The 228,126-nt window shown below is 60.2% G+C and carries 218 protein-coding genes, 2 tRNA genes, 2 other RNA genes, 1 pseudogene and 1 riboswitch (1 of these 224 only partly in view); of the genes and pseudogenes, 95 read left to right on the top strand and 128 right to left on the bottom strand.

Annotation, left to right across the window (positions count from 1 at the left end; translation table 11 throughout):
- The 5 genes in view from WG78_RS14100 to mraZ are tightly spaced (at most 2 nt apart) and all read right to left on the bottom strand, a layout consistent with a single transcriptional unit that may run on beyond the window.
- Positions 1–991: the 5' portion of a UDP-N-acetylmuramoyl-L-alanyl-D-glutamate--2,6-diaminopimelate ligase gene (locus WG78_RS14100; RefSeq protein WP_053938467.1), read on the bottom strand. 491 nt of this gene lie to the left of the window's left edge; only the first 991 of its 1,482 coding nucleotides appear in the window; it begins with the start codon at positions 989–991; its stop codon lies off the left edge, out of view.
- Positions 992–993: 2 nt separating this feature from the next.
- Positions 994–2,835 carry a peptidoglycan D,D-transpeptidase FtsI family protein gene (locus WG78_RS14095; protein WP_053938466.1) on the bottom strand — a complete coding sequence of 614 codons (1,842 nt, stop codon included), beginning with the start codon at positions 2,833–2,835 and terminating at the stop codon, positions 994–996.
- Positions 2,832–3,137, bottom strand: coding sequence for a cell division protein FtsL (gene ftsL, locus WG78_RS14090; RefSeq protein ID WP_053938465.1), 306 nt, complete (start codon positions 3,135–3,137; stop codon positions 2,832–2,834). The genes WG78_RS14095 and ftsL overlap by 4 nt, the downstream gene beginning before the upstream one ends.
- Entirely contained in the window at positions 3,134–4,063 is a 930-nt protein-coding gene (gene rsmH / locus WG78_RS14085; RefSeq protein ID WP_053938464.1) for a 16S rRNA (cytosine(1402)-N(4))-methyltransferase RsmH, read from the bottom strand. Before rsmH ends, ftsL begins: the two co-directional genes overlap by 4 nt.
- A complete protein-coding gene (mraZ, locus tag WG78_RS14080) occupies positions 4,060–4,497 on the bottom strand; it encodes a division/cell wall cluster transcriptional repressor MraZ (RefSeq protein ID WP_053938463.1) in 438 nt (145 codons plus the stop codon). The genes rsmH and mraZ overlap by 4 nt, the downstream gene beginning before the upstream one ends.
- 366 nt (positions 4,498–4,863) lie before the next feature.
- Between mraZ and WG78_RS22725 the strand changes: the two genes are divergently transcribed.
- The 8 genes from WG78_RS22725 (at position 4,864) to udp (ending at position 12,374) form a co-directional block, all read left to right on the top strand.
- Positions 4,864–5,034 carry a protein MIGRI gene (locus tag WG78_RS22725; RefSeq protein ID WP_161805123.1) on the top strand — a complete coding sequence of 57 codons (171 nt, stop codon included), beginning with the start codon at positions 4,864–4,866 and terminating at the stop codon, positions 5,032–5,034.
- Between the two features lie 30 nt (positions 5,035–5,064).
- Positions 5,065–6,015, top strand: coding sequence for a protein-methionine-sulfoxide reductase catalytic subunit MsrP (msrP, locus tag WG78_RS14075; RefSeq protein ID WP_053938462.1), 951 nt, complete (start codon positions 5,065–5,067; stop codon positions 6,013–6,015).
- Positions 6,016–6,459: 444 nt separating this feature from the next.
- A complete protein-coding gene (locus tag WG78_RS14070) occupies positions 6,460–7,734 on the top strand; it encodes a NupC/NupG family nucleoside CNT transporter (RefSeq protein WP_053938461.1) in 1,275 nt (424 codons plus the stop codon).
- A gap of 78 nt (positions 7,735–7,812) precedes the next feature.
- Positions 7,813–8,586 (top strand): deoxyribose-phosphate aldolase, encoded by a 774-nt coding sequence (deoC, locus tag WG78_RS14065; RefSeq protein WP_053938584.1) that lies wholly within the window; start codon positions 7,813–7,815, stop codon positions 8,584–8,586.
- A gap of 2 nt (positions 8,587–8,588) precedes the next feature.
- The gene (deoA, locus tag WG78_RS14060) at positions 8,589–9,911 is read left to right on the top strand and encodes a thymidine phosphorylase (RefSeq protein WP_053938460.1); all 1,323 of its coding nucleotides are present in this window, start codon (positions 8,589–8,591) and stop codon (positions 9,909–9,911) included.
- Positions 9,912–9,924: 13 nt separating this feature from the next.
- Positions 9,925–11,151: a phosphopentomutase gene (locus WG78_RS14055; protein WP_053938459.1), complete on the top strand. Its 1,227-nt coding sequence runs from the start codon at positions 9,925–9,927 to the stop codon at positions 11,149–11,151.
- Positions 11,152–11,169: 18 nt separating this feature from the next.
- Positions 11,170–11,577, top strand: a complete 408-nt coding sequence (locus tag WG78_RS14050; RefSeq protein ID WP_053938458.1) for a cytidine deaminase — start codon at positions 11,170–11,172, stop codon at positions 11,575–11,577.
- Between the two features lie 23 nt (positions 11,578–11,600).
- The gene (gene udp / locus WG78_RS14045) at positions 11,601–12,374 is read left to right on the top strand and encodes a uridine phosphorylase (protein WP_053938583.1); all 774 of its coding nucleotides are present in this window, start codon (positions 11,601–11,603) and stop codon (positions 12,372–12,374) included.
- A gap of 59 nt (positions 12,375–12,433) precedes the next feature.
- Here the strand turns inward: udp and WG78_RS14040 are convergent, their stop codons facing one another.
- The 25 genes from WG78_RS14040 to pyrE form a co-directional block, all read right to left on the bottom strand.
- On the bottom strand, positions 12,434–13,318 hold the full coding sequence (locus tag WG78_RS14040) for a glycosyltransferase (protein WP_053938457.1): 885 nt from the start codon (positions 13,316–13,318) through the stop codon (positions 12,434–12,436).
- A complete protein-coding gene (locus WG78_RS14035; protein WP_053938456.1) occupies positions 13,299–14,420 on the bottom strand; it encodes a glycosyltransferase family protein in 1,122 nt (373 codons plus the stop codon). Before WG78_RS14035 ends, WG78_RS14040 begins: the two co-directional genes overlap by 20 nt.
- The gene (locus WG78_RS14030) at positions 14,417–15,547 is read right to left on the bottom strand and encodes a hypothetical protein (protein ID WP_053938455.1); all 1,131 of its coding nucleotides are present in this window, start codon (positions 15,545–15,547) and stop codon (positions 14,417–14,419) included. Before WG78_RS14030 ends, WG78_RS14035 begins: the two co-directional genes overlap by 4 nt.
- Positions 15,544–16,755, bottom strand: coding sequence for a CDP-glycerol glycerophosphotransferase family protein (locus tag WG78_RS14025; protein WP_053938454.1), 1,212 nt, complete (start codon positions 16,753–16,755; stop codon positions 15,544–15,546). The genes WG78_RS14030 and WG78_RS14025 overlap by 4 nt, the downstream gene beginning before the upstream one ends.
- A complete protein-coding gene (locus WG78_RS14020; RefSeq protein ID WP_053938453.1) occupies positions 16,752–18,149 on the bottom strand; it encodes a bifunctional cytidylyltransferase/SDR family oxidoreductase in 1,398 nt (465 codons plus the stop codon). The genes WG78_RS14025 and WG78_RS14020 overlap by 4 nt, the downstream gene beginning before the upstream one ends.
- Entirely contained in the window at positions 18,146–19,402 is a 1,257-nt protein-coding gene (locus tag WG78_RS14015) for an oligosaccharide flippase family protein (RefSeq protein WP_053938452.1), read from the bottom strand. Before WG78_RS14015 ends, WG78_RS14020 begins: the two co-directional genes overlap by 4 nt.
- A 214-nt stretch (positions 19,403–19,616) precedes the next feature.
- The gene (gene gloA2, locus WG78_RS14010; protein ID WP_152969206.1) at positions 19,617–20,000 is read right to left on the bottom strand and encodes an SMU1112c/YaeR family gloxylase I-like metalloprotein; all 384 of its coding nucleotides are present in this window, start codon (positions 19,998–20,000) and stop codon (positions 19,617–19,619) included.
- Between the two features lie 118 nt (positions 20,001–20,118).
- Positions 20,119–21,210, bottom strand: coding sequence for a redox-regulated ATPase YchF (gene ychF, locus WG78_RS14005; RefSeq protein WP_053938451.1), 1,092 nt, complete (start codon positions 21,208–21,210; stop codon positions 20,119–20,121).
- Between the two features lie 150 nt (positions 21,211–21,360).
- Complete coding sequence (gene glmU / locus WG78_RS14000) at positions 21,361–22,734, bottom strand: bifunctional UDP-N-acetylglucosamine diphosphorylase/glucosamine-1-phosphate N-acetyltransferase GlmU (protein ID WP_053938450.1); 1,374 nt, start codon at positions 22,732–22,734, stop codon at positions 21,361–21,363.
- Positions 22,735–22,853: 119 nt separating this feature from the next.
- A complete protein-coding gene (locus WG78_RS13995) occupies positions 22,854–23,282 on the bottom strand; it encodes a F0F1 ATP synthase subunit epsilon (protein WP_053938449.1) in 429 nt (142 codons plus the stop codon).
- Positions 23,283–23,294: 12 nt separating this feature from the next.
- On the bottom strand, positions 23,295–24,674 hold the full coding sequence (atpD, locus tag WG78_RS13990) for a F0F1 ATP synthase subunit beta (RefSeq protein ID WP_053938448.1): 1,380 nt from the start codon (positions 24,672–24,674) through the stop codon (positions 23,295–23,297).
- A gap of 40 nt (positions 24,675–24,714) precedes the next feature.
- A complete protein-coding gene (atpG, locus tag WG78_RS13985; protein ID WP_053938447.1) occupies positions 24,715–25,584 on the bottom strand; it encodes a F0F1 ATP synthase subunit gamma in 870 nt (289 codons plus the stop codon).
- Positions 25,585–25,611: 27 nt separating this feature from the next.
- The gene (gene atpA / locus WG78_RS13980; protein ID WP_053938446.1) at positions 25,612–27,153 is read right to left on the bottom strand and encodes a F0F1 ATP synthase subunit alpha; all 1,542 of its coding nucleotides are present in this window, start codon (positions 27,151–27,153) and stop codon (positions 25,612–25,614) included.
- An 11-nt stretch (positions 27,154–27,164) separates the two neighbouring features.
- The gene (locus WG78_RS13975) at positions 27,165–27,698 is read right to left on the bottom strand and encodes a F0F1 ATP synthase subunit delta (protein ID WP_053938445.1); all 534 of its coding nucleotides are present in this window, start codon (positions 27,696–27,698) and stop codon (positions 27,165–27,167) included.
- A gap of 7 nt (positions 27,699–27,705) precedes the next feature.
- Positions 27,706–28,176, bottom strand: a complete 471-nt coding sequence (locus WG78_RS13970; protein WP_053938444.1) for a F0F1 ATP synthase subunit B — start codon at positions 28,174–28,176, stop codon at positions 27,706–27,708.
- A 39-nt stretch (positions 28,177–28,215) separates the two neighbouring features.
- The gene (atpE, locus tag WG78_RS13965; RefSeq protein ID WP_053938443.1) at positions 28,216–28,491 is read right to left on the bottom strand and encodes a F0F1 ATP synthase subunit C; all 276 of its coding nucleotides are present in this window, start codon (positions 28,489–28,491) and stop codon (positions 28,216–28,218) included.
- Between the two features lie 104 nt (positions 28,492–28,595).
- Positions 28,596–29,414, bottom strand: a complete 819-nt coding sequence (gene atpB / locus WG78_RS13960) for a F0F1 ATP synthase subunit A (RefSeq protein WP_053938442.1) — start codon at positions 29,412–29,414, stop codon at positions 28,596–28,598.
- A 2-nt stretch (positions 29,415–29,416) separates the two neighbouring features.
- Complete coding sequence (locus WG78_RS13955; protein WP_053938441.1) at positions 29,417–29,788, bottom strand: ATP synthase subunit I; 372 nt, start codon at positions 29,786–29,788, stop codon at positions 29,417–29,419.
- A gap of 196 nt (positions 29,789–29,984) precedes the next feature.
- Positions 29,985–30,830 (bottom strand): ParB/RepB/Spo0J family partition protein, encoded by an 846-nt coding sequence (locus WG78_RS13950; RefSeq protein WP_053938440.1) that lies wholly within the window; start codon positions 30,828–30,830, stop codon positions 29,985–29,987.
- Between the two features lie 26 nt (positions 30,831–30,856).
- A complete protein-coding gene (locus WG78_RS13945; protein WP_053938439.1) occupies positions 30,857–31,645 on the bottom strand; it encodes a ParA family protein in 789 nt (262 codons plus the stop codon).
- Entirely contained in the window at positions 31,642–32,277 is a 636-nt protein-coding gene (rsmG, locus tag WG78_RS13940) for a 16S rRNA (guanine(527)-N(7))-methyltransferase RsmG (protein WP_053938438.1), read from the bottom strand. Before rsmG ends, WG78_RS13945 begins: the two co-directional genes overlap by 4 nt.
- Positions 32,278–32,364: 87 nt before the next feature.
- Positions 32,365–34,278 carry a tRNA uridine-5-carboxymethylaminomethyl(34) synthesis enzyme MnmG gene (gene mnmG / locus WG78_RS13935; protein ID WP_053938437.1) on the bottom strand — a complete coding sequence of 638 codons (1,914 nt, stop codon included), beginning with the start codon at positions 34,276–34,278 and terminating at the stop codon, positions 32,365–32,367.
- Between the two features lie 158 nt (positions 34,279–34,436).
- Complete coding sequence (gene ppgK, locus WG78_RS13930) at positions 34,437–35,225, bottom strand: polyphosphate--glucose phosphotransferase (protein ID WP_053938436.1); 789 nt, start codon at positions 35,223–35,225, stop codon at positions 34,437–34,439.
- 145 nt (positions 35,226–35,370) lie between these two features.
- Positions 35,371–35,964, bottom strand: a complete 594-nt coding sequence (locus tag WG78_RS13925) for a DUF4124 domain-containing protein (protein WP_053938435.1) — start codon at positions 35,962–35,964, stop codon at positions 35,371–35,373.
- A gap of 51 nt (positions 35,965–36,015) precedes the next feature.
- Positions 36,016–36,663 carry an orotate phosphoribosyltransferase gene (pyrE, locus tag WG78_RS13920; protein ID WP_053938434.1) on the bottom strand — a complete coding sequence of 216 codons (648 nt, stop codon included), beginning with the start codon at positions 36,661–36,663 and terminating at the stop codon, positions 36,016–36,018.
- 211 nt (positions 36,664–36,874) lie between these two features.
- On the opposite strand from pyrE, the gene WG78_RS13915 reads away from it, so the two are divergent.
- Complete coding sequence (locus WG78_RS13915; protein ID WP_053938581.1) at positions 36,875–37,648, top strand: exodeoxyribonuclease III; 774 nt, start codon at positions 36,875–36,877, stop codon at positions 37,646–37,648.
- A gap of 70 nt (positions 37,649–37,718) precedes the next feature.
- Here WG78_RS13915 and WG78_RS13910 read toward each other — a convergent pair whose 3' ends face one another.
- The 5 genes from WG78_RS13910 to xylA all read right to left on the bottom strand — a co-directional run bounded on the left by WG78_RS13910 (position 37,719) and on the right by xylA (position 44,682).
- Entirely contained in the window at positions 37,719–38,918 is a 1,200-nt protein-coding gene (locus WG78_RS13910; RefSeq protein WP_083459113.1) for a sugar ABC transporter permease, read from the bottom strand.
- On the bottom strand, positions 38,915–40,471 hold the full coding sequence (gene xylG / locus WG78_RS13905) for a D-xylose ABC transporter ATP-binding protein (protein WP_053938433.1): 1,557 nt from the start codon (positions 40,469–40,471) through the stop codon (positions 38,915–38,917). Before xylG ends, WG78_RS13910 begins: the two co-directional genes overlap by 4 nt.
- 76 nt (positions 40,472–40,547) lie before the next feature.
- Complete coding sequence (gene xylF / locus WG78_RS13900; RefSeq protein WP_053938432.1) at positions 40,548–41,558, bottom strand: D-xylose ABC transporter substrate-binding protein; 1,011 nt, start codon at positions 41,556–41,558, stop codon at positions 40,548–40,550.
- Positions 41,559–41,643: 85 nt separating this feature from the next.
- Complete coding sequence (gene xylB, locus WG78_RS13895; protein ID WP_053938431.1) at positions 41,644–43,137, bottom strand: xylulokinase; 1,494 nt, start codon at positions 43,135–43,137, stop codon at positions 41,644–41,646.
- Positions 43,138–43,362: 225 nt separating this feature from the next.
- Positions 43,363–44,682 (bottom strand): xylose isomerase, encoded by a 1,320-nt coding sequence (xylA, locus tag WG78_RS13890; RefSeq protein WP_053938430.1) that lies wholly within the window; start codon positions 44,680–44,682, stop codon positions 43,363–43,365.
- A gap of 209 nt (positions 44,683–44,891) precedes the next feature.
- Here xylA and WG78_RS13885 point away from each other — a divergent pair, with 209 nt between their 5' ends.
- Positions 44,892–46,076 (top strand): XylR family transcriptional regulator, encoded by a 1,185-nt coding sequence (locus tag WG78_RS13885; RefSeq protein WP_053938429.1) that lies wholly within the window; start codon positions 44,892–44,894, stop codon positions 46,074–46,076.
- Positions 46,077–46,207: 131 nt separating this feature from the next.
- Positions 46,208–47,236, top strand: a complete 1,029-nt coding sequence (locus WG78_RS13880; protein ID WP_053938428.1) for an aldose epimerase family protein — start codon at positions 46,208–46,210, stop codon at positions 47,234–47,236.
- A gap of 24 nt (positions 47,237–47,260) precedes the next feature.
- Here WG78_RS13880 and WG78_RS13875 read toward each other — a convergent pair whose 3' ends face one another.
- From WG78_RS13875 to ylqF, 10 genes are all read right to left on the bottom strand, one after another.
- The gene (locus WG78_RS13875) at positions 47,261–48,523 is read right to left on the bottom strand and encodes an AmpG family muropeptide MFS transporter (protein ID WP_053938427.1); all 1,263 of its coding nucleotides are present in this window, start codon (positions 48,521–48,523) and stop codon (positions 47,261–47,263) included.
- 73 nt (positions 48,524–48,596) lie between these two features.
- Entirely contained in the window at positions 48,597–48,824 is a 228-nt protein-coding gene (locus tag WG78_RS13870) for a PspC domain-containing protein (protein WP_053938426.1), read from the bottom strand.
- A gap of 134 nt (positions 48,825–48,958) precedes the next feature.
- A complete protein-coding gene (locus WG78_RS13865) occupies positions 48,959–50,530 on the bottom strand; it encodes a PTS transporter subunit EIIC (protein ID WP_053938425.1) in 1,572 nt (523 codons plus the stop codon).
- A 233-nt stretch (positions 50,531–50,763) separates the two neighbouring features.
- Complete coding sequence (gene ptsP, locus WG78_RS13860; protein ID WP_053938424.1) at positions 50,764–53,301, bottom strand: phosphoenolpyruvate--protein phosphotransferase; 2,538 nt, start codon at positions 53,299–53,301, stop codon at positions 50,764–50,766.
- A gap of 164 nt (positions 53,302–53,465) precedes the next feature.
- Positions 53,466–54,125 (bottom strand): 5-formyltetrahydrofolate cyclo-ligase, encoded by a 660-nt coding sequence (locus WG78_RS13855; RefSeq protein WP_053938423.1) that lies wholly within the window; start codon positions 54,123–54,125, stop codon positions 53,466–53,468.
- 22 nt (positions 54,126–54,147) lie between these two features.
- Positions 54,148–54,328: non-coding RNA, 6S RNA (gene ssrS / locus WG78_RS23460), on the bottom strand.
- A 23-nt stretch (positions 54,329–54,351) separates the two neighbouring features.
- A complete protein-coding gene (locus WG78_RS13850) occupies positions 54,352–54,657 on the bottom strand; it encodes a cell division protein ZapA (protein ID WP_053938422.1) in 306 nt (101 codons plus the stop codon).
- Positions 54,654–54,854, bottom strand: a complete 201-nt coding sequence (locus tag WG78_RS13845; protein ID WP_053938421.1) for a hypothetical protein — start codon at positions 54,852–54,854, stop codon at positions 54,654–54,656. Before WG78_RS13845 ends, WG78_RS13850 begins: the two co-directional genes overlap by 4 nt.
- Positions 54,855–54,991: 137 nt before the next feature.
- Positions 54,992–55,846 (bottom strand): helical backbone metal receptor, encoded by an 855-nt coding sequence (locus WG78_RS13840; protein ID WP_053938420.1) that lies wholly within the window; start codon positions 55,844–55,846, stop codon positions 54,992–54,994.
- Entirely contained in the window at positions 55,843–56,769 is a 927-nt protein-coding gene (gene ylqF / locus WG78_RS13835; RefSeq protein ID WP_053938419.1) for a ribosome biogenesis GTPase YlqF, read from the bottom strand. The genes WG78_RS13840 and ylqF overlap by 4 nt, the downstream gene beginning before the upstream one ends.
- A gap of 333 nt (positions 56,770–57,102) precedes the next feature.
- On the opposite strand from ylqF, the gene WG78_RS13830 reads away from it, so the two are divergent.
- Both WG78_RS13830 and WG78_RS13825 read left to right on the top strand, forming a co-directional pair.
- The gene (locus tag WG78_RS13830; protein WP_053938418.1) at positions 57,103–57,594 is read left to right on the top strand and encodes a peroxiredoxin family protein; all 492 of its coding nucleotides are present in this window, start codon (positions 57,103–57,105) and stop codon (positions 57,592–57,594) included.
- A 39-nt stretch (positions 57,595–57,633) separates the two neighbouring features.
- The gene (locus tag WG78_RS13825; protein ID WP_152969205.1) at positions 57,634–58,365 is read left to right on the top strand and encodes a hypothetical protein; all 732 of its coding nucleotides are present in this window, start codon (positions 57,634–57,636) and stop codon (positions 58,363–58,365) included.
- 9 nt (positions 58,366–58,374) lie between these two features.
- Here the strand turns inward: WG78_RS13825 and hemL are convergent, their stop codons facing one another.
- From hemL to WG78_RS13805, 4 genes are all read right to left on the bottom strand, one after another.
- Entirely contained in the window at positions 58,375–59,658 is a 1,284-nt protein-coding gene (gene hemL / locus WG78_RS13820; RefSeq protein ID WP_053938416.1) for a glutamate-1-semialdehyde 2,1-aminomutase, read from the bottom strand.
- 3 nt (positions 59,659–59,661) lie between these two features.
- Positions 59,662–60,132, bottom strand: a complete 471-nt coding sequence (locus tag WG78_RS13815; protein ID WP_053938415.1) for a CYTH domain-containing protein — start codon at positions 60,130–60,132, stop codon at positions 59,662–59,664.
- Between the two features lie 11 nt (positions 60,133–60,143).
- On the bottom strand, positions 60,144–60,566 hold the full coding sequence (locus WG78_RS13810; protein ID WP_053938414.1) for a CopD family protein: 423 nt from the start codon (positions 60,564–60,566) through the stop codon (positions 60,144–60,146).
- Between the two features lie 61 nt (positions 60,567–60,627).
- Positions 60,628–60,792, bottom strand: a complete 165-nt coding sequence (locus tag WG78_RS13805) for a rubredoxin (RefSeq protein WP_053938413.1) — start codon at positions 60,790–60,792, stop codon at positions 60,628–60,630.
- 63 nt (positions 60,793–60,855) lie between these two features.
- On the opposite strand from WG78_RS13805, the gene thiD reads away from it, so the two are divergent.
- The 3 genes and pseudogenes from thiD (at position 60,856) to WG78_RS23140 (ending at position 63,306) form a co-directional block, all read left to right on the top strand.
- Complete coding sequence (gene thiD / locus WG78_RS13800) at positions 60,856–61,707, top strand: bifunctional hydroxymethylpyrimidine kinase/phosphomethylpyrimidine kinase (protein ID WP_053938412.1); 852 nt, start codon at positions 60,856–60,858, stop codon at positions 61,705–61,707.
- A gap of 128 nt (positions 61,708–61,835) precedes the next feature.
- Positions 61,836–62,717 carry an AraC family transcriptional regulator gene (locus tag WG78_RS13795; RefSeq protein ID WP_083459110.1) on the top strand — a complete coding sequence of 294 codons (882 nt, stop codon included), beginning with the start codon at positions 61,836–61,838 and terminating at the stop codon, positions 62,715–62,717.
- Positions 62,718–62,727: 10 nt separating this feature from the next.
- Positions 62,728–63,306 (top strand): annotated as a pseudogene (locus WG78_RS23140) (chloramphenicol phosphotransferase CPT family protein).
- A gap of 84 nt (positions 63,307–63,390) precedes the next feature.
- On the opposite strand, the gene parC reads toward WG78_RS23140, so the two are convergent.
- Both parC and WG78_RS13780 read right to left on the bottom strand, forming a co-directional pair.
- Positions 63,391–65,757 (bottom strand): DNA topoisomerase IV subunit A, encoded by a 2,367-nt coding sequence (parC, locus tag WG78_RS13785; RefSeq protein ID WP_083459107.1) that lies wholly within the window; start codon positions 65,755–65,757, stop codon positions 63,391–63,393.
- Positions 65,758–65,871: 114 nt separating this feature from the next.
- Positions 65,872–66,402, bottom strand: coding sequence for a nucleoside 2-deoxyribosyltransferase (locus WG78_RS13780; protein ID WP_053938410.1), 531 nt, complete (start codon positions 66,400–66,402; stop codon positions 65,872–65,874).
- Between the two features lie 118 nt (positions 66,403–66,520).
- On the opposite strand from WG78_RS13780, the gene WG78_RS23320 reads away from it, so the two are divergent.
- The gene (locus tag WG78_RS23320) at positions 66,521–67,276 is read left to right on the top strand and encodes a methyl-accepting chemotaxis protein (RefSeq protein ID WP_053938409.1); all 756 of its coding nucleotides are present in this window, start codon (positions 66,521–66,523) and stop codon (positions 67,274–67,276) included.
- Positions 67,277–67,364: 88 nt separating this feature from the next.
- On the opposite strand, the gene parE is transcribed toward WG78_RS23320, so the two are convergent.
- Positions 67,365–69,338, bottom strand: coding sequence for a DNA topoisomerase IV subunit B (gene parE, locus WG78_RS13770; protein WP_053938408.1), 1,974 nt, complete (start codon positions 69,336–69,338; stop codon positions 67,365–67,367).
- Positions 69,339–69,513: 175 nt separating this feature from the next.
- Between parE and WG78_RS13765 the strand changes: the two genes are divergently transcribed.
- Positions 69,514–69,921, top strand: coding sequence for a truncated hemoglobin (locus WG78_RS13765; RefSeq protein WP_053938407.1), 408 nt, complete (start codon positions 69,514–69,516; stop codon positions 69,919–69,921).
- A 100-nt stretch (positions 69,922–70,021) separates the two neighbouring features.
- Here the strand turns inward: WG78_RS13765 and WG78_RS13760 are convergent, their stop codons facing one another.
- The 7 genes from WG78_RS13760 to WG78_RS13730 all read right to left on the bottom strand — a co-directional run bounded on the left by WG78_RS13760 (position 70,022) and on the right by WG78_RS13730 (position 77,963).
- On the bottom strand, positions 70,022–70,465 hold the full coding sequence (locus WG78_RS13760) for a type IV pilin protein (protein ID WP_053938406.1): 444 nt from the start codon (positions 70,463–70,465) through the stop codon (positions 70,022–70,024).
- Complete coding sequence (locus WG78_RS13755; protein WP_083459104.1) at positions 70,462–73,776, bottom strand: pilus assembly protein; 3,315 nt, start codon at positions 73,774–73,776, stop codon at positions 70,462–70,464. The genes WG78_RS13760 and WG78_RS13755 overlap by 4 nt, the downstream gene beginning before the upstream one ends.
- A 15-nt stretch (positions 73,777–73,791) precedes the next feature.
- A complete protein-coding gene (locus WG78_RS13750) occupies positions 73,792–74,271 on the bottom strand; it encodes a pilus assembly PilX family protein (protein WP_236692046.1) in 480 nt (159 codons plus the stop codon).
- A 56-nt stretch (positions 74,272–74,327) separates the two neighbouring features.
- Entirely contained in the window at positions 74,328–75,023 is a 696-nt protein-coding gene (locus tag WG78_RS13745) for a PilW family protein (protein ID WP_152969220.1), read from the bottom strand.
- Position 75,024: 1 nt separating this feature from the next.
- Positions 75,025–75,612 carry a type IV pilus modification protein PilV gene (gene pilV, locus WG78_RS13740; RefSeq protein WP_161805120.1) on the bottom strand — a complete coding sequence of 196 codons (588 nt, stop codon included), beginning with the start codon at positions 75,610–75,612 and terminating at the stop codon, positions 75,025–75,027.
- Positions 75,606–76,118, bottom strand: a complete 513-nt coding sequence (locus WG78_RS13735) for a GspH/FimT family pseudopilin (RefSeq protein WP_083459154.1) — start codon at positions 76,116–76,118, stop codon at positions 75,606–75,608. The genes pilV and WG78_RS13735 overlap by 7 nt, the downstream gene beginning before the upstream one ends.
- Positions 76,119–76,469: 351 nt before the next feature.
- Positions 76,470–77,963 (bottom strand): YifB family Mg chelatase-like AAA ATPase, encoded by a 1,494-nt coding sequence (locus tag WG78_RS13730; RefSeq protein ID WP_053938400.1) that lies wholly within the window; start codon positions 77,961–77,963, stop codon positions 76,470–76,472.
- Between the two features lie 74 nt (positions 77,964–78,037).
- On the opposite strand from WG78_RS13730, the gene WG78_RS13725 reads away from it, so the two are divergent.
- Positions 78,038–79,078: a sensor histidine kinase gene (locus WG78_RS13725; protein ID WP_201782439.1), complete on the top strand. Its 1,041-nt coding sequence runs from the start codon at positions 78,038–78,040 to the stop codon at positions 79,076–79,078.
- Positions 79,044–79,799, top strand: coding sequence for a LytR/AlgR family response regulator transcription factor (locus WG78_RS13720; RefSeq protein WP_053938399.1), 756 nt, complete (start codon positions 79,044–79,046; stop codon positions 79,797–79,799). Before WG78_RS13725 ends, WG78_RS13720 begins: the two co-directional genes overlap by 35 nt.
- A gap of 101 nt (positions 79,800–79,900) precedes the next feature.
- Here WG78_RS13720 and WG78_RS13715 read toward each other — a convergent pair whose 3' ends face one another.
- From WG78_RS13715 to WG78_RS13700, 4 genes are all read right to left on the bottom strand, one after another.
- A complete protein-coding gene (locus WG78_RS13715) occupies positions 79,901–80,287 on the bottom strand; it encodes a diacylglycerol kinase (protein WP_053938398.1) in 387 nt (128 codons plus the stop codon).
- The gene (locus WG78_RS13710; RefSeq protein WP_053938397.1) at positions 80,284–81,102 is read right to left on the bottom strand and encodes a BPSS1780 family membrane protein; all 819 of its coding nucleotides are present in this window, start codon (positions 81,100–81,102) and stop codon (positions 80,284–80,286) included. Before WG78_RS13710 ends, WG78_RS13715 begins: the two co-directional genes overlap by 4 nt.
- A gap of 92 nt (positions 81,103–81,194) precedes the next feature.
- On the bottom strand, positions 81,195–81,896 hold the full coding sequence (locus tag WG78_RS13705; RefSeq protein ID WP_053938396.1) for a hypothetical protein: 702 nt from the start codon (positions 81,894–81,896) through the stop codon (positions 81,195–81,197).
- A 179-nt stretch (positions 81,897–82,075) separates the two neighbouring features.
- Positions 82,076–83,269 carry an acetate/propionate family kinase gene (locus tag WG78_RS13700; RefSeq protein ID WP_053938395.1) on the bottom strand — a complete coding sequence of 398 codons (1,194 nt, stop codon included), beginning with the start codon at positions 83,267–83,269 and terminating at the stop codon, positions 82,076–82,078.
- 311 nt (positions 83,270–83,580) lie between these two features.
- On the opposite strand from WG78_RS13700, the gene WG78_RS13695 reads away from it, so the two are divergent.
- Positions 83,581–84,069, top strand: coding sequence for an E3 binding domain-containing protein (locus WG78_RS13695; protein WP_053938394.1), 489 nt, complete (start codon positions 83,581–83,583; stop codon positions 84,067–84,069).
- Between the two features lie 11 nt (positions 84,070–84,080).
- Here WG78_RS13695 and WG78_RS13690 read toward each other — a convergent pair whose 3' ends face one another.
- The 4 genes from WG78_RS13690 to WG78_RS13675 form a co-directional block, all read right to left on the bottom strand.
- Positions 84,081–85,172 (bottom strand): FUSC family protein, encoded by a 1,092-nt coding sequence (locus WG78_RS13690; protein WP_083459098.1) that lies wholly within the window; start codon positions 85,170–85,172, stop codon positions 84,081–84,083.
- A 178-nt stretch (positions 85,173–85,350) separates the two neighbouring features.
- The gene (gene aroG, locus WG78_RS13685) at positions 85,351–86,421 is read right to left on the bottom strand and encodes a 3-deoxy-7-phosphoheptulonate synthase AroG (RefSeq protein WP_053938392.1); all 1,071 of its coding nucleotides are present in this window, start codon (positions 86,419–86,421) and stop codon (positions 85,351–85,353) included.
- 285 nt (positions 86,422–86,706) lie between these two features.
- The gene (gene dksA, locus WG78_RS13680) at positions 86,707–87,123 is read right to left on the bottom strand and encodes an RNA polymerase-binding protein DksA (protein WP_053938391.1); all 417 of its coding nucleotides are present in this window, start codon (positions 87,121–87,123) and stop codon (positions 86,707–86,709) included.
- 197 nt (positions 87,124–87,320) lie between these two features.
- The gene (locus WG78_RS13675) at positions 87,321–87,635 is read right to left on the bottom strand and encodes a c-type cytochrome (RefSeq protein ID WP_053938390.1); all 315 of its coding nucleotides are present in this window, start codon (positions 87,633–87,635) and stop codon (positions 87,321–87,323) included.
- Positions 87,636–87,801: 166 nt separating this feature from the next.
- Between WG78_RS13675 and WG78_RS13670 the strand changes: the two genes are divergently transcribed.
- The 3 genes from WG78_RS13670 to ruvA all read left to right on the top strand — a co-directional run bounded on the left by WG78_RS13670 (position 87,802) and on the right by ruvA (position 89,866).
- On the top strand, positions 87,802–88,665 hold the full coding sequence (locus tag WG78_RS13670) for an energy transducer TonB family protein (protein ID WP_161805119.1): 864 nt from the start codon (positions 87,802–87,804) through the stop codon (positions 88,663–88,665).
- Positions 88,665–89,186 carry a crossover junction endodeoxyribonuclease RuvC gene (gene ruvC / locus WG78_RS13665; protein WP_053938388.1) on the top strand — a complete coding sequence of 174 codons (522 nt, stop codon included), beginning with the start codon at positions 88,665–88,667 and terminating at the stop codon, positions 89,184–89,186. Before WG78_RS13670 ends, ruvC begins: the two co-directional genes overlap by 1 nt.
- Before the next feature lie 86 nt (positions 89,187–89,272).
- On the top strand, positions 89,273–89,866 hold the full coding sequence (ruvA, locus tag WG78_RS13660; RefSeq protein WP_053938387.1) for a Holliday junction branch migration protein RuvA: 594 nt from the start codon (positions 89,273–89,275) through the stop codon (positions 89,864–89,866).
- Between the two features lie 316 nt (positions 89,867–90,182).
- Here the strand turns inward: ruvA and ribB are convergent, their stop codons facing one another.
- Positions 90,183–90,836: a 3,4-dihydroxy-2-butanone-4-phosphate synthase gene (ribB, locus tag WG78_RS13655; RefSeq protein ID WP_053938386.1), complete on the bottom strand. Its 654-nt coding sequence runs from the start codon at positions 90,834–90,836 to the stop codon at positions 90,183–90,185.
- Positions 90,837–90,962: 126 nt separating this feature from the next.
- Positions 90,963–91,154, bottom strand: a riboswitch (FMN riboswitch).
- A gap of 64 nt (positions 91,155–91,218) precedes the next feature.
- Here ribB and ruvB point away from each other — a divergent pair.
- The 10 genes from ruvB to queC all read left to right on the top strand — a co-directional run bounded on the left by ruvB (position 91,219) and on the right by queC (position 100,134).
- Entirely contained in the window at positions 91,219–92,265 is a 1,047-nt protein-coding gene (ruvB, locus tag WG78_RS13650) for a Holliday junction branch migration DNA helicase RuvB (RefSeq protein WP_053938385.1), read from the top strand.
- A gap of 101 nt (positions 92,266–92,366) precedes the next feature.
- Complete coding sequence (gene tolQ, locus WG78_RS13645) at positions 92,367–93,044, top strand: protein TolQ (protein ID WP_053938384.1); 678 nt, start codon at positions 92,367–92,369, stop codon at positions 93,042–93,044.
- 12 nt (positions 93,045–93,056) lie between these two features.
- A complete protein-coding gene (tolR, locus tag WG78_RS13640; protein WP_053938383.1) occupies positions 93,057–93,470 on the top strand; it encodes a protein TolR in 414 nt (137 codons plus the stop codon).
- Positions 93,470–94,324, top strand: coding sequence for a cell envelope integrity protein TolA (gene tolA / locus WG78_RS13635; protein WP_053938382.1), 855 nt, complete (start codon positions 93,470–93,472; stop codon positions 94,322–94,324). Before tolR ends, tolA begins: the two co-directional genes overlap by 1 nt.
- A 95-nt stretch (positions 94,325–94,419) precedes the next feature.
- Positions 94,420–95,691, top strand: a complete 1,272-nt coding sequence (gene tolB / locus WG78_RS13630) for a Tol-Pal system beta propeller repeat protein TolB (RefSeq protein ID WP_053938381.1) — start codon at positions 94,420–94,422, stop codon at positions 95,689–95,691.
- 126 nt (positions 95,692–95,817) lie between these two features.
- Positions 95,818–96,336, top strand: a complete 519-nt coding sequence (gene pal, locus WG78_RS13625; protein ID WP_236692041.1) for a peptidoglycan-associated lipoprotein Pal — start codon at positions 95,818–95,820, stop codon at positions 96,334–96,336.
- Between the two features lie 156 nt (positions 96,337–96,492).
- Positions 96,493–97,215: a YbgF trimerization domain-containing protein gene (locus tag WG78_RS13620; protein WP_053938380.1), complete on the top strand. Its 723-nt coding sequence runs from the start codon at positions 96,493–96,495 to the stop codon at positions 97,213–97,215.
- A gap of 149 nt (positions 97,216–97,364) precedes the next feature.
- Positions 97,365–98,036 (top strand): 7-carboxy-7-deazaguanine synthase QueE, encoded by a 672-nt coding sequence (gene queE / locus WG78_RS13615; RefSeq protein WP_152969199.1) that lies wholly within the window; start codon positions 97,365–97,367, stop codon positions 98,034–98,036.
- Between the two features lie 45 nt (positions 98,037–98,081).
- Positions 98,082–99,449, top strand: a complete 1,368-nt coding sequence (locus WG78_RS13610) for a chloride channel protein (RefSeq protein ID WP_053938379.1) — start codon at positions 98,082–98,084, stop codon at positions 99,447–99,449.
- On the top strand, positions 99,433–100,134 hold the full coding sequence (gene queC / locus WG78_RS13605) for a 7-cyano-7-deazaguanine synthase QueC (protein WP_053938378.1): 702 nt from the start codon (positions 99,433–99,435) through the stop codon (positions 100,132–100,134). The genes WG78_RS13610 and queC overlap by 17 nt, the downstream gene beginning before the upstream one ends.
- Positions 100,135–100,314: 180 nt before the next feature.
- On the opposite strand, the gene WG78_RS13600 is transcribed toward queC, so the two are convergent.
- Genes WG78_RS13600 through msrQ form a run of 3 tightly spaced genes read right to left on the bottom strand, consistent with a single transcriptional unit; the run spans position 100,315 to position 102,148 of the window.
- Positions 100,315–100,770, bottom strand: coding sequence for a threonine/serine exporter family protein (locus WG78_RS13600; RefSeq protein WP_053938377.1), 456 nt, complete (start codon positions 100,768–100,770; stop codon positions 100,315–100,317).
- On the bottom strand, positions 100,770–101,531 hold the full coding sequence (locus tag WG78_RS13595) for a threonine/serine exporter family protein (protein ID WP_053938376.1): 762 nt from the start codon (positions 101,529–101,531) through the stop codon (positions 100,770–100,772). The genes WG78_RS13600 and WG78_RS13595 overlap by 1 nt, the downstream gene beginning before the upstream one ends.
- Positions 101,528–102,148, bottom strand: coding sequence for a protein-methionine-sulfoxide reductase heme-binding subunit MsrQ (msrQ, locus tag WG78_RS13590; protein WP_053938575.1), 621 nt, complete (start codon positions 102,146–102,148; stop codon positions 101,528–101,530). The genes WG78_RS13595 and msrQ overlap by 4 nt, the downstream gene beginning before the upstream one ends.
- Positions 102,149–102,293: 145 nt before the next feature.
- On the opposite strand from msrQ, the gene proB reads away from it, so the two are divergent.
- A complete protein-coding gene (proB, locus tag WG78_RS13585) occupies positions 102,294–103,418 on the top strand; it encodes a glutamate 5-kinase (RefSeq protein WP_053938375.1) in 1,125 nt (374 codons plus the stop codon).
- Between the two features lie 526 nt (positions 103,419–103,944).
- Here proB and WG78_RS13580 read toward each other — a convergent pair.
- The 7 genes from WG78_RS13580 to WG78_RS13550 form a co-directional block, all read right to left on the bottom strand.
- The gene (locus WG78_RS13580) at positions 103,945–104,961 is read right to left on the bottom strand and encodes a substrate-binding domain-containing protein (RefSeq protein WP_053938374.1); all 1,017 of its coding nucleotides are present in this window, start codon (positions 104,959–104,961) and stop codon (positions 103,945–103,947) included.
- Between the two features lie 162 nt (positions 104,962–105,123).
- Complete coding sequence (locus WG78_RS13575) at positions 105,124–105,822, bottom strand: RES family NAD+ phosphorylase (protein ID WP_161805118.1); 699 nt, start codon at positions 105,820–105,822, stop codon at positions 105,124–105,126.
- The gene (locus tag WG78_RS22165; protein ID WP_062225004.1) at positions 105,797–106,174 is read right to left on the bottom strand and encodes an antitoxin Xre/MbcA/ParS toxin-binding domain-containing protein; all 378 of its coding nucleotides are present in this window, start codon (positions 106,172–106,174) and stop codon (positions 105,797–105,799) included. Before WG78_RS22165 ends, WG78_RS13575 begins: the two co-directional genes overlap by 26 nt.
- A gap of 167 nt (positions 106,175–106,341) precedes the next feature.
- Positions 106,342–107,898 (bottom strand): DHA2 family efflux MFS transporter permease subunit, encoded by a 1,557-nt coding sequence (locus WG78_RS13565; RefSeq protein ID WP_053938372.1) that lies wholly within the window; start codon positions 107,896–107,898, stop codon positions 106,342–106,344.
- A gap of 51 nt (positions 107,899–107,949) precedes the next feature.
- Positions 107,950–109,119, bottom strand: coding sequence for an HlyD family secretion protein (locus tag WG78_RS13560; RefSeq protein WP_053938371.1), 1,170 nt, complete (start codon positions 109,117–109,119; stop codon positions 107,950–107,952).
- A gap of 79 nt (positions 109,120–109,198) precedes the next feature.
- Positions 109,199–110,629 carry an efflux transporter outer membrane subunit gene (locus WG78_RS13555; RefSeq protein ID WP_053938370.1) on the bottom strand — a complete coding sequence of 477 codons (1,431 nt, stop codon included), beginning with the start codon at positions 110,627–110,629 and terminating at the stop codon, positions 109,199–109,201.
- Between the two features lie 35 nt (positions 110,630–110,664).
- Positions 110,665–111,186 carry a MarR family winged helix-turn-helix transcriptional regulator gene (locus tag WG78_RS13550; protein WP_053938369.1) on the bottom strand — a complete coding sequence of 174 codons (522 nt, stop codon included), beginning with the start codon at positions 111,184–111,186 and terminating at the stop codon, positions 110,665–110,667.
- Between the two features lie 167 nt (positions 111,187–111,353).
- Between WG78_RS13550 and WG78_RS13545 the strand changes: the two genes are divergently transcribed.
- Positions 111,354–112,082: a pseudouridine synthase gene (locus WG78_RS13545; protein ID WP_053938368.1), complete on the top strand. Its 729-nt coding sequence runs from the start codon at positions 111,354–111,356 to the stop codon at positions 112,080–112,082.
- Positions 112,082–113,140, top strand: a complete 1,059-nt coding sequence (locus tag WG78_RS13540) for a patatin-like phospholipase family protein (RefSeq protein ID WP_053938367.1) — start codon at positions 112,082–112,084, stop codon at positions 113,138–113,140. The genes WG78_RS13545 and WG78_RS13540 overlap by 1 nt, the downstream gene beginning before the upstream one ends.
- A gap of 212 nt (positions 113,141–113,352) precedes the next feature.
- Here the strand turns inward: WG78_RS13540 and WG78_RS13535 are convergent, their stop codons facing one another.
- Together WG78_RS13535 and WG78_RS13530 are read right to left on the bottom strand one after the other, a co-directional pair.
- Complete coding sequence (locus WG78_RS13535) at positions 113,353–113,817, bottom strand: CreA family protein (RefSeq protein ID WP_053938366.1); 465 nt, start codon at positions 113,815–113,817, stop codon at positions 113,353–113,355.
- Positions 113,818–113,827: 10 nt separating this feature from the next.
- The gene (locus WG78_RS13530; RefSeq protein WP_053938573.1) at positions 113,828–114,562 is read right to left on the bottom strand and encodes a pyridoxine 5'-phosphate synthase; all 735 of its coding nucleotides are present in this window, start codon (positions 114,560–114,562) and stop codon (positions 113,828–113,830) included.
- A gap of 159 nt (positions 114,563–114,721) precedes the next feature.
- Here WG78_RS13530 and WG78_RS13525 point away from each other — a divergent pair, with 159 nt between their 5' ends.
- Entirely contained in the window at positions 114,722–114,928 is a 207-nt protein-coding gene (locus WG78_RS13525) for a hypothetical protein (protein ID WP_053938365.1), read from the top strand.
- Between the two features lie 447 nt (positions 114,929–115,375).
- Here WG78_RS13525 and WG78_RS13520 read toward each other — a convergent pair whose 3' ends face one another.
- Both WG78_RS13520 and argH read right to left on the bottom strand, forming a co-directional pair.
- Positions 115,376–115,834: a GNAT family N-acetyltransferase gene (locus tag WG78_RS13520; protein WP_053938364.1), complete on the bottom strand. Its 459-nt coding sequence runs from the start codon at positions 115,832–115,834 to the stop codon at positions 115,376–115,378.
- Between the two features lie 91 nt (positions 115,835–115,925).
- On the bottom strand, positions 115,926–117,311 hold the full coding sequence (argH, locus tag WG78_RS13515) for an argininosuccinate lyase (RefSeq protein ID WP_053938572.1): 1,386 nt from the start codon (positions 117,309–117,311) through the stop codon (positions 115,926–115,928).
- A 235-nt stretch (positions 117,312–117,546) separates the two neighbouring features.
- Between argH and WG78_RS13510 the strand changes: the two genes are divergently transcribed.
- Together WG78_RS13510 and WG78_RS13505 are read left to right on the top strand one after the other, a co-directional pair.
- Entirely contained in the window at positions 117,547–118,254 is a 708-nt protein-coding gene (locus tag WG78_RS13510; protein WP_152969197.1) for an SPOR domain-containing protein, read from the top strand.
- Positions 118,255–118,337: 83 nt separating this feature from the next.
- Positions 118,338–118,973: a thiol:disulfide interchange protein DsbA/DsbL gene (locus tag WG78_RS13505; RefSeq protein WP_053938362.1), complete on the top strand. Its 636-nt coding sequence runs from the start codon at positions 118,338–118,340 to the stop codon at positions 118,971–118,973.
- 246 nt (positions 118,974–119,219) lie between these two features.
- On the opposite strand, the gene ubiT is transcribed toward WG78_RS13505, so the two are convergent.
- From ubiT to WG78_RS13485, 4 genes are all read right to left on the bottom strand, one after another.
- Positions 119,220–119,657 (bottom strand): ubiquinone anaerobic biosynthesis accessory factor UbiT, encoded by a 438-nt coding sequence (ubiT, locus tag WG78_RS13500; protein WP_053938361.1) that lies wholly within the window; start codon positions 119,655–119,657, stop codon positions 119,220–119,222.
- Positions 119,654–120,550, bottom strand: a complete 897-nt coding sequence (locus WG78_RS13495) for a U32 family peptidase (RefSeq protein WP_236692040.1) — start codon at positions 120,548–120,550, stop codon at positions 119,654–119,656. Before WG78_RS13495 ends, ubiT begins: the two co-directional genes overlap by 4 nt.
- 9 nt (positions 120,551–120,559) lie before the next feature.
- On the bottom strand, positions 120,560–121,558 hold the full coding sequence (gene ubiU / locus WG78_RS13490) for a ubiquinone anaerobic biosynthesis protein UbiU (protein WP_053938359.1): 999 nt from the start codon (positions 121,556–121,558) through the stop codon (positions 120,560–120,562).
- Positions 121,559–121,710: 152 nt separating this feature from the next.
- The gene (locus WG78_RS13485) at positions 121,711–122,652 is read right to left on the bottom strand and encodes a carbohydrate kinase family protein (protein WP_053938358.1); all 942 of its coding nucleotides are present in this window, start codon (positions 122,650–122,652) and stop codon (positions 121,711–121,713) included.
- Positions 122,653–122,758: 106 nt separating this feature from the next.
- Here WG78_RS13485 and WG78_RS13480 point away from each other — a divergent pair, with 106 nt between their 5' ends.
- A complete protein-coding gene (locus tag WG78_RS13480) occupies positions 122,759–122,962 on the top strand; it encodes a SlyX family protein (RefSeq protein ID WP_053938357.1) in 204 nt (67 codons plus the stop codon).
- Here the strand turns inward: WG78_RS13480 and aceK are convergent, their stop codons facing one another.
- Together aceK and WG78_RS13470 are read right to left on the bottom strand one after the other, a co-directional pair.
- Positions 122,963–124,741: a bifunctional isocitrate dehydrogenase kinase/phosphatase gene (gene aceK, locus WG78_RS13475; protein WP_053938571.1), complete on the bottom strand. Its 1,779-nt coding sequence runs from the start codon at positions 124,739–124,741 to the stop codon at positions 122,963–122,965.
- Positions 124,742–124,867: 126 nt separating this feature from the next.
- Complete coding sequence (locus WG78_RS13470; protein ID WP_053938356.1) at positions 124,868–125,407, bottom strand: YaeQ family protein; 540 nt, start codon at positions 125,405–125,407, stop codon at positions 124,868–124,870.
- A gap of 104 nt (positions 125,408–125,511) precedes the next feature.
- Between WG78_RS13470 and WG78_RS13465 the strand changes: the two genes are divergently transcribed.
- Positions 125,512–126,768 carry a TIGR03862 family flavoprotein gene (locus WG78_RS13465; protein WP_083459083.1) on the top strand — a complete coding sequence of 419 codons (1,257 nt, stop codon included), beginning with the start codon at positions 125,512–125,514 and terminating at the stop codon, positions 126,766–126,768.
- Between the two features lie 247 nt (positions 126,769–127,015).
- On the opposite strand, the gene WG78_RS13460 is transcribed toward WG78_RS13465, so the two are convergent.
- Positions 127,016–127,834 (bottom strand): class I SAM-dependent methyltransferase, encoded by an 819-nt coding sequence (locus WG78_RS13460; protein ID WP_053938354.1) that lies wholly within the window; start codon positions 127,832–127,834, stop codon positions 127,016–127,018.
- A gap of 93 nt (positions 127,835–127,927) precedes the next feature.
- Positions 127,928–128,173 carry a GIY-YIG nuclease family protein gene (locus WG78_RS13455; protein WP_053938353.1) on the bottom strand — a complete coding sequence of 82 codons (246 nt, stop codon included), beginning with the start codon at positions 128,171–128,173 and terminating at the stop codon, positions 127,928–127,930.
- A 139-nt stretch (positions 128,174–128,312) separates the two neighbouring features.
- Between WG78_RS13455 and WG78_RS13450 the strand changes: the two genes are divergently transcribed.
- Positions 128,313–129,695, top strand: a complete 1,383-nt coding sequence (locus WG78_RS13450; protein ID WP_201782438.1) for an MATE family efflux transporter — start codon at positions 128,313–128,315, stop codon at positions 129,693–129,695.
- 19 nt (positions 129,696–129,714) lie between these two features.
- Here the strand turns inward: WG78_RS13450 and WG78_RS13445 are convergent, their stop codons facing one another.
- Entirely contained in the window at positions 129,715–130,749 is a 1,035-nt protein-coding gene (locus tag WG78_RS13445) for a glycoside hydrolase family protein (protein WP_083459081.1), read from the bottom strand.
- Positions 130,750–130,904: 155 nt separating this feature from the next.
- On the bottom strand, positions 130,905–131,135 hold the full coding sequence (locus WG78_RS13440) for an RNA-binding S4 domain-containing protein (protein WP_053938352.1): 231 nt from the start codon (positions 131,133–131,135) through the stop codon (positions 130,905–130,907).
- Positions 131,136–131,373: 238 nt separating this feature from the next.
- On the opposite strand from WG78_RS13440, the gene WG78_RS22160 reads away from it, so the two are divergent.
- Complete coding sequence (locus tag WG78_RS22160; RefSeq protein ID WP_083459078.1) at positions 131,374–131,700, top strand: BON domain-containing protein; 327 nt, start codon at positions 131,374–131,376, stop codon at positions 131,698–131,700.
- Between the two features lie 135 nt (positions 131,701–131,835).
- A complete protein-coding gene (locus WG78_RS13430; RefSeq protein ID WP_053938351.1) occupies positions 131,836–132,252 on the top strand; it encodes a YccF domain-containing protein in 417 nt (138 codons plus the stop codon).
- Positions 132,253–132,399: 147 nt separating this feature from the next.
- Here the strand turns inward: WG78_RS13430 and metH are convergent, their stop codons facing one another.
- Positions 132,400–136,113: a methionine synthase gene (gene metH / locus WG78_RS13425; RefSeq protein WP_053938350.1), complete on the bottom strand. Its 3,714-nt coding sequence runs from the start codon at positions 136,111–136,113 to the stop codon at positions 132,400–132,402.
- Positions 136,114–136,256: 143 nt separating this feature from the next.
- Here metH and WG78_RS13420 point away from each other — a divergent pair, with 143 nt between their 5' ends.
- Entirely contained in the window at positions 136,257–137,543 is a 1,287-nt protein-coding gene (locus tag WG78_RS13420) for a DUF445 domain-containing protein (protein ID WP_053938349.1), read from the top strand.
- A 30-nt stretch (positions 137,544–137,573) separates the two neighbouring features.
- Here WG78_RS13420 and WG78_RS13415 read toward each other — a convergent pair whose 3' ends face one another.
- Both WG78_RS13415 and WG78_RS13410 read right to left on the bottom strand, forming a co-directional pair.
- Complete coding sequence (locus WG78_RS13415) at positions 137,574–138,788, bottom strand: MFS transporter (RefSeq protein WP_053938348.1); 1,215 nt, start codon at positions 138,786–138,788, stop codon at positions 137,574–137,576.
- Between the two features lie 54 nt (positions 138,789–138,842).
- Positions 138,843–139,889: an NADP(H)-dependent aldo-keto reductase gene (locus WG78_RS13410; protein ID WP_053938347.1), complete on the bottom strand. Its 1,047-nt coding sequence runs from the start codon at positions 139,887–139,889 to the stop codon at positions 138,843–138,845.
- Positions 139,890–140,400: 511 nt separating this feature from the next.
- On the opposite strand from WG78_RS13410, the gene WG78_RS13405 reads away from it, so the two are divergent.
- From WG78_RS13405 to WG78_RS22930, 4 genes are all read left to right on the top strand, one after another.
- Complete coding sequence (locus tag WG78_RS13405) at positions 140,401–141,375, top strand: quinone oxidoreductase family protein (protein WP_053938346.1); 975 nt, start codon at positions 140,401–140,403, stop codon at positions 141,373–141,375.
- Between the two features lie 14 nt (positions 141,376–141,389).
- Positions 141,390–141,965, top strand: coding sequence for a YqiA/YcfP family alpha/beta fold hydrolase (locus WG78_RS13400; RefSeq protein WP_053938345.1), 576 nt, complete (start codon positions 141,390–141,392; stop codon positions 141,963–141,965).
- Positions 141,966–141,971: 6 nt separating this feature from the next.
- Positions 141,972–142,901, top strand: a complete 930-nt coding sequence (locus tag WG78_RS13395) for a Dyp-type peroxidase (RefSeq protein ID WP_053938344.1) — start codon at positions 141,972–141,974, stop codon at positions 142,899–142,901.
- Between the two features lie 192 nt (positions 142,902–143,093).
- Entirely contained in the window at positions 143,094–143,963 is an 870-nt protein-coding gene (locus WG78_RS22930; RefSeq protein WP_201782437.1) for a hypothetical protein, read from the top strand.
- Between the two features lie 72 nt (positions 143,964–144,035).
- Here the strand turns inward: WG78_RS22930 and gpmA are convergent, their stop codons facing one another.
- Together gpmA and WG78_RS13380 are read right to left on the bottom strand one after the other, a co-directional pair.
- Complete coding sequence (gpmA, locus tag WG78_RS13385) at positions 144,036–144,728, bottom strand: 2,3-diphosphoglycerate-dependent phosphoglycerate mutase (RefSeq protein ID WP_053938342.1); 693 nt, start codon at positions 144,726–144,728, stop codon at positions 144,036–144,038.
- Positions 144,729–144,821: 93 nt separating this feature from the next.
- Positions 144,822–146,171 (bottom strand): MFS transporter, encoded by a 1,350-nt coding sequence (locus tag WG78_RS13380; protein WP_053938341.1) that lies wholly within the window; start codon positions 146,169–146,171, stop codon positions 144,822–144,824.
- Positions 146,172–146,564: 393 nt separating this feature from the next.
- Between WG78_RS13380 and WG78_RS13375 the strand changes: the two genes are divergently transcribed.
- A complete protein-coding gene (locus WG78_RS13375) occupies positions 146,565–148,289 on the top strand; it encodes an LTA synthase family protein (RefSeq protein ID WP_053938340.1) in 1,725 nt (574 codons plus the stop codon).
- A 617-nt stretch (positions 148,290–148,906) separates the two neighbouring features.
- On the opposite strand, the gene WG78_RS13370 is transcribed toward WG78_RS13375, so the two are convergent.
- From WG78_RS13370 to WG78_RS13355, 4 genes are all read right to left on the bottom strand, one after another.
- Complete coding sequence (locus WG78_RS13370) at positions 148,907–149,854, bottom strand: DegV family protein (RefSeq protein ID WP_053938339.1); 948 nt, start codon at positions 149,852–149,854, stop codon at positions 148,907–148,909.
- A gap of 287 nt (positions 149,855–150,141) precedes the next feature.
- Entirely contained in the window at positions 150,142–150,639 is a 498-nt protein-coding gene (locus WG78_RS13365; RefSeq protein ID WP_053938338.1) for a gluconokinase, read from the bottom strand.
- 14 nt (positions 150,640–150,653) lie between these two features.
- Positions 150,654–151,994 carry a GntT/GntP/DsdX family permease gene (locus WG78_RS13360; RefSeq protein ID WP_053938337.1) on the bottom strand — a complete coding sequence of 447 codons (1,341 nt, stop codon included), beginning with the start codon at positions 151,992–151,994 and terminating at the stop codon, positions 150,654–150,656.
- A gap of 453 nt (positions 151,995–152,447) precedes the next feature.
- A complete protein-coding gene (locus WG78_RS13355; RefSeq protein ID WP_053938336.1) occupies positions 152,448–153,716 on the bottom strand; it encodes an amino acid deaminase in 1,269 nt (422 codons plus the stop codon).
- Positions 153,717–153,829: 113 nt separating this feature from the next.
- Here WG78_RS13355 and WG78_RS13350 point away from each other — a divergent pair, with 113 nt between their 5' ends.
- From WG78_RS13350 to WG78_RS13315, 9 genes are all read left to right on the top strand, one after another.
- On the top strand, positions 153,830–154,714 hold the full coding sequence (locus WG78_RS13350) for a MurR/RpiR family transcriptional regulator (RefSeq protein WP_053938335.1): 885 nt from the start codon (positions 153,830–153,832) through the stop codon (positions 154,712–154,714).
- Between the two features lie 12 nt (positions 154,715–154,726).
- Entirely contained in the window at positions 154,727–156,184 is a 1,458-nt protein-coding gene (locus WG78_RS13345; RefSeq protein WP_053938334.1) for an N-acyl-D-amino-acid deacylase family protein, read from the top strand.
- 31 nt (positions 156,185–156,215) lie between these two features.
- Positions 156,216–156,602: a RidA family protein gene (locus WG78_RS13340; protein ID WP_053938569.1), complete on the top strand. Its 387-nt coding sequence runs from the start codon at positions 156,216–156,218 to the stop codon at positions 156,600–156,602.
- A 219-nt stretch (positions 156,603–156,821) separates the two neighbouring features.
- Positions 156,822–157,154, top strand: a complete 333-nt coding sequence (locus WG78_RS13335) for a 2Fe-2S iron-sulfur cluster-binding protein (protein ID WP_053938333.1) — start codon at positions 156,822–156,824, stop codon at positions 157,152–157,154.
- A gap of 96 nt (positions 157,155–157,250) precedes the next feature.
- Positions 157,251–158,252, top strand: coding sequence for a sulfate ABC transporter substrate-binding protein (locus WG78_RS13330; protein ID WP_053938332.1), 1,002 nt, complete (start codon positions 157,251–157,253; stop codon positions 158,250–158,252).
- 59 nt (positions 158,253–158,311) lie between these two features.
- A non-coding RNA gene (locus WG78_RS22150) (sX9 sRNA) lies at positions 158,312–158,386 on the top strand.
- Between the two features lie 70 nt (positions 158,387–158,456).
- A complete protein-coding gene (locus WG78_RS13325; protein WP_053938331.1) occupies positions 158,457–159,095 on the top strand; it encodes a peroxiredoxin in 639 nt (212 codons plus the stop codon).
- A gap of 105 nt (positions 159,096–159,200) precedes the next feature.
- The gene (locus WG78_RS13320) at positions 159,201–160,028 is read left to right on the top strand and encodes an EAL domain-containing protein (RefSeq protein ID WP_053938330.1); all 828 of its coding nucleotides are present in this window, start codon (positions 159,201–159,203) and stop codon (positions 160,026–160,028) included.
- A 7-nt stretch (positions 160,029–160,035) separates the two neighbouring features.
- Positions 160,036–160,620, top strand: coding sequence for an RBBP9/YdeN family alpha/beta hydrolase (locus WG78_RS13315; RefSeq protein WP_152969195.1), 585 nt, complete (start codon positions 160,036–160,038; stop codon positions 160,618–160,620).
- 103 nt (positions 160,621–160,723) lie between these two features.
- On the opposite strand, the gene WG78_RS13310 is transcribed toward WG78_RS13315, so the two are convergent.
- From WG78_RS13310 to ilvA, 6 genes are all read right to left on the bottom strand, one after another.
- On the bottom strand, positions 160,724–161,323 hold the full coding sequence (locus WG78_RS13310; protein ID WP_053938329.1) for a glutathione S-transferase family protein: 600 nt from the start codon (positions 161,321–161,323) through the stop codon (positions 160,724–160,726).
- Between the two features lie 57 nt (positions 161,324–161,380).
- Complete coding sequence (locus WG78_RS13305) at positions 161,381–162,700, bottom strand: Hsp70 family protein (protein WP_236692039.1); 1,320 nt, start codon at positions 162,698–162,700, stop codon at positions 161,381–161,383.
- A gap of 379 nt (positions 162,701–163,079) precedes the next feature.
- Entirely contained in the window at positions 163,080–164,636 is a 1,557-nt protein-coding gene (locus WG78_RS13300; protein WP_053938566.1) for an FAD-dependent monooxygenase, read from the bottom strand.
- Between the two features lie 237 nt (positions 164,637–164,873).
- Positions 164,874–166,208 carry a tRNA uridine-5-carboxymethylaminomethyl(34) synthesis GTPase MnmE gene (mnmE, locus tag WG78_RS13295; RefSeq protein WP_053938328.1) on the bottom strand — a complete coding sequence of 445 codons (1,335 nt, stop codon included), beginning with the start codon at positions 166,206–166,208 and terminating at the stop codon, positions 164,874–164,876.
- 374 nt (positions 166,209–166,582) lie between these two features.
- Entirely contained in the window at positions 166,583–167,803 is a 1,221-nt protein-coding gene (locus WG78_RS13290) for a multifunctional CCA addition/repair protein (RefSeq protein ID WP_053938327.1), read from the bottom strand.
- Positions 167,804–167,853: 50 nt separating this feature from the next.
- Positions 167,854–169,374, bottom strand: coding sequence for a threonine ammonia-lyase, biosynthetic (gene ilvA, locus WG78_RS13285; protein WP_053938326.1), 1,521 nt, complete (start codon positions 169,372–169,374; stop codon positions 167,854–167,856).
- A 174-nt stretch (positions 169,375–169,548) separates the two neighbouring features.
- On the opposite strand from ilvA, the gene WG78_RS13280 reads away from it, so the two are divergent.
- Positions 169,549–170,271 carry a 16S rRNA (uracil(1498)-N(3))-methyltransferase gene (locus WG78_RS13280; RefSeq protein ID WP_053938325.1) on the top strand — a complete coding sequence of 241 codons (723 nt, stop codon included), beginning with the start codon at positions 169,549–169,551 and terminating at the stop codon, positions 170,269–170,271.
- A 57-nt stretch (positions 170,272–170,328) separates the two neighbouring features.
- Entirely contained in the window at positions 170,329–172,086 is a 1,758-nt protein-coding gene (msbA, locus tag WG78_RS13275) for a lipid A export permease/ATP-binding protein MsbA (RefSeq protein ID WP_083459072.1), read from the top strand.
- On the opposite strand, the gene WG78_RS13270 is transcribed toward msbA, so the two are convergent.
- Positions 172,083–173,033 (bottom strand): LysR family transcriptional regulator, encoded by a 951-nt coding sequence (locus tag WG78_RS13270; protein WP_053938323.1) that lies wholly within the window; start codon positions 173,031–173,033, stop codon positions 172,083–172,085. The two genes, msbA and WG78_RS13270, sit on opposite strands and share 4 nt — an antisense overlap.
- Positions 173,034–173,124: 91 nt before the next feature.
- Between WG78_RS13270 and WG78_RS13265 the strand changes: the two genes are divergently transcribed.
- Positions 173,125–174,318: an MFS transporter gene (locus tag WG78_RS13265; protein WP_053938322.1), complete on the top strand. Its 1,194-nt coding sequence runs from the start codon at positions 173,125–173,127 to the stop codon at positions 174,316–174,318.
- A gap of 114 nt (positions 174,319–174,432) precedes the next feature.
- On the opposite strand, the gene WG78_RS13260 is transcribed toward WG78_RS13265, so the two are convergent.
- Together WG78_RS13260 and rsmD are read right to left on the bottom strand one after the other, a co-directional pair.
- Positions 174,433–174,681, bottom strand: coding sequence for a YfhL family 4Fe-4S dicluster ferredoxin (locus WG78_RS13260; protein WP_053938321.1), 249 nt, complete (start codon positions 174,679–174,681; stop codon positions 174,433–174,435).
- 99 nt (positions 174,682–174,780) lie between these two features.
- Positions 174,781–175,350: a 16S rRNA (guanine(966)-N(2))-methyltransferase RsmD gene (gene rsmD, locus WG78_RS13255; RefSeq protein ID WP_053938320.1), complete on the bottom strand. Its 570-nt coding sequence runs from the start codon at positions 175,348–175,350 to the stop codon at positions 174,781–174,783.
- Positions 175,351–175,417: 67 nt separating this feature from the next.
- On the opposite strand from rsmD, the gene ftsY reads away from it, so the two are divergent.
- The 5 genes from ftsY (at position 175,418) to WG78_RS13230 (ending at position 179,748) form a co-directional block, all read left to right on the top strand.
- A complete protein-coding gene (ftsY, locus tag WG78_RS13250) occupies positions 175,418–176,587 on the top strand; it encodes a signal recognition particle-docking protein FtsY (RefSeq protein WP_053938319.1) in 1,170 nt (389 codons plus the stop codon).
- A 54-nt stretch (positions 176,588–176,641) separates the two neighbouring features.
- Complete coding sequence (ftsE, locus tag WG78_RS13245) at positions 176,642–177,295, top strand: cell division ATP-binding protein FtsE (protein WP_053938318.1); 654 nt, start codon at positions 176,642–176,644, stop codon at positions 177,293–177,295.
- Between the two features lie 7 nt (positions 177,296–177,302).
- A complete protein-coding gene (ftsX, locus tag WG78_RS13240) occupies positions 177,303–178,208 on the top strand; it encodes a permease-like cell division protein FtsX (protein WP_083459069.1) in 906 nt (301 codons plus the stop codon).
- 214 nt (positions 178,209–178,422) lie between these two features.
- Complete coding sequence (gene rpoH / locus WG78_RS13235; RefSeq protein WP_053938316.1) at positions 178,423–179,277, top strand: RNA polymerase sigma factor RpoH; 855 nt, start codon at positions 178,423–178,425, stop codon at positions 179,275–179,277.
- A gap of 162 nt (positions 179,278–179,439) precedes the next feature.
- Positions 179,440–179,748, top strand: coding sequence for a hypothetical protein (locus WG78_RS13230; RefSeq protein WP_053938315.1), 309 nt, complete (start codon positions 179,440–179,442; stop codon positions 179,746–179,748).
- Positions 179,749–179,806: 58 nt separating this feature from the next.
- On the opposite strand, the gene WG78_RS13225 is transcribed toward WG78_RS13230, so the two are convergent.
- From WG78_RS13225 to WG78_RS13200, 6 genes are all read right to left on the bottom strand, one after another.
- Positions 179,807–180,694, bottom strand: a complete 888-nt coding sequence (locus WG78_RS13225) for a phosphotransferase (protein WP_053938314.1) — start codon at positions 180,692–180,694, stop codon at positions 179,807–179,809.
- 143 nt (positions 180,695–180,837) lie between these two features.
- Positions 180,838–181,968: a M14 family metallopeptidase gene (locus tag WG78_RS13220; RefSeq protein WP_053938313.1), complete on the bottom strand. Its 1,131-nt coding sequence runs from the start codon at positions 181,966–181,968 to the stop codon at positions 180,838–180,840.
- An 83-nt stretch (positions 181,969–182,051) separates the two neighbouring features.
- Entirely contained in the window at positions 182,052–183,443 is a 1,392-nt protein-coding gene (locus tag WG78_RS13215; protein ID WP_053938312.1) for an FAD-binding oxidoreductase, read from the bottom strand.
- Positions 183,444–183,542: 99 nt separating this feature from the next.
- Positions 183,543–184,496 (bottom strand): homoserine kinase, encoded by a 954-nt coding sequence (locus WG78_RS13210; protein ID WP_053938311.1) that lies wholly within the window; start codon positions 184,494–184,496, stop codon positions 183,543–183,545.
- 174 nt (positions 184,497–184,670) lie between these two features.
- Positions 184,671–185,024: a DUF2782 domain-containing protein gene (locus WG78_RS13205; RefSeq protein WP_083459066.1), complete on the bottom strand. Its 354-nt coding sequence runs from the start codon at positions 185,022–185,024 to the stop codon at positions 184,671–184,673.
- A gap of 103 nt (positions 185,025–185,127) precedes the next feature.
- Positions 185,128–185,865, bottom strand: a complete 738-nt coding sequence (locus WG78_RS13200; protein ID WP_053938310.1) for an LOG family protein — start codon at positions 185,863–185,865, stop codon at positions 185,128–185,130.
- A gap of 80 nt (positions 185,866–185,945) precedes the next feature.
- Between WG78_RS13200 and polA the strand changes: the two genes are divergently transcribed.
- The 9 genes from polA to WG78_RS13155 all read left to right on the top strand — a co-directional run bounded on the left by polA (position 185,946) and on the right by WG78_RS13155 (position 196,925).
- Positions 185,946–188,672: a DNA polymerase I gene (gene polA / locus WG78_RS13195; protein ID WP_053938309.1), complete on the top strand. Its 2,727-nt coding sequence runs from the start codon at positions 185,946–185,948 to the stop codon at positions 188,670–188,672.
- Positions 188,673–188,872: 200 nt separating this feature from the next.
- Positions 188,873–189,808, top strand: coding sequence for a hydroxymethylbilane synthase (hemC, locus tag WG78_RS13190; protein WP_053938308.1), 936 nt, complete (start codon positions 188,873–188,875; stop codon positions 189,806–189,808).
- 3 nt (positions 189,809–189,811) lie between these two features.
- Complete coding sequence (locus WG78_RS13185; RefSeq protein ID WP_053938307.1) at positions 189,812–190,591, top strand: uroporphyrinogen-III synthase; 780 nt, start codon at positions 189,812–189,814, stop codon at positions 190,589–190,591.
- Positions 190,588–191,628 (top strand): uroporphyrinogen-III C-methyltransferase, encoded by a 1,041-nt coding sequence (locus tag WG78_RS13180; RefSeq protein WP_053938306.1) that lies wholly within the window; start codon positions 190,588–190,590, stop codon positions 191,626–191,628. The genes WG78_RS13185 and WG78_RS13180 overlap by 4 nt, the downstream gene beginning before the upstream one ends.
- Positions 191,625–192,821 carry a heme biosynthesis HemY N-terminal domain-containing protein gene (locus WG78_RS13175; protein ID WP_053938305.1) on the top strand — a complete coding sequence of 399 codons (1,197 nt, stop codon included), beginning with the start codon at positions 191,625–191,627 and terminating at the stop codon, positions 192,819–192,821. The genes WG78_RS13180 and WG78_RS13175 overlap by 4 nt, the downstream gene beginning before the upstream one ends.
- 405 nt (positions 192,822–193,226) lie before the next feature.
- Complete coding sequence (locus WG78_RS13170; protein WP_053938304.1) at positions 193,227–194,540, top strand: hemolysin family protein; 1,314 nt, start codon at positions 193,227–193,229, stop codon at positions 194,538–194,540.
- Positions 194,541–194,664: 124 nt separating this feature from the next.
- Positions 194,665–195,138 carry a DUF4442 domain-containing protein gene (locus WG78_RS13165; RefSeq protein ID WP_053938303.1) on the top strand — a complete coding sequence of 158 codons (474 nt, stop codon included), beginning with the start codon at positions 194,665–194,667 and terminating at the stop codon, positions 195,136–195,138.
- A gap of 66 nt (positions 195,139–195,204) precedes the next feature.
- A complete protein-coding gene (dcm, locus tag WG78_RS13160) occupies positions 195,205–196,440 on the top strand; it encodes a DNA (cytosine-5-)-methyltransferase (RefSeq protein ID WP_053938302.1) in 1,236 nt (411 codons plus the stop codon).
- The gene (locus tag WG78_RS13155; RefSeq protein ID WP_053938301.1) at positions 196,440–196,925 is read left to right on the top strand and encodes a very short patch repair endonuclease; all 486 of its coding nucleotides are present in this window, start codon (positions 196,440–196,442) and stop codon (positions 196,923–196,925) included. Before dcm ends, WG78_RS13155 begins: the two co-directional genes overlap by 1 nt.
- A 203-nt stretch (positions 196,926–197,128) precedes the next feature.
- Here WG78_RS13155 and WG78_RS22460 read toward each other — a convergent pair whose 3' ends face one another.
- The 3 genes from WG78_RS22460 to WG78_RS13140 form a co-directional block, all read right to left on the bottom strand.
- Positions 197,129–198,061 carry a hypothetical protein gene (locus WG78_RS22460; RefSeq protein ID WP_152969194.1) on the bottom strand — a complete coding sequence of 311 codons (933 nt, stop codon included), beginning with the start codon at positions 198,059–198,061 and terminating at the stop codon, positions 197,129–197,131.
- 99 nt (positions 198,062–198,160) lie between these two features.
- The gene (locus WG78_RS13145) at positions 198,161–198,724 is read right to left on the bottom strand and encodes a flavin reductase family protein (protein ID WP_053938299.1); all 564 of its coding nucleotides are present in this window, start codon (positions 198,722–198,724) and stop codon (positions 198,161–198,163) included.
- A gap of 25 nt (positions 198,725–198,749) precedes the next feature.
- On the bottom strand, positions 198,750–199,628 hold the full coding sequence (locus tag WG78_RS13140; protein ID WP_053938298.1) for a LysR family transcriptional regulator: 879 nt from the start codon (positions 199,626–199,628) through the stop codon (positions 198,750–198,752).
- Positions 199,629–199,733: 105 nt separating this feature from the next.
- On the opposite strand from WG78_RS13140, the gene WG78_RS13135 reads away from it, so the two are divergent.
- Positions 199,734–200,660 carry an AEC family transporter gene (locus tag WG78_RS13135; RefSeq protein ID WP_053938565.1) on the top strand — a complete coding sequence of 309 codons (927 nt, stop codon included), beginning with the start codon at positions 199,734–199,736 and terminating at the stop codon, positions 200,658–200,660.
- A 37-nt stretch (positions 200,661–200,697) separates the two neighbouring features.
- Here WG78_RS13135 and WG78_RS13130 read toward each other — a convergent pair whose 3' ends face one another.
- A complete protein-coding gene (locus WG78_RS13130; RefSeq protein ID WP_053938297.1) occupies positions 200,698–201,540 on the bottom strand; it encodes a glycosyltransferase family 2 protein in 843 nt (280 codons plus the stop codon).
- Positions 201,537–202,292, bottom strand: a complete 756-nt coding sequence (locus WG78_RS13125; RefSeq protein WP_053938296.1) for a glycosyltransferase family 2 protein — start codon at positions 202,290–202,292, stop codon at positions 201,537–201,539. The genes WG78_RS13130 and WG78_RS13125 overlap by 4 nt, the downstream gene beginning before the upstream one ends.
- A 238-nt stretch (positions 202,293–202,530) precedes the next feature.
- Here WG78_RS13125 and metX point away from each other — a divergent pair, with 238 nt between their 5' ends.
- The 3 genes from metX (at position 202,531) to WG78_RS13110 (ending at position 205,359) form a co-directional block, all read left to right on the top strand.
- Positions 202,531–203,670 carry a homoserine O-succinyltransferase MetX gene (metX, locus tag WG78_RS13120; RefSeq protein ID WP_053938295.1) on the top strand — a complete coding sequence of 380 codons (1,140 nt, stop codon included), beginning with the start codon at positions 202,531–202,533 and terminating at the stop codon, positions 203,668–203,670.
- Positions 203,667–204,290: a methionine biosynthesis protein MetW gene (metW, locus tag WG78_RS13115; protein WP_053938294.1), complete on the top strand. Its 624-nt coding sequence runs from the start codon at positions 203,667–203,669 to the stop codon at positions 204,288–204,290. Before metX ends, metW begins: the two co-directional genes overlap by 4 nt.
- 85 nt (positions 204,291–204,375) lie before the next feature.
- Entirely contained in the window at positions 204,376–205,359 is a 984-nt protein-coding gene (locus WG78_RS13110) for a Gfo/Idh/MocA family protein (RefSeq protein WP_053938293.1), read from the top strand.
- Between the two features lie 495 nt (positions 205,360–205,854).
- Here WG78_RS13110 and WG78_RS13105 read toward each other — a convergent pair whose 3' ends face one another.
- The 4 genes from WG78_RS13105 to WG78_RS13090 all read right to left on the bottom strand — a co-directional run bounded on the left by WG78_RS13105 (position 205,855) and on the right by WG78_RS13090 (position 211,583).
- Entirely contained in the window at positions 205,855–206,643 is a 789-nt protein-coding gene (locus WG78_RS13105; protein ID WP_053938564.1) for an inositol monophosphatase family protein, read from the bottom strand.
- Between the two features lie 216 nt (positions 206,644–206,859).
- A complete protein-coding gene (locus WG78_RS13100; RefSeq protein ID WP_236692038.1) occupies positions 206,860–209,247 on the bottom strand; it encodes a phosphoketolase family protein in 2,388 nt (795 codons plus the stop codon).
- A 368-nt stretch (positions 209,248–209,615) separates the two neighbouring features.
- Entirely contained in the window at positions 209,616–211,037 is a 1,422-nt protein-coding gene (locus tag WG78_RS13095) for a sodium:proton antiporter (RefSeq protein ID WP_053938291.1), read from the bottom strand.
- Positions 211,038–211,163: 126 nt separating this feature from the next.
- Positions 211,164–211,583: a VOC family protein gene (locus tag WG78_RS13090; RefSeq protein WP_053938290.1), complete on the bottom strand. Its 420-nt coding sequence runs from the start codon at positions 211,581–211,583 to the stop codon at positions 211,164–211,166.
- Positions 211,584–211,804: 221 nt separating this feature from the next.
- Here WG78_RS13090 and WG78_RS13085 point away from each other — a divergent pair, with 221 nt between their 5' ends.
- The 7 genes from WG78_RS13085 (at position 211,805) to WG78_RS13055 (ending at position 216,331) form a co-directional block, all read left to right on the top strand.
- Positions 211,805–212,743 carry a sugar kinase gene (locus WG78_RS13085; protein WP_053938289.1) on the top strand — a complete coding sequence of 313 codons (939 nt, stop codon included), beginning with the start codon at positions 211,805–211,807 and terminating at the stop codon, positions 212,741–212,743.
- A gap of 82 nt (positions 212,744–212,825) precedes the next feature.
- Positions 212,826–212,901 (top strand) — tRNA-Lys (locus tag WG78_RS13080).
- Between the two features lie 281 nt (positions 212,902–213,182).
- Positions 213,183–213,515, top strand: coding sequence for a hypothetical protein (locus WG78_RS13075; RefSeq protein WP_053938288.1), 333 nt, complete (start codon positions 213,183–213,185; stop codon positions 213,513–213,515).
- 126 nt (positions 213,516–213,641) lie between these two features.
- Positions 213,642–214,085, top strand: a complete 444-nt coding sequence (locus WG78_RS13070) for a ProQ/FINO family protein (protein ID WP_053938287.1) — start codon at positions 213,642–213,644, stop codon at positions 214,083–214,085.
- Between the two features lie 100 nt (positions 214,086–214,185).
- Positions 214,186–214,261 (top strand) — tRNA-Lys (locus tag WG78_RS13065).
- Positions 214,262–214,682: 421 nt separating this feature from the next.
- Entirely contained in the window at positions 214,683–215,804 is a 1,122-nt protein-coding gene (locus WG78_RS13060; RefSeq protein ID WP_053938286.1) for an ImmA/IrrE family metallo-endopeptidase, read from the top strand.
- A complete protein-coding gene (locus tag WG78_RS13055) occupies positions 215,804–216,331 on the top strand; it encodes a DUF4411 family protein (RefSeq protein ID WP_053938285.1) in 528 nt (175 codons plus the stop codon). The genes WG78_RS13060 and WG78_RS13055 overlap by 1 nt, the downstream gene beginning before the upstream one ends.
- A 374-nt stretch (positions 216,332–216,705) precedes the next feature.
- Here the strand turns inward: WG78_RS13055 and WG78_RS13050 are convergent, their stop codons facing one another.
- Entirely contained in the window at positions 216,706–217,353 is a 648-nt protein-coding gene (locus tag WG78_RS13050) for a hypothetical protein (protein WP_053938284.1), read from the bottom strand.
- 993 nt (positions 217,354–218,346) lie between these two features.
- Here WG78_RS13050 and WG78_RS13045 point away from each other — a divergent pair.
- Together WG78_RS13045 and WG78_RS13040 are read left to right on the top strand one after the other, a co-directional pair.
- Positions 218,347–219,144: a T6SS immunity protein Tli3 family protein gene (locus tag WG78_RS13045; protein WP_152969192.1), complete on the top strand. Its 798-nt coding sequence runs from the start codon at positions 218,347–218,349 to the stop codon at positions 219,142–219,144.
- Between the two features lie 6 nt (positions 219,145–219,150).
- A complete protein-coding gene (locus WG78_RS13040; protein ID WP_083459060.1) occupies positions 219,151–221,148 on the top strand; it encodes a T6SS effector phospholipase Tle3 domain-containing protein in 1,998 nt (665 codons plus the stop codon).
- Positions 221,149–221,195: 47 nt separating this feature from the next.
- Here the strand turns inward: WG78_RS13040 and WG78_RS23260 are convergent, their stop codons facing one another.
- Positions 221,196–222,077, bottom strand: coding sequence for a LysR substrate-binding domain-containing protein (locus WG78_RS23260; RefSeq protein ID WP_053938563.1), 882 nt, complete (start codon positions 222,075–222,077; stop codon positions 221,196–221,198).
- A 110-nt stretch (positions 222,078–222,187) separates the two neighbouring features.
- On the opposite strand from WG78_RS23260, the gene WG78_RS13030 reads away from it, so the two are divergent.
- Both WG78_RS13030 and WG78_RS13025 read left to right on the top strand, forming a co-directional pair.
- Positions 222,188–222,769, top strand: a complete 582-nt coding sequence (locus WG78_RS13030) for a nuclear transport factor 2 family protein (RefSeq protein WP_053938281.1) — start codon at positions 222,188–222,190, stop codon at positions 222,767–222,769.
- Positions 222,770–222,900: 131 nt separating this feature from the next.
- Positions 222,901–223,668, top strand: a complete 768-nt coding sequence (locus WG78_RS13025) for an alpha/beta hydrolase (RefSeq protein ID WP_053938280.1) — start codon at positions 222,901–222,903, stop codon at positions 223,666–223,668.
- Positions 223,669–223,856: 188 nt separating this feature from the next.
- On the opposite strand, the gene WG78_RS13020 is transcribed toward WG78_RS13025, so the two are convergent.
- Entirely contained in the window at positions 223,857–224,723 is an 867-nt protein-coding gene (locus tag WG78_RS13020) for a hypothetical protein (protein ID WP_053938279.1), read from the bottom strand.
- Positions 224,724–225,290: 567 nt separating this feature from the next.
- Between WG78_RS13020 and WG78_RS13015 the strand changes: the two genes are divergently transcribed.
- Genes WG78_RS13015 through tssA form a run of 3 tightly spaced genes read left to right on the top strand, consistent with a single transcriptional unit; the run spans position 225,291 to position 228,101 of the window.
- Positions 225,291–226,715: a hypothetical protein gene (locus tag WG78_RS13015; protein ID WP_152969190.1), complete on the top strand. Its 1,425-nt coding sequence runs from the start codon at positions 225,291–225,293 to the stop codon at positions 226,713–226,715.
- Complete coding sequence (locus tag WG78_RS13010; RefSeq protein ID WP_053938277.1) at positions 226,712–226,975, top strand: PAAR domain-containing protein; 264 nt, start codon at positions 226,712–226,714, stop codon at positions 226,973–226,975. The genes WG78_RS13015 and WG78_RS13010 overlap by 4 nt, the downstream gene beginning before the upstream one ends.
- A gap of 16 nt (positions 226,976–226,991) precedes the next feature.
- Positions 226,992–228,101: a type VI secretion system protein TssA gene (gene tssA / locus WG78_RS13005; RefSeq protein ID WP_236692037.1), complete on the top strand. Its 1,110-nt coding sequence runs from the start codon at positions 226,992–226,994 to the stop codon at positions 228,099–228,101.
- Positions 228,102–228,126 lie beyond the last annotated feature (25 nt).

Raw genomic sequence — 228,126 nt, 5'->3', positions numbered from 1 at the left:
CTGCGGCGGGTTCGATTTTCTGCAGTACTTCGGCTGCGTCGCTCAGCGGTACGCCCGACGCCAGCAAAGCGCCTAACGCCGCCAGCAAATTGGACGCGTTAAAGCCGCCGATCATGCTGCTATGCACGCGGCAACGGCCAAACGGGGTGTCGATTTCCAGCTCAATGCCGTCCAGCGAGGTCTTGACCCACAACGCGCGGATATCGCCGGTGTTCAGACCATAAGTCAGCACTTGCGGCGCGGCGCACTGGTCGGCCAGTTGGCGGCCGAATTCGTCATCGACATTGATGACCGCGCTTTTCAGGCCTTCCCACTGGAACAGCTTGGCCTTCTCGGCGCCGTAGCTGGCCATGTCATGGTGGTAATCCAGATGATCACGCGTCAGATTGGTAAACACCGCCACATCAAACGCCACACCATGGGCGCGCGCTTGCGCCAGGCCATGCGATGAGACTTCCATCGCCACGGTGCTGACATCAGCGGCTTTGAACTGCGCCAGCCACTGTTGCAGGCTGAGCGGGTCGAGCGTGGTGTGGCTGGAATCGGTGATCTCGCCCCACACGCCGTTGCCCATCGTGCCCAGCACCGCGGATTGCTGGCCCAACAGCGTAAACGCCTGGGTCAGCCAATGTGCGATCGAGGTTTTGCCGTTGGTGCCGGTGATGCCAATCACGCGCATGAATTGCGACGGATTGCCGTGCAGATGCGCCGCCACAATGCCGGCCTGCGCGCGCAATTGCGGCACGGCCAGATTGGGCACGCTCCATTCGGGCCGCCAGGCAAAGTCTTCGGCATCCCAGATCACCGCAGATGCGCCCGCGGCGATGGCTTGCGCAATGTAATCGCGGCCATCGACATATTCGCCCTTGAAGGCGATGAACACGTCGCCCGCGTTCAGCTTGCGGCTATCGCTGCTGAAAGCGCGCCCGGCCACCAGGGTTTCGATGGCGGCGAGGTCGAGCGCGGGCAGGGTCCAGGTGTGCGGCTTCATGTTTATTCCCTCGAATCCGATTCGTCAGGGGCAGGGATCAGGATGTTGTCGGTCGGTGCATCGGGCGGCACGCCCAGCAGGCGCAAGCTGCCCGCCATCACGTTGCTGAATACAGGGCCCGCCACCGAGCCGCCAAAATGCTTGCCGCCGGTGGGGTCATCGATCATCACAGCAATAATCAGACGCGGGTCGGACGCCGGCGCCATACCGATAAACGACGCCACGTAGCGGTTTACATAAACGCCGCCTTCCAGCTTGTGCGACGTACCTGTTTTGCCCGCCACGCGATAACCCACTACACGCGCCGGCATACCGGTGCCGCCCGGCTGCACCACGCTTTCCATCATGTTGCGCATGGCCAGCGCGGTTTCGGGCTTGATGACTTGCTTGCCAGGCACGGGCGCGACCAGCTTGGTAAACGTAATCGGATGAATCTGGCCGCCATCGGCAAACATCTGATAGGCGCGCGCCATCTGCATCAGGCTGACCGAAATACCGTTACCGAACGCCATGGTGGCTTGTTCGATCGGGCGCCAGTTTTTCCAGTTGCGCAAAATGCCGCCCGCTTCACCGGGGAAGCCACTGTGCGGCACTTCGCCAAAACCGGCGTTGTGATAGGCGTTCCACATATATTCACGCGGCATCATCAAAGAGATACGCGCCGCGCCCACGTTGGACGATTGCTGAATGACCTGGGCAATGCTCAGCACGCCGCCGTGGTGGGTGTCGTGGATGGTGTTGGGGCCGATGGCCATGGTGCCGTTGAAGGTATCGACGCGCGACTCGGGCGTCAGCTTGCCCGCATCCATCACCGCCGAAATGGTCACCGGCTTCATCACCGAACCGGGCTCATAGATATCGGTCAGCGCACGGTTGCGACGCGCGGCCGGGTCGATGCGCTCACGGCTGTTGGGGTTGTATGAAGGCGCGTTGGCCAGCGCCAGCACTTCGCCGCTCTTGGCATCGAGCACGACGATGCCGCCACCGGCGGCATGGTTGCTTTCGACTGCGGCTTTCAGCTCTCGATACGCCAGATATTGAATGCGGCGGTCCACCGACAGCGTCAGGGTTTCGCCATCGCGCGGCGGCACGATGGTGGAGATGTCTTCCACGATATAACCGCGGCGGTCGCGGATCACGGTGCGGCTGCCGGGCTTGCCCGCCAGCATGCTGTCGCGCGTCAGCTCAAAGCCTTCCTGACCTTTGCCGTCGATATTTACAAAACCAATAATGTGCGCCATCACCTCGCCCGCCGGGTAATAGCGCCGGTATTCGGTCTGCGCGTAGATGCCGGGCACGTTGAGCGCCAGCACGCTCTTGGCGTCGGTGGGCGACAAGCCACGTTTTACCCAGACGAAATCAGGGCGCACCAGTTCGCCCTTGTCATTCTTGCGGCCATCGCTGACTTTCTTGATCAGATCGGCGGCGGGCATGCCCAGCGCATTGGCCAGTTTTTTCAGTTCATCCTGGCTGACCGGCACCGGGTCTTTGTCGTTGGCCGGCTCCCAGTCTTCATCGCGCTTCTGGCCGGGCGGCAACAAGGCCATGCCGCGCGGGCTGGCCCAGATCGATTGTACGGGGGTGGAAATCGCCAGCGGATCGCCATTGCGATCGGTGATCATGCCGCGATTGGCTTCGGTCTTGAGCGTACGCGTATAGCGCGCATCGCCCTGGCCTTGCAGAAAGGCTTCGTTAAATGCTTGCAGCCACAGGCCACGCGCCAGCAACACTACAAACAGCAGCATCAGCGCGGTCAGCATGGTCCAGACGCGCCAACGCTCCAGCTTCAGCACATGGGCATATCGCTGGGCGCGAATGGAGGCGGTGGCCGTCGCGCGGTTCACAAGGGGTCGTCCTTGACCGTGGTGCGGCCAACGGCTTTACCGTCCGGCAAAATCACCTGGGTGCGCGGCGTGCCGGGCATCTGCATACCCAAGCGCGTGGTGGCCTCGGCTTCGATACGCGAATGCATGGCCCACGTGCTTTCTTCCAGCTGCAACTGGCCCCATTCCACGTCCAGTTGGCGCGCAACCTCTTGTTCTTTCTGCAGTTCGCCATACGCTTTGCGCGCGCGATGCTGGCTAGTGACCACCGCGGCGGAGCAGATCATGGCAAGGGCCAGTAAAAACAGATTGAGGCGGGTCATAGCGCCGCCTCGGTTCTCTGCGCGACCCGCAGTATTGCACTGCGGGCACGCGGGTTATCGCGGACTTCCTCCGCGCTGGCGCGAATGGGCTTGCCGACAATTTCGAGCGGCGGCACCGGCATCTCGGACGCGCGCAACGGCAGCCGGTTGGGCATATGCGCCTTCGAGCTGTCTTGCATAAAGCGTTTGACGATGCGGTCTTCGAGCGAATGAAACGCGATGATGCTCAGGCGGCCGCCCGGCTTCAGCCGCGCCAGCGCCTGCGGCAGAATCAACGCGAGCTCTTCAAGCTCCCGATTAATGAAAATCCGTATAGCCTGGAAGGTACGCGTCGCCGGGTCCTGGCCCGGCTCGCGGGTACGGACGGCTTTTGCCACGAGCGTGGCAAGTTGTCTTGTCGTTGCAATGGGTTGGTCGGCCCGACCCGCAACAATCGTTGCTGCAACCTGCTTAGCAAACCGCTCTTCGCCATAGTCACGTATCACCTCGGCAATGTCTTTCTCTTCGGCGCTATTGATCCAGTCCGCGGCGGTCATGCCGCGAGTGGTATCCATGCGCATATCGAGCGGGGCATCAAATCGAAAACTGAAGCCCCGGCTCCCGTCGTCCAGCTGCGGCGAGGAAACCCCCAAGTCCAGCAGCAGGCCGTCAATCTGGCCCACGTCCAGCGCGTCGAGCGCGCGGGCGAGGCCGGCAAAACCTTCGTGCACGATCTGGAAGCGCGGATCATTGATCGTCGCGGCTTCGGCGATGGCGTGCGGGTCTTTGTCAAAAGCGATCAGGCGGCCGTGCTCGCCCAGCTTGCTGAGCAGCAGGCGGCTGTGGCCACCGCGACCAAAGGTGCCGTCGACGTAAATACCATCGGGCTGGATGCCCAGGCCGTCGATGGCCTCGGTCAGAAGAACTGTCTTGTGGATAAAGCTCACAGCACGATGCCTTGCATTTGCTGCGCCAGCTCAGCGGGGTCAATAGCCAGCACATTGGCGGTCTGTGCGGCCCAGCGGGCGTCATCCCACAGTTCGAATTTGTTGCCCATGCCAACCAGCGCAACTTCTTTGTCGAGGCCGGCAATCTGGCGCAGACGCGGCGGAATCAGCACACGACCGGCATTGTCCATGTCGGTTTCTTCGGCGTGGCCGACAATGACGCGCCGGATTTGCGTTTGCGCGCCAGAAAGCTGGTTGAGTTTGTCGCGGACAGGAATCCAGTCGGGTTCTGGATAGATCAGCAGGCATCCGGCGGGCTCGACCGTGATGACCAGCTTGCCGGCGCAATGGGCGGACAGCACTTCGCGGTGCCTGGCCGGAATCGCCAAACGCCCTTTGCTGTCGAGATTGAGAGTTGATACGCCGCCGAACATTGCCCCGGTTCCAGGTGGTTACAGAGGCATCGGGATTACACGTTGGCCAACGCTGGATGCCTCAAGCAGGGCAGATAAAATGCACTTTTACCCACTTTTTCCCACTGCGCCCCACTATAGAGTAAAAAAATGGGTGCCACAAGAGGTGGCACCGGGGTTTTCCTGTTTCTATACAATCACTTATAATCGTTTTTCGAAGTGGGGCGCAAATCTATAAAACGCTTGCGAATGAAGCATATAGCGTTCAGTACTTAAAGTGACACTTTAACAAGCGCGTACGGGACACCCCTGACTTGTACCGACAGCCGTACACTGTGGCCGCGGTCACCTTGCTTACCGCCCCGAATCTCCTGCCTGGAGCATCCATTGCTGCAGTTTTTGCGTATAGCGTTGTATGTGGTGGTGGCGTTTGCCATCCTCAGCGCCATTTTCCCTGCGGCACGACAACGGGCGGATCGCATCATGCGATCAGTGGCACTGGTTTTGTTGATCAGCACCGCGATCTTTATCGCACTTCATCTGATGCACGTGCTCTAAGCCCGCAGACCCGTCCTCAAGGAGGCCAGCATGGCCCGTAATCTGTTCAAGTCCGACATCGCCCCCAGCGACATCACGCCCGAAGCTGTTTATGCCGATCGCCGCCGCATCATGCAGGCAGGCGCCGCGTTGGCGGTGGGCAGCATTTTACCCGCTGGCCTGGCGTTGGCGGCCGCCGCGCCCGGGCCCTCGTTTGCGGGCAAGCCCAGCGCATTCAGCACCACCGAGACGCGCAATTCGTTTGATCAGATCACGCATTACAACAACTTTTATGAATTTGGCACCGATAAAGAAGACCCGGCTGCCAATTCAACGCACTTTCAGACGCGGCCGTGGAGTGTACGGGTGGAAGGCGAATGCATGAAGCCGCAGACATTTGATCTGGACGCGCTGCTGAAGCTGGCGCCGCTGGAAGAACGCGTGTACCGGCTGCGCTGTGTGGAAGCGTGGTCGATGGTCATCCCTTGGGAAGGCTTTCCGCTGGCGGATCTATTAAAGGTGGTGCAGCCGACGTCAAAGGCGAAGTTTGTTGAATTCACTTCGCTGGCCGACCCCAAACAAATGCCCGGCGTTAACGAACGCAGCATTGACTGGCCGTATACCGAAGGCTTGCGTATCGATGAAGCCATGCATCCGCTGACGCTGATTGCGGTGGGTTTGTATGGCAAGCCGCTGCCTAATCCCAACGGCGCGCCGATCCGCGTGGTGGTGCCGTGGAAATATGGCTTTAAAAGCGCCAAGTCCATCATCAAGATCCGCCTGCTGGATCATCAACCGGCGACGGCGTGGAACAAACTCGTGCCCAGCGAGTACGGCTTTTATTCCAACGTAAACCCGGAAGTGGACCACCCGCGCTGGAGCCAGGCCAGCGAACGCCGCATCGGCGAGATTCTGCGCCGCAAGACGCTGATGTTTAACGGCTACGGCGACCAGCAGGTGGCGGGCATGTACAAGGGCATGGATCTGAAAAAGTTTTATTGACGCCGCGCACGCCTTGCATAGGGTGGGTCATGACCCACCATTCAAAGCCATCAGCAATTGCTGCGACGCTTGCACACCAGCCTCGCTATCTGCAAGTTGCTGCGATCCGGGCACTGCACTTTGAATGGTGGGTCATGACGGAGACGCCGAGCCCACCCTATACGCGGCGCAGCACCTCCCTTGATTTTCCTCATGGCGATTCCGCCATTCCCCCTCTACTATTTCGCAGATGGCTATCAGGGAAAAACCTCCCCTGTTTGCGCTTGCAATTACGCGCAGAATAAAGCGCATCACTAACTGACCATTTGGTCAGTTTTTGTAACAAAACCGCTCTGCACATCACGTTTGATACAAACCCGCGACGCAAGCACCGCAGAGTGCACGGCGTGGATACACACCAACCTGTAGAGCCGTAAAAAACTATCCTGAGGGGGATAAAGCAAGATGGATATTGCTCGTAGCCTGCTCGGCATGCTGGTACTGCTATTGATTGCATTTGCAGTGTCCAACAATCGCCGCCTGATTAAACCGCGTGTCGTGATCGCGGCGCTGTTGTGTCAGATCTTGATCGGCGCATTCATTCTGTTTGTGCCCATTGGTAAAGACCTGCTCGGCGGCGCGGCCAACGTGGTCAACCATGTGCTCGACTTTGGCCAACATGGCATCTCGTTCCTGTTTGGCGGCCTGGTCGACAAGAAGATGTTCGAAGTGTTTGGCGACGGTGGCTTTGTGTTTGCCTTCCGCGTATTGCCCGCCATCATCTTTGTTACCGCATTGATTTCGGTGCTGTATTACATCGGCGTAATGCGCTGGATTGTGCTGATTCTGGGCACGGTGTTCCAGAAGATCATCGGCGTGTCCAAGCTCGAATCATTCTCGGCCGTCACCACCATTTTCCTTGGCCAGAGCGAAATGCCCGCCGTGGTCAAACCTTTTGTCAAAGACATGAACGGCCCCGAGCTGTTTGCCGTGATGGCCAGTGGGATGGCCGCCGTGGCCGGGTCGGTGCTGGCGGGTTATGCCGGTCTGGGCGTCAAGATGGAATACCTGCTGGCCGCGTCGTTTATGGCCGTGCCCGGTGGTTTGCTGTTTGCCAAGATCATCTGCCCCAGTACGGGCGAAAGCACCGTCAAGATCGATAACGTCAACTTTGACGAGCACAAGCCCGCCAACGTCATCGAAGCCGCGGCTTCGGGCTGCGGCGTGGGCTTGAAGATTGCGCTGAACGTGGGCGCGATGCTGATCGGCTTTATCGGTTTGATTGCCTTGCTCAACGGCATTATCGGCGGCATTTTTGGCTGGTTTGGCCACCCCGACTGGACGCTCGAAGTCATTCTGGGCTGGGCGTTCTCGCCGCTGGCCTGGCTGATTGGCGTGCCGTGGGATAACGCGCAAGTGGCCGGCAACTTTATCGGCCAGAAAATGATCCTGAACGAGTTTGTAGCCTATGTCGGGCTGGCGCCTTATCTGAAAGATGCTGCCACCGTGGCCGCAGCGGGCCTGCAAGTGCTCGACCCCAAAACGCTGGCCATTGTTTCGTTTGCACTGTGCGGCTTTGCCAACTTCTCTTCGATTGCGATTCTGGCCGGTGGCTTTAGCGCCGTCGCCCCGGAAAAACGCAGCGAAGTGGCGCGCTATGGTTTGCGCGTAGTGGTGGCCGGCACGTTGTCCAACCTGATGAGCGCCACCATCGCCGGGATCTTTATCTCGCTGCACTGATCCCCGTTTTAACTGCAACACCCGGCCAGCCGTGCGGTGATCCCGCCCGCGCTGGCCGTCTTACCCGGAGAGCCTGCCATGCATCCCAACCAACTCGCCCAGGCCGCTTTGCGCGCACTGCATCTGATGGACCTGACCGCGCTGAATGACACCGACACACACGCGTCGATCCGCGCCCTGGCCGCCGCCGCCAACACGCCTGTAGGCACGCCCGCCGCCTTGTGTGTGTACGCGCAATTTGTGCAAACCGCGCAAGCCGCGCTGACCGAGGAAGGGCTGGATTTGCCGGTGGCCACGGTTACCAATTTTCCGTATGGCAACGCCGACCCCGAAGCCGCTGCCGCCGAAACCGCCGCCGCCATCCATCTGGGTGCGGATGAAGTGGACGTGGTGTTTCCGTACCGCGCGCTGTTGGCGGGCGATGCCGAGGTGGGCCGCAAGCTGGTTGAGCTTAGCCGCGCCGCAGTTGGCGACAAGATTCTTAAAGTGATCATCGAATCCGGCGAGTTGAAAGACCCCGCGCTGATACGCCAGGCCAGCGAGATTTCGATTGCCGCGGGCGCGCATTTTATCAAGACCTCCACCGGCAAAGTGCCGGTCAACGCCACGCTGGAAGCCGCTGAAATCATGATTCAGGCGATCCACGATGCAGGCAAACCCGTCGGCTTTAAAGCTGCGGGGGGCGTGCGCAGCGCGGCCGATGCCGCCGCCTATCTGGCCATCGCCGACCGCATCATGGGCCCCACCTGGGCCAGCGCTGCCACCTTCCGCTTTGGCGCATCCAGCCTGCTGGGCAATCTGCTAACCACGGTGGGCCACGACGCGGGCGCGACTAAAACGTCGGCGTACTGATCATGGCGTTTCTGCCGCAAGAAATCATTCGCAAAAAGCGCGACCGCATTGCGCTCAGCCGCGAAGAAATCACCGAATTTGTGCGTGGCATCGTCGATGGCCGCGTCTCCGAAGGCCAGATCGCCGCATTTGCCATGGCGGTTTACTTTAACGACATGCCGACCGACGAACGCGTGGCGCTGACGCTGGCAATGCGCGATTCGGGCGATGTGCTCGACTGGTCATCACTCGATCTGCCTGGCCCCGTGGTGGATAAACATTCCACGGGCGGCGTGGGCGATCTGACGTCATTGTTGCTGGGCCCGATGGTGGCCGCGTGTGGCGGCTTTGTGCCGATGATTTCAGGCCGCGGACTGGGCCATACCGGCGGCACGCTGGACAAACTCGAAGCCATCCCCGGTTACACCATCACGCCTACCACCGCGCAATTCCAGCAACTGGTGCGCGATTGCGGCATCGCCATCATCGGCCAGACCGCCAGCCTGGCCCCGGCCGACAAGCGCATCTACGCGGTACGCGATGTGACGGCCACGGTGGAATCGGTGGGCATGATTACCGCATCCATCCTCTCCAAAAAGCTGTCAGCCGGATTGCAGGCGCTGGTGATGGATATCAAGGTGGGCTCGGGCGCATTTATGCCGACGCTGGAATTGTCGGTGGAACTGGCGCGCAGCATTGTCGATGTGGGCAATGGCGCGGGTTTGCGCACTGCGGCGCTGCTCACCGACATGAACCAGGCGCTGGCCCCGTGCGCGGGCAACGCCATTGAAATCCGCTGTGCCATCGATTATTTGACCGGGCAACAAAAGCCCGCGCGCCTGCATGAAGTGACCATGGCGCTGGCAGGTCAGATGCTGTTGCAAGCGGGCCTGGCCAGCACGCCGGCAGATGCGCGCCAGCAGCTGGAAACCGTACTCGCCAACGGCCAGGCCGCAGAACGCTTTGCGCGCATGGTATGCGGCCTGGGCGGCCCGGCGGATCTGCTCGAATTTCCTGACCGGCACTTGCCGCGCGCCGCAGTGTGTGCGCCGGTGCTGGCCACGCAATCGGGAATACTTGCCACGGTCAATTGCCGTGCATTAGGTATGACCGTTGTCAATCTGGGTGGCGGTAGAACCCGGCAGGATGACCAGATCGATTACGCCGTCGGTTTGACTGGCCTGGCCCCATTGGGCACAGCCGTCAGCCCCGGCGACGCGATCGGCTACGTCCACGCCCGTGATGAGGCCAGCGCACAACGCGCCGCCCACACGGTTGCCGCGGCCTACCGCTATAGCGTCGATGCGGTGTCTGTACCGCACGCCGTTTACCAACTGATTGAATGACAGGAAAGATCGTATGCGTGCCATTGTTTTGATCATGGATTCTTTTGGCATCGGCGCTACGCCCGATGCCCCGCAGTTTGGCGACGCGGGCGCCAGCACCATCGGCCATATCGCGCAGTATTGTGCGCAAGGCAAAGCCGATATCGGCCGCGCTGGTCCGTTGCGTTTGCCCAATCTGGAACAACTGGGCCTGGGCCTGGCCGCGCAACTGGCCAGCGGCGAACTGCCCGCCGGCTTTAACTCGCATCCCAAGCTGATCGGCGCTTATGCCGCCGCGCGCGAATTGTCGTCCGGCAAAGACACGCCATCAGGCCACTGGGAACTGGCGGGCGTGCCGGTGTGTTTTGACTGGGGCTATTTCGACAAGAAAACCGACAGCTTTCCGCCTGAACTGCTCGACCAACTGGTCACGCGCGCGCATCTGCCCGGCTATCTGGGCAATTGCCACGCCAGCGGCACCACCATCATTGCCGAGCTGGGTGAAGAACATATGCGCACCGGCAAGCCGATTCTGTATACCTCGGCCGATTCGGTGCTGCAGATTGCCTGCCACGAAGAAACCTATGGCCTCGACAAACTCAACGAGCTGTGTGAAATCGCTTATGAGGCCGTCAAGCCGTACAACATCTGCCGTATTATCGCGCGCCCGTTTGTGGGCACCTGCGCCGCCGACTTCAAACGCACCGGCAACCGCCACGATCTGGCCGTCGCTCCGCCCGCCGACACCGTGCTTAAAAAACTGACCGATGCGGGTGGCGAGGTGGTGTCGATTGGCAAGATTGCCGACATCTACGCCCACGTCGGCATCACCCACAAGATCAAGGCCACCGGCCCGGAAGCCTTATGGCAAGCCACGCTGGACGCCACGCGCAGCGCGCCGGAACGCAGCATTGTGATGACCAACTTCGTCAACTTTGACCAGGACTTTGGCCATCGTCGCGACGTGGCCGGTTATGCCGCCGCACTCGAATATTTTGACCAGCGTCTGCCCGAAATCTATGACCTGCTGCGCGATGACGACGTGCTGATCCTTAGCGCCGACCACGGTTGTGACCCCACCTGGCCGGGCAGCGACCACACGCGGGAGCACGTGCCGGTGCTGGTCTACGGCAAACGTATTCCGCCCGCCAACCTGGGCGTGCGCGCCACCTTTGCCGATGTGGGCCAGAGCCTGGCGCACTGGTTTGATCTATCACCGTTTCCGGATGGCCTGGCGTTCTTGCAACGCACGCCGTCCTGAACCTCACAAGGAGCCGATATGGACCATCAGACATTGAAACAAGAAGCCGCCAAAGCGCGTGAAAAAGCCTACGCGCCGTACTCGAAGTTCAAGGTAGGCGCCGCGCTGCTGACGCGCGACGGCAAGCTGTTTCATGGCTGCAACGTCGAAAACGCCTCGTACGGCCTGTGCAACTGCGCCGAACGTACCGCGCTGTTTGCCGCAGTCGCCGCAGGCTATCGCCCCGGCGACTTTGCCACGCTGGCCGTCATTGGCGATACCGATGGCCCCATCGCCCCGTGCGGCGCGTGCCGCCAGGTGATGATCGAAATCGGCTCCCCCACGCTTGAAGTGGTGTTGACCAATCTGCAAGGCGACACCGAAGTCACCAGCGCCGGCGCTTTGCTGCCCGGCGCGTTTTATCTCGACCCCAACGCCAACGCGTGATCTTGAAATCAGGACCCCACATCATGTCGCAAGCTTCCAGCCAGTCCGAAGTGTTTCACCTGGGCCTGAACAAGGCCATGCTCAAAGGCGCCACGCTGGCCATCGTGCCGGGCGACCCCGCGCGCAGCCAACGCATCGCCGAACTCATGCAAAACCCGCAACCGCTGGCCAGCCATCGTGAGTTTGTCAGCTGGATTGGCGAACTCGACGGTAAACCGGTGGTGGTGTGTTCCACCGGCATCGGCGGCCCGTCCACGTCCATTGCCGTGGAAGAATTGGCGCAACTGGGCATCCGCACCTTTCTGCGCGTTGGCACTACCGGCGCGATCCAGCCGCACATCAACACGGGCGACGTGCTGATCACCACGGGTTCGGTGCGCCTGGACGGTGCGAGCTACCACTTTGCTCCGGCCGCCTACCCGGCCGTCGCCGACTTTGCCTGCACCACGGCACTGGTGGCCGCCGCCAAAAAGCTGGGCGCAACTGCGCATATCGGCATCACCGCATCTTCCGACACCTTCTACCCGGGCCAGGAACGCTACGACACCTACTCGGGCCGCGTTAACAAGGAATGGGAAGGTTCGATGAAGCAGTGGCAAGCGCTGCATGTGATGAACTACGAAATGGAATCGGCCACGCTGTTGACCATGTGCGCCTCGATGGGCCTGCGCGCTGGCATGATCGCAGGCGTGATCGTTAACCGTACGCAGCAAGAAATTCCGAATGCGGAATCGATGAAGAAAACCGAAGTGGATGCCGTGGGCATCGTGATCGAGGCAGCGCGCGCGCTGGCTTGAGGCTTTGGGTAGGGTGGTAAGAAAACGGCAAGTGCGGGTTGGTCTGCACCTGCCGTTTTTTATTGCGCCAGTTGCTTGCCTGCGGTTGCGCGGGCTCTAAGCGGTACGCAATAAATCCACCCACGCAGACCAGCGGGCAGCAAACGCACCGGCAAGCGCATCAGCGCGCTGCCCAGCATTTGATAGCGATTGATAAAGCCGCTGGCGCAAAACTGGCGCAGCAGCCGCCATTCGCTGACCGCATAACGCCAGCCGCCGCGCCGCCGATACATGCTGGTGCCGGTACGCGCGTGGGTCAGCACGGCGGGCAAATTGTCGGTGGCGTACCCCGCCTGCAGCAAGCGCACCCACAGCGCGTAATCTTCGAACAGATATTCGCCGCCATATCCACCCACTGCCAGCACCGCCTGTTTGCGAAACATCACGGTCATGTGATTAAACGGATTACGTTTGCGCGCAAATTGCAGAATTGAGTCATGCGAAACAGGCGTGTGGCGCTCGGCGTGCGGATGCGCCGGGTCATCCACAAATTCATCAATCCAGCCCCCCAGCAAGGCCAGATCGGGCTGGCAGGCAAACCGCTGCAGTTGCAGCGCAAAGCGCGCCGGTAAATCAATATCGTCAGTGTCAAAGCGCGCCACCAGATCATGGCTGCAACGGGCCAGGCCCGCATTCAGCGCCGCGCCTAAACCCACGTTTTCGGGCAGGGGCACGTCCACCAGCACCATGCGGCTACGGAATTGATCGATCACCGCTAATAGCTCAGGCGTTAAGGGGCCATCTTGCACCAGCACCACTTCGGCGTTGTCACCCAAGGTGGCCAACGCAATGCTTTCCAGGCATTGGGCCAGTGCGGCGGGGGATTCGCGGTGATATACGGAGCCCAGCAGGCTGAAGCCTTCCCCGTTAAAAACCTGCGTTTCGTTAGCGATGTTTGGAAGCATGCTTGCCCTCGCTGATCGCCGCCGAATTAACGATCAAGTTGGAAATCAGCTGAAGCAAATGGGACGCACGTGACGGCAACGCACGCTCGGGTTGCATCACCGCAGAAGCGATTGCTTCCTGGAACTTCTCGCGGGAATCTATGACCCGGCTATTCACGAACCCGGATCGCTGGCAGAACAAGCGATTCGAGCAGATCACTGGTTTTCCTGAAGCAATCACCTGATTGAGCTTGCCCGGGCTAATCGAAGCGTTGAAGTTGTTATCTCTGTAAGGCATGAAGATTGCGGCCGAGCGTGACAATTGCTGTGCCAGCTTCGACGAATCGACTTCAAGCGGCAGATATTTGATATTGCGGTGGGAAAGCGCCAGACGGTCCGCAGTCACCAGTGCGATTCGCAAACCCAGGTTGGCGAGGCGCAGGAATTCGGTTTCGTCGAGGTCTTTATGAACACTTCCGAAGTACATCAAATCAAAGTCAGAATTGAGCGGCGCCTTCACTTCAAAAAACGGATCCGGTGTGGGCGGAGGCACGAGAAAAAATCGAGCTTTGGACAACAACGCAACCGCGGTTTGAGTGTCCGAGTGAGAAATATCGGCCAGGTTGATATAGGGTTCTTTGGCGCAGAGGCGTTTCAAAACCAGGAGATTGTCGCAAAAAATCAATGCGCTCTTTTGCACCAAGCGCTTTTCATAGCGCTTGTTTCGAACGGGATAAGTTTGATTATCCGAATCATGCACGCAGTAATAAACCAGCCGATGGTATTGATCGAATAGCGGTGCAAGCGCTAGCGACGGAACAAAAGTAATAGCGATATCGCGGCTCTTTTCAATCTGGCTGGCAACCCAGTTACTATTCAGACGATCAAACCAGTCGCATATCGAAGGCGAGTTTCGTACCTCGATCACACGTGGAACGTCTGATTGGGCGACGGCCCGCTTATTACCCTTTATCAAACCGCGAAGTCGGCAAATTGAAGGAAAATTAAGCTTGAATCTTTGCAGATAAAATGCGGGATATCCGGCTCCATTCAAATGGCGGAACAACATCTGGTTCACGTGCTGATAAGAGCCATAGGTCGTGTCGTTAAAGATATGGATCATAGGTCGGCGTGTTCCGGATTAGATGTTGCAATCACCAGTGCAAAAGGAAATATAAACATGAAAAATGCGTCAAATAACAAACTGGAAATAATCAGGATAATGAACACTGGCTTCTGGCGATCAAACCTGAATGAGCCTAGGCCGACAACAAGTAGCACTCCAAGAAAAACCACAATTCCGCTGTCAAAGAAGAGCTGCACATATGTGTTATGAAGCACCCGACCGAATAACTCCACCGAATGGCCCGAGCCGTAGCCAAACCAGAATACAGACGGCCTGTTCTGGATGATATCCATTGCGCTGAATTGGGCGAAAAATCGAAAAAAAACAGAATTGAATTTCATTGCGACAAAGCTGGTTTGATAGTCGGACTCCAGCACAATCGCATCCGTCTGCTGCACTCGATAGATGATATAGACGTAGCCCAAGCCGATAATGACCGGAAAAATAGCCAGCATTTTTTTGCTGACTTCCCGGCGTCGCAATATCAAAAAATACACCAAAGTGATTGCGAGCATGGTCATTGCTTGTGAGCAAATCAACTGCGCGAGCAATAGCCACGACCATGATTTATTCTGCATATATTGCGATGCATAAATCAGGCAGATAAGAGAGATCAGCGCAAAGTAATTTGCGTCCTCAAAAAAACCGGAAATGCGCGGTGTTCCCATAAAACCGGGGTCTGCCCCAAAAAATAAAAGGCAGGGAATGGAAAACACCAAAGTACATATAACAAACGCTTTTACCATTGCGCCAATCTCGACGGCCTCTGCGCGCACAGGAAAGAATAAAGGCAAGAAAACCAGTGCCATTTTGCCGAACCGCCCCAGCGCGGCCCCCAAACCAGGCGAATTAACGGTGCTGGCAGCAGCGCCACCCAGGATGCAAAATGCAAACAGGCTGAATGCAACAACACGTCCCAGATTGAAGCGGGTGCGACCACACGCAAACAGCAGCATGGTCGCAAGAAGAATCAGCGCGGTGCTAATGTTGATATCGCCCAGCGCAGTCCAGTGCGAGAAGATCGCCGAAAAATAAAAGCTCGTTACCGCACTCTTGCTCATTCGCCACGACAGGCAGAAGAAGCAAAAAATAATGAAGGCCGAAATGCCCAACGACGTCATCATTTCGATGCCTCTGCGGCAGCGATGGTTGCGACGAGGCGCTCCATCGGATCGGCAACGGGAGCCCCAAAAAAGCGTTCAGCAATGACTTGCCGTTGCGCCAAAGAGTCTGCAGTGGCGACGCCGGCAGGACGTGCCAGAACATCACATAACGCAGCGAAATTGCTAACCCACAATCCCCAAACGTTCTCCGTGTAATTGAACGCAAGATCACGACATTGAGAGATATAGCGGTTGTAGTCGAAGTTATATAAAACGACCGGGCCCGCGGCGGCATAAAGATAGTCATAGAGCACCGACGAGTAATCGGTGATCAGCAAATCAAAATCGGCCAGTAGCGGATACATATCGAGCGCTCGCGGCCATATACGAATATTGGCAAGTTCGCAGGAGACGCCTGAGGCTTCGACCGGGTGGGGTTTGATATATAGCAGCGTATTGCTCTGGCGTAGGGCAGCGCTCAATACAGCCAGATCGGGCAGTCCGGAGCTGATCGCGGAAGATCCATCATCGCGCCAGGTTGGAACATAAATCGCGACCCGGTCAAAACTGCCCCAGTCCTCGCGTAAACCGGCATAGTCGCCCAATGCAGCGACGGCGACTGCCAATTGTGGATAACGCGGCGTGTTAAGCCGCGGATACGGTAACTGGATGCATGCCGCGGGCGAGATACGAAAGCATTCCGCAAAGTGCTTCGCCATCATTACAGAGGGAGCCAGAAACAGATCTGGCTTGGCAAAACGCTCGGGCAGCAATAGCCGCCAGAGTGGTGAAACGCGGCCGTGATACAGCTTGGCCAATTTACCGGCAGAGACTTTGTACTCAATGCTTTTCAGGCCAACGCCGTGCCAAAGATTGACCCGCAGCGCGCCGCCAGAAGTGAAGTAATTAATGTCCGATAGATAGGACGAGAAGATATAGACCCGCGCGCGCAGGCTCAGCCAGAGCCCTTGCGCGCTCCAACGGGTGCAAGCACGGTAGCCGTTGTTCAACAACAGACCAGCGACCGCCCGATCGCCTGTAATCCAGACCGCATCAATATCTTTTCGATATTCGCTGATCCACAAAAACAAGTATTTGGAGTTATCCAGAAACTTGTTGTTGTAGCAGCCGAAGACCCATAAGTCGGACCGGCGTGGCACCAGCCACGACAACGGATACAACGTGATCAAGAGCCAGAATTGAAGCAAGCGCAGCAATTTTTGCTTCATGCTGGCCGTCGCAAGTCAAAAATCTGCCCCGTCACCTTCCCCAGCAGCACATTCAAACTCTGCAGCGCCACATCGTGCGATGACATCAGCGTGCCGGCGGGTTCAACGCCAAAGGCGCGTTTGCGCATCGGGGTATCGGTGCGTTCGGGGTTGATGCAGTTAACGCGCACGCCTTCGCTGTGCCATTCCTCGGCCAGCGCCTGGGTCAGGTTAACCACGGCGGCTTTGGCCGAGCTGTACAGGCTGTAGAACGCCCGGCCGTAGGTGTACGAGCTGGAGGTAAAGTTGAGCAGTTGGCCTTGCGACTGGCGCAAATAATCAAACGCCGCCAGCGCCACATTCACCGCGCCCATGTAGTTGATCTGCACCGATCGCACCACGTCGGCGTAATCCATATTGGCCAGCGGCTCGCACGTCAGCACGGCGGCGGTGTTGACCACGTAATCGATGCGCCCGAATTCGGCCACGGTATTGGCCAGACACAATTTGACCGCCGTCAGATCGGTCACGTCCACGCCGGTGCCGCGGGTGGCCACCACCACGTGCGCCTGATGTGCTTGCGCCAGATTCACCATATCCAGCCCGATGCCGCTGCCGCCGCCAAACACCACCAGCACCTTGTGTTTCAGCTCGGCAAACACTTGCGGATTGATCGGCTGATGGGTGGCCTGGCGTGATTTCATCTGCAGCAGTTTGTCCAGTATCTGCAGTTCTTCGCGGTAGGTGAGCTTGAGGTTGTCGTGCTCGCCCGTCACCAGATAGATTTTTTCGTCCGGCACGTATTTGAGCACCACGCCGCAATCGTCTGTGGTTTTGAAATCCGGATCGCGTAGCGCGCGTTCGTAGGCCAGCTTGACTGTTTCCAGCGCAAAGCCTTGTGGCGTCTGGCCGTTGCGCAGGCGGCTGCGGTCGGGGATGAAATCGATGGTGTTGGTCAGCGGGTCGACCGACACGATGGTGTCGGTGGTGGGCACCACCACGTCGCAGGCGTTGTAATGCCGCAGCGCTTGCGCCACATCGGCGATGATGCGTTCGTTAACCAGCGGGCGCACGGCATCGTGGAAGATCAGTTTGACGGCGTAGTCGCGGGCGAGATGCTCGGTGGCGGCAATTGCAGCCAGCGATGATTGATAGCGTTCGCTACCGCCCAGAATCACGGCTTTAACCTTGCTGAAGCGGCGGTTGGCGGTCAGCTGCTGGATCTGCTCCTGGCAGTCTTTGTTGGTGACAACGATGATCTGGTCGATGTCAGCGCTGTCCTGAAACACCGCCAGCGTGTGCTCCACCAATGGGCGTCCGGCCAGCTTCATCATCTGTTTGGGACGATCAAAGCCGCTACGTTCGCCGCGGCCCGCGGCCAGAATCACGCCGATGTGACGGGGAGGCTTGTTCATATCAATCCAGATTTGCGCGAATGAAAGTAGCGGCTGGCGCAAATGCCGAATTCGACCATTACCATCGCGGTAATCACGCGCGCCAAGGGGTCCTCCCACAGCCAGCCACCAGCGCTCCAGGCGACGATATAGGCAGCCAGCCCGACCACGATGCTGAGGCTGAGCGCCCAGCGTTTGCCGTGCACCAGCAACACGCAGGTGCCCATAAAGCTGTGTGCAGCGATGGGGATCAGCGCCAGGCTGTACAACATCAGATAGTTGCCGGCGTGCGCCCAGTCGGCGGGCAACAAATATGGTCCGGCAAAGTGCAGCGCTGCGGTCAACAGCAGCACAACAGCCAGCGCGGCCCCCAGCTGCAGTTGCAGCAAGCGTTGAGCGAAGGTCTTGCGGTATTCGCGCGCCAACCTTGGATAGGCCGCGTTGGCCAGCATGTCGAACGGCACGCGGCACAGGCCGATGGCCTTTTCGCACAAGCTGTAAATGGCGACGCCTTCCGCACCCGCTGCGGCGCGCACCAGCAGCGGCGAGCACGCCACATAAATCATGATGATCAGGCGCGACCCGAACACCTGACCCGCGTGCTGCGCGACGGTAACCATCTGCCGCCAGGGCAGCAGCGTCGGCCAGCCCACGCTGCGCAAAAGCTGGCGCGCGGCGCTGAAGTCCAACAGCACACTGGACGCCAGATACGCCACGGGCACCGCCCACATATCACCAGGCTGGCGCACCAACACAAACACCAGCGCCACGGTGCCGAGGCGCGCCAGGGCGGTTGGCACAATCAAGGCGTGGATGCGTTCCAGCCCCTGGAACAACCAGCCCGGATAAAACGAATTGAGCGCGCCAAGGGCCGCAAATGCGGCCAGCAGCGGCAGGTTGAGGCCCGCTGCGGCAACCCACTGCGGATTCAATGCCAGCACACCCAAGGCCAGCACCACCACGGCACAAAGCGCCAGTTTGATCAGATAAATGCTGCCAACCAGCGCTGCCAATGCGCGACGATCTTGCGCGCGGCCCGCCACCTCGTTCACCGCCCAGGTGTTAAAGCCGAAATCCACCCACATCAACACAAACTGGCCGAGGTACTGATGCAGCGCGATCACGCCGTACTGACGCACACCGAGCGTGTGCAGCAGCCACGGGATAACGATGACCGGGGCCAGCAGGTTCAGCAGATTAATCGAAGACAGGGAGACAAAATTGAGCAGCAATTGACGTTGTCCGACGAGGCGCTGGCGGAGCGGGGACAACATCAAAAGGGCCGCGACCGCAGCGCGGCGGACGGGTTAACAACGGGGTTCATGAGGGCGGGCACCAGGACGAAAGCGACGGACGCGTGAGCGAAAGGCGCATTTTTCCTGGAACACAATTAGCCAGCTATCGGAGACTTCGGAGCCTGCCTTCAGCAGGGGATAGCTGGCGTAAACCGCGCGGTGCGGACTGCTGTGGCGGCGTTCTTACGTGTGCTTAGCGCTGATACAACTCCAGCGGCAGGCCGTCCGGATCACTGAAAAAGGTAAAGCGCTTGCCGGTCAGCTCATCGGTGCGCACGGGCTCGGTTTGCACGCCGTGCGCATGCAGATCGGCAATCGCGGCATCGATGTTATCCACAGCAAACGCCAGATGGCGCAAGCCTTGGGCTTCCGGGTAAGACGGCCGCGCCGGCGCACCGGGAAACGAAAACAACTCAATCTGCGCATCGCCTATGGCCAGGTCGAGCTTCCACGAATCACGTGCCTCGCGGTAGGTTTCGGCGATCACCGGCAAGCCCAACACCTGGGTGTAGAAATGTTTGGCGCGCGGGTAGTCGGAACAGATGACGGCAACGTGGTGGATGTGCTGCATGGGCATGGGTGGGCTCCGTGCGGGCGGATGCGAAAGAAGGCAGAGGGATCGCCGATTGAGAAGCGGCGATGGGCAAAACAGCGCTGGACGCGGTCTACAACCGCATCCAGCCTCTGGCGGGCGCTTAAACGTTGAACAGGAAGTTCAGCACATCCCCATCCTTAACCACATATTCCTTACCTTCAGCGCGCATCTTGCCGGCTTCTTTGGCGCCTTGTTCACCCTTGTAGGTGATGTAATCGTCAAAGCCGATGGTTTGCGCGCGGATAAAGCCGCGTTCGAAGTCGGTGTGGATTACGCCGGCGGCTTGCGGGGCGGTGTCGCCTTTGTGGATAGTCCAGGCGCGCACTTCTTTTACGCCAGCGGTGAAGTAGGTTTGCAGGCCCAGCAGATCAAAGCCAGCGCGAATCAGGCGGTTCAGGCCCGGTTCTTCCAGGCCCAGTTCGTTCAGGAACTCGGCTTTGTCTTCATCCGGCAGCTCAGCGATTTCGGATTCGATGGCGGCACACACGGCCACCACCGGGGCGCCTTCCAGCTTGGCGTATTCGCTAACCTTGTCCAGCAGCGGGTTGTTCTGGAAACCGTCTTCCGCCACGTTGGCCACATACATGGCGGGCTTGGCAGTCAGCAGGCACAGCGGCTTGATGATGGCTTTTTCTTCGTCAGTCAGCTTTACCGAACGGGCCGGGCGGCCTTCGTTGAGCACCGGCAGGATTTTTTCCAGCACGGCCACCAGCTTTTGCGCTTCCTTGTCACCGCTCTTGGCTTTCTTGCCGTCGCGCTGGATCGATTTCTCGACCGTGGCCATATCAGCCAGTGCCAGTTCGGTGCCGATCACGGCGATATCGTCGATCGGGTCGACGCGGCCGGCCACGTGCACGATATTGTCGTTTTCAAAGCAACGCACTACGTTGACGATGGCGTCGGTCTCGCGGATGTTGGCCAGGAACTGGTTGCCCAGGCCTTCGCCCTTGCTGGCGCCCGCGACCAGGCCGGCGATATCCACAAACTCGACGATGGCCGGCACGATTTTTTGCGGCTTGATGATTTCGGCCAGCTGGCCCAGACGCGCGTCCGGCACTTCAACGATGCCGACGTTGGGTTCAATGGTGCAGAACGGATAGTTGGCTGCTTCGATGCCGGCTTTGGTCAGGGCATTGAACAGCGTGGATTTGCCAACGTTGGGCAAACCCACGATGCCGCATTTGAGACTCATGAGGTGCGTCCTTCAGGTTGCTGGGCGGCGCTGACCACAATCAGCGCGCCTGTAAAGGGTGACGCGCCACATCGGGTTATCCACACTGTGTTGCTTGTGGATAAAACCGAGGCGGCGCAATTGGGCGTGATTGTAACACGCGCCATGTGCTTATTTTTTGGCGGGTTTTTCCGGGCGCTGCCAGCCGGGGACGGTCACCTGGCGCGCGCGCGCGATAGTCAGTTCACCGGCTGGCGCGTTTTTGCTGATCACCGAGCCCGCACCGGTGGTGGCGCGATCGCCGATGGTCACCGGCGCTACCAAGCTGGCGTTGGAGCCGATGCGCACTTCATTGCCGATGATGGTTTTGTGCTTGTTCACACCGTCGTAATTACACGTGATGGTGCCCGCGCCAATATTGGTTTGCGTGCCGATTTCCGCATCACCGATATACGACAGATGATTAACTTTGCTGCCCACGCCGATCTGCGCGTTTTTAACTTCAACAAAGTTGCCGATATGCACATCAGACGCCAGTTGCGCGCCGGGGCGCAGGCGCGCGTACGGGCCAATCTGCGCGTTGGTGCCCACTTCGGCGTCTTGCAAATGGCTGTAGGGCTGGATGGTGACGCCCGCAGCGATCTTCACGTTGCGCAGAAAGCAGTGCGCGCCAATGGTGACGTTGTCGCCCAGGCTGACGTCGCCTTCAAAAATACAGTTGATATCCACGCTCACGTCTTTGCCATGCTGCAGCGTGCCGCGAATATCGATGCGCGCCGGGTCTGCCAGCGTCACGCCAGCCACCAGCAGATCGTGCGCCTGATTCAGTTGGTGGATGCGTTCCAGCTGCGCCAGTTGCACCTTGTTATTGATGCCTTCGGCTTCCCACGCGTACGCCGGTTGAGTGGTGACGACGGGCACGCTGTCACGCACGGCCAAGGCGATCAGGTCGGTGGCGTAGTACTCGCCCTGGGCGTTGTCGTTTTTAAGTTCGGATAGCCATTTGGCCAGGCGCGCGGTGGGCAGCGCCAGGATGCCGGTGTTGATTTCCTGAATGGCGGCCTGGGCGGGTGTGGCGTCTTTTTGCTCGACGATGCTTTGCACCTGGTTTTCGGCGTTGCGCACGATGCGGCCATAGCCGGTGGGGTTGGCCAGCGTAACCGTCAGGATGCCCAGCTTGCCGCCGTCGGCTGCGGACAGTAGTTGTTTCAAGGTATCGATACGCGTCAGCGGCACGTCGCCGTACAACATCAGCGTGATGTCGCCTTGCAGTTGCGGCAGCGCCTGCGCTAGCGCATGGCCAGTGCCCAGCTGTTGCGCCTGATGCGCCCAGCCCAGATCGGCGTGGCCGGCCAACGCGCTCTGCACCTGCTCGCCGCCATGGCCGTATACGACGATGGTGCGTTCCGGTTGCAGCGCGCGCGAGGTATCCAGCACGTGTTGCAGCAACGGTTTGCCCGCCAGCGGATGCAAGACCTTGGGCAGGCTGGAATACATACGTTTGCCTTGCCCGGCGGCAAGGATGACGACATCGAGACGAGACATGGGCGATCCGGTTAACTGAGCGTAGCCGGGCATTTTACCCGTGTGGCGCTATGGCGGCGACGGGCAATAAAAAAGGCAGCGTTTGCACGCTGCCTTTTGGGGTCTCCGATTGCGCAGGCTTAGTGGCCGCGCTTTCTGAGTTTTTCGATTACTGCGAGCTTGGCCACCGCTTCGACCAGTTCGGCTTGCGCCATGGCGTAATCCATCTGGGTCTTGCGGTTCTTCAAGGCTTCTTCTGCCTTGGCTTTGGCTTCGCGGGCCTTGGCTTCGTCGATGTCCGCACCACGAATGGCCGTGTCAGCCAGAACGGTAATCCCGTCCGGTTGTACTTCAAGCAGGCCGCCCGACACGTACAGGATGACATCCGGTTCGTTCGAGTTGGCCAGCTTGATGCGCACGGCGCCAGGGCGGATGCGGGTCAGCAACGGCGCGTGACGCGGATAAATACCGACTTCGCCACCTTCTGCCGGTGCCGTAAAGAATTCGGCGTTACCGGAGAAGATCAGCGCTTCAGCGCTTACCACGTCGACATGCATAGTCATCGCCATTGCCTCAGCTCCTTATTGCAGGGTCTTGGCTTTTTCGAGCGCTTCCTCGATGCCGCCAACCATGTAGAAGGCTTGCTCGGGGAGGTGGTCGTAATCACCGTTCAGAATGCCCTTGAAGCCCTTGAGGGTTTCCTTCAGCGGCACATACTTGCCCGGCGAGCCGGTAAACACTTCTGCAACGTGGAACGGCTGCGACAAGAAGCGCTGGATCTTCCGTGCACGCGACACGGCCAGTTTGTCTTCCGGCGACAGTTCGTCCATACCCAGAATTGCGATGATGTCTTGCAGTTCTTTGTATTTTTGCAGGGTTTGCTGCACGCCACGAGCAACCGTGTAGTGCTCATCGCCCACCACTTGCGGGTCGAGCTGACGGCTGGTGGAGCCCAGCGGATCAACTGCCGGATAGATACCCAGCGAAGCGATGTCACGGCTCAGAACGACGGTAGCGTCCAAGTGGGCAAACGTGGTTGCCGGCGACGGATCGGTCAAGTCATCCGCAGGCACGTAAACGGCCTGGATCGACGTGATCGAACCGGTCTTGGTCGAGGTAATCCGTTCTTGCAGAACACCCATTTCTTCAGCCAGCGTCGGCTGATAGCCCACGGCCGAAGGCATACGACCCAGCAGCGCCGAAACTTCGGTACCGGCCAGGGTGTAGCGGTAGATGTTATCCACAAAGAACAGGATGTCACGGCCTTCGTCACGGAACGCTTCCGCAATGGTCAGGCCGGTCAGTGCCACGCGCAGACGGTTACCCGGCGGCTCGTTCATCTGACCGTACACCATCGCCACTTTATCCAGGACGTTGGAGTCCTTCATTTCGTGGTAGAAGTCGTTGCCTTCACGGGTACGCTCACCAACACCAGCAAACACGGACAAGCCCGAGTGTGCCTTGGCGATGTTGTTGATCAGTTCCATCATGTTTACGGTCTTGCCCACACCGGCACCACCGAACAGACCTACTTTGCCGCCCTTGGCAAACGGGCAAATCAAGTCAATAACCTTGATACCGGTTTCCAGCAGATCGATAGACTGATTCAGTTCGTCGAACTTGGGGGCGGTCTGGTGAATGGCGCGACGGTCTTCGGTGTTAACCGGACCGGCTTCGTCAATCGGATTGCCCAGCACGTCCATGATACGGCCCAGCGTGGCAGCGCCCACCGGGACCGAAATCGGCTTGTGGGTGTTGTTCACGGACAGACCGCGCTTCAGACCATCGGTCGTACCCATGGCGATTGCACGAACAACGCCGTCGCCCAGCTGCTGCTGGACTTCCAGCGTCAGTTCCTGGTCGGCCAGCTTGAGCGCGTCATACACCTTGGGCAGGTTGTCACGCGGAAATTCCACGTCCACAACCGGACCAATGATTTGCACAATTTTGCCTTGGCTCATCGTAGGTTCCTAATCTTCTCTATACAGTTGGGCCGCCTGCTTAAACTGCTGCCGCGCCGGATACGATTTCCGAAAGTTCTTTCGTAATCGCAGCTTGACGGGTTTTGTTGTACAGCAGTTGCAGGTTGCCGATCACCTTGTCGGCGTTGTCGGTTGCAGCCTTCATGGCCACCATGCGTGCAGCCTGTTCGGATGCCATGTTTTCCGCCACGGCCTGGTAAATCAGCGCTTCAATGTAGCGGCTCATCAGGTCGTCAATGACGGTCTTGGCATCCGGCTCGAACAGGTATTCCCAGTTGTAGTCGTGGTCCGGACCTTTAAAGTCTTCACCGGACAACGGCAGCAACTGCTCTACCGTGGGCTCTTGCTTCATGGTGTTTATGAACTTCGTATAGACCAGCTGGACTTCATCCACTTCGCCGGCGATGTACGCGTCCACCATCACTTTGATCGGACCGACCAAAGCTTCAAGGTGGGGCGTATCACCCAGACCGACTGCAGACGAAATCACCTGGGCGCCATTGCGGCCCATGAAGCTGAAACCCTTGTTACCAATGGTGGTAACCGCGATTTCAGCGCCATTCTGGCTATATTCCTTCATCTTGTTGACGGCAAGGCGCAGTGCGTTGGTGTTAAGACCCCCGCACAGACCCTTGTCCGACGTAACCACGATCAGGCCAACCCGTTTAACGCTATCGCGCTTCTGGAGGTACGGATGCGGATAGTCCACGAATGCTTGCGAAAGGTGGCTGGCAACAGCACGGATCTTTTCGCCATAAGGACGGGCAGCGCGCATGCGCTCCTGAGCCTTACGCATCTTGGACGTCGCAACCATTTCCATGGCGCGGGTGATCTTCTGCGTGTTTTTTACGCTTTTGATCTTGGTACGGATCTCTTTACCGCCTGCCATGATTCAGTTCCTTATCCAGTGACCGAATCAATAAGCGCCGGAGGCTTTGAACGAAGCAACAGCCTTCAGCAGCGTGGCTTCATCATCGCCAGACAGCTCGCCCTTGGCATCGATACGACCGAGTACGTCGGCGTGGTTAGCCTTGACGTAAGCACGGAAGCCGTTTTCGAACGACAGAGCGCGTTCTACCGCGACATCATCGAACGAACCCTTGGCGATCAGCAGCAGCGTGATACCCAGTTCACCTACCGACAGCGGGCTGTATTGAGCCTGCTTCATCAGTTCGGTAACCATCTTGCCGCGCTCGAGCTGTTTGCGAGTGGCTTCGTCCAGATCGGAAGCAAACTGCGCGAACGCAGCCAGTTCACGATACTGAGCCAGCGCCAGACGCACACCGCCGCCGAGCTTCTTCACGACCTTGGTCTGCGCAGCACCACCAACGCGCGATACCGAAATACCAGCGTTCATGGCGGGGCGGATACCGGCGTTGAACAAGTCGGTTTCCAGGAAGATCTGGCCGTCGGTGATCGAGATCACGTTGGTCGGAACGAAGGCGGAAACGTCGCCTGCTTGCGTTTCGATGATCGGCAGGGCGGTCAGCGAACCGGTCTTGCCTTTCACTTCGCCGTTGGTGAGTTTTTCAACTTCTTCGGCGTTGATACGCGCAGCACGCTCAAGCAGACGCGAGTGCAGATAGAACACGTCACCCGGGTAAGCTTCACGGCCCGGCGGACGACGCAGCAGCAGCGAGATCTGGCGATAAGCCACAGCTTGCTTGGACAGATCGTCATAAACGATCAGTGCGTCTTCACCGCGGTCGCGGAAGTATTCGCCCATGGCGCAACCGGCGTACGCAGCAATGTATTGCAGCGCGGCCGATTCAGAAGCAGCGGCAGCAACCACAATGGTGTGGCCCATTGCGCCGTGTTCTTCGAGCTTGCGCACCACGTTGGCAATCGACGAGGCTTTCTGGCCGATAGCAACATAGATACACGTAACGCCCGTGCCTTTCTGGTTGATGATGGCGTCCAGGGCAACGGCAGTCTTGCCGGTCTGGCGGTCACCAATGATCAGCTCGCGCTGACCACGGCCGATCGGCACCATGGTGTCGATGGCTTTCAGGCCGGTTTGCAACGGCTGGTCAACCGACTTACGCGCAATCACGCCCGGCGCGATCTTTTCGATCGGGCTGGACAGCTTGGCGTTGATCGGGCCCTTGCCGTCAATCGGTTGGCCCAGCGAGTTGACCACGCGGCCAACCAGTTCCGGACCGACCGGTACTTCAAGAATACGACCGGTACATTTGACTTCGTCGCCTTCGGCGATGTGGGTGTATTCACCCATCACCACGGCACCGACGGAGTCACGCTCCAGATTCAGTGCCAGGCCAAACGTGTTACCCGGGAATTCCAGCATTTCGCCCTGCATTACTTCGGACAAGCCGTGAATGCGGACGATACCGTCGGTGACCGACACAACCGTGCCGACGTTGGCGCTTTGGGCGCCCGCGGACAGGTTCTGGATCCGGGCCTTGATCAGTTCACTGATTTCAGACGGATTGAGTTGCATTAAAAAATCTCCTAACTCTTCAGGCTCGTCGCCAGTTCAGAGAGCTTGCCGGCAATGGATGCGTCGATCACGAGATCTCCTACCGTCACCTTCACGCCGCCGATCAGATCGGGGTTAACCACCACTTTGGCGGTCACGTTCTGGTGAAAGTGCCGTGCCACAGCCTGCAGCAGCTCATTGGCTTGCGGATCGGTCAGTGCAAACGCGGATTCCAGCGTTACACCCACACGACCTTCTTCAGCAGCCTTCAGCGATTCAAACTGCTCGCGGATGGCGGGCACTACGGCAAAGCGGCGGTTTTCCAGCACCAGGGTGATGAAATTGGCCGTAGCCTCGTCGTTCGCGTCAACCAGTTGCAGCAGGATCTGCTTGACCTGAGCAGCGGATAGTTGGGGGTCAGCCACGATGTCCTGGACCTTCTGGTCCTGAGCCACCTGATCAAGTCGCGCCAGCGATTCAGACCACTGCGCCAGCGAGCCTTGTTCTTTGGCAAGACGGAAAATGGCCTCGGCGTACGGCCTTGCGACGGTATTGAGTTCTGCCATGACTGTCTTACAGTTCCGCTTTGATCGATTCCAGCAGCTCGGCGTGCTTGCCTGCATCGATTTCGCGCTGCAGGATTTTGGTCGCACCAGCAAGCGCCAGACTGGCAACCTGTTGACGCAACACGCCACGGGCTTGCTCGAGTTGCTGCGTGATTTCGGCCTGAGCGCCCGCAGTGATGCGTTCGCCTTCGACCTTGGCCTTTTCTTTCGCCTCGTCGATGATCTGGTTAGCGCGTTTTTCTGCCTGAGCAACCAGCTCGGCAGCGCTAGCCTTGGCTTCGCGCAGCTTATCGGCAGAGGCTTTCTCGGCGTTGGCCAGATCTTGTCTGGCACGGTCCGCCGCTGAAAGACCTTCAGCGATGCGCTGTGCGCGCTTTTCCATCATCCCGGTCAGCGGAGGCCACACGACTTTCATCGTGAACCACACCAGCAAGGCAAAAGTAATTACCTGGCCGATGAGGGAAGTATTGAATTCCACGTTGTAGCCCTCCAGTTGTTCGCGGTGACTTGACTCTGATTAGCCTGCGAGCGCGGAGAGGAACGGGTTCGAGAAGGTGTACAGCAGAGCAACACCAACGCCGATCATGGAGATGGCATCCAGCAGACCGGCAATAATGAACAGCTTGGTTTGCAGAACCGGGATCATTTCCGGTTGGCGAGCGGAAGACTCGAGGAACTTGCCGCCGAGAATCGCAAAGCCGATAGCGGTACCGAGTGCAGCCAGACCGATCATCAGAGCGGCGGCGATTGCAGTTGCGCTTTGTACGCTAGCAATAACTTCGGGTGCAGCCATTTTGTAATATCTCCAAAAAGGATAGTTGACAGAAAAAAGGGGTAAACACCGGCAGGACGGCTTGCGCCCTCCTGCGCGATTCTTTGACAAGCCCGAGTGTGGGCTTAGTGGTCTTCCACCGCCATCGACAGATACACGATGGTCAGTACCATGAATACATAGGCCTGCAGCGTAACAACCAGCACGTGGAAGATGGCCCACGGCGTGCCCAGCACCCAGTTGATCCACCACGGCAGCAGTGCGATCAGGATAAACAGCAGCTCGCCCGCATACATGTTGCCGAACAACCGCAGCGCCAGCGAAATCGGCTTGGCGATCAATTCAATCAGCTGGAACAAGAAGTTAGGGATCAGCAGCGCAACCTTGCCCACGGTGCCTTCGGCATGGAACGGCGCGGTAAACAGCTCTTTGATCCAGCCGCCCAGGCCCTTGGCCTTGATCGAGAAGCCGATGATATACACCAACACCGACAGCGACATGGCAAACGTCTGGTTCACGTCGGCGGTCGGCACTACACGCAGATAAACGTGATGCGGATCAGCGCCGAAGAAGGTGACACCCACCCACTGCGCAATCATCGGGAAAAGGTCAACCGGGAAGAAGTCCATGGCGTTCATCAGGAACACCCAGCAGAAAATGGTCAGCGCCAGCGGGCCGATCACTTTGCTCTTGCCGTGGAAAGTATCTTTGATGTGCGTATCGACCATCTCGACGATCAGCTCGACAAAGTTCTGCAACTTGCCGGGCACGCCATCGGTGGCTTTGCGCGCCACCAGACCGAAGATGCCGACGAAGATGAAACCAAGGATCAAGCCCACCCAGAAGGTATCCAGGTGGAAGTTGGCCATGGCGCCTTCGCTGTGCAAGCGGTTGTGCGTCAGGTGGTGGAGGATATATTCGGTTGAGGTCTGTTGTTCAGCCATGGTTATTTCTTGTCTTTAAATTTGATCAGAAGCCCGAACCAGAAGGCCGAGGCCGCCGCGAGATATCCTGCAAAAACCGCGGGCCAGACAACCTGCCGGTAAAATCTGAATACAACGCCAAAACACACCAGCGTAAACACCAGCTTGAGCGCCTCGCCCATGTAATGCAGCTTCATCAGCAATGCAGGGGGGCCGTAAGGCAGCTGGTAAGCAGCTTTGGTGTATATGAGAGAGCCGGCTAACGAAATCGCAGCGCCTATGACACTTGCAATTGCAGCCCATTGGCCCCATAACAAAAAAATCAGCACCGAAGCAACGAGGCCCAGTGCGGCTTGCAGCCGGACGATGCCCCGGATCTGTGCTTTACTCACCATTTTGCTACGCCAGGCAAATATCCGGAGATTATACGGATTGACGCTGCTGCGCGTCAATTTTACGCATTGAAGTTACAGGGTTTTCTGCGCGATCTGTGGTGGATCTGTAACTGACGGCGTCCTGGCTACAAATCCCGCCTGACAATGCACCGATGCGGTGCAATCTTTAGCGTAACGCGGCGACAGTTTGCCGCAATCAACGAAGCAGCGCTAGTAATCGATCAAGATCTTCCAGACTCGCGTAATCAATGGTCACTTTGCCATTGCCTCGCTTACCGTGACGGATGGCCACCGGCGCGCCGATACGGCTGGATACTTCTTCTTGCAGACGCGAAATATCCGCATCCATTTTCTTTTCGGTTTTTTCGGGAGCGTCTTGCAGCAGACGATTGACTAGCGCTTCGGTTTCGCGCACGGACAGTCCCTTGATCACGACGATGCGAGCGGCATCCAGTTGCTTGAGCGTGGGCAAACCCAACAATGCGCGCGCATGGCCCATATCGATCTGGCCTGTGGATAACAGATCTCGCACCGGCTCGGCCAGGTTGAGCAAGCGCAGCAGATTGCTGACGCTGGCGCGCGATTTACCCACCGCAGCCGCAACTGCTTCGTGCGTCATGCCAAATTCTTCGATCAGCCGGCTCATGCCCACGGCTTCTTCCAGCGCGTTCAGGTCTTCGCGCTGGATGTTTTCGATCAGCGCCATGGCGGCGACGGCTTCGTCTTCCACTTCGCGCACCAGCGCCGGAATCTCGGTCAGCCCGGCCAGTTGGCTGGCGCGCCAGCGCCGTTCACCCGCGATGATCTCGTAACGGTCTTCCAGCGACCCCGGCAGCAGACGCACCAGCACCGGCTGCATCAAACCCTGCGCGCGGATCGACTCGGCCAGTTCTTGTAATGCGGCTTCATCGATATGACTACGCGGCTGATACTTGCCGGGTTGTAATGCCGTAACCGGCAATTGCTGCAGCGATTCGGTGGTGGACGCATCGCCCATCAGCGCATCCAGACCACGGCCGAGGCCTTTGAATTTCTTGTTCATTCCGGGTTCCGTTTACGTCGCGACGCTTAGACCGTATGCGCCACTTCGTGCGTGTTGTGCCGTGCCAGCAGTTCTTCGGCCAGTTGCAGATAGGCCTGTGCGCCTTTCGAGGTTTTGTCGTACGCCAGAATCGGCCGCCCATAGCTGGGCGCTTCGGCCAGACGCACATTACGCGGGATGACGGTGTGGTACAGCTTGGAGGTGAAATGCTTCACCAGCTGATCCGACACTTGCTGCGCCAGCGTCGAACGCGGATCAAACATCGTGCGCAACAAGCCTTCAATCTCGATGCGGCGGTTCAGGCTCTGGCGGATGCGCCGCAGCGTGCTGACCAGGTCGGACAAACCTTCCAGCGCATAGTATTCGCACTGCATCGGGATCAGCACCGCGTCGGCGGCAACGAGGCCATTCAGCGTCAGCAGGTTCAGCGCGGGCGGGCAATCGATGATGACAAAATCATAGTTGCTCACCACGGGCGCCAACGCTTGCTTCAGCCGCGATTCGCGCGCTTGGGCTTCCACCAGCTCCACTTCGGCGCCCGCCAGATCGCGCGTGGCCGGCAGCAGATCAAAGCCGCCGGTTTCGGAGGCCACCATCACTTCGTGTACCGAAGATTCGCCGATCAGCAAGCTGTAAACCGTGGCCTTGACCTTGCTTTTGTCGATGCCTGCACCCATGGTGGCGTTGGCCTGCGGGTCCAGATCAATCAGCATGACGCGCTTGCCCAGATGCACCAGGCTGGCGGCCAGGTTGACCGCCGTCGTGGTTTTGCCCACACCGCCTTTCTGATTGGCAATCGCGAGTACTCGCGTCATAGCGAACCTTGTTCCTTGATCATGACCAGACAGCGCTCGGCATCAACGCCGGGCACCTTGAGCGTAATTACGTCGGTGGCCGCCACGTCTTTGGGCAGCTGCGCAATTTCTTCATAAGGATACACGCCTTTGAGCGCGGCCCAGTAGCCGCCATCGGCCAGCAAATGGCGCGTCAGCTTGATAAATTCGCCCAGCTCGGCAAATGCGCGCGACGTAATCACATTAAACGGCGCTTCGGGACGATAGCTTTCCACCCGTTCGCTGACCACAGTCACATTGGGCAATTGCAGTTCCAGAATGGCCTGGCGCAGAAACGTGGTTTTCTTGTGATTGGAATCCAGCAATACCCATTGCCAATCCGGACGTGCAATCGCCATCGGAATCCCGGGCGTGCCAAAGCCGGAGCCCACATCCAGCAAGCGCGTGCCAGCCGGGGCATCCAGGTGCGCCAGCGGGGCCAGCGAATCCAGCAAGTGATGCGGCACCATGCGCGCCGGTTCGCGGATCGCCGTCAGGCTGTAGGTTTTGTTCCATTTTTCCAGCAAGCCCACATAGGCCAGCAAGCGCTGTTGTTGCTGCTCGTCCAGGCTTAAGCCCAGCGTGGCCAGGCCGTCATTCAGTACTTGGTTCATGGTCGGATTCTTTTATATTTTCGGGTAGTTCAGCAGGCGCGCGGCAATTGCTCCACAACTTGTCCACAGCGTATCAACAGTGTGGGATCAGGCCGCCTTGCCTGCCGTTTCCAGTAATTGGCGTTTCTTTAAATGCACCAGCAACAAGGCAATCGCGGCGGGGGTAATGCCGGAAATGCGACTCGCCTGGCCGACCGTTTCGGGGCGATGCGTGTTGAGTTTCTGTTGCACTTCTTTCGATAGCCCCACCACGCTGGCGTAATCAAACGCCGCGGGCAGACGCAGATTGTCCAGATTATCGCGGCGCGATACTTCGTTTTGCTGACGGTCGATATAGCCCTGGTATTTGGTCTGGATTTCGACTTGCTCCGCCACCAGCGGATCATCGACCGACGCTTCGCCTTCCTTGGGTTGCGCGGCGGTCATCGTCAATAAACTGGCGTAGGTGACTTCGGGGCGACGCAGCAAATCGGCCAGCGTGTATTCGCGCTCGATGGCTTTGCCCAGCACACGTTCGGCATCGGCGGCATCCACTACACGCGGATTCACCCACGTAGATTGCAGGCGCTGCATTTCGGCGGCCACGGCGTCGCGTTTACGGCAGAACATCTCCCACTGCGCATCCCCCACCAGACCCAGCTTGCGGCCGGTTTCGGTCAGACGCAGATCGGCGTTGTCTTCGCGCAATTGCAGGCGGAATTCGGCGCGGCTGGTAAACATGCGGTACGGCTCGGTCACGCCGCTGGTGGTCAGATCGTCGACCAGCACGCCCAGATAAGCCTGGTCCCGCGCGGGCGTCCACGCGTCTTGTTCGCGCGCAAACAACGCCGCGTTCAGCCCGGCAAACAGGCCTTGCGCGGCAGCTTCTTCGTAACCGGTGGTGCCATTGATCTGGCCCGCAAAAAACAGGCCGGCAATGGCTTTCGATTCAAAGCTGGCCTTTAGCGCGCGCGGATCAAAATAGTCATATTCGATGGCATAGCCGGGGCGCAGAATGCGCGCGTTTTCCAGGCCCTTCATCGATTGCACCGCGGCAATCTGGATATCGAAAGGCAGGCTGGTCGAAATGCCGTTGGGGTAAATCTCGTGCGTATCCAGACCTTCCGGCTCCAGAAAAATCTGGTGGCTGTCTTTGTCGGCAAAGCGATTGATCTTGTCTTCAATCGACGGGCAATAACGCGGGCCCACGCCTTCAATCTTGCCGGTAAACATCGGGCTGCGATCAAAGCCGCTGCGGATGATGTCGTGCGTTTGCTGATTGGTGTGTGCAATCCAGCACGGCAGTTGGCGCGGATGCATGGCGCGGTTGCCACGCACCGAGAACACCGGCTCGGGCGTATCGCCCGGCTGCTCTTCCAGCACCGAGAAATCAATGGTGCGGCCATCAATGCGCGGCGGCGTGCCGGTTTTAAGGCGGCCCACCGGCAGATTCAGTTCGCGCAAGCGTTGCGACAGCGTGACGGACGCCGGATCACCCGCGCGGCCGCCGGTATGGTTTTCCAGGCCGACGTGGATTTTGCCGCCCAGAAACGTACCCGCCGTCAGCACCACCGCCGCGCCTTCAAAGCGGATGCCGATTTGCGTGACCACGCCGGTCACCTTGTCACCGTCGAGCGTCAAATCATCCACAGCCTGCTGGAACAAATCCAGGTTGGGCTGGTTTTCCAACATGTCGCGGATGGCGGCTTTGTAGCGGATACGGTCCGCCTGGGCGCGAGTGGCGCGCACGGCCGGGCCTTTGGACGAATTGAGCGTACGAAACTGAATGCCGCCCAGATCGGTGGCCAGCGCCATCGCGCCACCCAGCGCATCCACCTCGCGCACCAGATGGCCTTTGCCGATGCCGCCGATCGAGGGGTTACAGCTCATCTGGCCCAGCGTTTCGATATTGTGAGTGAGCAGCAGGGTGCGCTGGCCCATGCGCGCAGCGGCGAGCGCGGCCTCGGTGCCGGCGTGACCGCCGCCAACCACGATAACGTCATAACGAATGGGATAAAGCATGAGCGTGATTCCTGCTGCCATGAATCTGGACAAGGGGCAAGATTCTACGGCAAAACAGGGACTTGCGCTACGTAACGGCGCTGACGCCTGGGCCGGACGATCAGACCGTCGGGCAATAAAAAAGGCGCACGCAGCGCCTTTTTTACGTGTTACATCAATCAGCTAGCCGGAGTCAGCACGCCGTAGGTGTAGGCAGCTTCCAGCGCGGCGCCCACAATGCCGGCGTCGTTTTGCAGCGTGGCGCCAGCCACTTCAAAGCGGATGCCTTTCATTTCGGGCACAAACTTCTCGGCTTTCTTGCTGATACCGCCACCGATAATCACAAAGTCGGGCGACAGCAGCAGATCCAGATGTTGCAGATAGCCGTTCAGGCGCGGGTTGAAGTCTTTCCACTTCAGATCAAGGTCATCTTTGACCTTGCCCGAACAGTAATGCTCGGCAATGCCGTCTTTCGGGAAAATCAGGTGACCGAATTCGGTGTTGGTAATCAGCTTGCCGTCGACGATCAGCGCGCTGCCGATGCCGGTGCCCAGCGTAATCACCAGCACTTTGCCCATACGGCCTTTGGCTGCGCCAAACACTTGCTCGGCCAGACCGGCCGCATCCGCGTCGTTAAGCAGCTTGATCGGCTGGCCCACCACGTCGGCGATGATCTGCTCGGCGGGGGCATTGATCCAGGATTTGTCGACGTTGGCCGCCGACAGCGTGACGCCATTGCGCACGATGGCCGGAAAGGTGACACCAATCGGGCCAGTCCACTTGAAATGCTCGACCAGTTGCTTGACAACCTTGGCCACCGCTTCAGGCGTGGCCGGCTTCGGCGTGTCGATGCGCTCGCGCTCCGCCAGCAGTTCCCCGGTTTCCACATTGACCGGAGCACCTTTAATGCCCGTGCCGCCGATATCGATACCCAACACTACTTTGGGCTGCCCTGCCACATTCGCCATGATTACTCCGTTGTACTGATCAGGAAACGCCGCTGGCATAAACCGCGCCATGCTGCGCAAAAAGCTTTCGGGAATTTAACTGGCGGGCTGGCAAAGTCAAGCCCGGTAATGACCTGACCCACCACGGTACAACAGGTCACACGCCTTAATGCGCGGCGCTTTGTAATTCCAGAAAGCGCTTTTTATCCGCTTCGGCGCGTTGGCGAATGGCGGCGATATCGTTCATTTTTTTCTGGTCATCGACGTCAATGTCGGCCAGTTCTTTTTGCGCGGCGGCCAGTTCGGCGGTCATGTCGTCCGGCGGCGTCTTTTTGGCGTGGTTAAACGAACCGATCTGCTTGTTCAGTTTGTCGATCTTGGCCTGGGCGCCTTGCCGACGGGACTGGTTAGTCTGGATGGCGCCATTGACGGCATCGATCTGGCGATCGCGCAGCAGATCAATTTCTTTGGTATTGGAGAAGGATTGCAACAGCGCACGGTCGCGCCGTTGCTGGTCGAGCTGATCTTGCTGCGCCTTGACGCGCCGCGCGGCTTCCTCTGGCGTTTCGGGCTGGGGCGGTGATTTGCGCACCATGCCCTGGCTATCGAGCGTGCTCACCCCCTTGGGCGCGGCGCTGACCGGCGGCTTGTCGCTGTACTGCGTGCGGCCGTTTTCATCAACCCAGCGGTACAGTGTGGCATGCGCGGATTGCGCTGCCAGCGTTAAAGCCAGCAGCGCCAACCATCCATAAAGCTTCATACTTTTCCCAGCCCTGTTGCGACATCCGGCCGAAAAAAGCGTGCTCAGCTTTTATGCGGAACGAATGCCATATTGTGCGCGGTAGGCTGCGACTTTCTCGCGATTGCCGGTCATACCGCTGGTATTTTCAAGATAGCCCACCAGATCATCCAGTGAGGCAATGGCGATGACAGGAATGCCAAACTGCTGCTGCACTTCCTGCACCGCCGACAAATCACCCTGGCCGCGCTCCATGCGGTCCAGCGCAATCAATACCCCGGCCGGTTCTGCGCCGTGGCTGCGGATCATGGCCACCGATTCGCGCACCGAGGTGCCGGCCGAAATCACGTCATCGATAATCAGCACGCGGCCTTTCAGCGGCGCCCCCACCAACACGCCGCCTTCGCCATGGTCTTTGGCCTCTTTGCGGTTATAGGCAAACGGGGTGTTCAGCCCGGCTTGAGCCAGCGCCACAGACGTGGCGGCAGCCAGCACAATCCCCTTGTACGCCGGGCCAAACAGAACATCGAATTTCACACCGGAAGCCTGCACGGCCTGCGCATAAAATTGCGCCAGTGCACCGACTGAAGCGCCGTCGTTAAACAGCCCGGCATTAAAGAAGTACGGCGAGGTACGGCCGGCTTTGGTGATAAACTCGCCAAAGCACAGCACATTCTGTGCCACTGCAAATTCAATGAATTCGCGGCGGAAATCGGACATGGATGAATACTCCTTGAAAGCTGCTGAAGGCGCGGTCATGCAGGCGCGTCACTGCACACCGCCGCACAAAATCGAGTGTTACCGGCCAGATACGTTATGACGTCGTACTGCCCATTTTCGGTAACCCCGGTGACAAAAAACAGCATATTATGCCGCGCCGTTTGGGCCGGGGCATGTCCACCATCTCAAATTGATCAAAAAGGGTACGACCTTGCGCATCGTTTCCGCCAACCTCAATGGCATTCGTTCCGCCGCCAATAAAGGCTTTTTTGACTGGCTGGCCCAGCATCAAGCCGACGTGATCGGTCTGCAGGAATTAAAGGCGCAAGACGCCGACCTGACCGAGCTGATGCGCAATCCACATGGCATGCACGGGTACTTCCACTTTGCCGAGAAAAAGGGCTACAGCGGCGTCGGTTTGTACTGCCGCAAGCAGCCGGACAATGTGGTGATCGGCCTCGGCATTCCTGATATCGATGCTGAAGGCCGTTACATTCAGGCCGATTTTGGCAATCTGTCGGTGGTGTCGATCTATCTGCCGTCGGGCTCCAGCGGGGACGAGCGCCAGCAAGTGAAGTTTGCGTTTATGGAACGCTTCTGGACCCACCTGGCGCATCTGGCGCAATGCGGGCGCGACATCGTCTTGCTGGGTGACTGGAATATCGCACATCGCGAACTGGATCTTAAAAACTGGAAGGGCAACCTGAAAAACTCAGGTTTTCTGCCGCAAGAACGCGAATGGATAGGCCGCGTCTTTGACGAACTGGGTTGGGTGGATGCGTGGCGCAAGCTGTACCCGGATGCGCCCGGTTACACGTGGTGGTCCAACCGTGGCCAGGCGTATGCGAAGGATGTGGGTTGGCGCATCGACTATCACATCGTTACGCCGAACCTGACCGACAAGCTGCAAAGCGCGCATATCTATAAAGATGTGAAGTTCTCGGACCACGCGCCGCTGACCGTGGATTACGACTACGCCTTTTAAGCGCGGCGTCATTTCCCTTTAGCGCGCGCAACCAAGTGCCCAGCCCCGCTGGGCACTTTGCATTCGGCCATCAAGCCCGCGAAGTGCCGCGTGACATCACATCAATCCACACCGCCAGCAACAAGATCGAGCCCTTGACGATCATCTGCCAGAACGAATCAACATCCAGCATCGACATGCCATTGTCCAGGCTGGCCATCACCAGCGCGCCAATCAACGCGCCATGCACCGTGCCAACGCCACCACGCATGGAGGTGCCGCCGATAAAACACGCGGCAATCGCATCCAGTTCGCCCATCGAACCTGCCGAGGGCGAACCCGCCGCCAGCCGCGCCGTATTGACCACCCCGGCCAGCGCGCACATCAAGCCCATGATGCCGAAGATGGCCAGTTTGACGCCGCGCACATTCACGCCGGACAAACGCGTGGCTTCCATATTGCTGCCGACGGCATAGATGCGGCGGCCAAACACCGTCTGCGTGGCGATATAGGTAAACACCCCCAGCAACACCATCAACATCAGTACCGGAATCGGAATGCCGTCATAGGCATTGAGCGTGCGCACAAAGCCGAAGATGACCACGCCCGCCAACACCACGCGTGCCACATCGCGCCACAGCGGCACCACCGGCAGGCCGTAACGTGCGTTGGCGATGCGGGTACGCCAGGCCAGCACGCCCGCAATCACAAACAGCACCACGCCCAACAGATCACCGATCAAGGTGGGTAGATAGCCTTGGCCCAGGTAGACCAGTTGGTCGGATACCGGTGCGATGGTCATGCCGCCGGTGACACCCAGCAGCACGCCGCGAAAGGCCAACATGCCCGCCAGGCCGACAATAAACGAGGGCACGCGCAGCCAAGCCGCCCAGTAGCCGTTGAACAAACCAATCAGCAAACCCAGTCCCGAGACGATGGCCAGGTTCAGCGCCAGCGGCATGTGGTAGGTCACATCCAGCACTGCCGCCACACCGCCGAGCAATCCCAGCAAGGAGCCGACCGACAAATCAATCTCGCCCGCGATAATGACGAACACCATGCCGCACGCCAGCATGCCGGTCACCGACATCTGCCGCAGCAGGTTCGATAAATTGCGCGGCGTTAGATAGCCGCCTTCGGTCTTCCAGGCAAAGAAGGCCCAGATCACCGCAATCGCAATCACCAGCGCCAGCACCTTGTACTGACTGAACAATTGTTTAACGCCAGGCAGGCCGCCACCGCGCGGCGGGCTGGATTGGCCCGCGACGGGGGTTTCAACAGCGATAGTCATACGGTTACTCCATGTTCTGCGGCCACACTGGCCAAGGGGGTCAGGGCGGCGGCCAACACCTGCTCCTGAGTCAGTCCCTGATTGTTGAACTCGCCACGCAGCTCACCTTCGCCCATTACCAGCACGCGATCACTCACGCCCAGCACTTCGGGCAATTCACTCGAAACCATGATGATAGAGATGCCGCTTTTGGCCAGTTCGAACATCAGTTTGTAGATTTCGAATTTGGCGCCAACGTCCACGCCACGCGTGGGTTCATCAAGGATCAGGATGTCTGGCTTGGGATGCAGCATTTTGGCCAGCACCACCTTCTGCTGATTGCCGCCCGACAAACCGGTAATGGGCAGATGCGGGCTGGACGTCTTGATCTTGAGCCGCCCAATTTCGGCCATCACGCTTTGCAGCTCTTCACCTTTGTCGATACGGCCTGCGTGGCTGTAGCGATCGAGCACCGGCAGCGTCATGTTCCAGCCCACACCAAACTGCGGCACGATGCCGTGATGTTTGCGGTCTTCCGGCACCATGCAGATCCCGTGCCGGATGGCCTTGATCGGGCTGGACACATCCACCGGTTTGCCGCGCAGTTTGACGCTGCAGCTGTATTTGCCGGGGTAGGCGCCGAACAGTGTGGACACCAGCTCGGTGCGGCCCGCGCCCACCAGCCCGGCGATGCCGAGGATCTCGCCGCGCCGCAGGTTGAACGACACATCCTTGACCTTGCGCCGCGCCGGATTGGTCGGATCAAAGCAAGTGATATGGCTAGCCTCCAGCACCACTTCGCCGATGTCATGCGGCTCACGCGGGTACAGATCGCCGATCTCGCGCCCGACCATCATCGCGATGATGCGCTCAACATCCAGCGACGCCATCGGCTGCGTCGCCACATGTACCCCGTCGCGGATCACCGTAATCGTGTCGCAGATTTCGGCCACTTCATCAAGCTTGTGCGAGATATAGACACAGGCCACGCCTTTGGCCTTGAGCCCCTTGATGATGTCGAGCAATACGCGGATTTCGGAGGTGGTGAGCGAAGATGACGGCTCATCCAGGATCAGCAGTCTGGCGTTTTTGTTCAGCGCCTTGGCGATCTCGACCAGCTGTTGCTGGCCGCCGCCATAGTGATGCACCGGCAACGCCACATTGATGTCGGGCATATTCAGCTCGGCCATCATCTTTTGGGCTTGCTGGTGCATGGCGGAGTAGTTAAGACGACCGCCTGGCAAGGTGATTTCGTTGCCCAGGAAAATGTTTTCGGTCACCGATAGCTCAGGCACCAGCATCAATTCCTGATGGATGATGACGATGCCGGCGGCTTCGGTTTCCTTGATCGACTGGGCCTGCAGCGGCTGGCCTTGCCAGCGGATTTCGCCTTCCCACGTGCCATGCGGATAAACCGCCGACAGCACTTTCATCAGCGTGGATTTACCCGCGCCGTTTTCTCCGCACAAGCCGACACATTCGCCAGCGCGGATATGCAGATCGATACCGTCCAGCGCTTTTACGCCGGAAAACGATTTGCGGATATTGCGCATTTCAAGCAGGAAATCAGACATCAGTCGTGTCCCCGGTACAGAAGAGGAAAATCACCGGGCCTGCTCCACGTGGAACATGGCCCGGCGGACTGCGTGATTACTGGGCGGCCAGTTGTGCGGCGGTGTAGAAGTTGTCCTTCACCAGCACGTCTTGCGCATTGTCTTTGGTCAGCATGGTGGGCTTGAGCAGCTTGGCGTCCACTTTTTTCAGGCCGTTGTCGTACTGGGTGTCATAGGTCACCTTCTTGCCTTGCACCAGATCTACGGCCAGTTGCGCAGCCTCGCTAGCTAGCAGCTTCAGCGGCTTGTACACGGTCATGGTTTGCGTACCGGCAATCACGCGCTTGACCGCGGCAAGGTCGGCATCCTGGCCTGACACCGGCACTTTGCCCGCCAGCTTTTGCGCAGCCAGTGCCTGGATGGCGCCGCCTGCGGTGCCATCGTTGGAGGCAACAATGGCGTCGATCTTGTTCTGGTTGGCGGTCAGCGCATCTTCCACAATCGACATTGCCTTGGCCGGGCTCCATTCCGCCACCCATTGCTGGCCCACAATCTTGATGTCGCCCTTATCGATATAGGGCTTCAGCACTTTCATCTGGCCATCGCGCAGCATGCGGGCGTTGCCATCGGTGGGCGAGCCACCCAGCAAATAGAAGTTGCCCTTGTTACGCGCCTTCAGCACGCCCTCGGCCTGCATCTCACCCACTTTGGTGTTATCGAATGTGATGTAGGCATCCACGTCGGCGTTGGCGATCAGGCGGTCATAAGAAATGACCTTGATGCCGGCTTTTTTGGCTTCACGAATCGCGTTGGCCAGCACGTTGCCGTTAAACGGCACGATGACGATGGCGTCGACGTTGCGCGAAATCAGGTTTTCGATTTGCGAAATCTGGCGTTGCTCGTTGGCGTCGGCCGATTGCACAAAGACCTTGGCGCCCAACTTGTCGGACGCGGCGACAAAGTAGTCGCGATCGCGCGCCCAACGTTCAAGGCGCAAATCATCAATGCAGAAACCGATGACGGGTTTGTCTTTGCTGGCAAATGCGGCCGGGGCGGCAAACGTCAGCAGCGCGCCGGTAAGAAGGGCAGAGATCAGGGTCGTTTTCATGGGATGGCTCCTCAAACTACTTATCTGGTTTTATGTGCCAGTCGGCACGGAACAACACAGGGACGTCTTCTGTAGCGGGTACGGTCTAAGCCGCTTGCGGGTGGTTCTGGTGAAACAACGATTCCACGCGGGCATACAACTGCTGGAATTTCGGTCGGCGTTGCGCGGCAAACCAGGCGGCGCGTTGCGGATTGGGGGCATAGCGCGCGCGCACCGGCGGCACCGGGCAAATGCTGGCAATGGCGGTGCCGGGGTCGAGCGCCAGATGCGCCAGCCGTGCTGCGCCCAACGCCGGGCCCACTTCACCGCCTTCACGGCAAACCAGCGGGCGGTTGAGCACGTCGGACAGCATCTGCACCCAGTAGGCACTGCGCGAACCACCGCCAATGACGGTCACCTCGGTGGGCACTACGCCGGTGGATTCGAGTGCGTCCACGCCATCAGCCAACCCCAGGCCCACGCCTTCGAGCGTGGCATTGGCCAGATCTGCAGCGCGGGTGGAACCCGTCAGGCCAAAGAACACGCCTTGGGCCTCCGGGTTGTTATGCGGCGTGCGCTCGCCGGAGAGATAGGGCAGAAACAGCGGGGTCTGGTCATCAATGCTGCGGCGTTCGGCCGCTTCCAGCAAGGCGGCAACATCGGCAAAGCCGGTCAGGCCTGCGGTGAAATCAAGGCAGGCTGCGGCAGACAACATCACCGACATCAAATGCCAGGTATGCGGCAGCGCGTGGCAGAAGCTATGCACCGCGCCTTCCGGGTTGGCGTGATAGCCATCGCTGGCGGCGAAATACACACCCGAGGTGCCCAGCGACAACATGGCCTGGCCCGGCGTAACAATGCCGACGCCGATTGCACCGGCGGCGTTGTCACTGGCGCCCGCAATCACCGGCACGCTGCGTAAGCCCCATTGCGCCGCCAGTTCGGGTTTTAGATGGCCCGTGATCTGGTTGCCTTCGTACAGCTTGGGCATATGCGCACGGGTCAGGCCGGTGGCGGCGAGGATTTCATCGCTCCAGTCCCGGCGCGCCACGTCCAGCCACAACGTACCAGCGGCATCAGACAGATCAGTCGCAAAATCACCCGTCAGTTGGTAACGCAAATAATCCTTGGGCAATAAGACGATAGCGACGCGGGCGAAAATATCGGGTTCGTGCCGTGCCACCCACTTGAGCTTGGGTGCAGTAAAGCCCGGCATCATCAGGTTGCCGGTGATCTGGCGCGATTGCGGCACCAGGCTTTCCAGCTCGGCGCATTCGGCAAACGCGCGGCCGTCGTTCCACAGAATGGCCGGCCGCAATACCTGGCCGTCGCCGTCCAGCAAGGTGGCGCCATGCATCTGGCCGGTCAGGCCAATCGCTTCGATATCGGAAGCCGGGATGCCCAGCGCGGCTGCTTGTTGCACCAGCGTGCTGATGGCGGCGTTGCAGGCGGACCACCAGTCAGCGGGCGCTTGCTCGGACCACAGCGGGTGCGGTCGGCTGACTTGCAGCGGCGCACTGGCGCTGGTCAGTGCTTGTCCATGACGATCCAGCAGGATGGCTTTGGTGCTGGAGGTGCCGAGGTCGATTCCGATAAACATTGCTTTGCCCTGTGCCCGACGGCGCGTTGGAATGCCGCACAGGTTGGTCTTGTAGTGCTTCGGCAGCAATTACAAAATCTGCCGAACACAGCTATGTTTTTTGGCGGAAACGATGCGCGCCAGCAACGCACAAAAATCGCAAAAAAGCCTGAAAAACCAATAGCCCAAGCGGTGCGCGCAAGCGCACCGGTCGGGCTGTGACTACGTTGATTTCAGCTAACCTGATCAGCCGTGGACGAAGCGGTTCACCACGTTTTCAAGATGCTCCTGACGGCCGCTCACGTGCTGCGGCGCCAGGTTGTGTTGCAGCGCGTATTGCGCCACCTCGTCCAGCGATTTCTGCCCGGCCAGTACGGCGCGGCCAAACTCGCCATCCCAACCGGCGTAACGCTGCGCTTTGTTCTGCGCCAGCACATCGTTTTCCACCATGGCGGCCGCACGCTTCAGGCTGAGCGCCAGCACGTCCATGGCGCCGATATGGCCCAGGAACAGGTCTTCAAGGTCGCTGCTTTGCCGGCGCACTTTGGAGTCAAAGTTGAACCCGCCGGTGGTAAAGCCGCCGCCCTTCAGGATTTCGTACATGGCCAGCGTCATTTCTTCAACGCTGTTCGGGAACTGGTCGGTATCCCAGCCGTTTTGCGGATCACCGCGGTTGGCGTCAATCGAACCAAATACGCCCAGCGCAAATGCGGTAGCGATTTCATGCTGAAACGAATGGCCTGCCAGCGTGGCGTGGTTGGCTTCGATATTGACCTTGATTTCATTTTCCAGACCAAACGCCTGCAAAAAGCCCTGCACGGTGGCGGTGTCGTAATCGTATTGATGCTTGGTGGGTTCTTGCGGCTTGGGCTCGATCAGGATGGTGCCTTTAAAGCCGATCTTGTGCTTGTGCTCCACCACCATCTGCATAAAGCGGCCCATCTGGGCGCGTTCACGCTTCATGTCGGTGTTGAGCAATGTTTCGTAGCCTTCACGCCCGCCCCACAGTACGTAGTTGGCGCCACCCAAACGATGCGTGGCGCCCATGGCGTTGACCACTTGCGTAGCGGCCCAGGCAAACACGTCGGGGTTGGGGTTGGTGGAAGCGCCCGCCGCATAGCGCGGATGGCTGAAGGCGTTGGCCGTGCCCCACAGCAGTTTGACGCCGGTTTCGCTTTGCTTTTGTTCGAGGTAATCGACCATGTGCGCAAAGTTTTCGACGTAATCACGGATCGAATTGCCTTCGCTGACCACATCGGCGTCGTGGAAGGTATAGAACGGGATCGACAGTTTGGAGAAGAACTCGAACGCCGCGTCAGCCTTGCCGCGCGCCACGTTGATGGCGTCACCGTCGCGGTACCACGGGCGCTGGAAGACGCCAGGGCCAAATACGTCGGAACCCGGCCAGACAAAGGTATGCCAGTAGCACGCGGCCATGCGCAGATGCTCGGCCATGGTTTTGCCCAGCACGACGGCTTGCGGGTCGTAATGGCGGAACGCGTACAGGTTGTTGGTTTCCGGTCCTTCAAAACGGACCTTGCTGATATTGGCAAATACATCGGCCATGGTCGGGCTCCACATAAACAGGTCATTGACGGCCCGAATGCTAGGCGGTGTAGTCGCCGCTAAACAATTACGAATTCAGCCAGCCTGGCTAGCGTTTATTGGCAACGTGGTTTCGTCGTCGCCATGCCCGGCCTAGAATCAGCCTCAGATTTTTGAGCGTCGTTTTTGTAACGCGCGTATCGCCGTGCTTGTCTTCAGGAAGGGTTGTCATGTCCCGCTCGCCGCACCGGATTGCCTTGTTGTTTAACGCCAACAAGATTTACGACCGTGAAGTGATCTCCGGTATCGGTGATTACCTGGGCTCGACGCGCGTGGCGTGGGATCTGTTTCTGGAAGAAGACTTCCGCGCCCGGCTCAATGGCATCGAACATTGGGATGGCGATGGCATTATCGCCGACTTTGACGACCCCGCCGTGGCCGAAACGCTGGCGAAAAGCCCGTTGCCGGTGGTGGCGGTGGGCAGTTCGTATCAGGACGAGCACGGCTATCCGGACGGCATTCCGTATGTGGCTACCGATAATCTCAAGCTGGTGAAACTGGCGTACGACCACCTGATCGATGTGGGGCTGACACGCTTTGCCATGTACAGCTTGCCGGTGTCCGAGACCAATCGCTGGGCGCAGCAGCGCGAGCTGGCGTTTACGCGGCTGGTGGGCCCCAGCGGCATGATCAATCGCGGGTTGGCGACGTCACCGCTGGCCTGGAACAGCGCCAGCGAACAACTGGGCGCATGGCTGCGCAGCCTGCCCAAACCGGTAGGCATTATCGCTGTCACCGATGCGCGGGCGCGTCATGTCCTGCAGGCGTGCCTGGCCGCAGGCATCGCGGTGCCCGAAGAAGTGGCGATTATCGGCATCGACAATGACCCGCTCACGCGCACGTTGAATCGCATTCCGCTCAGCTCGGTGATCCAGGGGACGGAAGAAATGGGTCGCACCGCCGCCCACTTGTTGCATCAGATGCTGCATGGCGCGCGCGTGGGGGCGACGCGGATTCTGGTGCCGCCAGTGGGCATCAATGTATTGGCGTCGAGTCAGCATCAGCCCTTGTCCAGCCCTTATGTAATGCGGGCGCGCCACTACATCCGCCAGTACGCCTGCCAAGGGATCAAGACCGAACAGGTGGCCGATTACGTGGGCGTGTCGCGCTCCTCGCTGGAAAGCTATTTCCGCCGCGAACTGGGCTATACCGTGCACCAGGAGATACTCAATTTCAAACTCGAAAAAGCCCGCGAAATGCTGGTGACCGGCGATGCCCCTACCAGTGATATCGCTATCCGCTGCGGCTTTACCTCGCTGCAATACATGCATGCGGTGTTCAAACGCGAACTGGGCTGCACGCCGCGCGAATACGCGGAGCGTGAGCAAGGCGCGGCGACCGTCGATAATCAGTAATAAATACGGCCTCTGACTAATAACGCAAACCACCTCGCGCAATTCTGCAATTGCTGCGCTGCATCGGTTCTGCAATGCTTGCGTCTGGCGGCCTGCCCGGGCTGCCACGTCTGCGGAGTTCATCTTTTTCTATGCCCATGCTGCCTATCCAGTCCACCCCTTGGGACAACGGCGCCACGTTGTTTACCCTGCGCAATTCGCACGATATGCGCGTTGTTATTACTGATATCGGCGCGTCGCTGGTGTCGTGGTTTGCCCCTGACCGCAGCGGGCGCATGGCCGATGTGTTGTTAGGGCACGCCGATGCGGCCGGTTATCTCCAGGGTACTGGCTTTTTTGGCAGCATTGCCGGGCGTTGGGCCAATCGCATCAAAGGCGCGCGTTGCAATATCGATGGTCAGGAATTTGAACTGGACGCCAACGAGGGTAATAACCATCTGCACGGCGGTTTTGCCGGTTTCCACAATCAGGCGTGGACGGCGCATGTCTCGCCTGATTCGCTGCGGCTTAGCCTGCTGTCGCCGGACGGCGCGGGAGGCTTTCCCGGCAATTTGCGCATTGAGGTCGATTACCGGCTGGATGATGAGGGCGTGCTGACCATCGCCTATGCCGCCGCCACCGATGCGCCGACGCCTATCAATCTAACCAACCACGCGTATTTCAATCTGTCCGGCGGCGAAGCCGATATCCGCGACCATATTCTGCGTCTGAACGCCGATGAGTTTCTGGCCATTGATGAGCAATCGATACCGGTCGCGCATGTGCCGGTGGCAGGCAGCGCGTTTGACTTCCGCACGCCCGCACCAATGGGCGCGCGGCTGGCATGGCCGGAGGAACAGCTGACGCTGGCCAAAGGCTTTGACCATTGCTATGTGGTGCAAGGCCAGGCGGGATCACTGCGCGAAGCCGCCAGCGTGTATGACCCGGCCAGTGGCCGCGAGCTGAAAGTGGCCACCACCGAACGCGGGCTGCAGCTGTACACCGGCAATTATCTGGAAGGCGTGGTGGGCAGACGCGCCTGGCATAACCAGGATGGCGTGTGCCTGGAAGCCGAGTGCTTTCCCAACCAGATCAACAGCGAAGAAGCCGAAAGCGTGATTCTGCGGCCCGGCAAAATCTATCGGCAAACCACCACCTACCAGATGACCGTGCGCCGTTAAACCGCGAGACCGGCTGCGCGGCAATCAATGCGGCGCGGCGGGCGCAGTGGTTTGCGGCACCGGCTCGGACCACGGCGCCACCTTGAACAGCAGCAACATGCCCGGCAAGGCCAGCGCGGTACACAGCAGAAAGAAATTCTGCCAGCCCAGATGTTCAACCAGCACGCCGGTAAACGCATTGAAAAGGGTGCGCGGCACCGCGGCCAGGCTGGTGAACAGGGCGTACTGCGTGGCGGTATAACGCGGGTGCGTGGTGCGCGCGATATACGCGGTAAACGCCGCTGTTCCGAGACCGACGCCGAGTGCCTCAAAGCCGATCACCAGCGCCAGCGCGCCGGGATTGGCGCCCTGGCTGGCCAACCAGGCAAATCCCAGAATCGAAGTCACCTGGACTATGCCAAACAACCACAGCGCGCGGTTGATGCCCAGCTTGATCATCCAGATACCGCCCAGCAAACCGCCGATGATGGCGGGCCACAATGCGGCATGCTTGGCCACGAGCCCAATCTGGCTTTTGCTAAAGCCGAGGTCCAGATAGAACGGCGTCGCCAGCGCAGTGGCCATGCTATCTCCCAGTTTGTACAAAAAGATAAAGCCCAGGATCACCAGGGCGCTGTGCCAGCCGTGGCGGCTAAAGAACTCGTGGAACGGCTCCACGACGGCTTCTTGCAACGTGGCCGGTGGTTTGCTCAGCGCGGGTTCGCGTACCAAGGCGGTCAGCAACAGGCCGGGCAGCATAAACACAGCGGTCAGCAAAAACACCTGCGACCACGGCAGATGGTCAGCCAGAATCAGCGAGAGCGATCCGGGCACCAGGCTGGCCAGGCGGTAGGCGTTAACGAATACGGAGTTGCCGAGGCCGAGTTCGGTTTCGGCCAGGATTTCGCGGCGATAGGCGTCCAGCACGATGTCCTGGCTGGCGCTGAAAAATGCGACCAGGCTGGCCAACGTGGCAATCGCGCTCAGGCCATCCAGCGGGCTGAACAGGCCGAAGGCGGCAATGGCCGCCAGCAATACCAGTTGCGTGATCAGCATCCAGCCGCGCCGCCGGCCCAATCGCGGGATCGAGAAGCGGTCCATGAACGGCGACCAGATAAATTTCCAGGTATATGGAAACTGGATCAGCGCAAAAAAACCGATGGCTTTCAGATCGACGTGTTCGGATTTGAGCCACGCCGGCACCAGGTTGATGAGGATGTACAGCGGCAGACCGGAGCTGAAGCCGCTGAGCAGACAGACGCCCATGCGGCGGGTAAATAACAGTTGTTTCCAGTCGGGTGCGGTCATGGGCGGCGTTTGGTTTGGCGAGCGGCATCACCTTACCGCAAAGCCGCCGCCCATGCAGCGCAGGATGCGTGGCCTAGACCTGATCGTGCACGCGGCCGCTGCGGATAACGGGCTCCAGCGGCATCAGAAACCACAGCACCAGATACAGGATCAGGCACGGAAAACCAAACGAGAACAGCGCCAGCACCACATACACCAGGCGCAATTTGTCAGCGCTGATGCCCAGATATTCGCCGACGCCACCCAGCACGCCGGAAATCCAGCGGTTATCTTCACTGCGATACAAACGATGATGGTCCACGTTGCTCCTCCTGCCAGAAATAAAAAAACGGGCGCACATTGCTGTGCACCCGTTCTTGCGGTGACCGCATCAGCGCACTGTAGCGCATTTTGCGGACGACTCAAGCTGGATATTTGCTTGAGGCAGTGATCGGCTTAGCGACCACCCTTTTTCAGGTATTCGTCCATATCGGTCTTGTAGTTATCCGATTTGGTGCCGAATACCGCCTGTACGCCCGAACCTACGACCATCACGCCCGCAGCGCCCAGACCTTTGAGTTTGCCCTGGTCAACCTTGGCCGGATCAGCCACGGCCACACGCAGACGCGTGATACACGCATCGAGGCCGGTGATGTTTTCCGGACCGCCGAACGCGCCGACCAGCTTGTTGGCACGATCAAAACGCGGATCAGAACGGGCCAGCGCGGCGCTGACTTCGTCATTGGCCGGTTCGCCATGTGCCACAGGAGCAGCGACAGCAGCAGCAACCGGGGCTATGCCACCGACCACGGGAGTCGCAACCGGTGCAGGCGCAGCCACCACAGCGGCCGGCACTTCGTCATCTTCACGACCCGGCGTTTTGAGGTTGAACTTGACGATCACAAAGCGGAACACGCTGTAGTAAACCACGGCATAAATCGGGCCGAGGATCAGCGTGTACGCCCAGTGTTGCGCGTTTTTGCCCAGTACGTTGAACAGCACAAAGTCGATGCCACCTTGCGAGAAGGTGAAGCCCATGTGCATATCCAGCGTGTTGGCCACAAACTGCGTGGAAGCAGCCAGCACCGCGTGAATGGCGTACAGCACCGGCGCGACGAACAGGAACGAGAACTCGATCGGCTCGGTAATACCGGTCAGGAACGAGGTCAGCGCGGCGGAAATCATGATACCGCCCACCATGACGCGTTTTTCCGGCTTGGCGGTGTGCCACATTGCAATCGCGGCGGCAGGCAGACCAAACATCTTGAACAGGAACGCACCCGACAAGATACCGGCGGTAGGATCACCGGCAAAGAAGCGGTTGATATCGCCGTGGATGATCTCGCCATTGTGCGGGAAGGAACCGATCTCGAAGAAGAACGGCACGTTCCAGATATGGTGCAGACCAAACGGAATCAGCAGACGCTCGATAAAGCCGTAGACGGTGGCAGCAGTGCGCGGATCGCTGGCGGCGGCCCAATGCGAGAACACATCGATACCGTGCTGGACCGGCGGCCAGATCACCGACAGGATCACGCCGACAAAAATGGCGGCGATACCGGTGACGATAGGCACAAAGCGCTTGCCGGAGAAGAAGCCCAGGTACGGCGGCAGCTCGATCCGGTAATAGCGGTTGAACAACGATGCGGCCACGGCGCCGATGATAATGCCGCCGAATACACCGGTTTCCATCGACTTCATGCCCAGCACCATGGCTGGCGTGATGCCGAAGACACCCGCCATTACGCCCATGGTGGCCACCATTACTACAAAGCCAACCACGGCCGCAATCGCGGCCACGCCGTCATTGTTGGCCAGACCCAGCGCCACGCCGACTGCGAAGATAATGGGGAGGTTACCGAAAATGGCGCCCCCACCGGCGGCCATGATCTGATTGACGACAGCGGGGATAAACCCGAAGTTGGAACTACCAATACCCAGCAGCAACCCGGCGACGGGCAAAACCGCCACGGGGAGCATCAACGCCTTACCGATCTTTTGCAGAACGGCGAACGCTTGTTTAAACATGATCGCTTTTCCTTGCCCATGGGTGAATGTCGGACCGCTTGAGGCGGCTTACGCATTAACCCTGTTTTGTTATTTCAAAAACACGGTGTGTTTTCCAGGCCGGATTCTGCTCTTCATGGCACGCAGTGCTGAATACGTTGTCCGCTTTATAAACGGCCCTTCGCTGACGTAACAATTCACGTAACCGGTGCAGCCCAAGTACATTTGCGCCACACCGGGTTACGCCAAGGCGGTCACTCGGCTAGTTTGGTCAGCCGGGCGCGGACTTCCGCCACCGTACCCATTTGCAGCACTTCGCTTGCAAGCTTGACGCAATCGGCCTTGTTCATCTTGCGCACCATGGCCTTGATGGCCGGGATGGCAGGAACGCTGACCGATAGTTCGTCCACGCCAATACCCAGCAATACCGGTACCGCCAGTGGATCGGACGCAATACCGCCGCAGACGCCAACCCACTTGCCGTGAGCGTGAGCGCCTTTGACGGTCATGGCGATCAGGCGCAATACACCGGGGTGCAATGCATCGGCCTGACGCGCCAGTTTGGGGTGACCACGGTCCATCGCCAGCGTGTACTGGGTCAGATCGTTGGTGCCGATCGAGAAGAAATCGACTTCGCGCGCAAAGATTTCGGACATCACGGCGGTCGAAGGCACTTCGACCATGATGCCCACCTTGACGTCCGCGCTGACGCCCAGCGCGGCTTTTTCTTCCGCGACCATCTGTTTGGCTTCGCGCACTTCTTCCAGCGAGGCAATCATCGGAAACATAATGTGCAGCTTGCTGTACGGCGCTGCGCGCAGGATGGCGCGGATTTGCGTGCGGAACATTTCGGGCGCTGCCAGGCACAGACGAATGCCGCGCACGCCCAGGAACGGGTTTTCCTCCGCCGGCATCGGCAGATACGGCAAGGGCTTGTCGCCGCCGACATCCAGCGTACGTACCACCAGGGTCCGTTCGGTGCCCAGCGCCTTGGCGATGTCGCTATAGATCGCGGTTTGTTCGGCTTCGTCCGGCGCGTTGGTGCGCTCCAGATAAAGGAATTCGGAACGCAGCAGGCCGACACCTTCGCCGCCCAGCTTGACCGACACTTGCGCATCGGTCAGGCCGCCAATATTGGCGACCACTTCGATATGCACGCCATCGGTAGTCACGGCAGGCAGCTCGGCAGCGGCCAGTTCTTCGGCGCGTCGCGCGGCCATGGTGGCCTGGCGGTCACGGATGCCTTGTACTTCGACGTCGGACGGGTTTTTGCGCAGCGAACCGCGGGTGCCATCCAGAATCACGGTCGTGCCATCAACCAGTTGCAGCGCCGCTTCTTCAATGCCGCAAATCGCCGGAATATTGAGCGAACGCGCCAGGATGGCCACGTGGCTGGTTGCGCCACCACCGGTGGTGCAGAAACCCAGCACACGGTTGCGATCCAGGCTGGCGGTATCGGATGGCGTGAGGTCTTCGGCGATCAGAATCGCGTTTTCCGGCACCTGCAGCGCGGCTTCTTTAACGCCAGTCAGCAGACGCAGCACGCGGCGGCCCACATCGCGGATGTCATTGGCGCGGCCCGCCAGCACTTCGTTTTTCAGACGCGCCAACTTCTCAGCGTACGCGGTAAAGGCGGCGCGCCAGGCAAACGGGGCGCTCTTGCCGCCGGAGATGCCGGAAATCGCCAGATCGAGCAGTTCGGGATCAGCCAGCAGTTCTTGATGCGCGGCAAAAATCTCGGCCTTGTTGGCGTCGCTGATTTCGCCTTTCAGCGTCTCGAGCTGGGTACGCGCTTCTTTCAACGCTTCATCCAGACGACGACGTTCCAGTTGGGCGTCATCACCGGCTTCACGCACTTCGATGACTTCCTGGCGTACCTGGAAAATCTGGCCGACCGCCAGACCCGGCGAGGCGGACACGCCCAGCAGGGTGTTCGGATCAGTGGATTGCGGTTTGGGCGCCGGGCGCGGCGTGGCGACAGCCTGGGCGGCGGCAGCCGAGGCAGGCGCGCCACATTCTTCGCCACAGCCAGAGCGGATCAGCTCCGCCAGCGCCTTGATGGCCTGGGCGGCATCGGGGCCGGTGGCCTTAACGCGGATCTCGTCGCCGTGTTGCACTTCGAGGCCCATGATGCCGACCACCGATTTGGCATTCGATTCTTCACCGTTACGCACCAGTTTGATGTCGGAGGTAAAAGTTTTGGCCATATTGGCCAGCACCGCCGCCGGGCGCGCATGCAAGCCGGTGGGGTTGGGGATGACGATGAGGTCGGACAGGGCGCTGTCGGCCACTGCGGCGGCATTGGCCTGGGCTGCGGTGGCCACCAGATTGACGGTCAGCGCCACGGTTTTGCCGGCATGGGCAAAGCCACGGGCGGGTGTCATCGAGGTAACGAGGTCGCCATTGGCGATCACCATTTCGGTCAGGGTGCTTTTGCCGCGTGCGCTAATGATCTGATCATCGAATTCAACCAACGCCTGGCCAGCCGCCACTTTCTGGCCTTCTGCAACCAGCATGCGAAAGCCTTCGCCCTTGAGCATCACGGTATCAAGGCCGATATGCAGCAGCACTTGCAGACCTTGCTCGGTGGTCAGCGTCAGCGCGTGGCTGGTTGCGGTCACCTGCGTGATGGTGCCGGCGGCAGGGGCCAGCAGGGTATTCGAGGTCGGGTCGATGGAAACGCCATCACCGACCATTTTCTGCGCGAAAACCGGATCGGGCACGGTTTCGAGAGGGACGAAAAGACCGGACAGCGGAGCCAGCAGCTCCACGCTTTGATTCGATGATGTCATGGCAACCTCAAGGCTTTTTTAGACTTGCGATCACCGGGGTTGGAGGAAAGAGGCCTGATGCTAAAGACCGGATGTCCGCCAATCCTGGAGATCGGCACTGCTTGCTAGTTTAGTGAGCCACCGCCGGGTCAGCAGTGGAATTTTCCCATTGTCATGTATTTTTCTTACGTATCCGAGGGCGGTCTTCCGGCGTATATGGTAGTGAACTGCGCCGGTGATCTTCGTGAATTGTAATGGCCTGTTTCAGTAAAAATCTTGTCCAGGCGCAAATCCCATGGGTCCAGCGGTAAAGCATCTACACGCTGGCAGTCAAAGGCCACCCCGATCAGCTGCGGTTTTTTCCAGTGCAAGCGCGCGCGCCGGAACGCAAAGGTGGTGTCGTAGTAGCCACCGCCCTGGCCCATGCGCCCCAGCACCGCATCAAAGCCCAGCAAAGGCAGAAATACAATGTCGAGATCGCGCGCGGCGCAGTAATGCGTATGCACCGGCACCGGAATGCCAAAGGCGCCTTCATGCCAGCGGGATTGTTCATCGAAGCGAACAAACTCCAGATGTCGACCTTTGCCGGGGCGCGGGGTTTCCGGAAGAAACACGCGGCAACCGGCTTTAAGGGCGGCCAGGATCAGCGGCCAGGTCGAAATCTCACTACCCATGGGTACATAAATGGCGATATTGCGGCCGCGGCGCAGCAGGCCCGCGGCGCGGATCTGCCGCGTGACCGCCAGGCTGGCGGTGCGCCGGGTGGCGTCATCGACAGCCACGCGGCGTTGTCGCAGCGTGCGGCGCAGCGCGGCTTTTTCAGTGATGACCTGGGGGTCGGGCATGGGTAGTACGAGGGGAGATAGGGGGCTTCCCGCGAGTGCCGTCCGGTTCACATCCTGAACCCAGAAGGTTCAAGGGGCCAAGGGCCGGGCGCCATCAGGTGCATTCGACTAAGGAACGCGCACAACAGGCGCCTACGTGGCTTATGGCCGGGTAAGTGCTTGGTTCAAGGAATTTCGAACCGTAACGAACACCGCAGGAAAGCAAGCTTGGCCAGTGGCTACCGGGTCAGAACAACTCAGTCTGTTCTTGTAACGCGGCATCCAGCTTGGCGTTGAGGGAGCCGATTCTACGCTGATATCCGCCAATGTCAAAACCGCCTGCCTTAACGTGCAGGTATTCATGGGCAATATTGAGCGCAGCCATGATGGCAATCTTCTCGATTCCGATCACTTTGCCGGTATCGCGAATCTCATGCATCTTGCCGTTGAGCAGATCCACCGCCTGCAGCAACGTCTCTTCTTCGTCGTCGGGGCAGGCCACACGGAATTCACGGCCCATGATCGAAACATCCAGCTGCTTGATCGTGCTCATGCTTCATCCTCCGGCAAGGTGGCCAGCAGGCTGGCAACGCGCAATTTGGCGCCGTCCACCTTGTCCAGCAACACCTGGTTTTGCTGGCGCAAGGCCAGTACGTCTTGCCGCAACTGGCGGTTCTCGCCGCGCAGCGAACCGCACAACTGGGCTAGTTGCTGGATTTTCTCTTCGAGATTTGCGAGTTCTGCGTCCATAGCGACCGTGGCGTCGAATTAGTGGGTGGATTCTATGCCATTTTGGCGTCGCTGGCGGCGCTTGCGTCCGATTTCCATGCCAAATGCATCACAGCGTAGCGTTGCCTGCGGGGAACGACGGCGCGCGACGGCAAGCCTCAGTGCGCGCGTATCCGGTCTATCGCCGCGCACAGCTTCTCCATGCCGTCGATCAAACGCGGGCCAGGCCGCACGTAAATGTCATCGGCGATCGATAAAACCTGTTTGTGCGCAACGGCGGGAATGGCGGGCCAGGCCTGCCATTGCTGCAAGGTGCTTAGCGGACCGGTGCTGATCAGCACATCGGGGGCAAAGCCCAACACCACCTCGGTGCTGGCCAGCGGCGCTTCCACCATTGCCGTGTCATACGGGCCGACCGCACCGCAGGTGTTCAGCGCCTGCCCCAGAAAGCTTTTGCGCGACAGGCTCATCAGCGGCTTTTCATTCACCTGCAGAAACACGCGCACCGGCGGTGCACCGGCATAGCGCTGCCGCAAGGCCCGATCGCGCTGCACGATCTGCGCGGCGAGCGCATCAGCCGCTTTGTCCTGGCCCAACAAATGGCCGATCCGGCGCAAGCCGCCCGCCACCTCGACCGGGCTCTGCGGCTTGCTGACAAACACCGGAATGCCGTGGCGCAGCAGCACTGTTAACGGCTGGCTGATCGCGCTGCTCTCCCACACCACCACCAGATCGGGCCGTAGCGCCAGAATGCGCTCGACATTAATGCTGCTGAAATCCGCCACTTTGGGCAGCGCGGCAACCGTGGGCGGATAGTTGCTGGCGCTATCCACGCCCACGATGCGCTCGGGCGCCAGCGCAGCCACCAGTTCGGTGGCATGCGGCGCCAGCGCAATCACGCGCTGCGCCGGCGCCACCACCGCCACGCTGCGGCCCGCGTCGTCGCGCACGGTCAGCACCGCCCAGGCTGGCGCGGCGCAGAGCAACAGCGCGGCCAGCCCGCGGCGCATCATTGCGCGGCAGGCTCCGCGTCGTCCGCGGCCGGGCCCATGCCACCGGTGTAATCGGTTTGACGGATGGGTTCGGGCGGCGCCACAAAGTCTTCGGGCGTTTCCAGCGTAATGCGGCCCAGCGCGCCCGAGCGGAATTCGGTCAGGATGATCTCGGACGTCTTCTGCTCATCGATCACGCCACCGGGCAGAATCGCGCCGCGCTTGCGGCCAATGCGCGCAAACACGTCCTCAAACGTGCCCTCCAGATCCGGCAGTTTAAAGCGCGCTTTCAGTTGCTCCGGATAACGCTGCATAAACGTCTGCACGCCAAACCAGGCCACTTCAGTCTCATGAAACGCATTGCGACCCACCGAGCCCGCCAGCGCCAGGCGCAAGCCCGATTCTTCGCGTTCAATACGGGGCCACAGCAAGCCGGGCGTGTCGTACAGGATCATGCCGTCGGCTAATTCAACGCGTTGCTGGCGCTTGGTGACGCCCGGCGTATCGGCCACCTGCGCGATCTTCCGGTTCATCAGCACGTTCATCAGCGTGGACTTGCCCACGTTGGGAATCCCGACGATCAATGCACGCATGGGCTTCTCAAAGCCGGTGCGATGCGGCGCCAACTGGCGGCACAACTGGCTGATTTTTTTGGCGCCCAATTGTTTATTGTCTTCGCCCAGCAGCAGGCAAGCGGTGCCTGGCTGTTGCTTGAACCACTCCAGCCAGACCTTGTTCATGGCCGGATCGGCAAGATCGGCCTTGTTCAGGATCTTGAGCGCGGGGCGTTGCCGATGCAGGCGCAAGGTTTCCAGCATCGGGTTACTGCTGGATAGCGGCAGACGCGCGTCGACGATCTCGATCACCACATCGACCTTGGCGATGGTTTCTTCCACCGCCTTGCGCGCCGAATTCATGTGGCCGGGGAACCACTGGATGGCCATGAGTGCTCCTGTTGCTCACTGCAAAAAGCGGCAGAGTATACCTTTATTCACAAAGGCATAATGAAATCAATGACATGGATTGTGGACAACTTTCCAGGCCCTGGGGGCAAGCCACGCTGTGGACAACCCGGCCAGGATCATACCCAATCTATCCACAAGACTAGTGCATAACCAGGCACCCAAACATACATGCGCAACTTTTTGAAACTAAAAGAGAAAACAGCTTATCCACAGATTTTGTGGATGCTTGTTATCTATTCTTGTACTTTCTTATCCAATATCATTGATTAAGTGAATTCCCCAGATTCTGCCTCACCCCGGATGACCTGACTTATGAAACAACATCTTTACTGGATACTTCCTCTGCTGGTGCTACTTGCAGTCAGTGCATGGTTGCTATTTGCAAACTCCAGCAAACCTGCACCCGACGTAGCCTTCACCACCTTGAAAGGTCAAACCTCTTCAGTTGCTGCATTGAAAGGCAAAGTGGTTCTAGTTAACTTCTGGGCGACCACCTGTCCCGGTTGCGTACAGGAAATGAATAATCTAGGGGCATTGCAAAACCGGTTCGGCAATCAAGGCTATGTGACTCTGTCAGTGGCAATGCAATATGACCCGCCTGAATACCTGGCTAATTTCATGAAAACCCAGCCTATGCCTTTTATGGTGACGCACGATTTAAGCGGCAATGTTTCCAAGGCATTTGGCGATGTGCAATTAACACCTACCAGTTTTTTGATTGATAAAAATGGCCGGATCGTCAAGCAATATATTGGTTCGATCGACGAAGCCACAGTTGCGGCGGAAATCTCTAAGATTATATAAAACACTTAATAATCAACGACTTGCATAATCAGGATCAAAGTGGCGTTTACGAATGCAAACAAGCCTTTAGTTATTGCGCTACTTTGGTCATGTAATCTTCATCTGCTTGTTTTTATTACGACCACGCAATTCGACTATTCGACATATCAACGCATTCCGCGCAATGAGTCTTTTGTGGTTTATATGCGCGAAAGCACACCAGCAATTGCCCCACCCGATTTTAAAAAATCCGCGGATCCCATAAAGAAGCTTGTCGCCGATAAGCCGCTTTCTAAAGCAAGAATCAAACCGGTGATTAGCCAGATCAGCGAATTAAAACCGCGCTATGCAATTGGCCCATTGCCGGCCTGGCAAGGTGGCATGCCAGCGTGGATGGGCGGACCTGGCGGCAGCATCGATACCTCGACCTATCTGAAAGCCGACGCGCTGCAGCAAGGCGCAATTGCGCTGACTCAACCCGATCTGAGTCTGCCCAATCTGCCCAATGTGGATCCGCTGGCCGTTGTGGACTTGTATATCGATGCCACAGGCGTGGTCAGGCGTGTCGATGTCGTAACGACGGCTTTGGACGACAGCAGTGCCTTGCAATTAAAAGTGGAGCTGGGAAAGATGCTTTTCCGCGCCGCATTGCGCGACGGGCAGCGTGTAGCGTCGATCAAACGCATTACGCTCAGTGCACTGCCGTTGGCAGAACGGATGGATGGGGCGGTACCGCAAGTGATCCAGCAGCGGCTAAAGGCGTCTGCCGCCGCTGGGTCACAATCGCATTAAAACAAACGGTCAGGCAGAAAACTGCTTGAAGGCGCGGCCGGCAATGGCAATGGTGTCGTCGATATCGACATCGGTATGGGCGGCTGAAACAAAGCCTGCCTCATAAGCCGATGGCGCCAGATATACGCCGTGTTCGAGCATCGTGTGGAAGAACGCGTTGAAGCGCACGCGATCGCCCGCCATCACTTCGGCAAACGAGTTAGGCGTGCTGGCGCTGAAGTACAAGCCGAACATACCCCCGACGTTTTGCGCGCTAAACGGCACATTGGCGGCCGAAGCGGCTGCATTGAAGCCATCCACCAGCTTGCGCGTTTTAGCAGTCAGCGCCGTAAAAAAGCCTGGCGCACTGATCAGCTTCAGCGTGGCCAAGCCAGCCGCAACGGCCACCGGATTGCCTGACAAGGTGCCCGCCTGGTAGACCGGGCCCAACGGTGCCAGCTTGGCCATCATGTCGGCGCGCCCGCCAAATGCAGCCAGTGGCATACCGCCGCCCACCACTTTGCCCAAGGTCACCAGATCGGGCTTCACCCGGTGCAAGCCTTGAGCGCAAGTCAGATCGACGCGAAAACCAGTCATGACTTCGTCGTAGATCAGCACAGCGTCATGCGCTTGCGTCAACTCGCGCATCGCCGTCACAAAGGCGGGTGTGGCAGGCACCAGATTCATATTGCCTGCCACTGGTTCGACGATGATCGCAGCAATTTTGCCGACGTTCTCGGCAAAACACGCTTCCAGCGCAGCCACGTCATTGTAGGGCAGCACAATGGTGTCGGCCGCCACGGCAGCGGGCACGCCAGCCGAAGACGGATTGCCAAACGTCAGCAGACCGGAACCGGCTTTCACCAACAAACTGTCGGCGTGGCCATGGTAGCAGCCTTCAAATTTGATCAGCTTGTCGCGACCGGTAAAGCCACGCGCCAGGCGGATGGCGCTCATGGTGGCTTCGGTGCCGCTGGAGACCAGGCGTACCTGATCCAGCGCGGGCAACAAGCTGCAGAGTAAATCGGCCAACTCGACTTCGGCGGCGGTCGGCGCACCAAAGCTCAGGCCATTGCGCGCGGCTTTTTCGACTGCGGCGATCACTTCGGGGTGCGCGTGGCCAAGGATTAGCGGGCCCCATGAACCCACGTAATCGATATAGCGTTTGTCATCGGCGTCCCACACATAAGCGCCATGGCCACGGCTGATAAAAGGGGGCGTACCACCCACCGAACCAAAAGCGCGCACCGGCGAATTAACGCCGCCTGGAATGTGTTTAAAGGCGGCGTCGAACAGATCGTTATTGCGGGACATAAATCAGCTCCGGGACCAGCGGGAGAAGGGCAGGGTGGACAGCGCACTATTGTAATAACGCGGGTCGCCCGACACTTCTTCGCCCAGCCAGTCGGGTTTGGCAAAAGAGGTATCTACTGCGGGTAATTCAATTTCAGCGACGATAAGGCCAGCGTTGTCGCCATGGAATTCATCAATTTCCCAAATAAAGCCATCGCGATGTACTTCGTGCCGGGTTTTATCCAGCACATTGGGGCAGAGCTTTAGCAAGGCGCGTGCATCCTCAACCGGAATCGCATATTCGAATTCGGCGCGCGTGATGCCTTCGTTTTTACCTTTGATGGTAATAAACGCGGCATCGCCTTTGATACGGGCACGCACGGTGCGTGCCGGATCTTCATTCAGATAACCCTGCGCGATGGCTTGGCTGCGCTTGATTTCTCCGCGCCAGTCTTCGCTTTGCAGCAGGAATTTGCGTTCGATTTCCTGACCCATACTCGCGCTCCTTAGAACGGTTTGACGATCACCAGAATAACGATGCCGGCCAGCAAAACCACCGGGATTTCGTTAAACCAGCGATACCACGTATGGCTTTTGGTATTGCGGCCCGCCACAAAGTTTTTGTGCAGACGCATACATACGTGGTGATAACCGACCAGAAACACCACCAATAACAACTTGGCGTGGATCCAGTGCCAGCCCGGGCCCGAGGCAAAACTGTAAAACCACCATGTCCAGATGCCGAAAGCCACCGCCAGAATCGACAGCGGCGACATAAAGCGCAGCAGTTTGCCCGACATCAGCAATAAGCGCTGATAGGCTGCGCCATCCTGTTCCATGGCCAGATTGACAAAAATGCGCGGCAGATAACACAGGCCGGCAAACCAACTGATCACAAAGATGACGTGAAACGCTTTTACCCAGAGCATGGTCACTCGCAAGACAAAAGAACAAATGGAAAACGCCACAAACGTGGCGTCGAGCAATACATCAGATTTCGATCATTTCGAAATCATCTTTCCGTGCGCCGCAATCGGGACAGGTCCAGTTGGGCGGCACGTCATCCCACAATGTTCCGGCGGCGATCCCGTCCTCGGGTCGGCCTTCGTTTTCGTCGTAAATAAATCCACAAATCAGGCACATATATTTTTTCATGCGGTCCACTTTCTGGCTTGGTTTAGAATCGGAATTCTACCTGATAAATAATTGTTGCCACCCATGATTGCCACCCCGCCACTCGTACTTGTATTTAACGGAAATGACCCTTCGGGCGGTGCCGGCATCTCTGCAGACATTCTCACGCTGGCTTCACTCGGCTGTCATGCGCTGCCTGTGATTACTGCCCTGACCGTACAGGATTCCGCAGGCCTGCAAGATATTCAAGCGGTTGAGCCCGACTGGTTGCATGACCAGGCGCGCCATATTCTTGAAGACATGCAGATAGACGCCATCAAGGTGGGCTTGATGGGCAGTGTCGAAAACCTGGCTGTGATCGCGGAAATTGCTGCTGACTATCCAGACATTCCTTTGGTACTCGACCCGGTGTTGAGTTCAGGCACCGGGGATGAATTTTCCACGGAAGAACTGATCAGCGCCATGCGTGAATTGTTGCTGCCGCATACCTTGATCATGACGCCTAACAGCATCGATGCGCGCCGTCTGGCCTCGGATGACCCGGATGAGCAAGAAGAGCTACCGCTGGATGCCGCCGCCAGTCGTTTGCTGGATTGCGGTACTGAATATGTATTGATTACTGGCACGCATGAAAACACGCCGAAAGTGGTCAACACCTTGTTCTCGCGTAATGGCCGCGTGCGTGCGGATAACTGGGATCGTTTGCCGGGCAGCTTTCATGGTTCGGGCGTGACCCTGGCTGCGGCGATTGCGGGCGCGCTGGCCAGTGGCGCCGAGATTGGGGCAGGGGTGCGCGATGCGCAGGAATACACCTGGCAAACATTGAGCTGCGCATTCCGTCCGGGGATGGGCCAATTTATGCCGGACCGCATGTTCTGGGCGCGCCCCAGTGAAGAGGAAGAAGCCGCTGCAGCCGCGAGTGCCATCAAAGGCTAATGCCGTGCTTTAAACCAGAGCGCGTCGGCGGCGCAGCGTTCCACGTGAAACGTCGCCCGCCAGACGCGCTGCCTGCGCGGTTCGCGGCACGGTAAGATTGAGTGCATTAGCTGGTTACAGGATTCATCATGCCCACGCCCTGTTTGCGCCTTGAGCGCGCAATCAACCGGATGGTGCGGGATCTGGCGGCGCCGCTTAGCCTCGCCGATCTTGCCGACGCTGCCCACTACTCGCCCTGGTATCTGGTGCGGCGCTTTCAATCGCGCTACGCCACCACGCCGCAGGCATTTTTATGGCGCTTGCGGCTAGAAACGGCGGCGTCCTTGCTGCAATGGGTGCCCAGCATGCCGATCGGCAAGGTCGCGCTCACAGTGGGATTTTCGTCAGCGGCCACGTTCAGCCGAGCGTTTCACCGGGAATTTGGCTTTACCCCGAGTGCCTGGCGTAAAGGTGCGCCGCCCACCCATCAGTGGCGCGAGCAGACGCTTGGGCCCACCTCATATAAGCCTGGCCACGAAATTGCGGGTACTGCCGCGGATTATCACTGGAGCTTTGCTGAGGTCGACGCACGCATTTCGGTAGAAACCTGGCCGGCTGAGCGCTTGGTGTATATCCGCGAGGTGGGCGATTACGGCCACCATCTTGATTTGCTGTGGACGCGCTTTCGCAAAACCTGCACCGCCTATGGCATCGCGCCGCAACGGCGTTATGGCTTGATCTGGAGCGACCCGGCCACCACGCCAGCAGGCCGCCGCCGTTATGACGCGGCACAGATTGTTGGCCCGCAAGTGCGCATTCCACGTGGTTTGGGCGAATACACCTTGCGGGGTGGGCAATGGGCGGTATTCCGTCATAGTGGTCCTAGTGCCGATATCGGCCCGCGCTGGCGCGATCTGATGCTGACCTGGCTGGCGCAATCGCGCGTTATGCTCGATCCGTCCCGCCCCCGTGTCGAGCGTTACTTTGAGCATCACTACGAGCTGTGTCTGCCGCTGATGCCCTCCGACTGAGGCGCCCTTGATGCAACGTCCTCAAGTGATCGTGCTGAACGGCTGCTCGTCATCCGGCAAAACCAGTCTGGCGCGCGCATTGCAAGAAGCGTTGCCTTATCAATATCTGAATTTTTCGATTGATAGCGTGCTCGACGGATTGCCGCCTTCTGATCTTCGCGCATTACAGACTGGCGCAAAAATCCATCGCGCTGGCTATGATTGGCGGGCCTTGGTACGTGCCTATCATTTTGCAATTCCCGGCTTGCTATAGGCGGGCTTGCATCTGATTATCGATAACGCGTGGTGCGAGACGGATGAGACGCGCGAACTGCTGACCGAACTGGCCGGCTATCAATGCATATTGATCGGCCTCGACTGTCCGCTGGATGTGCTGCAGCAGCGGGAAGGTCTTCGCGCTGATCGCGCGCCCGGCTTGGCGGCTTGGGAGTTCGAGCGTGTGCATACCCTGATGCATTACGATTTGCGCTTTGTGAGCGGTGTCCTTTCGGCCAGGCAAATGGCGGAGACGATTGTGCAGGCACTGGCCGCCGACAACATGGTCGGGGGCGGGGCCGCGACAACGCTGGAAGCGCTGCTACCTAGCTAGCGGCAGGGTGGGGGTTCAAATGAAAACAGCGACGTCGTTACGTCGCTGTTCTTTGCCCAATTGTTGGAGCACTGTTACCGGGGATCAGAAACCCGGAAATTTTAGTCCAGCATTGATTGGCTTGCCCTTGCGAGCGCGTTTGCCGATATAGGGCGCCATCTCGTTTTGATCAAGGACCACTTCAACCGCCTTGCCACCGCGGCCGGTGCCGGTTAAACGCAACGTTTCGCCATCGGAGATGGTAACGGCGGCCAGCGCGTCTTTATCGTCCAACGCCACAGTAATTACGCCGCGGCCACCGCCAGCCAGTTGCTTGAATTCATTCAAGGCAAACAGGTGCAGTTTGCCGGCCTTGGTGAGACAGGCCACCAGCGACGTTTCACGTGGAACAAAAGGCACGACCTTCAGCAGCGTTTCGCCATCTTCGATCGTGATAAACGCTTTGCCTGCCTTCTGCCGTGACATCAGGTTTTCGAACAAGCACGTAAAGCCGTAGCCAGCCGAATTGGCGATCAGCAAATGATCTTGCGGCTGGGTAGTCAGCATCTGCGTAATGCGTGATTTCGGCGCCAGATCAACCAGAGTCGTCACGGGTACACCATCGCCGCGCCCGCCCGGAATACTGGCGGCCGCCACGGTATAGACCCGGCCATCGGTGCCGAACAAGGCAATCTGGTCGATGGTGCGGCATTCAATCGATGCAAGCAGCGCGTCGCCGTCCTTGAACGCCAGATTTTGCAGATCAATACCGTGGCCCTGCCGTGCGCGCATCCAGCCTTTTTCGGACAGGATTACGGTAGTCGGTTCATCGACCACGGCCGCTTCCAGCGTGGCGCGCTCAGCCTGCTCAATCAAGGTACGGCGCGGATCGGCGTATTTTTTGCGGTCCGCTTCAATTTCCTTGATCACCAGCTTCTGCATGGCGGCAGCATTGGCGAGCAGATACTCCAGCTCGGCGCGTTCGCTTTGCAGCTCGGCCAGTTCTTGCTCGATCTTGATGCCTTCCAGCCGCGCCAATTGGCGCAACCGGATTTCAAGAATGTCTTCGGCTTGGCGGTCGCTTAAATTAAAGCGCGCAATCAACGCAGGCTTGGGCTCATCGCTCTCGCGAATGATACGGATTACCTCATCAATATTCAGGAAGACAATTAGACGGCCTTCCAGAATATGAATGCGGTCATTCACTTTCTGCAGACGATGCTCGGTGCGACGGCGTACGGTGACGAAGCGGAAATCGATCCACTCCTGCAGCATCTGTTTCAGCGATTTCTGTTGCGGACGACCGTCACGGCCAATCGACACCAGGTTAATCGACAGCGAGCTTTCCAGCGAAGTGTGCGCCAGCAGCACATTCATCAATTCGTCGGGGCTCTGGCGCGATGATTTGGGCTCCAGCACCAGCCGCACTGGCTGGTCTTTACCTGATTCATCGCGCACGCGGTCCAGCAACGACAAGATCAGCTGCTTGGTTTGCATCTGTTCTTGCGTCAGTGCCTTTTTGCCTTTCTTGACCTTGGGATTGGTCAGTTCCTCAATTTCTTCAAGGACCTTTTGCGTCGACGTGCCGTGTGGCAACTGCGTGACCACCATCTGCCACTGGCCGCGCGCCATGTCTTCTTTTTCCCAGCGCGCGCGCAATTTTAGTGAGCCACGGCCGGTTTCGTAGGCGCTCAGGATGTCCTTATAACCGGAGATAATCTGACCGCCGCCGGGCAAGTCCGGGCCCTTGATCATCTGCATCAGATCACTGACGGTGGCTTGCGGATTGCGGATGAGCGCCACGCTGGCTTCAGCCACTTCCCCCAGATTGTGCGACGGTACTTCGGTTGCCATCCCCACGGCGATGCCTGATGCGCCGTTCAGCAATAGCATTGGCAGGCGTGCCGGCATCAACAACGGTTCTTCGAAGGCGCCATCGTAGTTAGGGATGAAATCGGTTGTGCCGGCATCGAGCTCACTGAGCAACAACTCGGCCATCGGGGTCAGGCGTGCTTCGGTGTAGCGCATGGCCGCCGCGCCGTCGCCATCGCGTGAGCCAAAGTTACCTTGGCCATCAATGAGCGGGTAGCGCATCGAAAAATCTTGCGCAATACGCACTAGCGCGTCATAGGCGGCCTGGTCGCTGTGCGGGTGATATTTACCCAGTACTTCACCGACGATACGCGCTGACTTGACCGGCTTGGCGCTGGAGACCAGACCCAGTTGATGCATGGTGAAAAGAATGCGGCGCTGCACCGGCTTTTGCCCGTCTTCCACCTGCGGCAGCGCACGGCTTTTGACCACGCTCATCGCGTATTCGAGATAGCTCTTCTCGGCGTACCAACCCAGCTGCACCGATTCGCCATCATCCGGCGTCGCGGCTGAGACATCGGCGGTCACGTAGCGGCGGTTGCCACCCCCTTGCTCGGGGATGAGTTCTTCTTCGTGTTCTACAGGGGGGAGATCGGACATAGCAATGCAGCCTGGTTCAAGTCAGCGGGCATTGTAGCCGCCCTGCGCGCCGCATGGGCAGTGATCTGTTACTGGCGCACGGCAGGGCGTTTCACGTGGAACATTGGCATGGGATTAACGGTGCACGCGCACTTCGCGAGCGAGTGTCTGGATTGCATCCTCGGGCTCGGCGTCGGTAATAACGCTCTCGGCAGCCTCCCACAACATCAGATTAAGCGGCGCGCCAAAGTCCTCAATGACGTTGCCTTGCGCGTCTACCCAGTGACCAAAGTGCTGCGCATTCTGGATACGGCCATGCATCGGCGTTAAGCGCGACACGCCAGGCAGCCACAGCCACACCGGCTTACCGAGCGCAAAGGCTGCGCCGATCTCGAATGCCGTGCCGGAATCGGGCTCGGATTCGCTGCGAAATGCGCGCACATCGGCAAACACGGCATCGGCGCGTGCGATCAGGCCGCAGTTCTGCCGGAAGATCCAGCGGCGCTTTTCCGCGTCGCCATCGAAGGGCGGCACAGCCGCATCCAGCGGGTACAGGCCTTGCAGCCCATGCCATTCGCAGGCGGCTTTGAGACGCGCTCCCCATACCACCGCATCGGGGCGAAACACGCCGGGGCCGGCGAGATAGATACGTGTGATGGCAGGCATGCTGGATGTTTTGGTCGAGAGTGACGGGCTTCACTATACTAGTGCCCGATTATGCCGGTTGCATGCAAGATTTGGGGCAGCAAGGCCATATAAAAAAATCAGGGAAAGGGGAGTTGAGATGTGGTTCGATAAACCGCGGGATCAGAGCGTGCAGATTGCGCTCGACCAGGCGCTGGCGGAAAACCGTCAGCTGCGCCAGCAAATAGAAAAACATGAGCGCGACGAGGCCTTTTTACGCTTGCTGCATACACAGACCCATCCTGCTGCCATGGCGCCGGCAGCCATCCAGATGGGGCCTGATATCACCCCGCAGTTAGCGCAAGTGGCTAGCGCCATCCAGACCGCAGCAGCCCGCACGCGACCCAGCACCACGCAGTCGGCATCTGCCGCGACTGACTTCAGCGCTGAATATCGCCGGATTGATCAATTGCTAGGCAATGCGGGCGAGCACGTTGGCGCGCTGGAAAGCGAATCCACTCGTATTGGCCAGTTTGTTGAGGTGATTACCGGCGTTGCAGGGCAGACCAATTTATTGGCGCTGAATGCGGCCATCGAAGCGGCCCGCGCGGGGGAGGCCGGTCGCGGTTTCGCCGTGGTGGCCGACGAGGTACGCAAGCTGGCGGAACGCACCGCGCACGCCGCCAAGGAAATCGCACAGCTGGTTGAGCAAATCCACGGCCAGACTGCCGCAACGCGCGGCGGTATCGATACCTTGGGCGGCGCCATCACCGATCTGCATCAGCGCATCGAGGCGCAGCAACACAGCGCGGTTGTCGCAGCGCAGCCCCAAGGCGCGATCGTGGAGGTGGCCGAGCTGCATCATTGGCATGGTCAGCTGCAGGACGCCATTCACGAGCTTGCCGCAGCCCGTTAGCTTTCGGCGGGCGCGTGTGGCAAGCAAAAAGGCCGGATCACCCAGATCCGGCCTTCTTCATTTAATGCGATGAGCTGAGATTGCGAGCTTAAATATCGGCCTCAACCTGATTACCCCGCGCCTCCAACCAGGCGCGGCGGCTGGAGGCCTCCGTCTTGCCCATCAGCATATGCATCAGTTCGCGAGTGTTGCCGGCCACGTCATCGCCCACGCCAACACGTAGCATGCGGCGCGTTTCCGGATTCATGGTGGTATCAAACAATTGCTCGGCGTTCATTTCACCGAGGCCTTTAAAGCGAGAAATACTCCACGCGTTTTCGCGGATTTTCTCGGCGCGCAGCTTATCCAGCACCGCAGTCAACTCGCCTTCATCCAGCGCGTAGAACTTGCGCGGCGGCTTGCTCTTGCCGCTGCCCGCCACGTCCACGCGGAACAACGGCGGCTGCGCCACCCAGACATGACCATGGCGGATCAACGCCGGGAAATGCCGATAGAACAGCGTTAGCAGCAACACCTGGATATGCGAACCATCCACGTCGGCATCCGACATGATCACGATCTTGCCGTAGCGCAGGCCGCTTAAATCGGGTGTCTCGTTGGCGGTATGCGCATCGACGCCGATGGCGACCGCAATATCGTGCACTTCGTTATTGGCAAAGATCTGGTCGCGATCGACTTCCCACGTATTGAGTACCTTGCCCCGCAGCGGCAGGATGGCCTGGAAATCCTTGTCGCGACCCAGCTTGGCCGAGCCGCCAGCCGAATCGCCCTCCACCAGAAACAGCTCGCAGCGCGCCGCTTCGTCACTGGCGCAATCGGTGAGCTTGCCCGGCAACACGGCAACGCCGCTCGATTTTTTCTTCTCCACCTTCTGTGCGTTTTTCTGCCGCGCTTGCGCCGCGCGGATGCACAGATCGGCCAGCTTTTTGCCCTGTTCCACGTGTTCGTTCAGATACAGCTCGAACGGTGGCTTGACCATGGCGGACACCAGCTTGAGACCATCGCGGCTGGTGAGCTTGTCTTTGGTCTGGCCCTGGAATTGCGGGTCAAGAATCTTGGCCGACAGCACAAACGAAGCGCGGCCAAACAGATCTTCGGGCAGCAGCTTGACGCCCTTGGGCGTCAGCGAATGGAATTCGATAAAGCCTTTAACGGCCTGGAATACGCCATCACGCAAACCGGATTCATGCGTGCCGCCGACGGGTGTCGGGATCAGGTTTACATACGATTCGCGCGAGGTGGGGCCATCTTCGCTCCACGTCAGCGCCCAGGCGCAACCTTCACCCGGGGCGAAGGTTTCATCGATACCTTCAATGTACTTTTCGCCTTGCAGAATGGGCACGATCAGCGAATAGCCGGTAAGTTGCTCACCCAGATAGCCCGTCAGGCCGTCCGGGTAAGTCCATGTTTTTTCAGCGAATTCACCATTGGCTTGCTCCACCTTCAGCGTCACGATCAAGCCCGGCAGCAGCACTGCCTTGGATTTAAGCAGATGCTCGAGCTCGCCTTGCGGAATATTGGGCGCATCAAAATAAGAGACGTCCGGCGCGACAAACACGGCGGTGCCGGTGTCTTTTTTGGCGCAAGTGCCGATCTGCGCCAAAGGCTCGGCCACCTCGCCACCGGCAAACACGATGCGATGCTGCTGGCCGTCGCGTTTGACTTCCACTTCCAGCCGCGTCGACAGCGCATTGGTCACCGACACGCCCACGCCGTGCAGACCGCCCGAAAACGCGTAGGCGCCTCCATCTTTTTTGTCGAACTTGCCGCCCGCGTGCAATTGCGTGAACACCACCTGCACGGTCGGCACGCCTTCTTCCGGGTGGATGCCCACCGGAATGCCGCGGCCGTTATCCGCCACGCGCATGGTCTGGTTGCGGTACAGCACCACGTCGATACGGGTCGCGAAGCCTGCCAGCGCCTCATCGGCCGCGTTGTCGATCACTTCCTGGCAGATATGCAGCGGATTGTCGGTGCGCGTGTACATGCCGGGGCGATGCCGGACCGGATCGAGGCCCTTCAGTACCTTGACGGCGGATTCGTCGTAACGTGGAGTGCTCATGACAGCCTGTGGTGGTAATGCGGTTCAAGCGCCGCAGTCTAACAAAGCGCGCACGTGGGGCCAAACGCCGTCGGTACGCGGTCACGTTTCTGTACATTAAGGTTGTGTTGCAAGCGGAACGTTGCGGCGCGCACGGCGTCACAAAGCACACGTAGTCAACACACGGAGCGTCATTATGTACGCGCTTGCCACCCTGATCGGGTTTCCGACCATCAATGCTGTGGTCGATGATTTTTTGCGCCGCTTGCGTCAGCACGCGGTATTCAGCGCCATCCTGCCAGAGGGCGATCTCAAACCGCTGCGCCTGCGCCTGGTTCATTTCTGGAGCGCCGTGCTTAACGGCGAAAGCTGGAACCTGCCGCTGGCCAGCAACCGCAGCAATCCAGGCCGCTTACCCAGCTTGCTGGGCGAGGGCCATGGCGTGGTGCTAGGCGTGTTTCGCGAGGCCATCGACAGCCTGGTGTCCGGCGACCTGGCCCAGGCGTGGCACCGCCGAGTGGATATCCTGCAGCAGTCGTTTACGCCGGTGGACCAATGCGTGCTGGCCAAGGCGGGCACGCCGTCTTTGCGCCGGGCCTGGTGAGTGAGCAACGGACCTTTTCTGTCGGTTTCACTAAAAGGAAACCCCGCAGCGCCGATGGGCAGTGCGGGGTTTTTTATGCTTCTGGTATATGGCGGATTATTTAGTTCCAGCAGGTTGCTAGCGTTGCGCTGCCGTTTACGTTACCGCGCACACCGAAGCTGTTGTACGTGTATGTGTAACACGTTGTGTCTTTGAGCTGTGAGGTCGCCGGAGTGGCCTGTAACGTATAGCCGGCGCTGGCGCCTGTCGTCACGGTGGGTGAGGGCACATCATAGAAGTGATTAGTCGAGTCTGGAATCGGCATACTGGTGGACGAGGAAGAAACACCGTAGCCCAATGCCGACAAGTCAGACGTGTACGAGTTGTTCGCCGCAAAAAAACGCTCTTCCCGACTGGCCACGTCCAGTAAGGCGGTCTGCGCGGTAGTGCGACGCGATTTCATCACCGTCGTCTGATACAGCGGAATGGCTACCCCGGTCAAAATGGCGACGATTGCCAGAATGATCATCAGTTCCATCAACGTGAAACCTTGATTCGACCTCATTGTGTTTCCTTCCAGGTAATGCGTTGGCCCGCTACGTCGGTCACCGGCACGATCACGCACTTGCTGACGTCATTCGCGCAAACCGGCGTGCCGCCGAGGTTGTTACCGACAGTGGCCGAAACGGTACCGGTTGAGGTGCTGACGGTCAACGTGGTGACGCTACCGCTGGCATTGAGCTTGGCGCCTTGCACCAGCACCGCTGAGTCACTTGCTATATTCGGGAAGAACGGTGCGGTGAAGGTACCGCCCGTCAACGGGTTATAGGCCATGGTCCAGCCTGTCGGCAATTGCACCGTGCAAGTCGCGGTCGAACTCGGCGGCGGGATAATGGTATTCAGTTCAAGCGCGCCGTCGTTGATGACCGGGTTGGCAATCACCTGCTCACCGGTGGTAGGAAGATCGTAATACCAGCCATAATTGCTGTTGCCCGTGGTGCATGTAGTCGAATCTTGCCAGCAGACCGCGTTGTTACTGAGCACGCGGTAACCACCTACGGAACCTGAGGACAAAGTAGTCTCCGTCGAGGTTTGTTGCACCAGCGCACTACGCGGCACTGTAGAACCGACGCCCGCGCTGCCAGCTGCGGGAGCGGTACCCGCCACATAAGCCGTAGTTGAAGCGGGAATCGTAACGCTGTTAGTCGTCCGACGGCCGCTGTTCCAGGCACTCAAATCCCAATCCCAAATGCCATAAACACTCTGCCTGCCGCTGGCATACACGTCGCCCAACGAGTTTGTAAACGGCGTACGTTGGCCGGTGCCGAACATCAGGAAAATACGGTTAGAGCTGCCCACCTTGATGGACGAAACTTGTACTTGCGTCGACACAGGCTGCAACGTGCCGGTGGAGCTGGCAGCGGTAAACAGCGGCGTGGCGACTGTGCCGCCATATGTCGAGGTAATCCAGTCCGCCGGGTTCGAGCTGGTGACATCAAATCGCCAGATATTACCGGCCAGATCACCCGCGTACAGATAGTCGACGATATGGTCATTATCGAGGTCAGCTGAAGCCACATAGGTAATCCCGGCCGTGCTGCCTGATTTGCCGGTGCTGAGGAACTTCGGGCTGATTGTGCCGTTGCTGGCATTAACCACCATGATAAAAATGCCGGCGTTACCCGATGAGTTCCAGCCGCTGCCAAAGATAACGGCCCAGCTACCATTATGCATGCGCCGGATCAGTGGCGCGCCATAGGTATAGCCCACAGAGCCGCCAATCGAGCTGTTAAGCGCGGATATGGTGGAGTCGGTCCATTCGCCTTTGACGATCGACGCTGCGTTGTTTTCGCTGAATGTGGTCGGATCCGTGACTTCAAGCGCATACACCGCTTTGCCACCCGGTCCCAGACCACCCACAACCCAGCTGTGCCAGGCATTGCTGTAATACAAGTCACCGGTTGCCGGGGGCGCGTCGACAAAATATGCGTGGTCATAGGTGGGGTTGGTCAGCGCGTTGAGGTTGCCAATCACGCTGGCTGGCACGTAACCCAAGATGTCAACGCCGTCATTGGTGCTGGTATCGAACACGCCCGACGCGTTGTAACTGCCTGCGCGAAAACCATGCAACATTCCGTCATTGCTACCCGTGTAGACCACATTGGTCCGCGTCGCATTGGTGGTGGTATATGCGGTATAGTTGGTTTCCGACGCCGTCTGAGCAGGGAACAGCGCATCAACCCAGGTTGAGCCGTAGGCCTTGTTGGGCGCGCCAACCCAGACTGGGCTGGAGTCGGTGATATCGCCTAATACGCTGGTGCGCAAACGGAACGGATTGGACGTGGGCGGTGGTTCCTGCGAACGATCGCCGCGCAGGAAACTAACGCGGTTCTGGGTAACTGTGGTGGATTCGCCGGTGATCGCCAGCGCGGTGCGTTGCGTGCTGGTCAAACCGTTCCACGTGAAAGCGGTGCCGACGCCGGATCCGTTTGACGTGATCACGGTGCGGGTGGTCTGTTTGGTCACAGTGGGCGTAGTCGTGCCATCGCTCATTGCAGAACAACTACCGCCGGTAAGCGTACAACTGCCGTCCCATACGGCCGCAGTCGATAACGCCGGCACACCATTGACCAGCACTACGGAATTGGCGGTTACCTCGCCCCACCAGTTATCGGGGTGATATTGCGTCTGATAAACCTGTGCACCTTCCTGGACCTGGGTACCCTTGATCGCGTTGACCGATGCACCCGTGAATTCCTGAGTTGCAGGGGTGGCAAGGAAGCAGGTTAGTTCGTGAACGTTGGTCGAACCCCCCGTACCACCTGAAAAACCAAAACGGAACGACGGGGGCAGTGGACCGCTTACCGTCGAATCGAGAATGTCCTGGTTGGTAATGATTTGTGTCTGTGCACCGCCGTTGTAGGTATACCAAAGCGACAGTTTACCGCCAGGGGTGATCTTTAATTTGTACGTCACCGGGTTCGCACCGGTACGTCGCGTAACCGTGCTCTGGGCGAGTGGCGTGGTGCTGCTCGAAAGCTGAGTGCCCTTGATGTACGGATAATCAAGAATGGTCGGCGTCTTGCCGCTCGAGTCTTTATAAGCCGTATAGACCTTGTTATTACCCGAAGTCGTTACGTGGACCGGATAACCTTTAAGGCAAGATCCCTGGATATCCGTTGCGTTATAGGTGCCCCACCCGTTGGCCGCAAACGTGGCCGCATTGACGGAGCCGCCACCGCGCACCACGATCGAATTAGGCGTTCGGGTGCCATTGGCTGGCGTCGCAGTATTATCACCGGGGCCGGTCCAGAAGTTACCCCACTCATCAATCCCCAAGCCTAGATAACCGCCGGTAATCCCATCTGATAGCGCGTTACCATTGGAGCACGAGTAGCCCAATGAGCCGCCCGTTGCGCCGACGTCCAGTGTTGTTTTGGAGCCGTCGAGCAAGAAGAAACTGATACCGTCGGCGCCGAGGTTGGTGGTGCCGCCGTCCCCGCTGCCGTTGTAGGTATACGCAGTAAACGTCACCTGAATGCCTTGATCAGTCGGGAACGTATTGTTATAGATAATCGCGCCGTGCTGGTAGGTGCCTTTGCTGGTAAATCGCAAAGCGCCATTACCACTGGTATCGGGCAAGGTGCCGGTGGCGCCGCCGCCCAGATTGGTGGCACACGCGGGGATAACCGAAGTCGCTGTGGAGGAAGGCTGGTTATTGCCCGCAGTCAGGCACGCAGCACCTAATGGGGTCCAATTGTTCTGGGCCGCAGACAACGAAAAATTCTCGGAAACGGACAGTGAAGCAGCATCCGCAAATCCTGACATCGCGAGTAATATTGAGCCCGCGATGGCGCTATAGTTAAAATTTGTCATTATCGTTTCCCCGACTTAATTGCAGGTATTGTCCTGGCCTAGATCTTTGATCTGGCCCGGAATAACGCGATACACCGATTGCAAAGTCGCAACCGCATTCTGATTGCCGCCATAACCTTTAGCGGTAATCAGATAAAAGCGGGCGCAGCTTGATGTATCCATGCCCGCAAAATAAATGGTGTAAACCGGGCTGGCGTAGTATTTGCCTACACCACCCGTGGTGCTGACCGGGATTTTTGTAGAATCAGCATAAGTCGCATAGGCATCCGATAACGGATTTGCATTCGGCGTTCCTGTGCAGATCGTAGCCTTACTCTTCGCACCGGCCGTGCATGCCACGCCATTCGACGCATTCGTCGCCTGGACCAACCACCATTGCGCGTATTGCATTGCGGATTGCGCGGCCTCGGTTGCCCGGCTTTTTTCACGCAGGTTGCCAGCCATGACTTGATCAAGCCCAAAACCGCGGAACATGGCCAATCCGATATAAATCATCAGCACCAGAAAGATCAGCGAACTGAACATGACAAAGCCGGTTTGTTTGATCTGTTTCATAGCGTGTTCATCAGTGCAATGACGCGGGTGAACGGAATCGTAGCGGGCTGGCCTGTCTGGCCCGCGAGCGGATTGGCATAGTTAAGTGTGACCTTGATCGCGCGCGCATTTAGCCAGGAAGTACTCGCGCCGCCACTGGTGTACTGAAATGCGGTGCCGTCGCCGGTGGTATCGATCGCATATTGCAGATTCATCGAACTCACGTTATTGACCAGCAAATAGGTGGCCGCGCTGCCTGTGCCCACCGTTTCCACACAGGTCAGCGACGACACCCCGCTGGTGGTGGTGACCGAAAAGGTGTCGACGTAAATGCGTCCGGTGTCCGCTTTGACACCACTGCAGGTAGACAAGGGATTGGTGCCGACAACATAGCGGATCGTGAATGTGTTCGCGCTGCCGCTGATATAGGTGCCTGCTACCGTAAAACCGGTAGCCACAGGAAACACGGTTGCTGCGGTGTTGGTGACTGGAGGCACGATGAAATAACCCGCTTGCTGCACAAATGCGGCAAGCAGATTCATTGATGTACGTTGCGCATCCTGAATTTGCGAATAAGCGTCGCGGGCCGTTGAACTGGTTCGCATTGAAAAATAGACGGTACCCAGCCCTATCATCAGAAGCAAGCTGATTGCCAGGCCGATCAGTAATTCGATCATGCCGATACCACGTTGTCTGCGGGGGATAGCGGCCATATCAGTAGATGCTCGCAGTGGTGGTGTACGTCTGGGTCTGTTGCGTGCCCGCGGCCATATTGCCAGCGCCGGGTGTGCCCGCTGCGTCGTTATGCAGTGCAACGGTCTTCTCAAGCCAGCTCACGGTGATCTGGCAAAGATTGGGTTTCGCGGCGCTATTGCCGGTGCAGGTAACGTTACCCTTGCCCTGGGGTAGCACCGTGGCCAGATTCTGAGCCCAGTTTTTGAGGTCGTAGGCCGCTAATTGTGCGCCGGTGCACGTGGCTGATGCGCAATCCTGCGTCGATGAAGCAAGCGTGCTGTTGGCGCTGCCACTGATGCTGGAGCCAGTCCAGGCATCGCCCATTGTGGCCGTGAGATCCCCCGCAAAGGTGGCGGTCAACCAGTAGCTTTTATTAACCTGCATGTTCGCGGCCAGGCTGGACGCTTGAATGGCCGCCAGGCTGTGCGAGCGTGCGGTTTGCGTGTTGTTGATAGCCAGCATCTGGATGCCGGCCATGCCCAACACGCCAATCAAGATAATTACCAGCGTAATCAGCACTTCGATCATTGAGAAGCCGCCCTGGCGGCGTTGCGGTGTGCTCAACATGCTGACCCCGTTTTGCGCGTCCACTGGCCCGCAGAGAAAACCAGGCATCGTTTGTAGTCAGTGTTATTTGTGCTGTCGGTCAAAGTGAGTTGCCCTGAGGCTGACGTATACCCGTTACGATCGAAACTGACGCTGGTCAAAGAGGTCGAGGCGGTCAATGCGTCGGTACTGCTGAATGCAGCCTCCATCCGGATCAGATTGGGCGAGGTGACACTAGTGGGAAAACCGCTTAGATCGGCCGCAGAATCGATAAACATCACCCAACCATTTTTCCACTGCGAGGTATTGCAGCCCGCCTTTGGACATAACACCACATTCACGCCACGTTTGATGGCTTCACTACGCGCCACCAGCAAATCGCCGGAAATACGATTCAGCTCGCCGCTCATACGGTTATTGGCTATCGATGTTTTGAACGATGGCAATGCGATTGCCGTCAGCACGCCAATAATGGCGAACACGACCAGCAATTCGATTGCGGTAAATCCACGCTCAATAGAGGGCATATAGAGATAGAGCCTGTTTTTAATGAGTATTGAGGTATCTATATCAACAATTTAACGGATTGCGTCCAATTAACCGGGTGGCGTTGCAAAATGCAACATAAACGCCCCACGCCGCTGATTAGACCATCCAGAACCTTCCGGTATGGTATGCGCAGGCGTCAAGGCATTGCTAACCACCTGTCAGCAGTGCCCTACCGGTTAACAATGTAAATCAAATAGATGCCATAAACGCGACAGCGGTGGCGTGTCAGCCGTGCGCCGCTGTTGCTGCTTTTCTGGGCGAACTATGCCAGAACAGCTGACAGAGGCCAATGCGCAAGCGACTGATCACGCAGCGTTTATTGGCGGCAATCAGCCTAGCCCGCGCCGATACTGAATCGCTTCGGCCACATGCGCCGCGCTGATGGTGTCGCTTTGCGCCAGATCGGCAATCGTGCGCGCCAGTTTTAATACGCGGTGAAAGCTGCGCGCCGAAAGATTAAGTCGTTGCAATGCGCTGTGTAGCAATTCGCGCGCGGCTTCTTCAGGCTGACAATATTCATCCACTTCGCGGGTATTTAGCGCGGCATTGGCTTTGCCCTGGCGCGTTAGCGCGCGGTGGTGCGCGGCAGCCACGCGTAATGCAATTGCCGCGCTGGTTTCACCATCGGCCGCGCCCATTAGCGTGGTGTCGCTGACTGCGGGCACGTCCACCGCCATATCCAGCCGATCCAGAAACGGCCCGGATAGTTTGGCCTTATAACGCGCAATCTGGTCCGGGGTGCAACGGCAGGCGCGTTTGGGGTGGCCCAGATAGCCGCAGGGGCACGGGTTCATGGCGGCAATCAATTGAAAGCGCGCGGGGAAAGTGACTGCGTGCGCGGCGCGGCTGATATTCACTTCACCGCTTTCCAGCGGCTCGCGTAATACCTCCAGCACTTTGCGATCGAACTCGGGTAGTTCGTCCAGAAACAGAATGCCGTTGTGCGCCAGCGAAATCTCGCCCGGCTGCGGATTGGAGCCGCCACCGACCAGCGCCGGCGCCGAGGCGGTGTGATGCGGCGCGCGATAGGGTCGCAGTCCAAACTGGCTGACATCAAGGCCTTTGCGGGTTAGAGAACGCACCGCCGCGGTTTCAAGCGCCTGGTCTATGCCCATGGGTGGCATCAGGCCGGGCAAGCGCTGCGCCAGCATCGATTTGCCGGTGCCCGGCGTGCCCACCAGCAACAGGCTGTGCTGGCCCGCGGCGGCAATTTCGAGTGCGCGTTTGGCTTGTTGCTGGCCGCGCACATCCAGCAGATCAGGATATTCAGGCGGGGCAAACCAACTGGGTGCGACGGCGGCGGGCAGCGGTTGTTTGTGGGTAAAAAAGCGGCAGATGTCCTGCAGGCTGCTGGCGGCACGCACATCCGCGCCGGGGTAGAGCGCGGCTTCCGGGGCACTTTGCGCGGGCAGAATCAGGATGCGTCCGGCCTCGGTCGCGGCGCGCGCCAGGGCGATGGCGCCGCGCACCGGGCGTAGTCCGGCGGTCAGCCCAAGCTCGCCAGCAAACTCGAAATGTGTCAGATCGGCCCCCGCCAACTGACCGCTCGCCGCCAGAATGCCGACGGCAATCGGCAAGTCGAAGTGGCTGGACGATTTAGGTAGGTCCGCAGGTGCTAAATTGACGGTGATCCGACGAGCGGGAAACTCAAACCCCGCCACGGCCATCGCCGCGCGTACCCGTTCGCGGCTCTCTTTGACCTCGGCTTCGGGCAGTCCAACCAGATTAAAAGCAGGTAAGCCATTGGCAAGATGAACTTCCACTGATACGGCTTGCGCGGTCAGTCCCTCAAGGGCCCGGCTGTAGATGAGTGCCAATGACATAACTATGGTTCGAATCCCTGTAAACGGTTCGCTATAGTGTATGGACCTCCGATTCTTCAAATATTGATCCCGTCGTGAATCCCAACTCTGCTGAAACCGATTTATTGCCAGATTTTCGCAATATGGGCGTGGTGCTGCGCATCCTGGTGGTGATGCACCTGGCGCTGTTTATCTACACGCTGATCGGCCTGCAAAACTGGCTGGCGTGGCCGCAGCATTTTGTGGATTCGGTGCTTTGGCTGGAATTTTCACTGCTGCCAGCTATGCTGCTGTTGGGCCTTGCCAACCCGTTGCTCACCCGATTGAGCTATTCACGCGGCGTGGTGGCCACCTGTGCGCTGGCTGCGCTGGGGGGCACCTTCGGTCGCTTGTTGATTACGCCACAAGCGCCGGACTGGGATTTGCTGCTGGCCGACGCCATTGTCATGATCGTGGCGGCGTCCACCTTGCTAAGCTATTTTCATCTGCGCCAGCGCGCGTTGTCGCCCAGGTTGTCAGAAGCACGCTTGCAGGCATTACAGGCACGGATCCGGCCGCATTTTCTGTTTAACAGTCTGAATGCGGTGCTGTCGCTGATTCGGTATGAGCCGGTCAAGGCCGAGCAAGTGCTGGAAGATCTGGCCGATCTGTTTCGCGTGGTGATGAAAGATAACCGGCAGTTGTCGCGGCTGGATCGAGAAGTGGAGCTGGCCAAGCGTTATCTCAATATCGAGATGGTGCGCCTGGGTGGCCGCTTGAAAGTGCAATGGAATACCGAGAACATGCCGGGCGATGCTGCGGTGCCCCCTTTGATGCTGCAGCCGCTGGTAGAAAACGCGGTCTATCATGGGGTGGAACCTGCATTGAATCCGGCGCCCATTCAGGTGAACATTTTCAGATTTCGCGATCAGATACACCTGGATGTTAAAAACCCGCTGCCACCGCCTGACGCGGTGCGTGAACACGGCGGTAACGGAATGGCTCTCGAAAATATCAGAGAGCGTTTACTATTGCATTTTGATGCTGAAGCTACGCTGACAACACAGGCAGCGAGCGACTATTATCAAGTGCATATTGTGGTGCCATACAGAGAGATCACCCATGACGACGCCGCTTCGCCTTTTTCTGGTGGATGACGAGATGCCTGCACTGCGCAGGCTGGAAGACGTATTGCATGACTGTGCCAGCGAATGCCCGATTGAAATTCTGGGCACCGCAACCAACGGGGTTTCGGCACTGGCCCAACTGGCGGAGGCTGACGCCGATGCCGCCATTATCGATATCCAGATGCCGCAAATGAGCGGTATCGAACTTGCGCGCGAACTGCAAAGCCTGTCGCAACCGCCCGCTGTGATCTTCGCCACAGCGTTCGAAGAGTACGGCGTTGCGGCCTTTGAAGTGCGCGCTGTGGACTATCTGCTTAAGCCGATCCGCCGCGAACGGCTGCTGGATGCGCTCAACCGCGTGGCTGAAATGCGCGCGGCCCAGGCGCAAGCCGAGCCAGCGTCGCATGCGCGTAGCCATTTCAGCGTGACGGAACGCGGCCGCCTGCATTTGATTCCGGTGGCCGAAGCGCGCTATCTGAAGGCCGAGCAGAAATACATCACGCTGCGCACGCGCGAGCGCGAATATCTGCTGGAAGATTCGCTAACCCGGCTGGAAGAAGAATTTGGCAGCCGCTTTGTGCGCATCCACCGCAATTGTCTGGTGGCGCGAGATTCGTTGGTGGGCTTTGAAAAGATGCCTTCCAATGGCGGCGAAACGCATTGGGTGGCGGTGTTGAAAGATGTGCCGGAACGCTTGGCGGTCAGCCGTCGGCAGCAGCATGTCATCAAGGAATTCAAGAAAAACGGTTAATTGCTGACACGGTTTTCTCGAAATTCAGCCCGAAAAAAAGCGCTCGATATCACGTCGAGCGCTTTTTTATTGCTGGTTTGGCCCGTCACTGGCCAGTCCGGTTATGCGTGCAGATGCGTCAACGCCATCACCCACATCGCCGCCAGGTTGATCAGGCAGACCAGTTGCGCCGCGCTGCCCAGATCCTTGGCGCGTTTTGCCAGCTCATGGCGTTCCAGCGAAGTGTGGTCCACCGCAGCTTCGACCGCCGAGTTGAGGAGTTCCACAATCACGGTCAGAAAATGGCTGCCAATGACGGCGGCGTGGGCCCACGGTTGCAGCGGTACAAACAGCGAAATCACAATGCCGGCCACCGCCAGCAAGGCCACTTGCCGGAACGCGGCTTCGTTGCGCCAGCCAGCGCCCAGGCCGTCCAGCGAATAGCCCAATGCATTCAGCACGCGCTGCGCGCCGGTTTTACCTTTGAACGGACTTTCCTTCACGATCAACCTTCTGCGGTTACCGGGCTAAACACATCGGCATAGCACGTGTAGTTAAGCAAAAACGTCAACGGCATGACCGCAAGCAATAACACCAGGCTGGGCAACATGCTCAGGTTGGGGTTGATGCTGGCCAGCAGATGCGTCGGAATGGTCAGTATCATCGAAGCCACCATGATGAAAACGACCAGGATCAAACCCGACAACAATAACGCCAGCCAGTTACGCCAGAATGCCAGGTAGCTGGTTTTCATCGCGCCCATGGTGCCCATGTCGCGCATGATGACCAGCGGCGGCGCAAAGAAATAGATGCTGTTGATCAGCATCAGGCCCAACACAAACAACAAGGCAATCCAGAACCCGTTGCCACCCAGATCAGGCAGCTCGCCTGCTTTTTGCATGGATTGCAGCGCGCTGGCGTCATGGCCCGGCAGCAGCGCCACCACCACGGCCATGATGGCCATCATGATCAGCATTGCGCCAATGGCGTATAGCAGGCCCACGCCCAGCAGGCTACGCGTGTGTTTACGCAGGCCGATCAGCAAATTGGGAAAATCCGGCGGCAGGTCTTGGGTGACTTGCAGATGGGCGCACCAGACGGCGCCACCCAGCAGCAGCGGCATGATGATGGGGCTGATGATGCCCAGATAGGGGATGGCCGACAGCGTGAGCAGCACCGCCATGACGCTGACGCTGATCAGCATCCAGCGGCCGATATGTCGTTTGTATAGCTTTAGCGCATCGCGTATCCACGTCCAGCTGTGGCTGAGCGGCACCCTGCGTGGTTCCGGCGTGGTGTCGATGATCAAACCAGAGTCGTCCATCCTGCTTTCCTTGTGTCGTATCGCCGACATCCTGGTGGTAAGCAGGAGGGTTGTCTACAGCGGGTTTGCCGGGGGCGACGCGTGTGGCGGGTTCAAGGCGCGCCGCAGCGGTCGCGCCAGGCTTCATAGTTGCTGGCTTGCAGCAGCACAAAGAACAAAGCGTGCGCCGATGCCGTCAGATACGGCGCCCAGGCGCGCAAGCTGGGATTGGCGCCACTGGACAGCAGATTGTCCAGCAACAAAGGCACGCACAGCCATGCCAGCAGCAACGCGCCCTGATTGCAGATTACGCTGCCCAGATTGCGCCAGAACAAGCGATAGGCAGTCAGACAAGCCTCCACCACACCCGCCTGGTCCAGCACGATCAGCACCGGCGCAAACAGCCAGCAAGGCAAGAACAGCATGATGGCGATCATGGTTTTGCCCGGCAGCAGCGGCGTGCTGGCGGGCAGGGTATTCATATAGTGATTGAGGCTTTGCGTCAGCACGGCCATTGCCACCAGCCATGGCATCGCGGCACACCAGCGCAGCCAGCCGGGGCGGCCCGCCAATGCGGGCTGATGTCGCCACGCCAACGGCATGACGATGCTCCAGCCCAGTACCGATACCAGCATCGGTACAAACCACTGGTTGGCGCGTTCATCGGTCGGGAGCAGTGCAGGCATGCACAGCGCCGCACCAATCAGAATAGTTACGCCCAGTGCAAGCATGGGGTACTGCCACAAGGTGCGACAGCCCGCCAGCAGCCACTTGGTGTGGGTAGAACCGGTAGTGTGTTGAAGCGGCAAATTCATAAGTAAATCACGGCCTCCCGAGCGGAAATTCAGGATAAACAGGCCGTCGCCGCTACGTCTATGACCGCCGGGTGGGCGGCGTTTTTGACGGATGAACGCAGTGTTTGTCCGATGCTTACCTACAAGCATCGGACATTAACTTACGTAGTTTTACTTAACAAAAGTGGGTTGATCGCCAACTATGCACCAACAACGCGCGTGGCATGGCGCGCAATCATCAGCTCTTCATTGGTGGGGATGACGTAGACCGCGACGCGACTGGCCTCGGTGCTGATGCGGCGCGCTTTGCTGCTGCGCGTGTTGTTCACACCTTTGTCCAGTTCCACGCCCAGCCAGCCCAGCGCTTTACACACGCTGGCGCGCACATGCTCGTCGTTTTCGCCAATACCGGCGGTAAACACGAGCGCATCCAGACCTTGCAGTGCCGCGCTCAGGCTGCCCACTTGTTGCACGATGCGGTTGGCAAAGTAATCGACCGCCAGTTTGGCGCGTGGATCGTTGCTGGCGTGCAGTTCACGCATATCGCTGGAAATGCCGGACAGCCCCAGCAGGCCCGATTCCTTGTACAGCAGGGTTTCGATCTCGGCTGTGTTCATCTTCAGATGCGTCATCAGGAACAGCACAATCGCCGGGTCCAGCGTGCCGGTACGCGTGCCCATCGGCAGGCCTTCCAGCGCGGTAAAGCCCATGGTGGTCAACTGACACACGCTGCCCAGCAATGCCGCCATCGATGCGCCATTGCCCAGGTGGCAAACCACGGTGCGGCCTTGCGCGGCTTTGGCGTCGATCTGCGGCAGCACGCTGGCGATATATTCGTACGACAAACCGTGAAAGCCCCAGCGACGCAGACCTTCGCGCTCGGCCAGTTCCAGCGGCAGCGCGTACAGCTGGTTCAGTTCGGGCTGGGTGCGATGGAAAGCGGTATCAAAACAAGCCACTTGCGGCACATCGGGCAGCAGGCCGGCCAGAATCTTCATCGGACCAATATTGTGCGGTGCATGCAGCGGCGCCAGCGGGACGGTTTGTTCCAGTTGCGCGATTACGTCGGGCGTTACGCGCACCGGCTGCGAAAAGCCGGTACCGCCATGCACCACGCGATGGCCAATCACCGCCAGTTTGCGGCCTTCGGTATGGCCTTTCAGCCAGTCCAGCACGTAGCGCAGCGCGGTATCGTGGCTCTTGGGCGCATCGGCCGGCAGCGGTTCGTTGGCGATTTTCTGGCCGGCTGCATCTTTGGCGCTGAACTGCGGTTGGGTAAAGATGCCATCCACCTGACCATTGAACTGCAGCACCGGGTCCGCAGCGGTTTGTTCGAACAACGAAAACTTGATGCTGGAAGAGCCAGCGTTAATGATCAAAATCAGTTCGTTCATGACAGGTTTCTCCGCGCGCAGATCAATGTCTTCGCACTGCTGTTTGTTAAGCCGTTTGTGGCGGCATGATGGGGCGATGGGTGCGCTGTTCCACGTGGAGCAGGCGGCACACACCGGCCAGACTGAAGAAGCGTGCATGCCGCGCCATGGATCAGTATGCTGGCGGACATTCGCGCGGTACGGCAAGTACGCCGCGCATTGCAAACAAAAACGGCGCTATCTTAACGGCGCCAGCTATTGCGAATATTGGTACATATCAAAGCGCTTTGCGTTGATATTGATTTGCTGACCCGCCAGCCGCTATCCAGTTCATGACTCTAGAAACGACCACTCACCTGATTTGCGCTCCCGAATTTGCCGGCACGGGCACGGTACAGCAACTGCATGCCACGCCAGGCAGCCTGGTGCTGGCCGAAGCATTGCTGCTGACGCTGCTGCTGGATGGCCAGCGCATCGAAATCCGCGCGCCGGGCGCGGGCCTGGTCGACCGCTTTGTGGTCGAGATTGGCGATGCAGTCGAGTCATCAGGCTTGCTACTGATGATGGAAGTGGAAGAAGAAGACGGCGAATGGCTGGAGATTCTGCCGCCGCCCGTCGTGGAGGGCGATGACGAGCCGCCCTTGCTCTCCGATCCGCACGTGGCGCGCAGCGGCTATCTGGTGGTCAGTCTGGCGGCCGCGCAACTGGCGGCGCGGCTGGGGGTGGATCTAAGCGCCGTCGCGGGCCACGGCGCGCGCGGCGAGATTGAAGCGCCCGACGTGGAGCGCCATGTACGCGATTTGCTGCACGCCCGCCGCTAGCGCCGCATGCGCTAGTCTTGCCGGATGCGCGAGCGCGCCAGCCAGCGGTGCATCGGGCTTTGCCGCATCTCATCGATAAAGTAGCCGCGCGCTTGTGGGTTGAAGATCACCATGCCGATCAGTGCAATGCCCGAGCCCAATAGCACGCCGTGCAGCCGGATCCACAAGATCGAGACTTCCGCGCCACGGCCCTCGGGCAGCAGCAAGATATCAAACAGCACCATCAGCATCGCGGTCATCAGCGCGTAGTGAATCCAGAAATTACGCACCATCGCCATCGGCCGCAGCGTGGCAAACAGCACCGCCCACATATACAGCGCCCAGGTATGCGGCGTTAAACGCGTCACCGCCCACGCCAGGCCGACGCCCACCAAAGCGCCAAACACGCTGCGAAACAGCCGCGTCAGGCTATCGATGCCATCGGGTCGCGTAACAAACAGCACCACCGCAATCACCCAGGCCGGGCGCGCGTAATGCAGATGCTGCGCCAGCCACAGCGCGACACACGAGGTAAAACAAAAGCCCACCGCATGCCACACGCCTGCGCTGTGGCCCGCCAGTACCAGGCGAAAACCGTTGCGCAGGCCGTTGTGTTGCCGCGGCATGGCGGCGCGCGGATATAGCCGGTCGTCAATCAGGATCGTGGCGACGCCGATGCAGATGCCGATCACCAGATAAAGAAACGCGGCGCCCGGTGGCGCGGGAATATACGCGTACAGCACCAGCGCCAGCGCGGCAAAGCGGAAGATGTTTTCCATGGCCACACCCAGGCCATCGATCCAGCCGATGCAAAAGGTGAGCAAGCCCAGCAGCAAAAACATCATCACATGATGCGGCCCCAGCCATAGCCCGAGCGCGCCGCTGCCCACAATCACGCACAGCCCGAACGATTGCGTGGCCAGTCGGTGGCGCGCGGTGCCGCCATAATCCAGCAAGCTGGCATACAGGCCGCCGATCGCCCCCAGCAAAGCCCCGACGGGTTCGTTTTGCGCCAGCCCGATCAACGCGGGCACCGCCACTGAAATCCCCGACGAGACGCCTTGCCGCCACGGCAAAGTGGGGTCTCGATTAAGCGCCAGCAGGTGCATGGGCAGTAAAGGCATCAGGGGACCGTTTAGCAGAACATGGATTGAAGGTTACACCATGCTTCGTCCGCGTCCAGGTCAGGCGGTTCAGGCTTTCTGTGTCGGCGCTTTATGCACTTACGGCCCGGACATAAAAAAACGCCCCGAAGGGCGTCTTTATTCTGACCGACACGCGCAGTGGCGATCAGGCAAGCGCTTAGCGGCCCACCTGCCCCAGCGCGCGGCGTTGCGCCACGGCGTCGGACAATTGCTGCAGCACGGCTTCCGAGTCATCCCAGCCGATACAACCATCGGTAATCGACTGGCCGTAGCACAGTTCCTGGCCCTCAACCTGATCCTGGCGACCGGCCACCAGATGGCTTTCGATCATCACACCAAAGATGGCCTTGTTGCCTTCCGCAATTTGCGCGCTGACTTCGCCCGAGACTTCAATCTGGCGGCGATAGTCCTTGCGGCTGTTGGCATGGCTGAAATCGACCATCAGCTTGGGTTCGAGGCCGGCGTCGCTCAGGTCTTTCATCGCGGCTTGCACATGCAGCGCGTCGTAGTTGGGCTCTTTGCCGCCACGCAGGATGATGTGGCAGTCCGGGTTGCCGCCGGTGGACACGATGGCGGAATGGCCCATCTTGGTCACCGACAGAAAGTGATGCGGCACCGAGGCGGCGCGTATGGCGTCGATGGCGATCTTGAGATTGCCATCGGTACCGTTCTTGAAGCCGACCGGGCACGAAATGCCCGAAGCCAGTTCGCGGTGGACTTGCGATTCAGTGGTACGTGCGCCAATCGCGCCCCAGCTCATCAAGTCAGCCACGTATTGCGGCGTGATCATGTCGAGGAATTCGCCCGCCGTGGGCATGCCGCTGTCGTTCAGATCCAGCAGCAACTTGCGCGCGATGCGCAGGCCTTCGTTGATATTAAAGCTGCCGTTCAGGAAGGGGTCGTTGATCAGACCTTTCCAGCCCACCGTCGTCCGCGGCTTTTCAAAATACACGCGCATCACGATTTCGAGCGTGTCTTTGTACTGCTCACGCAACACCTTGATTTTACGGCCATATTCCAGCGCCGCTTTCGGGTCGTGAATAGAACAGGGGCCGATGATGACCAGCAGGCGATCATCCGCGTCGCGCAGCATGTTGTGGATGGCCTGGCGCGATTCAAAGGTAGTGGCCGATGCCGTTTCGGTGACAGGATACTTTTCCAGAATGGCTACTGGCGGCAGTAATTCCTTGATTTCACGAATACGCACGTCGTCGGTCTGGTATTGCATAACGGTCCTGGGCGGCAGCCGCGGCGCATATGTTGCACCGCAAAATGAATAAGGGGGAACCGCTAGAGTAACGTGCGCGTAGATTGCGGACAAGAGCGTGAACGCATGCGGTGCGCGTGGCCCCGTTGCGGTGCATGCCAGACAAATGTTTAAAACAGACGGTCGCAGCGTAAAGCCATGCGCCCGGAGAGGTAGGAGGCCGGCCGTGGCCAGCATGCGCTTGTCGAACGACAAGGCGCAAAACGCCCGCCGCAACCGGGGCGGCAGGCGTTGCAGCGTACGGACTCAGTCCGCGTACTGGCGTTTCAGTCGCTCGCGACGCTCTTGCGCCTCCAGCGACAGCGATGCGGTCGGACGCGCCATCAAACGCGCCAGGCCGATGGGTTCGCCGGTGTCTTCGCAATAGCCGTAAGAACCGTCGTCGAGCTTGCGCAGCGTCGAATCGATTTTAAGCAGCAGTTTGCGTTCACGATCGCGGGTGCGCAGTTCCAGCGCGTATTCTTCTTCCAGCGTTGCGCGATCAGCAGGATCTGGCGTGGCTTCCTGTTCCTGCAAATGCTGGCTGGTCTGGTTGGCGTTGGCCAGCAGCTCAGTCTTCATTTTCAGCAACAGTTCACGGAAGAACTGCAGATGATCGGCATTCATGTAATCCTCTTCCGGCCCGTGCCAGGCGAGGATGTCTTGTTCCGTCAGTTTGGCCATTGTCGTCTCGCTTCTCAGAACCGGGCGTCACAGCGGCAGACTTGCAGGCCGATTTGCTTACAAGTTGCTGTGGCCGCCAAATGGGCATGGAGCTTAATCAACTCGCCTGCCCAATGCAATAACAGCCAATTCCAGTTCTTCGGGTGCGCGGTCTTCATCAAAAAGTCATCAAAACCGGCTATCCCAAACGCTGGCGCTTATTTCTGCGCCAACACCCATTTGACGATGGTGCGCAGATCATCGTCACCGATGACCTGCGCGGGCATGGAGATGGTGCCCCATGTACCGCCACCGCCTTCTTTTACCTTCTTCATCAGCTTTGCTTCGATACCGGGTTGACCCCGATATTTGTTGGCCACATCCCGATAGGCGGGGCCAACAATTTTGTGATCCACCGCGTGGCATGCCAGGCAGTTGTATTTGGCCGCGATCTTGGCGCCGTCTTCAGCCGCTTGGGCGCTTGCGCCAGCGGATAACAACACGGTCGCGATCAACAACGTACAGGCTCGCATTTTCAGGTCTTCCTCAATATAAGGCCGTCGCGCATATTAACAATGCCGGTCAGGCTTGCAAAACGCAGCGCCGGGCGGCCCGCGCTATTCAGACTGGTCGCTATGCTACACTCCGCCGATGCTCACACTCACGGATATGCAGGGAATGGATCGCGCGCAACGTTTCATGACGACAGCTCTTGTCGCGTCCGCGCTCGTTCATGCCGCCACCATCCTGGGCATCCGCATTGTAAGTCCGCAGCCAGACCCGGCGCTGTCCAGTCAATTCCTACAGGTTGAGCTGGTTAACAAAGCCACCGCCACCGCGCCCACCAAGGCCAAAGTGCGCGCTCAGGTCAATCTGGATGCTGGCGGCAATACCGATGCCAATCAACAAGCTGCCAGCCCGCTCCCGGTAAAGGAAGATAAAACCGATACCGAGCTGCAGCAGATCCTTAAAGAAGCGCGCGAACTGGAGCAAAACCAGGCGCAGCTGATGTCGCAGATCAAGCAAACACACAATCAGGTCAGCGCGCTGGATAATCCGGCACAGTCGCAGCAAACGCAACAGTCCAATGGTCAGGACGCGCAAAAACAGACGCCGCAACTGAAAGACGTAAACGGCCTGGCCGGCAAGATCGAGCGCGAATTCAATCAATATCAGCAACGGCCGCGTAAAGCGTCGATCGGCGTGCCCGCCATCAAAAGCCAGACCGCTGGTTGGGAAGACCAATGGCGCCACAAGGTGGAGCGCCTGGGCACCGCGCTGTACCCGGTTGATGCGCACGGCAACAAGTTATATGGCCAGCTAACGCTGACGGTGGAAGTGAACCGTGATGGCACCCTGCGCAGCGTTACCGTCGATAAAAGCTCGGGTAGCCGCGCGCTGGACGAAGCGGCCGTGGCGCTGGTGCATCGCAGCGCACCGTTTGCGCCGCTGCCCAAAAATCTGGTGGATGCGGCCGGCAACCCCGTCACTGTATTGATTGTGCCGCGCGTGTGGACCTTTACCCGCAACAGCGAGCTGCTGGTGCCGTCGGGCCCGCAATAATGCGCGTGCTGGGCATTGATCCGGGCTCGCGTGTAACCGGGTTTGGCGTGCTGGATATCGATGGACAACATCGCCATTACGTCGCCTCGGGCTGTATTCGCACGCCCGTGGGCGGCACACTGCCCCAGCGTATCGAAAGCCTGTTAAAAGGCATTGCCGAAGTCGTCGCAGCCTATCAACCCACCGTGGCTGCGGTCGAACAAGTGTTTGTGAACGTCAATCCGCAATCCACATTGTTGCTGGGCCAGGCGCGCGGCGCGGTGATTTCGGCATTGGTCATCGCGCAATTGCCGATCTCGGAATACACGGCCTTGCAGGTTAAACAGGCGGTGGTGGGCAATGGCCATGCCGATAAAGAACAAGTGCAGCATATGGTGCAGCGGTTGTTGCGGCTCAATGGCTTGCCGCAGGCCGACGCCGCCGATGCGCTGGCGGTGGCGCTGACCCACGCCAACCATGCCGGCAGCGCGCTCAAGCAACTGGGCGGCGGGCTTAAAATTCGCCGCGGCCGCCTGACCTGATCAGCTGGCCCTCTCGCCCCAACCCTCTGATCGACCCAACGCCCGGTATAATCGGGCGCTCACTTCAAGACCTTGCGGACACCCTCATGATTGGACACCTCACCGGCAAACTGCTGGAAAAACAACCGCCGCAACTGGTGATTAATGTGGCTGGCGTTGGCTATGAAGTCGATGCGCCGATGAGCACCATCTATGTACTGCCGCATGTGGGCGACGCCGTCAGCCTGTTTACCCACATGGTGGTGCGCGAAGACGCTCAACTGCTGTACGGCTTTGCTACCCGCACCGAGCGTGACCTGTTCCGCGCCTTGATCAAGATCACTGGCATTGGCGCAAAGATTGCGCTGGCCATCCTGTCGGGCTTGCAAGCCGATGAGCTGGCGGTAGCCATCGCCACAGAAGACACCGCCCGCCTGGCGCGCGTGCCCGGCATCGGCAAAAAGACGGCCGAGCGCCTGGTGCTGGAGCTGAAAGGCAAGATCGGCAGCATGCCGGCCGCCACCGGTGGGCTGAAACTGGCCGCGCCCGAAGTCACCGGCGGCCGTGGCGATGTGCTGCACGCCTTGCTGGCGCTGGGTTACAACGAAAAAGAAGCCGCGCATGCGATGAAAGATATGGCGGCGGATATTGATGTGTCGCAGGGCATCAAGCTGGCGCTGAAACAACTCGCCCGCGCTTAGCAATATCGGGGCGCAGGCTTGGGCGCGACGTCGAGTCCCACCGCCGAAAGCCCTCGACTAGAACGCCAACGACTAGAACGCCAACGACTAGCACGCCAACGACTACCACGCCAACGACTAGCACGCCAGCGACTGCGTTTTGGTCTTGCGGCTTTGCAGGGTCCCACCGTATGCCGCAGCGCCAGCGTTTGCTTCGCCAGCATACGGTGGGTCAAGACCCACCATTCAAAGCTGCATGCAATATCACCGCGGATGGCGATGGCGTGCACGGGCGGGCTGGCATTCGGCACGCCAGCCCTACCCACCCCTGGCCTCATTACGCCACGGCGGTTTCCATCGCCATGCGATAGCGCGCCAGCGCAGCAATCGTCACGATCGGCAGATTGTGCTCGGCGGCAAACGCATCAATCTGCACGCCCCGCAGCATCGTGCCGTCGGCATTCATCACTTCGCATAGCACCGCTGCCGGTTGCAGCCCGGCCAGCAGCGCCAGATCAATCGATCCCTCGGTATGCCCGCGCCGTTCCAGCACGCCACCTGCGCGTGCCCGCAGCGGAAACACATGCCCCGGCCGGATCAGATCTTCGGGCCGGGCGCCCGCCCGCGTGGCCGCATGGATGGTAGTCACGCGGTCGCTGGCACTCACGCCGGTGGTGGTGCCGTGCGCCGCTTCGATACTGACGGTAAACGCGGTCTGATAGCGGCTGCCGTTGCTTGGCACCATCGGCGGCAGGGCCAGCCGATCCGCAGCGGCATCGGTCAGGCACAGGCAGACGATGCCGCTGCCTTCGCGAATCATCAGCGCCATCGTGGCGATATCGATGTGCTCGGCTGCGATGATCAGATCGGCTTCGTTTTCGCGATCATCGTCGTCGAGCAACAGCACGGGGCAGCCAGCGGCCAAGGCGGAAATCGCGGCAGCAATCTGCTGGCGATCATGAGAAGTGACTTCGGAACACACTGCAGACATAAAGAAACGTCCTCGCAAATAAACCCACGGCGAAAAACGTTTCAGGGCTGAATACCAAGCAGGCCGCGCCCGCGTGCAGCGTGCGGACACAATGGTCCACGCTGCGCGCGGGCGGCTGGCCTGCGTACTGATCTTCTTTCATCCGGACTCTAACCGTCGGCTCCGGAATAACCGTTGCATTGCGCATCGGTGTCACCGGATCTGCTGACCCTGGCGTGGGGATATCAATATCCGTAACGCCAGGCGCTCGCGGGCTTGGTTGCCAGATAGCGCAACCCTACCGCCGGTGGGGAATTCCACCCCGCCCTGAAGACGTACCATCCGGCTACAATAGCCGGGCTGGTCAGTCTACACGCGACTGCGCCGTTATCGGAAGACTCTCATGATTGAAACAGACGCCCTTTCTGCCGCGCCGCCCGAGCGGTTGATTACCGCCAAGAACCTGTCGCAGCAGGAAGAACAGCTCGAACGCGCACTGCGCCCCAAGCTGCTGGATGAATACGTTGGCCAGAAAAAGGCGCGTGGCCAGCTCGAGATCTTTATCGAAGCCGCCAAAAAGCGCGGCGAAGCGCTGGACCACGTGCTGCTGTTTGGGCCACCGGGCCTGGGCAAGACCACGCTGGCGCACATTATCTCGCGCGAACTGGGCGTTAATCTGCGCCAGACCAGCGGGCCGGTGCTGGAACGCGCCGGCGATCTGGCGGCATTGCTTACCAACCTCGAACCGCACGATGTGCTGTTTATCGATGAAATCCATCGCCTGTCGCCGGTGGTGGAAGAAATCCTCTACCCCGCACTCGAAGATTTCCAGCTCGACATCATGATCGGCGAAGGCCCGGCGGCGCGCTCGGTCAAGCTTGATTTGCCACCGTTTACGCTGGTGGGCGCCACCACGCGTGCGGGCATGCTCACCAATCCGCTGCGTGATCGCTTTGGCATTGTGGCGCGGCTGGAGTTTTACACCGCCGAAGAGCTGACGCGCATTGTCGAGCGCTCGGCCGGACTGATGGAAGTCAACATGGATGCAGCTGGCGCGTTTGAGATTGCACGGCGCTCGCGCGGTACGCCACGCATTGCCAACCGCTTGCTGCGCCGGGTGCGCGATTACGCCGAAGTCAAAGCCGACGGCCGCGTGACCGCCGAAGTGGCCGATGCCGCCTTGCTGATGCTGGACGTGGATCATATCGGGCTGGACGTGATGGACCGTAAACTGCTTGAGGCCGTGATCACCAAATTTGGCGGCGGCCCGGTGGGGCTGGATAACGTGGCGGCGGCGATAGGCGAGGCATCTGACACGATTGAAGATGTGCTGGAACCGTATCTGATCCAGCAAGGTCTACTGCAGCGCACACCGCGCGGGCGCATGGCCACTTTGTCGGCATATCAGCATTTCGGACTAAACCCGCCGACAAATAGCGCCAATGACTGACGTCGTGGGGCATTTTTTTAAACAATGATGGCGGCGCGGCAACTAAGATTGTAAGCCAACGCATAATTATTTGATCTTGCCGATCAGGAAGGGATTCAACCGTGGAAGTGGGTTCAGAAGATCTGTCGATTCTGTCTTTGATTGCACATGCCAGCCCTGTGGTACAGGGGGTGATGGCGATTCTGGTGGTGGTGTCGCTGCTGAGCTGGTGGCGCATTTTCAGCAAGTTTTTCGTCATCAGCAGCACGCGCAAACACACCAATGAATTTGAAGACCGCTTCTGGAGTGGCTCCGATCTGAACGCACTGTACGAACAAGTGCGGCGCGGCACCCCGAACGGCCAGGAACGCATTTTTGTGGCGGGCTTTTCTGAATTCCTGAAATTGCGCCAGAAAGGCGGCATGGAATTGTCCGACGTAATGGAAGGCACGCGCCGCGCCATGCGCGCCAGCCTGCAGCGCGAGCTGGACTATCTGGACAAGCACAATTCGTTTCTGGCTTCCGCCGGTTCGGTCAGCCCGTATGTGGGTCTGTTTGGCACGGTGTGGGGCATCATGCATGCGTTTAGCGGGCTGGCCAATGTAGGTCAGGCCACGCTGGCGAATGTGGCACCCGGCATTGCCGAGGCGCTGGTCGCCACCGCCATCGGCCTGTTTGCTGCCATCCCGGCCGTGGTGGCCTACAACAGTTTTGCGCACGACGTGGACCAGCTGGCCAATCGTTTCGAGAGCTTTATCGAAGAGTTCTCCAACATCCTGCAGCGCCAGGCCGCCAAGTAAAAGGAAGCGAGCATGGCTAGAAGCCGCCGTCCCCGTCGCGCCATGAATGCGATCAACGTCGTGCCGTATATCGACGTGATGCTGGTGCTGCTGGTGATCTTTATGGTGACCACGCCGATGATGCAAACCGGCGTGGTTAATTTGCCCTCCGTGGGCAAAGCCGACAAACAAGTGGATGCCCAGCCCGTCTTTGTGGAAATCGCCGCTGATGGCGCGATCAAGATCAACGATAAGGGCAATACCGAATCCACACCCGACGTGAAAGGCCTGGCCGAGCTGGTCAAAAGCCATCTGGGCGCGGCCGCCGATCGCCCTGTGGTGATTGCCGCCGACAAGGCCGTGCGCTATGAGGCCGTGGTCAACGCCATGGACGTGCTCAAGCAAGCCGGCATTGCCCGCGTGGGTCTGAAGGTGAATACGCACTGATGGTGGCAGCTGACCAACGCCCCGCGCGCCCGCAAGAAGAACACCCGGTGGTCTCGTTATCGCTGGCGCTGGGCGTACACGTTTTGTTTGTGGTGTTTCTGTTGATTTCGGTGAACTGGCAAACGCACAAGTCCGAGCCCGTGCAGGTGGAATTGTGGGGTGGCCCGCCGCCGGCCGAAAAAGCCGTGGAACCAGATCCGCCTAAAGTGGTCAAGGAGAAGGTCGCGCCCGAGGTCGAGGCCAAAGTCGAGCCCAAGCCGGATATCCAGACGGAAAAAGTGAAGGTGGTGCCTACGCCCCGCCCGACGCCCAAGCCGACTCCGACGCCCAAGCCGACTCCGACGCCCAAACCGACGCCAGCGCCCAAAGCGGAACCGACCAGGCCGCCGAAGCCGGAGCCGACCAAAGCGCCCAAGCCGACGCCCGTCAAAAAGACCAGCGAGTTTGATTCGCTGCTGTCGACCAACTCGTTGACGGCCGAGAGCAAACCCAACGGCAAAGCCGGTGGCAAAGGCGTTAACCCCGATGCGGTGGCCAACAATGGCGTTGGCCCAGGCAAGGGTGGCGCAGGGGGCACGGGCGGTTATATCGACGGGCTGAAGTCGTTGCTGCGCTCACGCGTGGTGTATTCGGATGACGCAGGCAACCCGTCGGTGCAGGTCAGGATTACGGTACTGCCCGATGGCAGTATCCAGAATGTAGAAGTACTGAAATCCAGCGGCGATGCCGCGTACGCCGACGCGGTCAAACGCGCCATCATGGGTCTGGACCGACTGCCGCCGCGTCCGGGCAACGCACCGTTTACCGGTGATTGGCGCACGCTGACACCGACGTTCCGCCTTAAGGACCAGTAAGCCGCACGGCTTGCCGGTTCGGCGCGCGGGCACAGAACAGATGAGAACGGGTCCAGCCCGTCAGGTAACACCAACCATAACAAGGAGAACGGCCTGTGTTGTCACGCTTTACCCGTTTACTCGCATCCGCCCTGCTGGTCGCCAGCGCGGCGGCCCATGCCGATATTTCGTTCGATGTGGTGGGCGTGGGCGCCAACCAGTATCCGATTGCCATCGCCCCGTTCCAGAACGAAGTACAGCAAACCCAGCCGGTGACGCCCGTCATTCATGACGATCTGGCGCGCAGTGGTTTGTTCAAGGTCATCAACGGGGGCGATCTGTCGCCGGTGCCCTACCAGCCCGAACAGGTCAGCTTTCCGGCCGTCACCGCCAAAGGCGCGCAGACCATCCTGATCGGCAAGGTGACGCCCAATGGCAATCAAGTGACCGTGCGCGTCTGGTTGCTGGATGCCGCCACGCGCTCCTCGCTGATTTCGTATGAAGAAACCGTTCCGGTGGCCAGTACGCGCCGTGTGGCGCACAAGATTGCCGACATGATCCTGCAAAAGGTGGCTGGCATTTCGGGCATGTTCAATTCGCGCATTGCGTATGTGGTTAAAACCGGCAAGCGCTATGAACTGCAAGTGGCCGACGCCGACGGTTATGGCGCGCAGGCCATCCTGGTGTCCAACCAGCCCATCATGTCGCCCAAGTGGTCGCCCGATGGCGGCAAGCTGGCCTACGTGTCGTTCGAAAAGCAAAAGCCCATCGTCTATGTGCAGGATCTGATCGGTGGTCGGCGTTGGGAAGCCGCCAGTTTTAAAGGCAGCAACTCGGCCCCGGCCTGGTCTACCGATGGCAGCAAGCTGGCGGTCACGTTAACGCGTGAAAGCGGATCGCAAATATTCCTCGTGCCGTCCGGCGGTGGTGGCGGTTCGCAACGCATCAGCAGCAGCGGCGATATCAACACCGAGCCGTTTTACGCACCCGATGGCAACATCATCTTTACCTCCGATCGCGGCGGTAGCCCGCAGATCTATCGCATGTCCGCCAGTGGCGGCAATGCCGAACGCCTGACTTTCCAGGGCGGTTACAACGCCTCCGGCAAGCTGAGCCCCGATGGCAAAACCCTGGTGTTCATTACCCAGACCAGCGGTTTCCACGTTGCTGTGATGGACATGGCCACGCGCCAGGTACAAGTCCTGACCGACAGCAACCGCGACGATTCACCCACGTTTGCACCCAATGGCCGCATGGTGCTGTACGAAACTCAAGCCGGTGGCCGCGGCGCGCTGGCCGCGGTATCCAGCGATGGTCGGGTCAAAGTGCGCCTGAAAGCGCAAACGGGTGATGTCCGGCAGCCGGCATGGGGGCCGCTGCTGAAGTAACCGGATGTTGGTTGTCGCGGGCTGGCGGTAACGCGGCCGGCGATGGTTCCGGCTGTTGTTGAGGGCGACGTCATTGCCGCCAACTGCTATTGCACCTTTGGAGAAATCAAGATGAAAAAAATTGCCATGAGCGCTCTGCTCGCTGCCCTGCTGGCTGCGTGTGCCAGCAACCCGAAACCGGCTCCGGTGACCACTGCACCAGCTCCGGCTGCTGCAACGGACAACACCAATACCGCACCCGCTACGGTTGATCTGACCCAAGGCCAGAACAAGCCCGGCTACAGCGAGCTGACCGACCCGAACAACATCCTGTCGCAACGCCGCGTGTACTTTGACTATGACTCGTATGTCGTCAACGACAAGTACAACGAGCTGGTGCAAGCCCACGCCAAGTACCTGCTGGCGCACAAGGATGCCAAGGTCATCCTGCAAGGCAATACCGATTCGCGCGGTACCGCTGAATACAACATCTCGCTGGGTCAGAAGCGTGCCGAAGCCGTCAAGAAACTGATGAGCGCGCTGGGCGTGCCGGACAGCCAGATCGAAACGGTCAGCTTTGGTAAAGAAAAGCCGGCTGAACCGGGTGATACCGAAGAAGCATGGTCGCGTAACCGTCGTACCGAAATCGTCTATCAAGGCGAATAAGCCCGGGCCTTCGGGCTTCTGGCTGGCAGTGCGTTGCGGTCACCGTCTTCCCGGTGGCCGCGCCGCTTGCCCGGTATCGCAAAAGTGCCTATCGTGCAGCGTTGGGCTGGCGGCTGGCCAGCTACAACGCTGTTTTTAACTGCAGACCGGTGAGAAATGAAACGAATAGTTGCTCTCCTGGCGCTCGCCTTCGCCACTCAGGCCGCCCATGCCGGGCTGTTTTCTGACGATGACGCCCGCAAACAGATTGCTGATCAAGGCGCACAGATCCAGGCGCAAGGCCAACGCATCGACACGCTAGAAGCCGGCAATGCGCGCATCCTGAACCTGGTTAACCAGATCGAACAGCTCAAGCAGGACATCGCGACGCTGCGCGGTCAGAACGAAACGCTGCAATACAACCTGGACGAAGCCACCAAGCGCCAGAAAGACCTGTACGTCGATCTGGATAACCGCCTGCGCGCCATGGAACAAGCCAAGGTGGACGCGCACAATGCCGAACAGGCCAGCGCGCAGCAGTCGCTGGATAGCGCAATTGCGCTTAGCAAAAACGGCAAGCACAAAGACGCCGTGGCCGCGCTGACGCAATTTATCAACGCCAACCCGGATGCCGCGCAAACGCCGACCGCGTATTACTGGTTGGGCGTCAGCCAGACCGGGCTGAAGAATTACAAAGGCGCGCAAGCCGCCTACAGTGCGGTGTTAAGCAAGGCCCCGAACGACCCGGTGGCGGCTGACGCCCTGTATGGCAGCGCCGTGGCCGCCAATGCGCAAGGCGACAAGAAGGGCGCACGCGCCTATCTGTTGCAACTGGTTGAAAAGTATCCGCAGTCGGATAAAGCCGCCATCGCCAAGAAAGCGTTGCTGAGCACCAACTGATCGGGTAAAACGCAATGCTCGCGGCGCCGCTGGCCGGCGCCGTTTTTTATTTCCGTCGGGTATCACCGACTGGAAAACCCCGCATGCAGCCCCTTGGCTGCATGCCGCATTTCCGCTGGACTGTGTTTCCGGCAAGGAGCCTCTACCTCATGACGACGATCATGACCCAGACCCCGTTACCGCCATCGGTACGGATCACCGAGATTTTCTTCTCACTGCAAGGCGAAACCAGCCGCATGGGCTTGCCCACGGTGTTTGTGCGCCTGACGGGCTGTCCGCTGCGCTGTGGCTATTGCGACAGCGCGTATGCCTTTCATGGCGGCCAGACTCTGAGCTTTGACGCCATCCTCGAACAAGTGGCCAGCTATGGCGCGCGCACGGTGTGCGTGACCGGTGGCGAACCGTTGGCGCAAAAGCACAGCCTGGCGCTGTTGCGCGCCTTGTGCGACGCCGGTTACGACGTCAGCCTGGAAACCAGTGGCGCGTTAGCCATTGATGATGTCGACGCGCGCGTATCGCGCATTGTGGATATCAAAACGCCGGGCTCGGGCGAACTGGACAAGATGCGCTGGGAAAACCTGGACGTCATCAAGCCCGGTGACGAAATCAAATTTGTGCTGGTAGACCGCGCTGATTACGAGTGGGCGCGTGACCTGCTACAAACACGTCAGCTGGCCGCAAAAGCGCCCGTGCTGTTCAGCCCGGTGTGGGAAACCCTCAAGCCGACCGATCTGGCCGACTGGGTTATCCAGGACAAGCTGCCGGTGCGCATGCAGGTGCAGTTGCACAAGATTCTCTGGGGCGACCGACCCGGCGTGTAACGCGCGAAGGGCTGGCCGCATCATCCACCTACCAGGTTGTTGCTGATGCCGCTGTTGCAGATTGCCAGGCGCGAAATTGTCCGATTAAAAAAACTACCGCAGCGCACGCGCAGCACGCTGGCTTTATGGCTGGGCGCGGCGGTGGTGGGGCTGGTGGCCGTCTTGCTGGCCAAAGCGGCGGAATGGGCGTTTTTAGGCTTTAGCGCCTTGCATGCGCGCTGGTTGTGGTGGCCGTTTGTGTCGCTACCGCTGGGGGGCATGGCGATCCGCTGGTTGATGGATCGTATCGGCAAAGGCGCGGAAGGCAGCGGCATCCCGCAAACCATGGCCGCGATCGAAGTGGCCGGTAAACCCGAAATCGCCGGCAAAGTGCTGTCGTTGCGTATCGGCGCGGTCAAATTTGTCGGCATTGTCATGGGCTTGGGCAGTGGCTTTGTGCTGGGGCGGGAAGGCCCTACCGTGCAGATCGGCGCCAGCCTGATGTATGCGTGCCGCAAATTGATGGCATTGCCCAACGAACAAGTGCAACGCCAACTGATATTGGCCGGTGGCGCTGCCGGCATCGCCGCTGCATTCAATACGCCACTGGCCGGTATCGTGTTTGCGTTTGAAGAACTGGCGCGCTCGGTCGAAACCGAAACCAGCGGCCGGCTGATCGGCGCGGTAATTCTGGCGGGCGTGGTGGCTTTGGCGCTGCAGGGCGATTACACCTATTTCGGTCGCATCCATGTGCCGGACTTTAATTACGCGATTCTGCTGCCCTTGATACCGGTGGCGGTCACGGCGGGTCTGGTGGGGGGATTGTTTTCGTGGCTATGCGTGCATCAAGCGCGCTGGATGCCACGTCCGCTGGCTGAATTGCGCCGGCAGCGGCCGTATCTGTTTATCGCGGCCTGTGGCCTGGTGATTGCCGCGTGTGGCTTGCTGGTGCCGGTGTTTGGCAGCGGCGCGGATGAAACCAGCCATGTGATCGGCGGCGAAGGTTTGATGGTGTGGTACTACTTGCCGCTTAAATTGCTGAGCCTGCTCGCGACATTTATCACCGGCTTGCCCGGCGGCGTATTCGCCCCCGCGTTGTCGCTGGGCGCGGGCGTGGGCAGCTGGTTCGCGCCGTTGTTTGGCGCCGATGTGCAAATCAAGATTGTCGCCATCGGCATGGTGGCCGCGCTGGCCGCGGTAACGCGCGCGCCGGTCACCAGCGCCATCATCATGATTGAAATGACTGACGGCCACGCGATGGTGATATCCACGCTGGCCTCGGCCATGATTGCTTCTAATGTGGCGCGGGTTTTTCGCGTCAATCTGTATCACGATCTGGCGGCGCGGGTGCTGCTGCAGTATGGACATGGGTCCACGCCGCATGCCCCCGCAGCCACTGCAAAAGGGACTCACACTGATGACTCAAACCACTGAGGCCGCACGTCCGGCCGTGATCCTGCTTTCGGGCGGACTGGATTCGGCCACGTGCCTGGCCATTGCCAAAAGCCAGGGCTTTGCGCCGTATTGTCTGTCGTTTGATTATGGCCAGCGCCATAACGCTGAACTGAAAGCCGCTGCCCGCGTGGCCAAGGCTTTGGGCGCGGTCGAACACCGCGTGGTCCGCATCGATCTGGCCACCTTTGGCGGCTCGGCGCTCACCGACGCCAGCATCGAAGTGCCGACCGATGGTGCTACGGACGGCGGCATTCCGGTGACCTATGTACCCGCGCGCAACACCATTCTGCTGTCCTATGCGCTGGCGTGGGCTGAAGTGCTGAAGGGCGATGACATCTTTATTGGCGTTAACGCCGTCGACTATTCCGGCTACCCCGATTGCCGCCCGGACTATATCGCCGCCTACCAGGCCATGGCACGGCTGGCTACGCGCACCGGCGTGGAAGGCAGCCCGCTGACCATCCACACCCCGCTGATCAGCTTGAGCAAGGCCGACATCATCAAGACCGGGCTGGCGCTGGGCGTGGATTACAGCCTGACGGTGACGTGTTACAAGGCCGACGACGAAGGCCGCGCCTGCGGGGTGTGCGACGCCTGCCGCTTGCGCGCAGCCGGCTTCGCCGATGCTGGCGTGCCCGACCCCACCCGCTACCAACCCGCCTGATAGGGTGGGTCTAGACCCACCACTCAAAGCCATCTGCCAAAAGTACCGCACCTGGCATGCCGCTTTGAGGCTGGGTCCAGCTTGAACGATGACAACGATGGGCAAGGACCGGTGTACCTGTCGTCCCCAATTTGACTGGCAGGTCCAGACGGAGATGTCAGCTAGCGCTCCGCCCGCATCCTAGCCATGGCGATGCGGCCACAGCAGCCGGGGCGCGGCGATGCCTATGGTCAGCGCCAGCACCACCATCGCCGCACGGATGGCGTTAACGCCCGCTTCCTCCAGCAATGCGCCGCCCGGAGCATTGTTGGGCAGCGCGGCGATCCGCAGCATGGCCTGCACCGCGTGGTACATCAGCACGCCGGGCACCAGCGGGATGGCCGCGCTGATCGCGTAAATCACGCTGACATGACGCAAGCGCCGCGCCCACGCCTGCGCCACGATGCCCACCGCACTGGCGGCCACCAGCGTGGCCATCACCAGATCGCCGCCCGCAGTGACAATCGCATAGCGCACGCCCACCGCCAGCACTGCCATCGCACAACAAGCGGGCAATACGCGCGGTGGCACGTTAAACAACAGCGCAAAGCCCAATGCCGCTGGCGCGCCCCATAAACAGATCAGCCAGTGCGCCATCAGCCCACCATCCGCAACGCCAGGCTCATGCCGATGGCGATGCCCACGATAATGACGATGGCCATGGTCAGCCGCACGTTTCCATTCAGATAATTGCCCTGCAGCAAATCGCTGGTGCCATTGATCAGCGGTACGCCGGGAATCAGAAACAACACGCACGCCGCCAGCGCCGCATCAGGCGTGCTGGTGAGCGCGTGGCCCGCGCCGGTGATCAGCGTGGCTACAAACGCGGCCGCTGTGGCAAACATCAACGGCTGCAGGCCGCGTTTGACCAGCGCCTGCCGCGTCGCCATGCCGATGGCGCTGGCCACGGTCGTCAGTGCAATCGCGGCCAGATCGCCATGGAACAGCGCGGCAAAGCCACCGCAGGCGATGCCGACAAACACCACAATCAGCCAGGGCGGATAACGCGGCGTGTCGGCGGCAATCTGCTCGGTCCAGCTTTTAAACGCGGCCGGGCTGATGCGGCCGGCTTCCAGCGCGGTCAGCGCTCGCTCCAGCGCATTCAGCGCCCGAAAGTTAACGCCCATATGCGGCGCTTTGCGCAATGCGGTTTCGCGCTGCACGCCCATTTCCAGCGTCAGCCCCAAGTTAAGCGAGGACACCACCGTATCCACCCGATGCGCGCCCAATGCGGTGGCGCAGCGTTGCATGGCCGCGCTGGTGCGCGCGGTATCGCCGCCGCAGCTGTGCGCCAGCAAACCAATCTGCAGCGCCAGATGCGTCACCTGGGCCAGGCTGATTTCCGCCTCGGTACTCATCGTGCCCGCGCCGCGGCCTGGCGTTGTTGTTGCTGTGCGCGCCAGATCCGCCAGCCCAGCAGGATTGCCAGCAGAACGGCATAAATGGCCGGGTCGGTAATGTCGCGTTTAACCAGCCACCAGTAGTGCACTACGCCCAGGATGGCGATGGCATAGATGGCCTTGTGCAAGCGCGCCCAATTGCGCTTGAGCCTGCGCACGCTGGCCGCGTTGGACGTGACCGCCAGCGCCGCCATCAGCACAAAGGCGATAAAGCCGACCGTAATAAAGCGCCGCTTTACCACGTCGTGCCACATCGCGCCAAAGTCGAACAGATGATCCAGCCCGAACCACGTGGCGAAATGGCAGCACACATAAAAGAAGGCAAACAGCCCCAGCATGCGACGAAAGCGTAAAAGCTCGTTGCGTCCGCTGATGATGCGCAACGGCGTGACGCACAGCGTGATCAGCAAAAAATTTAGCGTCCAGGTGCCGGTTTGATGCGTTACGTACTCCACGGGATTGACCGCGCTGGTGACGTGCAGCGCAATCCATGCGGCCGGGATCAGACAGACGATAAACAGGGCGATTTTTAGCCAGGTAATGTGGCGGGGCGTAAGCGGGCGGGTGGCGGCCATGGTGTCTTGATGCATGTGGGCAATGAACGCGGTTATAGCAGTCAGCGCGGCTGGCGTCACTCGTAGCAATGCGCAATCGGCCACGTGCGGGGCCGGTGCAATGCCCCGTATAATTGCGCTTTTCCCGTTTTCCGGAAGCTCGTCCATGCCTGTCAGCGTCGTCAAGTCGGCCCAGCGTATCGTGGTCAAGGTGGGATCCAGTCTGGTCACCAATGATGGCCGTGGTCTCGATCACGCCGCGCTGGCGCGCTGGGCCGCCGAAATCGCGCAGCTCAAGGCGCTGGGCAAGCAAGTGGTGCTGGTGTCCTCCGGCGCGGTGGCCGAAGGCGTGGCGCGCCTGGGCTGGAGCGTCAAGCCCACCGCCGTGCATGAAAAACAAGCCGCTGCCGCCGTCGGCCAGATGGGCTTGTGCCAGGCGTATGAAAGCGCGTTTCGGCAACATGGGCTGAACACCGCGCAAGTGCTGTTAACGCACGAAGACATGGCCGACCGCACGCGTTATCTGAATGCGCGTTCCACCTTGCTGACGCTGCTGGCGCTGGATGTCATTCCGATCATTAACGAGAACGACACCGTGGTGACCGCCGAAATCAAACTGGGCGATAACGATACCTTGGGCGCGTTGGTGACCAACCTGGTGGAAGGCGATGCGCTGGTCATCCTGACCGACCAACGCGGCCTGTATACGGCCGACCCGCGCAAAGACCCGGCCGCCACGCTGGTTGAAGAAGCCAAAGCGGGCGATCCGGCGCTGGAAGCGATGGCGGGTGGTGCGGGTTCCAATGTGGGCACCGGCGGCATGCTGACCAAAATCCTGGCGGCCAAGCGGGCGGCGCGTAGCGGCGCGGCCACCATCATCGCCAGTGGCCGCGAGCCCGACGTGCTGACGCGCCTGGCGCGCGGCGAGGGCATCGGCACGCAACTTGTGCCCGAGACCTCGCCCCTGGCGGCGCGCAAGCAGTGGATTGCGGCGCATCTGCAGGTGAAGGGCAAAGTGGTGCTGGACGACGGCGCGCGCCGCGCGTTGGCGGAGAAGGGCTCCAGCTTGCTGCCGATCGGCGTGGTCGATGTGGTCGGCGATTTCCGCCGTGGCGATATGGTCAGTTGCGTGGACAGCCTGGGCCACGAGATCGCGCGCGGGCTGATCAACTATGCGGCCGCAGAAACCCGCCGCATCCAGCGCCAGCCCACCGGGCAGATCGAGGCGATTCTGGGGTATCTGGAAGAGCCCGAACTGATCCACCGCGACAATCTGGTGCTGCTGGATTAAGCCGCGACCAATAGGGTGGGTCTAGACCCACCACCCAAAGCCGAATGCCACGAGCGGGGCGCTTGGCATACCACATGGGACGGTCGGTCCAGCCCCACCCGATGTCTCGTGATTAATAGGGTGGGTCGTGACCCACCCTTTAAAGCCGAATGCCAAGACCGGTGCGCTTGGCATACCACTTTGGACGGTGGGTCCAGACCCACCCTATGCGATTAATACGGTGGGTCTAGACCCACCACCCAGAGCCAGATGCCACGAGCGGGGCGCTTGGCATACCACATGGGACGGTGGGTCCAGCCCCACCCGATGTCTCGTGATTAATAGGGTGGGTCGTGACCCACCCTCCAAAGCCGAATGCCACGAGCGGTGAGCTTGGCATACCACATTGGATGGTGGGTCCAGACCCACCCTATGCGATTAATACGGTGGGTCTAGACCCACCACCCAGAGCCAAATGCCAAGACCGGTGTGCTTGGCATGCCACATTGGATGGTGGGTCCAGACCCACCCTATCGTCCTTACGGGTTCAAGTGCGCGGGGGCGGCAGATCGGTGCCGCCCGGCACCAGTTCCGGTTTCCACAGGCGGTTTAGCGACGGGGTCGGTTCGCCGGCCAGGCGCGCCAGCATCAGTTCGGCCAGCGTGCGGCCTGCCTGGCGTGCTTGCGGTTGCATGATGGCGCTGACCGTGGCGCTATCGGGCAGCAGCGCGGGCAGGCCGCCAAAAACGATGATCGAAATATCGTGCCCCGGCAGCAGCCCCGCCTGGCGCAGCGCGCTGATCACGCCCAGCGCCGACACGTTGTTATCCACCACCAGCGCCGTGGGCCGTTGCGGCAGCGCCAGCAGCTTGCGCGTGGCCGCTGCGCCATCCACCGGGGTCAGCCCACCGTGCACCATGTAATCGGGGTCAACGGCCACGCCGGCGGCATTCAGGCCCAGCAGATAACCCATGCGCCGTTGCGCGGCAAAGTTCATCGACAGTGGCGCGCTGACCAGGCCGATGCGTTGATGGCCCAGCGTGGTCAGCCGCTCCACCGCCAGCCGCATACCGTATTCATTGTCGTAATCGAACCATGGATACGGATCGGCCAACGCGCTGCGGCCATGCGCCACAAACGGAAAGCCTTTTTCTTGCAGATACTCCAGCCGCGGATCCTGCACCTGCGTACGCGCCACGATCAGGCCATCCACCCGGCCCGCAGACACCATGCGCTTGTAGGTATCCAGTTCGTGCTCTTGCGCCGCCGAGACGATCATCAAATCCATGCTGGCTTCGCCCAGCCGTTCGGTAATGCCCGCGATGATGTCGAGGAACACCGGGTCGCCCAGATCGGACGGTTCAAACGGATAAATGATGCCGATGCTGTCGGTCTTGCCTGTGGCCAGGCGGCGCGCCACGGTATTGGCGCGATAGCCCAACTGGCGCGCTGCTTCCACCACGCGTTCGCGGGTTTCGGCATTGACTTCGGGAAAGCCGTTGAGCGCACGGCTCACCGTGGTGGGCGAAAGCTGGAGATGGGCGGCAAGCTGGCGAAGGTTCATTGGACCCGGTCGGTTAAAGTTTTTGATATCGATTTCAGCGGCATTGTGCCGTAGCGGCCGCGAAAGCGAAATCAGTCTTATGCCGGGCGGCGATATAACGGGCAATCCGGGCCACGCGCAGCATTGCTGGCGCGGCGGCCCGGGCTGGCACGGCGCGCCGCTTCAGGCAAAGCGGAACGACACGGTCTCGCGCCCGCGCCGGAACAACACATGGTCGGCCAGAATGGTCAGATGCCATTCTTCGCTGGCCAGCGGCTTGTTGCGCTTGAAGGCGCGCATCTGCACGACCGCAATGCACAGGCCATGCGCCGGGTCGCGTACTGATGAATACAGGATCAGATCGACATCGCCATTTTCGCGCGCGCCGGTGCCGATATCGTGCGTGGCGCTGTAGTCGTCAGGCTGCGTCCAGCGTTCGGGGGCGGCATCAAACGGCGGCAGGCGCAGGTCGACCGCATTACCGGCCACATCCACCTGGAACAACGTGCGTTGCAAGGTGATGTGCGTATCGCGTAATCCGGCCGAGGCATTGATAAAGCGGAATTGCCAATAGCCCGATTCGGCCATTGCGGTGGCTTTATCCTCGGCCGCGTACAGCATGCCCAAGGCCCCGGGCCGCACAAAGCGCGTGCCGTTGGGCGGGCTGGCGGGATAGCGGAAAGGCGTGCTCAGCAGATAGTGGAGTTTTTGTGCGCCGGGCGGCACCGGGGGCTTGTGCTCATCAAGCAACGCTTCGAGCAGGGCTTGCTCATCGGGATCGTTGTCCACCAGCGCCAGCGCGGCCACTTCGCGCTGGGTTTCGACCGAACGCCATGCCTTGAAGGCGGCGCTGCTGTTAGATACGACCGCGGATGCCGTCAAGATAAAGACCCACGGTAAACAAGCCGGCCGCGCCACGGCGGATGATGTCGGCGGGTACGCCGCCCAGATCGGTATTGGGGGTATGCATCCAGCGACGGATCAGGTCTTCCTGTCCGCCCAGGATGGAGGAGAGTGAGCGATACAGGCGAATTAACGTTAGCGCGGTATCCCACTCGGGGCGATGGTTATTGAGTTCGTACTGGCCGTGCACCATGCGGCTGACGCTGGCGCCCGACAGGCCCAGCATGCGGCCCAGATCCGATTGACGGAAATCCAGCCGCTCCGCCGTGCGGACCAAGGCTTTGGTCATCACGACTTCATCTTTCAGTACCGGTTTCTCAAGCGCCGCCATAAACCCTCCGCGATTTGCTGGTGAAAATATAGCACAAAAAAATTTCTTGAGAAAACATAGGGTGGGTCATGACCCACCATTCAAAGCCATGGAGACGCACGATGATGCTTGTTGCGCTGCGGCTTTGAATGGGTGGGCCAGACGGCGCGTTCGACCCCACCCCGTGCCTAGTGCCCGCCGCCCCCACCACCCGTAGACCCAAACGGTGGCTTGGCAAACCACACAATCACGATCAGCGCAAAGAAAATCACGCCCAGCAACCAGAACACTTCCTTGGTGGCGATCATGAAGCTTTGCTGCGCAATCACCTGGTCCACCTGCGCATACGCCGCTTGCGCGCTCAGGCCCAGGTCTTGCAGCTTGCTCAGATAATCCACACTGGCCGGGTTGGCGGCGTTCACGTTTTCGGTCAGGCGCACGTGGCTGAAATTCTGCCGACGGTCCCACAAGAACACCGCGATGGCCGTGGCAAAGCTGCCCGAAATGGTCCGGAAAAAGTTGGACAAGCCGGACGCCGACGCCATCTGCGCCGGCCCAAGGCCGGACAGGATGATCTGGTTCAACGGCACAAAGAAACACGCAATGCCGATACCCTGCATAAAGCGCGACAGCATGATGTGGTTCAGGTCGGTGTCCAGGGTAAAGCTGGCATACCAGAACATGGTGATGCCAAACACCACAAACGCGATCGACGCCACCATGCGCAGATTCAGCTTGGTGATGTTTTTACCGATGATGGGTGATAAGAACAGCGCCAGTACACCGCCTGGCGCAGTGGCCACCCCGGCCCACGTCGAGTTGTAGCCCATCACCGTTTGCAGCCACAGCGGGAACAACACCGTGCTGCCAAAGAAGCAGAACATGCCCAACGACAGCACGATCACGCCGATGGTGAAGTTGCGGCGCTTCAGCAGCGTCAGCTCCACAATCGGATGCTCTTCAGTCAGTTCCCACGCCACAAAGTAGGTCAGCGCCAGCACGGCGACGGCACACAGGGTGACGATGATGGGCGAGTTGAACCAGTCCAGATCGTTGCCGTTATCCAGCATCACTTGCAGGCTGCCCACGCCCAACACCAGCAGGATCAGACCAACCACATCGATCGGCAGCTTGCGGGTGGGCGTTTCGCGGTCTTTCAGCAGGTTCCACGAGGCGATCCCCGCGACGATGCCCACCGGCACGTTGATGTAAAAAATCCACGGCCAGCTGATCTGGTCGGTGATATAGCCGCCCAGCAAGGGCCCGAAAATCGGCGCCACAATCACGGTCATCGACCATAAGGCCAGCGCCAGACCCTTTTTCTCGGGCGGATAGGTGCTCAGCAGCAGCGTCTGCGACAGCGGCACCATCGGGCCGGAGACCAGACCTTGCAGAAAGCGGAACGCCACCAGCATCGGCAGGCTGTTGGCCATCCCGCACAGAATGGACATCAGCGTAAACAACAGCACCGACAGCGAAAAACATTTGACCTGACCAAAGCGGCCAGCCAGCCAGCCGGTCAGCGGCACCGCGATGGCGGCCGCCAGACCATACGAGCTGATCGCCCACGTGCCCTGATTGGCCGCCACGGCCAGATCACCGGCAATGTGCGGCACTGAAACGTTAACAATCGTTGTATCGAGAATTTCCATGAAGGTGGCGAACGACAACGCCACCGTCACCAAGGCCAGCTTGCCGCCGTGCAGGGGCGCAGGCGGGGCTACAGCAGCGGCTGTAGAGGTCATGACAGTACTCCGCGAAGCATGCCCCGGCGGTCAAACGCCAGGGCATGTCAATTACTTGCTCTTGGCCATGTTGCGCGCCACGATGGCGTCGGCTTGCGTCTCGGCCTGTTGCAGCGGCTGGTCCAGCACGGTGGTGGTAAACAGCGGCTTGTTCTCGGTAGCGGCCGACAGCACGCTACCGTCACGCTGATGGGTGTCTACTTCCACCGTGGTCGACAGGCCTACGCGCAGCGGATGCTGGCGCAGCTCTTGCTGGTCGAGCTGGATGCGCACCGGCACACGTTGCACCACCTTGATCCAGTTACCGGTGGCGTTTTGCGCCGGCAACAGGCTGAAGGCGCTACCCGTACCTGCGCCCAGGCCGACCACTTTGCCGTGGTACTCCACCTTGCTGCCGTATACGTCAGCGGTAATCTTCGCGGGCTGGTTGATGCGGATATTGCGCAGCTCGGATTCCTTGAAGTTGGCATCCACCCACAACTGGTCCAGCGGCACAATCGACAGCAACGATTGGCCCGGGGTGATGCGCGCGCCCACTTGCACGCCACGCTTGGCCACATAGCCCGACACCGGGGCCGGAATGGCGTTGCGTTGCACGGTCAGCCACGCTTGCGTGTAGTTGGCGCGAGCGCGCAGCACGCTGGGGTGGCTGGCGATATTGACGCCATCAATGCTGGCGTGCGCGGCTTCGGCTTGCTTCTCCGCCACATCCAGCGCCGCCTTGGCGATGGCGACATCGTCTTTGGCGTGGGCAACTTCTTCGGCCGACACGGTGTGGTCTGCCGCCAGCGGCGCACGGCGCGCCAGATCATCCTGCGCCTTGGCCAGATCAATGCGTTTTTGCGCGAGTGCGGCGTCGTATTGCGATGCGTTGGCGTACGACTGACGCAACTGACGCACCGAATCACCCAGCGCGGCTTCGGTTTGCGCCAGCGCCACTTTGGCGTCCACCGGGTCCAGGCGCACCACGTCGTCGCCGGCTTTTACAAATTGCGTTTCGTCGGCGCTGATCTGGGTGACCGTGCCGCTCACTTGTGAGGTCAGCGTGACCAGGTTGCCGCCCACATAGGCGTTGTCGGTTTCTTCGCGTTGCGTCAGTACGGTGGCGTAATAAAACGCGTAGCCAATGCCGGCCAGCACAAACACGGTGGTGATGATGGCCATGACCGGTTTGCGCTTTTTCTGATTCGCGGCAACGGCTTGGTTGTTATCGGTACTCATGGTGTTCTCCAGAATTCTTTTTAGCGATGACTGGCTAACCGCAAGCACAACCGGCAAGGTCGGCGCGGCAGCGGATTTGTTATTGGGCTTCGCTTGCGGCGGTGGCGGTGGGGGCCTGATAGCCGCCACCCAGCGCCCGCGTCAGCGCGATTTCGGTATTGATCTGGCGGTTGCGCAGCACCAGCAGCTGGTCCTGAATCAACAGCACCGGCAGTTGTGCGCGCAGCACCACGCCCTGATCGGTCAGGCCACGCTGCATGCGGGTTTGCTGGTTTTTCAGCACGCCTTCGGTGGCGACCAGATAGTTGCGGGTAGCCGCTTCCTGCGCCGACAAGCCTTGCAATGCCACGCCCTGGTTGGCCACGTCCTGCACCGCGTTCACCAGCGCCTGGTTGTATTGCGCGACGGCCACGTCACGTTGCGCGCGGCTGGCGGTCAGGCCGGCAGCCAGACGGCCGCTGTCAAAGATCGGCAGGCTCAGCGCCGGGGTAATGCCCAGCGTGCGCGTGCCTTGCTTCAATACGTCGTCCAGGCTCAGGCTGGATGCGCCCACAAACGCGCTCAGGCTGATATCGGGATAGAACAGCGCCTTGTTGTACTCGGTGCGTTGCGTCGCCACTTCGGCGCGCCAGCGCGCGGCTTGCAGATCGGGGCGACGCGCCACCAGGTTCAGGCCCAGATCGCTGGGCAGCGTGCCCATGGCTTGCGGCAGCGGCGCAGGTTGCAACTGGTCCACCACTTTGCTGTCGCCGGTAATGCCCAGCAACGCGCGCAACGATTCGCGATCCTGGCGCTCGGTGGCGGCCAGTTGCGCCAGCACGGCGTCTTGATTGGCGACGTCACCGCGCGCGCTGCGCTGGCTGGTGTCGTTTTCCAGGCCGCTTTGCACACGTCGCGCAGCAATCTGATGCAGGCGTTGCTGCACGTCGCGCTGCTGTTGCACCAGCACAATCCGTGCGTTGTCGGTCTGCCAAGTAAAGTAGGCTTGCGCCACGGCGGTGGTCAGCGATTGCTCGGCGGCGGCCAGATCGGCGCGGCTGGCGGCGGTTTCGCCCAGGGCCGACGCAATCTCGGCCTTGTGCTTGCCCCACCAGTCAAATTCATACGATGCAGAAATTTGCGGCTCGGTATCAGTCACCCATTCGCCAGCCAGCGGCGGCGGAATCAGACCGTATTCGGAAGTCAGCTCGCGCGTAATCGACACACTGGCGCGCACATTCACGCCTTCGTTGGCATGCGCTTGTTGCACGCCAGCCTGCGCGGCCAGCACACGCGTTTGCGCCACCACCAGGTTGGGCGAGCCTTTCAGCGCGGCATCCATCAATTGATCGAGCTGGCTATCGTGATAGCGCGACCACCAGCGGGCGTCAGGCCAGCCTTCGTTGGCCAGTTTGATCTGGCTGGAAAGCTGCGCGCCAGCGGCATCGCGCAGTTGTACAGACTGCTGGTCTTGCGGAATCCGGGCGCAACCGGCCAGCGCCAGCAAGCCCAAGGCGAGATAAGGTTTCATGGCTGTTTCTATGTAGTAGTCAGTGGACCCTGCGCTCAGGCAAATGCGCCGAGCAGCTTCTTGAGGATGGCTTCGAGCAGGTCGCGTTCTTCTGCCGTCAAATCGTTAAACGGAGAGAAGGCATGGTTCTGGATTTTGGGTAGCGTGCGTTGCACCAGCTCTTCGCCTTGCGGGGCCAGATACAGGTCAATACGACGCCGGTCTTCGGGGTTGGGCTCGCGGCGCAGCAGGCTTTTGGCCACCAGCTCGTCGCAAATCCGGGTGACATTGGCGCGCGACTCGCCGGTCGCTTCGGCCAGATCAGACGGGTTAAGCGGCTTGCCGCCCGAGCTGACCAGCATCACCAGCGCCAGAAAACTGATGCGGTTAAGGTTGTATTCGCGCAGCACTTCGTTCATGCGGCTGTTAAGGCCACCGGCGATATGTTGCAACAGCATTTTAAGCAGCACGGGCTGGCGGTCGCTGCCGGGCACGCGCGCACAGACCCGCTCGATGCGGTTTTCGATATCCGCAAAGGTGGGAAAAGCGTCTGGGGTGGGGTGGACATGATCGTTCATGCCGGGATAGTAAATTTCTGAATTATATTTCGCAAGAATAATTTAGGGCTGTATCTCTGCCGCGACGTCGGGATTTTCCCCTAGGTTCGCGTTTGATTGCCGCGGCTTTTAACGCAGATCAGCGCACATCTTGGGGTTTTTCGGGCGCATCGGTTAAAGTTGGGGGCATGAAACAATCACTTGATCGCATTCTTACTTCTCAGGGTTTCGGTACGCGTAAAGGCGTGCGCGAGCTGATCGCCGACGGCGAAGTGGCCGTCAACGGCCAGATCGTCACCGACTGGCGCACTGACGTCGAAACCGAAGGCCTGCTGATTACGCTGTTTGGCGAAGAAGACTGGCCGTACCGCGCCAACCTGTATCTGGCGCTGAATAAACCCACCAATTACGAATGCTCGCGCAAGCCCAGCCACCATCCCGGCATTCTCACGCTATTGCCCGAGCCGTATCGCTGGCGCGACGTGCAACCGGTGGGCCGGCTCGACCACGACACCACCGGCTTGCTGCTGCTGTCGGATGACGGTGCGTTTATTCATGCGCAATCGCACCCCAAACATCATCAGCCCAAAAAATATCTGGCCACGCTGGCGCAGGCGGCGGACGAAAGCCTGGTTGAGCAGCTGTTAAGCGGCGTCAAACTGCATGACGAACCCGCGCCACTGAGCGCGCTGTCAGCAAAGCAGGTGGACGAACTGCATATCGAGATGGTGCTGGAGCAGGGCAAATATCATCAGGTGAAACGCATGCTGGCCGCAGCCGGTAACCATTGCGCCGCGTTGTCGCGCGTGGCGATTGGCGGGCTGACGCTGGCGTCGCTCAATCTGGCCGAAGGCGAATATATCGAGCTGGATGCAGACCAGCTGGCCGCACTCAATCGCGAAGGCGACACCGACTGATGCCGGCGCTGCGCATCCTGGCCGGCACCGAGGCGCTGCGGCAACTCCGCGAACACGGGCTGCGGCCCGAGCTGTTTTCGCATCTGGGCGCCGCCGCGGGCGGCCCCAAATGGCAAGTGCTGGCGCGGCTGGATAAAGCCTTGATGAGCGACTGGCTGGCGGGCCGCACGCAGCCGATGCTGGCGGTGGGCGCGTCGATTGGCGCGTGGCGGCTGGCGGCGCTGGCGCAAAACGATCCGCTGGCGGCGCTCGACCGCTTTGAAGAACACTATCTGGCGCAGGCCTATTCCGAGCAGCCATCGCCGCATGAAGTCAGCCAGGTGGCGTTGCAGATCATGCACGGCATGCTGGGCCAGCACGGCGCGCAAGAGATCGTTGATCATCCCTGGTTGCATCTGAATGTGCTGACCGCGCGCGCGGTACGCGGCATTGATGGCAGCGGCAGCCGTGGCGACAAGCTGGCGCTGGCGCGTGCAGTGCTGGCCAATGCCCGCTCGCGCCGGCATCTGGGCGGTTGGCTGCAACGCGTGACGTTTCATGCCGGGCCACAGGCTGCGCAGTTTATCGATGATGGCTTTGGCAATACCGCCGTGCCGTTGCAGCCGCAGAATTTATCCGCAGCCTTGCTGGCCAGCGGCGCGATTCCGGGCGTGCTCGAAGCCGTGCGCGATATTCCGGGCGCACCGCGCGGCACCTATCTCGATGGCGGGCTGATTGATTACCACATGGATCTGGCGCTGGCCCAGCCGCAGGGTTTGATGCTGCTGCCGCACTTTACCCAGCGCATCACCACGGGCTGGCTGGATCAGTTTCTGCCGTGGCGCAAGGCGGCGTGGCTGGAGCGTACGCTGGTGCTGGCCCCGACCGCCGAATTTGTGGCCGGACTACCGGGCCAACGTATTCCCAGCCGCAAGGACTTTGCGCGGTTTCATGGCCGCGACCGCGAACGCATCGCCGCGTGGAAATCCGCGCTGGATGCGGGCCAGCAACTGGCGGATGAGTTTGTCGACTGGATCAACCAACCCAACCCGATCGCCAGAATTGAGCCGCTGGCATAGGGTGGGTCTAGACCCGCCACTCAAAGCCATAGAGATGAACTCAAATACCTGAGTGCGCATCGCGCCCCAAGGCGTACGTCATGCGAAGGTATTAAACCGGATATCGTCCGGCTTGAATCAACCGGCCCTACGATCAAAGTGGCAGAGCGCGCGCCGTGGCATCTGCATTTGGCTTTGGGTGGTGGGTCACGACCCACCCTATGCCGCGCCTTTTATTTGACCGGGATGGCTTGCCCGGACACCGGCACCGCCGTCAGTGAGTTGTCGGGGCTGCCGTCGATGACCTTATCCGAATAAGTCAGATACACCAGCGTGCTGCGTTTGGCGTCGGCGATGCGCACCACGCGCACGTGTTTGAAGATAAACGACGCGCTTTGCTTGAACACTTCTTCCTGCTTGGGGATGGGGTGCAGAAACCTGATCGGCCCCACCTGACGGCACGCCACCGAAAAGCGCGACGGATCTTTGGCCAGACCGACCGCGCCGCTGATACCGCCGGTTTTGGCGCGCGAGATATAGCAACTGACGCCGCTGACCGCCGGGTCATCAAATGCTTCCACCACAATCTTGTGATCGGGCCCGATCAGCTGGAACGCGGTGTCCACCGAGCCCACTTCTTCGGCGTGGACCAGGCCGCACATCGACACCAGTCCGGATATAACGATGTGCTTGAGCATGGCGCCTTCCTTATCGGTTACAGATTGCCACGTAGCGGCGGATGACTTCGGCAAAGCCGGTTTCGAGCGCCTCGACGGTCAGCGCATGGCCAATGGAGACTTCATCCACGCCCGGCACGGCCTGCAGAAAATCACCCAGGTTTTGCAGATTAAGATCATGCCCGGCGTTCAGGCCCAAGCCCTGCTCAAGTGCGCATTGGGCCGCAGCGGCGTAGCGCGCCAGGATTTCTGCGCTGGCGGCCTGGCCGTAATGCAAAGCGTATTCCTCGGTATACAACTCAACGCGCGCCGCGCCGGTTTGCGGCGCCAACGCAATCTGCGCCGGGTCCGGATCGACAAACAGGCTGACGCGGATGCCTGCGGCGTTGAGCTCAGCTACCACGTCCTTCAGCAAATCCATACGCGCGGCGATATTCCAGCCGTGGTCGGAGGTGAGCTGGCCCGGCTCGTCCGGCACCAGCGTGCATTGCGCGGGTCTGGCTTGCAGCACCACGTCCAGAAACTCGCGCGACGGGTAACCCTCGATATTCAGTTCGGTGCCGGGAAATTCCTGCACCAGCGCCGCCAGCGCCAGCGCGTCGGCATTGCGCGCGTGGCGTTGATCGGGGCGCGGATGGATGGTGACGCCGGCCGCGCCATGCTGCAGCGCCAGGCGGGCAAAGTGGGTCACGGACGGGTAGTCGCGGCCGCGCGAATTGCGGATCAAGGCAATCTTGTTCAGGTTGACGCTAAGTTGGGTAGCCATGCGCTGGGTGCCCTGGTGTGGCGAAAACATGGATTGTTGCCGCATGCCCGGCCCCTGTCCACCTACAGAACGCGCGGCGCGCGGCCATAACACGTGTCGCCAATGAAAATGCCCGGCAAGCCGGGCATTTGTGGGTTAAGCCTGCGACAGGCTTAGAACATGCTGTGGACCGGCGTGGTAAAAGCGATCATGGCACCGCAGATGGCCAGCAAAACGACAGAACGAGCAAAGCTACTCATGGCACATTTCCTCTTCGAGTTAAAAACAAAAGCCGCTGTGCCACCGCTGCTGGGGGCACGATCCGCCGCGTTGCGGGCGTCGGACCAAATAATCGGGGTGTGGCTGATGGGTTGCGGACGGCACTGAGTAAGCCGTCTTTTTGATGCATTGCACCAATTATGCCACAGTCAGTATTGCAAAAGCATTTCGTCAGTATCAGCAAGCATCAGTCTGAAGCCGAATGGCGCTTTGTGCTGTGACGTATCTACTTGTGAGCAAACATCGTTCCCGATTTGTGTGAAACGGTGATGGCGGTGGTGTGACAGTGGCATGCACCACTCATGCCGGGCGGCCGAGGAGAAGGGTTTATGCGGGAAATAAGTATAAAAATCAGTGGCTTGTAATGTTTCTCTGCCCGCGCGAGCAGAAGTGCTCAGCCCTTCATGTTGCTGACGAACGGCGTCAAACTTGATTATTGATTCGCAATTTTTTCGTCAGGCGGCTGCGTGCAATCGGGGCGCTTTTGCGCATTGCAGCAACATGCTGGTGCGCCGCTGTGGGTAAGCCGCGCCGACGCAGCCGACGCGCGGTGGCTTAAACCGGTGCCACCCAGTCCATATCGACGTGCGGGATGCCGTCTTCGTCATATTCTTCGCCCAGAGTCACAAAGCCGAGTGCCCCGTAAAAGCGCTGCAGATGCGCTTGTGCGCCGATGCGATTGCCCAGGCCCGGATACGCACGCTGCGATTGCGCCAGCCCTTCCGCCACCAGCGCGCGACCGGTGCCGCCTTTGCGCGCCGCTGCGGCCACCACCACGCGGCCCAGCGAGGGCGCATCGTATTTAAGACCCGGCGGCACCAGGCGCAATGCTGCCTGCACCACGCCCGTTTCATCGCGCCCCAGCAGGTGCCACGACGGCTGGTCCAGCTCATCCAGATCGGCGTACACGCAGTTCTGCTCCACCACAAAAACGTCCTGGCGCAGTTTGAGGTAGGCGTACAAAGACACGACGTCGAAATCGTTAAAGCGAAACCAGGTCCAGGTCAGTTGCATCGTGATCGGGCTTGAAGATGAGGGTGGAAACGCCAGCGGGCCGGATAAGCTCCGACCCGCTGTGGATGACTTGTGGACAAGTCGAGAAGGCTTAAACGCCCAGGCGCTGACGCCAGCGCGAAATCTGCAAGCGCACCTGGTCGGGCGCGGTGCCGCCGATGTGATCGCGCGCGGCAATACTGCCCTCAGCGGTCAGCACTTCGGCGATATCGGCTTCGATCAGCGGCGAGAAGCTTTGCAGCTCCACCAGTTGCAGTTCGGACAGATCGCGACGTTTTTCTTCGGCATAACGCACAGCCAGCGCCACGGCTTCGTGCGCATCACGGAACGGCAAGCCTTTCTTGACCAGGTAATCGGCCAGATCGGTGGCGGTGGCATAGCCCTGCTTGACGGCTTGCGCCATCGCGTCGGGTTTGACGGTCACGCCGCGCATCATGTCGGCGTAGATCCGCAGCGTATCGGTCAGCGTATCGACCGTATCAAACAGCGGCTCTTTGTCTTCCTGATTGTCTTTGTTGTAGGCCAGCGGCTGGCCCTTCATCAGCGTCAGCAGCGCCACCAGATGGCCGTTAACGCGCCCGGTCTTGCCGCGCACCAGTTCGGGTACATCGGGGTTCTTTTTCTGCGGCATGATCGACGAGCCGGTACAGAAGCGGTCGGCGATATCGATAAAGCCAAAGCGCGGGCTCATCCACAGCACCAGCTCTTCGGACAGACGCGACAGATGCGTCATGGTCAGTGCGGCGGCAGCGGTAAATTCAATGGCAAAGTCGCGATCGGACACCGCATCCAGCGAGTTTTCGCACACGCCTTCAAAATTGAGCAGTTCGGCGGTGTAGGCGCGGTCCACTGGAAAGGTCGTGCCCGCCAGCGCGGCTGAACCCAGCGGCAGGCGGTTAACGCGGCGACGCGCATCGGCAAAACGCTCAGCGTCGCGGCCCAGCATTTCTACATAAGCCAGCATGTGGTGGCCAAACGTAACCGGCTGCGCCACTTGCAAATGGGTAAAGCCAGGCATGACGGTGGCGGCGTGTTTTTCCGCGAGTTCGAGCAGCGAAATCTGCAGCTCGTGCACCAGGCCAATCAGCACATCAATCGCGCCGCGCAGGTACAGGCGGATATCGGTGGCCACCTGGTCGTTGCGACTGCGGCCCGTATGCAGACGCTTGCCGGCGTCGCCGATCTTTTGCGTCAGACGGCGCTCGATGTTCATGTGCACGTCTTCCAGATCCAGCGACCATTCAAACGTGCCGTGGCGGATTTCGTCCAGGATATCGGCCATGCCGCTCTGGATGGCGCGCAATTCGTCTTCAGTCAGCACGCCCGCGCGTTGCAACATGGTGGCGTGGGCTAACGAACCCTGAATGTCGACTTCGGCCATGCGTTTGTCGAAACCGACCGACGCGGTGTAGCGTTTGACCAGATCTGACACCGGCTCGTTGAACCGACCAGACCAGGCTTTCCTGGAATCCTGCATGTTGGGGGCGACCTTGACTTGAAACGAACGGCGATTATATGCCGCGTTTATGCTTTGTTGCACTGCACGCTAGATCCGTTCGGTGAGAAAACTCCCTTTTATGTCAGTGCGATGTGTAGCAAAGCGACGCGGATGCTAGAATTCGCCACATTTAGCCGGGACAGCCCCAAAGCAGGGCGCGGCATATATACAGAACGTACCAGGCGCGGTGGTCGCCGCGCCGGAGAAAAGGTCTATGAGTAGAGATATGAAGCGCTCCGGCACAAGCAGACCGGCAGCGCGTAGCGGCGGCGGCGGTGGTGGTTCCTTGCTGACCGGGCTGGTGCTGGGTGCACTGGTCGGCGTTGCCGTGGCAGTGGGTGTGGCGTTTTATATCAACCGCGGCACCAATCCGTTCATGAACAAAACCTCGGCGCCGCCGCCTGATGCGGTAACCAACGCGCCAGTGGTTGCACCCAACCAGCCCGAAGTGTTGCGCCCCGATGGTCAGGGCCGGGATGTGGCGCAGCCGTTGCCGCAATCCGGGCAGCCCGCAACCAGCGCCAGCGATGCGCAAACGCCGCCCAAAGCCACGGCCAGCGCAGGCGAGCGCTTTGATTTCTACAAGATGTTGCCTGCGATGTCGGACAAGGCCGAAGCCAAAGCCGCAGCGGCCAACAAGGCCAAAGACACTGGTGACGCTACCCCGCCCACCACAGTGGAAGCCCCCAAAGGCGCGTATCTGCAAGCTGGCGCATTCCAGAACGAGCAAGATGCGGACAACCTGAAAGCCAAACTGGCGTTATTGGGTATCGAAGCGCGCATTCAGACCGTCGAAACGCAAGACAAAGGCATCTGGCATCGCGTGCGAGTCGGGCCGTTTACCAGCGTGGCCGATATGGACAAGGTACGCAGCGAATTGCAGGCCAATGGCGTGCAGAGCGACAAAGTCAAGGCGCAATAAGCGGCGGGAATTTAATTCGCACGGCGCAGTCATAGTGCCGGTTTCGACCCATTCGACTAATTGATAAAAAAGGACTATCCAGCATGACCCGTTGGCTCAAGGCGATGTTTCTGGCAGTTGGTTTGCTCACGGCGTCGGTCGCCGCGCACGCTGATATCAAAGAAGGGACCGAGTACAAGCTGCTGACGCCCGCACAACCGGTGGCCGTGCCGGGCAAGATCGAGGTGATCGAATTCTTCTGGTATGGCTGCCCGCATTGCTTCCATATCGAGCCGTACGTGGAAGACTGGGCCGCCAAACTGCCCAAGGACGTCAACTTCCGCCGCGCCCACGTGGTCTGGCAAGGTCGTAACGACATCATTGCGCACGCCAAGATCTTTATCGCGCTCAACACCATGGGCATTGCCGGCAAGTATCAACAAGCCGTGTTCAACGCCATCCAGCGCGACGGCCTGGAACTGCGCAAAGACGACGTGCTGTACGACTGGGTGAAGAAACAAGGCATTGATGTGGCCAAGTTTAAAGCCGCCTACAACTCGTTTAGCGGCAGCGTGGAAATGAACAAGCTCAACAAGATGGTGCAGGACTATCAGGTGGACGGCGTGCCGATGTTTATCGTTAACGGCAAGTACGTGACCGCACCGTCGATGGTGGGCAAGGAAGACGGCACGGTGCTGACCGTGGTGGATCAGCTGATTGCCAAAGAGCGCAAGAAGTAAGCGCGCGGCAGTTCAATAAAAATCAGGGCGCTCAAAGCGCCCTGATTTGTTTCCGCCCTCACAGGGTGGGTCTAGACCCACCCAGCAAAGCCATAACCCGGGACAGCGAAAGTTGCCGCACCGCTGCGTTGAGTGGCCGTGAGCATTTACCTCAGTGGCATAGCAAAGCGTTGCGCCGTCCGTTTATGACTTTGTTTGGCGGGTCTAGACCCACCCTACAACAGCCGATCCGGATTCAAGCGGTGATTACGGTTGCAGCCAGCGCGCAAGCGGCCCCGGCATCATGCCAGCCAACGCGCTGCGGTCGGTGGTGTCCAGCCAGTTTTTAAGATGCAGGCCGAGTTCCGTCTCGCCTTCGATCTGCAGTTTGCGCTGAAAGAACAGCGTGTCCGGGTCAGTCTGGCCGCGCAGCATCGCGGTGAAGCCCGCCACCTCGGCGCGTAAGGTCACATCAGCGGCCTTGCCACTGTGGATAAAGCGACCGCCGTTGTGACCCAACGTAATGCCGCAGCCCATATCCGATACCTCCAGCCGCGCAGTCTTGCCTTGCAGCCACCTAAAATCCTCGTCCGGCCACAAGCGGCGCGCCACCAGGTTCAGGGTCTGGCACACCGCAAAACCGGCAGGCGCTTCGGGCAGATGGGGCGCGATGCGGCGTAAGGGGAGCAGCCAATCGGGGTTCATGTTTTTGCCTCCTGACAAGTAATGCCGGGCTGGCCAAACCAGTAGCCATTCACCAGCCCTTCGGGTTGCCATTGCGCCACATCGGGTTGCACCGATTCGCCTTGCAGCGCGGCGTGCCATGCGTTAACCCACTCGCCGGTATGGCGCGCTTGTGGGCTGATGCGCAAGGTTGATACGCCGGCGTCGCGTAACTGGGGCAGCAGATTCCACAGGCTGTGGCAGGCGGCGGATTGGGTCTGGATGCCGTTAAGCCGCAAAAACGGTTGCTGCTCGCGCGTGCGCATCACCATGCCGTCCGGATGTTCCAGGCAGACAAATTCGCAGCGATCCTTGTTGCGATCGTAATGGCGGGCGGTAAAGCAGCGCGCCGACCACGCCAACGGTAAGTGGCCGTGCGCAAAAATCTCGATCGGCACGGTGTGCTGGCTTTCCGCGCGCACGGCATTGAGTGTGTCGCGGCTGATTTCCACCGGTGGCACCCAGCGGCACGCGCCCAGGCCCACATACCAATCCAGCGTGGCGCCGGAATAGATATTCAGATGCGGCCCGGCCACAAACGGCAAGCCTGCATCGGCCGCCACTTTCACCGCGCCCGGATCATTGGCTTCAATCAGATAGCCAGCCTGGGCCAGTTTGCGCAGCGCGATCAGATCGCCGCCCGATTCCAGCAAGGCTTGTGACGACAGCACCACGGTTTTGCCCGCAGCTTGCAGCGTGCCCGCAATATCGACCCAGTCGCCCAGGCGCATTTCGTGGCGACGCGAGCACACCACTTCGCCCAGATAAACGCGCTCCACTGGCCACGTACATGCGGCGGCGTAAAACCGCTGGATGGTGGCCTGCGGCCAGTAGTACAGCAGCGGGCCCAAAGACAGGTTCATCGAATTTGGCATGTGTAGTCCTTAGCGCCACGGCCGGTGATAAGCGCCCAGCGTTTCCTGGTTGCCCTCAGACACCGCCGTCAATTGCGCCATCCACGCCGGGTCGACCGCATAGTCGTCGCGGCCCGCGGCATCCAGCGCCGCGCGCAGCACGCGCGTTACTTGCGCGGTATACACCGGGCTGCGTTGGCGGCCTTCCACCTTGATGGCGGCAACGCCAATGCGCAGCAGTTCGGGCAGCACCGACAGTGTGTTCAGGCTGGTGGGTTCTTCCAGCGCGTAATAGATGCTGCCGCCGACTTCAAAGCGGCCTTTGCACAAGGTGGGATAACCGGCCGCTTCGCCGGGGGCAAAGCGGTCGATCAGAATCTGGTTCAGCCGCGCGCTCAGCACGTCCTGTTGCTGCAGCCATTGCACATGGCTGGCGGGCGAGCACACGCCATGGGTATTGGGCGATTCGCCAGTGGCATACGACGACAACGCGCAACGGCCTTCGGCCATCACGCACAAGCTGCCAAAGCCAAATACTTCGATTTCGACCGGCGTGTTTTGCGCCACCTGCGCCACTTGCGCCAGCGTCAGCACGCGCGGCAATACCACGCGCTGGATACCAAAATGCTGATGCGCCAGATTGATGGCCTCGGCATTGGTGGCCGAACCCTGCACCGACAAATGCAAACGCAGCTGCGGATGCCGGCGCTGCGCATACGCCAGCAAGCCCATATCGGCCAGGATGACCGCATCGGCGCCAGCATCGGCCGCGCGGTCGACGGCGGCATACCATTGCGGTACGCGGCCGGCCTGCATATAGGTATTGATGGCAATCAGCACCTTGCGGCCCATGCGGTGGGCCAGCGCAATGCCGCGCGCCAGTTGGGCGTCGGTAAAATTCAACCCGGCAAAATTGCGGGCGTTGGTGGGATCTTTAAAGCCGACATAGACGGCGTCGGCGCCGTGTTCGATTGCTTGTTCCAGCGCGGCCAGACTGCCCGCCGGACAAACCAGTTCTGGAAGCGCCACGTGAGCCGCCCTGGGTAAGTCAGACGGCTGGCAGCTTAAGCGGCTTTGCGCGCATCAAATTTAATCTGGATCAAGCTTGATGCAACTGGCATAGCGTATTTTCCGCCGCCCCGGGCGCGCCTTCGCAACCCGGGCCGGCGGCTAGCGCAATATCAGTCCGGCCACTTCTCGCCAAACGCCGCTTCGTAGCGTTGCTGGATGTCGGCCAGCTCCACTTCGTGGTTTTGCGCGCCACGCCGGGCTATCTTCAGCGAGCCCAGCAGCGACGCCAGCTGGCCCGTGCTCTGCCAGCCCCAACCCTTGCTGATGCCGTACAACAAACCGGCGCGAAACGCATCGCCACAACCCGTCGGGTCGATCACTGCTGCGGCCGGCACCACCGGGATGCGATAGATCTGGCCGTCGGCGTGGATTTCGGAGCCTTCGCCACCCAACGTAACCACCAGTGCTTTTACTTGCTGCGCCAGTTGGTCCAGCGCCACGCCCGTCTTGCGCGCCACCACTTCGGCTTCGTAATCGTTCACGGTCAGATAATCGGCCTGAGCGATCATCTCCAGCAATTCATCGCCCGAAAACAAAGGCAGCGCCTGGCCCGGATCAAACACAAACGGCACGCCCATTTCGTGCAGTTGCTGGCAGCGCGCCTGCATGCCCAGCTTGCCATCGGGGCCCACGATGCCCAGTTCCACCGGCACGCCGATATCCTGCGTGCGGATAAAGTGCGACAGATTCATCGCGCCCGGGTGGAAGGCGGCAATCTGGTTATCGTCCAGATCGCATGTGACAAAGCATTGCGCGGTAAATTGCTCCGGCAGTTCACGGATGCCTGCGCGCGAAATGCCCAGCGTATCCATGCGTTTGGCGTAGGGGCCAAAGTCGCTGCCCACCGTGCCTACCACCAGCGGATCGCCGCCCAGGCCTTTGAGCGTGTAACCGATATTGCCGGCGCAGCCACCCAGTTCGCGCCGCATTTCGGGCACCAGAAACGAGATCGACAGGATGTGCAGTTGATCGGGCAACAAATGGTTTTTAAATCGATCTTCAAACACCATGATGGTGTCGTAAGCGATCGAACCGCTGATCAGGATGGCCATGGCGTTCTCGAAAGGGTGAATGCGCGCATTATGACATTTTTGCCGGCGCACGCACCGCGTGTACACTGCGCCCCCAACCCGCCCCACGCCGCAGGAGCAAGCCTTTATGGACGACAGCCGCATTACCGAGCTCGAAATCAAAACCGCGCTGCAAGAAGACTTGCTGGAAACGCTCAACGGCATCGTGGCCGAGCAGGCCATGCAGATCAGCCGCCTGCAGCAGGAAGTGCGCGAACTGGCGGTGTATTTGCGCGCCATGGAAAACACGCAACGCGGCAGCCCGGCGCAAGAAGTGCCGCCGCATTATTAATCAGGCGGCAGTATCGGCAGGCAGGGCCTTGGCAAAGCGCTGGCCAAAGCGCAACGCCTGCGGATACGGAAAAAAGTCTTCCACAATGCCGGCCTTGATGCGCTCGCGCGTATTGCGCCAGAACGCCGGGTCGAGCAGATCAGCGTGATAACGCAAAAACGCCGCGCGGATATCGGGCCGGGTTAATAAAAACGTGCCGAATTCTTCCGGATACACTTCGTTTTTATGCCCGATATACCAGGCCTCGCCGCTCAGTTCATATTCCGGCGCAATTGGGGGCGGAATTCTGCGGAAATCACAATCCGTCATATATTCGATTTCATCGTAATCATAAAACACAATGCGCCCGGCCCGCGTTGAGCCAAAGTTTTTGAACAACATATCGCCCGGAAAGATATTGGCGATGGCCAATTCGCGCAATGCGTTGCCATAGTCACGGATGGCTTCTTCTACAATCGGGCCACGATGCAAATCCAGTAACATATTCAGCGGCACCATGCGCCGTTCAATATATAAATGCCGGATGACCACGGTATCGCCATCTTCTTCCAGCATCGAGGGCGCCAGGCGGCGCAATTCGTCAATCAAGGCATCATCACAACGCGAGCGCGGCAAGGCCACATCCGAGAATTCCCATGAATCGGCCATGCGGCCCACCCGATCATGTTGTTTAACCATCTGATATTTGGCGCGCACCAAAGTCCGATCCACTTCTTTGGGTGGCGCAATCACATCTTTAATGACCTTGAATACAAACGGGAACGACGGCAGCGTAAATACAATCATCACCATGCCTTTAATACCGGGCGCGGCGGTAAAGCGATCGGTGGAATGGCGCAGATGATGAAACAGCTCGCGGTAAAACATGGTTTTACCCTGTTTACCCAAGCCCAATATCGTATATAACTCCGCGCGCGAGGTTTCCGGGATCAGCTCATGCAAAAACTGCACCGTGGCCGACGGCACTTCCATATCAACCAGAAAATACGCGCGCGATAAAGAAAACAAATGGCGGATATGGTCGGCATTAAACAACGCCGCATCAATATATAGTTGGCCCGCTTCATTGCGATATAGCGGTAGCGCAAACGGAATTTCCACATCGCCATTAATCGCACGGCCAATCAGATAAGCCGCTTTGCCCCGATAAAACGCCGACGCCACCACCTGGATTTGCGCATTAAACGCCAGCTTGGGCCAATGCCCCAGGTGGGCATGCACTGCGCGCAATATATAGCGCACATCGCGTTTTAAATCTTCAAACGGCAGATTGAATTTAAAATCCAGCAGCATTTGCGTGATGGCGTCTTCCAGCCAGCTACGCGTTGGATAATAGGTGCGATAGGCGGGCGGTTCACTTTCTTCAATATATTCGGTCGAAACCGCAGGCCGATAAAAAATAAAGTCGTTATGAAAATAATTGCGATGCAGGATATGGCAACACACCGAATTAAAAAACGTCTCGGCCAGTTCGGGCTGCTTATGATTAATCAATAAGCCGACATACGCCGCTTTGGTTTGCGCCCACACCGTTTCGGGCAAACTGGCGATGGCAAAATCCTGCTGGATGCGTGCAATGGTTTCGGTGACGCGGCGGTCGTAAAAGGTAATGCGGTCGCGCACCGCATCGCGCTGAGCGTGCACGTTGCCCGCCTCAAAATTGGCCTGGGCCAGCCGGCTGCAATCGCGAAACAGCCGGTAATGGCAATCAAAGCCATCCAGGATGGTGCGCGCCAGGCTGGTGGCGGGGCTGATGCAGGCGGAACCGGATTGCGACATGGTAGCGCGCGTCCAGAAGTGGGCGGGCTTTTGATCTTGAGCGCGCGCCAGCACGCGCGGCATCAGGCTTTACCCGCAATGTGCCGATTCAAACACATTACGGGCCGCGTATTGCAGCCAACACGCTTATTTGAGGACGTTCCAGCTGATTTGCAGATTGGTTTTGTCGTCCGACAGCCACACTTCGGCATCCTGGATGGTGCATTGCAGTTGCATCGTGCGCTCGGCCATCGCCGCCAGGCCCGCCATGGTGTCGCCCGAGACGTGCACCACATGCAGATTATCAAAACGCTGAATGGTGGCGCGGTTGGCCTCAAACCACATCTCGGCGGTCTTGCCGCTGCCATAGGCGTAAATCCACGCTTGCTGGCTGCGCTGGCTGAGCTTGCGGATGCGCTTGTCGTCGGGCAGACCCAGATCAATCCACAGCTCCACTTCATCGATCAGCGATTTTTGCCACACCGCGGCGTCGTCTTCGTCGCTGATGCCACGGCCAAAGGCCAGGGTTTCGCTGGCATGGCAGGCGAAGGCCAGCACGCGCAGCATCATGCGCTCGTCGGTCTCGGAAGGATGGCGCGCGATGGTCAGGTTATGGCTGGCGTAGTAGCCACGGTCCATGTCACTGATATTGAGGTCGGCTTTGTAAATGGTGGCTTTGAGTGCCATGGTCTGTCCGTGCGGCGCAAAAGGTCGCCAGTGTAGTGGCAGCGCCCGCGTCTGGCGAGGGCGCAGCGGGTAGAATGCCGGGTTTACTTGCCGCAGGCCTCACCATGACCCCATCCGCCCCCACTGTTGTTAGCCCGCGTCGCGTTGCCGTGATCGGGGGTGGCCCGGCGGGTTTGATGGCGGCCGAGCGCCTGGCCGCTGGCGGCGTGCAGGTGGACGTGTACGACGCGATGCCGTCGGTGGGGCGCAAGTTTCTGCTGGCGGGCGTGGGCGGCATGAATATCACCCACTCGGAGCCGATCGAGCCGTTTCTGCAGCGTTATGGCGCGCAGCATAGCTGGCTGCAGCCGCTGATTGCGGCGTTTCCGCCAGACGCATTGCGCGCCTGGATCCATGAGTTAGGCATCGATACCTTTGTCGGCACCTCCGGCCGCGTGTTTCCGCGCGAGATGAAAGCCGCGCCCTTGCTGCGCGCATGGTTGCAGCGTTTGCGCCAGGCGGGCGTTAATCTGCACGCGCGGCATCGCTGGCTGGGCTGGGCTGAGGACGGCAGCTTGCGCATCGCCAGCCCGGACGGCGAGATGAATGTGAAGGCCGACGCTGTGGTGCTGGCTCTCGGTGGCGCTAGCTGGTCGCGGCTGGGTTCGGATGGCGCATGGGTGCCGTTGCTGCAGCAACGCGGCGTGGCCATTACACCGCTGCAGCCCGCCAACAGCGGTTTTGAAGTTGCCTGGAGCAAAATCCTGCGCGACAAGTTTGGCGGCCATCCGCTAAAAACCGTGGCGCTGGCGCATACCGGGCTGGATGGCGTGCGGCATTACAAGCAAGGCGAGTTTGTGATCACCGAACATGGCGTGGAAGGCAGCCTGATTTATGCGTTTTCGCGCGCGATTCGGGAACAGATTAACGCCACCGGCCAAGCCAACATTGAGGTCGATTTGCTGCCGGGCCGTAATCTGGAACGCGTGCAACAAGAGCTGGCTGTTCCACGTGGAGCAAAAAGCGTCGCGGCGCATTTGCAGAGCAAAACCGGGCTGACGGGCGTGAAGACCGCGCTGCTGTGGGAAGTGCTCAGTCGTGAGCAGATGCACGATATGGACCAGGTGGCGCGGGCGATCAAGGCGCTGCCGCTGACGCTGACCGGCACGCGACCATTGGACGAGGCGATCAGCACCGCAGGTGGCGTGGCGCTGGACGCTGTGGATGAGCACCTGATGCTGCACGCCGCGCCGGGCATCTTTGTCGCGGGCGAGATGCTGGACTGGGAAGCCCCCACCGGCGGCTATCTGCTGACCGCCTGCTTCGCCACCGGCCGTGCCGCCGGCGATGGCGCACTAAGCTGGCTGCGCCGCGGCGCATAGGGTGGGTCAAGACCCACCCATCAAAGCCATATGCAACACGCATTGAGCTTGGCAAACCACTTTGATTGGTGGGTCACGACCCACCCTATGCCTGTGTCCCGAGTCTGACAGCGCGGATCAATGCGGCGCATGGGTGGGTCAAGACCCACCACTCAAAGCCATATGCCACGCGCTTTGAGCTTGGCAGACCACGTTGATGGGTGGGTCACGACCCACCCTATAAGAGCGTCCGGGCACCTATCGCGGATCAATACACAAACCGGTACCGCATCTCATCCAGATTCAGTTCTTCCAGAATCGCCTCGGCGCGTTGGCGTGCGTTGCGTGGGCGTTGGCCGGACTGGGTGGCGATGATCAGTTCGTTTTTCATCGAATGTTCCCAGCCCACCAGTTCGGTCACCGTCACCTGGTAGCCATGCGCTTCCAGCAGCAAGCAGCGCAGCACATTGGTGATCTGGCTACCAAACTCGCGCGTATGCACCGGGTGGCGCCAGATTTCTGACAGCGCGGTTTTGCCAAACGATTGGTTCTTCAGCTTGCGCAAAAACGTCGCCACTTCGGCTTGGCAGCACGGCACCAGCACGATATGGCGCGCGTTTTTTTCCAGCGCAAAGCGGATCGCATCATCGGTGGCGGTGTCGCAGGCATGCAGCGCGGTTACCACGTCAATCTGCGCGGGCAGGGCGGACGAGTTGATCGATTGCTCCACCGTCTCATGCAGAAACGACATGCGCTCAAAGCCCAGCCGCTGCGCCAGTTCGCGCGAGCCTTGCACCAGTTCTTCGCGCGTTTCGATGCCATAGATGTGGCCGCCGCTTTGCGCCTTGAAGAACAGGTCATACAGGATAAAACCGAGGTAGTTTTTGCCCGCGCCGTGGTCCACCAGCGTCACGGCCTCGTGCTGTTGCAACACGTCTTTCAGCAGCGGCTCAATAAAGTTGAACAGATGGTAGATCTGCTTCAGCTTGCGGCGGCTGTCCTGGTTAAGCTTGCCGTCGCGCGTCAGGATATGCAGTTGTTGCAGCAGTTCGACTGACTGGCCGGGGCGGATTTCGGGGGCGGACATGGCGGGCGGTTCTCAAAGGCGTTTTAAAACAAGGCCGCCATGATACCGCGTACGCGCCGGGCTGGCCTGCCGCGTGGGTTTAGTGGCGGCGCTTCAGGCGACCGGCGTCCACGCGTTTTGCGCGCACCACGCCAGTTTGGCTGGCCGTTTCAGCTTCTTGATTTGCGCTTCCAGCTTGCTGGCTTCGCTGCGATTGGCGCAGTGCAATACCGCCAGCAATTGCTGTGGCGGATGCGCCCGCGTGTAGCGCGCGCCCTTGCCACTGCAATGCGCGGCATAACGCGCCAGCACATCATTGCTGATGCCGGTATAAAGGCTGCCATTGCGACACGCCAACATATACACGCACCATGCGGCCGCGGCAGGCGCGCTCTGGCGGTCCGATGCGAGGGCGGAACCGGTTGCCGCGCAAATGTCGGTTGCGTTTCGGGCAACGCCAGCCATAGTGCACAAACCTGTTTGGATTGATGGGATGGTCATGAGCAAAAAGCGCATGGATTTAACCAGCGGCCCGGTGGCGCGCACGCTGTTTCTGTTTTCACTGCCGGTGCTGGGCAGCAATGTACTGCAATCGCTCAACGCGTCGATCAACGCGATGTGGATCGGCCATTATCTGGGCGAGGCCGCACTCACCGCCGCATCCAACGCCAACCTGATCCTGTTTTTTCTGCTCGGCATTGTATTCGGTCTCAGCATGGCCAACACCATTCTTGTCGGCCAGGCGGTGGGCGCCAAAGACACCGCGCGCGCCAAACGCGTGGCGGGTACCAGCTACAGCTTCTTTGCCTTGCTCTCGACGCTGATGGCGGTGATCGGCTATGTGTTTACCCCGCATATCCTGCGCGCCATGGATACCCCCGCCGACGCCGCGCCGCTGGCCATCGCCTATCTGCGCGTCATCTTTGTGGCCGTGCCCTTCATGTATTTGTACAACGTGCTGATGATGACGCTGCGCGGCACGGGCGATTCGCGCACACCGTTTTATTTCATGCTGTTGTCGGTGTTTCTCGATATTGGTCTGAATCCCTTGCTGATCTTTGGCGTCGGCCCGTTTCCGCAAATGGGCATCGCCGGTTCGGCCACCGCCACGCTGCTGGCGCAAAGCCTCAGCCTGATTGCCATGCTGGTTTATCTCAAACGGCATCATTACTTTCTGCTGCCGGGCAAAGGCGAATGGCATTACCTGAAGCCAGACCCGGCCGTGTTGCGCACGCTGGTGCTTAAGGGGCTGCCGATGGGCATGCAGATGCTGGTCATCTCCTCGTCGGCCATCGTCATGATCACGCTGGTTAACCGGCATGGCTCGGTGGTGACGGCGGCGTTTGGCGTGGCCTCGCAGTTGTGGACCTATATCCAGATGCCGGCCATGGCGTTGGGCGCGGGGTGTAGCTCGATGGTGGCGCAAAACGTCGGGGCCAAACGTTGGGATCGGGTGGCGCAAGTCACGCGCGCGGGCGTGGGGTTCAACTTTGTGATGACGGGCGTGATTGTGGCGCTGCTGCTGTTGCTGGATCGCGCGGTGCTGGGGCTGTTCTTTCCGCAAGATGCGCAGGCCTTGCAGATTGCGCGCCATATCGACCTGGTGGTGGCGTGGTCGTTCGTGCTGTTTGGCGTGACGTTTGTGCTGTTCTCGGTGGTGCGCGCCACCGGCGCGGTGATGGCGCCGCTGGTGATGTTGATTATTTCGATGTGGTTGGTGCGCATTCCGGTGGCGATGTACTTCGGCCGCGATTACGGCGCCGAGGCGATCTGGTGGAGCTTTCCGATCGCCTCGGTGATGTCGCTGGTGATGGCGGTGCTGTACTACCGCTTCGGCCGCTGGCGTAGTGCGCGCATGGAAGTCGGCCCCGGCGCGGTTTAAGCGCCGGGCCTGCGGCGGCTTACCACGGCTGCGCCAGATACTGGCTGCCCAAGGCAGTCAGCTGGCCGCTGCCGCCCAGCAGCGAATCAAAATGCGGATCGCTGCTCATGCGCCCGGTAAACCACGCATAGCGGAACACATCGCTGCGGCTTTCCAGCGTTTTGACCATATCGGCCATCTGCGCCGCTTGCTTGGCCACGCTGTCGATCTGGGCACTGCCATCGCCGGTATGCCAGTTGGCGAATTCGGTCACCCAGAACGGTTTGCCGTATTTGCTCAGGCGGTCCAGCTGGCTGCCCAGGCCATAGTCGTACCAGTGGAAGGCCAGATAATCGATGCGCGGATCGCGATTGCTGTTGGCGGCCCGGTAGGCGGCGTAGAACGCATCCAGCCACACCACCGGATCGGCATAACCCGCCATCGTGCCCCAGTTCATCGCCGGGCCCACCAGCTTGACGCCGGTGTGTGCGGCAATCGCTTCATAACGCGGCCACAGCGCGGCGGCTTGTTGCGGCGTCATATTGGCCTGGTCGGTCAGATTGGGTTCGTTGAGCACCAGCAGATATTTGATTGTCGGATGCGCGGTCAGCATGGTTTCGATGGCCGCATCGTTGAAATTGTCGTTCCACAGCATCGGCACAAATTCCATGCCGTATTGCGTTTGCGCATTGGTGGGCAAGGCGCTGTTGGCATGGTCGCTCCAGTTGTACCACCAGCTGGTGCCCGCGGAGAGCGCTGCCAGATCGGCTGTGCTGGCCAGATCATAGGCCAGGCCGCGCTTGCTGCTTTTGCTGCTGGCGGCCGGGGTAGGCGTGGGCGTCGGTGTCGCCCCGGGCGTTGGGGTGGGGGTTGCGCCGGGCGCTGGCGTAGGAGTCGGTGTTGCGCCTGGCGCAGGGGTCGGCGTCGGTGCGGTGGTGGGCGTGCTGGTGGGGGCAACGGTGTTGCTGGCGCTGCTGTCATCGCCACCGCCTCCGCCGCCACAGGCGGCAAGCGCAAGGCACAACGACAGGGTGGCGGTCAGCGTACTGAGCGCGGGCAGGGCGGAACGGGGCATCTGTGTGTCCTCGAAGGCGGGTTAGGCAGGGCAGGCCAAAGGCGCCCAGCTTTGCACCCCCGGCTCGCGCTGCGAATACAGCGCGTTACCGAAGGCGACAATCCGCAGACAAGAGGCGGCCCGCCCACCCTGCCGGGCGCTGGCCGAGTCGATGCTTATTCTTCGGGCGCGGCCTTGACGTCGATGACCACGTCGTCGGCCACCTGCACTTGCATGCCCGGCCGGATCTTGTTGGTCTTGCGCAGTTCCTGCTCGCCATTGACCTTGACGATGCCGGTGGCCACCAGCGCTTTGCCCGCGCCGCCGCTGTCCACCAGACCACAGATTTTAAGAAGGTCGTTCAGCGCGATGAATTCGCTGTCAATTTCTACTTCAAGGTGTTGCATGGTTAAAACCTGCCTGGCAAAACGCCCAGTCTAGCAGACGGCCAGGCCCTTGTTTGTAGCGGCCCTGCGTCAGGACAGGACGAACGCAGACTTTTCATGTGTCTGTCATGGTTTTGCAATATCGCGCAGTAACAATCGCTGCCGAGCCGCATCCAGGCCCCGGCGCCTATGCGCCCGGAAACCATCGGCAGCGTTGCGTTGTGCGACGCCCGCCACCGCAAACCTTGGGGAAATCAAAATGAAAAACGCCGCACTCGCCGCCCTGTTCGCAGTTGCCCTGTTCAACACCGCCTGCAGCTCGGCGCCGCAAGCCGCTGCCCCGGCTGCTGCCGCACCGGCCGCCGCCGCCGCACCGAAAGACGCCGCGCTGGCCGCCAACGTCAAGGCTGCGCTGGATGCCGATAGCGAACTGGCGCCGTTCAACCTGCAAGTCACCGGCAAAGATGCCGACGTCACCATCAATGGCAACGTGGATACCGGTCTGCAAATGGCCAAGGCCGGCATGGTGGCCGAAAAAGTGAAGGGCGTGCGTTACGTCGCCAACAACATCATGCCGAAGCAATAAGCAGCCATCGCGCGGGCGCAAGCTCGCTGCGCTGATGCAAAACAGGCGTCCATCCGGGCGCCTTTTTTATTACGTGATGCAATCTTTTGCCCGCTAAACTGGTCTGCTTGTTTCACCCAAATAAAAGGCGACCTGATGCGTTTTATCGGCAATGTGCTGTGGTTTGTACTGGGCGGTTTCTGGATGGGGTTGGGCTGGTGGCTGGCCGGGCTGGTGGCGTTGATCACCATCGTCGGCATCCCGTGGGCGCGCGCGTGTTTTGTGATCGGTGCGTTTTCGTTCTGGCCGTTTGGCAAAGAAGCGGTCAAGCGCAATTACATCACCGGGCGGCATGATGTGGGCACCGGCGCGCTCGGCTTTATCGGCAATGTGATCTGGTTTGTGTTTGCCGGCTGGTGGCTGGCGCTGGGCCACGTGACGGCGGCGCTGGCCAATTTCATCACCATTATCGGCATCCCGTTTGGCATCCAGCATCTGAAGCTGGCGCTGATCGCCCTCGCCCCGGTCGGCCAGACTGTGGTGCCGAGCAACCAGCGCTTCGGGCTGCGTTAAAGCCGCGCGCTAACACCGTCGGCCATTGACGCGGTAAATATTGAAAACGCATAGGGTGGGTCAAGACCCACCACTCAATGCTATATGCCACGTGCGGTGAGCTTGGCATACCACATTGGAGGGTGGGTCTTGACCCACCCTATGCATTTACGCGTTGTAACCGAGGTTGGGGGCGAGGTCGCGTTCGGCTTGTTCCACGCTCACGCCGCGGCGGGCGGCGTAGTCTTCCACCTGGTCTTTCTCGATCTTGCCCACGGCAAAGTACTGCGATTGCGGGTGGCTAAAGTAGAAGCCACTAACTGCCGCCGTCGGCAGCATGGCGTAGCCCTCGGTCAACTGCATGCCAATCGATTCCGCATCCAGCACGCGGAACAGATCAGTCTTGGTGGTGTGGTCCGGGCAAGCCGGATAGCCCGGCGCGGGGCGGATGCCGACGTATTTCTCATCGGTCAGCGCGTCCACATCCAGATTCTCGTCGGGCGCATAGCCCCACAATTCCATCCGCACTTTGCGGTGCATATATTCGGCAAAGCCTTCGGCAAAGCGGTCTGCCAGCGCCTTCACCATGATAGCGTTGTAATCGTCATTGGCGTTTTCAAAGCGCGCCACATGCGGCTCGATATTCAGGCCGCCGGTGACGGCAAACGCGCCGATGTAATCCGCCTTGCCGCTGTCTTTGGGCGCAATGAAATCGGCCAGCGCCCAGTTCGGCTTGCCTTCGGCCTTGGCGTTTTGCTGGCGCAATGTGCGCCAGGCCATCAGCGTGGCGCCGCTTGCCGGATCGTAAATCTCGATATCGTCGCCCACGCGATTGGCGGGCCACAAACCCACCACGCCCGATGCCGTTACCCAGCCTTCGGCCACCATCTGCGTCAGCATGGTTTGCGCATCGGCAAACAAGGCGCGCGCCGATTCGCCCACCACTTCGTCTTGCAGAATACGCGGATATTTGCCGAACAATTCCCAGGCATTAAAGAACGGGCTCCAGTCGATCAGCGGGGCGATTTCGCTCAGCGGCACGTTCTCGAATTTGAACACGCCCAGTTGCTTGGGCTTGGGCGGGCTGTAATGCGCCCAGTCGATCATGGGCTTGAACGCATTGGCGCGCGCCTGCGCCAAGCTGATCAGTTTGCTGGCGCCGCGATTGGCGTGGATGGTGCGGATGTTCTGATATTCATTGCGCAGCTTGCCGACAAACTCGGGCTTCAGTTCATCGCTCAACAAGTTGGAACACACCCCCACCGCGCGCGACGCATCAGGCACATACACCACGGTGCCGGCCGGATAACCGGGCTCGATCTTCACGGCGGTATGCACCTTGGACGTAGTGGCGCCGCCGATCAGCAGCGGCAGCGTAAAGCCCTGGCGCTGCATTTCTTTGGCCACGTGCGACATCTCTTCCAGGCTCGGCGTAATCAGGCCGGACAAACCGATCATGTCCGCGCCGATTTCTTTGGCGGTATCCAGGATTTTTTGCGCCGGCACCATCACGCCCAGATCGGTCACCTTGTAGTTGTTACAGCGCAGCACCACGCCCACGATGTTTTTGCCGATGTCGTGCACGTCGCCTTTCACCGTGGCCATCACGATGTTGCCTTTGGCCGGGGCGTCCTGCAGGCCCATATCGATCTTCTCTTGCTCGATAAACGGCTCCAGATGCGCCACGGCGGCTTTCATCACGCGCGCCGATTTAACCACCTGCGGCAGAAACATCTTGCCCGCGCCAAACAGATCGCCGACGTGGTTCATGCCGTTCATGAGCGGGCCTTCGATCACGTGGATCGGGCGTTCAGCGGCCTGGCGCGCTTCTTCGGTGTCTTCGACGATAAAGGTGGTGATGCCTTTGACCAGCGCGTGGGTGATGCGCTCTTGCAGGCTGCCTTCGCGCCAGCTCAGGTCTTCGCCCTTGGCCTGGTTTACGTCGCCGCGAAAGCTCTCGGCCAGTGCAATCAGCGCCTCGGTGGCGGCCAGCGGATCGGGCCCGGCATCGCGCATCAACACCACGTCTTCGATGCGGTTGCGTAATTCGGCGGGCACTTCTTCATACACTTCCAGCGCACCGGCGTTGACGATGCCCATGGTCATGCCTTGCTGGATGGCGTGATACAGGAACACCGCGTGGATGGCTTCGCGCACCTTGTTGTTGCCGCGGAAGCTGAACGACACATTGGATACGCCGCCGGAAATCTTGGCATACGGCAGGTTTTGTTTGATCCAGCCGGTGGCCTCGATAAAGTCGAGGCCATAGCGCGCGTGTTCTTCGATGCCGGTGGCGATGGCAAAGATGTTCGGGTCAAAGATGATGTCTTCGGGCGGATAGCCGCATTCGTCCACCAGAATGCGATAGCTTTTTTCGCAAATCTCGATCTTGCGGGCATAGGTATCGGCCTGGCCGACTTCATCAAACGCCATCACGATCACCGCCGCGCCATAACGCCGCAGCAAACGCGCTTGTTGCTTGAACTTGTCGACGCCTTCTTTCATCGAGATCGAGTTGACGATCGGCTTGCCCTGAATGCATTTAAGGCCCGCTTCGATCACATCCCACTTCGAGCTATCCACCATGATGGGCACGCGGCTGATATCGGGCTCGGCGGCGACCAGGTTCAAAAAGGTGACCATGGCTTTGTGGGCATCGAGCATGCCCTCGTCCATGTTGATATCGATAATCTGCGCGCCGGCTTCGACCTGCTGCCGGGCCACATCGAGCGCGGTGGCGTAATCGCCATTCAGGATCAGCCGGGCAAAGGCTTTACTGCCCGTGACGTTGGTGCGTTCGCCCACGTTCACAAACAGATCGCGGTCGCCGATATTGAACGGCTCCAGCCCGGACAAACGACATTTGCGTTCAATCTGCGGCAGCGGGCGCGGCGCGACGTCTTTGACGTTTTTGTAGATGGCCGCGATGTGGTCGGGCGTGGTGCCACAGCAGCCGCCAATCACGTTAACCAGACCGGCTTCGGCCCATTCGCGCACCTGCACGCCCATGGTTTCGGCATCCAGATCGTAACCGCCAAAGGCATTGGGCAAACCGGCGTTCGGGTGCACCGAGACATAGGTGGCCGATACGCGCGCCATTTCTTCCACGTACTGCCGCAGCAAATCGGGGCCCAGCGCGCAGTTCAGGCCAAAGGTGATGGCGTCGGCGTGTTCCAGGCTGTTGTAAAACGCCTCGGTGGTCTGGCCGGTCAGCGTGCGGCCCGATTGATCGGTAATCGTGCCCGACACCATCACCGGCAGCTTTTCTTGCTCGGGATGATCGTCAAAGTATTTGTGGATGGCGAACACCGCCGCCTTGGCGTTCAGCGTGTCGAAAATGGTTTCGACCAGCAGGATATCGGCGCCGCCTTTGACCAGGCCGTCGATGGCTTCGGTATAGCTTTCCACCAGCTCGTCAAACGTCACATTGCGAAAGCCCGGGTCGTTGACGTCGGGTGAAATCGAACAAGTGCGGTTGGTGGGGCCGAGCACGCCGGCGCAATAACGCGGTTTTGCGGGCGTTTTTGCCGTCTGCGCCACGCACAGGTCTTTCACCAGTTTCGCGGCGGCAAAGTTCATTTCCCATACCAGCTCTTCCATGCCGTAATCGGCCATGGCGATGCGGGTACCGTTAAAACTGTTGGTCTCGATGATGTCCGCGCCCGCATCCAGATACGCCTGGTGGATGCCGCCGATGATGGCGGGCTGCGTCAGCACCAGCAGATCGTTATTGCCTTTGACGTCGCTGGGCCAGTCGGCAAAGCGCGTGCCGCGGTAGTCGGCCTCTTGCAGATCATGGCGCTGGATCATGGTGCCCATCGCGCCATCCAGGATCAGGATGCGTTGATTAAGCTGGTGCTGCAGGTCGGCAAGGCGCGTCATCGGGTTGATTCTCAAGGGCTTTACGGGGCGGCGGAAGGCGGATTTTAACACGCGGGCGTGGCCACGTAGGATACCGCCGCACAGCCGGGCCATGGCCTGCGCGCTATCATGAAAGCTCTTCGCCACCCGCATAAGGCTCACTCATGACGGCTGCCGCGCCGCTGCATCTTCAAGCCGAGATCGCCAAAGCCATGCGCCTGCGCCGCATGCGCACCTTTGCCAGCGCCCTGCTGGCGGCGGTGACCTTGCTGTATCTGTTCTGCCTTAAATTTGAAAGCAGCCACCCGTGGCTGGGTTATGCCGCCGCCTTTGCCGAGGCCGCCATGATCGGCGCACTGGCCGACTGGTTTGCGGTGACCGCACTGTTTCGCTATCCGCTGGGCATACCTATTCCGCATACCGCCATCATTCCGCGCAATAAAAACCGCATCGCCGATAGCCTGGGCGTGTTTATCGAAACGCACTTTTTGCAGCCCGAACAATTGCTGGTACGCATCGACAGTTTTAACCCGGCGCGCCGCATTGCCATCTGGCTGGCGCGGCCCGGCGCCAAGCGCGATCTGACCGCCACCGGCACGTATTTTCTAAGCTATGTGCTGACCACGCTGGATGACCCGCGCCTGACCGCGATGGCGCGCGAGATGGCGCTCAAGGCCTTGGGCAAGGCGGATTTTTCGCAAGCGGCGGCGTCGTTGCTGCAAGTGCTGCGCGCCCAGGGCAAGCATCAACATATGCTCGATGGCGTGGTGCGCGAGCTGCTGGAGCGGCTGCAATCCACCACCACGCAAGAATACCTGGCCGACATCATCGCCAAAGAATTCAGCGTGTTGCGCTGGGTGGCGCTGGATGGCACCAGCGGGCGTTATCTGGCGCGCAAGCTGGTGGCGGCGGGTATTAACGAACTGGAAACCGTGCTGGTGAACCCCGCGCACAGCCTGCGTTTAAGCTTTGACGAGCAACTGGTGGAGCTGACCAACAAGCTGCGGCAAGACCCGGCGCTGCAGCAGAAGTTATCGGACTGGCGCGATAACCTGTTGGCGTCGACCGAGCTGCAAGACCGCATGAACAGCATGTGGCACAACTTGCTGGAAAGCCTGCAGGCCGATCTGGCGCATCCGCAATCGCAAATCCAGCAAAAGATGGGCAGCGCCATCAAACAATTCGGCCGGCGTTTGCACGAAGACCAGGCGTTTGCCGATTGGTTGAATGGCCAGATACGCGGCTTTGCGGCGCGTTCGCTGGCGCGTTATCGCAGCGAGATTGGCCGCTTTATCGCCGACCAGCTCAAAGCCTGGGATAACCGCGTGCTGGTGGAACGCATGGAACTGAATGTGGGCGTCGATCTGCAATACATTCGCGTCAACGGCACCGTGGTGGGCGGGCTGGTGGGACTGCTGATCTACACGGCGCGCCACGCTTTGGGCTGGTAGCGTGCCGCGCTGTTGGCCGGCAAAACAAACCTAATCCGCGCCCACCGCCAGCGATTGCCGCCGCGTCAGCTCGGGAAACCAGCGCATCCACAACGCCACCACAATCAGCGTGCCGATGCCGCCCACTACCACTGCGGGCACCGGGCCGAGCAAGGCGGCGGTGGTGCCCGATTCAAACTCGCCCAACTGATTGGACGCGCCGATGAAAATCGAGCTGACCGCGCTGACGCGGCCGCGCATGGCATCGGGTGTTTCCAGTTGCACCAGCGACGAACGCACCACCACGCTGATCATGTCGCACGCGCCCAGCACCACCAGCGCCGCCAGCGAAATGCCGAAGGAATGCGACAGGCCAAATACGATGGTGGCCACGCCAAACAGGCCGACCGCGCCAAACATGATCTTGCCAACGTGTTGACGCAGCGGACGGCGTGCCAGATAAAACGACATGCTCAGCGCGCCTATGGCCGGGGCCGAACGCAAAATGCCCATGCCCCACGCGCCGGTATGCAGAATGTCGCGCGCAAAAATCGGCAGCAAAGCCGTCGCGTCGCCCAGCAATACCGCAAACAGATCGAGCGAAATCGCGCCCAGGATAATGCGGCGTTCGCGGATATAACGGATGCCGCCAAACAGCGATTCCAGCGTGGCGGGCGGGCGATGTTCCTGCTTGCGTACCAGCGGCAGCGTAAACATCGAAATGGCCGCCACCAGCCAGAAAATCGCGGTGGTCAGATACACCGCATCGGGGCCGACGGCATAGATAAAGCCGCCCAGCGCCGGGCCAGTAATGATGGCCACCTGCATCAGCCCCGAACTGGTGGCCAGCGCTTGCGGCAATTGCGCTTCGGTGACCAGACTGGGCACCAGCGCCTGCAGGCTGGGCGTCTCGAACGCGCGCGCGGTGCCGATGCAGAACGCGGCGATGTACAAGGCGGTGGGGCTCAGCTGCTCGGCCAGGCTGGCGGCGGCCAGCACGGCGGCGACGATAAATTCCAGCGTCTGGCAAATCGCCACCACGCGGCGACGGTCGTAGCGGTCGGCCACATGGCCCACCACCAACGTAAACAATAATTGCGGCGCAAATTGCGCAATGCCGATCAGGCCCAGGCTAAATGCGCTGTGCGTCAGCGCATACATCTGCCAGCCCACGGCCACCGCCAGCATCTGGTACGACAACGCGGTAAACAAACGGCTGGCCAGCAAATGGCGAAACGGGCGTAACGCCAGTAAAGACAATTCCATGCGGTTTCCCGAGAGATGAAAAAAGGCGAGCACATGGCTCGCCCGGGTACGGCATTACGGTGCCGGATTCGGCTGTTTGGTGTGGATGGCTTCGATGGCGTTGAGCACGTCGTCGCTGAGTTTGACGCTGATGCTCTCGATGTTTTCCTTGAGCTGCGCCAGCGTGGTGGCGCCAATCAGGTTGCTGGTTACAAACGGCCGCGTATTCACATACGCCAGCGCCATCTGCGCCGGGCTCAGGCCGTGTTCGCGCGCCAGGTTCACATAATCGGCGGTGGCGATTTTGGCTTCGGGCTTGCTGTAACGGCTAAAGCGTTCATAGATGGCCACGCGACCATTCTGGCCGGTGCCGTCGATGTACTTGCCGCTGAGCACGCCAAACGCCATCGGCGAATACGCCAGCAGGCCCACTTGTTCGCGATGGCTGAATTCGGCCAGGCCGATTTCAAACGCACGGTTGAGCAAGCTGTACGGGTTCTGGATGCTGACCACGCGCGGCAGGCCGACGTTTTCCGCCGCACGCAAAAACTGCGCGACGCCCCACGGCGTTTCGTTGGACAAACCGACGTGGCGAATCTTGCCGGCCTTCACCAGATCGGCCAGTACCTGCAACGATTCTTCGGCCGGCACCGTGTATTCATCTTCAATCCACGGATAGTTAAGCCGGCCAAAGGTATTGGTGCTGCGATCGGGCCAATGCAGTTGGTACAGATCAATGTAATCGGTCTGCAAACGGCGCAGGCTGCCGTCCACGGCTTCGGTCAGGCTGCGGCGGTCATGATGGGTTTCGCCGCCACGAATATGGCGCGGTTGATGCGGCTGGCGCACCGGGCCCGCGGCTTTGGTGGCCAGCACGATGTCTTTGCGGCGGCCGGTTTTTGCCAGCCAGGTGCCGATATAGGTTTCGGTGAGGCCTGCGGTTTCGGCGCGCGGCGGCACCGGGTACATCTCGGCGACATCCACCAGCGTGACGCCAAGCTCCAGCGCCAGATCCAGCTGGGCATGCGCATCGGCCTCGGTGTTCTGTTCGCCCCAGGTCATGGTACCCAGGCCGATCAGGCTGACGTCGAGATCGGTACGGCCAAGTTTGCGATATTCCATTACTGCTCCTGTGCAAGGGGGCGGGGGTTACATAGGCAACGACGTCGGGCGCAGGGAGGTTGACCCGACCGGTCGAATAATAGCGTGCGCACGCGCGGCGTAGGGCGCTTTGCCGCTTTGGCCGCCTTGCGCGCCCGCCACTGTAGCGGCGCCGTCAATAAAACAAAAAATAATTATAAATATGATCGTTATTCCGGATGGTTTATTAGCACGGCTCCGTTATCATCGCGCACCGTTGTAGCGCCTGGCGGACTACGGCAATGCCGCAATGCACCATCACGAACCTTTGTCATCGGCAGCCAATACAATGGCTGACCGGATGGCTGGGGCGAGAACTGAAATTAGTGCATTACGTCAGAGATCTAGCGGTTTGCAGCGGCGTCTGCCAGGTTGAGCAGGGCGCAGGCATCAAACTTGCTGTACCGGGCACTGACGCGCTCACTTGAAGCCGTCCACTCAGGCGTCATGTAGTGACGCTATGATGATTACAAAATCAATGGAGACGAAACCGATGCAGACCCACGCCATTCGCCTTGAGGCCGCCGGTGATCCTTCGGTGATGCAACTGGTCGAGATTGATCTGCCCGACCCCGCGCCGGGCGAAGTGCAGCTTCGCCATACCGCCATCGGCGTCAACTTTATCGACACCTATCATCGCAGCGGCTTGTATCCGGTTAAATTTCCGTCGGGGCTGGGCCAGGAAGCCGCCGGCGTGGTGGAAAAGCTGGGCGAGGGCGTCACCGATTTCAAAGTCGGCGATCGCGTGGCTTATCCCAATGGGCCGCTGGGTTCCTATGCGCGCCAGCGAAATATGCCGGCGGCCAGACTGGTGCCGATTCCTGACGGGATTTCGGACGAAGTGGCCGCGGGATCGCTGATGCGCGGCATGACTGCGCAATATCTGCTTAAGCAAACCTTTGAAGTCAAACCGGGCATGACGGTGCTGATCCATGCGGCTGCGGGCGGCGTGGGCCAGATTGCCTGCCAGTGGGCACAAGCGCTGGGCGCCACCGTTATCGGCACCGCGGGGTCGGAAGCCAAATGCCGGCTGGCGCGGCCGTTTTGCGACCATGTGATTGATTACACCAACGAACATTTTGCCGAGCGCGTGCATTTGCTGACCGGCAATCAAGGCGTGCCGGTGGTGTACGACGGCGTGGGCGCGGCCACGTTTGAGGGCTCGCTGGCCAGCCTGGCCCCGCGCGGTTTGCTGGTCAGTTTTGGCAATGCCTCGGGCCCGGTGCCGCCGTTTTCGCCCAATCTGTTGGCCAGCAAAGGTTCGTTGTACTTAACCCGCCCCACGCTGGGCAATTACGCCAGTACGCGCGCCGAACTGCTGGCGATGGCGGCCGATTATTTTGCGATCGTGGCCAGCGGCCGAGTGCGTGTCACGGTCAACCAGCGTTACCCGCTCGCCGATGCGGCACAAGCGCATCGCGACCTGGAGGCCCGCAAAACCACGGGCTCCACCGTATTGATCCCATAAGGCGCAAGACACCCATGGTCCACTTGATGTATCTCCACGGCTTTTTATCGAGTCCGTTTTCGCAAAAGGCGCAAGACACCGCAGTGTGGATGGCCGAGCAAAGCCTGGCCGATTATTTTCATTGCCCGCAAATCCCGATGGAACCGGTGGCCGCAGGCCGCGTGATCCAGGCGTCAATCGACAAACTGGGGGGCGAGCCGGTGTGCTTTATCGGCAGTTCGCTGGGCGGCTATTTTGCCAACTGGGCCGTGGAAGAAGGCGGCGGGCGTGCGGTATTAATCAATCCGGCGGTACGGCCGTATGAACTTTTGCGGCACTATATCGGCCCACAACGTAACTATCAGACCGGCGAGATCCACCATATCGACGTCGGCTACGGCGATCAGCTGCGCAAATACGAGCGCCCGGTCAGCAAACCCGATCAGTACTGGCTGATGGTGCAGACCGGCGACACCACGCTGGATTACCGCGAGGCGGTGGAGCGCTATCCGCTCAGTCGCCAGACCGTCATCGAAGGCGGTGATCACAGCTTTCAGAACTATGTGGACTGGTTGCCACGCATCTGGGAATTCGCCCAGGAAGGAAAGTGAGTTGTTATGTCCACCCCTCAGCGCGGCATCCTGCCCGAGGGCTCCAGCCACGTCATTTTTCTGACACTGCGCCGCCGCCTGGGCCGCCCGGCTGATGCGGCCATGCGCACGCTGATCGGCCAGTTGCCCCAGCACGCCGAAGAAGTCGCCGCGGTGTACCCCGAAGCGCGGTTTTCGGCCGTGCTGGCGCTCGGCGAGCACGGCTGGGCCGATCTGTTTGGCGATGCCCGGCCGGCACGCTTTCGAGGTTTTCCGCGCATCGCAGGCGCCATCCACCCGGCCCCGGCCACGGAAGGCGATCTGTTGCTGCACGTGCGCGCCGAACGTTATGACCTGGTGTATGAATTTGCCGACCGCTTTGCCACGTCATTACAAGCCTGGTTTGAAGTGGTCGAATCGGTTACCGCGTTTAAATACCGCGAGTGGCGCGATCTGACCGGCTTTGTGGACGGCACCGAGAACCCGCACGGCGACGACGAGCGCGCCGAGGCCGCGCTGGTGGGCGATGAAGACGCCGCCTGGGCCGGCGGCAGCTATGTGCACACGCAACGCTACGTGCATCGCATGCAGCAATGGAACGCGCTGGCCGTCAAACAGCAAGAAGCCGTGATGGGCCGCACCAAGGCGCAGGACGAAGAATTGTCGGACGAAGACAAGCCGCTGACCGCCCATATCGCCCGCGTGGTGATTGAAGAAGACGGTAAAGAACTGGAAATGCTGCGCCACTCGATGCCCTATGGCACACCGGGCGGCGAGAAGGGTTTGTTGTTTGCGTCTTACTGCCGCACGCCTGATGTATTCGAGAAAATGCTCGCGCGCATGGTGGCCCCCACATCCGACGGGCGCGTGGATCACCTGTTGACGTACAGCCGCGCAGTGACCGGCGGCGCGTTCTTTGCGCCCAGCCGTGAGGTGCTCCAGGCGCTGGCTGCCTAGTGCCGTGATAGATGTGATCCCCGTAAAACCCGATGCCGCGGCGTCGGGTTTTTTATTGCGCTGATCGCCCAGGGGATGGGGTTTTGACGTGCGCTGACGACATGTTGCTTTTGTAGCATTTCGTCAGCCTTCGTATCGACGGTAGCTAAATCTGTGGTAATACTGGCATTTTAATTACAACAGATGACAATAATGAAAACCCCGACCAAGACGATCTTTGCCGTATCCGCCCTGACTTTGATCACCCTGCTCAGCGCTTGTGGTGGCGATGGTGGCAGTGACAGCAGTAGCAGCCCCACCCCGACACCGACCGGCGCGCCCACGGGCACTCCGACGCCAACCCCCACGCCGACCGCAACGCCAGTGCCGACCCCAACACCCACCCCCACACCGACACCTGCTCCGGCTTCGGCGCAGCAAGGCCTGTACGTGGGCAACGCCAGCCGCACCGGCGTGTCCGGCACCGAAGTGGTCTACACCACGTTGCGCGCCGATAACGCCTACTGGGCCGTCTACGTTAACAACTCCAGCGTCGGCTTTATCCACGGCACCGGTAGCATCAGCAATGGCACCTTTACCTCGACCGATGCGCAGGATTATCAGGCTTCTTCGTCCGTCGCGGCCCAAGCCATCACCAGCACCACCGCCAGCATCGTGACTGGCGCGTCGCTGACGGGTAATGCCACTTACGCCAATAGCGCGACGGCCAGTTTCAATGGCGTTTATACCGCCAGCTATGACCAGCCAGCTTCGTTAGGCGCGTTGGCGGGCACGTACACCGGCACGGTGCTCACCCTGAATACTGCGGATATCGGCACCATCGTGATTACGTCTGCTGGCGCGATTACCAGCACCAGCGCGGGCGTCAATGGCTGCCGCATCACGGGTCAGCTGTCGCTGGATGGCTCGGGCAAAAACGTCTACAACGCCACGCTGACCTATGACCAGGCCACCTGCCAGCGCAGCGATACCGCCACCGGCCAGGCCTTCAAGTACAACGGCAAGTTGTTTATCACCAGCATTACGCCGGCTAACGATGCGCTGATGATTGCCGGTCAGTAATCGTCTCGCAGCCCATAAAAAATGCCGACGTCGCAACGTCGGCATTTTTTTATCCACAGCGCACGCGGCGAATCAGTCTTTCATAAAGCCCAGGCGGGTGGGTTTCATTTCGGCATCAAAGTCATACACCAGCGGCACGCCGTTGGGGATTTCCACCGCCACGATCGCGTCATCGGCGATGTTTTCCAGATGCTTGACCAGCGCGCGCAGCGAGTTGCCATGCGCGGCGATCAGTACGTTTTTGCCCGCGGCCAGTTGCGGCGCGATGGTTTCGTACCAGGCTGGCAGCACGCGGGCCACGGTGTCTTGCAGGCATTCGGTCAGCGGTACTTGTTCGCGGGTCAGGCCGGCGTAACGCGGGTCGTTGATGCTGTCGCGCTCATCATCCGGGCTCAGCGCGGGCGGGCGCACGTCGTAGCTGCGACGCCAGATATGCACTTGCTCGTCGCCGTGCAGCGCGGCGGTTTCTTTTTTGTTCAGGCCCGACAGCGCGCCGTAATGGCGTTCGTTAAGACGCCAGTCCTTGATCACGGGGATCCACAGCGCGTCCATGGCATCTTGCACATGCCACAGCGTGCGAATGGCGCGCTTGAGCACCGAAGTAAACGCGATATCGAAATGGATGCCGGCTTCTTTCAGACGACGCCCTGCGTCGCGAGCTTCATCGGCGCCTTTTTCGGTGATATCCACGTCAATCCAGCCGGTAAAGCGGTTTTCCAGGTTCCATTGTGATTCGCCGTGGCGAACCAGCACGAGCTTGGCCATTGAATTCTCCTGAGTGAGCCGATAAGTGTCGGCCGCTATTCTAGGCGTTGCGGGCGACGGCGCAAACAGCCATGCCGCCCGCATCCGGACTATTTACGCGCCAGCGCGCTCGATCACGGTGTGAGCGCTGGCCGGGCCGTCATCGGGCGCCGCCACTTGCGCCAGATCGGCCTCGCGCGTTTCGCGCATGCTCAGTACCGCAATAAAGCTGAGCAACGCCGCCACCGACACATAGCCACCCACCCAGCTCAGGCCGCCGCGCTCCACCAGCACTTGCGCGATATACGGCGCAATCGACGCCCCGATAATGCCGCCCAGGTTATACGCAATGCCCGCGCCGCTATAGCGCACTGGCGTCGGGAAGATCTCGGGCAGCAACGCGCCCATCGGCCCGAAGGTAAAGCCCATCAAGAACAGTTCGATCACCAGAAACAAGGTCACCGGCCCGAACGTGCCCGCGCCCAGCAACGGTTGCATGGCAAAGCCCGACGCCATGGCCAGCGCCGTGCCCAGCAGCAAGACCGGCTTGCGACCAAAGCGGTCGCTGGCCCAGGCCGACAGCGGCGTCGCCAATGCCATAAACAGCACGGCAAAGCACAACATGCCCAGAAATTGCGGGCGGCTGAAATGCAGCGTTTTGGTGCCATACGACAGCGCAAACACGGTCGAGATATAGAACAGCGCGTAGCACACCACCATCGAAAACGCGCCTTGCAGCACCGGCAGCCAATGACGGCCAAACAGCGCGGCCAGCGGCACCTTCACCCGTTGCTGGCGTTGCATGGCTTGGGCAAACACCGGCGTTTCGTGCAATTTGAGCCGCACATACAAGCCCAGCGCCACCAGCACCGCGCTAAAAATAAACGGCACGCGCCAGCCCCAGCCTTTGAACTGATCATCGCTCAGCGCCACGGCCAGCCCCAGAAACAGGCCGTTGGCCAGCAAAAAGCCCACCGACGGGCCCAGTTGCGGAAACATGCCGAACCACGCGCGTTTGCCCGGCGGTGCATTTTCGGTGGCCAGCAAGGCCGCGCCGCCCCATTCGCCGCCCAGGCCGATGCCCTGGCCAAAGCGCAGCACGCACAGCAACAGCGGCGCCAGATCGCCAATCGAATCATGGCCAGGCAGAAAGCCGATCAGCGTGGTGGAGACGCCCATCACGGTGAGCGACGCCACCAGCGTAGATTTGCGCCCGATGCGATCGCCAAAGTGGCCAAACAAGGCGGAACCCAACGGCCGCGCCAGAAACGCGATGCCAAACGTCACAAACGCATTCAGCGCCTGGGCCGTGCTGGATTCCTTGGGAAAAAACGTCGGGCCGATGATCAGCGCGGCGGCGGTGGCAAAGATGTAGAAGTCAAAAAACTCGATGGCGGTGCCGATAAAGCTGGCCACCGCCACGCGCGCCGTCGAATTGGCGGGCGGCTGGGCAGAAGTCGTCATGGAATGATCTCGTTGTCAGGCACGGTTCATGCATGACAAACAACGCGAAACCGCAGCGCCATCCGCCATGCCGACCGGGCACGGTAGAAAAAACAGGCTGGCAAACGAGGGAGCGGCGGCGTGATGGCCAGGTTCGGCGCAACACGGGGCGGTGCGCCAATGTGGCGCCACCGCGGGCCAGGCGGGTGCATTTGCGGCTGGGTAAGCTGAGCAAATGATAAGGAAGCGTAAAACTGCCCGCAAGCCGGGAACCTCACCCGGGTCCATGGGTCTGGTCTGAAGCAGGTTAATAAAATTGTAAAAATTCACCTTTTCCGAAACCGGCTGAGCGCCTATGGTGCCTGCCTTTTGATTTACGCTGCGCGTTGCGCAGCCCCGGGCCCAAACCGTTTTATGCGCATTCTTAGTCCCGCCGCTTTGCTGGCGCCTGGTTGGCAACGCGTCCGCCCCCTGGTTGTGCCGCCGTGGCTCGAACGCGTCTGGCCACGTGTTTCGCCTATTGCGCCGTTTGTGGCCGTGGTGGCGCTGCGTTTTCTGGTGGATACCGAATGGGATGGCGCGCGCATCCTGTTTCAGTTGCTACTGTTCTTTGTGCTGTATGCGTTTCTGGAACGCTGGTCGGCGGTCGCGGCCTGCATCGGGCTGGAAGGCGCGCTGGCGAACGGCAGCTGGATTAAAGAAGACGCCACCGGCGAACCGCTGCTGACGCGGGATCTGTTCGAGGTATCGCAAGGCGCGGCGCTGACGGGCTATGCCGACTGGCATCTGATTGGCTATGTGGCGCTGACGCTGCTGGCCGTGGGCTATGGCTTGTATCGCCATCCGCGCATCGTGTCGTGGCGGCTATTACCGGCGCTGATCCTGCCCGCGATGTTTTTTGTGCGCATGGATAACCCGCAACGGCTGGACGACTATCTGACGCCACAATTGCTGTACGCGTTGAAGACGCAATACCACTCGTACAATTTCCGCGAAAACGCGCGCGCCAACGGCATCATCGGCCACCTGTTTCTGAACGCCGAAACCGTACCGCCGCCCGCGCATGGCCCGCATAACTTTTATGCTGCGGGCGAGCTGCGCCAGTTTGACGCCACCGAACCCGATGTGTTTGTGATTCTGTGCGAATCCTGCTTTACCACCGCCGACGCACGCTTTAAAACGCCGATGCTGCGGCTGCAGGACAAGGGTTTCACCATGACCGATATGGTGAGCCCGGTGTATGGCGGCGGCACGGCCGAGGCCGAATTTGAAGTGCTGACCGGGCTTTCGAGCAAGGTCTTCCCCGGCATCGATTATCAAAACTTTGCCAACCAGTACGCCGAGCACGCGCACACCATCGTCAGCCATTTTGATCACGCCGGTTATCACACCTACGGCCTGCACGATTACTACTCGACGTTCTGGAAGCGCAACATCGTCTACCCCAAGTTCGGCTTTGACGAGACGCACTTTGTCGATGAAATGGATTGGGAAGAAGAAGGCTGGCCCGACGACAAGCTGCTGTACCAGAAGGCCATGTCGCTGTACGACGCCAGCCCGCGCACGCAAAAGAACATGATGTTTATGGCCACGGTGATGACCCATGGCAAATACGATGCGGCCAATGACGACAATGGCGACGGCGATTATCTAAAGCGGCTGGATACGGCCATCACCGATATGAGCGTGTTTGTTGACCAGCTGCAAAAGTCGGCCGCCAAGCGCAAACGGCCGTTGCTGATCATGGTGTTTGGCGATCACAAGCCGGGCATCACGGCCGTGTTCCACAAGGACGGCGTGTTTGGCGACGATCTGTTTACCAGCAGCGGCGAACGCAATGAGGACTACCGCTTTAATCCGCGGCTGACCCCGGAGCAACTGGCGGTGCGCGGGCAGATTCCGGTGATGATCAAATATGTGGGCAAAGCGCATAAGCAGTTGCAGCCGCAACTGGCTGACAACCTGCGCGGCAAGCCGCTGCTGTGCATGCCGGGGCAACTGGCGCAGGTTACGCCGCAGCAGGGCAACTTTTTTGCCACGCTGGCCAACGTCTGCAACCAGATGAAGGGCTTGCCCTACGGTGAACACGGCTGGGACGCGATGTTCCCGACCGCGCTGTACGCGGAACGGTTGTTCTGAGGCGGGATATGCGTAGGGTGCGTTACCCCGCAAGCGGGCAACGCACATTTCGGTTTTGCCGTGGATGCCCGATGGACCCAACCGGGGCCGTCCCTTTGACCCCCAAAATGGGCGTTGTCCCCGCAAGCGAAGACAAGCCCTTCGGGTAACGCACCCTTCCGCACAGCTTGTTCAGTGGTTGTGCACAGACTTATCCACAGCGCTTTTTTCCAAACGCCGCTTCACGCGGTGGGCGGACGCCACCGACACTGAGTCAGTTCACGCGCATAGGGTGGGTCTGGACCCACCAACCAGAGTGGTATGCCAAGCTCACCGCGATAGCAAATCACCTTGCGTGGTGGGTCATGACCCACCCTATGCGTCTGTACACAGCTTGTTCAGGGGTTGTGCACAGACTTATCTACAGCGCTTTCCAGACTCCGCGTCACGCGGTGAGGCGAACGCCAAACACGCTGAGGCAAGTTAACGATGCGCATAGGGTGGGTCCAGACCCACCAACCAAAGCAGTATGCCAAGCTCACCGCGATAGCAAATCACCTTGTGTGGTGGGTCATGACCCACCCTATGCGTGCTGTGCACAGTTTGTTCAGTGGTTGTGCACCGACTTATCCACAGCGTTATTCAAACACCGCTTCACGCGGTGAGGCGAACGCCACCGACAGCCCGCCGCCGCCGATATTCACCCCGGCAGTCAGACTCATCTCGCTGGCCAGCACCGTCACGCCCTTGGCCTCGGCCGCCTGCTTCAGCCGCGCGTAGCCGGGCATCTTGTCCAGCCTGGCCGGGTCGCCGCCGTAGCTGACGCATACAAACGGCGCATCCAGCCCGTTCTGGATATGTTCCACCGCGGTATCAAACAGTTTTTTGCAGCCCGCCTCAAAGCCACGAATGCGCCCCACCGGTGTGGTGTCGCCCTGAAACCCGCGCACGATGGGTTTGATGTCCAGTGCCGAGCCCATCATGTACGACATCAGCCCCACACTCTTGTCGCCCTTGCGCCGTGCCTGCTGCCGCAACTGGCCCAGGTTCTCCGGGATCAGAAACGCTTGCGTGGTGGCCTGCAGCCGTTCGATCTGGCGGATGATTTCCAGCGACGATTTGTCTTCGCGCGCCAGCCGCGCCGCTTCGGCCACGATCAAGCCCTGGCCGGTAAACAGGTTGTAGCTATCAAACACGCGCAAGGAAAACGGCCCGGCCACGCCCGCGGATTCGCGCAGCGGCTTGTAGGCGCCCAGCATCTGCAGCGCGGCCTGGCTGGCGTTGGCGTGGATCAGACTGCGGCTGGCCATCACGGTCAGGCAGAACACATAGTCGTATTCCACCACCAGCCTTTCCAGAAACAGCTTTTTGATGTCGTCGGCGCTCAGCGGGGCTGATTCAAAGGTGGTATCGCCTTTGGCCAGCCGCTCTTTATAAAACTTGAGCGTGGCAGCGGTGTCGCGCCCGTCCACAAACGGTTTGCCGTCTGCGCCGGTAATGGTGATCGGAAGAATGACGATGCCGTGTTCGTCCAGAAATGAACGTGGCAGATCGCAGCAGGAATCGGTAACGATGCCGAAACGCATGCCAGAGCCCCTTAAAACAAATGGTTGTGTAACACCGTGGACCACGAAGGTCGTGTTGTTTTTGTTACCAATCTATGACGTTGGTATGGCGCGGGATTATGCCCGCAGTGAGCCGGATCACAACACGATGAACGGAGTTTCTGAACGGATATACGAGAGGCGGCAGGTTTTGGATCAAAAGTGTTGTAAGAAAGCGGCAGCCCTGAAAGCTAAATCGTGCACACCAAAAAAATACGGCCGCTCTGGTTTGGGGCGGCCGTTTCTGGACATCGGAGCGGCGCGGTCGATCAGATTTTGCGTGCTGCCAACTGGCGCAAAACCTCATCGGCAATTTCGTCCGGCGTGGGGGTAATGTCCACCACGATGGCGTTGGCGGGCGGCTCCAGCAAATCAATCTGGCTTTGCAGCAGGTGCGGATCAAAGAAGTGGCCTTTGCGTTGCGCCAGCCGCTGGGCCAGCAACTCGCCGGTACCGGTCAGATGCACAAACACCACGTCGGTTTCGCCGGGGCTGGCCAGCTTTTCGCGGTACACCTCTTTCAGCGCCGAACACGTAAACACATGCGTTTCGCCCTTGCTGCGATAGTCGACTATCGCCGCGCGGATTGCCGCCAGCCACGGCCAGCGGTCGTCATCATTCAGCGCAATGCCCGCGTGCATCTTGGCGATATTGCCTTCGCTATGAAACACATCGGCATCCGAAAAGCCGCAACCCAGTTTTTTGGCCAGCAGCTCGCCCACCGTGGTTTTGCCGCTGCCGGAAACACCCATCAAAATCAGAATCATGTTGTTACTCCACTTCAAACCACGGTGGCCAGCCCTAGCGTCAACGCCAGCGCCACCACCGAAATAATCGTTTCCAGCACCGACCAGGTTTTGAAGGTCTGCGGCACTGTCATATTGAAATACTCTTTCACCAGCCAGAAGCCACCGTCGTTGACGTGACTAAAAATCAGCGAGCCCGCGCCGGTGGTCAGCACCATAAACTCCGGGCGCGCACCAGCGGCAGCGGCGATCGGCGCGACAATACCGCAGGCCGTGGTCATGGCCACCGTGGCCGAACCTGTGGCCAGGCGGATCAGCGCCGCCACCATCCAGCCCAGCAGCAAGGGCGAGATTTGCGCGCTGGTGGCCATATCCACCACCACTTTGGAAATACCGCTGTCCATCAGGATGCGACCAAAGCCGCCGCCTGCGCCCACCAGCAAGGTGATGGTGGCGGTGGGGGCCAGACACTCATTGCTGAACTTGAGGATGGTTTCGCGGCTCATGCCGCGCGCCAGGCCCAGCGTCCAGAAGCTGACCAATACGGAAATCAGCAGTGCCATCACCGAATTACCCGCCAGCCGCAGCACATCGTTGGGCAGGGTTTTGGGCGCAAAGAAGACATCGGCCCAGCTACCAATCAGCATCAAAAACACCGGCAGCAAAATGGTGGCCAGCGTGATGGCAAAGCTGGGCAGTTCGCGGTCTTTTTCGTCGGCGGCAAAGTGCGCCATCATCGGATTATCGCCGGTCAGCTTGACGTACTTGCTGATCTGCAGCGCAAACACCGGGCCCGCCAGAATCGCCGTCGGGATGCCGACAATCAGCGCATACAGAATGGTGCGGCCGATATCGGCTTTATAGGCGGTCACGGCCAGCAAGGCGGCCGGGTGTGGCGGGATCAAACCGTGCACTACCGACAAACCCGCCACCATCGACAGGCCCACCAGCACCATCGAAGTACCGGTGCGCTTGGCCACGTTAAAGGCAATCGGAATCAGCAACACAAAGCCGACTTCAAAAAACACCGGCAAGCCGACGATCAGCGCAATGGTCACCATGGCCCAGTGCACGTTTTTCTCGCCAAACCAGTTGATCAGCGTTTGCGCGATGCGTTCCGCGCCGCCGGATTCGGCCATCATCTTGCCCAGCATGGTGCCCAGCGCAATCACCAGCGCAATATGCCCCAGCGCGTTTCCGACGCCGGTTTCAAACGATTTGACAATGGTGGTCATCGGCATACCCACCGACACCGCCAACACAAACGACACCACCAGCAACGTGACAAACGGATTGAGCTTGAAGCGCGCAATCAGCACGATCAACAACACAATCGCCACCAGCGCGTACACCAGCAACATGGTTCCTTGCACCATCTTTCTGACTCCTGAACGGGTTTGACTACACGTCTCTGTAGCCTTTGTAGTTGGCCGAAGCGCTTATTGGCGGCAATCGGCCCGCTTTTTTTGTATTACCGAACGTTGAGTTACGGATGTTAACGTTAACATCGATGGGCGCGGCATCAGGTGTGCACCGTATGCCAAAGGGATTTGCATAGGGTGGGTCGAGACCCACCCTTCAAAGTGGCATGCCAGTTTCTATTCCCGTTGCGATGGCTTTGGGCGGTGGGTCATGACCCACCCTATGCGTCAGAAGTACGTCTGGACGGTCTCGACGACCTGGTAGCGTTCATCCAGCACCAGCACCTGGCGCCATGTATCAAGGCCAGCATGCATAGGGTGGGTCGAGACCCACCCTTCAAAGTGGCATGCCAATTTCTATTCCCGTTGCGATGGCTTTGGGTGGTGGGTCATGACCCACCCTATGCGTTAGAAGTAGGTCTGGACGATATCGACGACCTGGTAGCGTTCATCCAGCACCAGCACCTGGCGCCATTTATCAAACGTCAGACACGGGTGCGAGATATCAAACGCCAGCATATCGCCCACCTTGATCTCATCGCCGGGCGCGATCTGCAGATAAGCATGTTGGTCCATCATGCCGGTGATCTGCCAATGCGCTGGCACGTCCTGCGGCAGCGCGTCGCCCGGACAATAGATTTGCGCGGGCGTCGGGAAGCCAGCATCAAACGCTGCATCGCGCTTGCCCAGTCCGATGATGGCTTTATCGGCTTCGGGGATCGACTGCACATACGCCCACAACTGCAAGGCAGGTTTCAGTGAAGTGCGCATCTGATGCGCGATCGGATTGCGGATTTCGATCTGCGCCTGCGCGGTCTTGTAAATGCCGACATCGTGGGTCAGATAGCAGCCGGGGCGCAGCACCACGTCCAACGGCATGCCGATGCGCGCCGGAGCAAATTCTTCCGCCACCACGTCGTACCAGGCCGAGCCCGCACCCGACAGCAATGCTGGCGTGCGCTTGATCTGGCCGGCACCCGCCAGCTCGGTCAGCACCGTCACCGCGCGCTGCAAAAATGCGCGGATTTCGGCTTCCTGCTTCAGCACGCCTTCGTAGATTTCCACGCCGGCCAGTTGCAAGGCCTCGGGCCAACGCGCCAGCGCTGCCAGCACCGCGTCTTGCTGCGCGGCATCGCGTACGCCGGTACGGCCACCGGCCGCGCCCAGTTCCAGCAGCACTTGCAGCGTCTGGCCGCGTTCGCTGTAAAAGCGCCCCAGCTGATCAATGCCATCGACGTTATCAACCAGACAAAAGAATTCAAAGTCCGCATCGGCGATCAGCTGGCCGATGATTTCCATATTGCGTTTGCCCACCAGCTGGTTGGCCATGATCACGCGCCGTACGCCATGCGCGTAGGCCACGCGCGTTTGCTGCGCCGTCGCCAGGGTAATGCCCCACGCGCCGCCCGCCAGCTGACGCGCAAACAACTTGGGCGCCATGGTGGTCTTGCCATGCGGCGCCAGTTTCACGCCGTACTGGGTCACAAACGACTGCATCCATTGCAGGTTTTGCTGCATTACGCCGTCGTACAACACGGCGGCGGGCAGACTGATTTCTTCGTCCAGCAAACGCCAGCCCAAGCCTTGCGTCTGCGCCGGGCTGATCGGCTCGGGCAATGCGCCCACGCCTTTGTTCAGGTTATCGATCATTCCGCCGTGATAGTTTGTATCATTCATCGAAGCCGCCACTGGTCTGGTGTTGAGGGCCACAAGCACAAGCCCTTTGATATTTGCCAATCTGGTCTGATATAAAGTATCAGTCAAGCCCCGCCGGATTAACTGCTCACGCCATGCAACACGCGCTACCTCCGTTTGATATCGTCAGCCGCATCGCGCAACGTAGCGCCACGTTCAGCGCTACCGAGCAAAAAATCGCCCAGCTGATTCTGGCCGATCTGCCCGCCGCCAGCGCCGCCAGCATTGATGCGCTGGCCGCGCAGGCCGGGGTCAGCAAGGCCAGTGTCACCCGCTTTGCCCGCGCGCTGGGTTGTGCCGATGTGCGCGAACTCAAACGCTGGCTGGCGCAGGCCAGCGCCATCGGCAGCCGCTTTCTGGCCCCGCGCGCTGATGCCGCGCAGCAAGAGCCGGCCGACGTCATCCTCGACGATATCGTCACGCTGTTGCAGCGTAACCGCGCCTTTTTTAACCGCGAAGTTATTGCCGCCGCCGCGCAGGCCTTGCGCGATGCGCGCCAGGTGCTGGCCTTCGGCATGGGCGGCAGTTCTTCCATCATGGCCGACGAAGCGCGTAATCGCCTGATGCGTCTGGGCGTGCCCATTACCAGTTATCAAGACGCCGTATTGCAACGCATGGTGGCCGCCACGCTGGATGAGCGCTGCGTGGTGCTGGCGTTTTCGGTCAGCGGGCAGGGCGCTGAGCTATTACACAGTGTGGCCATCGCCCAGGAATACGGCGCGCGGCTGATTGCGTTTACCGCGCTGGGCTCGCCGCTGGCCAGACGCGCCGACTGGTGGATTCCGGTGCAGGCGCTGGAAACCGATTTTGTCTTCAAGCCGTCCAGCTCGCGCTACGCGATGTTGCTGGCGCTGGATGTGCTGGCCACCGCGCTGGCGCAGTTGCAACCCGAGCACAGCCAGGAACTGCTGCGCCGGATCAAATTTGTACTCGATGCCGAACGCGGTGGGGCCGATGCGCGCCATCCGTTGGGCGATTAGGAAGACCGCACCATGACCGCCACCTGTGACACGCTGATCCGTAACGCCACGCTGATCGATGGCAGCGGCAGCGCGCCTTATCAAGCCAATGTGGCGCTGCATCAGGGCCGCATCGTCGCCATCGGCGAGCTGGAACACTGGCGCGCGCCACACAATATCGACGCCAGCGGCCTGGTGCTTAGCCCCGGTTTTATTGATGTGCACACGCACGACGACACCAACGTCATCCGCATGCCGCAAATGTGGCCCAAGTTGTCGCAAGGCGTGACCACGGTGGTGGTGGGCAATTGCGGCATCAGCGCCAGCCCGGTGACGCTGGCTGGTGATCCGCCTGATCCGATGAACTTGCTGGGCACGGCTGACGCCTTCAGTTATCCGACCTTTGCCGCCTATGTGGACGCAGTCAACGCCGCGCAGCCAGCCGTCAATGTGGCGGCGCTGGTGGGCCACACCGCGCTGCGGCAAAACCAGATGCACGACCGGCTGGACCGTGCCGCCACGCCTGCCGAGATCGAGGCCATGCGCGATCAGCTACAAGAAGCGCTGGTTCATGGCGCGCTGGGTTTATCCACCGGCCTGGCCTACGCCAACGCCTATGCCGCGCCCACCAGCGAAGTGATGGCGCTGGCCGAACCGCTGGCCGAAGCAGGCGCCATCTACACCACGCATTTGCGCAGCGAATTCGCCGAAATCCTCGACGCGATGGACGAAGCGTTTGCCACTGGCCTGCATGCGCGCGTGCCGGTGGTGATTTCGCATCTTAAATGCGCGGGCAAAGCCAACTGGGGCCGCACGCGCGAAGTGCTGGCGGCGCTGGATGCCGCGCGCACCACGCAGCATGTGGGCTGCGATTGCTATCCGTATGCGGCCAGCTCGTCCACGCTGGACCTCAAACAAGTGACCAGCGATTTCGACATTCTGATTACCTGGTCGGAGCCGCAGCCGGAGCAAGGCGGCCGTCTGCTGGCCGAGATCGCCGCCGAGTGGGATGTGGATTTGCTGACGGCCGCGCAACGGCTGCAACCGGCCGGCGCGGTGTATCACGGCATGGACGAGGACGACGTCAAAAACGTGCTGCGCCATCCGGCGACCACCATCGGCTCGGATGGTTTGCCGAATGATCCGCTGCCGCATCCACGCTTGTGGGGCGCGTTTCCGCGCGTGCTGGGGCATTACGTGCGTGACGAAAAACTGTTCGATTTGCCTACGGCCATCCACAAGATGACCGGGTTATCGGCGGCGCGCTTTGGCTTGACCGAGCGCGGGCTGATCCGCCAGGGCTACTGGGCCGATCTGGTGCTGTTCGACCCCGCCCGTGTGCGCGATACCGCCACCTTTACCCAGCCGCAGCAAGCCGCCGATGGCATCCACGCGGTGTGGGTCAACGGCCAGTTGAGCGCGCAAGACAAACAACCCACTGCGGCCCGCGCTGGCCGCTTTATCCGCCGTGGCCGCGTCGGCACGGTGTAACCCGATCTGCATGACCACCAAGGAAAACACGATGAGCGACATTATTCGAATTGGCACCAGCGGCACCGGCACCGGTGGCCAGCATCTGCCGTTTGCCCGCGCCGCCGGTGCGGATGGCTGGCTGTTTGTATCCGGCCAGACCCCGATGGAAAACGGCGAAGTGATCGAGGGCGGCATCGTCGCGCAATCGCACAAGACCATCCAGAACCTGATCGCCATCCTGCATGAAGCGGGTTACGGCGTGGAGCATGTGGTGCGCTGCGGCGTGTGGCTGGATGATCCGCGTGATTTTCAGTCGTTTAATAAAGTGTTCAAGGAATACTTTGGCGAGAACCCACCGGCGCGGGCTTGTGTGGTGTCGAGCATGGTGATCGACTGCAAAGTCGAGGTTGACTGCGTGGCGTACAAGAAGCCGTAGCCCATGGCTGCCGGATGGTCCCGCTGGTACCGGGTGGATCTGCGCCGCCGCATACGGTGGGTCTGGACCCACCACTCAAAGCCCATGATTTGAACGCTGTTGTTTCAATTTGCCGCGCCTTGGGTAGATCAAGCCCGTCCCCCAAAGCTGATGCTCACAACCTTGCTGTCCCAACGGGCCGCTTTGAATGGTGGGTCTTGACCCACCCTATGAGTCTGCATGATCACTTTGACGTTTGTATCTGATCGGCTGGATGCGCCGGTGGTGGCGACGGCCAGCGCGGGGATGCGGCTGATTGATGTGGTGCGGCCGTTAGCGCTGTCGGGGCGTTTGCCCTTGGCCTGGCGCTGCGGGCAGGGCACGTGTGGCGCGTGCCGGGTGCGGATTGCGCATGCCGCGCAGCCTGCGCCGTTGGCCATGGGCAAGATGGAGCACAATGTGCTGGCGCGCATTGTGCCGGATGCCGCAACCGGTGAGATCGACACGCCCGATACCGTACGGTTGGCCTGTCACCTGACGTTAGCCCATGATTTAACAGTTTATTTCTCGTAATTATAAAAAGCTGCTTTATTAGTCTTTCACTCCTTAATAACGCAATGGCAAGATTTGGGCTGTTTAAATAAAACATGCTTATAAGGACCGCCCGCCATGCGTTTGAAGCCCCTGCTCGCCTCGGTTGTAATCGCTCTGTCTGCCACCTCTACACTGGCTGCCAGCTTTGAATTGCTCAACGTGTCGTACGACCCGACCCGCGAGCTCTATCAGGATTACAACAAGGCGTTTGCCAAGTACTACAAAGCCAAAACCGGTGACGACGTATCGATCCGCCAGTCGCACGGTGGCTCGGGCGCGCAGTCGCGGTCGGTGCTGGATGGCCTGCAGGCGGACGTCGTCACGCTGGCGCTGGCGTATGACATCGACGTATTGGCCGACAAGGGCAAGCTGCTGTCGCCCGATTGGCAAAAAAAGCTGCCCGATAACGCCACCCCGTACACCTCCACCATCGTGTTCCTGGTGCGCAAGGGCAACCCCAAGAACATCAAGGACTGGACCGATCTGATCCGTCCGGACGTCAAAGTGATTACCGCCAACCCCAAAACCAGCGGCGGCGCGCGTTGGGCTTACCTGGCCGCGTATGGCTGGGCCAAGAAGACCTACGGCAGCGAAGACAAGGCCAAGGATTACATCCAGAAGGTGTACAAGAACGTGCCGGTACTCGACACCGGCGCGCGCGGTTCCACCATTTCGTTTACCCAGCGTGGTCTGGGTGACGTGCTGCTGGCCTGGGAAAACGAAGCCGTGCTGTCGCAAAAAGAATTTGGCGTAGACAAGTTCGACATCGTCGCACCGACCATCTCGATCAAGGCGGAGCCGCCGGTGGCTGTGGTGGACAAAGTGGTCGACAAGAAGGGCACGCGCAAGGTGGCCGAGGAATATCTGAAGTTCCTGTACAGCAAGGAAGGCCAGGAAATCGCCGCGCGTAACTTCTATCGCCCGATCGACAAGGACGTTTACGCCAAGTACGCGCATCAGTTCCCGAAAGTGGCGCTGTTTGATATCGACGATGTGTTTGGCGGCTGGACCAAAGCGCAGCAAACCCACTTCTCTGACGGTGGCGTGTTCGATCAAATCTACAACGCCGGCCGCTGATCGGGCCATCCGGCTACTGCGCCGGCGCATGCCGGGTCCGGGCAGTGCTCACAATCCTCACGTACAAAACGTACGCTCCGGTTGTTGCGCGCTGGCCGTACCCAGCCTGCACCCGCTCGCTACGCCGGCTGACCCAATCAGTTCTGGTTACATGGTTATCAATCGGCGGCGCTGCGGCGGGCCGACCAATCAGGAGTAATTGCAATGACTCTGCGTCTCGGCGACATCGCCCCCGATTTCTCGCAAGAATCGTCTGAAGGCCCCATCCATTTTCACGAATGGGCCGGCGATAGCTGGATTGTGCTGTTCTCGCATCCGGCCGATTTCACCCCGGTGTGCACCACCGAGCTGGGCTACACGGCCAAGCTGAAAGACGAGTTTGCCAAGCGCAATGTCAAAGCCCTGGCCGTGAGCGTTGATCCGCTGGAATCGCATCACAAATGGATTTCCGACATTAACGAAACGCAAAACACGCGCGTTAATTTCCCCATCCTGGCTGACGCCGACAAGACCGTGGCCACGCTGTACGACATGATCCACCCCAACTCGCTGGCCAATGCCACCGTGCGCACGGTGTTCGTGATCGACCCAACCAAAAAAATCCGCCTGACGCTGACTTACCCGGCGTCCACCGGCCGCAATTTCAACGAGATTTTGCGTGTGATCGATTCGCTGCAACTGACCGACCACCACAAAGTGGCCACCCCCGCCAACTGGCAGGATGGTGACGACGTGGTCATCGTGCCGTCGCTGCAAGACGAAGCCGAAATCGCGCAGCGCTTTCCCAAGGGCTACAACGCGGTGCGGCCGTATCTGCGCCTGACGCCGCAGCCCAACAAGTAATCTGTCCGTCGCGCCATCGCATTACACAGCGCGCCGTTACCGCCAGCCAGGTCTGCGACGGCCTGGCTTTTTTTGCGCGCTAAAAACACAGGAAGCCACGCCGAGATGATCGATGTAAGCGGCGTAACGCCCGACAGCAATGTGCTGAAAGTGCCGTTACCGGACTTTATCCGCACCGATTGGCCCGATGCCGAATTTGGCATCGACGCCACGCGCGGCATTACCGTACGCGCGCTGGGGCTGACGCTGGCCAGCGTGTTCCAGCCGATCTTTAACGCGCAAGGCCAGGCCGTCGCGCAAGAAGCCTTGTTGCGCGCCAGCGCGCGCAGCCGTCCGCTGGCGCCAGCCGCCGCCTTTGCCGCCGCCGCCAGCCACGGCCAGATCATTGCGTTTGACCGGCTCTGCCGCACGCTGCATCTGTACAACAACGCCACCTTCCAGAGCGGCCAGAGCGATCTGTACCTCAACGTGCATCCGCGTTTGCTCACCGGCGTGGAGCGCCACGGCGTGGTGTTCGAGCGCGTGCTGCACACCGTGAACTGGCAGCCGCAACGCATCGTGCTGGAGATCGTCGAGGACGAAATCGCGCAGGGCGAAGTCAACCGCGTGCGTGATGCGGTGGATAACTATCGGCGCGTGGGTTACCGCATCGCCATCGACGACTTTGGCAGCCGCCACGCCAACCTGGACCGGCTGTGGCAGCTGGAACCGGACATTGTAAAACTCGACCGCGTGCTGATCGCCCAAGCGGTCGAATCGCCCAAATTGCGCCGCGCCCTGCCGCGCCTGGTGCAACTGCTGCACGAGCTGGAGACCCTGGTGGTGGTCGAAGGCATCGAGACCGCGGACCAACAACAGCTGGCGCTGGATGCCGGCGCTGACTTGCTGCAGGGCTTTCACCTGGGCGAACCGCGCCCGCTGGGAAGAGGATGAAACACCAATGACAACGACCGAACCGATTACCCGCTGGCTGGAACGCGGCAATCACATCGTGGTGGCGCCGGGCTGGCGCGATTCGGGCGAAGACCACTGGCAAACGCGCTGGTGCGATGAATATCCGGGGCTGCGCCGCGTGCAGCAACGCGATTGGGAGAACCCGCAGGCGGCAGCGTGGGTCAAGGGCCTTGATCAGCAAATTCCGGATTCGGGCCAGACGCTGCTGGTGGCGCATAGCCTGGGCTGCATCACCGTGGGGCACTGGGCGGCGCTGTCGTCAAAAGCGCGTCATGTGGCGGCGGCATTATTGGTGGCGCCGGCCGATGTCACGCGCGACGAAGCGCCGGACAGCTTTCGCGGCTTTATGCCGTTGCCGGCTCGGGAACTGCCATTTCCGAGCTTGTTGGTGGCCAGCGACAATGATCCATCGTGCTCGCTCGATCGCGCCGTGGCATTGTCGCAGGCCTGGGGCAGCGAGCTGGTGCCGCTGTCGGGCGTTGGCCACATCAACGTCGACTCCGGCCACGGCGAATGGCCGGTTGGCCTCAAACTGCTGCGCCAACTGCTCAGAAAAGTGAGTAAGGCATAGGGTGGGTCAAGACCCACCATCCAAAGCCATGTGCTCGCGCCACACTGGCGCGTCCCGCCACTTTGGGCGGTGGGTCTAGACCCACCCTATGGGCGCCGCGGCTTCACCCCATCGGCACATGCCCCGGTTGCGCGGCCACGCGGTCGATCCATGCGTTGATCGCCGGGTAGGCGCTCAAATCCACCAGGCCTTCGTGCGCGCGATGCGTATAGGCGTACAGCGCGATGTCGGCGATGCTGTACTTGTCGCCCACAAAAAAGCGCTTGTCCTGCAAATGCTGTTCCATCACTGCCAGCACCTTGTGGCTGCCGGCAATGCAGCTTTGCAACTCGTCTTCGCGCGCGGCGGGGCGGTCGGCAAAGTAAACAATGAAGCGCGCCACGGCCAGTTGCGGCTCGTGACTGTACTGCTCAAAAAACAACCATTGCATCACCTGCGCCTGCTCCCAGCGATCTTCCGGAAACAGACTGGACCCCTGGGCCAGGTAATACAGAATCGCATTCGATTCCGGCAGATAAGTGCTGGCACCGATCTGCAGCACGGGCACCTTGCCGTTCGGGTTCATCGCCAGAAAGTCGGGCGTGCGATGCGCGCCGTTTTTCATATCGACTTCATTCCACTGGAACGGCTTGTCCAACTGGCTCAGCGCCAGTTTGACCTTGTAGCAATTGCCAGACATCGCGAGGCCATGCACGGTATACATCTGCAGATTTCTCCTTAGGGGGACGGCGAGTTAGAGCGAGTAATCCGGGCGCTGCGCTTAACCAAACTTGCGCAGGGCGTCGATGGCCAGGCCGCTGCCGATGCTGCCAAACAGATCGCCTTCCACGTGCTGCGCGGCGGGCAGCAGGGCGGCCACGCGTTGGCGCAACAGCGGCACGCCGGACGAGCCACCGGTAAAGAAAACGGTGTCCACCTGGTCGGCACGCAAGTTGGCGTCTTTGAGCAAGCCCTTGACGGTGTCTTCGATGCGCACGATCTGGCCATCGATGGCGTCTTCAAATTCGCTGCGCGCCACGGTGTGGGTCAGGCCTTCGGCAATGCGGTCCAGCGGCAGGATGTGATGTTCCTGGCCAGACAGGGCGATTTTGGTTTCTTCCACACGCATGGCCAGCCAGTGGCCCGCGCGCTCCGAAATCAGCCCGAACAGCCGATCCAGCAACACGCGCGTATCGGGGCCGGAATCGCGGAATACGTCTTGCAGCTCGGACCAGATCTTGCGGGTGTAGACAAAGTTGATGGTGTGCCAGGTGGCCAGGTTGAAGTAATAACTGGACGGCACTTCGGAATTGTTTTTAAGCCGGCTGCGATAACCAAGCAGCGGCATCACGCAGGCCAGGCTCAGTTGCTTATCAAAATCGGTCCCGCCGATATGCACGCCGCCATTGGCCAGGATATCGCCCAGCCGGTCGTTCTTGAGCGAACGTTCCGGCGACAAGCGCAGCAGCGAAAAGTCAGACGTACCGCCGCCGATATCGACGATCAGCGTTAGCGTTTCGCGTTGCAACGTGCGTTCAAAATCAAACGCCGCCGCAATCGGCTCGTACTGGAATTCCACATGCTTGAGACCCACCGAGCGCGCGATGTCAGCCAGCACGTCTTGCGCCAGTTGGTCGGCCACCGGGTCATCGTCGACAAAATGCACCGGACGGCCCAGCACTGCGTGCTCGAACCCACGGCCCGCGGCTTGCTCGGCGCGGTGTTTCAGTTCGCCGATAAAGTGGCTGAGGATGGTGCGAAATGACAGGCTCTGGCCTTGCACTTCGGTCTGCAAATCCATCAGGCCGGTGCCCAGAATGCTCTTGAGCGAGCGCATCAGGCGGCCTTCGTAGCCGTCCAGATATTCCGTCAGCGCCACGCGGCCATAGCTGATGCTGTCTTCTTCCGAATTGAAAAACAGCATCGAGGGCAGGGTGGTCTTGCCATCTTCCAGCGCCAGCAACGGGGCCGCGCCGGGGCGCATCCAGCCCACGGTGGAATTGGACGTGCCAAAGTCTATGCCACAGGCGCGGGCGATGGCGCCGGGCGCAAGGGTGGTGCTGGCATGCGGATGCAACGACGAAGGGGCGGGATGGTTCAATGTTTTTCCTATCGTAAAACGTCCGCGCCGGAAGGGCGGCTGGCCCATCGGGGCCGGGCCACCCAACAGGGAGCCGCGCGCGGAGTCGCTATTCTAGCGACAGCGCCGCACCTTACCTAGCGCGGCGTCTTGTTGCTGGATCAGTGGCGGGTTGACCGCTTTTCTGCTGTCCAATGCGGGGCGGGCGCTTTCGATTTGCACCGGGGCGTTTGTCGGGCAGGCCGGGCTGAGGCCAGATCATTCTGGTACGCAGAAAAAGGTCTTGCCGCAGACGTTGACGCGCACAAATGGCGGGGGCCATCAATGGGGCTCGTCGTCGCGCGGCCCCGCCAGCAAACCGGCGTGGGAGGCCGCGCTGTGCCGGCTGGCTTGACGTGGACTAGCTGTGCTGCGGGCCGAACCAACGCGCCAGCGCCGCAGCCAGCGCAGTGGTGTCCGCCAAATCGTCAGTGGCCCATGCCGCCACGCCGTCCGGGCGCACCAGTAACGCGCGTAAACCCAGGTTTTGTTGGACCGCGCCAGCCACGTAGCTGACCTGCCGCTGCCACGGTGCCAGTTGCGGCGCGAGTGACGGGCTGCTATCAAACTGCAACAGCAAGCCTTGGCCGCCACGCAACAGCGTGCCCACGCGGGCGCCATTGCTCAGTTCAAAATCGGGCACACTGCGGCCGACCAGGGGGTGGCCATCGCCGAGCGGATAACGCAGCGAAACGCCCCACACGCGCTCGGCAAAATAGGTGGCGCCATCGCGCGTTTCGATCAGATCACGCATCACGGCCGCCAGTGCACGTGTGGCGGGCGTCGGGCGCATCAGCGCCACTTGTGCGCGGGACCAGTCCAGCACCGCCGCGCCTACCGGGTGCCGTTCTTGTTGATAACTATCGAGCAGAGCGGCCGGGGCATCACCGCGAACGGTGGCGGCCAGTTTCCAGCCCAGATTCATCGCATCGCCAATGCCCAGGTTCAAGCCTTGCCCACCCAGCGGCGAATGCACATGCGCGGCATCGCCCGCCAGCAGCACGCGACCGTGGCGATAGCTGCTGGCCTGGAATGCACGGTCGGTCCAGGTACTGGCCAGTTTTAGCGCGGTCAGCTGGATGTCGGTGCCGGACACGCGCTGCAAAACCGTTTGCACCTGGTGCAGCGTAATCGGCGTGGTGCGGTGGAAGGCCCCGCCGTCAAAATCCACCAGCGCCAGCGTGCCCGGCCGCGCAAACGTGTACATGCCGTTGGCAGTGTAATGACGGCCCGGCGGCAGCGCGTTTGGGTCGGCCAGCTCAACTTCGGCGGAATAGCCGGTGAACTCGGGCTCGGTGCCGGTAAATTGAAAGCCGCCCAGCTTACGCACCGTGCTGCGGCCGCCATCGCAGCCGACCAGCCAGCGCCCGTTAAAATGCGCTGCGCCGGCAGTCACTGCCACGCCGTCGTCATTGGCCTTTAAGCCGCTGACGCCCATGCCATAGCGGATCTCCGCCCCCAGCGTTTGCGCGCGCTGCGCCAGTGCGGTTTCGAAGGATTCCAGCGCAACGGGCAGGCTGCCCTCCATTGCATCGGGCAGGCGCAATGGCCACTGCGATCGATCGATGTCGTCTTGATAAAACTGGATGCCGGCAAAGTGGCCTGCGGGCTGGCGCGGCTGTTGCAGCCAGTGCGCGGCTTGCCGGGTGGCGGGGCTGTGTTGCGCTGCCCGCACGGTGTCGAGCAGATCGCGTCGGTACAAGGCTTCTTGCGTCGGCACGGACAGGCCGCGCAGGCCAAAGGGCAGGCGTTTGAGCGGCGTGTGCGTGTCGGCGGCTTGCTCCAGCACCAGCACGGACAAGCCGAACAAGCGTAGCTCGCAGGCCAGAAACAGGCCCACTGGGCCGCCGCCGGCGATGATCACGTCAAAAATGGGGGGATGTTGCGGGTGTTCGGATTGGGGGTGTTGCGTATGCATCAGGCGCTCCATGTCGAAAGGTGAATGTTCGACCGGAGCGTTCCCCACTGCAGAACCCGCACGGACGAACAGCGCGACGCCGGTAATGGCGTGCTGTGTTCGTCGTGGGGATCTTGTGCGCGAGGCCAAAGACCAGAGCTTTCGTTACCGAAAGAGCCTGGGCTTACCAAACCAGGCCTGCCTTTTCCGACGCGGCTTTATAGCATTGCCGCGCGCCCGGCGACAAGACCGACTAGCCTATTTGCCGATGCAGAAGCGGCTGAAAATCACGCCCAGCAAATCATCCGACGTGAACTCGCCGGTAATCTCGTTCAGCGCTTGCTGCGCCAGCCGCAACTCTTCGGCAAACAGCTCCAGCGCATTAAACGCATGCGCCGCTGAATCGACATGCCCGGCCGCGCGCCGGATGGCGTCGAGGTGACGCTCGCGCGCAATAAACACGCCTTCGTTGGCGCCATGCCAACCGGCCAGGGCCAGCAAACGCTGACGCAAAGTGTCCAGGCCCGCGCCGGTCTGCGCCGAAACGTGGACTTCATAATCATCGACCGCGCCTGATTGCTCGCCGGTCAGATCAATCTTGTTAAACACGCGCAGCACCGGCAATTGCGCGGGCAAACGCTGCAGGATGGCCTCGTCATGCGCGGTGATGCCTTCGCGGCTATCCAGCAACAGCAGCGCCAGATCGGCCTTTTCCAGCGCCTGCCAGGTGCGCGCGATGCCGATCTTTTCCACGGCGTCTTCGGTCTCGCGCAAACCGGCGGTGTCGATCACGTGCAAGGGCACGCCGTCCAGCTGGATCAGCTCGCGCACCGTATCCCGCGTGGTGCCGGCGATATCGGTGACGATGGCAACGTCGGTGCCGGCCAGCGCATTCAACAAACTGGATTTGCCCACATTGGGCTGGCCGATCAGCACCACATGCAGACCTTCGCGCAACATGCGACCCTGGCTGGCAGTGGCCAATACGCGCGCCAGTTGCTCATCAATTTGCGCCAGCTTGCCGCGCGCATCGGCGGCCTGGAGAAAATCGATATCCTCTTCCGGGAAATCAATCGTCGCTTCGACCAGCATGCGCAGCGTAATCATTTGCTCGGTCAGCGCGTTGATCTCGCGAGAAAACGCGCCATCCAGCGATTTGAGCGCTGAACGTGCGGCGGCTTCGGATTGCGCATCAATCAGATCGGCCACGGCCTCGGCCTGCGCCAGATCGAGCTTGCCGTTAAGAAACGCGCGCCGGGTAAATTCGCCCGGCTGCGCATGCCGCGCGCCCAGCTCAACGCAACGCGCCAACAACATGCGCAGCACCACGGGGCCGCCATGGCCTTGCAGCTCCAGCACATCCTCGCCGGTAAACGAGGCCGGGCCGGGAAAATACAACGCCAGTCCCTCATCGATCACCGCGCCGTCCTGCGCTTTAAACCTGGCAAAATGCGCATGCCGCGGCTGCAACGCCCGCCCGACCAGGCCCGCCACCACCCCCGCCAAACCTTGGCCCGACAATCGAATAACACCTACCCCACCCCGACCGGGCGCGGTGGCAATGGCGGCGATAAGGTCGTTGGAGGCAATCATGGGGCGGGGTCTTTGGGTTAGGCAGGCTGAATGATAACCCGGCCGGTGTTCGCGCTGGGGCATGGGGTTTTGTGCGTTGCCCGTGGCGCGCTGACTTGCATCGTGCACATGGGGCTGACCAGCTTGATTTGTGGAACAGCTGCCAGGAGCAGGTTCGTGTACGCGCAGCCGGGCGTTCGTTACGACCATGACCAAAGCGGAAGTGATGTCACTGCTAGATCAGCCAATACTCTGCGGGGATCACCATCAGCTGCAATAGGGTGGGTCTTGACCCACCACACAAAGTGATCGGACACCTCTGCGCAGTGGGCATACGGCTTTGCATGGTGGGTCGTGACCCACCCTATGTGCTGGCCGCCATCAGCGATGTGGGCTTAGCTGTCCTTCTGCGGCATTGCCGCCTTGATCGCATTCAAGCGCGCCAGCGCCACCGCGTCGGGGATTTTTGATTTGTCGTCCAGCGCCTTGGCGATGGCGCCCGCATCCACGGCGCGGGCGGCGTTGAGCAAGCCGGTCAGGTATTCCAGTTGCGGGTACGGCGTGTCTTCTTTGCCGGTGCGGCCGCGGGCGTCGGCGCGGCAGGCGCGCAGCATCAGCGCAAAGCGGTCGGGTTTGCGTAGCGCGTCGCAGCGTTGCAGCAGTTCCAGTACGGTGTTGGCGCGCAGTTCCAGCGCGCGGTGTACCAGCGTGTGATCGCGGCAGACCATCACGGCCAGGTCGCGGCATTCGCTGGTGGCGCGCAGGCGGGCGCTGAGTTGTTCCACCAGCTCGACACCGCGTGACTCATGACCGATATGGCGCGGCAGGATGTCGGCAGAGGTGGTGGCTTTGCCAAGGTCATGGCACAGCGCGGCGTAGCGTGCGGTCAGCGGCAGGCCTTCGGCGGCGGCATAGTCCAGCACCAGCATCACGTGCACGCCGGTGTCGATTTCGGGGTGATGTTGTTCGGGTTGCGGCACGCCAAACAGCGCGTCCACTTCGGGCATCACGCGCGCCAACGCGCCGCAATCGCGCAGGATGCGGAACATGCGCGAGGGTTTCTGTTCCATCAACCCGCGTGCCACTTCTTGCCACACGCGTTCGGGCACCAGATGGTCGACTTCGCCATTGGCGACCATTTGCCGCATCAATGTCATGGTTTCGGGGGCAGCGTCGAAGTCGAAGCGGGCGGCAAAGCGCGCCAGCCGCAAAATGCGCACCGGGTCTTCGATAAATGCGTCGGAAACGTGGCGCAGCAGGCGCGCTTGCAGATCGGCTTTGCCGTTAAACGGGTCGATGACGTGGCCGGCGTCGTCCTCGGCCATCGCGTTGATGGTCAGGTCGCGCCGCAGCAAATCTTCTTCCAGCGTGACATCGGGCGCAGCGTAAACCTGGAAACCTTTATAGCCGGGGCCGGATTTACGCTCAGTGCGCGCCAGCGCGTGTTCTTCGCGCGTTTTGGGGTGCAAGAACACCGGAAAGTCTTTGCCCACCGGCTTGTAGCCGGCGGCAAGCATCTCGTCGGGCGTGGCGCCGACCACCACCCAATCGATGTCCTTGACCGGTAAACCCAACAAGCGGTCGCGCACGGCGCCACCTACGCGATATCGCTGCATGGTCGTTCTCTCTGGCTTATCAACAAACGTGGATCAAATATCGACAGCGCTTAGCCGAGGAAATGCTTGTAAGCGACGTTGTCGGTTTCCACCCAGTAGCGATAGCCCAGTTTTTCGAGGAAAGCGGCAAAGGCGGCTTCATCCGATGGCGGCACTTGCATGCCCACCAGCGTGCGGCCGTAGTCCGCGCCGTGATTGCGATAATGGAACAAGGAGATATTCCATTCCGTGCTCATGGTATTCAGAAAGTTAAGCAGCGCGCCCGGGCGTTCCGGAAATTCAAAGCGCAGCACGCGTTCGTTATCCACATGCGGCGCGTGGCCGCCCACCAGATGGCGGATATGCAGCTTGGCCAGTTCGTTGTCGGTGAGGTCAATCGCGGCCAGGCCGGCTTCGGCCAGGTTTTCGATCAGCGATGTCACTTCGCTGCGCTTGTTGATCGACAGGCCGACAAACACATGCGCCTGTTCGGTATCGGCATAGCGATAGTTGAATTCGGTGATATTGCGCGCACCGATGGCGCTGCACAGCGTGCGGAATGCGCCGGGGCGTTCCGGCAGCGTGACTGCGATGACGGCTTCGCGCTGTTCGCCCAGTTCGGCTTGCTCGGCCACATAACGCAGCCGGTCAAAGTTCATGTTGGCGCCCGAGGCGATGGTGATAAAGGTCTGGCCCGTGGCGTTTTCGCGCGCGGCCCAGGCTTTGGCCCCGGCCACCGCCAGCGCGCCGGACGGTTCCAGAATGGAGCGAGTCTCTTCAAACACATCCTTGATCGCGGCGCACATGGCGTCGGTATCCACCAGGATGACTTCATCCACCAGCTTTTGCGCCAGGCGGAAGGTTTCGCTGCCCACCTGTTTAACCGCCACGCCATCGGCAAAGATGCCCACTTGCGGCAACACCACGCGCTCGCCCAGTTTGAGCGACAGATACATGGCGTTGGCATCGGTGGGTTCCACGCCGACGATGCGCGTTTCGGGGCGCAGACGTTTGATGTACGACGCGATGCCGCTGATGAGGCCGCCGCCGCCCACTGGGATAAAGATCACATCGATCTTGCCGGTGTGTTGGCGCAGCAATTCCATGCCGATGGTGCCCTGGCCGGCAATCACATACGGATCGTCATACGGATGCACGAAGGTTGCGCCGGTTTCCTTGGCGCGTTGCACGGCCGAGTCATAACAGTCCGAGAACGAGTCGCCGATCAACACCACTTCGGCGCCATTGCGCAGCACGGCATCGACTTTGATGCGCGGCGTGGTAGCCGGCATAAAGATGGTGGCCTTGCATTTGAGTACGCGCGACGAGTACGCCACGCCTTGCGCATGGTTACCGGCCGAGGCGGTGACCACACCGCGCGCCAGTTCTTCTGGCGTCAGCTGCGCCATGCGGTTGTAAGCGCCACGCAGCTTGAACGAGAACACCGGCTGCATGTCTTCGCGCTTGATCAACACCGTGTTGTTAATTCGGCGCGACAGATTCGGCGCCGCGTCCAACGGGGTTTCAATGGCGGCGTCGTACACGCGGGCGGTGAGGATACGTTCTAGATAATCGTGGTCAGTCTCGGGCATGGTGAGGTCAGCGCAGGGTGGGAGTCGGAGGAGTCTTGCATTGTAGCCACAACGCTTGCATGCAGTCATGGCGCAATCCGTATCGAAATTGAACATGACAGTGGCTGGCGTTGGGCGGCCAAACCGGGCCACAATCCGGGCATTGCGACCGCCGCCCTATATAGATAAGCCGCCATGCCTCGTTTTTTTGTGGACCACCCGCTGGTGCTGGAAAGCGCCTTCAACCTGCCCGAAACCGTGGCGCGCCATGTGCAGGTATTGCGCATGCAGCCGGGCGAATCGATCACGCTATTTAATGGCCAGGGCGGCGAATACAGCGCGCGCATCAGCCTGATGGGCAAGCGTGAAGTGGGCGTGCTGGTGACGGAACACCAGCCGATCGAACGCGAATCGCCGGTGCAGACGATATTGCTGCAGGCGGTGTCGGCCAACGAGCGCATGGACTTTACCGTGCAGAAAGCCACCGAAGTGGGCGTCACGGAAATCTGGCCGTTTTACAGCCAGTACAGCCAGCAACGCCTGAGTGGCGAACGCGCCGAGCGCCGGCTGGCGCATTGGCAATCGATTGCGCAAGCGGCCTGCGAGCAAAGTGGCCGCACGCGCGTGCCGCAAATCCGCGCGGTGGGCACGCTGGAATCGGTGTTGCGCGATCTGCCCGCCGACCTGCTCAAGCTGACGCTGGCCCCCGGCGCAGTCACGCGTTTGCGCGATCTGAGCACGCCGGTTACGCACGCCGCCGTGCTGGTCGGGCCCGAAGGCGGCCTGACCGGCGCAGAGGAAATGACAGCGCAGCAAGCCGGGTTTGTCGGCATCCACTTAGGCCCGCGCATTCTGAGAACCGAAACCGCCGGGCAGGCGGTGCTGGCGGTGCTGCAGTCCCAATGGGGTGACTGGTAGGCGGCGGCGCGGCCATCAGCGGTTATACTCGCGGTTTGTTTTTTGATGAGTCCGGGCATGAACTCTAGCCGAGCCCTGTATTTCCGCCTGTTAAGAGAAATCCAGCCGTACTGGCCCGTGGTGGCGTTGTCGATCTTCTGTCTGGCCGCTGCGGCTGGCGTGGATGTCTATCTGACCAGCTTGCTCAAGCCACTGGTTGACCAGAATTTGCGTGCCGATTCGTTGGCGCGTTCCGAAGCGTGGGATCTGCCGCTGGAGATTTTTGGCCTGGCCGTCATCCGGCTGGTGACCAACTTTGGCAGCGATTACGGCAGCGCCTGGATTTCGGCGCGCGTGATGTACGACCTGCGCGAAAAGATGTTCAGCCGCTTTCTTAAATTGCCGGTGCGCTATTACGACAAATCGTCGACTGGCGTGCTGGTGTCGCGCGTCACCTATGACGTCAGCCAGATTATGGATGCGGGCGTGCAGGTAATGACCACGCTGGTGCGCGATTCCGTCACCACCGTGTTTTTGCTGGGGCTGATGCTGTACCGCGACTGGCAACTGACCTTGCTGTGTCTGATTCTGATTCCTGGGGTGGCGCTGTCGATCCGCATTGTGGGCCGTCGTCAACGCCGGATTTCGCGCGAGACGCAATCCAGCATGGGCGATATGACGCGCATTCTGGATGAAAGCCTGTCCGGCCAACGTATGGTCAAGATTTTTGGCGGCTTTCGCTTTGAGCTGACGCGGTTTTTGCGCGTCAACAATAGCGTGCGCACGCTGACGGTAAAACGCGCGGCCACGTCCAGCATGAACTCGGGCGTGATCATGTTGCTGATCGGCATCACGCTGGCGTTTATCGTGTATTACGCCAGCCTGCGCGCCCAACAGGGCCAGCTGACGGCGGGTGCGTTTGTGTCGTTTATGGTGGCGATGATGATGATCCAGTCGCCGATCAAGAACATCACCCGCATCAACGAAAGCCTGCATCGCGGCTTGGCGGCGGCCGAAACCGTGTTTGGCGTGCTGGATGAAACCGAAGAACTGGACGACGGCACGCAAGAAATCGGCCGGGCCAAGGGCGCGCTGAAGCTGGACGACGTCAGCTTTGATTACGGCGGCAACAACCGGCCCGCGCTGGACCATGTTTCGCTGGACATCGCGCCGGGCCAGACCGTGGCGCTGGTGGGCAGTTCGGGTAGCGGCAAAACCACGCTGGCCAATTTGCTACCGCGCTTTTACGAAGCCACCAGCGGCGGCATTACGCTGGATGGCGTGCCGGTTAACCAGTTCCGCATCCATGATCTGCGCCGCCAGTTTGCGATGGTCAGCCAGGATGTGATCCTGTTTAACGATACGGTGGCAGCCAACATCGCTTATGGCGACGCCGCGCCCGATCTGGAGCGCATCCGTGCCGCCGCCACCGCCGCTTTCGCGCTCGACTTTATCGAAGCAATGCCGGAAGGCTTTAACACCATGCTGGGCGAAAACGGCGTGCGTTTGTCCGGCGGGCAGCGCCAGCGTCTGGCCATTGCGCGCGCCATCTATAAAGATGCGCCGGTGTTGATTCTGGATGAGGCGACCAGTGCGCTGGATACCGAATCCGAGCGCAAAGTGCAGGCCGCGCTGGAAAACCTGATGCAGGACCGCACCACCATCGTGATCGCGCATCGCTTGTCCACCATCGAAAACGCCGACCGTATTGTGGTGATGAGCCAAGGTCGCATTGTGGAGGCTGGCCGCCATGCCGAGCTGATGGATAAAGGCGGCGCCTATGCGCAAATGCATCGCGTGCAGTTCACCCAGCAGGTGGAAGAAACCGCACCTTAAGTGACGGCGCTAAACACGCTATACGGCTCGGGCTGCGCCACATCACGAATGGTGCGCAGCGCCAGCTGGCGTAACCAGATGCTGGCGCCGTCTTGCTGGTTGCGCGGGTGCCACGCCAGGTTGAAATTGCTGATCGGCACCTCAAACGGCACCTCAAACGCATCCAGCACATTCAGATGCCGCTGCACCAGTGGCGTGGGCAAGATGCTCACATAGTCGGTGCGCTGCAAAATCAACGGCACGACGGTGAAATGCTGCACCGACAACGCCACTTGGCGCGTGCGCCCCAGCCGCGCCAACGCCTCATCGGCAAAGCCGGACAGGCCGCCGCCATCCTGCGACACCAGGATGTGTCGGAGTGCGCAGTATTCGTCCACGCTCACCGCCTGGTTGCCGCGCGGGTGGCCTTTGCGCTGCGCCAGCAAACAGCCCTGATTCAGCAACAGCAGCGAGCGTACTTGCGGCGGCAGCGTGCGGCTGGAGGCGATCACAAAGTCGATCTCGCCGTTTTCGAGCTGGCTGGCAATGCGGTCGGGTTCCAGATTGTGGAAAGCCAGGCGGATTTTTTCGCCAGCATGCGTGCGCAAGGCTTCGATCAGCGGCACGCCGATCACGGCGGTGGCGTTGTCGCTGGCGGCGATATGAAACACCTGCTCGTGCGTATACGGATCAAATTGCGGCCGATGGCTGACCACGCGCGCCAGCGACTGCAGCAAGGGCGCCAGTTCGGCGTGCAATTGCAGACCGCGCGCGGTGGCCACCATGCCACGACCGCGTTCAGCCGGTATCAATAACGGATCGTTAAAGCTAAGCCGCAGGCGCGCCAGTTGCGCCGACAGCGCGGGCTGGCTGAGGTGCAAGCGCGCAGCGGCACGCGTGACATTGCGTTCTTCCAGCAAGGCATCCAGCGACACCAGCAGGTTTAAATCCAGGCTGCGCAAATCCATGGGCGTTATGTCAGGTATACGAATAATCCATTATATGGATAGCTGGGCGCTGCGTAGAGTGGCGGCATTGTCTTTCTGATATGACGTCATCATGGCCGAATCTACTCCGACTTCCGCGCGCACCGCCGCGCTGTACACGCTGACCGCGGCGTACTTCACCATGGGCACCAATACCATGGCCGCGATTGGCGGCCTGCCCGCCATTGCCCAGGGCCTGCACAGCACGCCCGCACAGATTGCGCCGCTGACGGCAGTGTTTGCGCTGACGTTTGCCATTGCCGCCCCGTTAATCCAGATGCTGTTTGGCCATCTGCCGCGCCGTCGCTTGTTGATGACCGGGCTGCTGTTGGCGATGCTGGGCGCGCTGGCGTCCGCGCTGGCGCGTGACGTCCCTACGCTGATGGCGACGCGTGTGCTTACCGCATTGGGCGCGGCGGCCATCGGCCCGGTGGCGTCCGCCATCGGCACCACGCTGGTGGCGCGCGAACATCACGGCCGCGCGCTGGCCACCGTGTTTATGGGGATGACGATTGCCTCGGTGGTCAGCCTGCCACTGACCACCTGGCTGGCCGCGCATGTGGGCTGGCGCGTGATGTTTATGTGCGTGGCGGCGCTCAACGTCAGTACGGCGCTGGCGGTTTTGCTGCTGGTGCGCGATGGCGGCCTGGGCTCGCGCTTGCCTTTGCCCGATCTGGCGCGGCTGTTGCTGCAACCGGGCATTGCCAGCGGCGTGGCGGTGGTGATGTTTGAAATGGGCGGCTTTTTTATTAGCTACACGCTGATCGTGCCGCTGTTGCACGAACACTTCGGCATGGCGCCGGGCTTGCTGGAAATCGCGCTGGTGACGTTTGGCGTGGCGGGCATCCTCGGCAACTTTTTTGCCCGCGCCGCGGCCGACCGCTGGGCTGCCGACAAGGCGTTGACGCTGGCGCTGAGCGCACTGGCCATCATCTACCTAACCGGCTATGTGCTGCCGCCGTTTGCTGCTAGCGCCTTTGCGATGCTGGTTGCGTGGGCCGTCGCCAATGATCTGTTCATGCCGTCGCAACAGCGCCGCCTGGTGGAACTGGCCCCCGATGCCCGCGCGATGGTGCTGGCGCTGAACGCCTCGGCGCTGTATCTGGGCATGTCGGGCGGCTCGGCGCTGTCGGGCTGGATTGATCATCAATGGGGCACGCGGCCGCTGCTGCTGGCGTCGGCGCTGGCGATGCTGGGTGGGTTGATGGCGCTGAAACTATCGCGCCAGGCGCAGCGCAACGTGGCCGTGTGTGCGGCTTCGGCCTGATCGCTACTGATCGGGCTGGATGGGAGCGCGGGCGACGTGCGTAAAAAAACCGGCAGCGTAAAGGTGCCGGTTTTTTCTGGTCCGCCAGGGACGGGGCGGACTGCGAACGCGCAATCAAGCCGCCGAAATGATCATGTACTTTTGATAGAGCTCTTCTTTGGTCTCTTTCATATCGGGATTGTGCGGAATGCAGTCCACCGGACAGACCTGCTGGCATTGCGGCTCGTCATAGTGACCAACGCATTCGGTGCACAGGTTGGGGTCGATCTCGTAAATCTCGGCACCTTGCGAGATTGCGCTATTGGGGCATTCGGGTTCGCAGACATCACAGTTGATGCACTCGTCAGTGATCATCAGCGCCATGGCATATTTCCTTCAAAACAGATGTAAAAACAAGACGTTTGAAACGGCCGGGATTGTCCCATGTTTATGACAGCTGGGACAACGGCAATACGCCGCTGTTCAGTTTGCGTCGCCAGACGTGCCGTCCGCCCGCTGCAGCAAGCCGCAGCGTACCGCGCCGGCTTTAAGCTCTTTTGACAGCGTCCAGCCGGCCAGATCGGGCCACGCGGCGCATTCCGCATACACCACGGCGTTGGGCTTGAGCCTGGGCGCCAGCTGCGCCAGCACTTGCGCCAGCAGATCGCTGGCGAATGGCGGATCTAAAAACACGATATCGAACTGATCAGCGGTGCGGCCCAGCCATGCCAATGCATCGGCTTGCAGTAGATCAATACGTTCGATGCCGATGGTTTTGCGGTTGGTGTCCAAGGCCAGGTATACCGGACGGGATTTTTCGATCATCACCACGCGCCGCGCATTGCGCGATGCGGCCTCGAAACCGAGCGCGCCGCTGCCGGCAAACAGATCGAGGCAATCCAGCCCGCTCAGATCCTGCCCCAGCCAGTTAAACAACGTTTCGCGCACCCGATCCGGCGTGGGACGTAGGCCGTCTCCGTCAGGAAAATGAATGATGCGCCGCTTGTATTGGCCGCCAATAAGCCGAACCTGGTTTTTGTGCTGTGCCGCCATGCCTTCCCCGCGCTAAAATCGCGCCAAATCAGATATTTTCCGCCATTGCAGGACAAGCGCAAAGCCCATGTTCGATTTTTTCCGCAAGAAACCCAAGCCCGAAACGCCCGCTGCGCCCGCACCGGACGCCACGCCGCAGCCGACACCCCCGCTGGTCGAACCCGAGGTGGCCGCAGCGGTCGAGCCCGGCGCGCCCGTGCAATGGCTGCCGGCCGAAACGCCTGCGCCCGAGGCCGAAGCCGCACCGACGCTGATCATGCCCTCGCCCGATGCCGTGGGCGAGATGCCGACGCTGGTGGTGGCGCAGCCGCAAGACAAGCCCAAGCTAAGCTGGTCTGAACGGCTGAAAGCCGGTCTGGCCCGCACGCGCGACACGCTGGGCAAGAATCTGGCCGGCCTGTTTGGCGGCGGCAAAATCGACGAGGACTTGTACGAAGAACTCGAAACGGTGCTGCTGACCGCCGATATGGGCGTCGACGCCACTACGCAGTTGCTGAAAGACGTGCGCAATCGCGTGTCGCTGCGCGGTCTTAAAGATGCGTCCGAACTGCGCGTGGCGCTGAAAGAAGCATTGCTGGAGCTGATCCAGCCGCTGGAAAACCCGCTGGTGATCGACGCCAACAGCCCCAAGCCGTTTGTGCTGATGGTGGCGGGTGTTAACGGCGCGGGCAAAACCACCAGCATCGGCAAACTGGCCAAGTATTATCAAAGCCAGGGTCTGAGCGTGTTGCTGGCCGCAGGCGATACCTTCCGCGCCGCCGCGCGCGAGCAACTGGTGGTGTGGGGCGAGCGCAATGGCGTGCAGGTGATCGCGCAAGAATCAGGCGATGCCGCCGCCGTGGCGTTTGATGCCGTCAACGCCGCCAAGGCGCGCAAAGTGGATGTCATCATCGTCGATACTGCGGGCCGTTTGCCCACACAGCTGCATTTGATGGATGAAATCCGCAAGGTTAAACGCGTGGTGCAAAAGGCCGACCCCAGCGCACCGCACGAAGTGATGCTGGTACTGGACGCCAACACTGGCCAGAACGCGGTCAGCCAGGTCAAGGCGTTTGACGATGCGCTGGGCCTGACTGGCCTGGTGCTGACCAAGCTGGATGGCACGGCCAAAGGCGGCGTGATTGCAGCTATTGCCAAGCAACGCCCGGTGCCGGTACGTTTCGTGGGCGTGGGCGAAACCATTGATGATTTGCGCCCGTTTACCGCCAAAGATTATGTGGACGCGCTGTTTGAATAAACCCGGTTGGATGTCGACCAGCGCCCCGTTCCGATCACCTTGCACGGACAGCCGATGATCCAGTTTCAGCAGGTCACCAAGCGTTATCCGGGTGGCTTTGATGCCATCAAACAACTGAGTTTTGAAATCCAGGACGGCGAACTGGTCTTCCTGGCGGGCCATTCGGGCGCGGGCAAATCCACGTTGCTGAAGCTGATTGCCGGCATCGAACGCCCCACAGCGGGCTCGGTGCTGGTCAACAACCAGAATCTGGCGCGCATGCGCCGCGCGTCTTTACCGTATGTGCGCCGTCATATCGGGCTGATTTTTCAGGATCACAAAATCCTGTTTGATCGCAGCGTGTACGACAACGTGCGGTTGCCGCTCGATATCATCGGCTTTGGCCATCAGGAAGGGCATCGCCGCGTGCTGGCTGCGCTGGACAAGGTGGGGCTAAGCGGCAAAGACAAGCTCAATCCAGTCAGCCTGTCGGGCGGCGAGCAACAGCGGCTGTGCATTGCGCGCGCCGTAGTGCACCGGCCGTCCATCTTGCTGGCTGATGAACCCACCGCCAACCTTGATCGCGATTACGCCCAGGACATCCTGCAGCTGTTCAAATCCTTCCACCAGGTGGGCGTAACGCTGGTGATTTCGGCGCACGATGAAAACCTGATGGCCGATTACGGTCGCCGTATCCTGCGCCTGAAACACGGCCAGTTCACCGCCTGAGCCCACGATGAAACACTGGATACGACTTAATCTGATTGCTTTAAGCCGCACGCTGGGCGCGATGGCGCGCGCGCCGTTGACCAGCTTGTTAAACCTGCTGGTGATCGGCATTGCAGCGGCGTTTCCGCTGGGCTTTTATTTATTGATTGCCAGCGCGCAAAGCGTCACCGCGCATTTGCCGGTTGAGCCGCAGTTGTCGGTGTATCTGCGCACCAGCGTGGGCACGCCGGAAGTGGAAGCGTTAAAGCAAAAGCTCAAAGCCGATCCGCGTTTATTGAATAGCCGCTTTGTCAGCAAAGAAGAAGCGCTTAAGCAAATGCAGGCAGGCCTGGGTGGGACCGATCTGCTGGCCGGCCTGACTGACAATCCCTTGCCCGATGCCTTTGTCCTGACCGCGCGCACCGATGTGCCCGCTGAACAACTCGAAGCATTGAAGAGCGAACTGAGCACGCAATCGGCCGTGGAGCAGGTGCAGCTGGATTCGGCCTGGGCGCATCGGCTACAGCAATTGATTGCCGCAGGCATCGCCCTGCTGCAAGTCGTGGTGGTGTTATTGGCGGTGGCGCTGGTGCTGATTACGGGTAACGCCATCCGTCTGCAGATTGTCATCCGAAGGGATGAGATTGAAGTCGCCAAGTTGATCGGGGCGACCGATGCATTTATTCGTAGACCGTTCGTCTACTTTGCCGCACTGCAGGGCATCCTGGGCGGTCTACTGGCGTGCGGCATCGTGGCAGGCGCGCGCAGCTGGCTAAATCCATCCGTGCTGGCCCTGGCGCAAAGCTACGGCCAACCGTTCTCGCTGGCGCGGCCAGACTGGCTGCTGGCGGCGATTACGCTGGCGGTGACCACGGTACTTTGCCTGGTCGGCGCACTGATCGCTGTCAGTCGACATCTACGCCAGTTTCGGTAATTGCCTGATAAAACCCTGATAAACAAAGGGTTATATTTGTGCCTCCGGTAGTCGGTAACTATCATCGGGATAAAAAATATTGCCGTGCAACACAGGGACTCGTGTGCTTGAATTCACGACTGAACTTTTTAGTTCGGTTAGCACTCTGAAGTTCGGAGTGCTAATATCCAGCGTCGTCGTTTGAAACGACGCCGAAAAAAGACAGGAGAAACACATGGCCCATAGCGTTGCATTGCCCGTTATCACTGGTGGCGACAGCATTGAAAGCTACGTACAGCGCGTCAATGCCGTACCGATGCTGACCCACGAGCAAGAAGTGGATCTGGCAACCCGCTACGCCCATGAGAATGATCTTGAAGCCGCCGGCCAGCTGGTGTTGTCCCATCTGCGTGTGGTGGTCTCGATCGCTCGGGGTTACGCAGGTTACGGATTGCCCCAGGCCGACCTGATCCAGGAAGGCAATATCGGCTTGATGAAGGCGGTTAAACGCTTTGAACCCACTCGCGGCGTACGCTTGTACTCGTTTGCCGTGCACTGGATCAAAGCGGAAATCCACGAATACATTCTGCGCAACTGGCGCCTGGTGCGGATTGCCACCACCAAAGCCCAGCGCAAACTGTTTTTTAATCTGCGTTCCATGAAAGCCGGCTTTGCCGCGCTGACCCACGCTCAGGCGAAAGAAATTGCCGATGATCTGGGGGTCAAGCCCGAAGAAGTGCTGGAAATGGAAACGCGCATGAGCGGCCAGGACGTGGCACTGATGGCCGACGACAGCGATGACGATGGCTACGCGCCGATCGACTGGCTGGCTGATTCGGATAACGAACCCACCCAGCAGCTTGAGCGCCGCGCCTACGACACGCTGCAATCCGACGGCATTCTGCACGCGCTGGATTCGCTGGACCCGCGCAGCCGTCGCATCATCGAAGCCCGCTGGTTGGGCGACGATGGCAGTACCACGCTGCACGAGCTGGCGGCCGAATTTAATGTCTCGGCCGAACGTATCCGCCAGATTGAAGCCAAAGCGCTACAAAAGATGAAAGTGGCGCTGGAACCGGCTGACGCCTGAGCGCATGCAAAGTGGTAAGAAAAGGGCACCCTCGGGTGCCTTTTTTTACGCCTTAATAGAGAGTAGTGTCAGAAAAACACTTATTTTTTAGTAATCTACTCAAGTTGCGCGAGTGGGCTCCGATAGAAAAGGTAACAACCTGATCTACAAGGAAGAACATTGATGGTTATCGTAACACCGGTCCCGACGCAAACCGGCACGCTGGGCGCTTCGGCCATTGCCGATAGCACCGGGGGCAGCGTGCGCACTCCGTACCGTCCGCAAAACCCGCGCGCGGCTTATGCACAATCCCCGGCGCCCGCCTGGAATGGCGAAGAGCGCCGCAAGGGGGAAGACCGTCGCCTTAAGCAATCGCGGCGGCAAGAGCAGGTGACCACACCGCTGAATACACGCGCCGGGCAAGATCGTCGCCGCCAGGGTCGCCGCGCGGACGACCTGCCTGAACACGTTTCGCTCTCTATCCTGGCCTGAGCCGCCAGCGGCCGCCGCATCAGCGCACGCACCGATGCCGCTCCGCCCCGCACCATGTTCACCGGCCTGCCGCAGTTAATGCGACATCCAGCGCGCCCAGCTTGCGCTGCATCCATGCTTCATCAAACCAGTCTGCTCGCTCGATATGCCAGACATCGTCCAGCAGGCTGAATAACAGCCGCCGCGTCGCATAGCCCGCGTGCAGTGGATAGCGCGCCAGATAAGCGTCGTATAGACCCAGCTGCGGCCCGCCATCGGCCAGATGAAACACATCCAGCTCGCGATGGCTAAAGCGGCTACGACCCGGGTCCAGCACCGCCGTTAACGCGCCGGTCTGGGCATCGGCCAGAAAATTACCCGGGTGCGGATCGTCATGAATCAGGCTGGGGGCGTCGTCGGCCAGCGTATCCAGCAACGGACGAGCTCGCCGCCAGGCCTGTGCCACCGCAGCGGGCAACCAGGCCGCCGTTTTTTCTGGATGTGCCGCCAGCCACGCCAACCGTGCCGCCACAAACGCGGCATACGCATCCGTAAAGGTGGCATAGCGCGCGCCATCCACGTCCTCAAAATAAGCCGCCGATTGCCCATGCCAATGCGCTAACGCCGCAGTCGCGTCGGCGTTAAAGCGGATGCGCGCGGTGGGCTCAGTTAGCTGGTCCGGGTTAATGCCGGGCAGCCAGCTTATTGCCAACACCTCATGCGTTTCGACCGAACCCTGTCCAATGACGCGGGGCAATGCCGCCACCGAGCAAGCGCCCAAACGCGCCAGTGCGTCGATCTCGGTCTGGCGATGCCCGCGCTGCTTGAATACCTTGAGCACGCACACGGGGCCATCGGCCGCGCTGGCGAGATACAGCCGTGCATAAAAGCCCTCGACCAAGGGCGCGACGGCCACCGGTCTCGCGACCAAGGCCTCCGCAAAGCGCGCCAACGCATCCATCTGCATCTCGTCCGCTCCCTACCTTAAAAGCCGATAACGACCATCAGCTTAAGCGTTCGCACGCAACAAAAAGCCCGGCGGCGGAAGCACTCCGCAGGCCGGGCAAACTGGCGCTGGCAGCAAGCCCGGCACCACGGTGTCGATCAAACTCAGCGTAGATCGCGCACCACCGCCAACAGCGGCGTCAGCACCGATACGCCAAACTGTGCGCTGCGCTCGCCATTCCAGCCCACATCAGGCACCGGCAGGTTGGCGGTGTCTTTAAACGGCATCTCGATGGTAAACGCCAGGCAATCAAAGCGATCGCCCACCCAGTTAGTGGCCATGGTCAGCGTTTCCGGGCCAAAGCGGCCGTCGCCATAACCATGCTCCACTTGGAAATCCGGGCTGGCGGCCAGCCAGGCGGCTTTGAACGTGGCGCTCAACGTGCGCTGGCGTTCCGAGAACGAAGGATTGTCCTGACAGCCCGCCACAAAGTTATGCGGAATCGATTCGTCGCCATGCACATCGAGGAACGCATCCACCCCGGTCTGTTCCATGGCATCGCGCACCAGCAGTACCTCGGGGCTGGTCTCGATGCTGGGGGCAAACCATGCGCGGTTGAGGTTGGTGCCCGCTGCATTGGTACGTAGATTGCCGCGTACACTGCCGTCCGGATTCATATTGGGCACGATGTAGAACACCGCTTCGGTCAGCAATTTACGCGCAACGGCGTGATGCGGATCCAGCAAAGCGCTGACCAGACCTTCGGCAAACCACTCGGCCATGGTCTCGCCCGGATGCTGGCGCGCGATGATCCAGATTTTTTTCTTGCCCGCATCGGGCGTACCCACGCGCAGCAGGTCCAGCGGACGGCCATCCACGGTCTGGCCCAGCTCTTGCACCACGGCTTCACCGGTCACTTGCGCATGGCCCAGCGTTTGCAGATGGCGCTCAAACGAATACGGCTCAAAGTAGGCGTAATACACCGAATCGCGTTGCGGCTGATGGCGGATGGTCAGCACGCCATTCTCATAACTGGTGGGCACGGTAAACCACTCCACGCCGTCGTACGAGGCGCGCGCCGCGTAATCGGTCCAGCCGCCCGGATACGCTGATTGCCCGGCGTTTTCGATATGCATCACGCATTCACGAAACGCCGTGCCCGCCAGGCGGAAATGAAACCACTGGCGCAGCGGTGCCGCGTTATCGGCGCGCAGGTTTAGCCGGATATGGGACGGGTCTTCCAGCGAAATTACGTCAATCGCGCCGGAATCAAATGCGGTGGAAATCGTCAGCATGATGGTGTGCCTGGGTGGGGTTACACGGGCCGCCGCCGGCTTTGTGGGCTTGGCGACGGCGTAAACAATGGGTGGATAAATTCTCAGCCGGCCAGCAACTTGCCCGGATTCATCAGGTTGTGCGGATCAAGCGCGTGTTTGATGGTGCGCATCAAATCCAGCTCCACTTCGCTACGGTATTGCGGCAGCAGATCACGCTTGAGCTGGCCAATGCCGTGTTCGGCCGAAATGGTGCCACCGTGGCGCTGCACGATCTCGTACACCACTTCATTGATGCGCGGCTCGTGCTGATACGCGGCGTTGGTCACGTCATCAAGAAACACGTTGTAATGCAGATTGCCGTCGCCCAGATGGCCAAACGCAATGATATCCGCGCCAGGCAGTGCGGCTTGCAGCGCGGCTTCGGCTTCTTGCAGAAACTGCGGAAACGCCGACGTCGGCACGCCAATATCCTGTTTGATGCTGACGCCCTTGCGCTTCTGCGCCTCGGGCACCGCTTCGCGCAGCGCCCAGAAGTCGGCGGCGTCACTGCGCGAGGTGGCAATCACCGCGTCGTCCGCGCCTTCGTCCAGCAAGGCTTCGCCAAAGCGCGCCAGCAGATCGTCATCGGTGCCGCCATCGGACACCTCGGCCAGCACGCTCCATTCGGGCAGCTCGGCAAAGGGCTTGGGCAATTCCGGGCAATATTGCGCCAGCAATTGCCAGCAGCGGCGCGACAGCAATTCAAACGACGTAACACGATCGCCCAGTCGATGCTGCAAGCCGCGCAGCAAATCCACCGCGCCTTGCGGATTGGCCACCGGCACCAACGCCGTGGCCTGCGCCGTGGGCAGCGGAAACAGTTTGAAAGTAGCGCGCGTAATAATCCCGAGTGAGCCTTCGCCCGCAATAAACAATTGCTTGAGGTCGTAACCAGTATTGTCCTTGCGCAAACCGCGCAGGCCATTCCAGATGCGGCCATCGGCCAGCACCACCTCCAGGCCCAGCGTCAGATCGCGCATATTGCCGTAGCGCAGCACATTAAGCCCGCCCGCGTTGGTGCCCAGCGCACCGCCCACGCGCGCCGAACCCTTGGCGCCCCAATCGGCGGCAAACAGGCGGTCGGCGTCGCGCGCCGCGTTTTGCAGATCAGCGATGATCGCGCCGGCCTCGGCGGTAAGGGTGTTATTGCCCACGTCCACGTCCAGCACCCGGTTCATGCGTTCCAGCGCAATCACCACGGCGTGGCCGCTTTCGTCGGGCGTGGCCGCGCCGCACAGGCTGGTGTTACCGCCTTGCGGCACCATCGGCACGCCATGCGCTGCGCACAGTTTGACGATGGCGGCCACTTCTTCGGTATTGCGCGGGCGCAGCACCGCCAGATTGCGGCCGTGATAACGGCGGCGGCCGTCGATCATATAACCCTCGGTGGCCGCGCCGGTCAGGATGCCAGCGGGGTCGAGGATTTCGGACAAGGCGTGCAGCAGATCGGTCATGGCGGGCTCGAAGCGGGGTTAGAGGTCAAACGCAAAGCGGCTACAGCAAAAGCCAACGGCAGCTACATCACTGTAGCTGCCGTCGTGGGCATCGTCAGATCAAACCGGCGCGGGCGTTAGCCAGAAATCCTGGCGCTGCGCATGGTGCGTAATCACGCGTTCGTATTGCGTTGGATCTTTGGCGTAGGTCATTTCGCCGGTGGCGGGCTTGTAAAAGTCGAGCAGCCGCGAGGTCCAGAAGCGCAAAGCTGCGCCGCGCAAAATCACCGGCCAGGCGGCAAATTCGGCGGTCTCCAGCGGGCGCACGCTTTGGTAGGCCTGCAGCATCGCCTCGGCGCGCGCGCGGTCGATATCGCCGTCTTCTTCGCGGCACCAGTCGTTAAGCGCAATCGCCAGGTCGTACAGCAGCGCGTCGTTACAGGCGTAGTAGAAATCGATAAAGCCGCCGATGCGGTCGCCATCCAGCAATACATTGTCGCGGAACAGATCGGCGTGGATAACGCCTTGCGGCAGCGTTGTATAGTCCTGGCGCAGTTGCAGATCCACTTCGGCCTGCAGGCGCGCGGCGGTGTCGGCGTCCAGATATTGCATGACCTCGGCGGCGGTATCGGCCCACCATTGCACGCCGCGCGGGTTGGGCATGTGCGCCGGATAGCTGCGGCTGGCCAGATGCATTTGCGCCAGCATCTCACCCACTTGCGCGCATTGCGCCACATTGGGCTCATCCACCACGGTGCCAGGCAGACAGGGCACCAGCAGGGTGGGGCGGCCATTGAGCGTGTCGGTGTATTGGTCGTCGATATTGGCAATGGGCGCCGCCACCGCAATGCCGTGATGCGCCAGATGCGCGGTCAGATTGACGTAGTAAGGCAGGTCGCTGCTTTGCAGGGCTTCAAACAAAGTCAGCACATAGCGACCATGGGTGGTGGTCACAAAGTAATTGGTATTGGTAATCCCGGCAGCAATGCCTTTAAGGTCGACCAATTGCCCGATGTAATAGCGCTTTAAAAACGGCGCCAGATCGTCGGGCGTAACGGTGGTAAAAACGGACATGCTGTAAACCTGTGCCTGGTGTTGCGGCGCTACCGAGCGGTAGAGCGGACTGATTGAACCACAAGACCCCGGAGCGTGACTGCGCCGCTGATGACAGGCCTGGGAAGACGCTCTGGCCTCTAGCCAGAGAAAGCAATGCCGGGGTTGCCCGCCGGCATTGTTTCAAACCCGCTATCAGAATTCAACCAGAACCCAGCGCGGTGGCGCCAGGTTGTCACCGCCCAGATCGCCTGATTCGCTAAAGCGGCCGTTGCCTTCACGGTCGACCATGTAATACGGCGCGCCCACCTTGGGCGTCACTTTCATCATGTACAGCTTGCCGTGCATACGATATTCGGTGACGGTGGAATCGGCTTTTTCAATGATGCGCACTTCGGGTTGTTCGGCGGCCTGCACCGGGCTGTCGGTGGCGGGCATCGGCGGCGGCGGCGGGGCATCGGGTTCGGTCTTGCCATTGCTGGGGGCTGCGGCCTGGGCAAACCCAGCCAGCAAGGCCAGCAGGGGGACTAATTTGTTGAGGGGGCGCATGAGCGTTTCTCCTTGGGCACTTTTTTGTTGTGGGTGCTCTGCAAATAACGGTTAAAGACGCGGCGCGGATTACGGCGATCCGATCCGCGGAGTCCATCGTCACTTAGAGCGAGAACTGCATCTCGCGTTCGGCGGGCGACATTTCGAAACCACGCGTCTCATAAAAATCAAAAATGGCGTTAACGACTTGTTCTGGCTCGTCGATCACCTGGATCAGATTCATATCGTGGGCGGCAATCATGCCTTCGTTAACCAGCGTGCTTCGAAACCACTCGACCATACCGCCCCAGAAGCTACTGCCCATCAGAATCACCGGAATCTTGCGGGTCTTGCCCGTCTGGATCAGCGTTAACGCTTCGCTTAGCTCGTCCAGCGTGCCAAAGCCACCGGGCATCACCACATAAGCCGTCGCGTGCTTCACAAACATCACCTTGCGCGCAAAAAAGTGGCGAAAGCTCTGGCTGATATCCTGATACGGATTGCCGCTTTGCTCATGCGGCAACTGGATATTCAAACCCACCGACGGGCTCTTGCCCTCAAACGCGCCTTTGTTGGCCGCTTCCATAATGCCAGGGCCACCGCCCGAGATCACCGCAAAGCCGGCATCAGATAACAAGCGGGCCAGTTGTTCGGTCAGCTTATAATACGGATGGCTGACTGGCGTACGCGCCGAGCCAAAGATCGAAACAGCAGGCTGGATCGGCTGTAAACGTTCGGTGGCTTCTACAAATTCCGCCATGATTTCAAACACGCGCCACGACTCGCGGGTGCGCCATTGCTGCAGGTCTTCTGTGGCCATGGACGGGTCAGAATACTGCGGCAGCTTGTCTTTCAAGCTCATGATCGTATCTTTTGATGTTTGTGAATAAAGCCGGGCGGCGAGGGCGTCGTCCGGTTTCCAGTATAAGAGGGTTTGCCCTGATGCCCAGGCTTTTGCTCATTGATGGTTCGTCTTATCTGTACCGCGCTTTTCATGCGATCCGCGAACTGTCGGCCCCCGATGGCACGCCCACCAACGCCATCTACGGCTTTGTGAACATGCTGCGCAAACTGCGCCAGACCACGCCGGCCGATTACATCGCCTGTGTGTTTGACGCCAAGGGCAAGACGTTTCGCGACGATATCTACCCTGAGTACAAAGCTCAACGCCCGCCGATGCCCGACGAACTGCGCTCGCAAGTGGAGCCCATCCATGCCGCCGTGCGCGCGTTTGGCGTGCCGATTCTGTGCGTGGATGGCGTTGAGGCCGATGACGTGATCGGCACGCTGGCGCTGGTGGCCTGCACCCAAGGCATCGAAACCATCCTCTCCACCGGCGACAAGGATATGGCGCAGCTGGTTAACGGTTGCGTGCGCATCGAAAACAGCATGACCGAAGAAGTGCTGGACGAAGCCGGTGTGCTGGCCAAATTTGGTGTGCGGCCCGATCAGATCGTCGATTTTCTGACGCTGGTGGGCGATACCGTCGACAACGTGCCCGGCGTGCCCAAATGCGGCCCCAAGACCGCGGCCAAATGGCTGGCCGAATATCAGACGCTGGATAACCTGGTGGCCAATGCCGACAAGATCGGCGGCGTGGTCGGGCAAAATCTGCGCGATACGCTGGCATGGCTGCCCACCGGCCGCAGCCTGGTCACCATCAAATGCGATGTCGATCTGACCCAGGAACTGCCCAACCAACTGCTGGACCTGGCCCCCACGCACGAAGACTGGCATACGCTGCTGGAAATGTTCCGCCGCTACAACTTCCGCACCTGGCTGCGCGAAGCCGAAACCCGCATCGCCGATGGCGCGGGCGTGTTGCCGGGCACCGAAGCCGTGGCCGCGCCGGTCAGCAAGGTGGAACGCCATTACGAGGCCATCCGCACGCCCGAACAACTGGCCGCCTGGCTGACGAAAATCCACGATGCCGACGTGGTATCGGTGGATACCGAAACCACCAGTCTTGATCCGCTGCGCGCGCGCATCGTCGGTATCTCGATTGCGATTGCGCCGGGCCAGGCCGCCTATCTGCCCTTGGCGCACCGCGGCACCGCCGCCGCCGACCAGCTGCCGTTTGATGAAACGCTGGCGCAGCTCAAACCGTGGCTGGAATCGCCCACCCACAAAAAGCTGGGGCAGAACCTTAAATACGATCAGCACGTGTTTGCCAACCACGGCATCACGCTACGGGGCGTGGCCGACGACACGCTGTTGATGTCCTATGTGCTGGCCAGCCACGAACGCCACAATCTGGACGACCAGGCCGAGCGCGAACTGGGCGAAACCACCATCAAATATGAAGATCTGTGCGGCAAAGGCGCCAAGCAGATCGGCTTTGATGAAGTCGCCATCGAACAAGCCACCGATTATGCCGCCGAGGATGCCGATATCGCGCTGCGCCTGGCCGCCGCGCTGCAAGAACGACTGGCGCAAGAACCGCGGCTGGAAGCGCTGTATCGCGATATCGAATTGCCGGTGCGCGATGTGTTGTTCCAGATGGAACGCACCGGCGTGCTGCTGGATGCGCAATTGCTCAGCAAGCAAAGCCATGAGCTGGGCTTGCGCTTGATCTCGCTGGAACAGCAAGCCTACGAACTGGCTGGCATGCCGTTCAACCTGGGCAGTCCCAAGCAGATTGGCGAAATCTTTTTTGAAAAGCTCGGCCTGCCGGTGACCAAAAAAACGCCGAAGGGCGCGCCATCCACCGATGAAGATGTGCTGCAAGAACTGGCCAAGGATTTTCCGCTGCCCAAAGTGCTGCTGGAACATCGCAGCCTGTCCAAGCTGAAATCCACCTATACCGACAAGCTGGGCAGCATGCTCAACCCGGCTACGGGCCGCGTGCACACCAGCTTTAACCAGACCGTGGCGGTGACCGGGCGGTTGAGTTCCAGCGACCCTAATCTGCAGAACATCCCGATCCGCACCGCCGAAGGCCGGCGCATCCGCGAGGCATTTATTGCGCCGCTGGGGCACAAGATTATCTCGGCCGATTATTCGCAGATTGAGTTGCGCATCATGGCGCATCTGTCGGGCGACGAAGCGCTGCTGAAGGCGTTCCAGGAAGGCATGGACGTGCACCGCGCCACTGCCGCCGAAGTATTCAGCGTGATGCCGATCGAGGTGTCGCCGGAGCAACGCCGTTATGCCAAGACCATCAACTTTGGCCTGATCTATGGCATGAGCGCATTTGGCCTGGCGCAATCGCTGGAGATTGAACGCAGCGCCGCGCAGAACTATATCGACCGCTACTTCGGCCGTTTTCCCGGTGTGGCCGCGTATATGGAACGCACTCGCGCCGAAGCGCGCCAGCGTGGCTTTGTCGAAACCGTGTTCGGCCGCAAGCTGTGGCTGCCCACCATCAAGGCCGCCAACCCGATGCAACGCGCCGGGGCCGAACGCGCGGCGATCAACGCGCCGATGCAAGGCACCGCAGCGGACCTGATCAAGCTGGCGATGCTGGCTACCCACGACTGGCTGAGCAACGGCCCGCTCACCAGCCGGCTGGTGCTGCAGGTGCACGATGAACTGATCCTCGAAGTACCCGATGCCGAAGTTGCGCTGGTGCAGGAACAATTGCCCAAGATCATGGCGGACGTGGCGGCGCTGAAAGTACCGTTGGTGGCCGATGTCGGCATCGGCCTTAACTGGGATCAAGCCCACTGACCATAGGGTGGGTCAAGACCCACCCTCCAAAGGCGCTGGCTGATGCTGTGGCCTTTGCTATGGACTCCTTACGGCGTTCAAACCTGGGGCCGTGCTGTGCCGGATGCTGTGCCTGATGCTGCGCCATGTGCCCATGGCTTTGAACGGTGGGACCAGGCGCCCCCGTCCGGACCCACCCCATAACTCTGTGATTTGAAAAGATGACCACTACCGCTCCTACCCGTCTCGTCATCGCCACGCGTGAAAGCCCGCTGGCGCTGTGGCAAGCCCACCATATCCGCGACCGTCTGCTGGCGCTGTACCCCGGCCTGACGGTTGAGCTGCTGGGTATGACCACGCAAGGCGATCGCATTCTTGATGTCACCCTTAACAAAATCGGTGGCAAGGGCCTGTTTGTTAAAGAACTCGAAACCGCGCTGCAGGATGGCCGCGCCGATCTGGCCGTGCACTCGATGAAAGATGTGCCGATGGTGCTGCCGGAAGGCTTTGCCATGGCCGCCGTGGCGGAGCGCGAATCGCCGTTTGATGCGTTTGTCTCGAATACCTACGCCGCCGTGGCCGACTTACCCGCCGGTGCGGTGGTGGGCACCTCCAGCCTGCGCCGCGAAAGCCAGCTGCGCGCACGCTTTCCGCATCTGGTCATCAAGCCGTTGCGCGGCAATATCAACACGCGGCTGCGCAAACTGGACGAAGGCGAATACGACGCCATCATCCTCGCCGCCGCCGGCCTGATCCGCCTGGAGATGGGCGAGCGCGTCCGCGCGCTGATGAGTGCCGAAGACAGCCTGCCCGCACCGGGGCAGGGCGCGCTGGGCATCGAAATCCTGGCCAGCCGCGATGATCTGAAAGCGCTGCTGGCCCCGCTGAACCACGCTGCGACGGCCGCGTGTGTGGAAGCCGAACGCGCGGTGTCGCGCCGCCTCGGTGGTTCTTGCCAGGTGCCGCTGGGTGCGTTTGCCGAAGACGATGACGGCTTTTTGCGCCTGCGCAGCTTTGTCGCCAGCCCCGATGGCAGTGACATCGTCTATGCCGAAGCCAATGGGTCGCGTGCGGCGGCCGATGGCCTGGGCAATCAGGTGGCCGATCTGCTGCTGACTGAAGGCGCCGCCGAAATCCTTAAAACGCTGGGCCAATAAGCGATGTCGCTGGCGCTGCAAGGTCGCCGCCTGTGGGTTACCCGGCCGCAGGCGCAGGCTGACCCACTGTGCGACCTGTTGCAGCAAGCGGGGGCCACGCCGGTGCGCGTGCCGCTGCTGCAAATCCTGCCGCCGGAAGACCCGCAGGTTTTGCACGCGGCGCTGGCACGATTGGGCGACTACGCCGTGGCCATCGCCATCAGCCCCTCGGCGCTCGATTCGGTGTTTGCGCAACTGGGTGAGCAAGCCTGGCCCGCCGACGTGCCGTTGGCGGTGGTCGGCCCCGGCAGCGCCCGCCGCGCGCGCGAACTCGGTTTGCGCGACGAGCAAATCATCTGCCCAGCCACGCAATTTGATAGCGAAGGCTTGCTGGCCGAAGCCGCCTTTGCGCCCGAGGTAATCCAGGGCCAGCGCGTGCTGATTTTGCGTGGCAATGGCGGGCGCGAAGTGCTGGCGCAAACGCTGATCGCCCGCGGCGCGCAGGTCGATATCGTGTCGGCTTATCGCCGATTGCCACCGCAGCTTGATGCCGCCACACTGGCGCGTCTGCTGGACGCCGGTTGCGATGGCATCATCGTTTCCAGCTCCGAAGCCGCCGCTTACCTGTTTACGCAGTCTGGAGCCGCGCTTGTCCAGCGGCTACAATCCATGCAGTATTTCACGCCACACCCGCGCATTGCCGCTGTCCTGGCGCACCATGGCGCCAGCCGGCACGTGCTGACCGAAGCGGGGGACCAAGGCATCGTGAACACGCTGTGCCGTCATTTCAACAGGACGCCATGACACTGGAACAAGATTCTCTCTCGGCTGCCTTTACGCCGAACACCGCGCCCAAGCGCTTTGGCCCGCCGCAAGTGGCACTCGTGCTGGGTGGCCTGGCGCTGATCGCCGCTGCGGGCGCATTTATCTATGAGCAGCAGCAAACCGCCGCGCTAAAAGACCATCTGGCTGCGCAACTGGCCGTGCAAACGCAGCGCGCCAACGAAGCGCAAGCCGCATTTACCGCATCGCAAACGCGGTTGCGCACGATGGAGCAAGAGCTGGCGCTGCTTACCGCGCATGATCAGCAGGCGCAGGGCCAACAGGCCACGCTCAACAATCTGTACGACAGCCTCACCCGTACCGAAACCCAACGCGCGCTGGCTGATATCGAACAAACGCTCACCGCCGCCAGCCAGCAACTGCAACTGGCGGGCGGTGTGGACGCCGCGCTGGTGGCGCTCAACAGCGCCGACCAGAAGCTGCTGGAGCTGAACAAGCCCGAGCTGATCACCGTGCGCCAGGTACTCAGCAAAGATATCGAGAAGCTCAAAACACTGCCCGCGCTCGATATCGTCGGCATGACCGCGCAACTGGACAGCGTGATGGAAACGCTGGACCGTCTGCCACTGGCCATCGACACGCATCCGGTGGTGCCGCTGGGTAACCAGCCTGCATCGCGCGGCGCCGTCACCGACTTTGGTAGCGAAGTCTGGAACGAGCTGAAGCAACTGATCGTCATCCGCCGCATGGACAAGCCCGACGCCGTGCTGCTGTCGCCGGACCAGGCTTTCTTTTTGCGCGAGAACATCAAGCTGCGTTTGCTGGATGCGCGCAGCGCCTTGTTGCGCCACGATCAAAAGTCGTACAGCGCCGACCTGGCCGCCGCGCAGAAATATCTGCAGCAGTATTTCGATAACAGCGCCGCCAACACGCAAGAAGTGCAGGCGCGCATCAAGCAACTGGCGCAAGCGTCGCTGACGCTGACGCTGCCCACGCTCGACACCAGCCTGGCCGCCGTGCGTAATGCGCGCGCCGTGGCGGAAAGGGCCAAGCCGTGAAGATATTGATCTGGCTGGTTGCGCTGTTTGCGCTTGCGGTCGGTGTGACGTTGTTTGCGCAACTCAACACTGGTTACGCGCTGTTGTTTGTGCCGCCGTGGCGCATCGAAATTTCGATCAACGTATTTATCCTGCTGGTGGTGCTCACCGTGGTGATCGTGTACGCGATCACCCGCGTGGTGGCCGAGCTGGGCGGCTTGCCCACACGCGTGCGCAAGTATCGCGAACGCCAGCGGCTGGATGCCTCGATCAAGCTGGAGCGCGAAGCGCGCATCGCGTTTTTTGAAGGCCGCTATCAACGCGCCGAACGCCTGGCCGCCGAGGCGCTGGCGCTGAGTACCGCGCAGGAAGCGATTGCGGTCAACGGTTTGCTGGCCGCCCGCGCTGCCCATGCGATGCGCGACTTTGCGCGCCGCGACAAGCACTTTGCCGATCTCAAGCAAAAGCTGGGTGGCCCGCAAAAGCTGGCGCTGGCCATGAATATGGCCGAGCTGTATCTGGATGAGCGCCGCTATGCCGACGCCGATGTCGCCATCGCCGAAGCGCGTGCGATTTCGCCCAAGCTGACCGCGGCCATGCGACTGGAATTGCGTTTGCGCCAGCGCGAAGACGACCCGCAAGCGGTGCTGCAACTGGTGGACCAGTTGTCGCGCTCCGAAGCGCTGGACGCCGCGCAGGCCAGCCGTATCCGTATCCAGGCGCAGTTGTCGTTGCTGGCCAGCGTGCCGATGTCGCTGGCGGAGCTGAAAGTGTGGTGGAGCAAGCTCAGCGCCGACGACAAACAAGCGCCCGCGATTGTGCTGGCGATGGTCGACCAACTGGTGGCGCACGATGCGCCGGAAGACGCGCGCCGCATCATCGAAGAAGCATTGGCGCTGCAATGGTCGCCCGAGCTGGTCGAACGCTACGGCCGCTTGCATCTGCCCGCCGAAGCGCGCGTACAACAACTGCAACTGGCGGAAACCTGGCTGCACACGCGTCCCAACGATTACCAGCTGCTGCTGACGCTGGGCCGTTTGTGCCACGCACGCAGCTTGTGGGGCAAAGCGCAGAACTACCTCGAAGCCTGCCTGGCCGTCGAAAAAACCGCACTGGCTCATGCCGAACTGGCCAGCTTGCTGGAACAACTCGACCGCCACGAAGAAGCCGCGCGCCATTACCGCGCCAGCCTCGAACTGGCGTTGGGCCGTTAACCGATGGGGTGGGGCTCCACCCACCCCAAGCGCGACTGCGGCGCAAGAAACGGTTGATCGCCCGCTATCCATAGGGTGGGTCTAGACCCACCATCCAAAGCCGAGGCTCGGGCCGCTGCGCTTTGCTACGCCGCTTTGGACGGTGGGTCTCGACGGGGGCGCCGAGCCCCACACTATGCGCAAATTCGGCGCAAGAAACGGTTGATCGCCCGCTACCCATGGGGTGGGTCTAGACCCACCATCCAAAGCCGAGGGTCGGGCCGCAGCGCTTTGCTACGCCACTTTGGACGGTGGGTCGAGACCCACCCTATGCGTTCGCCGCGGGTGGGCGGGCTGCATGCCAAGCCCCCGCTGCCGCCGGGCATGTTAGAGTGACCCCCATTCCCCTTCGCTTTCACCGACCTGATGAGCAGTAGTCTCCTGTTAGTGTTGCTGGCCTTTGCGCTGGTTTTCCTCAACGGTTTCTTTGTGGCCGCCGAATTCGGGCTGGTCAAACTGCGCGCCACCCAGGTCAAGGCCATGGCCCGCATCTATGGCTGGCGCGGCCGCATTCTCGAAAAAACCCACAGCAATCTGGATGCCTATCTCTCCGCCTGCCAGCTGGGCATTACGCTGGCCTCGCTGGGTCTGGGCTGGGTGGGCGAGCCTGCTTTTGCGCAGCTGATCGAGCCGCTGATGCACGCGCTGGGCGTGACCAGCATCGAAATCATCCACGGCGTGTCGTTTGCTGTCGCGTTTTTCACTATCTCGTTTCTGCATATCGTGGTGGGCGAACTCGCGCCCAAATCGCTGGCCATCCGCCGCTCCGCACAAATCGGCCTGTGGACCGCGCCACCGCTGTACGCGTTTTACTGGACCATGTACCCGGCCATCTGGGCGCTTAATACCAGCGCCACGCTGGTGCTCAAAGTGGTGGGCCTGGGCCCCGAACACGGCCACGACAGCGAATATTCCGCCGACGAACTCAAGCTGATCCTACGCAGCAGCAAGCCCGACGCGTCGCGCAGCCGCAAGGAATGGCGTGTGCTGGCGCAGTCGCTGGACTTTCCCACGCTGGATGTCGCCGACCTGATGCACCCGTTTACCGAAGCCGTCTGCCTGGACGCGCGCGAGCCGCTGGAAGCCAACCTGGACCGCATGGCGCAGCATCGCTACAGCCGCTACCCCTACCTCAACCAGGTGGGCAAGGTGGAGGGCATCGTCCACGTTAAAGACATCTTTCTGGCCAACCGCTATGGCCGACTCGGCAACACGCTCGACCCGCTGGTGCGCCCGGCCGAAGTGGTGCCCCCCACGCTGATGGCGCGCGATCTGCTCGACCGCCTGCGCCGCGGCGCGCCGCACTTTGCCATCGTCGCGTATGGCGATGGCGAGCCGCTGGGCTTTATCACCATGGATAACTTGCTGAGCGCGATGGTCGGTGAAATCCGCGACGAATTCCGCCAGAACCAGGACGACTGGACCATGCTCGACGACGGTTCGATGATCGGCAAAGGCAATCTGCCGGTGATTACGCTGGAGCGCGCGCTGGGCGTGGATATCGAAAGTGGCGATGCCGATACCGTCGGTGGCCTGGTGCAGTTGCAAACCGGCCGCGTACCGGATGAAGGTGAACGCATCGAGTTCGACGCCTTTAGCCTGGTCATCAAAAAGATGCGCGGGCCACGCATTCTGCTGGTGCGCGTCTACCCCAAAACCGACGAACTGGCAGGCGGCTAACCTTACGCCTACGCCCGCCTGCGGCCGTTTCAAACATCCACGTCGCGGTGATTGCTGATCGCCGCCGCCCGGCGCGGCGCGCACACTGCGGCCACGTTTTTGTCTTTCTCCGGATCGCTCGATCATGCATCTGTTTTTGTGGCGCTTTCTGATCAACCTGTGGCCGCCGTTTTTGTTTGCCGGCATCCGCTGCACCCACGTCGCCAAAGACTTCCGCCGCATCGACGTCGCCATGCGCTCGTACTGGCTTAACCTCAATATCATGCGCACGCACTTTGGCGGCAGCCTGTATGCCATGACCGACCCGTGGTACATGGCGATGCTGATGCAGATCATGGGCCGCGATTACTACGTGTGGGACCGCCGCGCCGAAATCGACTTTGAAGCCCCCGGCCGCGGCACCGTGCGCGCCACGTTTACGCTCAACCAGGCGCAAATCGACGCCATCCGCGCCGCCACCGCCGACGGCGACAAACACCTGGCCGAGTTCGACGTCGAAATCTTCGACGCACAGCAAAAGCGCGTGGCGCTGGTCAAAAAGACGGTGTACGTGCGCAAGAAGCCGCAGCACCGCGTGGCCAAAGACTCCGTCCAATAACGCACGCCGCTTGGTCCGGCGGGATAACTGCATGCATAATGCAGCAAAAATTCCCGCCGACCTCTGATGACCACTGCCCCCACCACACTCGCGCTGTTGCAAGACGTACTGCAACGCTATTCCCGCCCCGCTGTGGCGCAACAGCTTGGGGTGGATCCGGTGACGGTGGGCCGCTGGATGAATGGCGAGAGTAAGCCCAAAGCCTATGTCGACGCCGCCTTGCGCCAGATGCTGGCGCAAACGCCGTATGCGGGCGGTGGCGATGAATTCCGTTTTATCGATCTGTTCGCCGGTATTGGCGGCTTGCGCCAGGCATTTGAAGGCGCGGGCGGGCAGTGCGTGTTTACCAGCGAATGGGATGCCTACGCGCAAAAGACCTATCACTCCAATTACCCCGATGGCCAGGAAGTGGCGGGCGATATCACGCAGGTGGCCGAAGCGGTGATCCCCGAACACGACGTGCTGCTGGCGGGGTTTCCGTGCCAACCGTTTTCGATTGCGGGCGTTTCCAAGAAAAACGCCTTGGGCCGCGCACACGGTTTTGCCGATGCCACCCAGGGCACCTTGTTTTTTGATGTGGCGCGGATACTGGCGGCGCATCGGCCCAAAGCGTTTGTGCTGGAAAACGTCAAAAACCTGCACTCGCATGATCAGGGCCGCACCTTTGCCGTCATCCTGCACACGCTGCGCGAAGAGCTCGGTTACCACGTGCATTACCGCATTCTGGACGGCCAGCATTGGGTGCCGCAGCACCGCGAACGCATCGTGATTGTCGGCTTCCGCGATCCAGTGCCATTTAGTTGGGATGCGCTTGATCTACCCGAAAAAGGCACGGTGCGACTGGGGCAAATCCTGCATCGCACCGATGGCAGCGAACCTGTGCTGGAACACGATGGCGATCGCTTTTTTGACCACGCCCGGCGCCAGGTGCAGCCCAAATACACGCTGACCGACAAGCTGTGGGCCTACCTGCAAATGTATGCCGACAAGCATCGCGCCAAAGGCAATGGCTTTGGCTTTGGCCTGGTGAACGCGCACAGCGTTACGCGCACGTTGTCAGCGCGCTATTACAAAGATGGCTCCGAAATCCTGGTTGACGCCGGCCCGGGCCAGAACCCGCGCCGGCTTACCCCGCGGGAATGCGCGCGGCTGATGGGCTATCCGGATAGTTTTCGCATTCCGTGTTCGGATACGCGTGCGTACAAACAGTTTGGCAATTCGGTGGTAGTGCCGGTGTTTGCCGAGGTGGCGCGGCTGGTGCGGCCGTGGCTGGATGCAGCGCCGGAACGCGTGGTGGCGTGATGACCGACGTGGTGGACGCCGCCACCCGCAGCCGGATGATGTCTGGCATCCGCGGCAAGAATACGTCCCCCGAATTGATCTTGCGTCACGGCCTGCACGCGCGCGGCTTGCGCTATCGACTGCATGTAAAAACACTGCCGGGCAAACCCGATCTGGTGCTGCCACGCCATAACGCGGTGGTGTTGATTCACGGTTGTTTCTGGCACGGCCACGATTGCCGTTACTTTAAAGTGCCGCAAACCCGCACCGAATTCTGGATGGGCAAAATCAACCAGAACCGCGCACGCGATCAACGTGATATCGCCGCGCTGCAAACCTTGGGCTGGCGCGTGCTGGTGGTGTGGGAATGCGCGGTGCGCGCCGCCCGCCGCAACCCCGAATTTTTGCTGATCGACTATGTGGCGCAGTGGCTGCGTAGCGATGCGGCCGATAGCCAGATTGGCGAAACCGGCGTGCAGACGCTGGCAGAAAACGCCGCCATTTGATTGCACTGGGCTTGCCAGCTTTTATGTGGCGCATTAGCGACTATGCTGTATGCATCCGCAGCGGCGCTGGTGCGGCTTTGCAAAGCTGGCGTGCGGTTATGGGTAATAAGGCTGTGGATACGCGCCGTCTGGCGGCGCGATTGAGTTGTCTGGTAGGCGCGGGCCCAGGCACCGCCTATTTTTGTGCAGAAACTGCTCAGAATTCACTTGATGAGGACCACCATGGCCAAGGCACCCGCAACCCGTAAAACCACTTCCGCCACGCCCGGCATCGTCGCGGCGACGGCCAAGCTTCCTCCCAAGGCAACACGGGCGACCGGAGCTAAAACCACCACCCCGAAAACCACCAAACCGAAAGCGGCCGCGGCAGATACCGCTGCGGTGACAGCGGCCACCACCACCGCCAGCAGCGTGAGCAAAACCGCGAGCAAGGCGGCGACCAAGGCGGCAGCCAAACCGGCAGCGAAAGCCACATCCAAGGCGGCGGCAAAACCAGCTGCAAAAGCGTCTGCAAAGCCGGCCAGCAAAACCGCTGCCGCAGCGACGGCCGAGGCCAGCAGCAGCGCCAAGGCCGCACCGAAAGCGAAGGCGGCATCCAGCAAGACGGCAGCGCCTGAAACCGCAGCCGCCAAATCCACGACCGGCAAAGCCGCCACCGCTAAACCGGCAGCCAAAACCGCGAGCACCGCGAGCACCGCGAAGAAAGCCGCAGCGAAACCAGCGGCCAGCGCTTCGGCAACGGACAGCAAAGCAGCGACGAGCAAAGCAGCGACGAGCAAAGCGACGACGAACAAATCGGCCACGTCTAAAGCCACCGCCAGCAAAACCGCCACCACCCAAAAAGCGGCCCCGAAAACTGCGGCTGCGAAGCCTGCGACGAAGGCTGCGGCGGAGCCCTCCAGCGGCGCGGCTACCGCCACAACAAAGGTAGCGACCAGTAAAGCGGCGACGGCCAAAGCCAGCACGGCCAAAGCGGCGGCACCGAAAGCGGCGGCACCGAAAGCGGCAGCGGCCAAACCGGCTGCGGCAAAATCCGCCACCACAAAATCCGCCGCCACAAAATCCGCCACCGCCAAGGCCGCAGCGCCAAAAGCAGCGACCTCCAAAGCAGCCACCGCCAGCAAAGCTGCGGCCAAGCCCAAAGCCGCCAGCAAGGCGTCCGCCAGCAAAGCCAAAACCAAAGCTAAATAAGTGAGCAGGGGATCAGGCAGGCCGCCTGATCCCGTTCGCGCCGGTTAGCGCTCCGATTTAATCTCGAAGATATCGCCCGTCTCAAAAAACGAGCCGCCCGCAATGTAATGAATCGAGCGCGGCACGCCTTCGTCGTGTTGCCAATGGCCGCCATTAAACACGCGCGGATCGGCATGCGCGGCCACCACTTCGCCGATAAACATGTCATACGCTTGCTGGTTGTGTGGCTCGGGAATCACCTTGCATTCCAGCCAGCCCAGGCAGCCTTCAATCAGCGGTGCGCCAATCTGGCTGCTGGCAAACGTGGTCAGCCCCACCGCGGCAAACTTGTCCACATCCGCACCCGACACCGAGCCCACTTTCAGCGTCGCTTCAGCCATCGCGCGGCTGGGGATGTTCAGCGCAAATTCGCCCGAGGCTTCGATCAAACCGCGCGTGGCGGTTTTCTTGTCGATGATGACCAGCATTTTGGCAGGCGCAAAATCCAGCGGCATCGCCCACGCGGCGGCCATCACATTCTGTTTGCCACCATGCGCGCTGGTGACCAGCACAGTGGGGCCGTGGTTCAGCAGACGATACGATTTGGCGAGTTCTACGGGTTGGCGCATGGCAGGGGTCCTGGAGGCAATTTGCTCAAGATGGGGCCGGCGTCAGCGCTAACAACAGCGGCAGACACGGATTATCGTTGTGCGCGCTCCAGCTCAGGCCCTGTTCAACCTGAGGGCTGCGCGCCAGATCAATAAATACCGCGCCCGCCAATTGCATTTTGCGCATCGACGCGGGCACCAGCGCTACGCCCAGGCCTTCCGCCACCAGATTGACGATGGTTTGCTGCAGGCGGGTTTCCAGCTGGATGGCGGGTGCGAAACCGTGTTCCATGCAGCAGCCAAACACTGCATCGTGCAGGGCCGGGGCGACGTCGCGCGGAAACGTGATGAAGGGTTCTTGCGCCAGCAGCGCCACATCCAGCGTAGTGTGTTGTGCCAGCCGATGCGCCGCGGGCAATACGGCGCACAGCGGCTCGGCAAACAGCGGCTGGTAGTGCAGCAGGCTCGGTTGTTTCCATGGAAAGGTGATGGCCAGGTCGGTCTCGCCGCGCGCCAACGCGTCGGCCAGCACGTCGGGCGTCACTTCGCGCAAGGTCACCGTGATGCCCGGTGCGCCGTGTTGCCAGGTTTTCAGCAAGGCGGGCAGCACATTCCACGCTGCGGCCATGGTAAAGCTGAGCCGCACTTCGCCCAGCTCGCCCTGCGCGGTGGAACGTGTGACGCGCTCGGCTTGCGCCAGCGCAGCCAGAATCTGCCTGGCCTCGGCGTGCAATCGTCGCCCAGCCGCCGTGAGCGTAACGCTACGCGAATTGCGCGCCAGCAAGGTAACGCCCAGTTGCTGTTCCAGCGCCGCAATCTGGCGCGATAGCGGCGGCTGCGTGATATGCAATTGCTCGGCAGCGCGGCCAAAGTGCAGCGTGTCGGCCAGGGCGACAAAATAATGCAGCTGACGGGTTTCCAGCATCGATGCTCATCCAGTATCAATCAGCCCTCTATATAGCATTGGCCCGCATCGATGGCGATGGTTAAGCTGAGTTCCTTGCCTTAGACCGTGCGCGCGCTGCCCATCATGTTTGCTGTTATCCACGCCGTTTTGCCCGTGTTTGCGCTGATCCTGGCGGGTTATGTGTGCCGCCGCAGCGGCAAGCTGGGGCCTGCCGCCTCCTCGGAACTGAATCGCTTTGTGGTGTGGCTGGGCCTGCCCGCCTTGCTGTTTGACGTGACCGCGGCATCCAGCTGGCAGCAAGTGTGGCAACCGGGCTTTTTGTTGGCGTTTGGCGCAGGCTCGGCGGCGGTGTTTGTGATTACGCTGCTGGCGCGGCTACGTCAGCAACGGCGGCTGGTGGATGCCAGTATCGATAGCCTGAGCGCGTCGTATGCCAACACCGGCTTTATCGGAATTCCGCTGTGTGTGCTGGCGCTGGGGCAAGACAGTCTGGAACCGGCCTTGTTGGCCACGCTGGTGGTGGTGTGCGTGCTGTTTGGCGTGGCGGTGGTGTGCATCGAGGTAGGCCTGCAGACCGAAAAGAAACTGCATCACGCTGTGCTGAAAGTAGTGAAGGCGCTGGCCAGCAATCCGCTGATCGTCTCGCCGATTCTGGGCGCGTGCTGGGCCGCCACCGGCCAGCCGCTGCCGAGCGCGGTGCATACGTTTATGAAATTGCTCGGCGGCGCGGCCAGCCCGTGCGCGCTGGTGGCGCTGGGTTTGTTTCTGGCGCAAAAGCAGGAAGGCACGCGGCAGGGATCGATGGCGCTAGTGCTGGCCAAGCTGATTATCCAGCCGCTGGTAACGTGGTTTCTGGCGTTTCGCGTGCTGCATCTGCCGCCGCTGTGGGCCAATTCGGCGCTGTTGCTTAGCGCGCTGCCCACCGGCACCGGGCCGTTTATGCTGGCAGAGTTTTATCGGCGCGAGGCGGCGGTGGTGTCGAGCGTGATTCTGGTTTCGACGCTCGGGTCGCTGGTTACGCTGTCGATCTGCCTGATGTACATCAGCTGACGGCGGGTGGCACACGCCGGTGGATCATTTCTCTCGGTTAACCGCGCGTGCCTGGATTGGCGTACTGGCTTAATCCGCGCTCGGCCCGGGTGTGCTTGCCATTCAACGTCGCCTGCAAACGGCGTTGGTTTTCCGGTTGCTGGCTGCGGTCATTTTCCTTGTGCCACAAGTGCAGCACCGGCACCGCAAAGCGGCCGTCCTTGAGCTTGAGCCCGGCGCGAATCAGCCGGATGGCAAAGTCCGAATCCTCATGCCCCCAACCCGAAAACGCCTCATCAAAGCCATCCACCGCCAGAAAATCATGACGCCATACACCGATATTGCAGCCCTTCAGCACTTGCCAGCGCGTGGGACGGCGTTTGCGCATCTGGCTCAGGCTCAAGCGCAACCACGGCCAGCCGCGATTGGCCTTGCCGCCGTAACGCGCGGCCAGCCATTGCAGTGGGTTCCAGTGGATGGGGGCGGCGGGGGTGGGTGATGCCAGTAGCTCGGGGGTAAAGCGCTCGCTGAGCAATACCCGATTGCCCGCGACAAACCAGCCGTGTTCGGCCAGCGCGCGGTGTTGCGCCACAAAGTCGGGAAAAGGCATGCAATCGCCATCCAGAAACACCAGGTAATCGGCGCGCGTGCGGCCGACGCTGAGGTTGCGGATGGCGGCCAGGCGAAAGCCGGTGTCTTCGTGCCAGACATGGTCCAACCGGCACGGAAAGCGCTGTTGCCAGCTTTCGATGCACTGGCGCGTGGCCGGGCCGGAACCATCGTCGGCCACCAGGACCTCCCAGTCCGCCGCGGTCACGCCGGTCTGTTGCGACAGCGCGCTGAGCACCGCATTGAGGGCGTCGATGCGGTTATAGGTCGAAACAATAATGGCGACTTTCACGGGCGTTCTTGCAGATACATGAGTTTGAGATAACGGTAGTACGCGCCTTCGGCGTTGGATACCGCCAGGATAAAACCTTCGCGCCCGTCCAGAAAACCGGCCTTGAAGAAATACGTGCGCACAAAGGTCCAGAAACCTTTAAACACCGCCTTGCCCAACGACGCGCGCTGGCCGCGTTGCAAACGCTGTTCAGCCCCGGCGGCGGAGTAACGGTTGACCTTGTCCAGCACCTGATCAAGGTTATCAAACGAGTAATGCAGCAGTTCGCCCGCCAGCGCGGGCGCAGGGCCGCTGTACACCAGGCGCTCGTGGATCAGGTCATCCGAATAATGCGCGCTACCGCGGCGGAACAGGCGCGCCACGTGGTCGGGATACCAGCCGGAATGCTTCATCCAGCGCCCGCAATAATTGGACAGGCGCGACAGGCTGTAGACATCGCCCGCAGTGGTGGTGTTGGCCACGCGTTGCTGCACCGATGCGGCCAGTTGCGGGCTGACCACTTCGTCGGCGTCGATGGCCAGAATCCAGTCGGTATCCAGCAAAGCCAGCACACGGTTTTTTTGCGGACCAAAACCAGGCCATTGCGCGTTGATATGCACTTCGGCGCCATGTGCGCGTGCGATCTCCAGCGTGGCATCGGTACTGCCGCTATCAAGCACGACAATACGGTCGGCCCACGCCACGGCTTGCAGACACGGGGCAAGGTGCGCGGCGGCGTTTTTGGTAATCAGGGCAACGCCGAGAGTGGGCATGATCAGAAGCGCAAAAAGGACAGGGCGCTATGATCGCCAACCTGGCACCCCAACACAAGCGCCGCCCCGCGCCTGCCCCGTATAGAGGGCATCGGGGGCAAAAGCCGCGCTGGCGGGCGATGGCGGTGGGCGTGCGGTGATTGCTTGATGCGATGCACGGCGGCATTGGATAAAATCATCCACTCGCTCACGGCGGCGGCTGCGCTCTGGTTGCCCGCACAGTACACAGGAATCACCCATGCAAGGTTCTGGCAGTGTTGGTCTGGTCACACCGCAGACGGCGGTGTTCGACACGCCGATTGCACTCTCCAGCGGCGTTGTGTTGCCGCATTATCAATTGGTCTACGAGACCTACGGCACGCTGAACGCCGAGAAATCCAACGCCATCCTGATCTGCCATGCGCTGTCGGGGCACCACCATGTGGCCGGTCGCTACAAAGAAACCGACAAGGCCGCAGGCTGGTGGGACAACATGGTGGGGCCGGGCAAGCCGATCGATACCAACCGTTTTTTTGTGATCGGGCTGAACAACCTGGGCGGTTGTCATGGTTCGACCGGGCCTTCCAGCATCGACCCCGCAACGGGCAAGCCGTATGGATCGAGCTTTCCGCTGGTACTGGTGCGCGACTGGGTGGAAACCCAGGCGCGGCTGGCTGATCAGCTGGGCATTTATCGCTTTGCCGCCATTATCGGCGGCAGCCTGGGCGGCATGCAGGCGCTGCGCTGGACTATCAGCTATCCGGAGCGTGTGCGCCATGCGTTAGTGATTGCCTCCGCGCCCAAGCTGACCGCACAGAACATCGCCTTCAACGATGTGGCGCGCCAGGCCATCCTGACCGATCCGGATTTCCATGGCGGCGATTATTACGCGCACAACACCGTGCCGCGCCGCGGCCTGCGTCTGGCGCGCATGCTGGGCCATATCACTTATTTAAGCGACGACGGCATGGGCGAGAAATTCGGCCGCTTGCTGCGTAGTGGCGAATATCTGTATGGCTACGACGTCGAGTTCGAAATCGAATCGTATCTGCGCTATCAGGGCGACAAGTTTTCGGATTATTTCGACGCCAATACTTATCTGCTGATGACCAAGGCGCTGGATTATTTTGATCCGGCGCGCCATTACGACGGCGATCTGACCGAAGCATTGCGCCAGGCCGTGGCGAAATTTCTGGTGGTGTCGTTTACCTCGGACTGGCGCTTTTCGCCCGCGCGTTCCCGCGAGATCGTCAAGGCGCTGCTGGATGCGCGCAAGGAAGTCAGCTATGCCGAGATTGAATCGCGCCATGGCCACGATGCCTTCCTGATGGAAGACGCGCCCTATATCAACATCATGCGGGCTTATCTGAACCGCGTTGCCGCGGAGATCAACGCATGAGCGCCGTTCACTCGCATTCCTCTCACTCCCAACACAAAGACCTGCGCGCGGATTTGCGCAATGTGGCGGACTGGATTCCGGCCGATAGCAATGTGCTGGATTTAGGCTGCGCCGATGGCGCTTTGCTGCACTGGCTGGCCACCAACAAGCGCGTGCGCGGGTATGGCGTGGAGATTGATGTCGATGGCGTAACGGCGTGCGTGCAGCATGGGGTTAATGTCATCCAGTCTGACCTTGAGAGCGGCCTGGGTACGTTTGAAGACGGTAGCTTTGATTTTGTGGTGCTGTCGCTGACCATCCAGGCCATGCACAACATCGAGAACATCCTGAACGAAATGCTGCGCGTGGGCCGGACCGGCATCGTCACGTTTCCCAATTTCGGTTTTTGGGAAAACCGCTGGCAGCTGGCGCTGGGGCGCATGCCGGTGTCCGAGACCATCCCGTACGAGTGGTACAACACGCCCAACATCCATTTGTGCACCGTGTATGACTTTGGCCGGCTGCTTAACAAATTGGGCATGCACGCCACCGGGCAAGTGGTGATGCACCAGAATGCGCGCATTCATGTGCTGCCCAATCTGCGCGGCAGCCTGGCGCTGATGCGCTTTGAAAAGAACTGACACAACTTGCAAGCTGGCGCGAACTTATGTTGCACTGCAACCCTCGAATGCGACATCGAACAAGCAATAAAAGGATGAGTACAGCATGGCGAACACGGACATCGTACGTTTTGGTGTGATCGGTAGTGGCGGCATCACGCGCCGCTTTGCGGAAGGCTTGAAGGATGTGCCCAACGCGCAACTGGCGGCAGTATGGAACCACACGCCCGAGAAAGCGCAGCAGTTTGCCCAGGACTTTGGCACCACCGCAGTGGCGTCGCTGGAAGCATTGCTGGCCAGTGAGATCGACGCGGTCTACATCGGCACCCCGCACACCAGCCATGCGCAATACAGCATCGCTGCATTACAGGCGGGCAAGGCGGTGCTGAGCGAGAAACCAGCTGCCACCAGCCTGGGCGAACTCGAAGCCGTGTTGGCGCACGCCGCCGTGCACCGCAAGTTGTTTATGGAAGCGATGAAGCCGCCGTTCTATCCACTGTTTACCAAGCTGCGCGAAGCGCTGGCGGCCGACCCGATCGGCGATATCCAGTTTGTGCGCGCGGGCTTCGCCAGCCCGGATGTGCCAGTGGAACACAATCTGTATCGCGCTGACATGGCTGGCGGCGGGCTGCTGGATATTGGTATCTATGGCGCTTATCTGGCGGTGTCTTTTCTGGGTGACGCCACCAACGTGCAGACGCAGGGCAAGGTGGTGCGCGGCGTGGATACCTTTGCTGCGGTGAATAGCCAGCATGCCAAAGGCTGGTCGCAAATCTATTGCGGCCTCGGCATTGATGGCGCAGGCGACGCGATGCTGGCGGCCCCCGGCGGCCACGTGGTGATCCACGAAAAATGGTGGAGCCCGCAGCGCGCCAGCATCCATTACAAGGATGGCCGCGTGGTGGAGTTGTCGGACGATATCGTGGGCAGCGGGCTTAACTACGAGACCGCGCATTTCTGCGATCTGCTGCGCGCGGGCAAATTGCAGAGCCCGATTCTGTCGCACGACGTGTCGCGCGCCATGATCCGGCTGCTGGACCACGCCCGCGCCGGGCTGGATCTGGTTTATCCGTTTGAACGCGGGTTGTAATCCGTAGATGCGGCATAGGGTGGGTCCAGACCCACCATTCAGAGGCGCATGTCAATTTCGCTGCTCTTGGGTAATGGCATTGAATGGTGGGTCACGACCCACCCTATGAGTTGAATGGTCATGCAAGATGGCTGCATAGGGTGGGTCTAGACACACCTCTTAGAGGCGCATGTCAATTTCGCCGCTTTGGGTAATGGCATTGAATGGTGGGTCATGACCCACCCTATGAGTTGAATGGTCATGCAAGATGGCTGCATAGGGTGGGTCATGACCCACCTCTCAGAGCCGCATGTCAATTTCGCTGCTCTTGGGTAATGGCATTGAATGGTGGGTCACGACCCACCCTATGAGTTGAATGTCATGCAAGATGGCTGCATAGGGTGGGTCTAGACCCACCTCTCAGAGCCGCATGTTAATTTCGCTGCTTTGGGTGATGGCATTGAATGGTGGGTCATGACCCACCCTATGCATGTTCCGGGGGCGCGGGTGGTTAGATTAGAGGTTAGAACGCACCCAGTGCAGCCACGGTGCAAACAGCTCGGGCGTGCGCGCTGCGATTACCGAGCGCTGCATCTGCACGTCTTCCCAATAATTGTCGTGATGGAACGTGGCCAGGCTGCAACCGGCTTCTTCGGCAATCAGCGCGCCTGCTGCGTAATCCCATAGCTTTTGCGAACCGTGCAGCATCATGTCCACCTTGCCCGCCGCCAGATAGCACCAGTCCACCGTGGACGCGCCAAAGTTGCGATGGCTGCTGAACGGCGCCACGGTGACCACGCGCGCGGGCAGGCGGCCGGTTAGATATTTGGTGTCGACCAGCGCTATGCCGTCGCCGCTGACGATATCGGGGCTGGTGAGTGGCAGGGGTTTGCCATTCAGCCACGCGCCGTGGCCCGCCGCGGCGCTGAAACATTCATCGGTGACCGGCATGTACACCACGCCCAGCACCGATTTGCCTTCGCGCATCAACGCAATCGAAATCGCAAAAAATGGCAGGCCGTGCACAAAGTTGGTGGTGCCATCAATCGGATCAACCACCCACAGACCGTCGCGATGATGGTTGAGCAGATCAAGCTGCTCGTGCGTGGTCATCTCTTCGCCCAATACCGGATGTGGGGCCAGTTCGGGCAGTGCTTTGACCAGCGCCGCCTGACTGGATAGATCGGCCTCGGTAAACAGGCTGCCATCCTGTTTGCGGCCGCTGGCCACATTCAGAAAACGCGGCATGACCTCGCGTGCAGCTACTTCACGGGCAAGATCACACAGTCGGTTGAGCAGTTCCAGATCTGACACAAGCGGCTCCAGCAGCGGTGTTGGGGACGGCGCGCAACGTAGTCGTAACCATTGTGCTACGCACCAGGAGTCGATTGATTGTATGCGAGCAGAAAGTAATGGTCAGCCGGTTTTTTGCGTATTGCTTTGTCGGCGCGGGTTTGCACACGCTAAAACAGCCCGCGCTAAGGCGGGCTGTTTCGTTGTGCACCGCAAGTTACAACTTGCTTAGTACGGCCATTTCCAGTCTTTGACTTCCGGCATGTCGTCGCCGACTTCGTTGATGTAATGCTTGTGTTCCACCAACTTGTCTTCGAATTTCTGCCGGATATGCGCACCCTTGACGGCCAGATGCGGCACGCGGTCGATTACATCCATCGCCAGCGAATAACGGTCCACCTGGTTCATCACCACCATATCGAACGGCGTGGACGTAGTGCCGTTTTCGATATAACCACGCACGTGCAGGTTGTCGTGGCCGTTGCGACGATAGGTCAGGCGGTGGATCAGCCATGGGTAGCCGTGGAAGGCAAATACCACCGGCTTGTCGGTGGTAAACACCGAATCAAACTCATGGTCATCCAGGCCGTGCGGGTGTTCCACCTTGGGTTGCAGCGTCATCAGATCGACCACGTTCACAAAGCGGATTTTCAGGTCCGGGAAGTGTTGACGCAGCAAATCGGTGGCCGCCAGTGCTTCCATGGTCGGCACATCACCGGCGCAAGCCAGTACCACATCCGGCTCGCCGCCCTGGTCGTTGGACGCCCAGTCCCAGATGCCCACGCCTTTGGTGCAATGCTTGATGGCCTGTTGCATGGTCAGGTATTGCAGCGCCGGCTGCTTGCCCGCCACCACCACGTTGACGTAATGGCGCGAACGCAGGCAATGGTCTGTTACCGACAGCAGCGTGTTGGCATCAGGCGGCAGATAGACACGGATGACCTCGGCCTTCTTGTTGACCACGTGATCAATAAAGCCCGGATCCTGATGTGAGAACCCGTTGTGATCCTGACGCCATACGTGGCTGGTCAACAGATAATTGAGCGACGGAATCGGACGACGCCACGGAATATGGCGCGTGGTCTTCAGCCACTTGGCGTGCTGGTTAAACATCGAATCGATGACGTGGATAAACGCTTCGTAGCAGCTGAAGAAACCGTGGCGACCCGTCAGCAGATACCCTTCCAGCCAACCCTGGCAGGTGTGCTCGGACAGGATTTCCATCACGCGGCCGTTTTGCGCCAGGAAGTCGTTGTTGGTGTCTTCGTCGCGATATTCAGCCTGCCATTGCTTGCCGCTTACCTGATACACGTCTTGCCAACGGTTGGAGGCGTTTTCATCCGGCCCGAACAAACGGAAGTTTTTCGAGTCCAGATTTTCTTTCATTACATCGCGTAAAAACTTGCCCATTTCGCGCGTGGCTTCAGCCACGGCGTTGCCAGGGCGGTCAAATTTGACTTCGTATTTACGAAAGTCCGGCATGCGCAAATCACGCGAGGTAAGGCCGTGGACATGCTTGTTGGCGCCCATGCGCAGATCGTGTTCCGGCGCCAGTTCGGCCAGATCCGGGCGCAGCGCGCCGGTTTCGGTAAACAGTTCTTCCGGCTTGTAGCTCTTGAGCCAGTCTTCCAGGTTCTTGACGTGCTCGGGGGTCATGTCCGAGAACGGCACCTGGTGGCTGCGCCAGTAGCCTTCCACTTTTTTGCCGTCGATTTCAACCGGGCCGGTCCAGCCTTTGGGGCTGCGCAAAATGATCATCGGCCAGCGCGGACGGGTAACCGGCTTGCCTGCATCCTGTTCGGCTTTGGCCTTGCTCCGGATGTCCTTGATTTCGGCGTAGATGGTGTCGAGGGTCGCGGCCATGCGTTGATGCATGTCGGCGTAGTCATGCACGTCCTCGCCCACTTCAACAAAGTACGGCTTGTAGCCATAGCCTTCGAACAGCTTTTGCAGCTCGTCATGCGAAATGCGCGACAGCACGGTCGGGTTGGCGATCTTGTAGCCGTTCAGGTGCAGGATCGGCAGCACGGTGCCGTCATTAACCGGATGCAGAAACTTGTTGGAATGCCAACTGGTGGCCAACGGGCCGGTTTCGGCTTCGCCATCGCCCACCACGCAGGCAATCAGCAGATCCGGGTTATCAAAGGCCGCGCCGTAGGCATGCGACACGGCATAACCCAGTTCGCCACCTTCGTGCATCGAGCCCGGGGTTTCTGGCGCCACGTGCGACGGAATACCACCCGGAAACGAGAACTGCTTGAACAGACGCTGGATGCCTTCAGCATCGGTGCCGATATTGGGGTAGACCTCGCTGTAGGTGCCTTCCAGCCAGGTGTTGGCCACCAGACCCGGGCCACCGTGGCCAGGGCCTGCAATGTAAGCCACGGACTGGTTTTGGTCTTTGATCAGCCGGTTAAGGTGGACATAAATAAAGTTGAGACCCGGTGTGGTACCCCAGTGCCCCAGCAATCGCGGCTTGACGTGTTCGCGCTTGAGCGGTTGTTTAAGCAGGGGATTGTCGAGCAGGTAGATCTGACCTACAGACAGGTAGTTTGCTGCGCGCCAATAGGCGTGCATCTTGTCGACGAGATCGTTCGGGAGCGCTGATTGAGCCACGGTTCACCTCAGGGGTAAGGAAGATAACTGGGCGTTGTCCGCCAGATGCGGGCGGGCAGCGAATTGAGGCCAGTATATGCAGTGCCCGCCTGCGTCTTTCTGACGCATGTCAAAGCAAAGCGGGATTGCTAACTGGTCCCTACGGATTCGCGTAATGTGCCGCAGCGCCATTGCCTTGACGTTACGACGCGCAGCATCTACGCGTTTGGTCAGCCTAAGTGCCAGCAAGTGCCGTGAAAATATCCTGGCATATTTTGAAAAATATGCCGGTCAAATCCAGGACAGAAATGTAAAAAACGGAGAAGGGCTGACTACGCGCTCCGGCGGCATTGCACCTCCGGGGCGGCACTGCGCTGTCATGACGCGTGTTAGAAAAACACCAAGGTAACCAGCACAAACAGGGGCAACAAAACCGCCAGCGACCACAGCATATAGCCGAAGAATCCAGGCATCCTGACGCCACTTTGTTCCGCAATCGCCTTCACCATAAAGTTGGGCGCGTTGCCAATATAGGTGTTGGCGCCCATGAACACGGCGCCCATCGAGATCGCCAGCAAAGTGGAAGCAAACGGCCCCATCATGTGCTGCGCATCGCCACTGGCCAGGTTGAAGAACACCAGATAGGTTGGCGCGTTATCCAGGAAGCTGCTCAACAGCCCGGTCATCCAGAAATACATCACATCCACCGGCTGGCCGCTGGGCGAACTGACCAGCTTGATCAACGCCGCCAGATGTCCGGCCTCACCTGCGCGCAGGATGGCGATCGCAGGGGCGATGGTGATGAAGATGCCAATAAACAACTTGGCGACTTCGATGATCGGGAACCAGCTAAAGGCATTGCCGGTGCGGATGGCCTTGGGCGTGATCCATAGCGACAGTAGCGTTAGCGCCAGCAGAATCGTGTCGCGCACCAGACTTTCCAGCGCCACCGGCGTGCCGTAAATATCGAAAGAAGCGCCGCTACGCCAAAGACCGGACAGCAGCACCGCGCCGACCACACCTGCGATCAGCGCCACATTCCACAACCCGCTGATGCGCACCGGTTGCGGCGTTGTGGTCTCCGGCATGGCCACGGTTTGCTTGCGCCATAACCAGCTATCCAGCGCATAGAACACGGCCAGCAACACCACTGCGCAAAACGCCACGGACGGCAGCATGTGCTGCACCGTCCACATAAACGACACGCCCTGCAAAAAGCCCAGAAATAACGGGGGGTCCCCCAGCGGCGTTAAGCCGCCGCCGATATTGGCCACCAGAAAGATAAAGAACACCACCACATGTACTTGATCCTGGCGCTGGGCGTTGGCGCGCAGCAGCGGGCGTATCAGCAGCATGGCCGCGCCGGTGGTGCCCATGATTGACGCGAGCACCGTGCCCAACGCCAACAAGCCGGTGTTCAGCCGCGCCGAACCATGCAAATCGCCCGCCACCAGAATCCCGCCCGAGATCGTATACAGCGCCAGCAACAGCAAAATAAACGGAATGTATTCACCCATCAGCGCATGCACCACGGCGTGGGCCGAGGCATCAACGCCAAATGCGCCTGCGTATGGCAGCAATAAAGCCAGCGCCCAGAACGCAGCGATCTTGCCGAAGTGGTGATGCCAGAACTGGGGCGCCAGTAGTGGAAACAAGGCGATACTGAGCAGCGTGCCGGCAAACGGAATGCACCACGCCAGGGACAACGTTGCGCCATCGGGCGTGGTGCCGGCAGCGAGGGCCAGCGACGGTAACATCAAGCCCAGCACGCCAGTAAGGATGGGGCGGTATTTCGATAATGATCGGGACATCGGCACTCTTCAGGTCAGCACCGCTTATGCGGTAGCAATTACGATAAGCAAGCAGCCGGTGACCCGCACTGCCCACGCAGAGTGCCAGAAACACCCCACGCCCGGCAGTGTCCGATTACCGGGTGTTTACCAGGAACCGGTATTGGGCATCGACGCCCAAGGCTCTTGCGGCGCCAGGCGGGCACCCGCTTGCAGCAGTTCAATCGAGATATTGTCGGGCGAGCGCACAAACGCCATGTGGCCATCACGCGGCGGCCGCAGGATGGTTACGCCATGGTCCTGCAACCGTTGACAGGTGGCGTAGATGTCGTTGACTTCATAGGCCAGATGGCCAAAGTTGCGGCCACCGCTGTAGACCTCGGGGTCCCAGTTGAACGTAAGTTCGACTTGCGCATCTTCATCGCCCGGCGCGGCGAGATAAACCAACGTAAAGCGGCCTTTTTCGTGCTCGGTGCGGCGCACTTCCTGCAGGCCCAGCGCATCGCGATAGAACGCCATCGAGGCTTCAAGATCCGTCACTCGGACCATGGTGTGGAGGTATTTCATGGAGGGTTTACGCCTTGCAAAAGAGGGGAAAGCCGCGTCGCCGCAGGGTTTGGCACTGCGCCGCGCCAGCATTGATCAATGTGTAGCGCACTATATCGCAGGCCAGCCCGGGTTTGAATATTGCAGCCGCCGCGCCGGATGTGCAGCATAGAGGCCGCTTTACCGGCAGCGGTTCCCGCTGTCGGCCTTCGCGCTCATCAGAACAAACGATAAGGACAGCTATGACTGCGTTGCGGGTGGCCCTGCTGGGCGAATGCATGATCGAATTACAAGAACGCGAAGGCGGTTTGCTGCAACGCAGTTTTGGCGGAGACACGCTCAACACCGCGGTCTATCTGGCGCGCTTGCTGCGCGACCATGCTGCCAGCGTCAGCTACGTCACCGCGCTGGGTGACGATGCGCTTAGCCAGTCCATGCTGGAGCACTGGAAAGGCGAGGGCATTGATACCTCCCTCGTGCAACGGCTGCCGGGCCGGGTGCCTGGACTGTACCTGATCCAGGTGGACGCCCATGGCGAGCGCACCTTTAGCTACTGGCGCGATACCAGCGCTGCCAAAGCGTATTTCGACATCGAGGCATCGCCGCTCGAAACCGAACTCGACCGCATCGACGTGCTGTACTTCAGCGGCATCAGCCTGGCCATCCTGCCCGAGGCGGGCCGCGAACGCTTGCTGGCAGCGGCGCAGACATTACGCGAACGCGGCGCACGGGTCGTCTTTGATAACAACTACCGCCCCCGGCTTTGGTCCGACAGCGCCCACGCCCGCGCTTGGTATCAGCGCGCCTTTGCGCTGAGCAATATCGCGCTGATTACGCTGGACGACCACATCGCCATGCAGGCTGCGGCATGTACGACGGCCGAAGCACTAGCGCAAGTGTGGGCCCTGCCGACGCCCGAAGTGGTGGTCAAACAAGGCGGCGCCGACACATTGGTGCGCCTGGCGGGCCACACGCCGATCTCGATTCCCCCCGCACCTGTAGCGCAAGTCGTGGATACCACCGCCGCGGGCGATTCATTTGCCGCAGGCTATCTGGCCGCGCGCCTGTCAGGCCTCGCCGCCAGCGCCGCCGCCGCCAGCGGCAACACCCTGGCTGGCACCGTCATCCAGCATCGCGGCGCCATCATCCCCAGCGATGCCATGCCCGCCCTTGGTTTGTAATCGGGCGACGGCATCATGCTGAATGAATGTCGGGGCAGGGCTTGACAGCTGTAAGGCGCGTCTCTAAGATTGCGGACTCGTTGGGTCGTTAGCTCAGTTGGTAGAGCAGCGGACTCTTAATCCGTAGGTCGAGTGTTCGAGCCACTCACGACCCACCAGCGAAATTATTAGCGATCAGGCCACTCTGCGGAGTGGCCTTTTTGTTTGGTGTTTCCGGCATCTTTGCAGGCCTGTTCCAGGCCAACGCCAGGAATGATCTGGCCATAAAACCGCCCCGCATCCCCGCTTGTGGCGCCTGGCTCGTTTTGTTACAGTGCGCCTGCCTTTTGTTGCCGCCCGCAGGTCGTGTTTTATCGCTGCGCCTGCCCACCAAAAGTCTGCTGAGGGCTACGCTGCTACGTAGCCCTTTTCCTTTTCAGCCCGCCTGCGGAGCCACGCCATGACCTCATACGATTCCGACGATCAACAAGACAACAACGCGCTTTCCGAAGGCGAAATCGCAGGCGCGATCCAGTTTCTGCAAGAGCAGTCGGGCCTGGCGCTGACGGCGGAACAGCTGACCGATCTGCTGGTGGATTGGGAGCACGTGCGCGAAAACATCATCGAATGGGGCCTGGACGACCCGGCCACATCCGAAGACCTGTGCAACGCGCTGGCCACCGATGTGCTGGACGAACCGTGGCCGGCTGCCGACGACGCTGACGCGCTGGCCGAGTTTCTGCCGCGCCTGCGCGCTGCCGCGGGCAAACGTGGCTATGCACTTGCACCCTAAGCGCACGCGACGTCAACTGTGAGGCGCGGCACTGCTGTCTACGCCACGCCTTACAGTGATTCGATTGCCCTGCGCAAACGGCGGCCTTATCCTTGTTTTCTTTTGAATTAGATACACATCGCTTCCATGTCGACTTCCAACCTTGCCCAAGCGCTGCAAAGCGCCATCGGCGGCCAGAGCAAACGTAAACAATTGCAGCTGGTCACCGAGGAAATGTATCGCCGCTATGCCGTCCTGCGGGAGAACCGGCCGCTGGCGATCGGCACTGGCGATGTGCTGGCCGCAGCGCTGCCGCATTTCGACGCCACCGTGATCAGCCGCGCGCTGAGCAACCACTGTGCGCGCATCTCCTATCAGAAGCAGCTGGCCAAAGGCGGCCGCCGCTTTAACCTTAACGGCAAGCCCGAAGGCGAAGTGGACGAAGGCGCCAAAACCCACGCCCAGGCGCTGGTGGATGCGGCCCAGGAAAAAGCCAAAGCCGCCGCAGCCGCCACCAAGGGGGCTTCCACTGCGGCAAAAGCTGACGTAGAATCCGCCTCCGCTGCAGATGACGCCGCCGATCAGGCCTGAGCCCATAGCAGCAAAATTGCAGAAATGTAAAAAAGTTTCAAAAAAGTTGGTGTGAGTGGTTGACGGCCTAAAAGGCCTTCGGCATAATCGCTGGCTCTTTGGGTCGTTAGCTCAGTTGGTAGAGCAGCGGACTTTTAATCCGTTTGTCGCAGGTTCGAATCCCGCACGACCCACCAAAGATTCAAGCACTTAGGCTACCCTTCGGGGTGGCCTTTTTGCTTTTCGGCCTCCGTGTAGACTAGGTGTAGACAAAACCTTGATGGGTTGGCGGCTTGCCCAATCGCTTCCTCAGGCTCTTAACCGTCCTCGGTGTCAGAAAATGCGCAATCACACTAAATGCGCCTAACTGGGGTTTTAGCAAACTGCTGTCAAGTGTATGTGTTGGCTTAGCATAAAGGCGGAATGCGGCCTCCGGCGGGGTTAAACCCCTACTTGCTTGCCATGCCCACATTCTGCGGGTTACATAAAAACGGTGGATTTTGGCCATTTTTTTGCTAACCTGGAGTCATTTGGCCAAGGCATGGAAGTTTTCGCTTTCTCGCCACAGGTCTTTTCCTAATGCTGACCAGCATATAAGTAACTTGTTATAGTGCATCGATGACAACGCTTCGCATCTCCACTCGCATGCTTGAATGGGCAGCAAACAATGCCCACACTGGCCTTCAGGATTTGGCGGAGCGCATTGTGGGCCAAAGCCGCATTGAACAGTTCCTCAGTGGCGAGATGACCGCCAAACAACTGGAGAAGTTGGCAAACCTGTCGCGGGTTCCGTTCGGTTTTTTCTTCCTGAGCGAACCACCTGTTCTGCAAGCCCGGATTCCTGATCTGCGCCAAGCTCCTTATCCAACGCCGTTAACAAGTGATTTTTGGGATACGCTTGATGACGTGCAAGCGAAACAGTCTTGGTATGAAGAATACGTTACTGAGATGGGGTTGCCGGATGTAGCCGTGGTCGGTTCCGTAGACATGAACGCGGCTTCTCCCGCTGTCGTTGCTTCGCAGATCAAAAGTTCGCTTGGGGTTACGGCGCAGGATCGCGCCAGTTGCGGAACACCCGCCGAGTACTTTTCTTTGCTGTCTGAACGAATTGAAACCCTAGGCATTCTTGTTTTTAAGAACGGTGTAGTGGGGTTCAATAACAAGCGCCAGCTATCTGTTTCCGAATTCCGTGGTTTTGCACTTGCAGATAAGAAGGCCCCTTTGATTTTTATAAATGGGCATGATGCGGAAGCTGCATGGGTATTCACACTGTTGCATGAATTAGCCCACATCTGGGTTGGTGAAAGCGGTGTGAGCGACACTTCGGTTAGTTCGGCGCACAGTCCCCATACGCGTGTGGAACGGTATTGCAATCAAGTAGCGGCGGAGTTCTTGACGCCAGTCGAAGAGTTTCAGGCGAAGTGGGCAGAGCAAGCCGACGCGCCATTCATTGCTTTATCGCGTCACTTTAAGGTCAGCTCGTTGGTGATTGCCAGGCGTGCATTTGACTTTGGGTACATCTCTTGGGATGAGTACGTTGCATTTGCGAACTCGCTACCAAAGAAAAAAGGCACTGGGGGAGACTTCTGGCGGATTGTTCCAGTGAAGAACAGCAAGCGTTTTACTCGTGCAATCGTCAACAGCGCCATGAATGGCCGGACGATGCTCCGGGAAGCTGCAGGTCTGCTGCACGTGAAGCCTGACGGTGTTTTCAAGCTTGATAAGCAATTCAAACAATAATGCCCAGATACCTGTTCGACTCCAATATCTTCATCCAGGCCAAGAATTTCCATTACCACTTTGGGTACTGCGCTGCGTTCTGGGATTGGGTGGCCGCTGCGCATGAAGCTGGATTGGTGTTTAGTACTCAAAGTGTACGTTCGGAATTGCTGCGAGGCGATGCCGACGATGTGTTGGTCAGATGGGTGCATGAACGGCTGCCCGACACCTTCTTCATCGACGATCTACGCGATGCAAACGTGATGACGCACTACGGGGCCGTACAGCAAGTCGCTATTGACCGAAATCATTACCAACTCGCTGCCCTAAGGCAGTTTGCTGACATCAATTACGCTGATGCGTTTTTGATCGCGGCAGGAAGGGCATACGGCTATACCGTTGTATCGTTTGAAGCTGGACTGATGCAACGGAAAAACAGGGTAATGCTTCCTGATATTTGCCAGCTTTATGGCGTTCGTACAGAAGTATTCTGGGATGTTTTACGCAACCACTGCTCGGGAACGTTTGTCCTTCGCGTTCCGGAGTGAACCTTGTTCGTATGCTTGACGTTCTTAAGGGTGTGACGGGGCATGCTTCACCATCTTTCGTTTGCTTTTGCAGACTTGTGGCGCGGCCCATTTCTACGACTCAATGTTCGCGCCATTGGGTTATGTGCGGGTCTGGGCAGACGGCTCCGCTATTGGTTAGGCTAGGAAGAGGGGGCGATAGGTTGAGCTCAAACTGGCGGCGGAGACTATCTCGACTCCCGGCGAGGGCTTCCTTCTTGCGTTTTCCGCTGATTCACGCGCTGCGGTTGATGAATTTTACGCGGCTGCGTCGCGTTATGGTGGTAGAGACAACGGCCAACCTGGTTTGCGCCGCTTGAATCCAGAGTCTTGGAGTGGCACAGATGGCACCGCAACTATTGGAAGGCAGACCAGATGAATGGGAAGCCTTCTTCCTTCTTGGTGATCGCAATCGCGTTGAATCGTACGGAAGAAGGGTTTCGTAATATCCATTTCATATCTGTGCCAGCGATGTCCGGCTGCGGTCGAGTATCCCAAGTCGTCGGGGGCCAAGTTGCTGCTTCAAGCAGGCCAAAAGAAAAGTGTAAGTAGTTGCCTGGGAACCCAAAATACTCTGTCTTCCAGTAGAGAGTGAATTTGCTGGATTGATCTTTTTCCAGCTCCAGAGCGTCACTTCCACAACCGTCGGCAAATGTAGAGCGGTTCAATGTTAGGCTTAGTGGATGGATGCGAAATCTGTGTGGCCACCAAGGATTGATGCCAACGAATGTTACGGACCGGATGTCTTCATCGTCCTCATACATGATCTGCAGAAGTGCATCCGCAAAGCGATAGGACTCAACCCCTGCCGCTTTATGGTGGGGTTCCCCTAGCAGCTCTTTAATCTTGCCCTTGTACGCATAAGGGCGCACTACTTCTAGCAGGTTTGAGGGCGCAAGCTGATAGCCGATTTTTGGCGGCCACAGCTTTTTTCGTAGATACGAGAGTGGGCCTTTCAGAGCGTTGCTAACGCTTTTGATTAATGGCCATTCAGTCCCGATCATAGCTCCCTCGGTATTGGATTTGTTCGTTCTCTAGATCGGTCCGGCTCATTGCTACAAGGCCTTGGTAACCCACATATAGCCCTACTAACAGGATGAGAACACCGGATACAAACGGTGCCTTGCGGGCGAAATCGCCAAATCCATTCCAGCGTTTGGATCGGGCATGGTACGGGACCACCCGTCAGGCCAAGAACGATAATCTGGCTTGTCGTTGTGTGCCGATTGACGAAACGGCGGGGATGTTGTTGGCGTGGGGCGCGTTCGTGCGCATCCTGGTATTCACCGACTGCCATGTTGATGATGTCGGCCTCGTGCGCGTGGCCATGTTCAGAGAACATCACGTTGTAGTCGTGGGTATGGCCACTATGACCCAGCGATAAGCGGGCGGTGAAATTCAACGCGGTTAATTTTATAAGTGTACCGAATTCTAGTAATTATGCGGCTTTTGTGGCCATGTGGATATGTAGATCAACGTAGTCGAACATTTAGAGCAGCGGACTTTTAATCCGTTTGTCGCAGGTTCGAATCCCGCACGACCCACCAAAGAATCAAAAGCAGACAGGCCATCCTTCGGGGTGGCCTTTTTGTTTTGGGCGCGTGGTCGACGCCATGTCGACCGATTACAGACCGCTTCGAGCTGCGGCACCGGCAAGCCCGACTCTAAACGACCTCAACTGTTGGCACGCTGGCAGCCGGAGTAGCAACAAAGCCGGGATCACTGCGACGGGCGCTGCGATCGATATTGCAAAATGGCGCATGGTGGCTTTCAGTTCTTTATCAGGTCGCAGCTGACCGCTTCTGAGGCGCCTTGCCAAAAACAAAAGGCCCGCGCACCTGGCCAACATCTACGGCCCATTTTCTTGTAATTGCGGTCTCGCTGGCGCTCGTTGCCAACGTCATTTCGCAACCTGAATCCATCACAGACGCCTGAGCCGCCTGTCACCTAATCTCGCGTTCGATCGACACATCAATCACAGCGAAGGATGGGACGGCATGCGGCAATATCTCCTGGAATTAGTGACCGCGGCGCGTACACACACGTCGGCTCCGCATCTCGCATCCATCGCCATTTTAGTGGTCATTTCTGCTACCGCATCGTTGACAGGCTGCGGTCTTGCCGCGCTGCCCGGTGCTGTTGGCGCCGTACCCGCCACCCGGACGGTAACCAGGGGCGTTCCCAAATATGATGTGGACCCGCAGGTGATCTACCGGATTGATGATCACCGGTACGTCACACTCGAAAACTACCCGTCATGCGTCCACAAGAGCCGCTACGACGATCTGGGGCAGGTGTTTTATCACGATGACAAGCAAGCGATAAAAGCGGAATTGCCCGGTGGCTTCGCAATTTATCAAGGCCGACTCGTTGTTGATGCGCCTGGTGGAAAGAATCTGGCATTTCCTGCATCTCCGGCGGGCATTTGTGGGGACAAGGGCACCGGCGCGGCGATAGCGTATTCGACGGACAGTGGTCGCACTTGGCAAGCGCTGTCTTATATCGACTTCGGCTGCGATCCCGACAGCACGAAAAATTTTTCCATCGTCGCCACGGACGCGGCCATCTTCGTCGAAAATTCTACGTACAGGACCTATCTTGGCACTCGATACCCGATCGCCCCTGGTATCGACTACCGCAAGCCACCACTGCCCGCTGGCTATGAAGTAACGTACGGCGTGCCGCTGCCCAAAGCGAAGACACCTTCCGGAATGGAACATGTCGTCTGCGACCCTTCCATCACCGCTCGCAGCGTGACCTACATCAAGCCCGATTCGGTGCCGCAAATACGGTGACGCACCATGGCTGAAGGTCAATTCAAGCATCGGCACGCCGAACCCACGCGCATTGTTTCTCCGACGACGGACCATAACGGCAGAACCTCGTGGGAATCTATCCATTCTCCCTCTGGCTATGGCGTGCGTGCCGAATGCCAGGTGCGTTCCCATTTACCTGGGCTGGTTATTTTCGTCCATGGCGTGAACTCGCAGGGCGAGTGGTACGCAGCGGCCGAAGCCGCGTTATGCAATGGTTTGAATACGCGCCTGGGACGCGATGGGACCAGTGATAAGTTGAGGCCCATCATTTATCTTGAAAAAGATCGCAACGAAAGGCCCATTCGGCGGACGCCGCGGCCAGAACCAGACTGCGCTATTCCCAACTCCCCCGTCATCCGCTTCTACTGGGGCTACCGCGCTCCCGACGGGGAAGAAACCCGGTACCGCATTCCGCTGCGCAATCTGGCCGGCGACGATTTCCATAGTTACACCCCAGAAAAACAGCAACAGATCGCCGCAGGCCAAATCAAGGATGCCGGGCCGTTTTACTGGGGTGGTGGGCCATTCCAGAATGGTTGCAATGCGTTGCCCATGATGTGGAGCGAGCGGGGTTTCAGCAAATGGGCCTGGTTAGGGCCACTGCCGGTTAGCGCACAGGCCATCAACACGGCAGCGGATCGGCAACTGCAAGCCTCACCCCCGCGCACCTATTACGCCCACGCGGCCAGGCGGCTGGCGGATCTGGTCGCCCGGATACGCAGTGCCTACCCGTCCGATACGGTCACCATCGTCAGCCACAGCCAAGGCACGATGGTGGCATTGGCCGCATCCGCCATCAGCCCGCCGGACGCACTGTTTCTGATGAATTCGCCCTACGCACTGGATGACAAGTTCACCGACACGCTGACCTCGGGCAACCAGCGTGCCACCGTCAGAGCGCGGCAGAAGACCCTGATCAATATCGTCCAGAAAATTGGCAAGAACACCACCCGTCTCAAAAACAACCCGGACAAGCCGCTTTATACCGGCGCCAGCACCGACGAAAACGGTCTGATTTGCGGCTGGAAGCCCGATGCCTCCAGCTCGCACAAAGGCACAGGCGGCAAGATGATTCCCGAACGCGACAACCATGGCCGTACCTACGTCTATTTCAGCCCGCATGACCGCATCATGGGCTTGTCGGCGCTGCAGAGTATCGGCTGGCAAGGGCTGCCCAATGATGAAAAAAACACGCCCGTTCTGGATCAGTGCAAGGGCTTGCTGTTCCAGCGCATGCTGGCGCGCAATGCGCCGTGCGGCGTCGCGCCGCTTGCCAAAACGCCGTACGGCACACTACCCGACATGGTGCCCACCCCCGAAAATCCTCAAGGAAAGCCATTCTGGGATGGTAACGAGAAAGTGCTGGGCGTGTCGGATCTGTGGACTGTGCCACCCCGTGGCCAGACCGTGAATATCAATGCCGAGGAAGTACCCTATCCGATCAGCCCGCAAGACATGGCGAATTTTGATGAGCCCAAAAACACCAGCGCAGAGGTCGATGGCGAACACGGAATGGGTTGGGGGCAAATCCATCCGCAAACCCAAAAGCCGGTGGATGAAGATTTCAGATACTTCGCCAGCATCTACCAGCCGGAGCGCTACGTGGACGACACCAGCGCGCTAGCCCGTTATCAGAATGGCGCGAACATGCAGCGGACGCCGACCCGGCTGGAAACCCGTGACGAAATGTTGGCGCGCATCAACCGCTATCACGCCGAACCCACAGACCACAGCCGATTGCCCGCCCACTCGTTGTTTATGGAGCGGGTGGTGGCTTATGACCTGCCCATCGGCCATTGCGATGCGGGTAGTGATCTCGACTTTATGGCGCAACTGCGTCGCGACGCCGACTGGACCTGGAGTGATCCTTATCTGCAAACCGGCACGTTGTCGGTGCCCACCATGCCGCCCGAGATTGACCCCGAAACCGTGCAGGACGAAGTAGGCCAGCGCGAGCAGCAGCACAAGGCGTACGGGCATTGACCGACCCTTCGAATTGCCCCCAATCGGTGCCAATCAGCACGCCGCAATCATTCACTCCCCAGCGCCAAAGCCAGATAAGCCTGCACCGCATGCCCTGGCTCTTCTAGACGGCTGATCAATACCAGATTGGCCATCAGCTCCGGCGCCTTCAGTGCCCGATACGTCAGCCCCGGAATACGCACTTGCTGCAGCGGCGCGGGCACCAAAGCAACGCCCAGGCCCGCCGCCGCATGTGCCAACACACTCAGCGTGCTGCTGGAACGCCGTGCCACGCTAAAGCCATTGCCCAGACGGTGGCTCAGCAATTCATATAGCGGCTCGTGCGCATCGTGGGCGTCGTACAGGATCAGCGCCTGCCCAGCCAACTGGTCCAGCGTAAGGTCGGCGTGTGCCGCCAGCGGATGGTCCTCCGCCAGCGCAACCAGCAAGGTCCAGTCGCCAATCCGCTGCGCCTTGATGCCCGGCGCGCTGGTGGTGGGATTGTCCGGCGTATAACCCACATCGATCTGTCCAGCCAGAATGGCCGCCGCCTGCTGCAGCGGCCCGACTTCCTCGATGACCAGATCCGCATCGGGATAGCGCTGATGAAACTGGCGCAGATGCCGGGTTAGCTTGCCGCTAAAAATCGCATTGCCCGCAAAGCCCACGCGCACGCGCCCGGTTTCCCCGCGCAATGAACGTGCGATCGTCTGGCGCGTATGTTCCACCTGTTCCAGTGTACGGCGCGCCTCGGCTTGCAATAGCAAACCGGCTTCGGTCAACTCAACGCGCCGACTGGTCCGGATAAACAGCGGCCCGCCCAGCTCATCTTCCAACGCCTTGATCTGCATACTTAGCGCTGGTTGTACGATATGCAGACGCGCCGCCGCCCGGCCGAAATGTCCCTCTTCAGCGACGGCTAAAAAATAGCGCAAATGGCGTAAATCCAAGCGGCGCACCTCATCAATAAAAGTGATAGATCGGTCATATCTATCTATTTGAGTTTCAACGCAATGGCTCGCAAACTGGCTCGCATTCACACACATCTGGAGCAAATGTCATGCAAAACCGCCTTGAAGACCGCCAGCAACTCAACGACCTGATCAATGGCTGGATGCATCGGGACCTGGGTCAATGGGATCAGCTGCGCAACTTGTTCCACCCGGATGGCACCATCGAAATCACCTGGTTTGAAGGCCTGGCCAGCGATTTTGTCACGGGCTCAATGCGTATGGGCGCTTCGGATTTGCGCACCAAACATCTGATCGCCACGCCGACGGTCACGTTTAACGCGGACGGCACCAAAGCCATCCTCGAAACCAACGCCATGATCGTGGGCGAGAACATCAAGCTGAACCTCGGCTGCGAATGCCATAACCGGTTTTACGATCTGGCCGAAAAGCGCGATGGCGTCTGGAAGCTGTTTCATCGCCAGAGCATTTACGATATGGGCACGTTTACCTTTCCGCTGGGGCCGGTGGCCATCGACGCGGCCATCGTCGGCAAATACCCGCGTGAATACGCCACGCTGGCGTACCTGCTGGAACAAAGTGGCTTTCCGCTGCAACGCGTGTTTGCCACGCGCGGCAGCCAGCTCGAAGCCGACATGAAAGCGGCGGCGCAACGCTGGCTGGCGGCGTAATGCGCTGACGCCGGCAAACACCGTGGCCGCGGCAACACCCCGCCGTGCATGACAGATTTGTAATTCCACCGTCATGCCGGCGTGGCGCACCGCCGCGCATTATGGCGTCTCACACTCACCAGAGACGCCCCATGCAACCTATCCTCCGCACCTTGCTCGCCAGCGCCGCTTGCGCCGGCATCCTTAGCCCCGCTTTCGCCGCAGACGCAAGTACCGGCCCCATCAAGAACATCGTGCTGGTGCACGGCCAGTTTGCCGATGCATCGGGCTGGAAGCCGGTCTACGACATCCTCACCCAGGACGGCTACAACGTCAGCCTGGTGCAGCCGCCCGAAACCTCGCTGCCCGACGACGTCGCCGCCACCCAACGTGTGCTGGCGCAGCAAAATGGCCCCGCTATTCTGGTTGGTCACAGCTACGGCGGCGCCATCATCACCGAAGCGGGCAACGACGCCCACGTGGCCGGGCTGGTCTACATCGCCGCGCACATGCCCGATGACGGCGAATCGACCGGCTTTAACAAAAACAAAATGCCCGGCCTGATCAAGTCGATCAAAACCACGGCCGATGGCTTTCTGTATATCGACCCCGCGCATTTCCACGCCGATTTCGCCGCCGATTTGCCCGCCGCGCAGGCTGAATGGATGTCGCACGCGCAAGTGATGCCCGCCGCCATCGTCAATAACACGCCGATTACCCACGCCGCATGGCACACCAAGCCGACGTGGTACATGGTGGCAAAACAAGACCACACCATTAGCCCGGATCTGGAACGCGTGTACGCCGCCCGCGCGCATAGCCACACGGTGGAGGTGGACGGTGCGCACACCATTTATATTTCGCAGGCCAAAGCGGTGGCACAGATGATTGAGCAGGCCGCGCAGACCGCCGCGCAATAAGCGCCGGGCCAGCGAGGAGCGGCCCGCGCCGCCTCGCAGGCGTCACCCCGCCTTGGGCCGCAGCATTGCCAGGATGATTGCGAGCTTGCCGCCACCCCTGCCCGCGCGCGGATCAATCCGCGCCGTTGGTGGTCGCGCGTGCATGCCGCCACGGCCAGCGCATCGCTGCGGCGGATTGCCAGCGCGGATCAGTTTGTCGGCTCGCAAAACGAGATCTTGTCGCGCAACGCCTTGCCCGCTGCGGCAGGGTCGCCGCCCAAGGGCAAGGTCACCGAGACCGCGCTATGCGTGGTCTTGCTCTTGGGCACCAGTCCGGGCCAATGCGTTTCTTTCCACGTCGCAATCCAGTCCAGTTGCCCCGACGACCGCGGCACAAAGCGCAGCAGCAAATAACCATCAAAATCCTCGCTGCAATGCGGCGAGTGCTTATAGTCGCGCTCAAAAAAACACGCGCGTATCGACTTGCCGCAGCCAAAAGGTAACGTCGCCACGACGGGCTTGGCGGCATGCGCGCCATTGGGCTGCAATTCCACCATATCGACGTTATCCCAATGCCCACCACCGCCCGAATACCCCTCAGACCAACCCGCCACCAGCGCAACCGCATAGCGCGTGCCACCCAGGGGGTACAACGCCGGGTAAATCTCCAACGGCGTGGCATCGCTACCCACGTCCACGCGTTCCGCCGGCTGGTAATCCGAGAAATCCCACTGTTGCAGCACTTTCCAACCTGCACCCGACGCGTAACTGAGCTGCAATAACTGCGGGCCAGGCACGATGGCGTAATAGCTGCCCGCAGCGCCGCCTTTGGCTTGATACAGCTTCGGCGGCTTTTCCACGCCATCGCCTTGGGCATCCGCAGCACAAGCCGCCTTGGCCAAGGCACACACGCTGCGCGACCACGCGGGGTCGGGCAGGGCGGCTTTTGCAACTTCGGTAAACGCCACGGCGCGCGGCTCGCTGGTTGCCGCAAACGCGGACGGGGTGGCCAGCGCGAGTAGGGCCGCTGTGGCGGCTGGCCAGAGCGCGGCGCGAGGGTGGGCAAGTAGGGTCATCCGGGTTGTGTTTCCATCGGGTGGTGCGTACGCAGGCTGGAGTAATCCACGGAGGCGTAAGTGAGGAGCAAGACGCAGGATTCTGTTAATCCTGTCAGCATCCGTCAATGCTGACATTCCCCGCGCAAAAAGTACGCCTGTTTTGAGCGTGCAGCTTGCAAATGGGCGAGTATTTTGCAAGGTCGCGCTGGCCGGGCGGCAAGCGGCTCCAATACTGGCGTTGTCGCAAACGCTTGATTCCGGCAAGTGTCCTTGAAACGCGCAAGCCGCGCGCCGCCTTGCATACAGCCCGATGCAACGCGCCGACCAACGTCGGGTGGGCAGGGATTAACGGCGTGGGGCGTTGCGAAGATTTTGCCGCAGTCCACCCGGTCAGGCGCGGCAAGCAGCGCAACCGTTGGTACCGCAATAACGCAACATTCATCTGACAACCGCTGTGTTGCCTACGGCATACGGCGATGCGTTGCGCTTGCGTGCGCGGTAATATAGCGTCTTTGCGGCTGCAAGCATTACGAGAAGCCCGCGCCCCCGTTCAGGCGCAGGTTCAAAACAATAAACAGAAAAAGTTTGTCGGCAATGATACTGACTTCGTTTTTATTCGGCGCCATCACGGTGGCGTGGTGGGCTCTGGTCTGGTTTGTGCTGCCGTTCGACTTGCGCCGCCTTAGCATTCCCGCGCTGATCACCTTGCATGTGGGCGTGCCGGTGGCGCTTAACGCGGCGGTGCTGGTCTTTCGCCGTTGGCGCGCGCGGGCGCAACGCGTGAAAGCGGCATTGGCGGTGCAGCAAGAAAACCAGGCGCAGCAGCAACGCATCGATGCCGCGCGCGCCGCGCACAACGCGCAGTTGGCCGAACGCCGCGTGTCCATGCAATGCCGTGGCGCGTGGATCAACGCACTGATCCAGTCCGAGCCGCTGGCCCCCTTGCCCGATGCCGATCTGCTTGAAGTCGCCGAGCGCACGCGCGGTGACTGGGCCGAGGGCGTACACGCCGCGCTGGTCGATTTGTTCGGCAAGGCGCTGGCGCAGATTCCGGGCAATGCCTGGTTGCCGGTCTATGTATTACCCAATCCGCAACAAGATGGTCTGGCGCAGCTGGAGCTGGTGCGCAAGGCGTGGCAACAGGCGGCGCAATCTGCGGAGCTGGAATCCGCCCCGGCGCAGGCCGATTGCAAGTTTCTGCCTGGGTCCGGCGCGCTGGTCGATCGCGTGCTGGCTTTGCTGGCCAATGATCCCGGCCTGCCCGGTTGCCTGGTGCTGGGCGTGGATTCACTCACCGAAATGCTCGATCAGGCCGAAGACGACGGCGATATGCCCGATGCCGAGACGCTCAAGCAGCGCGCCATCCGGGGCCAGCCTGGCCGCGCCGCCGCCTTGCTTTTGTTTACCCGCCCGGGCCTGCAAGCCAGTACTGCGGAATTTGCCCCCGCCGTCGCCACCGACGCCTACACCCCGTATTGGGAACAACAACGCAGCGCTGAAGCCGGCCAGCTGAGCTGGGGCCGCGTGCCCACCCATCTGCAGCAGGGCGTGGTGGCGGCCGCGCCGTTGGCGCAAGTGGCGGCCGGAGCGCAGGTGCTGAACACCGAAGCCAAAGGCAACGCCCTCACGCGCCAGGTACAAGGCGCGCTTGAAGCCGCGCTCATCAACGCCAATCTGCGCGATCTGCCGTTTGATGCGGTGGACGCCGAGCCACCGCCGCTGGCTGCGCAACGACTGGTGCACAACAGCGGCGGCGTGGCACAGGCGGGCGTGCGCTTGTCTGCGCTGGCGCTGGCGCTGGGTTACTTTGGTTGCGAGATCAATGTGGTGGACGAAGCCGATAACCTGACCATCACCTTTGGCGACACCGGCGCAGCGCACGAGCCGCTGTCGCTGGCCGTGGCCGCGCTGCGTGTGGCCGACACCGGCGCGCCGGCCGTGGTGGCGCAGTTTGATGCCGCGCAAACCTTCAATATCAATGTGCTGACGCCGGCACAGGAGCCCGCATGAAAAAAGTGATCCGCCTGGGCGATACCACCGACCACGGTGGCACCGTCACCAGCGCCTCGGCCACCGCCAGCACCATGGGCAAGGCCATTGCCTGCGTCGGCGACAAAGTCAGTTGCCCCAAACATAACCACGGCACCACCACCATCGTCGAAGGCGACCCCACCTGGACCATCGATGGCAAGGCGGTGGCGCTGGAAGGGCACAAAACCAGTTGTGGCGCGGTGTTGATCGCGTCCGTAGAAAATACGGCCAAAGGCTGACAAGGTAAAAATCCAGATGGCAGATCAAGCAATGCAGCAACGCGTAGAACAACTTCTGGCCCCGATCAGCGACGGGCTGCCCGCAGGTGAAGACCTGGCGTATTCGCCCTTGTTCGACCAGATCCGCGAGGCGCGCCGCGCCGATGATCCGTCGCTGGCGGTGGGTGATTGGGTAACGTCGGTCAAGACCGCTGACTGGCGTCGCGCGCGACAGCTCAGCGAAGAAGCGCTCACGCGCCAGAGCAAAGATCTGCAGCTGGCGGTGTGGTTTGCCGAGGCCAATACGCGGCTGGATGGCTTTGGCGGTTTGCGCGTCGGCTTTGGCGTGCTTAATGGTTTGCTGGAGCGTTACTGGACCACGCTGTGGCCCGAGCTGGACCCGGACGATCTGGACGAACGGGTGGGCAAGTTTGAATGGCTCAATGTCCAGCTGGGCGCGGCCATCCGCGAGATTGCGCTCACCTCGGCGCAATCGGGCGCGTATGACTGGTATCGCTATAAAAGCTCGCGCGATGTGGAAAACATCGGTCTTAAAGACCGTGATGCGCGCGAGCGCGCGATTGCGGAAGGCGGCTTGCCCGGCGAGGTGTTTGATAAGGCGGTACAGGCTTCGGGTGCCGGGTTTTATGCCACGCTCAGCCAGCAAGTCAGCGCAGCGCGGGCGGAATTTGATGCGCTGGATGCGCAAATAGATGTGCGCTTTGGCCATGCCGCCCCCAACCTCGCCGAAATCCGCAAGGCATTGCAGGACTGCGCTGAAGTGGTGGCGCGTTTGCTGGAACAATGTGGCGGCGCCGTCACCCCCGCAGGAGCAGAAACCGTGAGCAACGCAGACGTCATTCCCGCCAGCGTGGGCACGCTGGATGCACCGCTGGCGCCAGCTCAGCCGCACGCTGCCGTGGTTAACCAGGGCCCGGTGCAGACGCGGGCGCAGGCCGTGCAACAGCTGCGCGCAGTGGCCACGTATTTCCGCACTTACGAACCGCACAGCCCCGTGGCGCTGCTGGCCGAACGCGCCGCCCGCTGGGCCGAAATGCCGCTGGAAGACTGGCTGAAGACGGTGATCAAAGACGACTCCACGCTGTCGCAACTGCGCGAACTGCTGGACATCAAAAACGAATCGTAAAACCCGAAACCCCGGTATCAACATA

This window comes from Amantichitinum ursilacus, assembly GCF_001294205.1.
GTDB classification, from domain to species: Bacteria; Pseudomonadota; Gammaproteobacteria; order Burkholderiales; family Chitinibacteraceae; genus Amantichitinum; species Amantichitinum ursilacus.
The sequence above is the reverse complement of the archived record's forward strand: the minus strand, read 5'-3'. Positions and strand labels throughout refer to the sequence as shown.

Coding starts and splice junctions, on each gene's coding strand:
- WG78_RS14030 (WP_053938455.1), bottom strand. CDS start 15,547: ATGATGACGTCGTTGGGCATTTCGGCCTTCATTATTTTTTGCTTCTTC.
- WG78_RS13445 (WP_083459081.1), bottom strand. CDS start 130,749: ATGCCCCGTTCCGCCCTGCCCGCGCTCAGTACGCTGACCGCCACCCTG.
- WG78_RS14020 (WP_053938453.1), bottom strand. CDS start 18,149: ATGAACAAGCCTCCCCGTCACATCGGCGTGATTCTGGCCGCGGGCCGC.
- WG78_RS13355 (WP_053938336.1), bottom strand. CDS start 153,716: ATGAATGATACAAACTATCACGGCGGAATGATCGATAACCTGAACAAA.
- WG78_RS14050 (WP_053938458.1), top strand. CDS start 11,170: ATGGACCATCAGACATTGAAACAAGAAGCCGCCAAAGCGCGTGAAAAA.
- metW (WP_053938294.1), top strand. CDS start 203,667: ATGAGCGCCGTTCACTCGCATTCCTCTCACTCCCAACACAAAGACCTG.
- WG78_RS13520 (WP_053938364.1), bottom strand. CDS start 115,834: ATGCAACTGACCTGGACCTGGTTTCGCTTTAACGATTTCGACGTCGTG.
- WG78_RS13085 (WP_053938289.1), top strand. CDS start 211,805: ATGACTGCGTTGCGGGTGGCCCTGCTGGGCGAATGCATGATCGAATTA.
- tssA (WP_236692037.1), top strand. CDS start 226,992: ATGGCAGATCAAGCAATGCAGCAACGCGTAGAACAACTTCTGGCCCCG.
- WG78_RS13950 (WP_053938440.1), bottom strand. CDS start 30,830: ATGAACAAGAAATTCAAAGGCCTCGGCCGTGGTCTGGATGCGCTGATG.
- WG78_RS13795 (WP_083459110.1), top strand. CDS start 61,836: ATGCCCACGCCCTGTTTGCGCCTTGAGCGCGCAATCAACCGGATGGTG.
- ppgK (WP_053938436.1), bottom strand. CDS start 35,225: ATGGCGAATGTGGCAGGGCAGCCCAAAGTAGTGTTGGGTATCGATATC.
- WG78_RS13095 (WP_053938291.1), bottom strand. CDS start 211,037: ATGTCCCGATCATTATCGAAATACCGCCCCATCCTTACTGGCGTGCTG.
- msrQ (WP_053938575.1), bottom strand. CDS start 102,148: ATGGCCGCCACCCGCCCGCTTACGCCCCGCCACATTACCTGGCTAAAA.
- metH (WP_053938350.1), bottom strand. CDS start 136,113: ATGACGCGCCTTGCCGACCTGCAGCACCAGCTTAATCAACGCATCCTG.
- rpoH (WP_053938316.1), top strand. CDS start 178,423: ATGGCCCATAGCGTTGCATTGCCCGTTATCACTGGTGGCGACAGCATT.
- deoC (WP_053938584.1), top strand. CDS start 7,813: ATGCATCCCAACCAACTCGCCCAGGCCGCTTTGCGCGCACTGCATCTG.
- ychF (WP_053938451.1), bottom strand. CDS start 21,210: ATGAGTCTCAAATGCGGCATCGTGGGTTTGCCCAACGTTGGCAAATCC.
- WG78_RS13755 (WP_083459104.1), bottom strand. CDS start 73,776: ATGACAAATTTTAACTATAGCGCCATCGCGGGCTCAATATTACTCGCG.
- WG78_RS13450 (WP_201782438.1), top strand. CDS start 128,313: ATGAGCAAAAAGCGCATGGATTTAACCAGCGGCCCGGTGGCGCGCACG.
- WG78_RS13485 (WP_053938358.1), bottom strand. CDS start 122,652: ATGGCCATCCTGATCAGCGGTTCGATCGCTTACGACACCATCATGGTG.
- aroG (WP_053938392.1), bottom strand. CDS start 86,421: ATGCAATACCAGACCGACGACGTGCGTATTCGTGAAATCAAGGAATTA.
- rsmG (WP_053938438.1), bottom strand. CDS start 32,277: ATGAACCAAGTACTGAATGACGGCCTGGCCACGCTGGGCTTAAGCCTG.
- WG78_RS13855 (WP_053938423.1), bottom strand. CDS start 54,125: ATGCCCGACCCCCAGGTCATCACTGAAAAAGCCGCGCTGCGCCGCACG.
- WG78_RS13290 (WP_053938327.1), bottom strand. CDS start 167,803: ATGCAGCGATATCGCGTAGGTGGCGCCGTGCGCGACCGCTTGTTGGGT.
- pilV (WP_161805120.1), bottom strand. CDS start 75,612: ATGTTGAGCACACCGCAACGCCGCCAGGGCGGCTTCTCAATGATCGAA.
- ftsY (WP_053938319.1), top strand. CDS start 175,418: ATGTTCGATTTTTTCCGCAAGAAACCCAAGCCCGAAACGCCCGCTGCG.
- WG78_RS13345 (WP_053938334.1), top strand. CDS start 154,727: ATGACCGCCACCTGTGACACGCTGATCCGTAACGCCACGCTGATCGAT.
- ptsP (WP_053938424.1), bottom strand. CDS start 53,301: ATGACATCATCGAATCAAAGCGTGGAGCTGCTGGCTCCGCTGTCCGGT.
- aceK (WP_053938571.1), bottom strand. CDS start 124,741: ATGTCGCAATCCGGTTCCGCCTGCATCAGCCCCGCCACCAGCCTGGCG.
- WG78_RS13165 (WP_053938303.1), top strand. CDS start 194,665: ATGCATCTGTTTTTGTGGCGCTTTCTGATCAACCTGTGGCCGCCGTTT.
- WG78_RS13340 (WP_053938569.1), top strand. CDS start 156,216: ATGAGCGACATTATTCGAATTGGCACCAGCGGCACCGGCACCGGTGGC.
- mraZ (WP_053938463.1), bottom strand. CDS start 4,497: ATGTTCGGCGGCGTATCAACTCTCAATCTCGACAGCAAAGGGCGTTTG.
- WG78_RS13210 (WP_053938311.1), bottom strand. CDS start 184,496: ATGTCCGTTTTTACCACCGTTACGCCCGACGATCTGGCGCCGTTTTTA.
- WG78_RS13610 (WP_053938379.1), top strand. CDS start 98,082: ATGCCGCTGTTGCAGATTGCCAGGCGCGAAATTGTCCGATTAAAAAAA.
- gpmA (WP_053938342.1), bottom strand. CDS start 144,728: ATGGCCAAGCTCGTGCTGGTTCGCCACGGCGAATCACAATGGAACCTG.
- WG78_RS13675 (WP_053938390.1), bottom strand. CDS start 87,635: ATGCGAGCCTGTACGTTGTTGATCGCGACCGTGTTGTTATCCGCTGGC.
- WG78_RS13230 (WP_053938315.1), top strand. CDS start 179,440: ATGGTTATCGTAACACCGGTCCCGACGCAAACCGGCACGCTGGGCGCT.
- WG78_RS13720 (WP_053938399.1), top strand. CDS start 79,044: ATGACGACGCCGCTTCGCCTTTTTCTGGTGGATGACGAGATGCCTGCA.
- WG78_RS13455 (WP_053938353.1), bottom strand. CDS start 128,173: ATGTTGGCGTGTCGCAATGGCAGCCTTTATACCGGCATCAGCAATGAT.
- WG78_RS13025 (WP_053938280.1), top strand. CDS start 222,901: ATGCAACCTATCCTCCGCACCTTGCTCGCCAGCGCCGCTTGCGCCGGC.
- WG78_RS13700 (WP_053938395.1), bottom strand. CDS start 83,269: ATGAACGAACTGATTTTGATCATTAACGCTGGCTCTTCCAGCATCAAG.
- WG78_RS13205 (WP_083459066.1), bottom strand. CDS start 185,024: ATGCGCCCCCTCAACAAATTAGTCCCCCTGCTGGCCTTGCTGGCTGGG.
- WG78_RS13945 (WP_053938439.1), bottom strand. CDS start 31,645: ATGACGCGAGTACTCGCGATTGCCAATCAGAAAGGCGGTGTGGGCAAA.
- WG78_RS13730 (WP_053938400.1), bottom strand. CDS start 77,963: ATGTCATTGGCACTCATCTACAGCCGGGCCCTTGAGGGACTGACCGCG.
- argH (WP_053938572.1), bottom strand. CDS start 117,311: ATGCAGGATTCCAGGAAAGCCTGGTCTGGTCGGTTCAACGAGCCGGTG.
- WG78_RS13955 (WP_053938441.1), bottom strand. CDS start 29,788: ATGGTGAGTAAAGCACAGATCCGGGGCATCGTCCGGCTGCAAGCCGCA.
- WG78_RS13565 (WP_053938372.1), bottom strand. CDS start 107,898: ATGACCTCTACAGCCGCTGCTGTAGCCCCGCCTGCGCCCCTGCACGGC.
- WG78_RS14070 (WP_053938461.1), top strand. CDS start 6,460: ATGGATATTGCTCGTAGCCTGCTCGGCATGCTGGTACTGCTATTGATT.
- WG78_RS13750 (WP_236692046.1), bottom strand. CDS start 74,271: ATGATTTATATCGGATTGGCCATGTTCCGCGGTTTTGGGCTTGATCAA.
- pal (WP_236692041.1), top strand. CDS start 95,818: ATGAGCGCTCTGCTCGCTGCCCTGCTGGCTGCGTGTGCCAGCAACCCG.
- WG78_RS13705 (WP_053938396.1), bottom strand. CDS start 81,896: ATGAATTTGCCGCTTCAACACACTACCGGTTCTACCCACACCAAGTGG.
- gloA2 (WP_152969206.1), bottom strand. CDS start 20,000: ATGCCCATGCAGCACATCCACCACGTTGCCGTCATCTGTTCCGACTAC.
- WG78_RS13885 (WP_053938429.1), top strand. CDS start 44,892: ATGTCCCGCTCGCCGCACCGGATTGCCTTGTTGTTTAACGCCAACAAG.
- WG78_RS13325 (WP_053938331.1), top strand. CDS start 158,457: ATGACTCTGCGTCTCGGCGACATCGCCCCCGATTTCTCGCAAGAATCG.
- metX (WP_053938295.1), top strand. CDS start 202,531: ATGCAAGGTTCTGGCAGTGTTGGTCTGGTCACACCGCAGACGGCGGTG.
- WG78_RS13335 (WP_053938333.1), top strand. CDS start 156,822: ATGATCACTTTGACGTTTGTATCTGATCGGCTGGATGCGCCGGTGGTG.
- WG78_RS22160 (WP_083459078.1), top strand. CDS start 131,374: ATGAAAAACGCCGCACTCGCCGCCCTGTTCGCAGTTGCCCTGTTCAAC.
- WG78_RS13670 (WP_161805119.1), top strand. CDS start 87,802: ATGACGACAGCTCTTGTCGCGTCCGCGCTCGTTCATGCCGCCACCATC.
- WG78_RS13815 (WP_053938415.1), bottom strand. CDS start 60,132: ATGGGTCAGGAAATCGAACGCAAATTCCTGCTGCAAAGCGAAGACTGG.
- WG78_RS13125 (WP_053938296.1), bottom strand. CDS start 202,292: ATGCCCACTCTCGGCGTTGCCCTGATTACCAAAAACGCCGCCGCGCAC.
- ruvA (WP_053938387.1), top strand. CDS start 89,273: ATGATTGGACACCTCACCGGCAAACTGCTGGAAAAACAACCGCCGCAA.
- WG78_RS13710 (WP_053938397.1), bottom strand. CDS start 81,102: ATGGACGACTCTGGTTTGATCATCGACACCACGCCGGAACCACGCAGG.
- WG78_RS14015 (WP_053938452.1), bottom strand. CDS start 19,402: ATGTTGTCCCCGCTCCGCCAGCGCCTCGTCGGACAACGTCAATTGCTG.
- WG78_RS13695 (WP_053938394.1), top strand. CDS start 83,581: ATGACTCTAGAAACGACCACTCACCTGATTTGCGCTCCCGAATTTGCC.
- WG78_RS13910 (WP_083459113.1), bottom strand. CDS start 38,918: ATGACTATCGCTGTTGAAACCCCCGTCGCGGGCCAATCCAGCCCGCCG.
- WG78_RS13110 (WP_053938293.1), top strand. CDS start 204,376: ATGGCGAACACGGACATCGTACGTTTTGGTGTGATCGGTAGTGGCGGC.
- WG78_RS13975 (WP_053938445.1), bottom strand. CDS start 27,698: ATGGCAGAACTCAATACCGTCGCAAGGCCGTACGCCGAGGCCATTTTC.
- WG78_RS22165 (WP_062225004.1), bottom strand. CDS start 106,174: ATGGCGGCGCTTGAGAAACCGGTACTGAAAGATGAAGTCGTGATGACC.
- WG78_RS13880 (WP_053938428.1), top strand. CDS start 46,208: ATGCCCATGCTGCCTATCCAGTCCACCCCTTGGGACAACGGCGCCACG.
- WG78_RS13760 (WP_053938406.1), bottom strand. CDS start 70,465: ATGAGGTCGAATCAAGGTTTCACGTTGATGGAACTGATGATCATTCTG.
- ftsE (WP_053938318.1), top strand. CDS start 176,642: ATGATCCAGTTTCAGCAGGTCACCAAGCGTTATCCGGGTGGCTTTGAT.
- xylG (WP_053938433.1), bottom strand. CDS start 40,471: ATGTCTGATTTCCTGCTTGAAATGCGCAATATCCGCAAATCGTTTTCC.
- atpD (WP_053938448.1), bottom strand. CDS start 24,674: ATGAGCCAAGGCAAAATTGTGCAAATCATTGGTCCGGTTGTGGACGTG.
- WG78_RS13010 (WP_053938277.1), top strand. CDS start 226,712: ATGAAAAAAGTGATCCGCCTGGGCGATACCACCGACCACGGTGGCACC.
- WG78_RS13055 (WP_053938285.1), top strand. CDS start 215,804: ATGCCCAGATACCTGTTCGACTCCAATATCTTCATCCAGGCCAAGAAT.
- WG78_RS13380 (WP_053938341.1), bottom strand. CDS start 146,171: ATGACGACTTCTGCCCAGCCGCCCGCCAATTCGACGGCGCGCGTGGCG.
- WG78_RS13595 (WP_053938376.1), bottom strand. CDS start 101,531: ATGAGTACCGAGGCGGAAATCAGCCTGGCCCAGGTGACGCATCTGGCG.
- WG78_RS13320 (WP_053938330.1), top strand. CDS start 159,201: ATGATCGATGTAAGCGGCGTAACGCCCGACAGCAATGTGCTGAAAGTG.
- WG78_RS13400 (WP_053938345.1), top strand. CDS start 141,390: ATGGTCCACTTGATGTATCTCCACGGCTTTTTATCGAGTCCGTTTTCG.
- ftsX (WP_083459069.1), top strand. CDS start 177,303: ATGAAACACTGGATACGACTTAATCTGATTGCTTTAAGCCGCACGCTG.
- pyrE (WP_053938434.1), bottom strand. CDS start 36,663: ATGTCCGATTTCCGCCGCGAATTCATTGAATTTGCAGTGGCACAGAAT.
- WG78_RS13410 (WP_053938347.1), bottom strand. CDS start 139,889: ATGGAATATCGCAAACTTGGCCGTACCGATCTCGACGTCAGCCTGATC.
- WG78_RS13845 (WP_053938421.1), bottom strand. CDS start 54,854: ATGGACGCAGAACTCGCAAATCTCGAAGAGAAAATCCAGCAACTAGCC.
- WG78_RS13300 (WP_053938566.1), bottom strand. CDS start 164,636: ATGCATACGCAACACCCCCAATCCGAACACCCGCAACATCCCCCCATT.
- WG78_RS13925 (WP_053938435.1), bottom strand. CDS start 35,964: ATGAAGCTTTATGGATGGTTGGCGCTGCTGGCTTTAACGCTGGCAGCG.
- WG78_RS13350 (WP_053938335.1), top strand. CDS start 153,830: ATGCAACACGCGCTACCTCCGTTTGATATCGTCAGCCGCATCGCGCAA.
- dcm (WP_053938302.1), top strand. CDS start 195,205: ATGACCACTGCCCCCACCACACTCGCGCTGTTGCAAGACGTACTGCAA.
- atpB (WP_053938442.1), bottom strand. CDS start 29,414: ATGGCTGAACAACAGACCTCAACCGAATATATCCTCCACCACCTGACG.
- ribB (WP_053938386.1), bottom strand. CDS start 90,836: ATGTCTGCAGTGTGTTCCGAAGTCACTTCTCATGATCGCCAGCAGATT.
- WG78_RS13420 (WP_053938349.1), top strand. CDS start 136,257: ATGACGGCTGCCGCGCCGCTGCATCTTCAAGCCGAGATCGCCAAAGCC.
- xylB (WP_053938431.1), bottom strand. CDS start 43,137: ATGTTTATCGGAATCGACCTCGGCACCTCCAGCACCAAAGCCATCCTG.
- WG78_RS13075 (WP_053938288.1), top strand. CDS start 213,183: ATGACCTCATACGATTCCGACGATCAACAAGACAACAACGCGCTTTCC.
- WG78_RS13215 (WP_053938312.1), bottom strand. CDS start 183,443: ATGACCGATCTGCTGCACGCCTTGTCCGAAATCCTCGACCCCGCTGGC.
- WG78_RS13535 (WP_053938366.1), bottom strand. CDS start 113,817: ATGCTCAAGCACATCGTTATATCCGGACTGGTGTCGATGTGCGGCCTG.
- WG78_RS13225 (WP_053938314.1), bottom strand. CDS start 180,694: ATGCAGATGGATGCGTTGGCGCGCTTTGCGGAGGCCTTGGTCGCGAGA.
- WG78_RS13810 (WP_053938414.1), bottom strand. CDS start 60,566: ATGCTCTGGGTAAAAGCGTTTCACGTCATCTTTGTGATCAGTTGGTTT.
- ruvC (WP_053938388.1), top strand. CDS start 88,665: ATGCGCGTGCTGGGCATTGATCCGGGCTCGCGTGTAACCGGGTTTGGC.
- WG78_RS13465 (WP_083459083.1), top strand. CDS start 125,512: ATGACCCCATCCGCCCCCACTGTTGTTAGCCCGCGTCGCGTTGCCGTG.
- WG78_RS13090 (WP_053938290.1), bottom strand. CDS start 211,583: ATGAAATACCTCCACACCATGGTCCGAGTGACGGATCTTGAAGCCTCG.
- WG78_RS13830 (WP_053938418.1), top strand. CDS start 57,103: ATGAAACAACATCTTTACTGGATACTTCCTCTGCTGGTGCTACTTGCA.
- WG78_RS13415 (WP_053938348.1), bottom strand. CDS start 138,788: ATGGAATTGTCTTTACTGGCGTTACGCCCGTTTCGCCATTTGCTGGCC.
- ubiT (WP_053938361.1), bottom strand. CDS start 119,657: ATGAACCCCGATTGGCTGCTCCCCTTACGCCGCATCGCGCCCCATCTG.
- mnmG (WP_053938437.1), bottom strand. CDS start 34,278: ATGCTTTATCCCATTCGTTATGACGTTATCGTGGTTGGCGGCGGTCAC.
- WG78_RS13180 (WP_053938306.1), top strand. CDS start 190,588: ATGACACTGGAACAAGATTCTCTCTCGGCTGCCTTTACGCCGAACACC.
- WG78_RS13735 (WP_083459154.1), bottom strand. CDS start 76,118: ATGCCCTCTATTGAGCGTGGATTTACCGCAATCGAATTGCTGGTCGTG.
- WG78_RS13140 (WP_053938298.1), bottom strand. CDS start 199,628: ATGCTGGAAACCCGTCAGCTGCATTATTTTGTCGCCCTGGCCGACACG.
- udp (WP_053938583.1), top strand. CDS start 11,601: ATGTCGCAAGCTTCCAGCCAGTCCGAAGTGTTTCACCTGGGCCTGAAC.
- WG78_RS13555 (WP_053938370.1), bottom strand. CDS start 110,629: ATGAAACCTTATCTCGCCTTGGGCTTGCTGGCGCTGGCCGGTTGCGCC.
- WG78_RS13260 (WP_053938321.1), bottom strand. CDS start 174,681: ATGGCGCTGATGATCACTGACGAGTGCATCAACTGTGATGTCTGCGAA.
- WG78_RS13995 (WP_053938449.1), bottom strand. CDS start 23,282: ATGGCGATGACTATGCATGTCGACGTGGTAAGCGCTGAAGCGCTGATC.
- msbA (WP_083459072.1), top strand. CDS start 170,329: ATGAACTCTAGCCGAGCCCTGTATTTCCGCCTGTTAAGAGAAATCCAG.
- WG78_RS13495 (WP_236692040.1), bottom strand. CDS start 120,550: ATGCCAAATTCGATGAACCTGTCTTTGGGCCCGCTGCTGTACTACTGG.
- WG78_RS13780 (WP_053938410.1), bottom strand. CDS start 66,402: ATGCCTGCCATCACACGTATCTATCTCGCCGGCCCCGGCGTGTTTCGC.
- WG78_RS14040 (WP_053938457.1), bottom strand. CDS start 13,318: ATGCTTCCAAACATCGCTAACGAAACGCAGGTTTTTAACGGGGAAGGC.
- ylqF (WP_053938419.1), bottom strand. CDS start 56,769: ATGGCCATCCAGTGGTTCCCCGGCCACATGAATTCGGCGCGCAAGGCG.
- WG78_RS13070 (WP_053938287.1), top strand. CDS start 213,642: ATGTCGACTTCCAACCTTGCCCAAGCGCTGCAAAGCGCCATCGGCGGC.
- parE (WP_053938408.1), bottom strand. CDS start 69,338: ATGAGCACTCCACGTTACGACGAATCCGCCGTCAAGGTACTGAAGGGC.
- WG78_RS13600 (WP_053938377.1), bottom strand. CDS start 100,770: ATGGCGCACTGGCTGATCTGTTTATGGGGCGCGCCAGCGGCATTGGGC.
- WG78_RS13525 (WP_053938365.1), top strand. CDS start 114,722: ATGCTGTGGACCGGCGTGGTAAAAGCGATCATGGCACCGCAGATGGCC.
- polA (WP_053938309.1), top strand. CDS start 185,946: ATGCCCAGGCTTTTGCTCATTGATGGTTCGTCTTATCTGTACCGCGCT.
- WG78_RS13805 (WP_053938413.1), bottom strand. CDS start 60,792: ATGAAAAAATATATGTGCCTGATTTGTGGATTTATTTACGACGAAAAC.
- WG78_RS13220 (WP_053938313.1), bottom strand. CDS start 181,968: ATGCTGACGATTTCCACCGCATTTGATTCCGGCGCGATTGACGTAATT.
- WG78_RS13060 (WP_053938286.1), top strand. CDS start 214,683: ATGACAACGCTTCGCATCTCCACTCGCATGCTTGAATGGGCAGCAAAC.
- WG78_RS13540 (WP_053938367.1), top strand. CDS start 112,082: ATGCCGGCGCTGCGCATCCTGGCCGGCACCGAGGCGCTGCGGCAACTC.
- WG78_RS13405 (WP_053938346.1), top strand. CDS start 140,401: ATGCAGACCCACGCCATTCGCCTTGAGGCCGCCGGTGATCCTTCGGTG.
- WG78_RS22930 (WP_201782437.1), top strand. CDS start 143,094: ATGAAAACCCCGACCAAGACGATCTTTGCCGTATCCGCCCTGACTTTG.
- WG78_RS13170 (WP_053938304.1), top strand. CDS start 193,227: ATGAGCAGTAGTCTCCTGTTAGTGTTGCTGGCCTTTGCGCTGGTTTTC.
- WG78_RS13370 (WP_053938339.1), bottom strand. CDS start 149,854: ATGCGTTTCGGCATCGTTACCGATTCCTGCTGCGATCTGCCACGTTCA.
- WG78_RS13745 (WP_152969220.1), bottom strand. CDS start 75,023: ATGGCCGCTATCCCCCGCAGACAACGTGGTATCGGCATGATCGAATTA.
- WG78_RS13430 (WP_053938351.1), top strand. CDS start 131,836: ATGCGTTTTATCGGCAATGTGCTGTGGTTTGTACTGGGCGGTTTCTGG.
- WG78_RS13360 (WP_053938337.1), bottom strand. CDS start 151,994: ATGGTGCAAGGAACCATGTTGCTGGTGTACGCGCTGGTGGCGATTGTG.
- WG78_RS14035 (WP_053938456.1), bottom strand. CDS start 14,420: ATGATCCATATCTTTAACGACACGACCTATGGCTCTTATCAGCACGTG.
- WG78_RS14025 (WP_053938454.1), bottom strand. CDS start 16,755: ATGAAGCAAAAATTGCTGCGCTTGCTTCAATTCTGGCTCTTGATCACG.
- WG78_RS13545 (WP_053938368.1), top strand. CDS start 111,354: ATGAAACAATCACTTGATCGCATTCTTACTTCTCAGGGTTTCGGTACG.
- WG78_RS13690 (WP_083459098.1), bottom strand. CDS start 85,172: ATGCCTTTACTGCCCATGCACCTGCTGGCGCTTAATCGAGACCCCACT.
- WG78_RS13580 (WP_053938374.1), bottom strand. CDS start 104,961: ATGAACCTTCGCCAGCTTGCCGCCCATCTCCAGCTTTCGCCCACCACG.
- thiD (WP_053938412.1), top strand. CDS start 60,856: ATGATTGCCACCCCGCCACTCGTACTTGTATTTAACGGAAATGACCCT.
- WG78_RS13510 (WP_152969197.1), top strand. CDS start 117,547: ATGAGTAGAGATATGAAGCGCTCCGGCACAAGCAGACCGGCAGCGCGT.
- WG78_RS13265 (WP_053938322.1), top strand. CDS start 173,125: ATGGCCGAATCTACTCCGACTTCCGCGCGCACCGCCGCGCTGTACACG.
- ruvB (WP_053938385.1), top strand. CDS start 91,219: ATGATTGAAACAGACGCCCTTTCTGCCGCGCCGCCCGAGCGGTTGATT.
- WG78_RS13460 (WP_053938354.1), bottom strand. CDS start 127,834: ATGTCCGCCCCCGAAATCCGCCCCGGCCAGTCAGTCGAACTGCTGCAA.
- xylF (WP_053938432.1), bottom strand. CDS start 41,558: ATGAAAACGACCCTGATCTCTGCCCTTCTTACCGGCGCGCTGCTGACG.
- WG78_RS13850 (WP_053938422.1), bottom strand. CDS start 54,657: ATGAGCACGATCAAGCAGCTGGATGTTTCGATCATGGGCCGTGAATTC.
- atpA (WP_053938446.1), bottom strand. CDS start 27,153: ATGCAACTCAATCCGTCTGAAATCAGTGAACTGATCAAGGCCCGGATC.
- WG78_RS13135 (WP_053938565.1), top strand. CDS start 199,734: ATGTTTGCTGTTATCCACGCCGTTTTGCCCGTGTTTGCGCTGATCCTG.
- tolR (WP_053938383.1), top strand. CDS start 93,057: ATGGCTAGAAGCCGCCGTCCCCGTCGCGCCATGAATGCGATCAACGTC.
- WG78_RS13560 (WP_053938371.1), bottom strand. CDS start 109,119: ATGAGTACCGATAACAACCAAGCCGTTGCCGCGAATCAGAAAAAGCGC.
- WG78_RS13145 (WP_053938299.1), bottom strand. CDS start 198,724: ATGCGCCAACCCGTAGAACTCGCCAAATCGTATCGTCTGCTGAACCAC.
- tolA (WP_053938382.1), top strand. CDS start 93,470: ATGGTGGCAGCTGACCAACGCCCCGCGCGCCCGCAAGAAGAACACCCG.
- proB (WP_053938375.1), top strand. CDS start 102,294: ATGCCTGTCAGCGTCGTCAAGTCGGCCCAGCGTATCGTGGTCAAGGTG.
- msrP (WP_053938462.1), top strand. CDS start 5,065: ATGGCCCGTAATCTGTTCAAGTCCGACATCGCCCCCAGCGACATCACG.
- WG78_RS13375 (WP_053938340.1), top strand. CDS start 146,565: ATGCGCATTCTTAGTCCCGCCGCTTTGCTGGCGCCTGGTTGGCAACGC.
- WG78_RS13620 (WP_053938380.1), top strand. CDS start 96,493: ATGAAACGAATAGTTGCTCTCCTGGCGCTCGCCTTCGCCACTCAGGCC.
- WG78_RS13470 (WP_053938356.1), bottom strand. CDS start 125,407: ATGGCACTCAAAGCCACCATTTACAAAGCCGACCTCAATATCAGTGAC.
- WG78_RS13530 (WP_053938573.1), bottom strand. CDS start 114,562: ATGGCTACCCAACTTAGCGTCAACCTGAACAAGATTGCCTTGATCCGC.
- WG78_RS13050 (WP_053938284.1), bottom strand. CDS start 217,353: ATGATCGGGACTGAATGGCCATTAATCAAAAGCGTTAGCAACGCTCTG.
- WG78_RS13765 (WP_053938407.1), top strand. CDS start 69,514: ATGTACGCGCTTGCCACCCTGATCGGGTTTCCGACCATCAATGCTGTG.
- ftsL (WP_053938465.1), bottom strand. CDS start 3,137: ATGACCCGCCTCAATCTGTTTTTACTGGCCCTTGCCATGATCTGCTCC.
- WG78_RS14055 (WP_053938459.1), top strand. CDS start 9,925: ATGCGTGCCATTGTTTTGATCATGGATTCTTTTGGCATCGGCGCTACG.
- WG78_RS13030 (WP_053938281.1), top strand. CDS start 222,188: ATGCAAAACCGCCTTGAAGACCGCCAGCAACTCAACGACCTGATCAAT.
- WG78_RS13550 (WP_053938369.1), bottom strand. CDS start 111,186: ATGAACGATCATGTCCACCCCACCCCAGACGCTTTTCCCACCTTTGCG.
- WG78_RS13395 (WP_053938344.1), top strand. CDS start 141,972: ATGTCCACCCCTCAGCGCGGCATCCTGCCCGAGGGCTCCAGCCACGTC.
- deoA (WP_053938460.1), top strand. CDS start 8,589: ATGGCGTTTCTGCCGCAAGAAATCATTCGCAAAAAGCGCGACCGCATT.
- queE (WP_152969199.1), top strand. CDS start 97,365: ATGACGACGATCATGACCCAGACCCCGTTACCGCCATCGGTACGGATC.
- atpG (WP_053938447.1), bottom strand. CDS start 25,584: ATGGCAGGCGGTAAAGAGATCCGTACCAAGATCAAAAGCGTAAAAAAC.
- WG78_RS13040 (WP_083459060.1), top strand. CDS start 219,151: ATGGCTGAAGGTCAATTCAAGCATCGGCACGCCGAACCCACGCGCATT.
- parC (WP_083459107.1), bottom strand. CDS start 65,757: ATGTCCGATCTCCCCCCTGTAGAACACGAAGAAGAACTCATCCCCGAG.
- WG78_RS13310 (WP_053938329.1), bottom strand. CDS start 161,323: ATGTATACCGTGCATGGCCTCGCGATGTCTGGCAATTGCTACAAGGTC.
- WG78_RS13480 (WP_053938357.1), top strand. CDS start 122,759: ATGGACGACAGCCGCATTACCGAGCTCGAAATCAAAACCGCGCTGCAA.
- WG78_RS13840 (WP_053938420.1), bottom strand. CDS start 55,846: ATGATGCGCCGCGGGCTGGCCGCGCTGTTGCTCTGCGCCGCGCCAGCC.
- WG78_RS13865 (WP_053938425.1), bottom strand. CDS start 50,530: ATGTTTAAACAAGCGTTCGCCGTTCTGCAAAAGATCGGTAAGGCGTTG.
- WG78_RS13270 (WP_053938323.1), bottom strand. CDS start 173,033: ATGGATTTGCGCAGCCTGGATTTAAACCTGCTGGTGTCGCTGGATGCC.
- rsmD (WP_053938320.1), bottom strand. CDS start 175,350: ATGGCGGCACAGCACAAAAACCAGGTTCGGCTTATTGGCGGCCAATAC.
- queC (WP_053938378.1), top strand. CDS start 99,433: ATGACTCAAACCACTGAGGCCGCACGTCCGGCCGTGATCCTGCTTTCG.
- hemC (WP_053938308.1), top strand. CDS start 188,873: ATGACCACTACCGCTCCTACCCGTCTCGTCATCGCCACGCGTGAAAGC.
- WG78_RS13155 (WP_053938301.1), top strand. CDS start 196,440: ATGACCGACGTGGTGGACGCCGCCACCCGCAGCCGGATGATGTCTGGC.
- glmU (WP_053938450.1), bottom strand. CDS start 22,734: ATGTCTCGTCTCGATGTCGTCATCCTTGCCGCCGGGCAAGGCAAACGT.
- WG78_RS13185 (WP_053938307.1), top strand. CDS start 189,812: ATGTCGCTGGCGCTGCAAGGTCGCCGCCTGTGGGTTACCCGGCCGCAG.
- WG78_RS13440 (WP_053938352.1), bottom strand. CDS start 131,135: ATGCAACACCTTGAAGTAGAAATTGACAGCGAATTCATCGCGCTGAAC.
- xylA (WP_053938430.1), bottom strand. CDS start 44,682: ATGGCCGATGTATTTGCCAATATCAGCAAGGTCCGTTTTGAAGGACCG.
- mnmE (WP_053938328.1), bottom strand. CDS start 166,208: ATGATTGCCTCCAACGACCTTATCGCCGCCATTGCCACCGCGCCCGGT.
- WG78_RS13365 (WP_053938338.1), bottom strand. CDS start 150,639: ATGATTCTGATTTTGATGGGTGTTTCCGGCAGCGGCAAAACCACGGTG.
- ilvA (WP_053938326.1), bottom strand. CDS start 169,374: ATGCCCGAGACTGACCACGATTATCTAGAACGTATCCTCACCGCCCGC.
- WG78_RS13280 (WP_053938325.1), top strand. CDS start 169,549: ATGCCTCGTTTTTTTGTGGACCACCCGCTGGTGCTGGAAAGCGCCTTC.
- WG78_RS13330 (WP_053938332.1), top strand. CDS start 157,251: ATGCGTTTGAAGCCCCTGCTCGCCTCGGTTGTAATCGCTCTGTCTGCC.
- WG78_RS13020 (WP_053938279.1), bottom strand. CDS start 224,723: ATGACCCTACTTGCCCACCCTCGCGCCGCGCTCTGGCCAGCCGCCACA.
- WG78_RS13200 (WP_053938310.1), bottom strand. CDS start 185,865: ATGAGCTTGAAAGACAAGCTGCCGCAGTATTCTGACCCGTCCATGGCC.
- WG78_RS13505 (WP_053938362.1), top strand. CDS start 118,338: ATGACCCGTTGGCTCAAGGCGATGTTTCTGGCAGTTGGTTTGCTCACG.
- WG78_RS23320 (WP_053938409.1), top strand. CDS start 66,521: ATGTGGTTCGATAAACCGCGGGATCAGAGCGTGCAGATTGCGCTCGAC.
- dksA (WP_053938391.1), bottom strand. CDS start 87,123: ATGGCCAAACTGACGGAACAAGACATCCTCGCCTGGCACGGGCCGGAA.
- hemL (WP_053938416.1), bottom strand. CDS start 59,658: ATGTCCCGCAATAACGATCTGTTCGACGCCGCCTTTAAACACATTCCA.
- atpE (WP_053938443.1), bottom strand. CDS start 28,491: ATGGCTGCACCCGAAGTTATTGCTAGCGTACAAAGCGCAACTGCAATC.
- WG78_RS13045 (WP_152969192.1), top strand. CDS start 218,347: ATGCGGCAATATCTCCTGGAATTAGTGACCGCGGCGCGTACACACACG.
- WG78_RS13875 (WP_053938427.1), bottom strand. CDS start 48,523: ATGACCGCACCCGACTGGAAACAACTGTTATTTACCCGCCGCATGGGC.
- WG78_RS13315 (WP_152969195.1), top strand. CDS start 160,036: ATGACAACGACCGAACCGATTACCCGCTGGCTGGAACGCGGCAATCAC.